Origin of the sequence: Pseudomonas sp. NPDC090208 (genome assembly GCF_044746785.1) — a bacterium.
In the GTDB taxonomy this organism is placed as follows: domain Bacteria; phylum Pseudomonadota; class Gammaproteobacteria; order Pseudomonadales; family Pseudomonadaceae; genus Aquipseudomonas.
On sequence record NZ_JBIVCU010000011.1, the window covers coordinates 1 to 177,944 of the forward strand.

The 177,944-nt window shown below is 60.9% G+C and carries 155 protein-coding genes, 1 tRNA gene and 1 pseudogene; 52 read left to right on the top strand and 105 right to left on the bottom strand.

The annotated features are described in order from the left end of the window. The first annotated feature begins 39 nt into the window (after positions 1-39). The 3 genes from ACIPL0_RS18550 to ACIPL0_RS18560 all read left to right on the top strand — a co-directional run bounded on the left by ACIPL0_RS18550 (position 40) and on the right by ACIPL0_RS18560 (position 2,455). Entirely contained in the window at positions 40-228 is a 189-nt protein-coding gene (locus tag ACIPL0_RS18550) for a type II toxin-antitoxin system HicA family toxin (protein ID WP_400598158.1), read from the top strand. After that, positions 225-560 carry a type II toxin-antitoxin system HicB family antitoxin gene (locus ACIPL0_RS18555; RefSeq protein WP_400598137.1) on the top strand — a complete coding sequence of 112 codons (336 nt, stop codon included), beginning with the start codon at positions 225-227 and terminating at the stop codon, positions 558-560. The genes ACIPL0_RS18550 and ACIPL0_RS18555 overlap by 4 nt, the downstream gene beginning before the upstream one ends. 293 nt (positions 561-853) lie before the next feature. Further along, complete coding sequence (locus tag ACIPL0_RS18560) at positions 854-2,455, top strand: ATP-binding protein (RefSeq protein WP_400598156.1); 1,602 nt, start codon at positions 854-856, stop codon at positions 2,453-2,455. Between the two features lie 155 nt (positions 2,456-2,610). Here ACIPL0_RS18560 and ACIPL0_RS18565 read toward each other — a convergent pair whose 3' ends face one another. The 3 genes from ACIPL0_RS18565 to ACIPL0_RS18575 all read right to left on the bottom strand — a co-directional run bounded on the left by ACIPL0_RS18565 (position 2,611) and on the right by ACIPL0_RS18575 (position 6,140). Continuing rightward, positions 2,611-3,717: an NADH:flavin oxidoreductase/NADH oxidase gene (locus ACIPL0_RS18565; protein ID WP_400598135.1), complete on the bottom strand. Its 1,107-nt coding sequence runs from the start codon at positions 3,715-3,717 to the stop codon at positions 2,611-2,613. A 101-nt stretch (positions 3,718-3,818) separates the two neighbouring features. Continuing rightward, positions 3,819-5,534, bottom strand: a complete 1,716-nt coding sequence (gene recJ / locus ACIPL0_RS18570; protein WP_400598133.1) for a single-stranded-DNA-specific exonuclease RecJ — start codon at positions 5,532-5,534, stop codon at positions 3,819-3,821. A gap of 63 nt (positions 5,535-5,597) precedes the next feature. Next, a complete protein-coding gene (locus tag ACIPL0_RS18575) occupies positions 5,598-6,140 on the bottom strand; it encodes a YaeQ family protein (protein WP_400598131.1) in 543 nt (180 codons plus the stop codon). A gap of 359 nt (positions 6,141-6,499) precedes the next feature. Between ACIPL0_RS18575 and ACIPL0_RS18580 the strand changes: the two genes are divergently transcribed. Further along, positions 6,500-7,348 (top strand): TIGR02285 family protein, encoded by an 849-nt coding sequence (locus ACIPL0_RS18580; RefSeq protein ID WP_400598153.1) that lies wholly within the window; start codon positions 6,500-6,502, stop codon positions 7,346-7,348. A 159-nt stretch (positions 7,349-7,507) separates the two neighbouring features. Here the strand turns inward: ACIPL0_RS18580 and ACIPL0_RS18585 are convergent, their stop codons facing one another. The 11 genes and pseudogenes from ACIPL0_RS18585 to ffh all read right to left on the bottom strand — a co-directional run bounded on the left by ACIPL0_RS18585 (position 7,508) and on the right by ffh (position 19,317). Beyond that, positions 7,508-7,804, bottom strand: coding sequence for a DUF3509 domain-containing protein (locus ACIPL0_RS18585; RefSeq protein WP_400598129.1), 297 nt, complete (start codon positions 7,802-7,804; stop codon positions 7,508-7,510). A 265-nt stretch (positions 7,805-8,069) separates the two neighbouring features. Beyond that, a pseudogene (locus tag ACIPL0_RS18590) lies at positions 8,070-10,118 on the bottom strand (transporter substrate-binding domain-containing protein); the annotation flags it as partial. 180 nt (positions 10,119-10,298) lie between these two features. Next, complete coding sequence (gene thrC / locus ACIPL0_RS18595; protein ID WP_400598127.1) at positions 10,299-11,708, bottom strand: threonine synthase; 1,410 nt, start codon at positions 11,706-11,708, stop codon at positions 10,299-10,301. A gap of 151 nt (positions 11,709-11,859) precedes the next feature. Next, positions 11,860-13,164 (bottom strand): homoserine dehydrogenase, encoded by a 1,305-nt coding sequence (locus tag ACIPL0_RS18600; protein ID WP_400598125.1) that lies wholly within the window; start codon positions 13,162-13,164, stop codon positions 11,860-11,862. A gap of 76 nt (positions 13,165-13,240) precedes the next feature. After that, complete coding sequence (gene dsbC, locus ACIPL0_RS18605) at positions 13,241-13,981, bottom strand: bifunctional protein-disulfide isomerase/oxidoreductase DsbC (protein WP_400598123.1); 741 nt, start codon at positions 13,979-13,981, stop codon at positions 13,241-13,243. Positions 13,982-14,146: 165 nt separating this feature from the next. Next, entirely contained in the window at positions 14,147-15,043 is an 897-nt protein-coding gene (gene xerD / locus ACIPL0_RS18610; RefSeq protein WP_400598121.1) for a site-specific tyrosine recombinase XerD, read from the bottom strand. A 703-nt stretch (positions 15,044-15,746) separates the two neighbouring features. Beyond that, complete coding sequence (gene rplS, locus ACIPL0_RS18615) at positions 15,747-16,097, bottom strand: 50S ribosomal protein L19 (protein ID WP_400598119.1); 351 nt, start codon at positions 16,095-16,097, stop codon at positions 15,747-15,749. A gap of 43 nt (positions 16,098-16,140) precedes the next feature. Next, entirely contained in the window at positions 16,141-16,893 is a 753-nt protein-coding gene (trmD, locus tag ACIPL0_RS18620; protein WP_400598117.1) for a tRNA (guanosine(37)-N1)-methyltransferase TrmD, read from the bottom strand. Positions 16,894-16,896: 3 nt separating this feature from the next. After that, positions 16,897-17,433 carry a ribosome maturation factor RimM gene (rimM, locus tag ACIPL0_RS18625; protein WP_400598115.1) on the bottom strand — a complete coding sequence of 179 codons (537 nt, stop codon included), beginning with the start codon at positions 17,431-17,433 and terminating at the stop codon, positions 16,897-16,899. A 5-nt stretch (positions 17,434-17,438) separates the two neighbouring features. Next, a complete protein-coding gene (gene rpsP, locus ACIPL0_RS18630) occupies positions 17,439-17,690 on the bottom strand; it encodes a 30S ribosomal protein S16 (protein WP_400598113.1) in 252 nt (83 codons plus the stop codon). A 250-nt stretch (positions 17,691-17,940) separates the two neighbouring features. Further along, positions 17,941-19,317: a signal recognition particle protein gene (gene ffh, locus ACIPL0_RS18635; protein WP_400598111.1), complete on the bottom strand. Its 1,377-nt coding sequence runs from the start codon at positions 19,315-19,317 to the stop codon at positions 17,941-17,943. 235 nt (positions 19,318-19,552) lie between these two features. Here ffh and ACIPL0_RS18640 point away from each other — a divergent pair, with 235 nt between their 5' ends. The 3 genes from ACIPL0_RS18640 (at position 19,553) to ACIPL0_RS18650 (ending at position 23,238) form a co-directional block, all read left to right on the top strand. Next, positions 19,553-20,365 (top strand): inner membrane protein YpjD, encoded by an 813-nt coding sequence (locus ACIPL0_RS18640; protein ID WP_400598110.1) that lies wholly within the window; start codon positions 19,553-19,555, stop codon positions 20,363-20,365. A 12-nt stretch (positions 20,366-20,377) separates the two neighbouring features. Then, the gene (locus tag ACIPL0_RS18645; protein WP_400598107.1) at positions 20,378-21,616 is read left to right on the top strand and encodes a CNNM domain-containing protein; all 1,239 of its coding nucleotides are present in this window, start codon (positions 20,378-20,380) and stop codon (positions 21,614-21,616) included. A gap of 299 nt (positions 21,617-21,915) precedes the next feature. After that, positions 21,916-23,238 carry an MFS transporter gene (locus ACIPL0_RS18650; protein WP_400598106.1) on the top strand — a complete coding sequence of 441 codons (1,323 nt, stop codon included), beginning with the start codon at positions 21,916-21,918 and terminating at the stop codon, positions 23,236-23,238. A gap of 179 nt (positions 23,239-23,417) precedes the next feature. On the opposite strand, the gene purT is transcribed toward ACIPL0_RS18650, so the two are convergent. The 4 genes from purT to ACIPL0_RS18670 form a co-directional block, all read right to left on the bottom strand. Further along, positions 23,418-24,599, bottom strand: coding sequence for a formate-dependent phosphoribosylglycinamide formyltransferase (gene purT, locus ACIPL0_RS18655; RefSeq protein WP_400598104.1), 1,182 nt, complete (start codon positions 24,597-24,599; stop codon positions 23,418-23,420). Between the two features lie 235 nt (positions 24,600-24,834). After that, entirely contained in the window at positions 24,835-25,053 is a 219-nt protein-coding gene (locus ACIPL0_RS18660) for a DUF1289 domain-containing protein (protein WP_400598102.1), read from the bottom strand. Continuing rightward, on the bottom strand, positions 25,053-25,577 hold the full coding sequence (locus tag ACIPL0_RS18665) for a gamma carbonic anhydrase family protein (protein WP_400598100.1): 525 nt from the start codon (positions 25,575-25,577) through the stop codon (positions 25,053-25,055). The genes ACIPL0_RS18660 and ACIPL0_RS18665 overlap by 1 nt, the downstream gene beginning before the upstream one ends. 48 nt (positions 25,578-25,625) lie before the next feature. Continuing rightward, on the bottom strand, positions 25,626-26,234 hold the full coding sequence (locus ACIPL0_RS18670) for a CoA pyrophosphatase (RefSeq protein ID WP_400598098.1): 609 nt from the start codon (positions 26,232-26,234) through the stop codon (positions 25,626-25,628). Between the two features lie 146 nt (positions 26,235-26,380). Between ACIPL0_RS18670 and ACIPL0_RS18675 the strand changes: the two genes are divergently transcribed. From ACIPL0_RS18675 to nagE, 11 genes are all read left to right on the top strand, one after another. Then, positions 26,381-26,935, top strand: coding sequence for an NUDIX hydrolase (locus ACIPL0_RS18675; RefSeq protein WP_400598097.1), 555 nt, complete (start codon positions 26,381-26,383; stop codon positions 26,933-26,935). A gap of 45 nt (positions 26,936-26,980) precedes the next feature. Then, positions 26,981-27,544: a murein L,D-transpeptidase family protein gene (locus ACIPL0_RS18680; RefSeq protein WP_400598095.1), complete on the top strand. Its 564-nt coding sequence runs from the start codon at positions 26,981-26,983 to the stop codon at positions 27,542-27,544. 548 nt (positions 27,545-28,092) lie between these two features. Continuing rightward, positions 28,093-28,359, top strand: a complete 267-nt coding sequence (locus ACIPL0_RS18685) for a hypothetical protein (protein ID WP_400598093.1) — start codon at positions 28,093-28,095, stop codon at positions 28,357-28,359. A gap of 263 nt (positions 28,360-28,622) precedes the next feature. Beyond that, positions 28,623-28,958, top strand: a complete 336-nt coding sequence (locus tag ACIPL0_RS18690; RefSeq protein WP_400598091.1) for a hypothetical protein — start codon at positions 28,623-28,625, stop codon at positions 28,956-28,958. A gap of 104 nt (positions 28,959-29,062) precedes the next feature. Beyond that, positions 29,063-31,339 (top strand): hypothetical protein, encoded by a 2,277-nt coding sequence (locus ACIPL0_RS18695; protein WP_400598089.1) that lies wholly within the window; start codon positions 29,063-29,065, stop codon positions 31,337-31,339. Positions 31,340-31,352: 13 nt separating this feature from the next. Next, a complete protein-coding gene (locus ACIPL0_RS18700) occupies positions 31,353-32,375 on the top strand; it encodes a formylglycine-generating enzyme family protein (protein ID WP_400598087.1) in 1,023 nt (340 codons plus the stop codon). A gap of 393 nt (positions 32,376-32,768) precedes the next feature. Further along, complete coding sequence (locus ACIPL0_RS18705) at positions 32,769-33,500, top strand: GntR family transcriptional regulator (protein WP_400598085.1); 732 nt, start codon at positions 32,769-32,771, stop codon at positions 33,498-33,500. A gap of 29 nt (positions 33,501-33,529) precedes the next feature. Continuing rightward, a complete protein-coding gene (nagA, locus tag ACIPL0_RS18710; protein ID WP_400598084.1) occupies positions 33,530-34,636 on the top strand; it encodes an N-acetylglucosamine-6-phosphate deacetylase in 1,107 nt (368 codons plus the stop codon). After that, positions 34,617-35,639, top strand: coding sequence for an SIS domain-containing protein (locus tag ACIPL0_RS18715; protein ID WP_400598083.1), 1,023 nt, complete (start codon positions 34,617-34,619; stop codon positions 35,637-35,639). Before nagA ends, ACIPL0_RS18715 begins: the two co-directional genes overlap by 20 nt. Before the next feature lie 39 nt (positions 35,640-35,678). Further along, positions 35,679-38,222, top strand: coding sequence for a phosphoenolpyruvate--protein phosphotransferase (gene ptsP, locus ACIPL0_RS18720; protein ID WP_400598081.1), 2,544 nt, complete (start codon positions 35,679-35,681; stop codon positions 38,220-38,222). 81 nt (positions 38,223-38,303) lie between these two features. After that, positions 38,304-39,938, top strand: a complete 1,635-nt coding sequence (gene nagE, locus ACIPL0_RS18725; RefSeq protein ID WP_400598151.1) for an N-acetylglucosamine-specific PTS transporter subunit IIBC — start codon at positions 38,304-38,306, stop codon at positions 39,936-39,938. Between the two features lie 162 nt (positions 39,939-40,100). Here nagE and ACIPL0_RS18730 read toward each other — a convergent pair whose 3' ends face one another. Together ACIPL0_RS18730 and purL are read right to left on the bottom strand one after the other, a co-directional pair. Continuing rightward, the gene (locus ACIPL0_RS18730) at positions 40,101-40,412 is read right to left on the bottom strand and encodes an NGG1p interacting factor NIF3 (RefSeq protein WP_400598078.1); all 312 of its coding nucleotides are present in this window, start codon (positions 40,410-40,412) and stop codon (positions 40,101-40,103) included. Between the two features lie 6 nt (positions 40,413-40,418). Then, positions 40,419-44,318: a phosphoribosylformylglycinamidine synthase gene (gene purL, locus ACIPL0_RS18735; protein WP_400598076.1), complete on the bottom strand. Its 3,900-nt coding sequence runs from the start codon at positions 44,316-44,318 to the stop codon at positions 40,419-40,421. A 215-nt stretch (positions 44,319-44,533) separates the two neighbouring features. Between purL and mltF the strand changes: the two genes are divergently transcribed. Continuing rightward, positions 44,534-45,994, top strand: a complete 1,461-nt coding sequence (gene mltF, locus ACIPL0_RS18740; RefSeq protein ID WP_400598074.1) for a membrane-bound lytic murein transglycosylase MltF — start codon at positions 44,534-44,536, stop codon at positions 45,992-45,994. 117 nt (positions 45,995-46,111) lie between these two features. On the opposite strand, the gene tadA is transcribed toward mltF, so the two are convergent. From tadA to ACIPL0_RS18770, 6 genes are all read right to left on the bottom strand, one after another. Next, complete coding sequence (gene tadA / locus ACIPL0_RS18745; protein ID WP_400598073.1) at positions 46,112-46,594, bottom strand: tRNA adenosine(34) deaminase TadA; 483 nt, start codon at positions 46,592-46,594, stop codon at positions 46,112-46,114. Beyond that, on the bottom strand, positions 46,594-47,967 hold the full coding sequence (locus ACIPL0_RS18750; RefSeq protein WP_400598071.1) for a multicopper oxidase family protein: 1,374 nt from the start codon (positions 47,965-47,967) through the stop codon (positions 46,594-46,596). The genes tadA and ACIPL0_RS18750 overlap by 1 nt, the downstream gene beginning before the upstream one ends. 259 nt (positions 47,968-48,226) lie before the next feature. After that, complete coding sequence (gene guaA / locus ACIPL0_RS18755; RefSeq protein WP_400598069.1) at positions 48,227-49,804, bottom strand: glutamine-hydrolyzing GMP synthase; 1,578 nt, start codon at positions 49,802-49,804, stop codon at positions 48,227-48,229. Between the two features lie 100 nt (positions 49,805-49,904). Further along, on the bottom strand, positions 49,905-51,374 hold the full coding sequence (guaB, locus tag ACIPL0_RS18760) for an IMP dehydrogenase (protein ID WP_400598067.1): 1,470 nt from the start codon (positions 51,372-51,374) through the stop codon (positions 49,905-49,907). 126 nt (positions 51,375-51,500) lie between these two features. After that, the gene (locus ACIPL0_RS18765) at positions 51,501-52,049 is read right to left on the bottom strand and encodes a sugar ABC transporter ATPase (protein ID WP_400598065.1); all 549 of its coding nucleotides are present in this window, start codon (positions 52,047-52,049) and stop codon (positions 51,501-51,503) included. A 72-nt stretch (positions 52,050-52,121) separates the two neighbouring features. Next, a complete protein-coding gene (locus tag ACIPL0_RS18770) occupies positions 52,122-52,907 on the bottom strand; it encodes a sulfite exporter TauE/SafE family protein (RefSeq protein ID WP_400598063.1) in 786 nt (261 codons plus the stop codon). A gap of 245 nt (positions 52,908-53,152) precedes the next feature. Between ACIPL0_RS18770 and xseA the strand changes: the two genes are divergently transcribed. From xseA to leuA, 3 genes are all read left to right on the top strand, one after another. Beyond that, on the top strand, positions 53,153-54,532 hold the full coding sequence (gene xseA, locus ACIPL0_RS18775; protein ID WP_400598149.1) for an exodeoxyribonuclease VII large subunit: 1,380 nt from the start codon (positions 53,153-53,155) through the stop codon (positions 54,530-54,532). 3 nt (positions 54,533-54,535) lie between these two features. Then, positions 54,536-55,378, top strand: coding sequence for a peptidoglycan DD-metalloendopeptidase family protein (locus tag ACIPL0_RS18780; RefSeq protein WP_400598061.1), 843 nt, complete (start codon positions 54,536-54,538; stop codon positions 55,376-55,378). Positions 55,379-55,850: 472 nt separating this feature from the next. Further along, positions 55,851-57,536 carry a 2-isopropylmalate synthase gene (leuA, locus tag ACIPL0_RS18785; protein ID WP_400598059.1) on the top strand — a complete coding sequence of 562 codons (1,686 nt, stop codon included), beginning with the start codon at positions 55,851-55,853 and terminating at the stop codon, positions 57,534-57,536. Between the two features lie 222 nt (positions 57,537-57,758). Here leuA and ACIPL0_RS18790 read toward each other — a convergent pair whose 3' ends face one another. The 23 genes from ACIPL0_RS18790 to trmJ all read right to left on the bottom strand — a co-directional run bounded on the left by ACIPL0_RS18790 (position 57,759) and on the right by trmJ (position 77,530). Then, entirely contained in the window at positions 57,759-58,148 is a 390-nt protein-coding gene (locus tag ACIPL0_RS18790) for a hypothetical protein (protein WP_400598057.1), read from the bottom strand. Positions 58,149-58,271: 123 nt separating this feature from the next. After that, positions 58,272-58,706, bottom strand: a complete 435-nt coding sequence (locus ACIPL0_RS18795) for a hypothetical protein (RefSeq protein WP_400598055.1) — start codon at positions 58,704-58,706, stop codon at positions 58,272-58,274. A 58-nt stretch (positions 58,707-58,764) separates the two neighbouring features. Then, on the bottom strand, positions 58,765-59,556 hold the full coding sequence (locus ACIPL0_RS18800; RefSeq protein ID WP_400598052.1) for an amidohydrolase: 792 nt from the start codon (positions 59,554-59,556) through the stop codon (positions 58,765-58,767). Further along, positions 59,544-60,692, bottom strand: a complete 1,149-nt coding sequence (locus ACIPL0_RS18805) for a pyridoxal phosphate-dependent aminotransferase (RefSeq protein ID WP_400598050.1) — start codon at positions 60,690-60,692, stop codon at positions 59,544-59,546. The genes ACIPL0_RS18800 and ACIPL0_RS18805 overlap by 13 nt, the downstream gene beginning before the upstream one ends. Positions 60,693-60,810: 118 nt before the next feature. Continuing rightward, complete coding sequence (gene der / locus ACIPL0_RS18810; RefSeq protein WP_400598048.1) at positions 60,811-62,280, bottom strand: ribosome biogenesis GTPase Der; 1,470 nt, start codon at positions 62,278-62,280, stop codon at positions 60,811-60,813. 150 nt (positions 62,281-62,430) lie between these two features. Further along, on the bottom strand, positions 62,431-63,582 hold the full coding sequence (gene bamB / locus ACIPL0_RS18815; protein WP_400598046.1) for an outer membrane protein assembly factor BamB: 1,152 nt from the start codon (positions 63,580-63,582) through the stop codon (positions 62,431-62,433). Continuing rightward, positions 63,575-64,216, bottom strand: a complete 642-nt coding sequence (locus ACIPL0_RS18820; RefSeq protein WP_400598044.1) for a YfgM family protein — start codon at positions 64,214-64,216, stop codon at positions 63,575-63,577. The genes bamB and ACIPL0_RS18820 overlap by 8 nt, the downstream gene beginning before the upstream one ends. A 44-nt stretch (positions 64,217-64,260) precedes the next feature. Further along, the gene (gene hisS / locus ACIPL0_RS18825; protein WP_400598042.1) at positions 64,261-65,550 is read right to left on the bottom strand and encodes a histidine--tRNA ligase; all 1,290 of its coding nucleotides are present in this window, start codon (positions 65,548-65,550) and stop codon (positions 64,261-64,263) included. A 21-nt stretch (positions 65,551-65,571) separates the two neighbouring features. Next, complete coding sequence (ispG, locus tag ACIPL0_RS18830) at positions 65,572-66,681, bottom strand: flavodoxin-dependent (E)-4-hydroxy-3-methylbut-2-enyl-diphosphate synthase (protein WP_062383477.1); 1,110 nt, start codon at positions 66,679-66,681, stop codon at positions 65,572-65,574. 3 nt (positions 66,682-66,684) lie between these two features. Beyond that, positions 66,685-67,734 carry a RodZ domain-containing protein gene (locus ACIPL0_RS18835; RefSeq protein ID WP_400598039.1) on the bottom strand — a complete coding sequence of 350 codons (1,050 nt, stop codon included), beginning with the start codon at positions 67,732-67,734 and terminating at the stop codon, positions 66,685-66,687. Further along, complete coding sequence (pilW, locus tag ACIPL0_RS18840) at positions 67,731-68,492, bottom strand: type IV pilus biogenesis/stability protein PilW (protein ID WP_400598038.1); 762 nt, start codon at positions 68,490-68,492, stop codon at positions 67,731-67,733. The genes ACIPL0_RS18835 and pilW overlap by 4 nt, the downstream gene beginning before the upstream one ends. A 26-nt stretch (positions 68,493-68,518) precedes the next feature. Continuing rightward, positions 68,519-69,667, bottom strand: coding sequence for a 23S rRNA (adenine(2503)-C(2))-methyltransferase RlmN (gene rlmN, locus ACIPL0_RS18845; RefSeq protein ID WP_400598035.1), 1,149 nt, complete (start codon positions 69,665-69,667; stop codon positions 68,519-68,521). Positions 69,668-69,696: 29 nt separating this feature from the next. Beyond that, entirely contained in the window at positions 69,697-70,122 is a 426-nt protein-coding gene (gene ndk / locus ACIPL0_RS18850) for a nucleoside-diphosphate kinase (protein ID WP_120125639.1), read from the bottom strand. Positions 70,123-70,211: 89 nt separating this feature from the next. After that, the gene (iscX, locus tag ACIPL0_RS18855; RefSeq protein WP_400598033.1) at positions 70,212-70,412 is read right to left on the bottom strand and encodes a Fe-S cluster assembly protein IscX; all 201 of its coding nucleotides are present in this window, start codon (positions 70,410-70,412) and stop codon (positions 70,212-70,214) included. Between the two features lie 13 nt (positions 70,413-70,425). Beyond that, a complete protein-coding gene (fdx, locus tag ACIPL0_RS18860) occupies positions 70,426-70,767 on the bottom strand; it encodes an ISC system 2Fe-2S type ferredoxin (protein ID WP_400598031.1) in 342 nt (113 codons plus the stop codon). A 3-nt stretch (positions 70,768-70,770) separates the two neighbouring features. Then, positions 70,771-72,633, bottom strand: coding sequence for a Fe-S protein assembly chaperone HscA (gene hscA / locus ACIPL0_RS18865; protein WP_400598030.1), 1,863 nt, complete (start codon positions 72,631-72,633; stop codon positions 70,771-70,773). A 45-nt stretch (positions 72,634-72,678) separates the two neighbouring features. After that, positions 72,679-73,197 carry a co-chaperone HscB gene (hscB, locus tag ACIPL0_RS18870; RefSeq protein ID WP_400598027.1) on the bottom strand — a complete coding sequence of 173 codons (519 nt, stop codon included), beginning with the start codon at positions 73,195-73,197 and terminating at the stop codon, positions 72,679-72,681. A gap of 8 nt (positions 73,198-73,205) precedes the next feature. Then, positions 73,206-73,529, bottom strand: a complete 324-nt coding sequence (iscA, locus tag ACIPL0_RS18875) for an iron-sulfur cluster assembly protein IscA (RefSeq protein WP_400598025.1) — start codon at positions 73,527-73,529, stop codon at positions 73,206-73,208. Between the two features lie 45 nt (positions 73,530-73,574). After that, on the bottom strand, positions 73,575-73,961 hold the full coding sequence (iscU, locus tag ACIPL0_RS18880; RefSeq protein ID WP_062383507.1) for a Fe-S cluster assembly scaffold IscU: 387 nt from the start codon (positions 73,959-73,961) through the stop codon (positions 73,575-73,577). Between the two features lie 89 nt (positions 73,962-74,050). Then, positions 74,051-75,265 carry an IscS subfamily cysteine desulfurase gene (locus ACIPL0_RS18885; protein ID WP_400598023.1) on the bottom strand — a complete coding sequence of 405 codons (1,215 nt, stop codon included), beginning with the start codon at positions 75,263-75,265 and terminating at the stop codon, positions 74,051-74,053. 44 nt (positions 75,266-75,309) lie between these two features. Beyond that, entirely contained in the window at positions 75,310-75,801 is a 492-nt protein-coding gene (gene iscR / locus ACIPL0_RS18890; protein WP_400598021.1) for a Fe-S cluster assembly transcriptional regulator IscR, read from the bottom strand. Between the two features lie 170 nt (positions 75,802-75,971). Next, on the bottom strand, positions 75,972-76,757 hold the full coding sequence (cysE, locus tag ACIPL0_RS18895; protein ID WP_400598018.1) for a serine O-acetyltransferase: 786 nt from the start codon (positions 76,755-76,757) through the stop codon (positions 75,972-75,974). Further along, the gene (gene trmJ / locus ACIPL0_RS18900) at positions 76,757-77,530 is read right to left on the bottom strand and encodes a tRNA (cytosine(32)/uridine(32)-2'-O)-methyltransferase TrmJ (protein ID WP_400598016.1); all 774 of its coding nucleotides are present in this window, start codon (positions 77,528-77,530) and stop codon (positions 76,757-76,759) included. The genes cysE and trmJ overlap by 1 nt, the downstream gene beginning before the upstream one ends. 183 nt (positions 77,531-77,713) lie before the next feature. Here trmJ and suhB point away from each other — a divergent pair, with 183 nt between their 5' ends. Beyond that, complete coding sequence (suhB, locus tag ACIPL0_RS18905; protein ID WP_400731566.1) at positions 77,714-78,529, top strand: inositol-phosphate phosphatase; 816 nt, start codon at positions 77,714-77,716, stop codon at positions 78,527-78,529. Between the two features lie 177 nt (positions 78,530-78,706). On the opposite strand, the gene ACIPL0_RS18910 is transcribed toward suhB, so the two are convergent. After that, the gene (locus tag ACIPL0_RS18910) at positions 78,707-79,645 is read right to left on the bottom strand and encodes an AEC family transporter (protein ID WP_400598012.1); all 939 of its coding nucleotides are present in this window, start codon (positions 79,643-79,645) and stop codon (positions 78,707-78,709) included. A gap of 98 nt (positions 79,646-79,743) precedes the next feature. Next, entirely contained in the window at positions 79,744-80,850 is a 1,107-nt protein-coding gene (locus ACIPL0_RS18915; protein WP_400598010.1) for a mandelate racemase/muconate lactonizing enzyme family protein, read from the bottom strand. 267 nt (positions 80,851-81,117) lie between these two features. On the opposite strand from ACIPL0_RS18915, the gene ACIPL0_RS18920 reads away from it, so the two are divergent. Further along, entirely contained in the window at positions 81,118-81,882 is a 765-nt protein-coding gene (locus ACIPL0_RS18920) for a FadR/GntR family transcriptional regulator (RefSeq protein ID WP_400598009.1), read from the top strand. Between the two features lie 210 nt (positions 81,883-82,092). Here ACIPL0_RS18920 and ACIPL0_RS18925 read toward each other — a convergent pair whose 3' ends face one another. The 6 genes from ACIPL0_RS18925 to queA all read right to left on the bottom strand — a co-directional run bounded on the left by ACIPL0_RS18925 (position 82,093) and on the right by queA (position 88,208). Further along, the gene (locus ACIPL0_RS18925) at positions 82,093-82,641 is read right to left on the bottom strand and encodes a glycine zipper 2TM domain-containing protein (RefSeq protein WP_400598008.1); all 549 of its coding nucleotides are present in this window, start codon (positions 82,639-82,641) and stop codon (positions 82,093-82,095) included. 119 nt (positions 82,642-82,760) lie between these two features. Then, a complete protein-coding gene (gene secF, locus ACIPL0_RS18930; RefSeq protein WP_400598006.1) occupies positions 82,761-83,672 on the bottom strand; it encodes a protein translocase subunit SecF in 912 nt (303 codons plus the stop codon). A gap of 9 nt (positions 83,673-83,681) precedes the next feature. Continuing rightward, positions 83,682-85,550 carry a protein translocase subunit SecD gene (gene secD, locus ACIPL0_RS18935; protein ID WP_400598004.1) on the bottom strand — a complete coding sequence of 623 codons (1,869 nt, stop codon included), beginning with the start codon at positions 85,548-85,550 and terminating at the stop codon, positions 83,682-83,684. Positions 85,551-85,612: 62 nt separating this feature from the next. Then, complete coding sequence (gene yajC, locus ACIPL0_RS18940; RefSeq protein WP_062383548.1) at positions 85,613-85,951, bottom strand: preprotein translocase subunit YajC; 339 nt, start codon at positions 85,949-85,951, stop codon at positions 85,613-85,615. Between the two features lie 56 nt (positions 85,952-86,007). Then, positions 86,008-87,123, bottom strand: coding sequence for a tRNA guanosine(34) transglycosylase Tgt (gene tgt, locus ACIPL0_RS18945; protein ID WP_400598147.1), 1,116 nt, complete (start codon positions 87,121-87,123; stop codon positions 86,008-86,010). Positions 87,124-87,137: 14 nt separating this feature from the next. Further along, on the bottom strand, positions 87,138-88,208 hold the full coding sequence (gene queA, locus ACIPL0_RS18950; protein WP_400598002.1) for a tRNA preQ1(34) S-adenosylmethionine ribosyltransferase-isomerase QueA: 1,071 nt from the start codon (positions 88,206-88,208) through the stop codon (positions 87,138-87,140). Between the two features lie 108 nt (positions 88,209-88,316). On the opposite strand from queA, the gene ACIPL0_RS18955 reads away from it, so the two are divergent. Continuing rightward, a tRNA-Leu gene (locus tag ACIPL0_RS18955) sits at positions 88,317-88,401 on the top strand. A 681-nt stretch (positions 88,402-89,082) separates the two neighbouring features. Continuing rightward, a complete protein-coding gene (locus ACIPL0_RS18960; RefSeq protein WP_400598000.1) occupies positions 89,083-90,783 on the top strand; it encodes an AIPR family protein in 1,701 nt (566 codons plus the stop codon). Positions 90,784-90,997: 214 nt separating this feature from the next. On the opposite strand, the gene ACIPL0_RS18965 is transcribed toward ACIPL0_RS18960, so the two are convergent. Beyond that, positions 90,998-91,462: a Bro-N domain-containing protein gene (locus ACIPL0_RS18965; RefSeq protein ID WP_400597998.1), complete on the bottom strand. Its 465-nt coding sequence runs from the start codon at positions 91,460-91,462 to the stop codon at positions 90,998-91,000. 528 nt (positions 91,463-91,990) lie between these two features. Between ACIPL0_RS18965 and ACIPL0_RS18970 the strand changes: the two genes are divergently transcribed. Both ACIPL0_RS18970 and ACIPL0_RS18975 read left to right on the top strand, forming a co-directional pair. After that, positions 91,991-93,430 carry a PAAR domain-containing protein gene (locus tag ACIPL0_RS18970; RefSeq protein ID WP_400597997.1) on the top strand — a complete coding sequence of 480 codons (1,440 nt, stop codon included), beginning with the start codon at positions 91,991-91,993 and terminating at the stop codon, positions 93,428-93,430. 505 nt (positions 93,431-93,935) lie between these two features. Then, positions 93,936-94,298, top strand: coding sequence for a hypothetical protein (locus ACIPL0_RS18975; RefSeq protein WP_400597995.1), 363 nt, complete (start codon positions 93,936-93,938; stop codon positions 94,296-94,298). Positions 94,299-94,426: 128 nt separating this feature from the next. Here the strand turns inward: ACIPL0_RS18975 and ACIPL0_RS18980 are convergent, their stop codons facing one another. After that, positions 94,427-95,170 carry an SDR family oxidoreductase gene (locus ACIPL0_RS18980; RefSeq protein ID WP_400597994.1) on the bottom strand — a complete coding sequence of 248 codons (744 nt, stop codon included), beginning with the start codon at positions 95,168-95,170 and terminating at the stop codon, positions 94,427-94,429. Between the two features lie 131 nt (positions 95,171-95,301). Here ACIPL0_RS18980 and ACIPL0_RS18985 point away from each other — a divergent pair, with 131 nt between their 5' ends. From ACIPL0_RS18985 to ACIPL0_RS18995, 3 genes are all read left to right on the top strand, one after another. Continuing rightward, positions 95,302-96,228, top strand: coding sequence for a LysR family transcriptional regulator (locus tag ACIPL0_RS18985; protein WP_400597992.1), 927 nt, complete (start codon positions 95,302-95,304; stop codon positions 96,226-96,228). 198 nt (positions 96,229-96,426) lie between these two features. Beyond that, positions 96,427-97,089: a hypothetical protein gene (locus tag ACIPL0_RS18990; protein WP_400597990.1), complete on the top strand. Its 663-nt coding sequence runs from the start codon at positions 96,427-96,429 to the stop codon at positions 97,087-97,089. Between the two features lie 81 nt (positions 97,090-97,170). Next, a complete protein-coding gene (locus tag ACIPL0_RS18995; RefSeq protein ID WP_400597988.1) occupies positions 97,171-97,761 on the top strand; it encodes a DedA family protein in 591 nt (196 codons plus the stop codon). On the opposite strand, the gene ACIPL0_RS19000 is transcribed toward ACIPL0_RS18995, so the two are convergent. Next, positions 97,747-98,055 (bottom strand): addiction module antidote protein, encoded by a 309-nt coding sequence (locus ACIPL0_RS19000; RefSeq protein WP_400597986.1) that lies wholly within the window; start codon positions 98,053-98,055, stop codon positions 97,747-97,749. The genes ACIPL0_RS18995 and ACIPL0_RS19000 overlap by 15 nt on opposite strands. Beyond that, the gene (locus ACIPL0_RS19005; protein ID WP_400597984.1) at positions 98,048-98,350 is read right to left on the bottom strand and encodes a type II toxin-antitoxin system RelE/ParE family toxin; all 303 of its coding nucleotides are present in this window, start codon (positions 98,348-98,350) and stop codon (positions 98,048-98,050) included. The genes ACIPL0_RS19000 and ACIPL0_RS19005 overlap by 8 nt, the downstream gene beginning before the upstream one ends. Before the next feature lie 149 nt (positions 98,351-98,499). On the opposite strand from ACIPL0_RS19005, the gene ACIPL0_RS19010 reads away from it, so the two are divergent. Next, positions 98,500-99,468 carry an ATPase gene (locus tag ACIPL0_RS19010; protein WP_400597982.1) on the top strand — a complete coding sequence of 323 codons (969 nt, stop codon included), beginning with the start codon at positions 98,500-98,502 and terminating at the stop codon, positions 99,466-99,468. Positions 99,469-99,537: 69 nt separating this feature from the next. On the opposite strand, the gene ACIPL0_RS19015 is transcribed toward ACIPL0_RS19010, so the two are convergent. The 9 genes from ACIPL0_RS19015 to hmpA all read right to left on the bottom strand — a co-directional run bounded on the left by ACIPL0_RS19015 (position 99,538) and on the right by hmpA (position 108,710). Continuing rightward, on the bottom strand, positions 99,538-100,161 hold the full coding sequence (locus tag ACIPL0_RS19015) for a CatB-related O-acetyltransferase (RefSeq protein WP_400597980.1): 624 nt from the start codon (positions 100,159-100,161) through the stop codon (positions 99,538-99,540). Positions 100,162-100,202: 41 nt separating this feature from the next. Beyond that, on the bottom strand, positions 100,203-101,105 hold the full coding sequence (locus ACIPL0_RS19020; RefSeq protein WP_400597978.1) for a glycosyltransferase family 2 protein: 903 nt from the start codon (positions 101,103-101,105) through the stop codon (positions 100,203-100,205). A 247-nt stretch (positions 101,106-101,352) separates the two neighbouring features. Further along, complete coding sequence (gene cyoE / locus ACIPL0_RS19025; RefSeq protein ID WP_400597977.1) at positions 101,353-102,243, bottom strand: heme o synthase; 891 nt, start codon at positions 102,241-102,243, stop codon at positions 101,353-101,355. Positions 102,244-102,253: 10 nt separating this feature from the next. Beyond that, a complete protein-coding gene (cyoD, locus tag ACIPL0_RS19030) occupies positions 102,254-102,586 on the bottom strand; it encodes a cytochrome o ubiquinol oxidase subunit IV (protein WP_400597975.1) in 333 nt (110 codons plus the stop codon). Next, on the bottom strand, positions 102,587-103,213 hold the full coding sequence (locus tag ACIPL0_RS19035; protein ID WP_400597974.1) for a cytochrome o ubiquinol oxidase subunit III: 627 nt from the start codon (positions 103,211-103,213) through the stop codon (positions 102,587-102,589). A gap of 3 nt (positions 103,214-103,216) precedes the next feature. Then, complete coding sequence (cyoB, locus tag ACIPL0_RS19040) at positions 103,217-105,235, bottom strand: cytochrome o ubiquinol oxidase subunit I (RefSeq protein WP_400597973.1); 2,019 nt, start codon at positions 105,233-105,235, stop codon at positions 103,217-103,219. A gap of 3 nt (positions 105,236-105,238) precedes the next feature. Then, positions 105,239-106,174: a ubiquinol oxidase subunit II gene (gene cyoA, locus ACIPL0_RS19045; RefSeq protein WP_400597971.1), complete on the bottom strand. Its 936-nt coding sequence runs from the start codon at positions 106,172-106,174 to the stop codon at positions 105,239-105,241. 468 nt (positions 106,175-106,642) lie between these two features. Then, complete coding sequence (locus ACIPL0_RS19050) at positions 106,643-107,152, bottom strand: disulfide bond formation protein B (protein WP_400597970.1); 510 nt, start codon at positions 107,150-107,152, stop codon at positions 106,643-106,645. Positions 107,153-107,528: 376 nt separating this feature from the next. After that, a complete protein-coding gene (gene hmpA, locus ACIPL0_RS19055; protein WP_400597969.1) occupies positions 107,529-108,710 on the bottom strand; it encodes an NO-inducible flavohemoprotein in 1,182 nt (393 codons plus the stop codon). A gap of 288 nt (positions 108,711-108,998) precedes the next feature. Between hmpA and ACIPL0_RS19060 the strand changes: the two genes are divergently transcribed. The 5 genes from ACIPL0_RS19060 to ACIPL0_RS19080 all read left to right on the top strand — a co-directional run bounded on the left by ACIPL0_RS19060 (position 108,999) and on the right by ACIPL0_RS19080 (position 112,755). After that, entirely contained in the window at positions 108,999-109,895 is an 897-nt protein-coding gene (locus ACIPL0_RS19060) for a chemotaxis protein CheV (protein ID WP_400597968.1), read from the top strand. Between the two features lie 41 nt (positions 109,896-109,936). Then, positions 109,937-110,398 (top strand): GNAT family N-acetyltransferase, encoded by a 462-nt coding sequence (locus ACIPL0_RS19065; RefSeq protein ID WP_400598145.1) that lies wholly within the window; start codon positions 109,937-109,939, stop codon positions 110,396-110,398. A gap of 55 nt (positions 110,399-110,453) precedes the next feature. Then, positions 110,454-110,777 carry a hypothetical protein gene (locus tag ACIPL0_RS19070; RefSeq protein WP_400597966.1) on the top strand — a complete coding sequence of 108 codons (324 nt, stop codon included), beginning with the start codon at positions 110,454-110,456 and terminating at the stop codon, positions 110,775-110,777. 254 nt (positions 110,778-111,031) lie between these two features. Then, on the top strand, positions 111,032-111,784 hold the full coding sequence (locus ACIPL0_RS19075) for a YkgJ family cysteine cluster protein (protein WP_400597963.1): 753 nt from the start codon (positions 111,032-111,034) through the stop codon (positions 111,782-111,784). Between the two features lie 8 nt (positions 111,785-111,792). After that, on the top strand, positions 111,793-112,755 hold the full coding sequence (locus ACIPL0_RS19080) for a GlxA family transcriptional regulator (RefSeq protein ID WP_400597961.1): 963 nt from the start codon (positions 111,793-111,795) through the stop codon (positions 112,753-112,755). A 12-nt stretch (positions 112,756-112,767) separates the two neighbouring features. On the opposite strand, the gene ACIPL0_RS19085 is transcribed toward ACIPL0_RS19080, so the two are convergent. The 6 genes from ACIPL0_RS19085 to ACIPL0_RS19110 all read right to left on the bottom strand — a co-directional run bounded on the left by ACIPL0_RS19085 (position 112,768) and on the right by ACIPL0_RS19110 (position 119,266). Then, positions 112,768-113,760: a fimbrial protein gene (locus ACIPL0_RS19085; protein ID WP_400597959.1), complete on the bottom strand. Its 993-nt coding sequence runs from the start codon at positions 113,758-113,760 to the stop codon at positions 112,768-112,770. A gap of 2 nt (positions 113,761-113,762) precedes the next feature. After that, positions 113,763-114,512 (bottom strand): molecular chaperone, encoded by a 750-nt coding sequence (locus ACIPL0_RS19090; protein WP_400597957.1) that lies wholly within the window; start codon positions 114,510-114,512, stop codon positions 113,763-113,765. Further along, positions 114,509-116,962 (bottom strand): fimbria/pilus outer membrane usher protein, encoded by a 2,454-nt coding sequence (locus ACIPL0_RS19095; RefSeq protein WP_400597955.1) that lies wholly within the window; start codon positions 116,960-116,962, stop codon positions 114,509-114,511. Before ACIPL0_RS19095 ends, ACIPL0_RS19090 begins: the two co-directional genes overlap by 4 nt. Before the next feature lie 271 nt (positions 116,963-117,233). After that, positions 117,234-117,977, bottom strand: coding sequence for a molecular chaperone (locus ACIPL0_RS19100; protein ID WP_400597953.1), 744 nt, complete (start codon positions 117,975-117,977; stop codon positions 117,234-117,236). A 62-nt stretch (positions 117,978-118,039) separates the two neighbouring features. Then, complete coding sequence (locus ACIPL0_RS19105; RefSeq protein ID WP_400731567.1) at positions 118,040-118,624, bottom strand: fimbrial protein; 585 nt, start codon at positions 118,622-118,624, stop codon at positions 118,040-118,042. Between the two features lie 312 nt (positions 118,625-118,936). Further along, positions 118,937-119,266 carry a hypothetical protein gene (locus ACIPL0_RS19110; protein WP_400597949.1) on the bottom strand — a complete coding sequence of 110 codons (330 nt, stop codon included), beginning with the start codon at positions 119,264-119,266 and terminating at the stop codon, positions 118,937-118,939. 217 nt (positions 119,267-119,483) lie between these two features. Here ACIPL0_RS19110 and ACIPL0_RS19115 point away from each other — a divergent pair, with 217 nt between their 5' ends. Genes ACIPL0_RS19115 through ACIPL0_RS19130 form a run of 4 tightly spaced genes read left to right on the top strand, consistent with a single transcriptional unit; the run spans position 119,484 to position 125,822 of the window. After that, positions 119,484-120,656, top strand: coding sequence for an efflux RND transporter periplasmic adaptor subunit (locus ACIPL0_RS19115; protein ID WP_400597947.1), 1,173 nt, complete (start codon positions 119,484-119,486; stop codon positions 120,654-120,656). Continuing rightward, positions 120,653-123,781, top strand: a complete 3,129-nt coding sequence (locus tag ACIPL0_RS19120; protein ID WP_400597946.1) for a multidrug efflux RND transporter permease subunit — start codon at positions 120,653-120,655, stop codon at positions 123,779-123,781. The genes ACIPL0_RS19115 and ACIPL0_RS19120 overlap by 4 nt, the downstream gene beginning before the upstream one ends. A 9-nt stretch (positions 123,782-123,790) precedes the next feature. Beyond that, positions 123,791-124,468 carry a heavy metal response regulator transcription factor gene (locus ACIPL0_RS19125; RefSeq protein ID WP_400597944.1) on the top strand — a complete coding sequence of 226 codons (678 nt, stop codon included), beginning with the start codon at positions 123,791-123,793 and terminating at the stop codon, positions 124,466-124,468. Continuing rightward, a complete protein-coding gene (locus tag ACIPL0_RS19130; protein ID WP_400597942.1) occupies positions 124,458-125,822 on the top strand; it encodes a heavy metal sensor histidine kinase in 1,365 nt (454 codons plus the stop codon). Before ACIPL0_RS19125 ends, ACIPL0_RS19130 begins: the two co-directional genes overlap by 11 nt. A gap of 172 nt (positions 125,823-125,994) precedes the next feature. Here ACIPL0_RS19130 and ACIPL0_RS19135 read toward each other — a convergent pair whose 3' ends face one another. The 7 genes from ACIPL0_RS19135 to pmbA form a co-directional block, all read right to left on the bottom strand. After that, positions 125,995-126,333, bottom strand: a complete 339-nt coding sequence (locus ACIPL0_RS19135) for a zinc ribbon domain-containing protein YjdM (RefSeq protein ID WP_400597939.1) — start codon at positions 126,331-126,333, stop codon at positions 125,995-125,997. A 178-nt stretch (positions 126,334-126,511) separates the two neighbouring features. After that, positions 126,512-127,399 (bottom strand): ZIP family metal transporter, encoded by an 888-nt coding sequence (locus tag ACIPL0_RS19140; RefSeq protein ID WP_400597937.1) that lies wholly within the window; start codon positions 127,397-127,399, stop codon positions 126,512-126,514. Positions 127,400-127,424: 25 nt separating this feature from the next. Then, complete coding sequence (locus ACIPL0_RS19145; protein WP_400597936.1) at positions 127,425-128,036, bottom strand: superoxide dismutase; 612 nt, start codon at positions 128,034-128,036, stop codon at positions 127,425-127,427. Between the two features lies 1 nt (position 128,037). After that, positions 128,038-128,499: a hypothetical protein gene (locus ACIPL0_RS19150; RefSeq protein WP_400597934.1), complete on the bottom strand. Its 462-nt coding sequence runs from the start codon at positions 128,497-128,499 to the stop codon at positions 128,038-128,040. A gap of 30 nt (positions 128,500-128,529) precedes the next feature. Next, positions 128,530-129,906, bottom strand: coding sequence for a class II fumarate hydratase (locus tag ACIPL0_RS19155; RefSeq protein WP_400597932.1), 1,377 nt, complete (start codon positions 129,904-129,906; stop codon positions 128,530-128,532). Then, on the bottom strand, positions 129,887-130,294 hold the full coding sequence (locus tag ACIPL0_RS19160; RefSeq protein WP_400597930.1) for a FagA protein: 408 nt from the start codon (positions 130,292-130,294) through the stop codon (positions 129,887-129,889). Before ACIPL0_RS19160 ends, ACIPL0_RS19155 begins: the two co-directional genes overlap by 20 nt. A 431-nt stretch (positions 130,295-130,725) precedes the next feature. Then, positions 130,726-132,072, bottom strand: coding sequence for a metalloprotease PmbA (pmbA, locus tag ACIPL0_RS19165; RefSeq protein WP_400597928.1), 1,347 nt, complete (start codon positions 132,070-132,072; stop codon positions 130,726-130,728). 128 nt (positions 132,073-132,200) lie between these two features. On the opposite strand from pmbA, the gene yjgA reads away from it, so the two are divergent. Continuing rightward, entirely contained in the window at positions 132,201-132,722 is a 522-nt protein-coding gene (gene yjgA / locus ACIPL0_RS19170) for a ribosome biogenesis factor YjgA (RefSeq protein ID WP_400597927.1), read from the top strand. A gap of 112 nt (positions 132,723-132,834) precedes the next feature. Here yjgA and tldD read toward each other — a convergent pair whose 3' ends face one another. The 8 genes from tldD to mreB form a co-directional block, all read right to left on the bottom strand. Beyond that, on the bottom strand, positions 132,835-134,274 hold the full coding sequence (gene tldD / locus ACIPL0_RS19175; protein WP_400597925.1) for a metalloprotease TldD: 1,440 nt from the start codon (positions 134,272-134,274) through the stop codon (positions 132,835-132,837). A gap of 2 nt (positions 134,275-134,276) precedes the next feature. Next, a complete protein-coding gene (locus tag ACIPL0_RS19180; protein ID WP_400597924.1) occupies positions 134,277-135,128 on the bottom strand; it encodes a carbon-nitrogen hydrolase family protein in 852 nt (283 codons plus the stop codon). Between the two features lie 233 nt (positions 135,129-135,361). After that, the gene (locus ACIPL0_RS19185) at positions 135,362-139,177 is read right to left on the bottom strand and encodes a YhdP family protein (RefSeq protein WP_400597923.1); all 3,816 of its coding nucleotides are present in this window, start codon (positions 139,175-139,177) and stop codon (positions 135,362-135,364) included. Between the two features lie 174 nt (positions 139,178-139,351). After that, complete coding sequence (gene rng / locus ACIPL0_RS19190; protein ID WP_400597921.1) at positions 139,352-140,809, bottom strand: ribonuclease G; 1,458 nt, start codon at positions 140,807-140,809, stop codon at positions 139,352-139,354. Next, the gene (locus ACIPL0_RS19195) at positions 140,806-141,417 is read right to left on the bottom strand and encodes a Maf family protein (RefSeq protein ID WP_400597919.1); all 612 of its coding nucleotides are present in this window, start codon (positions 141,415-141,417) and stop codon (positions 140,806-140,808) included. The genes rng and ACIPL0_RS19195 overlap by 4 nt, the downstream gene beginning before the upstream one ends. Before the next feature lie 263 nt (positions 141,418-141,680). Then, a complete protein-coding gene (mreD, locus tag ACIPL0_RS19200) occupies positions 141,681-142,172 on the bottom strand; it encodes a rod shape-determining protein MreD (RefSeq protein WP_400597917.1) in 492 nt (163 codons plus the stop codon). Further along, positions 142,172-143,302 carry a rod shape-determining protein MreC gene (gene mreC / locus ACIPL0_RS19205; RefSeq protein WP_400598144.1) on the bottom strand — a complete coding sequence of 377 codons (1,131 nt, stop codon included), beginning with the start codon at positions 143,300-143,302 and terminating at the stop codon, positions 142,172-142,174. The genes mreD and mreC overlap by 1 nt, the downstream gene beginning before the upstream one ends. Positions 143,303-143,517: 215 nt before the next feature. Continuing rightward, positions 143,518-144,555: a rod shape-determining protein MreB gene (gene mreB / locus ACIPL0_RS19210; protein ID WP_020292894.1), complete on the bottom strand. Its 1,038-nt coding sequence runs from the start codon at positions 144,553-144,555 to the stop codon at positions 143,518-143,520. Between the two features lie 207 nt (positions 144,556-144,762). On the opposite strand from mreB, the gene gatC reads away from it, so the two are divergent. The 5 genes from gatC (at position 144,763) to ACIPL0_RS19235 (ending at position 149,631) form a co-directional block, all read left to right on the top strand. Further along, positions 144,763-145,050: an Asp-tRNA(Asn)/Glu-tRNA(Gln) amidotransferase subunit GatC gene (gatC, locus tag ACIPL0_RS19215; RefSeq protein WP_400597915.1), complete on the top strand. Its 288-nt coding sequence runs from the start codon at positions 144,763-144,765 to the stop codon at positions 145,048-145,050. A 15-nt stretch (positions 145,051-145,065) separates the two neighbouring features. Next, on the top strand, positions 145,066-146,517 hold the full coding sequence (gatA, locus tag ACIPL0_RS19220) for an Asp-tRNA(Asn)/Glu-tRNA(Gln) amidotransferase subunit GatA (RefSeq protein ID WP_400597913.1): 1,452 nt from the start codon (positions 145,066-145,068) through the stop codon (positions 146,515-146,517). 11 nt (positions 146,518-146,528) lie between these two features. Next, positions 146,529-147,974 (top strand): Asp-tRNA(Asn)/Glu-tRNA(Gln) amidotransferase subunit GatB, encoded by a 1,446-nt coding sequence (gene gatB, locus ACIPL0_RS19225; protein WP_400597911.1) that lies wholly within the window; start codon positions 146,529-146,531, stop codon positions 147,972-147,974. Between the two features lie 170 nt (positions 147,975-148,144). After that, positions 148,145-148,519 carry a septal ring lytic transglycosylase RlpA family protein gene (locus ACIPL0_RS19230; RefSeq protein WP_400598142.1) on the top strand — a complete coding sequence of 125 codons (375 nt, stop codon included), beginning with the start codon at positions 148,145-148,147 and terminating at the stop codon, positions 148,517-148,519. 59 nt (positions 148,520-148,578) lie between these two features. Beyond that, the gene (locus tag ACIPL0_RS19235) at positions 148,579-149,631 is read left to right on the top strand and encodes a calcium/sodium antiporter (RefSeq protein ID WP_400598141.1); all 1,053 of its coding nucleotides are present in this window, start codon (positions 148,579-148,581) and stop codon (positions 149,629-149,631) included. A gap of 123 nt (positions 149,632-149,754) precedes the next feature. Here the strand turns inward: ACIPL0_RS19235 and ACIPL0_RS19240 are convergent, their stop codons facing one another. The 5 genes from ACIPL0_RS19240 to ptsP (ACIPL0_RS19260) all read right to left on the bottom strand — a co-directional run bounded on the left by ACIPL0_RS19240 (position 149,755) and on the right by ptsP (ACIPL0_RS19260) (position 158,305). Beyond that, complete coding sequence (locus ACIPL0_RS19240; protein ID WP_400597909.1) at positions 149,755-150,696, bottom strand: AEC family transporter; 942 nt, start codon at positions 150,694-150,696, stop codon at positions 149,755-149,757. A gap of 271 nt (positions 150,697-150,967) precedes the next feature. Then, positions 150,968-152,524: an alkaline phosphatase D family protein gene (locus ACIPL0_RS19245; RefSeq protein ID WP_400597907.1), complete on the bottom strand. Its 1,557-nt coding sequence runs from the start codon at positions 152,522-152,524 to the stop codon at positions 150,968-150,970. A gap of 210 nt (positions 152,525-152,734) precedes the next feature. After that, entirely contained in the window at positions 152,735-154,492 is a 1,758-nt protein-coding gene (locus ACIPL0_RS19250) for a PTS fructose-like transporter subunit IIB (protein WP_400597905.1), read from the bottom strand. Between the two features lie 16 nt (positions 154,493-154,508). Continuing rightward, the gene (gene pfkB, locus ACIPL0_RS19255) at positions 154,509-155,447 is read right to left on the bottom strand and encodes a 1-phosphofructokinase (protein WP_400597903.1); all 939 of its coding nucleotides are present in this window, start codon (positions 155,445-155,447) and stop codon (positions 154,509-154,511) included. After that, the gene (ptsP, locus tag ACIPL0_RS19260) at positions 155,447-158,305 is read right to left on the bottom strand and encodes a phosphoenolpyruvate--protein phosphotransferase (protein ID WP_400597901.1); all 2,859 of its coding nucleotides are present in this window, start codon (positions 158,303-158,305) and stop codon (positions 155,447-155,449) included. Before ptsP (ACIPL0_RS19260) ends, pfkB begins: the two co-directional genes overlap by 1 nt. Positions 158,306-158,638: 333 nt before the next feature. Between ptsP (ACIPL0_RS19260) and cra the strand changes: the two genes are divergently transcribed. The 4 genes from cra (at position 158,639) to ACIPL0_RS19280 (ending at position 162,692) form a co-directional block, all read left to right on the top strand. Beyond that, complete coding sequence (gene cra / locus ACIPL0_RS19265; RefSeq protein WP_400597899.1) at positions 158,639-159,634, top strand: catabolite repressor/activator; 996 nt, start codon at positions 158,639-158,641, stop codon at positions 159,632-159,634. A gap of 1 nt (position 159,635) precedes the next feature. Continuing rightward, a complete protein-coding gene (locus tag ACIPL0_RS19270) occupies positions 159,636-160,415 on the top strand; it encodes a TatD family hydrolase (RefSeq protein ID WP_400597897.1) in 780 nt (259 codons plus the stop codon). A gap of 401 nt (positions 160,416-160,816) precedes the next feature. After that, entirely contained in the window at positions 160,817-161,938 is a 1,122-nt protein-coding gene (locus tag ACIPL0_RS19275) for a DUF3182 family protein (RefSeq protein WP_400597896.1), read from the top strand. After that, complete coding sequence (locus tag ACIPL0_RS19280; protein WP_400597894.1) at positions 161,922-162,692, top strand: alpha/beta hydrolase family protein; 771 nt, start codon at positions 161,922-161,924, stop codon at positions 162,690-162,692. The genes ACIPL0_RS19275 and ACIPL0_RS19280 overlap by 17 nt, the downstream gene beginning before the upstream one ends. A 187-nt stretch (positions 162,693-162,879) precedes the next feature. On the opposite strand, the gene ACIPL0_RS19285 is transcribed toward ACIPL0_RS19280, so the two are convergent. Continuing rightward, a complete protein-coding gene (locus ACIPL0_RS19285; RefSeq protein WP_400597892.1) occupies positions 162,880-164,091 on the bottom strand; it encodes a zinc-dependent alcohol dehydrogenase in 1,212 nt (403 codons plus the stop codon). A gap of 281 nt (positions 164,092-164,372) precedes the next feature. On the opposite strand from ACIPL0_RS19285, the gene ACIPL0_RS19290 reads away from it, so the two are divergent. After that, on the top strand, positions 164,373-165,377 hold the full coding sequence (locus ACIPL0_RS19290; RefSeq protein WP_400597890.1) for a ketopantoate reductase family protein: 1,005 nt from the start codon (positions 164,373-164,375) through the stop codon (positions 165,375-165,377). Positions 165,378-165,555: 178 nt separating this feature from the next. On the opposite strand, the gene garD is transcribed toward ACIPL0_RS19290, so the two are convergent. From garD to ACIPL0_RS19330, 8 genes are all read right to left on the bottom strand, one after another. Further along, positions 165,556-167,109 carry a galactarate dehydratase gene (gene garD / locus ACIPL0_RS19295; protein WP_400597888.1) on the bottom strand — a complete coding sequence of 518 codons (1,554 nt, stop codon included), beginning with the start codon at positions 167,107-167,109 and terminating at the stop codon, positions 165,556-165,558. A gap of 11 nt (positions 167,110-167,120) precedes the next feature. Further along, positions 167,121-168,497, bottom strand: coding sequence for an MFS transporter (locus ACIPL0_RS19300; protein WP_400597885.1), 1,377 nt, complete (start codon positions 168,495-168,497; stop codon positions 167,121-167,123). Positions 168,498-168,748: 251 nt separating this feature from the next. Then, entirely contained in the window at positions 168,749-169,660 is a 912-nt protein-coding gene (gene kdgD, locus ACIPL0_RS19305) for a 5-dehydro-4-deoxyglucarate dehydratase (RefSeq protein ID WP_400597883.1), read from the bottom strand. 370 nt (positions 169,661-170,030) lie between these two features. Then, on the bottom strand, positions 170,031-172,181 hold the full coding sequence (locus ACIPL0_RS19310; RefSeq protein WP_400597881.1) for a TonB-dependent siderophore receptor: 2,151 nt from the start codon (positions 172,179-172,181) through the stop codon (positions 170,031-170,033). Between the two features lie 287 nt (positions 172,182-172,468). Next, on the bottom strand, positions 172,469-173,218 hold the full coding sequence (locus tag ACIPL0_RS19315) for a FadR/GntR family transcriptional regulator (RefSeq protein WP_400597879.1): 750 nt from the start codon (positions 173,216-173,218) through the stop codon (positions 172,469-172,471). A gap of 109 nt (positions 173,219-173,327) precedes the next feature. After that, positions 173,328-175,064, bottom strand: coding sequence for an ABC transporter ATP-binding protein/permease (locus tag ACIPL0_RS19320; RefSeq protein WP_400597877.1), 1,737 nt, complete (start codon positions 175,062-175,064; stop codon positions 173,328-173,330). 98 nt (positions 175,065-175,162) lie between these two features. Next, on the bottom strand, positions 175,163-175,723 hold the full coding sequence (locus ACIPL0_RS19325; protein ID WP_400597875.1) for a response regulator transcription factor: 561 nt from the start codon (positions 175,721-175,723) through the stop codon (positions 175,163-175,165). Continuing rightward, complete coding sequence (locus tag ACIPL0_RS19330) at positions 175,720-176,982, bottom strand: ATP-binding protein (protein ID WP_400597872.1); 1,263 nt, start codon at positions 176,980-176,982, stop codon at positions 175,720-175,722. The genes ACIPL0_RS19325 and ACIPL0_RS19330 overlap by 4 nt, the downstream gene beginning before the upstream one ends. Positions 176,983-177,944 lie beyond the last annotated feature (962 nt).

The window sequence follows — 177,944 nt, forward strand, 5'->3', positions numbered from 1 at the left end:
AGCTTGGCTCCCTCACGTGCTCAAAAGGCACCGCTGCTCATCAGCTGCCATCCACCCCTCTCACCTCTGACATTACCTCAGCTAAAGACACAAGCAGGCTCTCGCGTTCGCTTCGAACTCAACGGTGTCGTGGCGACATTCCATCGCCCACACCCGGACAAAGAGGCCAAGCCTTATCAGGTCCGTGATGCACGAGCGTTTCTTGAACAGGCAGGAGTTGTTCCATGAACATCATGAATTACAAGGGCTATGCAGCCCGCATCGAATACAGCGACGAGGATGCTGTATTCGTCGGGCATGTCGCTGGAATCCGCGACGTTATCGGCTTTCACGGCGAATCGGTCAAAGAGCTCCGTGCCGCATTTGAAGAGGCCGTCGACGATTATCTCGACACCTGCTTAAAGCTTGGTCGGGCACCGCAGAAAACCTATTCCGGAAAACTGAGCCTGCGGCTGGAGCCCACACTACATGCCAGTATTGCCTGCAAGGCCGAACTGGCACACAAAAGTATCAATCAGTGGGTCAATGATCTGCTCTGCCGCGCCGCGCAAGCTGATTAGAATTTGATATCACCACGCAACCCCTGCGCGAATCCATGGTCAACCCTTTTGACGCTGCTTCGGACTCGCGCGGGGCTTTTTGCCATTCACATGAATGGCAAACCGGTACTCCCTCTTCCGATTGCCTTTCAAGTGGATGTGAAAGGTGAGGAATTTCACCGCCGGCTTCGTCAATGGTTCTCACCTGACAGTAGCTTGCCGCGTTGACCCGACATTCCCGCTTTCCCACAGGCGTCAGCGAAGCCGGTCGCGTCATCAGCGCGCGTGACTGGAGCGGCACTGCGCTGGGGCCGATGGAGCAGTGGCCGCTCGCGCTAAAGATCCACCTGAATCAGATCCTCAACTCGCCCGAGTCGATGTACCTGTTATGGGGCCCTGACCTGCTGTTTTTTCATAACGACGTCTACGCACCGATTCTCGGCCCGCGGCTGACATCGGCCATGGGCATGCGCGTGCAGGAGCTGTGGTCGGATGTCTGGGATCAAGTGCGGCCCTTTGCCGAAAAGGCCCTGCGCGGAGAACCCTGGCAATGCGATGACATGCCGCTGACCATGGCCCGTTATGGCGAGATCGAGCGCACCTGGTGGTCATTTTCCTTCTCACCGCTGATCGACGAGCACAACCGCATTGTCGGCCTGCTGTGCGTCACCCGAGAAACCACGCAGCGCATCGTCGATCAACGCGCCCTGCGCGCCAGCGAACAACAGCAGGCTGACGATCTGGCGGCGCGCAGCGCCGAGGAAGCACTGCGGCAATCGCAGAAAATGGAGGCCGTCGGCCAGTTGACCGGCGGTCTGGCCCACGACTTCAACAACCTGCTGATGGGCATCAGTGGCAACATCGAATTGATGAAAAACCGCGTCGCCAAAGGTCGCACCGAAAACCTCGACCGCTATATCGACGCAGCACTGGAGGCGTCACGTCGCGCGGCGGCGTTGACCCACCGCTTACTGGCCTTCTCCCGCCGGCAGACCCTGGACCCCAAACCCACCGATGTCGATCAGTTGATCGATGGTATGGCCGAGTTGATCCGGCGCACGGTGGGGCCGTCGATTGCCATGGATGTCATCGCGACCCGCGACCTGTGGTCGACGCTGGTGGACCCGCACCAGCTGGAAAACGCGCTGCTGAATCTGTGCCTGAACGCCCGCGATGCAATGCCCGATGGCGGGCAGTTGCTGATCGAAACCGCCAACAAGCGGCTGGACAAGCCCTCCCTTCGCGACCTGGATCTGCCCCGTGGCGATTACGTGGCGCTGTGTGTCAGCGACAACGGCAGCGGCATGAGCCAGGAGGTGGTCAAACGCGCCTTCGATCCGTTCTTCACCACCAAACCGACCGGCATGGGCACCGGCCTTGGGCTCTCGATGATCTACGGTTTCGCTCACCAGTCGGGCGGTGGCGTGCATATCGACTCGACACCGGGCAAGGGCTCGCAGGTGTGCATCTATCTGCCGGCGTACAGCGAAGCGGTACCGGTATCTCCCGTCGAGCCCGATGTGCAAAAGACACTTAGCCATCGAGCGGGTGGTGAGACGGTGCTGGTGGTGGACGACGAGCCAGCGGTCCGGACACTGGTGGTCGAGGTGCTGGTGGAGCTGGGTTACCACGTTCTGGAAGCCGATCACGGCGCCGCCGCGTTGCGTGTGCTGCAAAGCAGCCAGACCATCGATCTGTTGATGTCCGACGTCGGCCTGCCCGGCGGCATGAACGGTCGCCAGCTGGCCGACGCGGCGCGCAGCCTGCGGCCGAAGCTGAAGGTGCTGTTCGTCACCGGTTATGCAGAGAATGCAGCACTGGACAAAGGCCGGCTTGAGCCCGGCATGCATGTGCTGACCAAGCCGTTCTCGATTCCGGCGCTCAGCGAGCGGGTGAAGGCGTTGCTGGAGCGTTGAAGCAGAGGCTGCCCATACACATTGGCGTTTGATTCTGGCCGCAGGCCGTGGGAGGGAGCTCTGCTCGCGATGGCGTCAATCCTGACAATGCTGCGCCGCCTGACTCACCGCTATCGCGAGCAGAGCTCCCTCCCACAAAAGCAAGCGAGTCCTCGTCAGTCCCGCAAATCAGACTCATGGATCGGCTGATCGCGGTGGGTCGCGCGCTGGTATTGCGCCGGCCAGACGGCGCTGCGCCCGCCCAGGTCATCGTCGGCATGCAGCGGCCAGTACGGGTCACGCAACAGCTCGCGGGCCAACAGAATCAGGTCGGCCTGGCCGGTACGCAGAATGGTGTCAGCCTGGAACGGTTCGGTGATCAATCCCACCGTACCGGTGGCAATACCCGATTCGTTGCGTACCCGCCCGGCAAACTGGGTCTGATAGCCCGGTCCCACCGGAATCTCGGCATTGGCAGCGGTGCCGCCGGAGGACACGTCGATCAGGTCCACACCCAGAGTTTTCAGGCGTTTGGCCAGCTCCACGGTCTCATCCGGGTTCCAGCCGTCTTCCACCCAGTCGGTAGCCGATACTCGCACGAACAACGGCAGTTCCTCCGGCCACACCTTGCGCACCGCTTCGGTGACATCAAGGGTGAGTCGGATGCGGTTTTCGAACGAGCCGCCGTACTGGTCACGGCGCTGGTTGCTCAGCGGCGAAAGAAACTGGTGCAGCAGATAACCGTGGGCCGCATGCACTTCCACCACCTTGAAGCCGGCGATCAGCGCGCGTTTCGCCGCGTCGACGAACGCCTGGATCACCTTGCCGATCTGCTCTTCGTCCAGCGGTGTGGGTGGTGTGTGCTGCGGGTCGAAGGCGATCTTCGACGGCCCCCAGGGCGTCCAGCCGCCTTCATCCAGCGGAATGCTGCCGTGCTTGCCCAGCCAGGGTCGCCAGGTGCTGGCCTTGCGCCCGGCATGGGCCAGCTGGATGCCGGCCACCGCGCCCTGGGCGGTGATGAAACGGGTGATGCGTTGCAGCGGCTCGATCTGTTCGTCGGTCCACAGCCCGAGGTCTTCCGGGGTGATGCGACCATCACGGGTAACCGCTGCCGCTTCGGTGAAGATCAGCCCGGCACCACCGACCGCACGACTGCCCAGATGGACCAGATGCCAGTCATTGGCCAGCCCGTCCACCGAGGAATACTGGCACATTGGCGACACGGCGATGCGGTTGAGCAGGGTCAATTGACGCAGGGTATAGGGTTCAAGCAGCAGGCTCATGGGCACCTCTCAGTCAGCTCAAGGGTTCCTTATGTTCTGACCCTTGAGCCTAGACGACAACCCGGGAGAAGTGCGGGTTCCTGCTGCGTGGCAAATACCGATCAGCGTGGCGAGAGGTGGACGGCCATGAGTTGCACCGTTTCATTGCCGCGGAATTCATTCACGTCGAGCTTGTAAGCCATTTCGACCCAGCGGATGGAGGGATTGGGCCAGATGTCACGGTCGACACCGAAGGCGATGCCATCGAGTTTCACCGAACCGCATTCGGTCTTGAGCACCATCTTCAAATGCCGCTCGCCGACCACTCGCTGCTCCACCAACTGGAACACGCCGTGGAACAACGGCTCGGGGAAATGTTGCCCCCAAGGACCGGCATTGCGCAGTGCGCGGGCCAATTCCAGATGGAACTCCTCGACCGCCAGCGTACCGTCGGACAGCAGTCGGCCGGTCAGATCGTCTTCATTGAGCTGGCGGCGCACCTCGGTATCGAAGGCCTCGGCGAAGGCTGGAAAGTTGGCTTCCGGCAAAGACAAGCCGGCGGCCATGGCGTGGCCGCCGAACTTGCTGATCAGATCGGGATGGCGAGCGGCCACGGCGTCCAGTGCATCGCGGATATGAAAGCCCGGCACCGAACGCGCCGACCCCTTGAGCACACCTTCGCCGGCGCTGGCGAACGCGATGGTCGGCCGGTGATAACGCTCTTTCAGACGCGAGGCGAGAATGCCGATCACGCCCTGGTGCCACTCCGGCTCGAACAGGCACAGACCGAACGGCATCGATTCCACCGGCAGGTCCTTCAACTGCGCCAGTGCTTCGCGCTGCATACCCTGCTCAATGGACTTGCGGTCCTGATTGAGCTCGTCCAGCTGCGTTGCCATCTCCCGCGCCAGCCCCTCGTCGTCGCACAGCAGGCACTCGATGCCCAGGCTCATGTCATCCAGACGGCCGGCAGCGTTGAGCCGTGGCCCGAGGATGAAACCCAGGTCGGTGGAAGTGATGCGCGACGGTTCGCGACGGGCGACTTCAAGGATGGCGCGTAGGCCAGGACGCGCGCGGCCTGCGCGAATCCGCAGCAGGCCCTGGTGCACCAGAATGCGGTTGTTGGCGTCCAGCGGCACCACATCGGCGACGCTGCCCAGCGCCACCAGATCCAGCAATTCACCCAGATTCGGCTGCGCCTGGCCGTTGGCCTCGAACCAGCCGATCTCGCGCAGCCGCGCACGCAGGGCCATCAGCACGTAGAACATCACGCCGACCCCGGCCAGGGCCTTGCTCGGGAACTCGCAGCCGGGCTGGTTGGGGTTGACGATGGCATCGGCGGCAGGCAACTCGTTGCCCGGCAAGTGGTGATCGGTGACCAGCACCTTCAGGCCGGCCGACTTGGCAGCAGCCACACCGTCAACGCTGGAAATGCCGTTGTCCACGGTCATCAGCAGGTCCGGGTTGCGCTCAAGGGCCACACCGACGATTTCCGGAGTCAGGCCGTAGCCGTATTCGAAACGGTTCGGCACCAGATAATCGACATGGGCGGCACCGAGCAGGCGCAGGCCGAGCACCCCGACGGTACTGGCCGTGGCGCCGTCGGCATCGAAGTCACCGACGATGAGAATGCGCTGGCGCTGCTGCAATGCAGCGACCAGCAGATCCACGGCGGCATCGATGCCTTTGAGCTGCTGATACGGGATCAGCCGTGCCAGTCCCTTGTCCAGTTCGCTCTGTTCAAGCACGCCACGGGCAGCGTACAGGCGAGTCAGCAAAGGTGGCAGATCGCCAAGAAATGGCAGAGTGGCAGGTAACGGGCGTGGTTCGATGCGCATGCGGGTTCCGCTGGTGTTCTTCTATCGGAGCTGAATCAAGGCGACTGAGGGTAACGTCGGCGGTCAGCCGCGATCACCCACCAGCCACTGCAGTTGCACTTCGTGCTGGCCGCGGTCGTCGGTGACGAAGATCGTCCCTTCGCTGATCATCACGTCCCACTTGATCACCCGTGGCATGTCTTCGGCCAGGGTTTCCAGCACTTCCTGCGGAACCGCTGCGATGTGTACGTTTTTCAGCGACTGCGCTGCTGGCGGCACCTTGCCTTCCCACACCCGCAGGCTGCCATAGGCGAGCAGACTGGTGCGTTCGGTACGGCGCGAGCACCAGGTCAGGCGCTCGATGTCCGGCTGGCCGACTTCGATCCAGTGCAAGACACGGTCATCCAGACTTTTTTCCCACAGCGCCGGCTCGTCTACTTCGGAAAGGCCACGGCCGAATGCGAGCTGCTCGTTGTACCAGAGCGCATAGGCCAGCAGGCGCACGGCCATGCGCTCTTCGGTTTCCGAAGGGTGGCGGGCGATGGTCTGTTTGACGGTTTCATAAACCCCGCGATCCAGGTCGGTGAGGTTCAGTTCGAATTTATAGGTCGTGGACGGCTGGGCCATGTGGGCGCGCTTCTAAGAGTCGGGAAGGGCGCCAAGTCTAACCGAAGCCGGACTTTTGAACGACCGGCGTCGATGATTGATCGGTCCTGCGCCGCAAATTGACGCTACCGAGCGACGCTGCAGTGCTTTACTCATGCACAGGTGACGATTGTTAAACAAATGATCCACAACGCCGATACCTTACTGCGAGACCCTCTAGCATGAAGTACAGAGAGTGGCGCGTCGTGACAGCCAGCCATCGATTGCCTCACGGCAACCCGGCCTGCACCGACCTCGGCCCCAGTCAGATTTTTCGGAAATTGCAACGACGGATGGTCAATCGTTCCCCGCACAATCACCGCGCCGGCCTGTTCGCCTTGCTGGTCAGCTCATGCCTGAGCGTGCTCCCCGCCAGCGCGTCCGCCAGGGAAACCCTGACCTGGCTGCTGCGCGACTTTCCGCCGCTGACGATTTTTGCCGGACCGCAGGCCGGCAAGGGTGCCATCGACAAGATGATGCCCGAGCTGATCGCGCGGATGCCTGAGTACGACCACCAGATCATGCACGTCAACCGCGCCCGTGGTACGCAGATGCTGCAGGACCCTGACGGTTTTGCCTGCGACCCTACGCTGCTGTGGACGGCGGAGCGGGCAAAAACCATTCTGTTTTCCATCCCCACCTACGCCACGCCCGGCAACGGCGTGACGATCGAGCGGCGCAACCATGGCCTGTTCGCGCCGTATCTGGGCAGCGACGGGCGACTCGATCTGGCAGCCCTGCTGGCCAGCGACAAGGTGAAGGTCGGCATTGTCGGCGAACGCAGCTATGGGCCGGTGATCGACAAGGTCATTCGTGAAACGACGAAGCCGGACAACCTGATCCTGCATTACGGTAATGCGGCGGTGGGCAGCATGTTGCAGATGGAGAGGATGGGTCGCTTCCAGGCGCTCATCAGCTACTGGCCCGAAGCGCGGTTCCACGCTCAGGATCAGCACATCCCCCTCAATGAACTGGAATTCTTCCCGGTCAAGGACGCGCCCAAGTACCAGTTCGCCCACATCGGCTGCTCGAAGAATGAAAAGGGACAAGCAGCGATGGCTATCATCAACCGCGAAATGCGCGTGCTGCGCACTACCCGCCTGATCGATTTCTACGCGGAATGGATGGTCAGCCGCGACGAATACCTGCGCGATGCACAGACGTTCTTCGACGAGCCGGAACAGAATTGAAGCGCGGAAAAAAAGAAACCCCGAGCAGCGGGGAGACTACTCGGGGTCAACCGTAGCCCACCTTGGGCTCGTACGACAGGCGACAAAAACACCGGAGCACAATGCCTGTGCCTGCCGTAAAGGATAGGAGCCTATGTAATCGATAAGGTTCCATCGCCTTCAGACAAAAGCCTGACCAGCGGCATGAACGGCTCCCTGGCCGGCATTGCGCATCGCGGCAATGACGCAGGGCTCCAGCCGCCCTTCAGCCACCATCAGATCACGGTGCAAACCGTCCACTACATCGGTCAACTGGCGTTTGTCACACAACTGGTTCGCGGAATAGGTCCGCTCGATCACGATCGCACCGGCTGCATTTTTCAATGTCACCAGACGTTCGCCCTGTACACCGGCCACGCCCAGGCTCGCCTGATACGGTGCCAATGCCTCGCTTAGCAGCAAGCTGATATTTTCCATCCGGATCACCACTCAACAGTTTGAATGCAAAGGTGCTTATCAATGACCGTGGGCACCTGCACAAAGTTCTTTTGGCCGTGGGTCGGCTGACTGCGGCAACCCGACCCTCTGGAGCATGCCTGCGCAATGTGACAGACAGAATTCAGCTTTGCGGCCAGGCAATACGGCGGCCTGTCTGCCATCTTTCAAGCCATGATTTCGATAACAGGCCAATGGCTCAACCTTTTCTTTCCGCCACGGCCATGTCCTCGCTTCGCTGTGTCAGCTTCAGTTCACGCTCCAGTTGCCTGCGCTCGGTAAGGTCCAACCAACCGCCCAAAAGCCCCTGCAACTCACCATCTGCCCGAAAGAACGGCACGGTCCATTGCCGCGCTTCGACCAGCCTCCCGGCGATGACCATACTGCGATCCACCACCTGCGGCTGACCGGTGCGCAGCAGGCTCATGTAATCACTGTGCAGACGTTCGGCGCTGTCCCGCGGGATCAGGTCGACGTCGATCAGCCGTCGGCCATTCATCTGCTCGAAGCTGACGCCCAGGCATTCCTCATAGCTGCGGTTACACGACATCAGCCGCCCCTGCAGGTCGCGCACATAGATCGGGTCGGGGATGCCATCGAGCAACGCCTGCTTGAACGCCAGTTGATCGCCGAGCAGCGCTTCGATCCGCAGCCGTTCGCGGATCTGCACTCTCAGGCGGCTGCTCCAGCCCAGCGATACCAGCCCCAGCAACAGTGCAAGCGTCAGCACCCAGTAAATCCACGCCGGAACGCGCTGCCACAACGGCGGCTGCGACATCACCGCTCCCAGCCATTTCATGCGGATCGCGCGCATTTCCGCGACCGGAAACTCCTCCAGCGCCTTGTTCAGAATGCTCAGCAATTCAGGCTCACTCTTGATGACCGAGAAACGGTCTGCGGACCATTTGCCCTCGATGCTGCGCCCGACCTTCAGAGCCCCTCTGGGGTAAAGCCAGGCGCCCGCCTCGCTCTGAATGGTCGCTTGCGCATCACCTCGCTCCACCAGATTGCGGGCCTCCTCGTAGGTTGCCACCAGACGCAGACGGATCCCCGGGTGACGCTCGCGAATGAACTCCAGCAAGGCATGGCGGGCCGGAATCGCCAGCACCTGACCGCTCATTTCCGCCAGGCTCACCGGCGAAGGACCGTTCGAGCGCACCACGAAAACCCAGCTATTGCCCCCGAAAGCATGGGTGAAATCGAGAACGCGCCGACGTTCCGGAGCGTCGGCCAGGGTTGTGTTCATATCCGCGGTGGCCGCGCTCAAGGCGTCCAGCGCTGCTTCGGTGGACGGCATTTCCTGATGGACAAAGCTCAACCCGGTCATGCGCGCAATACGCGCCAGCACATCGGCATTCAGACCGACCCAGCGGCCATTGCTGTCCTTGTAGAGGTAAGGAGGTTGTTGCGTCGAGGCAACGATGACTTCGGGGTGCTTGCGTACCCAGCGCTGCTCGGCACTGCTCAGGGCAATGCGCTGGCCAACGCCATCGACGCCAAGACCGGTTGTCCAGCGTGCCAGAATTTCCCGCCCGACCGAGTCGTCCAGCCCGCCGAGAGCGCGGTCCAGCAACCCACGAAGCTGGCTGTCGCCCTCACGCAGGGCAAAGGAAAAGCTGCCCGCAGGCAGCCGACTGTCGAACTTGATCTGCAGGCCGAGATAAGGGCGCAGCGCCGCGTACGCCCGCACGATGATCTCATTGCCGATGAAAGCGTCGGCATCACCCTGGGTCAGTGCCTCCATGGCACTGTACAGATTGGGGGCCAGCACCACTTCGCTGTGAGGATAAGCCTGATGCACGCCTGCGGAATCGGCGTAGCCATCGAGCAGGACAACGCGCTTGCCTGCCAGCGAAGGCGACAGGTCGCTGTCGTCTCCCCGCCCCACCACCACGGACTGATCCGGCAAATATCCACGGGACATGGCGATGCCGGAAATGGCTCTTTCATAACCGCTGGCGCTGGTCAGCACATCGATTTCACCGGCCTGCAGCGCCGTGACCGCCTGCTCGTGCCGCGCATAGCCAGTCACCTGCACCGGTACCCCCAGGCGCGCGCCCATCAGGCTGAGGTAATCGGCACTGATGCCTTGATAACGGTTGCGATCACCGGTGATGTCGATCGGCTCGTAATCGGCTATCGCAATACCCACTCGCAGTACCCCACGCCTGTCGAGCATGTGGCGCTCGTCTTCTTCGAGTGTCAGCATCGATGCCGCAATGAAAGGCGCTGCCAGGGTGAAAGGCAGACTTTGCGCAGCCTGTACGGTGCCGCCGCCGAACGCGAGAAGCAGCAGGCACACACGAAGCAGATACTTGCAAAAGGAGGTGTCGATGAGCCGTTTGACGGCCCTGGCGACGGGATTTTCAACAGCCACAGGTCTATCCGCGAAATTCAAAATACTTCGCAAGTGTGGCATGCAGAAACGATGAAGCCCGCCGGGTGGCGGGCTTCAAGTTGTTACATGACGATTCCGTTACAGCGGCTTGCCACGGTTGCCGTGCTGGCTGACAAAGGCCTGCATGGATTTCAGGTCGTTTGGCAGAACGGTGCAGCGCTCTTCTCGCTCAAACAAATCAGACAAGTGTGCAGGCAGCTCCAGCGCTTTTCCTACACCGGCTTTCTGCACGGCTTCAGGGAATTTCACCGGATGCGCCGTGCCGAGGATGACCATCGGTGTCGACAGGCTGCGACGGCAATCACGGGCAGCCTTCACGCCGATGGCAGTGTGCGGGTCGAGCAGTTCGCCGGTGCTGGCGAAGACATCAGCGATGGTTTCGCAGGTCTGTTCGTCGCTGACGGCCAGCGAGTCGAACAGCTTGCGGGTTTCTGTCCAGCGGTCTTCTTCGACGCTGAAACCGCCACCCTGCTTGAAGGTGTCCATCAGCTCGGCGATGGCAGCGCCATTGCGACCGTGCATGTCGAACAGCAGGCGTTCGAAGTTCGACGACACCATGATGTCCATCGACGGCGACAGGGTCGCGTGCAGGGTTTCCTTCACATACTGGTTGCCGCTCATGAAGCGGTGCAGGATGTCGTTGCGGTTGGTGGCGACGATCAGCTGGCTGATCGGCAGACCCATGTTGCGCGCCAGATAGCCGGCAAAGATGTCACCGAAGTTGCCGGTCGGTACCGAGAACGCCACCGAACGCGCCGGACCGCCCAACTGCAGGGCTGCGTGGAAGTAGTAGACGATCTGGGCCATGATCCGCGCCCAGTTGATCGAATTCACTGCCACCAGACGCGTGCCTTTGAGGAAGCTCTGGTCAGCGAAGCTGTTCTTGACCATTTCCTGGCAGTCGTCGAAGTTGCCTTCGATGGCGATGTTGTGGATGTTGTCGCCGAAGATGGTGGTCATCTGGCGACGCTGCACGTCGGAAACACGGTTGTTCGGGTGCAGGATGAAAATGTCGACGTTATCGCAGCGACGGCAGCCTTCGATGGCGGCCGAACCGGTATCACCAGAAGTGGCGCCGATGATGACCACGCGCTCGCCGCGCTTTTCCAGCACGTAATCGAGCAGACGACCCAGCAGCTGCAGGGCGAAGTCCTTGAACGCCAGGGTCGGGCCGTGGAACAGCTCCATCACCCACTCGTTGCCTTCCAGCTGACGCAGCGGCGCGACAGCGTTGTGGGCGAACACACCGTAGGTTTCCTCAAGGATCTTCTTGAAATCGGCATCCGGAATGCTGCCGGTGACGAATGGGCGCATCACCCGGAACGCCAGCTCGTGATAAGGCAGACCGGCCCAGGAAGCGATCTCTTCCTGAGTGAAACGTGGCAGGTTTTCCGGCACATACAGGCCGCCATCACTGGCGAGACCCGCCAGCAGTACGTCTTCGAAATTCAGGGCCGGTGCCTGGCCACGGGTACTGATATAACGCATTTTTTGCAAACCTTCGGTTTGAGCCGCAAGCTTCAAGGGGCAAGCGGCAAGTCAGAGCGATTCGCTTGTACTTGCAGCTTGCGGCCTGAAGCTCACCGCGATGTGATTTTGCTTTTACTTGCAGCTTGCCACTTGAAGCGTGCGGCCGCTCTCAGTTCAGGTGTTCGACGCGAATGCGCACCACCGGGCCCACTACACCCTGCAGGGCTTCCAGCGCCTGGATAGCGTCATTGATGCGCTGCTCGACCACGCGGTGGGTCAGCAGGATCATCGGCACCAGACCGTCATGCTCTTCGGCTTCTTTCTGCATGATCGATTCGATGTTGATGCCACGCTCAGACAGAATGCTCGCCACTTGAGCCAGCACACCCGGATGGTCCTTGGCCTGGATACGCAGGTAGTAGGCACTTTCGCAGGCGTCGATCGGCAGGATCGGGTGCGCCGACAGCGAGTCCGGCTGGAAGGCCAGATGCGGAACACGATTTTCCGGGTCGGTGGTCAACGCGCGAACCACATCGACGAGGTCAGCCACCACCGACGAAGCGGTCGGCTCCATGCCGGCGCCAGCGCCGTAGAACAGGGTCGAACCGGCGGCGTCGCCGTTGACCATGACCGCGTTCATCACACCGTTGACGTTGGCGATGAGGCGGTCGGCCGGGATCAGCGTCGGGTGTACGCGCAATTCGATGCCCGCCGGGGTGCTGCGAGCCACACCCAGGTGCTTGATGCGATAGCCCAGCGCTTCGGCGTAGTTGACGTCAGCGGTGGTCAGCTTGGTGATGCCCTCGGTGTAGGCCTTGTCGAACTGCAGCGGGATACCGAAAGCGATGGACGCCAGAATGGTCAGCTTGTGCGCGGCATCGATGCCTTCCACGTCAAAGGTCGGATCGGCTTCGGCATAACCCAGCGCCTGGGCTTCGGCCAGAACGTCCGGGAAAGTGCGGCCTTTCTCGCGCATTTCGGTGAGGATGAAGTTACCGGTGCCGTTTATGATGCCGGCAAGCCAGTTGATACGGTTGGCAGCCAAGCCTTCACGAATCGCCTTGATCACCGGGATACCGCCGGCTACAGCCGCTTCGAACGCGACAATGACGCCTTTTTCGCGGGCCTTGGCGAAGATTTCGTTACCGTGCACGGCGATCAGCGCCTTGTTCGCGGTGACCACGTGCTTGCCGTTCTCGATGGCCTTGAGCACCAGTTCGCGGGCGATGGTGTAACCGCCGATCAGCTCGATGACGATGTCGATCTCGGGGTTGCTTGCCACCTCGAACACGTCGTGGGTGGTCGGGGTACCGGTAATCTGGCAATTGGGGTTTGGCGAACGCATGGCAATCTGCGCCACTTCGATTCCACGCCCGGCACGGCGGGCAATCTCCTCGGCGTTACGCGTCAGCACATTGAAGGTACCGCCACCGACAGTACCCAGCCCACAGATGCCTACTTTGACCGGTTTCACTATGAACTCCCCATAAAACGACCGGCGCGGAGCCGGCCGTGAAAACAGCCGCAATGCAGTGCGGCCCGCTGTTGAATTACTTGGCGCCGAGCGCCAGTTTCGCCACTTGTGGCGCCGGCTGATAGCCCGGAATCACCTGACCGTCGGCCAGAACGATGGCCGGTGTGCCATTGACGCCGATGGACTGGCCGATCTGGAACTGTTTGGTGACCGGGTTATCGCATTTTGGCGCTTCGATGTTCTTGCCGTCGACCATGCGGTCCATGGCGTTGCGACGGTCCTTGGAGCACCAGACCGCCTGCAGTTGTTCGTCACCCGGCGAGCCCAGGCCCTGGCGCGGGAACGCCACGTAACGCACTTCAATGCCACGCTTGTTCAGCTCGGCCACTTCACCGTGCAGTTTGTGGCAATACGGGCAAGTGGTGTCAGTGAACACGGTGATGTGCGACTTGGCTTCGCCCACCGCCGGATAGACGACCATGTCTGAAACCGGGATGCCGTTGATGGTCTTGGCAATTGCCAGACGCTCGACCTTTTCAGTCAGGTTGACCGGCTTGCCGCCCTGGATCTGATACAGGTTGCCCTGCATGACGAACTGGCCGTCGGCACTGGCGTAAAGCACGCGACCGCCTTTGAGGTTGACCTCGTACAGCCCATTGAGCGGGCTGCTGGAGATGCTTTCTACCGGAATTTCCAGGTTGAGCGATTCCAGCGTCTTGCGGATGGCTTTTTCCGACGCTTCGTCAGCGTGGGCGAACAGGCTGAAGGTACTGGCCAGCGCTACGACGGCAGCACCGATAAAACGAGTCACGCGCATGAAAACTCCTCGAACGGGGGGCAGACGGGCACGAATTGAAAACGGCGGACATGGGCGTTCCGGGCGGTTTTCCGGGCTCCGATCTGCGAAACCGGCAAAGCCTATCACATAAGGCCGGCAAGGCAGACGCCGACTGGCGCCAGACTGTGGAGAAATCGTTGCGGCTTATCCGCGCGGATGATGCCTGGCATGCAGATCCTGCAGACGGGCGCGGGCCACGTGGGTGTAGATCTGCGTGGTCGACAGGTCGCTGTGGCCCAGCAGCATCTGCACCACTCGCAGGTCGGCGCCGTGGTTGAGCAGATGGGTGGCAAAGGCATGACGCAGCGTATGCGGTGACAGGCTTTTGCCGATGCCGGCCACCTTGGCCTGTAGTTTTATACGGTGCCAGAACGTCTGGCGGGTCATCTGTTCGCCGCGCAGGCTGGGGAACAAGACGTCGCTGGGGCGTCCACCGAGCAGCTCCTGGCGGGCGTCACGCATGTAGCGCTCGACCCAGATGATGGCCTCCTCTCCCATGGGCACCAGTCGCTCTTTACTGCCTTTGCCCATGACACGCAGCACGCCCTGACGCAGGTTGACCTGCTCCAGAGTGAGGCTGACCAGTTCGGTGACTCGCAGTCCGCAGGCATACAGCACTTCGAGCATGGCGCGGTCGCGCTGGCCGATGGCTTCGCTCAGATCAGGCGCAGCGATCAGTGCTTCAACGTCGGCTTCGGACAGGGATTTGGGCAATGGCTTGCCCAGTTGCGGCATGTCGACCTGCAGGGTGGGATCGACGGCAATCAGTTTTTCCCGCAACAGATACCGATAGAAGCCGCGGGCGCCGGACAGAAAGCGGGCTGTCGAACGTGGCTTGTAGCCGTTATCCACCCGCCAGGCCAGGTGATCGAAAATCACCTCGCGGGCGACGTTCAGCAGATCGAGGTTCGCTTCCTGGAGCCAGCCGTTGAACAGTGCGAGGTCACTGCGATAGGCGTCACGGGTGTTGTCCGACAGGCCCTTTTCCAGCCACAGGGCGTCGAGGAAGCGGTCGATCATGGGGTGGTCGATGGCGGGCATGTATGCGTGGAGTCCTTACCGTGTTCAATCCGGAACATCTTACATGCGATCGGCGAGGCACTCGTCGTAAAACCTAGCATGCGGTGCGTCTGATGGATTGCCAGCCTGGCGGCAAGTGACGCGGTCAAATGTAGGAGCTGGCTTGCCCTGCGACCGGCGAGGCACTCGTCGTAAAACCTGTGCACTCGGTTTGTCTGATGTATCGCTATGGCTGCTAACGCAGCCTGATTTCGCCTGACGGCGAGTTACTTGGAAAAGCCCCAAGTAACCAAGGGCTCTCTACCCCGCCATACGGTGCCTCGCCTTGGCTCGGCATACCCTCACTCCGGCAATGCTCCGTGGGCTCGCCGCGAATGGGCCATCCATGGCCCACGCGGCTCTCGCGACATCCTGTCGCTCGGCCCACTGCGCATCGCCTGCGTTCGGCCTTCTGGGACGGGGCCCCAACATCAAAATCAAAAGCCAGGTCAAAAGCCAGATCAAAAGCCGGCGAAACACATACTCCCTGTGGGAGCGGGCTTGCCCGCGAAGGCTTTTGACTCTGGCCGAAGGCCGTGGGAGGGAGCCAACTGTCTTAAGCCTCCCACCCGACTAACGGCTGGCAAGCGGGCTCCTGCAGGCTGCAATTCCTGCCCGCTCAATAAATCACAGGCAACAAAAAAGCAGCCCGAAGGCTGCTTTCTTTTGCATCGAAAAGCTGGACTTAAGCCAGTTTTTCCTTGATGCGAGCTGCTTTGCCCGACAGGTCGCGCAGGTAGTACAGCTTGGCCTTGCGAACGTCGCCGCGGCGTTTGACAGCCATGCTGTCGATTTGCGGGCTGTAGGTCTGGAAAGTACGCTCAACGCCAACACCGTTGGAGATCTTGCGAACAGTGAAAGCACTGTTGATGCCACGGTTACGCTTGGCGATTACAACGCCTTCGAAAGCCTGCAGACGCGAACGGTCACCTTCCTTTACTTTCACCTGAACGACGATGGTGTCGCCCGGGGCAAAAGGAGGGATTTCTTTGCTCATCTGCTCTGCTTCGAGGGCCAGAATGATTTTGTTTGTCATGTTGTGCTCCTAAGGTAAATCAGTCGGATCTACCATCGATACGTTAACTATCGTCCCGCTCACGGAGGTATTCCGCCAGCAGCTTGTTCTCTTCTCCAGAAAGCGAGCGTCTTTCCAGAAGATCGGCACGTCGTTCGTAGGTCCTCCCAAGGGACTGCTGCAAACGCCAGCGCCGGATATGTGCGTGATTGCCGCTAAGCAATACGTCGGGTACACGCTGATCCGCATACACCTCAGGTCGGGTGTAGTGCGGGCAATCCAGCAGACCGTCCGTGAAGGAGTCTTCCTCCGCGGAGTCCGCATGCCCTAAAGCTCCAGGCAGCAAACGTGTAACCGCATCGATCAGGACCATGGCCGGCAGCTCACCGCCAGACAACACGTAATCCCCTATCGACCACTCTTCATCGACATGCGCCTCAATGAAACGCTCGTCGATGCCTTCGTAACGACCGGCAATCAGGATAAGTGCTTCTTCCTTGGCCAGTTCGCGTACCGCAGACTGATCCAGCTTGCGGCCTTGTGGCGACAGGTAAATCACCTTCGCCGCATCCCCCGCTGCCTGTCTGGCCTGAACCAGAGCGTCTTCCAGGGGCTTGATCTTCATCACCATGCCGGGGCCGCCGCCAAACGGGCGATCGTCCACCGTGTGATGCCGATCCGTGGTGTAGTCCCGCGGATTCCAGCAGGTCAGTTGCAACAACTCCTGCTTTACCGCACGGCTGGTAATGCCGTATTCGCTGATGGCGGAAAACATCTCGGGAAACAGCGTGATCACTTCTATGCGCAGGCTGGCCATTGCTTAGAAATCCGCGTCCCATTCCACCTTCATCTCGCCTGCAACCAGATCGACGGCCAACACGCATTGCTCCGTATAGGGCAACAGGCGTTCACGATCGTCCAGACTGCCTGCGCAGGGCTTGACCACCATTACATCGTTTGAGCCGGTTTCCAGAAGATGATCGATTTTCCCGAGCATCTGCCCAAGGTGGTCGATGACCTTCAGACCTTCCAGCTGGTACCAGTAGTACTCGCCGTCGGTCAGTTCAGGGAACAGGTTGCTTGGCACGCAGATCTCATAACCGGCCAGAAGACGAGCTTCTTCACGATCATCGAGACCCTTGAGCTTGGCGACCAGGAACTTGTCGTTCCCGCGTCCACTGACCAGCTCGACCTGTTTCACGCTACCTTCGCGCTTGAGCGTCCAGGTTTTGTAATTCAACAGGTTTCCAACCGGATCCGTGAAAGAGTAAACCTTCACTTCCCCGCGAACGCCATGTACCGAATAAATCTTGCCGATGACGATCAGATCGTCGGCAGAAGCTGGCGTCGCGTTCATGCTACTCAGGCCGCAGCCTTCGAAGCTTCCTTCAGCAGCTGAGCAACGCGCTCAGATGGCTGTGCACCAACGCTCAACCAGTAGTTGACGCGCTCTTGGTTCACGGACAGACGGATTTCCTGACCACGGGCAACCGGGTTGAAGAAACCTACTTGTTCCTTGTGCGAACCGTCACGTGGGTTACGGCTGTCGGTCACAGTCAGGTGGTAGAACGGGCGCTTCTTGGAGCCGCCAAGGGCCAGACGGATTGTTAGCATTTAACAAGTTTCCTGTTAGTCGGTGCTGCAAATCTAAGGTGCACGGACGGGCACGGGTGCCCGAAAGGCCGCATATTCTCAAGGAATATCCGGACTTTTGCAAATGACTTTTTCCGGCGCAAACAGCCGGGCCATCCAGATCTGCGATTGGAGCCGTCATCGCTGACGGCGTTTTTTGCCTGCCTGAGCAGGCCAGTGGGACAGTCATCCCAAAGAAGGACGCGCGAACGCAGGGTCCGCGCGCTGCAAATCAGAGTTTCGGCATGCCGCCGCCGGGCATCATGCCGCCCAGGCCGCGCATCATTTTGGCCATGCCGCCTTTGGTCGAAAACTTCTTCATCATCTTCTGCATCTGTTTGTGCTGCTTGATCAGACGCCCGATGTCCTGCACCTGAGTGCCGGAACCCATAGCGATGCGGCGCTTGCGCGAACCGCTGATCAGCTCGGGGTCGCGACGCTCGGCCGGGGTCATCGAGTTGATGATGGCTTCCATCTGCTTGAACTGTTTTTCCGCCGCGTTCTGCGCGTTGCCCATCTGCGACAGGTTGACGCCGCCGATGCTCGGCAGCTTGTCCATCAGGCCGCCGAGGCCGCCCATGTTCTTCATTTGCTGCAGTTGATCGCGGAAGTCTTCGAGGTCGAAGCCCTTGCCCTTCTTCAGCTTCTTGGCCAGCTTGTCGGCCTTTTCCTTGTCGAGGGTCTGTTCAGCCTGTTCGATCAGGCTGAGCACGTCACCCATGCCAAGAATGCGCGAAGCGATACGGTCCGGGTGGAAAGGCTCCAGGGCGTCAGTCTTCTCGCCCATACCGATGAACTTGATCGGCTTGCCGGTGATGGCACGTACCGACAGCGCGGCACCGCCACGGGCGTCGCCGTCGACCTTGGTCAGGATCACGCCGGTCAGTGGCAGCGCATCACCGAAGGCCTTGGCCGTGTTGGCCGCGTCCTGACCGGTCATAGCGTCGACCACGAACAGGGTTTCCGCCGGTTTGACCGCCGCGTGCAGGGCCTGGATCTCGCCCATCATCTCGGCGTCGATGTGCAGACGACCGGCGGTGTCGAGAATCACCACGTCGATGAACTTGAGGCGCGCTTCCTTGATCGCCGCTTCGGCGATGTCCACCGGCTTCTGGCTGATGTCGGACGGGAAGAAGGTCACGCCGATGTCGTTGGCCAGGGTTTCCAGCTGTTTGATCGCCGCCGGACGGTAAACGTCGGCAGAAACGACCATCACGCTTTTCTTCTTGCGCTCTTTGAGGAACTTGGCGAGCTTGCCTGCGGTGGTGGTCTTGCCCGCACCTTGCAGACCGGCCATGAGCACGACGGCCGGCGGCGCGACATTAAGCGTCAGCTCTTCGTTGGCCGCGCCCATCATCTCTTCGAGTTCGGCCTGGACGATCTTCACGAACGCCTGGCCCGGCGTCAGGCTGCGCGACACTTCGGTGCCGACGGCGCGCTCCTTGATGCGGTTGACGAAGTCCTTGACCACTGGCAAGGCGACGTCCGCCTCGAGCAGCGCCATACGCACTTCGCGCAGCGTGTCCTTGATGTTGTCCTCGGTCAGCTTGGCCTTGCCAGTGACCTGGCGCAGCGTCTGCGAGAGACGATCTGTCAGATTTTCAAACATGCGCGATCCTTTGGGTGCGTACGGGGCGCCGGTGGCCTGTTCTCGCTGGCACCGACTTTCGCGGTGACCCTATATAAGGAAGAAACAGTGCCCGGCGAGCCTGTGCCTTGAGCAGGTCGCGAATTATAGCGAAGACTCCGGCGCACGGACACCACGGCGTCGGCTTCGCCGGTCTTTCGTGTCCCGCCGGTTCTATGCCAAACTCAGCGGCTTTCGGGCACGCCCATCAGGATCTATGTTCCCCTTGTCACCGAGTTTGCTATTCAGCCTCGCCGCCGCCGCCCTCTACGCCGCTGCGACTCTCTATCAAGGCATCCGCCTGCGTCAGGGCAAAAAGACCGACAAATGGCTGCTGTGCCTGATCGGTACCCTGGCCGTCGCCTGCCATGCCAGCGCCCTGGTCGGTCAGCTGGTGCGCCCTATCGGCCTGGGTCTGGACTTTTTCAGTGCCGCCAGCCTGATTGCCGTCGCGGTGATCATCGTGACCATGCTGGCGTGTATCCGCATACCGGTGGAAATCCTGCTGGTTCTGCTGTTTCCGCTGGGTCTGTTGACCACGTTGATGGCGCAGTTCGCACCGGTCGGCACGCTGCAGCCGATCACCGGAGAAAATGGCCTGATCGGCCATATTCTGCTGTCGATCCTCGCCTACGGCATGTTCACCATCGCGATGTTCCAGGCACTGTTGCTGCTGGTGCAGAACCGCCAATTGAAGAACAAGCACCCGTCAGGCCTGATCCGCAGTTTCCCGCCGCTGCAGACCATGGAAAGTCTGCTGTTCGGCTTTCTCTGGGCGGGCTGGACCCTGTTGTCGATGTCACTGGTGTCCGGCTGGCTGTTCGTCGAAAACCTGTTCGCCCAGCATCTGGTACACAAGACCCTGCTGTCGATCCTCGCCTGGATCGTCTTCAGCGTGCTGTTGTGGGGACGCCACAGCCTGGGCTGGCGTGGGCACAAGGCCATCCGCTGGACCCTGGGCGGTTTCTGCCTGCTGATGCTGGCCTATTTCGGCAGCAAGCTGGTACGCGAATACATCCTGCACATCTGACAGGCGTCGATCATGGATAACCTGCCCATCGGCACGATGCTCGCGCTCCTCGCCCTGCTCACCTCGTGGTCAGGGCTGTTCACCGCCGTCGAAGCGGCCCACCACAATCTGCGTGCGGCACGGGTCAATCCGCGCTCGACCGAGCCGCCGAAACCGGTGCTGGCTTTCAATCTCAATAGCCTGATCCTCGGCAACACCCTGCTGCGAGTGCTGATCACCGTGCTCGTCACTCTGCTCGCAGTCGGCCAGTGGTATTTCCACGGCGCGCTGATCGCCTGGCTGGCGGTCGGCAGCCTGCTAGTGGTGGTCACCGAGTTCATTCCGCGCAAACTGGCGTCCCGCCGCCCGGAAGCGATCCTGCTGCTGGGCAACAACGTGCTGCGCATTCCCATGCGGCTGCTGCGGCCGCTGACCTGGTTGTACAAGAACATCGCCAAACTGCTGTTGCGGCCGTTCCTGTCGAAGCGCCGCCCCGACACCGCCGGCGATGACGACGACATGGGCCCGACGATCTACCAGGAAAACGAAAACGGCTTTGGCCGCGCCCAGGTAATTTCCGGCATCCACGCGCTGGCCAGCATGACCGTCAACGACATATTGGTGCCCCGCAGCGAGGTCGACGGCATCAACCTCGATGACACCATCGAGGAAATCATCGACAAGCTGATCATTTCCCGCCACACCCGTCTGCCGGTCTATCACAACGACATCAATCAGGTCGAAGGCGTGCTCAACACGCGGATGATCAGCCACCTGCTGCCGCGCGGCGAACTGACCAAGGAAGCGCTGAAGGCCGCCTGCTACGAACCGTACTTCGTGCCGGAAAGCACGCCGCTGCAATTGCAGTTGCTCAACTTCCACAAACAGCAGCGGCGGATGGGCGTGGTGGTCGACGAGTATGGCGAAGTGCTGGGCATCGTCAGCCTGGAAGACATTCTCGAAGAGATCGTCGGCGAGTTTGAAAGCGAGCAATCCCTCGACAACCCGCACATTCACCCGCAGCCAGACGGCCGTCTGGTCATCGAAGGCGCAGCGTCGATCCGCGATCTGAACAAGAGCCTGGGCTGGCACCTGCCGTCCGATGGCCCGAAAACCCTCAACGGCCTCATCACCGAAGCGCTGGAAACCATTCCCGACAGCTCGGTGTGCCTGAAGATCGGCCCGTACCGCCTGGAAACGCTGGAAACCGAAGACAACCGGGTGACCCGCGTGCTGATGTGGCAGAACACCCGCACCAAAGATGTGACCTGAGGCTCTGGCGCGGGCTTGTAAACACTTGTTTCCGCGCCAGCGCCGTTCCTATAATCAAACCGCTTACCCAGCCCCGCCGATCCGCGTGCTACCCGCACAGAGCGCGATCCGGCCAGCCAACAGCCTGACGTCTTCACGCAACACCCCTGGCGCCCGCTCTCATCCCGAGCCTTGCCAACGCCCCTGCCCGCATCCGGGCTAGTCTGTTCAGCGCTGCCCCCACAACAATTAACGATTGCCCCGGTTTTCGCGCGATGTTCGACGCCTGCCGGCCGGCAAGATGATCCAGGGATAATTGCATGAGCACGACTTCTGCCTATCAACCGGGCGACGAGAGCGAAGCCCGCCCCGCCAACTCGGCGGCCCGCGTCGCCACGGCGAGCTTCATCGGCACCGCCATCGAGTTCTACGACTTCTACGTCTACGCCACTGCGGCAGCACTGGTGATCGGCCCGGTGTTCTTTCCACAGACCTCCAGCACCGCACAGATGCTGTCGGCCTTTCTGACCTTCGGCATCGCCTTCCTCGCCCGCCCGCTGGGCTCGGCGCTGTTCGGCCACTTCGGTGACCGCATCGGGCGCAAATCGACACTGGTCGCTTCGCTGCTGCTGATGGGCGTCTGCACCACCCTGATCGGCGTGCTGCCCGGCTACGAAGCCATCGGCTCATGGGCACCGATCCTGCTGTGCGTGTTGCGCTTCGGCCAGGGCCTTGGGCTGGGCGGTGAATGGGGTGGCGCAGCGCTGCTGGCCACGGAAAACGCGCCGAAAGGCAAACGCGCCTGGTTCGGCATGTTCCCGCAACTGGGCCCGTCGATCGGCTTTCTGGCCGCCAACGGCTTGTTCCTGACCCTGGCGGTGACCCTCAATGACGAGCAGTTCCGCTCGTGGGGCTGGCGGATTCCGTTCCTGCTCAGCGCCGTGCTGGTGGTCATCGGCCTCTACGTGCGCCTGAAACTGGAAGAAACACCGGTGTTCGCCAAGGCGATTGCCCGCCACGAACGGGTGAAAATGCCGATTGCCGAGCTGTTCGCGCAGTACTGGGCACCGATGCTGCTGGGCGCGGCGTCGATGGTCGTGTGCTACGCGCTGTTCTATATCTCCACGGTGTTCTCGCTGAGCTACGGAGTGAAAACTCTTGGCTACAGCCGTGAATCGTTCCTCGCCATGCTGTGCTTTGCGGTGCTGTTCATGGCCTTGGCCACTCCGCTTTCGGCCTGGGCCAGTGACCGTTTCGGACGCAAACCGGTGCTGATCATCGGCGGCGTGCTGGCGATTCTGTCCGGCTTCCTGATGGAGCCACTGCTGACCCACGGCACCACATGGGCGGTGACGCTGTTTCTGTCCATCGAACTGTTCCTGATGGGCGTGACCTTCGCCCCGATGGGCGCCATGCTGCCGGAACTGTTCCCGACCCGCGTGCGCTACACCGGCGCTTCGGCGGCCTACAACATCGGCGGCATCGTCGGCGCTTCGGTGGCACCGTTCTTCGCCCAGCAACTGGTGGAGATGGGTGGTCTGAGCTGGGTCGGCGGGTATGTCTCGGCGGCGGCGCTGATCAGCCTGATCGCCGTGCTGTGCCTGAAAGAGACCCGGCATGCGGATCTGGACAAGATCGCCTGACGCTTGAATTGCGTGGCGCTTGATCTGTAGGAGTGAGCTTGCTCGCGATCGCTCAGGATCAGGCATCTCGGTGCTCCTGAAGCATTGCAATCGCGAGCAAGCTCACTCCTACGACAGGCTACGAATACACCAACAAAAACGGCGCCCCAAGGGGCGCCGTTTTTCATTGCCGATGCCGCTTACAACTGCACTTTCACCGCGCCCGATGCGCGGGTCGCCTTGGCGCGAGCAGCTTCGATCGACTCATCGCGGGCCAGGGCCACGCCCATGCGGCGCTGACCGTTGACTTCCGGCTTGCCGAAAAGACGCAGCGCGGTGTCTGGCTCGCTCAGGGCCTGCTCCAGATTGGCGAAAGCGGTCTGGGTCGACGTGCCTTCCACCAGAATCACCGACGATGCCGACGGGCCGAACTGACGAATCAGTGGAATCGGCAGACCGAGAATCGCACGGGCATGCAGGGCGAACTGCGACAGGTCCTGGGAAATCAGGGTCACCAGACCGGTATCATGCGGACGCGGCGACACTTCGCTGAACCAGACCTGATCGCCCTTGATGAACAGCTCGACGCCGAACAGGCCACGACCGCCCAATGCTTCGGTGACCGCCTTGGCCACGCGCTCGGATTCGGCCAGCGCCACCGGGCTCATCGCCTGAGGCTGCCAGGATTCCTGATAATCGCCCTTCTCCTGACGGTGGCCGACTGGCGCGCAGAAGGTGGTGCCGCCAACGTGACGCACGGTCAGCAGGGTGATTTCGTAGTCGAAATCGATGAAACCCTCGATGATCACCCGGCCCTTGCCGGCACGACCGCCTTCTTGCGCGTAATCCCAGGCCTTCTGCACGTCAGCTTCGGTCTTGAGCAGGCTCTGGCCTTTGCCCGACGAGCTCATGACCGGCTTGACCACACATGGGAAGCCCAGGTCTTCAACGGCCTTCTTGTAATCTTCGAAGGTGTCGGCGAAGTGGTACGGAGAGGTCGGCAGGTCCAGCTCTTCGGCGGCCAGACGACGGATGCCTTCGCGGTTCATGGTCAACTGCGTGGCGCGAGCCGTCGGGATCACGGTAAAGCCTTCGGACTCCAGCTCCACCAGCGTCGCGGTGGCGATGGCTTCGATTTCCGGAACGATGAAATGCGGCTTCTCGGCCTCGATCACAGCACGCAGCGCGGCGCCGTCGAGCATGTTGATCACATGGCTGCGGTGCGCGACCTGCATGGCCGGAGCATTGGCATAACGGTCGACGGCAATCACTTCAACGCCCAGACGTTGCAGTTCGATCACCACTTCCTTGCCCAGCTCGCCGCAACCGCAGAGCAATACGCGGGTCGCGGTCGGCGACAGTGGAGTTCCGATTTGAGTCATCTCAGGTCCTCGTGGAGCAGATATCAAGGGCAGCCCGCCACAGGCGAGCAACCGCAGGGGAGAAAGGCGCGCAATTTACCATGAAGGCCGGGGATAGGGTTGAGTAGCGGACAGATGCCTGATGATCGACGCGGTTAATTGTAGGAGTGAGCTTGCTCGCGATTGCGGTGGGGCATTCAAGGCGATACTTCTGAGCGACTCCATCGCGAGCAAGCTCACTCCTACAAAAGCACGGTCAGTTGTTACCCACCGAAAACATCATCCCGGACGCCTGCGCCCGCTCGCCGCACAACACCAGCACCGCCCGGCGCTGGTCGTTGTCCATGCGGCTCCAGGCGGTGATTTCAGCCACCGTGCGCTGGCAGCCGGTGCAGATGTCGTCCTCGTCCAGCGCGCAGATGCTGACGCAGGGCGAACGGACAGGTTTTTCGTGGAGCGGCTTGTCGCTGGACATCAGTCTTCCTGGGGCGCCAGATCGCGGGCGTAGCGCTGGGCGTTGTGAACATAGTGAGCGGCGCTGGCTTCGAGCATTTTCTTCTCCGCGTCGGTCAGCTCGCGGACGAGCTTGCCCGGCGAACCCATCACCAGCGAACCGTCCGGAATCACCTTGCCTTCGCCGATCAGCGAATTGGCGCCGATGATGCAGTATTTACCGATCTTCGCGCCATTAAGGATCACCGAATTGATACCGATCAGCGTGTTGTCGTCCACCGAACAACCATGCAGCATCACGTTATGACCGATGGTGACGTTCTTGCCGATGGTCAAGGGCGATCCCATGTCGGTGTGCATCACCGTGCCATCTTGCACGTTGCTGTTCTCGCCGATGTGGATCAACTCGTTGTCGCCGCGCAGCACCGCGCCAAACCAGACGCTGGCGTTGGCTTCCAGTTTGACCTTACCGATCAGCGTGGCGGTCGGTGCGATCCAGCTTTGCGGATGGGCTTCGACGCGGGCGTCTCCCAGACGGTATTTCATGCAAGGGTCCTTGTTGTTATTGCTTAGTTCACGGTTGGATGAGACGCGTCACTTGACGACGTGAATGGCCGAGCGCTTGGGTGGCTCGTTAAGGCGGATATCACTGTCAAACAGCACATTCATCAGTTCGACGATCATGATCGCGGTCAGTCCCCAGATCTTGTACTCGCCAAAGCGGTAGCTGGGCACGTACCAACTGCGCCCCTGATAGTCGATGCGGTGGGTATGTTCGCGGGCGTCTTCGCGGAAGAAACTCAACGGCACACTGAACACCGACGCAATCTCGGCGTCGTTGGGCCGGTATTCGACAAAATCGGGAATCACGCCGACATAAGGCGTGACCTTGATGCCATGTTTGGAGATCAGCGGGCTGAGCGGGCCGACCACTTCGACCAGGCCTGGCGGCAGACCGATTTCCTCTTCGGCTTCGCGCAGCGCGGTGAAGATCAGATCAGGGTCTTCGGGGTCACGACGACCGCCGGGAAAAGCCACCTCGCCACCATGGGTCGACAGCCCGCTGGCACGCAAGGTCAGCACCAGTTCCGGTTCATCACGTCGAGTGATCGGCAGCAGCACCGCCGCCTCCGGGAAGCGTGCGTCAGTGTCCAGCGTGCCCGGCGTGTGGCTGCTTATACGGCCAAGTAGCTCGTCCAGCATGGGAAGCCTCGATCTGTTGCCTGCCCAGCATCATGCACCAAAGCGACGACACGCCCAAGCCCTTGTCGGCTTGCAGGCATATGCCGCTTGCCCGCTACCCGCGCACACGCCAAGATAGCCGCAGACTCAAGGAACCCGATCCAAACATGAAATTCTGCAGCCAGTGCGGCGAAAAGGTCATCCAGCGCATCCCCGAAGGCGACAGCCGTCTGCGTTTTGTCTGCGACCATTGTCAGACCATTCACTACCAGAACCCCAACATCGTCGCCGGCGTGCTACCGGTGTGGGGCGACAAGGTATTGCTGTGTCGCCGCGCCATCGAACCGCGCCTGGGCTACTGGACCCTGCCCGCCGGGTTCATGGAAAACGGCGAGAGCGTGGCCCAGGCCGCCCGCCGGGAAACCGTCGAAGAGGCCTGTGCCGTGCTGGCCGACGACCTGCAGCTGTACATGATGATCGACGTGCCGCACATCAATCAGGTGCACATCTTCTACCGCGCCAACATGGCCAGCGAAGACTTCGCTGCCGGGGTCGAAAGCCTTGAAGTGAGGCTGTTCGACGAAGCCGAGATCCCGTGGTCGGAACTGGCCTTCAACACCGTCAGAAAGACCCTGGAATGTTTCTTCAACGACCGACGGACTCAAGAATTCCCGGTCCATACCGATTGTTCTGTTGTCACTACACCACTCAAAACCGTTTGATCGATGATGCGCAGTCGCTGCGCAGGCTTCAGGGAAACTCTTTAAATGCGTTGGTTGCTTGTTGCTCTATGCCTGTCGTTCGCTCCGTTGTCACAGGCCGCGTTTACCCAGACCATCGTGCCCAAGGGCAGCGAACAGAAGTTTGTCGACGGCAAAGTCGTGGACACCGGCGACATCGCCGACCACGCCATCGATAAAGTGCTGGTCCTCAAATCCGCCCGCCAGCTGCAACTGATCAGCCATGGCGAGCCGCTGAAAACCTACCGCATCTCCCTGGGCAAATACCCCAAAGGCCCGAAGCTGCAGGAAGGCGACCAACGCACACCGGAAGGCTTCTACTGGCTCGACTGGCGCAAGACCAGCGACGCCTTCAACCTGTCGATGCACATCTCCTACCCGAACATCTCCGACTCCGCCCGCGCCCGCCGCGAAGGCGTCAACCCCGGCAGCATGATCATGATCCACGGCACGCCGATCAACGAGGAATACCCGGAGTGGTACTTCCACACCCTGGACTGGACCAACGGCTGCATCGCCATGCGCAACGGCGACATGCGCGAAGTCTGGGAACTGGTCAAAGACGGCACCATGATCGAGATTCGGCCGTAATCCTCCCCGCAATTCTGTCCCTTTCCCTGTAGCAGTCCGGCTTGCCGGCGGTGGCGACGTCAACGGCGCTGTCGCTGGCAAGCCAGCTGCTTCGCAGTGCTTGATGCCTCCCCTGCACAAACAACGCGAAAACACGCGAATTTCCCGATAATCGGGATCGAAATGTGGGAAATTTCTGAAAATCCAGCAATGCTTACAGAGTCAGCCCCTGAGCGCTTGTTCGGCCCAAAGCTCCCGGCTAGTGTGCCCGCCGTCGCTGCAAACTCAGCGGCCGGGTGTGGAAGCCCGAACACAGGGCACGAAAGCTCATGACAGGCATCTGGAACAGAAATGTTTCGGCGGCTGTGCTATGGCGGCTGTGCGTCGGGCTCCTTCGGGTGCGCCGGGGTCTCCTGTGACCGGTCTTCCACACCTTCGCACAGCTGCCACCCATTCATGTGGAAGTGATGGATGTCAGCTCAACCTCACAGGAGCTGCACAATGTTCAAAATCACACCCAATCCCCCGGCCTCCAAACCCGTTTCGATAGCGAACACCGGAGGTGCCGCATGACTCGTTTCATCCCCCTGAAAAGCAACAACTCCGCCTGTCCCGTTCTGCACATCGATACCGAAGCGCCGCTGGACTACCTCTACGCCAGCGCCGATCGCCGCATCCGCATGGCCCGCCAACTGCTGCAATACCTGGACAGTGTCGAAGACCAGGAAGTGCGTTACCTCGCCAACTGCGCCCTGATACTGCTCAGCGATGGTTGTGATGCGCTGGAGGCGGTGGAAGCCCATATCTCCCCGCCGCCCTCCTGCACGTTCATCTGAGTCCACTCAAACAGCCGCCAGCTCTCATGCTGGCGGTTTGGTTTTGTGAATAAGCGCACTAAATATTGCTCAGTCGTGTAGGAAACGTCTTTGCATTTCGTCCTACTCGTCTTGATCGCAATCGCTCATCTGGAGCCTCAGGCTGAAATCCCGCATCGTCCGTCCCCTCTGAAAAAACCGACACATTCGTCGTCACCCCAGTCATTCCAACCACGTTGCCATGGAGGCGCCGGGTGACTGATGCCTTTCATGGATGCCCGTACATGCCCAATACCATAAGCACTGCCTTCCTCAACCACTCCTGCCACGAGCTTGAAGTCCAGGATCCTCACGCTCCACTCGATGTTCTTACGTTCACCCGCAGCGAAGGCAACTGCGAGCCGTTCACCTGCACCCTCGAATTCACGTCCATGGTGCAAGACATCGCCATGGAAGCAATCCTCTGTGCAAAAAGCCGGTTTCAACCTGTGTGCGCGGTGCAAGCCGCCGTCCTCCGACATCTTCAAGACCTGATTGGGTGGGGCCAGTATTACCGCGACCCCAGTCCGGCCACCCAAGCCTGGATCAAGGAGCACGGCATTCCCTATGGCAACTGGTAACCCGACCCAATGCCGCACGTACGGCACCGGCAAGCAAATCACAACCCCGGCAGTGCCCTCACAGCAGGCATGGAGCCCATTCGAATTTGATGGAGTGTGAACACATGAGCCAGAACAATACCCCTATCGCCGTAAACCGTCTCGGCAGAGATGCCCCCGTCGCTGATGTATACCGCTCGGCGTTGCGCTGCTACTTCCGACCGGAGACCGAGGAGTTTGTTTTTCTCTCCGACAAGGACGCAGGAGAATTCGAAACCCACTGGCGCGGCATGATGGTTGCCATGGATGACTTTCACCAAGCCAAAGCTAACTACTCGAGCGCGCTGAAGTACTACGACGATTGTGCCAAGGCACGAGCGTCCTCCCTGCAGATGGACAAGAGCCTTAAAGCTATCGATGCAGCCGAAACCGAACTGGAAAAGACACGTGAGGCGATCAAGGAAAAACTTGGAAGCCTTTCTGAAGAGGGGCTGGGTTATGACGATGTTGTTGAATTGATCCCTATCGCTGGACAAAACCGGGGAAAAGGTAAAAGAAGCGGAAAATCGGTGCCTTACGCGTACGTTAAAAAAGGCTATTTCGAAAAGACCGAAAAAGGTCTCAAGTTGCACAAAGTCAAGCTCAAACCGGCTGACAAACTCGGCGGCCAAGAAAACTTTCTGACCCGTGATCGCCAGGGTCGGCTCACCATCGACAGCGATAAAATTGCAAAAAGAATCGAAAACACGGACTGGTCAAAGATCAAGATAGAACTTCAGGATGTGCTCGATTGGGCCGGTTCAGATTTCAAGTTGGAATCACTGAAGGAAGATCGAACGTTACATGACTGGGCTAAAGAGTGGAACGAAAACCTGACCATTGACAAGCCGCTATTTGAAAACGTCGATTTCTCCGGCGGGGCTCAGTTCATGCGATTCACCTCCAACGTAGGGGCGAGCCTGGAGTTGGATGTTGCAAAGCGGCAAAGTTCGCTCAATGTAGAGCTAAAGAGAACCTTGACCCTCGCTTCCGGTTTTCTTAACTTAAAATGGACATTGCCCGATCAATTCGGCTGGAACTTAAAAATGAAAACCCGAAGCGGCGAGATCCTTAATCTTGGCAATCTTCGTGTGCGGGTGGATGGTCAAATCGGCGGATTTGTAGGCGGCTCATTGCAACTTGAGGGGCAAGTCCAGGTGATGCTCAAAGGCCAACAGCAGGTAATCGCTGGACAGCCTGGCCTCCTGCCGCGCTTTCGGACACGCAAGGCCAAGGGCATCGAGTTTTTTCAAGCCATGGAGGCGGAAGACGAAGGTGTAAAACTGGCCGGAGAACATTTCCGGGGCGCGCGCGTTGAAGGCACCGTAATGGGGGCGTTGCAGTGGTTGAAGCCGACGCCAGCACCGGAAAGCTCGGATACGCGGGCACAAGGTTTACGTAAATATGCCGGCGAATATGAAGACTTTGCCAGCATCGGCTACAACATCGCCGGTCTGACCGGGCTAGGTGTGGGCGGAAAGTTTTTCTGCACGTTTATCAACGGTAAATTCTGCTTCCATGTTTCCGCCAGCGTATGTGTTGGCAGGGGGGCTAAAGGTGGATTTATTGCCGAAGTCAATGCCAACAACATTATAGAATTTGGTTCATGGCTAGCCTATCAAATATACACTTTGGACTATGGCTTCTTTGAAGTGATGAACCAAGACGCCTATAAAGCTTACGGTCACATTTGCGCTCTGGAAATAATCCTCGGAAAAAGAAAAGCCTATCTGGCTCACGACTGGGGCTTTAAATACTCCCGCGATATTTTTACGGCACTAAAAAAGGCGACAGACAGCCTTTTTGATGATGCAAAAAATGGAATAAGTGCATCAAAAAAACGCAACGCCATCGCCGAAAACGTTATGAACATCGGAGACGAATTATTGCGATGCACTCCCGAGACCAAAGGAATATTACTTTATCTATTGACACGACACAGCAAGCTTGATCATGCCGACATAAATAACAGAACCATATCCGGCGATATCTATCATATACGTAAAGAGGCTGTTATCCGCATACTGACTAGCATTCAAACCATCTCAGAATGGCATACGGTTTTGTGTAGAATGTCAGATGATGGCACTAAAATACCAGGCAAAACCAGCAATATATCTAAAGCTCAAGAAGGTCATTTGTTGCGTTTTTTGCGCGAAGGCCACGACCGTGACGATGCGTTGATTGAGCACAAGTGGAATATTGAGGTAATTTTCGAGCGCTTGAAAGCTGAGCCTACAGCGGGCTATTCCTTGGCGATGAACGATAGTTATTATTACAACATTTTTCAAGACTCTAACCCACACTATCCCAAGCAATGCTATTTTGGCGAGTGCGAACCCACGACTACTCAGCTAGTATAAGGCCGCAAAAAACATGAACACACAACTACTATTGATACCCCTTCTGTTTATTGTCGCGCTTCAAGGATGTGAACGCCAAGATGCTCCGGACAACAATGAGATTAACGCCTTGACCGGAGATGAACTGCAGGCTTTCATAAAAAACGTCAAGGACGATTTGATTTTTGTAGAAGGCGGTTTTTTTCTGATGGGAGACTTTGGCCCCGAACATTCGCCTGAAAGACTACCTTACGATATAGAAAAGCATAGCAAACCATTGCACAAAGTTGAACTCAGCAGCTTCTCCATGAGCAAGCATAAAACTACCAATTCTGAATTTCAGCATTACCTAAAATTCAATGATTTACCTTTGAGAGAAAATGGCACCGTTAGAAAATCTGAATGGGACCAGATGAATAGCATCGCAGAGACACCAGCACATGCGGATTGGTACGAATCCGCAAAATATTGCGACTGGTTAAACGAAATCACTGGACTTCCTTTTTCTCTGCCCACAGAAGCACAGTGGGAATACGCTGCACGTAGTCGCGGACAATATTATATGGTGGCCACAGACGATGGCACCTATAGAGCAGAGCCTTATGACCTAGTGACAGAAAATTACAACCCTAAAGGAATAAATATTTCAAGCCGCGGAAATAGAATTGAATTTTCCAGCTTGCAGGGGTGGACACTAGGTAGTACTTCCCCTCTCCCAGTGGATATGTTTCCGCCTAATCCGTTAGGAATATACTCGCTAACAGATAACGGCCTGGAGTGGGTCAAGGACTGGTACGCTCCTGACTACTACCAAAACTCTCCTATGAAAGACCCTCAAGGTCCTGACAGGCCTGTATTTAAAAATAAGTACGGACAGTATTTAAAAGTTATGCGCGGGAATGCTGAGACTGATCCGTATTGGGGAGGCGGCGTCAACATACTTCGACACGCGGTGGATCCACTGGGTAGATTCGACGGGGACGAAATGCCGTATTTGGACTACAAGACCATGCGTTGTGTGGTCAACAATCCAGAACCAATCATAACTGGACGGTAGGGCCGGCCGGCAATCTCACTCAAACGGTGAGCTAGACCGTGCTCAGGTCAGCATAAAAACTCATCCGCGCGACAGAACGCAGATGATAGACCGGCCTCTGCCGGTCACCCATGGACCACCGGACGCCGCCTTCTACCAGCTACCGGCTCTAGGGAGTTCAGGATGTCCAAGCAGTTTTTTTGGAAGCGCGATAGACAACCTATCCCGGGGCGGTCCAGCCCGCTGGCTTGAGCTATCCCGAGCATGTCACCGCCGTAAGCTGAACTAACGGAGCCGATCGAAACATCACAACCCCGTGACCAAAAACCCACAACAACCATACCAATTCCATTGACGTGGTATGCAAGTGGTATTATTTTCGGCCCATCATCCGAAAACAACGACTTGCTACCGATGAATTCAATTCTTGCCCTGCGTCCCGATGATTCTCAGCCGACGCCGCTGTATTTGCAGTTGGCGCGCAATCTGGAGGCGGCGATTCATGCCGGGCACTGGAAGGCTGAGCAGGCGTTGCCGTCCGAACGCAGTCTGAGTGAAACCCTGAATATTTCCCGGGTCACTGCGCGCAAGGCGCTGGAGGTGTTGCTGGAGCAGGGGCTGATTCGGCGCAGTCAGGGGTCTGGCACCTTTATCACGCCGCGTCTGGAGCAGCCGTTGTCGCGGCTTTCCAGTTTCAGCGAGATGTTGCGGCTCAAGGGTTTCACGCCGAGTTCGCAGTGGCTGTCCCGTGACATTGCCTTGCCGACCCATGAGGAGCTGATCCGTCTGAGCCTGTCGCCGACGGAGAACGTGGCCCGACTCAAGCGCCTGCGCAAGGCCGACGGCATTGTCATGGCGGTGGAGATGAGTGCCCTGCCCGCTGCGTTGCTGCGGGACCCGCAGGCCATCGGCGACTCGCTGTATGCCCATCTCGACAGCATTGGCCGGCCCGTCGTGCGCGCCTTGCAGCATATCCGTGCGGTCAATGCGTCGGCGGAAATGGCAGCGCTGGTGGGGATCGAAACCGGCACGGCGATGCTGCTGATGACGCGGATCGGTTATCTGGCCGACAACACGCCCATCGAGCTGACCGACACCTATTGCCGCGACGATTACTACGACTTCGTCGCCGAATTGCGACGCTGAGTCCGCGCTCGCGACACAACGGAGCCCTTATGTCCGATTTCAACATTCTCACGCCGACCGGCTGGGTCCGTGGCCAGTTGCAGCAGCGCGACGGCCGGGTCACGCAGATCGACGGCACACCATGCGACCCGCAGGACAACGACCTGCCCTACCTGCTGCCCGGCTTCATCGATCTGCATGTGCATGGGGGTGGCGGCGCCGACATCATGGAAGGCCGCGACGGTTTCGCGACCATCGCCCGCACCCATCTGCGCTTTGGCACCACCTCGATGCTGGCCACGACCATGACCGCGCCGGCTGCCGAAATCAGTCAGGTGCTGGAGCAACTGGGCACGTTCTGCGAAACCCGCCAGCCCGGCAGTGCTCGCGTGCTCGGCGTGCACCTGGAGGGTCCGTATATCAACCCCGGCAAACTTGGCGCTCAGCCCAACCATGCCCACGCCGCACTGCTGGAAGAGGTCGAAGATTACCTGCGTCTGGCGCCGATCCGAGTGATCACCATCGCCCCGGAAATCGCCGGGCATCTGCCATTGATCACAGCGTTGGCGGCGCGCGGTGTGCGCCTGCAGATCGGCCACACCCTGGGCAGTTACGAAGAAGGCGTGAAGGCGCTGGAGGCCGGCGCCACCAGCTTCACCCACCTGTACAACGCCATGAGCCCGCTGCATCACCGCGAGCCCGGCATCGTCGGCGCGGCGTTGGCCCATGCGCGTTTTGCCGAGCTGATTCCGGATTTGCTGCACGTTCACCCCGGCGCGATCCGCGTCGCGCTGCGCTCGATCCCCTGCCTGTACTGCGTCACCGATTCCACCGCGGCCACCGGTATGCCTGACGGCCAATACAAGTTGGGCAGCCACACCGTGACCAAATGCCTGGGTGGCGTACGTCTGGCCGACGGCACCCTGGCCGGCAGCACGCTGACCATGGATCAGGCGCTGCGCAATCTGGTGAAGATCGGCGTGCCGCTGGCCGAAGCCTCGCAGCGCCTGTCGCAGTTCCCTGCCGACTATCTGGGCCTCCACGAGCGCGGCCGCCTGCAATCGGGCAGTTGGGCCGATGCCGTGTATCTGAATCGTGACCTGACACTGACCGCCGTTATGGTTGAAGGAGAAACCATTGAACTCGAAGATGCTTGAAGAGGCGCTCGCCTCCGCCGATGTCGTGCGCCGCCAGTTGGAGGTGCTGGAGCCGCCACTGATCGACGTCGCCGCACGCCTGCGCCAGAGCCAGCCACAGGTGGTACTTACGGTAGCCCGGGGCAGTTCCGATCATGCCGCCAGCTATTTCGCCTACCTGACCATGCAACTGGTCGGCGTGCCGGTGGCGTCGCTGCCAATGTCGGTGGTGACCCTGCACGACTCGCCGATGCAGGTCAGCGGTCAGCCGGCGATCGCCTTCTCGCAGTCAGGGCAAAGCCCGGATCTGGTCAGCACGCTGCAGACGTTGCGCGAGCGCGGCGCTCTGAGCATCGCCATGGTCAACGCCGAAGGCTCGCCGCTGCAGCAGGCCTGTGAATACCACCTGCCGCTGAGTGCCGGCGCCGAGCTGAGCGTGGCCGCGACCAAGAGCTTTATCGCCACCTTGAGCGCCAGCGCACGGCTGGTTGCCCACTGGCGGCAGGATCAGGCGCTGTTGCAGGCCGGCCAGCGTCTGGCCGAAGACCTGCACGCGGCAGCCCGTCAGGACTGGTCAGCCGCCATCGAGGTGCTGCGCGACTGCCAGCGGTTGATGGTGATCGGCCGAGGGCTGGGTTTCGCCATCGCCCAAGAGGCCGCGCTCAAATTCAAGGAAACCTCGGCGATCCAGGCCGAAGCGTTCAGCAGCGCCGAAGTACGCCACGGGCCGATGGCGCTGGTCGACGATCAATACCCGCTGTTGGTGTTTGCACCCCGTGGTGCCGAACAGGCCGGTCTGCTGGCACTGGCTGCAGACATGCGTCAGCGCGGCGCACGGGTGCTGCTGGCTGCGCCGGACGATATCGCCGAGCGCGATCTGACCCTGAGTTGCGCCGGCCATCCGGCCCTCGATCCGATTCTCGCCATTCAGAGTTTTTACGTGATGGCCGCCCATCTGGCCCGCGCCCGGGGTCTGGACCCCGACCAGCCGCGGCATCTGAGCAAGGTCACCAAAACCCGTTGATTGCGCGCCACCCTGGCCGACGCCTACAAGGACGATGTCATGCATAACAATAAACAGATGACGCTCAGCGCCCCTTTCAGTGGTCCCATTCTCCTCCTCGCGGACGTGCCCGACCCGGTGTTCGCCGGTGGCGCCATGGGCGACGGTATCGCCATCGACCCACTGGACGAGGTGCTGCACGCGCCCTGTGCCGGGGTGGTGATCAACGTCGCGCGCAGTCGCCACGCCATCAACCTGCGGGCGGACAACGGCAGTGAATGGCTGCTGCACGTCGGCATCGACACGGTGACGCTCAATGGCGACGGTTTCGAGGCGCTGGTCAAGGAAGGTCAGCGGGTCAGCGAAGGCCAGCCGCTGTTGCGCTTCGACCTCGACAAGGTGGCGCGGCAAAGTCGCAGCCTGATCAGCGTGCTGGTGCTGCTCAACGGCGAGCAATTCAGCATCGCCCCTGTGAACGGCCTGCGTTCGATCAACGTCGGCGAGCCGCTGCTGCAGGTGTCTGCGGTCACGACGGACGCATCACTCGACATCGTTCAGGAAGCTGCCGCCAACGAAGCACGTGGCAGCATTCGGGTGGCGCACAACGGCGGCCTGCATGCGCGGCCGGCGGCCCTGTTGCGGCAAACGGCGCGACAATTCGCCAGTCGGGCCGAACTGCATTTCGCCGGTGCCAGCGCTTCCACCGACAGTGTCACCGGCCTGATGAGCCTGGGTGTCGGCGAACATGACGAGGTGGAGGTGATTTGCCTCGGCCATGACAGCGAGGTCGCCTTACAGGCGTTGCTCAAGGCGTTGTCCACGCCGTCGGCAGAGGAAAAACCCCACGCGGCACCGATGACACAACCAGTCAGCCCACGCCCTGTCGGCCTTGCCGACGGCGTGTTGGCGGGCATCACTGCGTCTCCGGGTCTGGTCAGCGGGCCACTGTTCCGTCTGGGCAATATCGAACTGGAAGCCGATAACGGCCAGCACGCGCCGGACGAGCATCGGCAGCAACTCAGTGCAGCGCTGGTTCAGGTGCGTACCGATATTCATCGGGCGCAGCACGGCGGGTACGATGAACAGTCGGCCATCTTCGCCACCCATCTGGCGATGCTGGAAGACCCGGCGCTGCTCGACGCCGCGTTCGACAGCATCGATCAGGGCCACAGCGCCGCCCACGGCTGGAGTCAGGCGGTGCTGGCCCAGTGCGAATTGCTGGAAAGCCTCGACAATCTGCTGCTGGCAGAACGCGCCAATGATCTGCGCGACCTGCGGCAACGGGTGCTTGTGCAGTTGCTCGGCGAAACCCGAGCCTTGCAGGTGCCCGCGGGCGCCATTGTCATCGCCCACGAACTGACCCCGTCCGATCTGCTGATGCTGGCCCGCTGCGAAGTCGGCGGCATCTGCACGGCCATTGGCGGCGCCACCGCCCATGTGGCGATTCTGGCGCGCAGCCGAGGGATTCCGTTACTGGTGGCGATGGGGCCGGCACTGCTGGAAAGCAGCAGTGATTTACTCGGTCAGCCAGTAGTGATCGACGCCGACCATGGCCGTCTGGAATTGAAACCGGACGCCACCCGCCTCGCCCAGGTACAAACGCTGACCCGGCAGCGTCTGGCGCAACATCAGCGTCAGCTTGAACACCGGCATGCGCCAGCCCTCACCCTGGATGGCGTCACCGTCGAAGTCGCGGCCAACGTGGCATCCCGCTACGACACGGAAAACGCCCGGGACAACGGCGCCGATGCCGTGGGCCTGCTGCGCACCGAGTTTCTCTTCGTTGACCGCGACGACGCGCCGAGCGAAACCGAGCAGTTGAGCGCCTATCAAGGCGTGCTCGATGCCATGCCCGACAGGCCGGTGATCGTCCGCACCATCGACATCGGCGGCGACAAGCAACTGGCCTACCTGCCGCTGCCGGCTGAAGCCAACCCGGTGCTGGGGCTGCGCGGCATCCGTCTCGGCCAGGCCCGTCCGGAACTGCTCGACGAACAATTGCGGGCGCTGTTGCAGATCAAGCCGCTGAGCCGCTGCCGGATTCTGCTGCCGATGATCAGCGAGGTCGGCGAACTGTTGGCGGTGCGTGAGCGCATCGAGCAACTGGCGACTGAACTGGGCGTGAGTGAGCGGCCGCAGCTCGGGGTGATGATCGAAGTGCCCTCCGCTGCCCTGCTCGCGGATCAACTTGCCGAGCACGCGGACTTTCTCTCCATTGGCACCAACGACCTGTCGCAATACACGCTGGCCATGGACCGCGACCATCCCGGTCTGGCCGGGCGGGTCGATGCCTTGCACCCGGCGCTGCTGCGGCTGATCGCCATGACCTGCTCCGCCGCAGAGAAGCACAGCCGTTGGGTCGGTGTCTGTGGCGCACTGGCGTCGGAGCCCTTGGCCAGCGCCGCACTGATCGGCCTGGGCGTACGCGAGTTGTCGGTGAGCCCGCCACAGATTGCCGAGATCAAGGCCGGCGTGCGCGAACTGGATGTGCGCCAGTGTCAGGCCCTCGCCCAGCACCTGCTCACCTTGGGCAGCGCCGCCGATGTTCGCGCAGCCTGCACCACCTGGCAGACACAAATGCAGCCCCGCCCCGTCAGCGCCTGAATAACAACAACGACTGGATCAAGGAGAGACGCCGTGTATCAACACTTCATCGAAGGCCTGCAACGGCTGGGGCGTGCCCTGATGCTGCCCATCGCGATTCTGCCGATTGCCGGCCTGTTGCTGCGCCTGGGCGACACTGACCTGCTCGACATCGCGATCATTCACTCGGCAGGCAACGCGATCTTCAGCAACCTGGCGCTGATCTTCGCCATCGGCATCGCCGTCGGTTTCGCCCGTGACAACAACGGCACCGCGGGCCTCGCTGGCGCCATCGGTTATCTGGTGATGACCTCGACCCTGAAAGTGCTCGACGCGCACATCGACATGGGCATGCTCGCCGGGATCATCAGCGGCCTGCTCGGCGGCGCCATGTATAACCGCTTCAAGGACATTGCCCTGCCCGAGTATCTGGCGTTCTTTGGGGGGCGCCGCTTCGTGCCGATTGTCACCGGGCTGTCAGCGGTGGTGCTGGGACTGCTGTTCGGCTGGATCTGGCCACCGGTGCAGCAGGGCATCAACAGCCTCGGCCAGTTGATGCTGGAAAGCGGCAGCATCGGCGCGTTTTTCTTCGGCGTGCTCAACCGCGTGCTCATCGTCACCGGCCTGCACCACATCCTCAACAACCTGGTGTGGTTCGTCTTCGGCAGCTTCAGCGATCCGGAAACCGGGCGTGTGGTCACGGGTGATCTGGCGCGCTATTTCGCCGGCGACCCGCAGGCCGGGCAGTTCATGACCGGCATGTTCCCGATGATGATCTTCGGCCTGCCGGCGGCGTGTCTGGCGATGTACCGCAATGCCCTACCGGACCAGCGCAAGTTGATCGGCGGGATTCTGCTGTCGATGGCGCTGACCTCGGCGCTGACCGGCGTGACCGAGCCCATCGAATTCGCCTTCATGTTTCTCGCGCCGTTGCTGTATGTCCTGCATGCGCTGCTCACCGGTCTGTCGATGGCCCTGGCCAACCTGCTGAACATCCATCTGGGTTTCACCTTTTCCGGCGGCGCAATCGACATGGCGCTGGGCTGGGGCAAATCCACCAACGGCTGGCGAGTGTTCCCGCTGGGGCTGGTCTACGCGCTGGTCTACTACGTGGTGTTCGATCAGTGCATCAAACGCTTCAACCTGAAGACGCCGGGACGTGAACAGGTCGCCAGCAGTTCTGCGCAGGTGGCTCAGAGTGATCGCGCCGGCGCTTATATCAAGGCACTCGGCGGCGCAGCGAATCTGCTGGCCATCGATGCCTGCACCACGCGCCTGCGTCTGCAACTGGCCGACCGCAACAAGGCGCAGGACGCCGAGTTGAAGACCCTCGGAGCGATGGCGGTGGTCCGCCCGGGCAATGGCGGCAGTCTGCAAGTGGTGGTGGGGCCGATGGCCGACAGTCTGGCCGATGAACTGCGCAATGCACTGCCCCATGCGGCGAGTAGCGTCGCTTCGGTCGATCAGCCGCAGACGGCCGCTATCAACGTTGATGCCATTCAGGCGCAACAGTGGCTGCAGGCACTCGGCGGCAAGGCGCTGGCCGAGGTGGAATGCGTAGCCATGACCCGCCTGCGGGTTCAGTTGAAAGACGGCCAGCAGCCAGCGACTCAGCAACTGGAAGCGCTGGGTTGCCAGGGTTTCAGAAACCTGGGCAATGGCGTGTGGCATGTGTTGGTGGGGGACGGTGCTCAGGGGTTGAGCGAGGTGTTGCGGGGGATGGTCAAAGCGAGCTGAAACTGTAGGAGCTGACTTGTCCTGCGACCTGCCGCGAAGCGGCAGCAAGCCCGGCAGACACGGTCTTTCTGATACACCGCGTTCACTGGGTTTACGACTGCTACGCAGCCGGTCGCAGAACAAGCCAGCTCCTACAACAATCGCGCCCAACGCATCAGCCGATCAGAATTCCTCCAGCTTCCACACTTCATAAGCTGGCGTTTCATAGGGATGGCTGCTTTTCAGGGCAGCCACCGCCTCGCGGATCAGCTCATCGGCGACGACCAGCTCGACCTTCCACTCTTGCACCTGCTCGATCTCGCCGGTCTGCCCAATGAACGGCTGGCTGCCGTCCAACGGGCGAAACTGGCCTTGACCGAGCACCTGCCAGGCGCAGCAGTCATAGGCACCGATTCGCCCCGCACCGGCGGCGAACACTGCGCTTTTGACCTGCTCCACATGGCTCAGCGGCACGAAGAAGGCGAGTTTGTACATCCTCTATCAATTCACCCAGACGCGAGCGTTCCGAAACATCCGCATCCACGCGCCGTCTTCGCTCCACTCATCCGGACGCCACGAGTTGTTCACGGCGCGGAACACACGCTCAGGGTGCGGCATCATGATGGTGACGCGACCGTCGCGGGTGGTCAGGCCGGTGATACCGCGCGGCGAGCCGTTCGGGTTGGCCGGGTAGTTTTCGGTGACCTTGCCGTGGTTGTCGACGAAGCGCATGGCAACGGTGCCGGACACATCGGTTTCCAGCAGCGCCTCAGGGCTCTTGAACTCCGCATGGCCTTCACCGTGGGCGATGGCGATCGGCATGCGCGAACCGGCCATGCCTTGCAGGAAGATCGACGCCGACTTCTGGATTTCCACCATTGCCACACGCGCCTCGAACTGCTCGGAGCGGTTGCGCACGAAGTGCGGCCAGAACTCGCTGCCCGGAATCAGTTCGCTGAGGTTGGACATCATCTGGCAACCGTTGCACACACCGAGCGCGAAGCTGTCGCTACGGGCGAAGAAACCCTGGAAGGCATCGCGGGCACGGCTGTTGAACAGTGCCGACTTGGCCCAGCCTTCACCGGCACCCAGTACGTCACCGTAGGAGAAGCCGCCGCAAGCGACCAGACCCTTGAACTCGTTCAGGTCGACACGACCGGCGAGGATGTCGCTCATGTGCACGTCGACCGACGCGAAGCCGGCACGGTCGAACGCCGCCGCCATTTCCACCTGACCGTTGACGCCCTGCTCACGCAGCACCGCCACTTGCGGGCGTACGCCCTTCTTGATGTACGGCGCAGCGATGTTGTCGTTGACGTCGTAGCCCAGCTTGACGCTCAGGCCCGGGTTGTCTTCTTCCAACAGTGCATCGAATTCCTGATCGGCGCAGTCGGCGTTGTCACGCAGACGCTGGATCTGGTAGCTGGTCTCTGCCCACTGGCGTTGCAGCAGACGACGGTCGCCCTTGAACAGCTCTTCGCCGTTCAGGCTGATCACCACTTCGGCGTTGTTGACCGGCTTGCCGATCACGGCGACGCAGTCTTCGCCCAGGCCGGCAGCGCTGAATTGCGCCAGTACGACCGGAGTCGCGTCCTGACGCACCTGAATCACCGCACCCAGTTCTTCGTTGAACAGGATGGCCGCAGCTTTTTCACGCTTGCCGGTCAGGGTGTCGAGTTCCAGGTTCAGACCGCAGTGGCCGGCGAACGCCATTTCCAGCGCAGTGGTCAGCAGGCCGCCGTCGGAACGGTCGTGGTAGGCCAGCAGGTGACCGTCGGCGTTGAGGCCCTGGATCACGGCGAAGAACGCCTTCAGGTCTTCAGCGTCGTCGACGTCCGGAGCAGCCTTGCCCAGCAGGCCGTGGGTCTGCGCGAGGATCGACGCGCCCATGCGGTTCTGGCCACGGCCGAGGTCGATCAGAATCAGATCGGTCTCGCCCTTGTCCATGCGCAGTTGCGGGGTCAGGGTCTTGCGAATGTCGGTCACCGGCGCGAAACCGGTGACGATCAGCGACAGCGGCGAGGTGACGGTCTTCTCGGCACCTTCATCGCTCCAGCGGGTTTTCATGGACATGGAGTCCTTGCCCACCGGAATGGTGATGCCCAGCTCAGGGCACAGTTCCATGCCGACCGCTTTCACGGTGTCGTACAGACGCGCGTCTTCACCCGGGTGACCGGCAGCGGACATCCAGTTGGCCGACAGTTTGATGTCGGAAATCTTCTCGATGCGCGAGGCCGCCAGGTTGGTCAGCGTCTCGCCGATGGCCATGCGGCCCGACGCCGGAGCATCCAGCAGCGCCAGCGGCGTACGCTCGCCCATGGCCATGGATTCGCCGGTGTAGACATCGAAGCTGGTGGCGGTGACGGCAACGTCGGCCACCGGGACCTGCCACGGGCCGACCATCTGGTCGCGGTTGACCAGACCGGTGATGGTGCGGTCGCCGATGGTGATCAGGAAGCTCTTGCTGGCGACGGCCGGATGACGCAGCACGCGCTGAACGCTGTCTTCGATGTCCAGGGTGGTCGGGTCGAAATCGTCGCCCAGCTCCGCTTCGCGATTGGCCGAACGGTGCATGCGCGGCGGCTTGCCGAGCAGGACTTCCAGCGGCATGTCGACCGGCGTGTTGCCGAAGTGGCTGTCGGTCACGGTCAGTTGCGGCTCTGCAGTGGCTTCACCCACCACGGCGAACGGGCAACGCTCGCGTTCGCAGATCGCCTGGAAACGCTCGAAGTCGACGGCGCTGACCGCCAGCACGTAGCGCTCTTGGGACTCGTTGCTCCAGATCTCGTGAGGCGCCATGCCCGGCTCATCGTTGGGCACATTGCGCAGCTCGAAGCGACCGCCACGGCCACCGTCATTGACCAGTTCCGGGAAGGCGTTGGAAATGCCGCCGGCACCGACGTCATGGATGAAGGCGATCGGGTTCTTGTCGCCCAACTGCCAGCAGCGGTCGATGACCTCCTGGCAGCGGCGTTCCATTTCAGGGTTTTCACGCTGAACGGAAGCGAAGTCCAGATCCGCCGAGCTGGCACCGGTGGCCATCGACGAAGCGGCACCGCCGCCCAGGCCGATCAGCATGGCCGGGCCGCCGAGCACGATCAGCTTGGCGCCGACGGTGATCTCGCCTTTCTGCACGTGTTCTTCACGGATGTTGCCCATGCCGCCTGCCAGCATGATCGGCTTGTGGTAGCCACGAACCTCGTCGCCACGCGGGGTGGTGATCGACTGTTCAAAGGTACGGAAATAGCCGGTCAGGGCCGGACGACCGAATTCGTTGTTGAACGCGGCGCCGCCCAGCGGGCCTTCGATCATGATGTCCAGCGGGGTGACGATGCGCTCAGGCTTGCCGTACGGCTTTTCCCAAGGCTGCTCGAAACCCGGGATGTTCAGGTTGGAAACGGTGAAACCGGTCAGGCCGGCCTTCGGCTTGGCGCCACGACCGGTCGCACCTTCGTCGCGGATCTCGCCGCCGGAGCCGGTCGATGCACCCGGGAACGGCGCAATGGCGGTCGGGTGGTTGTGGGTCTCGACCTTCATCAGGATGTGCACCGGCTCCTGCACCGCGCCGTACTGGCGGGTTTCAGGGTTCGGGAAGAACCGGCCGGCGGTGTGGCCGACGATCACCGAGGCGTTGTCCTTGTAAGCCGACAGGACACCTTCGCTGTGCATCTGATAGGTGTTCTTGATCATGCCGAACAGGCTTTTTTCCTGGCTCTCGCCGTCGATGTCCCAACTGGCGTTGAAGATCTTGTGACGGCAGTGCTCGGAGTTGGCCTGGGCGAACATCATCAGTTCGATGTCGTGCGGGTTGCGCTTCAAGCCCGTGAAGGCGTTGACCAGGTAGTCGATCTCGTCTTCGGCCAGGGCCAGGCCCAGTTCGACGTTGGCTTTTTCCAGCGCGGCGCGGCCACCACCCAGCACGTCGACCGCGGTCAGCGGTTTCGGCTCGGCGTGACTGAACAGGCCGGCGGCCTCCTCCAGCGCGCCCAGCACCAGTTGGGTCATGCGGTCGTGCAGGCTGTCGCTGATCAGCTGCGCTTCGGCATCGCTGAACTGGCCTTCCACATAAAAGGCAATGCCGCGCTCAAGACGCTGGATCTTGGTCAGGGCGCAGTTGCGGGCAATGTCGGTGGCCTTGCTCGACCACGGCGAGATGGTGCCGAAACGCGGCAGCACCAGGAACAGACGACCACGAGGCTCTTGAACCGGCACGCTCGGGCCGTATTTCAGCAGACGGGCAAGCACTTGTTGCTCGTCTTCGGTCAGAACGCCATTGACCTCCGCGAAGTGGGCGAATTCAGCGTACAGGCCACTGACAGCCGAGACCTTGTCGGTCAGCTGTGCAAGCAATTTCTTGTGGCGGAAGGCGGAAAGGGCGGGAGCACCACGCAGGATCAACATCGTCGGGACAGCCTCGGGGAAGGGGGTGTGCTTTGAGGCCGTGCATTCTAGCCTAAACCGCCACTTTCGGCACCCGTCAGCACCGGCATAAACGCACCCGAATGTCGGTGATAGACGATGGACTACACATTTAGGGAAAAAAACCGACTGCTCTATCAGACGCGCTCCTTACTGTCGAGATATGGCGGTCGGGTTCCTTTGCGTATACTGCACCGATGTTTTCTCGATCAGATTTCCGCCCACGCTGCGCCAAGTGGCTCATCGCAACCGGAATCTTCCTGCTGCTCGGTGCCTGTGTTGAAAAACCCAACACACTGGAACGAGTCAAGGAGGATGGCGTCCTGCGCGTCATTACTCGCAACAGCCCGGCCACCTACTTCCAGGATCGCAACGGTGAAACCGGTTTCGAGTACGAACTGGTCAAGCGTTTCGCCGACGATCTGGGCGTAGAGCTGAAGATCGAAACCGCCGACAACCTCGACGACCTGTTCAACCAGATGAACAAACCCGGCGGTCCGGTGCTGGCGGCAGCCGGCCTGGTCAGCACCGAAAGCCGTACCAAACAGGTGCGCTTCTCACATTCGTATCTGGAAGTCACCCCGCAGGTGATCTACCGCAACGGCCAGTCTCGCCCGACCGAACCTGCCGATCTGGTCGGCAAACGCATCGTCGTGCTCGAAGGCAGCAGCCACGCCGAACAGTTGAAGGCGCTGAAGGCCAAGTATCCCGGCATCAACTACGAAGAGTCCGATCAGGTCGAAGTGGTCGATCTGCTGCGCATGGTCGACGAAGGCCAGATCGACCTGACGCTGGTGGACTCCAACGAACTGGCAATGAACCAGGTGTACTTCCCCAACGTGCGGGTCGGTTTCGATCTCGGCGACGGCCGTGACCAGCGCTGGGCCGTGGCCCTGGGGGACGACAACAGCCTGCTCAACGAGATCAACGCCTTCCTCGACAAGATGCAGAAGAACGGCATGCTGCAGCGGCTGAAAGACCGCTACTACGGGCATGTCGACGTATTGGGCTATGTGGGTGCCTATACCTTCGCCCAGCATCTGCAGGAGCGCCTGCCCAAATACGAGAAACATTTCCAGGCGTCGGCCAAGGAAGAACAGGTGGACTGGCGCCTGCTGGCCGCCATCGGTTATCAGGAATCACTGTGGCAGCCGAGCGTCACCTCGAAAACCGGTGTGCGCGGCCTGATGATGCTGACCCAGAGCACGGCGCAGGCCATGGGTGTGTCCAACCGGCTGGATGCGAAGCAAAGCATTCAGGGCGGCGCCAAGTATTTTGCCTACGTGAAGGATCAGCTCGATGACTCGATCAAGGAACCGGACCGCACCTGGCTGGCGCTGGCGTCCTACAACATCGGCACCGGGCACCTCGACGATGCGCGCAAGATGGCCGAAAACGAAGGCCTGAATCCGAACAAGTGGCTGGACGTGAAAAAGATGCTGCCGCGCCTGTCGCAGAAGAAGTACTACAGCAAGACCCGCTACGGTTACGCCCGTGGTGGCGAACCGGTGAGCTTCGTGGCCAACATCCGCCGCTATTACGACATTCTGACGTGGGTGACTCAGCCGCAGCTGGAAGGCAGTCAGATGGCCGAAGGCAATCTGCACGTGCCGGGCGTGGACAAGACCAAGCCGCCGACCGACAAGGCGCCGATGTAACGCAAGGCCTTTGCTTTTTGTAGGAGTGAGCTTGCTCGCGATGGCGCACGTTCAGGAATGACGATGTGATTGATCGATCGCGATCGCGAGCAAGCTCACTCCTACGGCCCCCCCTCCTCAGCCCTTCGCCCTTCTCATCCTGAAAAACTCGCTCAACATCGTCCCGCACTCCTCACCCAGCACACCGCCCTCGAACAGCACACGATGGTTGAGAAATGGCTGAGTGAAGAACTGTCCTTGACTTTGCACCACGCCGGCCTTCGGCTCGGTGGCCCCATACACCACGCGGCTGACCCGCGAATGCACGATCAAGCCGGCGCACATGCTGCAGGGCTCCAGGGTGACGTACAGCGTGCTGCCGGGCAGACGATAGTTGCTCGCCGCCTGGGCAGCGGCGCGGATGGCGACCATCTCGGCATGGGCGCTAGGGTCGCTACCGCTGATGGGACAGTTGTAACCCCGACCGATGATGACGCCATCCTGCACCAGCACCGCGCCGACCGGCACCTCCCCCAGGGCAGCGCCTTCGGCAGCCAGCGCCAGCGCTTCGCGCATGAAATGCTGATCGCGGCTGCGATCGATGATTGGCGGCTGACGCATCACGACACCTCGATGGCGGCCATCAGGCCGGTTTCCATATGATCGATCACATGGCAGTGAAACATCCATGTGCCGGGATTATCCGCCACCAGCGCCACCCGCGCGCGCTCATTGCGACCCAGCAGATAAGTGTCGGTGAAATACGGAATCACCTCCTTGCGGTTGGAAGCGATGACCTTGAAGCTCATGCCGTGCAAGTGAATCGGGTGCTGATACTGGGTCATGTTCTTCAGTTCGAAGATATAACTCTTGCCCTTCTCCAGCCTGGCAATCGGCCGGTCGGCACAGGTCTTGTCAGTGATGTCCCAAGCCTGGCCGTTGATCTGCCACAGGCTCGGCGGCTTGCCGTTATCGACGTTGACCGACATCGAACCGACCCATTCAAAGTTGAAGTTGAGCTTCTCGGCATTGGCCAGATCCGGCTCGGCCACCGGGTTGGCCGGCAGCTCGGGCGGCCATTCGCCGGGGGCCTCGTTGCTGGCGACCGAACGGAACGTACCCAACCGTACAGGGCCATTGCGCAGCGACAGCTCTTCACCCGCCGCAGGCGCCTTGATCGCCAGACAGATACGCATCCCCGGCCCCAGCCAGTAATCCTTGCCCAGCGGACGCGGCTTGACCGGATTGCCGTCCAACGCATAGATCATCGCCTCGGCATCCGGGAGGTTGAGACGATAGGTCACGGTGTTGTCGAGATTGAGAATCCGCACGCGAGTAATCTGCCCCGCTGGCAGCTCGACCACGCCCTGCGGCACGCCATTGATGGTCGACAGGCGTCCCGCCGTGCCTTCCCGCGCCGCCTCACGCACCACACTGAAATCGGTGAAAGCACCCTGCTCGTCCACATGCCAGCTCTTCAGGCTGACCGTACGCTCATGAAGGAAACCGGTGGGCTCGCGTTCTTCGACAATCAGCGGCCCGACCAGCCCGCGACCCAGTTCTTCGCTGCTGCTGACGTGCGGGTGATACCAGTAGCTGCCGGCATCCGGCACACGGAACTTGTAATCGAAATACTCGCCCGGCTTGACCGGCAACTGCGACACGTAAGGCACGCCGTCCATTTCCAGTGGCAGGCGGATGCCATGCCAATGAATGGTGGTTTCCACCGGCAGATGGTTGATGAAGCGCACCCGCAGCCAGTCGCCCTGACGCACCCGCAATTCGGTACCCGGCGCCGTACCGCCAAAAGCCCAGGCCGGCGTCTGATGCCCGGCAACCAGCTCGACATCCAGGGGCGCTGCGATCAACTCATAGTCATGCCCCTCACCCGGCCCGGTCCGGCCCAGCCAATAACGCGAAGCACCGCCCGCGCCCAGCCCGACCATGGCAAGACCGGCCAGACCTCCGATAAATTGTCGACGGGTGAAAGACATCAGCCACGGCACCTGTGTGAAAGCCAGAATGAAACAAAGCGCTTGATGAGAGACTTTGCGAGGGGCGGATACGATACACCCGCATTTGAGGAAATTTAAGCGATGGGGTTAGGCGCTACACATTCGGTAACCGATTCAGCGAATCCGGCCGGAATACCGAGCCCCAAACGACGAAGCCGGATGCGCCTCATCGAGACATCATCCGGCTTCATATCAGAACAGCCGAGGACTCAGGCGAGCCCGCGGCAATATTCCGGGATCATTCCCACTCAATCGTCGCCGGCGGCTTGCTCGACACGTCGTAGGTGACGCGGGAGATGCCGTCGATTTCGTTGATGATACGGCCGCTGACGGTTTCCAGCAGTTCGTAGGGCAGGTGTGCCCAACGCGCGGTCATGAAGTCCACGGTTTCGACGGCACGCAGGGCAACGACCCAGGCGTAGCGACGACCGTCGCCGACGACGCCGACCGATTTCACCGGCTGGAACACCACGAATGCCTGGCTGGTCTTGTGGTACCAGTCGGCCTTGCGCAGTTCTTCGATGAAGATGTGGTCGGCACGACGCAGGATGTCGGCGTATTCCTTCTTCACTTCACCAAGGATGCGCACACCCAAGCCCGGACCCGGGAACGGGTGGCGGTAGACCATGTCGTACGGCAGGCCCAGTTCCAGACCGATCTTGCGCACTTCGTCCTTGAACAGTTCACGCAGTGGCTCGACCAGCTTGAGGTTCATTTCCTCCGGCAGGCCGCCGACGTTGTGGTGGGACTTGATCACGTGGGCCTTGCCGCTCTTCGCGCCAGCCGATTCGATCACGTCCGGGTAGATGGTGCCCTGAGCGAGGAACTGGATGTTGTCCAGCTTGCTGGCTTCGGCATCGAACACGTCGATGAAGGTACGGCCGATGATCTTGCGCTTCTTCTCCGGGTCGGCTTCGCCTTCCAGGTTGTCGAGGAATTGCTTCTCGGCGTCGGCACGGATCACTTTGACGCCCATGTTCTCCTTGAACATGGCCATCACCTGGTCGCCTTCGTGCAGGCGCAGCAGGCCGTTGTCGACGAAGACGCAGGTCAGTTGGTCACCGATGGCGCGGTGCAGCAGCGCGGCAACCACGGAGGAGTCGACGCCGCCGGACAGGCCGAGCAGGACGTTTGCCGAACCGACTTGCTCGCGGACTTGGGCAATAGCGTCTTCAACGATGTTGGACGGGGTCCACAGGGCTTCACAGCCGCAGATGTCCTGAACGAAACGGGAAAGGATGCGACCGCCCTGCTTGGTGTGGGTCACTTCCGGGTGGAACTGCACGCCGTAATAGCCGCGCGCGTCATCGAACATGCCGGCGATCGGGCAGCTCGGGGTGCTGGCCAGGATGTTGAAGTTGCCCGGCATGCGGGTGACCTTGTCGCCGTGGCTCATCCACACGTCCAGGCCCAGTACGCCGTCGTCATCGACATGGTCTTCGATGCCGTCAAGCAGGCGGCTCTTGCCGACCACGTCAACGCGGGCGTAGCCGAACTCGCGCAGGTTGGAGCCTTCGACCTTGCCGCCCATCTGTTCGGCCATGGTCTGCATGCCGTAGCAGATGCCCAGCAGCGGAACGTTCAGGTCGAACACCGCTTGTGGAGCACGCGGGCTGTTGGCTTCGTGAACCGACTCGGGGCCGCCGGCGAGGATGATCCCGCGCGGGTTGAATTCACGAATCGCTTCATCGTCCATGTCGAACGGATGCAGTTCGCAGTACACACCGATCTCACGCACGCGGCGGGCGATCAGTTGGGTGTACTGGGAACCGAAGTCGAGGATCAGGATGCGGTGGGCGTGGATGTCGAGGGCCATGGGGTCTTCTCGTCGAAAATCAGAAACAAGACGGGGCTGTAATGAACAGCCCCGCTACTAAATTCTCGAAAGACGCCTGCGGTGACAGGCGTATTTCGGATCAACCTACGCGATAGTTCGGCGCTTCCTTGGTGATCTGCACGTCGTGGACGTGGGATTCAGCCATGCCGGCACCGGTGATGCGCACGAATTCAGGCTTGGTGCGCATTTCCTGGATGTTGGCGCTGCCGGTGTAACCCATGGAAGAACGCAGGCCGCCCATCAACTGGTGGATAATGGCGGACAGCGAGCCCTTGTACGCCACACGGCCTTCGATACCTTCCGGCACCAGTTTCTCGGCACCAGCGGACGAGTCCTGGAAGTAGCGGTCGGACGAACCTTGCGCCTGCGACATCGCACCCAGCGAACCCATGCCGCGGTAAGCCTTGTAGGAACGGCCCTGGAACAGTTCGATCTCACCCGGTGCTTCTTCGGTACCGGCGAACATCGAACCCATCATCACGCTGTAGGCACCGGCCACGATGGCCTTGGACAGGTCACCGGAGAAACGGATGCCGCCGTCAGCGATCAGGGGAACGTCGGTGCCTTCCAGTGCAGCTGCCACGTTGGCGACGGCGCTGATTTGCGGCACGCCGACACCGGCAACGATACGGGTGGTGCAGATAGAGCCTGGGCCGATACCGACCTTGACGCCATCAGCGCCAGCTTCGACCAGTGCACGGGCTGCTTCACCGGTGGCGATGTTGCCGCCGATCACCTGCACATCAGGGAAGTTCTGCTTGACCCAACGAACGCGGTCGATCACGCCCTTGGAGTGGCCGTGAGCGGTGTCGACGACGATGACGTCAACGCCGGCAGCCACCAGAGCACTGACGCGGTCGCCGGTGTCTTTACCGGTGCCGACCGCAGCGCCGACGCGCAGACGACCCTGGTCGTCCTTGCTCGCCAGCGGGTAAGCCTTGGCTTTTTCGATGTCCTTGACGGTCATCATGCCCTTGAGCGCGAACTTGTCGTCGACGATCAGGACTTTTTCCAGACGGTGCTTGTGCAGCAGCTCGCGGACTTCGTTCTTGTTCGCGCCTTCGCGGACGGTGACCAGACGCTCTTTCGGCGTCATCACTTCGCGGACAGGCACGTCCAGACGGTTTTCGAAGCGCACGTCACGGGAAGTGACGATGCCGACCAGTTCGCCATCATGCAGCACTGGCACGCCGGAGATGTTGTGCAGACGAGTCAGTTCGAACAGGTCACGTACGCTGGCATCCGCCTCGATGGTGATCGGGTCTTTCACCACACCGGCTTCGAACTTCTTGACCTTGCGCACTTCGGCAGCCTGCTGCTCGATGGTCATGTTCTTGTGGATGATGCCGATGCCGCCTTCCTGAGCCATGGCGATGGCCAGACGGGCTTCAGTGACGGTGTCCATGGCGGCAGAGACGAGGGGGATGTTCAGTTCGATGCCACGAGTCAATCGGGTTTTCAGACTGACTTCGTTGGGAAGCACCTCGGAATAACCGGGCACAAGGAGAATATCGTCGAATGTAAGGGCTTCTTGGCTGATACGCAGCATCGCTGGGCTCCCGAGCGGGAAAATGGAAGCGCGCCATTATACCCAGACACCCACCTCTGCTCAACGTAAAGATCAGCCAATTTGATAATGATGGCTATAGTCACCCGCTATCGCGAAATCAGCGCCTTACAGACGCACCTTGACCCACGACACCTTGCGATCAAGGCGCTCGGCGAACTCTTCCAGAAAGGAAGCTTTGAAGCCGGCATCCAGCCAGTCGTTGAAAATGAAGCCCAGGTTGGAAAAACCGCACGGATCAAGAAACAGAAAGCCGTTGATGTCATCTTCAAAACGGCATTCCGGACACATGAAATTGTCGGTGTGCCGCGGCATCCATTCTTCAAGGCTGTCGAACAGCGCTTCGCCGATTTCGCGACGGCATTCCGGGCAACCGGCCTCCTCCTTGAAGCCCTGCTGCGGTGTATAGATGCAGCGCTTGAGCACAATTTCCAGGCCGTTGACCGGCTTGCCATACGGCAGCGCATCGGGATTTTCGACGAAGCGCCGGGCGCCGGGGCCGATGGCATAGGCCATGCGATTGAAACTGCGGCCGCAGGTGGTCATCGACTCTTCCACCACTTCCAGCTTCACCAGCCAGCGCAGGATCGCCCGCGCCTTCAGCTCGTGGCCGGGAAAGCTGGAGATTTGCGGGACGATGATGCTTTGCGTGTTCATGGCGGCCTGTCGCTGAGGTTGAATCGGGGGGCGGCAGCTTAATACCGGCGGCGCCCACGTCAAGTATGGCCGTCAGCCAGCGAGGTAGCGACCGATCAACGTGATGCCACTGATCAGCACCATCCAGGTCACCAGCCGCACAAACATCTCCCGCGACAGGCGCATCACCAACCGGCGTCCCACCCACGAACCGACGATCATCGCCGGCAAAATGCAGACTGCCAATACCAGCAGGGAAAGCTGCGCATAGACCCCGGTGATCACGAACAGGCTCAGGCGCACGATGGTGCTGCAGCTGATCAGCGCATTCTGCGTGGCACGGGCCTGCTGTTTGTCAGTCAGACGGCCGTTCAGATAGATCGCGTAGAGAAAACCGCCACTGCCGAACAGCGCCCCGAACAGGCCACCGACCGTGCCCATCGGCACCGACCACAGCGCCGAAAGCTGGGTCGGGCGCACTTTCACCGCGAGGCTGTACAGCGAGTAGCCGATCAGAAACAGCCCCATCAGCAGCAACAGCACGTCGGACTTGAGATTGAGCAGGAACAGCACGCCCATTGTGCAACCCACCGCCATGCACGGCACCATGCGCAGCAGTTCTCCCCGCACCACCGCCTGTCGCGACGGCAGGAAATGGCTGAATGCCGCGAGAAAATCCAGCATCACCAACAGCGGAATGATTCTGGACAGCGGCATGAAGTGAATCAGCACGGGACCGGCGACCAGTGCGGTGCCAAAACCGGCGATGGCGAACACCAGATAAGCAGCGATCACACCGCCTTCTATAAAGAGCCAGTCGAGCGGCGTGAGGCCCAACTGGTTGAACGCGGTCGATACATCGGCAAGCGCGGCGAGCATGTTTCCTCCATGGATGGGCGATGGGGCGGCAAAGCGCGCGACAGCATACTCGATACCCGACATTGAAACCCTGTGGGAGCGAATTCATTCGCGATGGGCATTCCAGCCGACACCAAGGCATTGCCTGGCACATCGCATCGCGAATGAATTCGCTCCCACAGACCGTTGCCATGACATGTCATCGACGGAGCGAGGCAAATGTCAGCGCAGGACAGACGGCCCCCAATGCCTTTATCATGCCCGCCATGATCAAAGACCCCTTCGCCAGACTCGGCCTCGACCGGGAAGTCCTCACTGTCAGCCAGCTCAACGGCCGTGCCCGTGTGCTGCTGGAAGACGTTTTCTCCAGCATCTGGGTCGAGGGCGAGATTTCCAACCTGTCGCGCCCGGCATCCGGCCATGTCTATTTCACCCTCAAAGACAGCGGTGCCCAAGTGCGTTGCGCGTTGTTCCGCAGCAATGCGGCACGGGTCCGACAGGCGTTGAAGGATGGTCTGGCGGTCAAGGTTCGCGGCAAGGTTTCGCTGTTCGAGGGCCGCGGCGACTATCAGTTGATCCTCGACACCGTCGAACCGGCCGGTGATGGCGCGTTGCGTCTGGCCTTTGACGCGCTCAAGGAAAAACTCGGCGCCGAAGGTCTGTTCAGCACCGAACGCAAGGTCGCACTGCCACAGCATCCCAAGCGGATCGGGATCATCAGTTCGCCGACTGGCGCGGTGATCCGCGACATCATCAGCGTGTTCCGGCGCCGCGCGCCACAGGTTGAACTGACGCTGATCCCCACCGCCGTGCAAGGCCGTGAAGCCATCGCACAGATCGTGCGCGCCCTCAAGCTGGCCGACGCACGCGGCTTCGATGCGCTGATCCTGGCCCGTGGCGGCGGCTCGCTGGAAGACCTCTGGTGCTTCAACGAAGAAGCCGTGGCGCGCGCCATCGATGCCTGCGTGACGCCGATTGTCAGCGCAGTGGGCCATGAAACCGACGTATCGATCAGTGACTTCGTCGCCGACGTGCGCGCACCGACGCCCTCCGCGGCAGCCGAGTTGCTGGCCCCCGACTCCAGTGATCTGCACCGCCGCGTGGAGAACCTGCAGCGCCGCCTGATCACTCGCATGCGTGACCGGCTGATGCGCGAGCAACTGCGCCTGGACGGCATCTCACGGCGCCTCCGTCATCCCGGTGAACGCCTGCGTCAGCGTGCGCAGCGTCTGGACGATCTGGACATGCGCCTGCGCCGCGCTTTTGAACAACAGATGCACAAACGCCAGTTGCGCATGAGCCATCTGCAAAGTCGCCTGGCTGCCCAACACCCCGGACGCACGCTGGCGTTCCTGCGTCAGCGCCTGGAGGTGCTCGCCGAGCGCCTGCCACGGGCGATCAAGGAAAACCTCAAAACCCGTCGCCTGCAGCTGCAAAGCCAGGTGCAGACGCTCAACGTGGTCAGCCCGCTGGCGACCCTGGGCCGTGGCTACAGCATTCTGCTGGACGAGCGCGGCAAGGCCATTCGCTCCGCCGAACAGACGCAGACCGGCCAGCGCCTGACGGCAAAGCTTGGCGAAGGCGAACTGCAAGTTCGTGTCGAAGACAATCACCTGACGCCTGTCACCCTTTCACTTCTGGACTGACCGATGCTGCCTTTTATCTCACGCTCACTGGCCAGCGCCGCGCTAGCCCTGTGCCTGTCTCTGCCGGCCTACGCCGACAGCTATATTTCGCGCCTGCTCAACAAGCCGGTGCCCGGCGGTGTGGCGGTGGTCGACCTCGGCCCGGCCGCACAAGCGCCCAAAGCCACTTTTCAAGGCAAGCCGGTGCTGGTGGTCAACGATCAGGATGCGCGCTGGCTGGCGATTGTCGGCATTCCGCTGAGCGTCAAACCCGGCACTTCACAGCAGGTGAACAGCGGTGGACGCAACCTGCCGTTTACCGTAAGCAGCAAGAAATATCCGGAACAGCACATCACCCTGAAGAACCAGCGCCAGGTCAATCCGAACCCGGACGATTTGAAACGCATCGAGCAGGAACTCGACGTGCAGGTCCGCGCCTATCGCAGTTTCAGCCCCGGCACTCCGAGCAATCTTCTGCTGGACAAACCCGTCGACGGCCCGCTGTCGAGCAAGTTCGGTGTGCGTCGTTTCTTCAATGGCGAAGAGCGCAATCCCCACGCGGGCCTCGACTTCGCAGTGCCGGCGGGTACACCGATCAAGTCGCCGGCCGCCGGCAAGGTCATCCTGATCGGTAACTACTTCTTCAACGGCAACACCGTGTTCGTCGACCATGGCCAGGGTTTCATCAGCATGTTCTGCCACATGTCGAAGATCGACGTGAAAGTCGGCGACGCGGTGCCGCGCGGCGGCGTGGTAGGTCGCGTCGGCTCGACAGGCCGCGCCACCGGGCCGCACATGCACTGGAACGTCAGCCTCAACGACGCGCGGGTCGATCCCGCGATCTTTATCAACGCATTCCAGCCTTGACGCAAACCTGTAGGAGCTGGCTTGCCCTGCGACCGGCTGCGGAGCAGTCGTAAAACCGGTAAATGCGCTGGATCAGACGAAACGCATACACAGGATTTACGACGGATTCCCCGCCGCTTGCAGGACACGCCAGCGCCTACAGGAAAACGAACCGCACGCCACGGATTGCGTGAGACAAAACCGCTCAGCAATAAATAATCGATTGAAGCGAGCACACCGCTGAAAAATCTCGGCCTTCGACATTTTTCGAAATCTTCTCTCAAATTTTTCCAACTGCTTGCCAGCTTTCACCTCATTGGTTACGGTTGGACACATGAAAACCTCTCACACCCTCATTCTGCTGCGTCAGCACCGTTGCCTCAGGCTCGTCAGCGCACGACTGCCAGGCTGAATCGCGCTGCCTCGACCCCGCCTCTCGCATCAACCGGTTGGCCGCCTGTTCTCGGCCCTGAGTACAAAAAGGATTCGTCACATGACCATGCTCAAAGATCCATCGAAGAAGTACCGTCCGTTTCCGACCATCGATCTGCCTGACCGCACCTGGCCTTCCCAGACCATCACTGCGGCGCCGATCTGGTGCTCGTCCGACCTGCGTGACGGTAACCAGTCGTTGATCGAGCCAATGGATTCGGTCAAGAAACTGCGCTTCTGGAAAACCCTGGTGCAGGTAGGCGTCAAGGAAATCGAAGCGGCCTTCCCTTCGGCTTCGCAGACCGACTTCGACTTCGTCCGCACCCTGATCGAAGACGGCCACATCCCGGATGACACCACCATTCAGGTGCTGACCCAGGCCCGTGAAGACCTGATCGCGCGCACCTTCGAATCGCTGCGCGGCGCCAAGAAGGCCATCGTCCACCTGTACAACGCCACATCCCCGTCGTTCCGCCGTATCGTGTTCAATCAGGACCAGGCCGGCGTGAAGGAAATCGCGGTCAATGCGGCCAAGCTGTTCGTCAAATACGCCGCCCAGCAGCCTGAGACTCAGTGGCAGTTCGAATACTCGCCGGAAACCTTCAGCGCTACCGAGATGGAGTTCGCCAAGGAAGTCTGCGACGCCGTCATCGAAGTGTGGAACGCCACCCCGCAGAACAAAGTGATCCTCAACCTGCCGGCCACCGTTGAAGTTGCCACCCCGAACGTCTACGCCGACCAGATCGAATGGTTCTGCCGCAACATCACTCGTCGTGACAGCGTGATCATCAGCCTGCACACCCACAACGACCGTGGCACCGGTGTTGCCGCGACCGAACTGGGCCTGATGGCTGGCGCCGACCGCGTCGAAGGCTGCCTGTTCGGCAACGGCGAACGTACCGGTAACGTTGACCTGGTGACCGTGGCCCTGAACATGTACACCCAGGGTCTGGACCCGCAACTGGACTTCTCCGACATCGACGGCGTGCGCAAGGTCGTCGAAGAGTGCAACCAGATTCCGGTGCACCCACGCCATCCGTACGTTGGCGACCTGGTCCACACCGCGTTCTCCGGCTCGCACCAGGACGCCATCCGCAAGGGCTTCACCCAGCAGAAAGCCGACGCGCTGTGGGAAGTGCCTTATCTGCCGATCGATCCGGCCGACATCGGCCGCAGCTACGAGGCGGTCATCCGCGTCAACAGCCAGTCCGGCAAGGGCGGCATCACCTATCTGCTGGAACAGGAATACGGCATCTCCCTGCCACGCCGCATGCAGATCGAATTCAGCCAGGTGGTTCAGGGCGAAACCGACCGTCTGGGCCTGGAAATGACCGCGCAGCAGATCTACTCGCTGTTCAAGCGTGAATATCTGCAAGCCAACAAGCCGTACGCACTGGTCAGCCACCGTCTGCAGGAAGAAAACGGCCACAGCGCCGTGGAAGTCGAAGTCACCGGCAAGGGTGACGGCGAGAGCAACCTGCACTGGCGCGGCAAGGGCAACGGCGCGCTGGAAGCACTGGTCGCCGGCCTGCCAGTTCAGGCGGAGATCATGGACTACAACGAGCACGCCATCGGCGCAGGCACCACGGCCAAGGCCGCTGCCTACATCGAACTGCGGGTGAACGGTGATCGTGCGGTGCACGGCGTCGGTATCGACGAAAACATCACCACCGCCAGCTTCAAGGCGCTCTTCAGCGCCCTGAACCGTGGCCTGCTGCAAGCGGACGAGGCAGCAAAAGCCGCCTGATACTAAGCGCAGGATGACGCCAGCTGCCTGCACCTGTAGGAGCTGGCTTGCCCTGCGAGCGGCGACGGAGTCGTCGTAAATCCTGTGTATGTGTTTTACCTGACACACACCGTTTAACGACTTTACGACTGCTGCGCAGCCGCTCGCAGGACAAACCAACTCCTACAAGGGGTTCGCGCACCACCCATAAAAAAGCCCCGAATCTGTCGGGGCTTTTTTATGTCAGGCCGTGGTGTTGACCGTGCCTTTCATCAGTTCCAGCAGCGATGCCTGCAACGCCATCAACTGCGAAGTGGTGTTGGCAATCTGCTGAGAGATAGCCGCTGCCTGTTGAGCCTTTTCCTGCTCTGACAGCTTGCTGTGCTGTACTGCCGCCAGACGCTTCTGCTGCTCCTGAAGTGTCTTCTGCACTTCTTTGATCTGCTCCTGCAACTGCTTGATCATCTGCTCACGAGTGGTGCTGCCCACCGTGGAGGATTTGCTCTCAGGCACTGCCCCGCTCAGGTTGGCGCTGGCCGTCACTGCCTCGCTTTTGGTGGACTCGTCATTCTTGAAGCCAGCCGTAAAAGTGCTGGAGTACGCGCTCAAGGAACCGACATTGATCGTTGTCATGATGAACTCCTGTTAAGTGCACCTTGTATCGGCTGGCTTACAAAGAACTGAAGTCCATCTGTCAGGCGCGCACGCAAACGCCCCACGACCGCAGTCATGGAGCGTGAGTTTCGGATCAGTGAATCAGGCGGTGGTGTTGATGCTGCCGGACTTCTGCAGTTGCGCCAGCGCCGCTTCCTGGGTGGCCAGGGTCGCGGAGGTCGTGGAAATCTGGCCCTGAATGGCCATGACCTGCTGCGACTTTTCGTCTTTCGAGCCGCTACCCGCTTGAGCCGCGGCCAGTTGCTGTTCCTGCTCTTGCAGACGCTTTTCGGTTTCCTTGATCTGCTGCTCCAGCTTCTCGATCGCCTGTTCGCTTTCGCTGGAAGTGCTGGAGTTGCCGCCTGCGCCGCCCGCCGCTGCAGCACCACCTGCCGCGCCGCTGGCTGAGGTGGAGGTCGAGGCGGCGGTGCTGGTCGACGTGTCGCTGTCGTCGGTGCTCACCGTGGCGTCTTTTTTGACCGCGACGGTGAAGCTGCTGGCGTACGAGTTCAATGAAGATGCGTTGATGGTAGTCATACCGGTCTCCTGTTCTGGTACAAGGCTATCGACCGGCGCCCCCGCAAACTCTATGAACTTAGTGTATCTCGAATGTATCGGCGTCGAGATATGCCGGGAATTTCTGTCGGTACGCCGCCAGGCTTTCGGCCGACAGGCTGATCTGGAACACACCGTCAGCCTCGCCGATGTTGAGCAGGCTCTCCCCCTGAAAGTCCACGACCTGGCTGTCCCCGGTGTAGGCAAAGCCCTTGCCGTCAGTGCCAACCCGATTGACCGCCGCGACGTAGCAGAGGTTCTCGATGGCCCGCGCTGGCAGCAGACGATTCCAGTGCTGACGGCGAGCGCCCGGCCAGTTGGCGGTGTACAGCAGCAGATCGGTGTCCTGTACTCCACGGCTCCAGACCGGGAAACGCAGGTCGTAGCAGATCAGCGGACGAATCCGCCAGCCGTTGAGTTCGAACTGCACCTGACGCTCGCCAGGGCTGTAATGCTCATGCTCGCCTGCCATGCGGAACAGGTGACGCTTGTCGTAGTGCAGCAACTCGCCATCCGGGCGCGCCCAAAGCAGGCGGTTGCGGTGGCTGCCATCGGCGGCGCGGACGATCACGCTGCCCGTCACCACGGCATTCAGACGCTTGGCCTGGGCCAGCAGCCATTTGCTGGTCACACCGTTTTCCGGCTCGGCCAGGGTCTCGGAATCCATGGAGAAACCGGTGGTGAACATCTCCGGCAGAATCACCAGATCGGCGCCGCGCGCCTGCTCCAGCAGCTCTTCGAAATGCGCATGGTTGGCCTTGGCGTCGTGCCAGACCAATGTGGTCTGCACCAGGGCAAGGTTCAGGTTGGGCAGTTGACTCAGATCGCGCATAGTTTCTCCGCTGCCAGACGCAACGTCTCCTCACGCTTGGGGAAGCACAGCCGAATCAGGCGCTGGCCTTCGGGCGGATTCTGATAGAACACAGACGGCGGGATGCTCGCCACGCCATGCTCGCGGGTCATCCACAGCGACATCTCGATATCGTTCAGGTCGGGACGGATCTGCGAATAATCCACCAGCTGGAAATAGGTGCCAGCGGCACGGGTGAAGGTGAAACGCGACGACTCCAGACGATCACAGAAGAAATCGCGCTTGGCCTGATAGAACGCCGGCAGTTCCTCGACATGCTGCGGGCAGGCGGCCATGAAATCGGCCAGCGCCCATTGCAACGGGGTCACGCCGCAGAAGCCGACGAACTGGTGAATCTTGCGCATTTCGGCGGTGAGCGCCGGTGGCGCCACCACGTAGCCGGTTTTCCAGCCGGTGACGTGATAGGTCTTGCCGAACGAGCTGACCACGAATGCACGCTGGTACAGCTCGTCATGACCCAGCACGCTCGCGTGTTTCACGCCGTCGAACACCAGGTGTTCGTAGACTTCGTCGCTGACCAGATAGATGTCGCGGTCACGGATCAACGCCGCCAGTTGGTCCAGCTCGCCCCGGCTGATCAGGGCGCCGCTGGGATTGTGTGGGGTGTTGATGATGATCATGCGAGTGCGCGGGCTCAGCGCAGCGGACAGCTTCTCCCAGTCAATGGAGAATTCACCGTCCTTGAGCTGTACGTGTACGCAGCGGCCACCGGCCAGTTCGACGGATGGCTCGTAGCTGTCATAGCTTGGGTCGAAGACAATGACTTCGTCACCGGCACGCACCACGGTCTGGATCGCACAGAAGATGCCATGGGTGGCACCGGGGGTAATGGTGACTTCGCTGTCGAGATTGACCTGACGGCCATAGGAGCGGGCGATCTTGGCCGCGACCTGCTCGCGCAATGCCGGCAGGCCGGCCATCGGTGCGTACTGGTTGTGGCCGTCCATGGTGTGACGACAGAGGGCTTCACGCAGCGCTTCGGGCCCGTCGAAATCGGGAAAACCCTGGGACAGATTGATTGCCCCGGTATCAGCGGCAAGCTGGGACATCACGGTGAAAATGGTGGTGCCAACGTTCGGTAATTTGCTGGTGATCATAGGGTTTTCCTGCTCCACACCCGGCTCCTGAACGGCACGGGGACTCGCAGAATAGCCCGAATTGTGAATACAAAAAAAGGCGCCATTGGCGCCTTTTCGAAGAAAGTCCCTTACAGAATCAACGCTTGTCCTTGCGCTTCTTCTCGGCTTTCTTGTGGTGCGACATCAAACGACGCTTCTTGTTGACCTGGCGGTCGGTCAGCGTGTTCTTGTTGCCCTCGTACGGGTTTTCACCGCCCTTGAACTCGATGCGGATCGGCGTACCGACCAGCTTGAGTACACGGCGATAAGTGTTCTCCAGGTAACGAATGTACGACTTCGGCACCTTCTCGACCTGGTTGCCGTGGATCACGATCAGCGGCGGGTTGGCACCGCCCAAGTGAGCGTAACGCAGCTTGATCCGGCGACCGTTGACCATCGGTGGCTGGTGCTCGCTGACGGCGTCTTCGAGGATCTGGGTCAGACGGCTGGTCGGCCAGCGGGTGACCGCCGATTTGAACGATGCCTGCACCGACTGGTACAGGTTACCGACGCCAGTGCCGTGCAGCGCGGAGATGAAGTGAATGTCGGCGAAGTCGACGAAGAACAGCCGGCGCTGCAATTCGGTCTTCACGTAATCACGCTCGCTTGGCTCCATGCCGTCCCATTTGTTCAGGGCGATGACCAGCGCACGGCCGGCTTCCAGCGCGAAGCCGAGCAGGTTGAGGTCGTGGTCGACCACGCCTTCGCGGGCGTCCATGACGAAGATCACCACGTTGGCGTCCTTGATCGCCTGCAGGGTCTTCACCACCGAGAACTTTTCGACTTCCTCGTGGATCTTGCCGCGCTTGCGCACACCGGCGGTGTCGATCAGCGTGTACTTCTCTTCGTTGCGCTCGAACGGGATGTAGATACTGTCGCGGGTGGTGCCTGGCTGATCGTAGACGATGACCCGGTCTTCACCGAGCATGCGGTTGACCAGGGTCGACTTGCCGACGTTCGGACGACCGATAATGGCGATCTTGATGCCATCTTTCTCGCTCGGGCCTGGAATGCGCTTGGCTTCCTCGCCCTCGGCGACGTCCTCTTCTTCGCCTTCCTCGACCTCATCGGCATCCTTGGGGAAGCCGCCGAGGGTGATTTCCAGCATCTGCGAAATGCCACGACCGTGGGCGCCGGCAATCGGGATCGCATCGCCCATGCCCAGCGGGCTGAACTCGGCGCGAGCCATGTCCGGGTCGATGTTGTCGACCTTGTTGGCGATCACGTAAGAGGTCTTGTTGCGCTTGCGCAGGTGCTCGCCGATCATCTGGTCGGCAGCGGTGAAGCCGACCTTGGCGTCCACCAGGAACAGCACCACATCGGCTTCTTCGATGGCCAGCAGCGACTGCTCGGCCATTTTTTCGTCCATGCCATGCTCGTCGCCGGAGATACCGCCGGTGTCGATCACGATATAGGAACGCCCTTGCCACTTGGCCTCACCGTACTGGCGATCCCGGGTCAGACCGGACAGGTCGCCGACGATGGCGTCGCGACTACGGGTCAGGCGGTTGAACAAGGTGGACTTGCCGACGTTCGGTCGACCCACCAGGGCGATTACGGGAACCATGCGGCTCTCCACTTCGTTATTTCAGAAAATACAAAAGCCGCTGCAAGGCAGCGGCCGGAGTTCGGAGCGACACCAAAAGTGTCGCAGGCCCCGACAGTGCGGGGCCGCCAGAGGAAAGCCGGTGATGGCCCCCTCAAGCATAGACAGCCACTACTTGATCGTCAGCGCTTCCAGCTTGCCGCTGTTGCCGAAGACATAAATGGTGTTGCCCGAGACCAGCGGACGCGCACGCAGGCCGTCGCTGTCGATCTTTTCCCGGCCCACGAAGTGACCGTCGACCTGGCTGAGCAGGTGCAGGTAGCCTTCCATGTCGCCGACTGCCACGTAGCTGGAGAACACCTCCGGTGCACCCAACTGGCGACGGGCCAGCGATTCGTTGCTCCACAGACCGGTGGACGAACGCTCGTCGACGCCTTCCACGGTGCCGTTGGCCAGCGACACGTAGACGCTGCCGAAGCCCTGGGCAACGCCCGAGTAGCTGGAAGCATCACGCTGCCACAGGACACGACCGCTCTGCATTTCCAGACCGGCAACGCGCCCCTGATAGGTCGCGACGTACAGGGTGCCGTTGGACAGCAGCAGACCGCCGTCGATATCGACGACACGGTCCAGCTCCGAGCGACCTTGCGGGATCGCTACGCGTTGTTCCCACACCGGCACGCCGTTGGAGGTGTCCAGCGCAACGACCTTGCCGGTCGACAGGCCGGCAAAGGCCAGACGGCCGTTGACCAGCGGTGCGCCAGTACCACGCAGGGTCAGTACCGCAGGGCTGCTTTCGTAGATCCAGCGACGGTCACCGGTGGTGGCGTCGTAACCGATCACACGGTCGTCCTGGGTCTGCGCAACCACCACGTCACCGTTGGTGGCCGGTGCCGACAGCACTTCGCTGGTCGCCTTGGCTTTCCACTTCTGCTCGCCGGTGGCCTGATCCAGAACGATCACTTCACCACGCAGGGTGCCGAGCATGACCAGACCGGAACCGACACCGACAGCGCCGGAAACCGGCTGTTCGAGTTCTTTCTTCCAGACCACGTCACCGCTGTTGCGGTTGATGGCCATGACCAGACCGTTGGCGTCGGCAGCGTAGATGTTCTCGCCGTCGATGGCCGGAACCAGGATGTTGTAGATGTCACCCTGGCCGTCACCGACCGAACGGCTCCACAGCTTCTGCAGGACTACTTCTTCTTTGAAGTCGGTCAGCTCGGCCGGCGGCAATTCCTTTTTGCTGTTGCTGCTGCAACCCGCGGCCAGAATGGCCAGAGCCAGCAATGCTGCATGTTTCCAACGAATCACGTCACGCATCCCCTTTCGCCAGATCGTCGAGCTTCATTTGCAGACCACCGACAGCCGCCTCTTCGGACAGCGCAGCCTTGGCCTTCTTGTATGCAGCGTACGCGTCATCGGTACGACCCAGCTGAACCAGCAGGTCGCCACGCAGCTCTTCACGGCTGGCGGCAAAGGCCTTGTCGGCCTGACCGTCGAGCAGCTTCAGGGCATCTTCAGCCTTGTTCTGCGCCGCGAGAACACGGGCCAGACGCTGACGGGCGATTTCGCCCAGGGTGGCGTTGGCCGGCTTGTCGGTCACGCTTTTCAGCTCGTTGGCAGCGTCATCGAGTTTGCCGGTGTCCACCGCGACCTTGGCCACGAACAGGCTGCCGTACTGGGCGTATGCGCTGCCACCGAACTCGCTTTTCAGTTTGCCGGAGATTTCCGCCACGCGACCGGCATCGGCCTGACCACTCGGGGTCAACGCCGTTTCCAGCAGTTGCTGATAGAGGGCCGATGCACCTTGTGCCTGGCTGTTCTGATAGCGGTGCCAGAACTGCCAGCCCAACACTACGATCACTGCGATCAGACCACCGGTGACCAATGGCTTGCCGTTACGCTGCCACCAGTCCTTTACCGCGGCCAGTTGTTCTTCATCGCTACTCGACACCCCAATACTCCTATTCGCTTTCGCTAATCGCTTGTTATTCGGCTTCAGCCCTGCTGGATGCAGGCGGCCAGGTGTGCGGACAGCGCATCCCAGGCAATGTCTTGTTGCTCGCCCTGGCCGCGCAGTGGCTTGACGCCCACTTCCTTGCGAGCCAGTTCCTCATCACCGAGGATCAGCGCATACAATGCGCCGCTCTTGTCAGCCTTCTTGAACTGGCTCTTGAAGCTGCCAGCCCCGGCGTTGACCTGCAGGCGAAGGTTCGGCGATTCGTCACGCAGGCGCTCGGACAAGGCCAGCGCTGCCAGTTCGGCCGCTTCGCCGAAAGCGCAGACATACACGTCGATGGTGCGCGAGATCTCTTCCGGCACCTGCTGCAGGGTTTCCAGCAGCAGCACCAGACGCTCGATGCCCATGGCGAAACCGACGCCTGGGGTCGGTTTGCCGCCCATCTGCTCGACCAGACCGTCGTAACGGCCACCGGCACAGACGGTGCCCTGGGCGCCGAGCTGGTCGGTGACCCACTCGAACACGGTCTTGCTGTAGTAATCCAGGCCACGCACCAGTTTCGGGTTGATCACGTAAGGGATGCCAGCGGCGTCCAGACGCGCTTTCAGACCTTCGAAGTGAACGCGCGACTCTTCGTCCAGGTAATCTGCCAGCTTCGGCGCATCGACCAGAACGGCCTGGGTTTCCGGATGCTTGGTGTCCAGCACGCGCAGCGGGTTGGTCTTCAGACGGCGCTGGCTGTCTTCGTCCAGTTGGTCCAGACGAGCCGAGAGGAATTCGACCAACGCATCGCGATAGCGCGCACGGGCTTCACTGGTGCCCAGGCTGTTGAGCTCAAGCTTGACCGCGTTGCGGATGCCCAGCAGGCCCCACAGGCGCCAGGTCAGCACGATCAGTTCGGCGTCGATGTCCGGACCGTCGAGGTTGAACACTTCGCAGCCGATCTGGTGGAACTGGCGATAACGGCCTTTCTGCGGACGTTCGTGGCGGAACATCGGGCCGATGTACCACAGTTTCTGCACCTGACCGCCGCCGGTGATGCCATGTTCCAGCACCGCGCGCACGCAGGCCGCCGTGCCTTCAGGGCGCAGGGTCAGCGAGTCGCCGTTGCGGTCGGCGAAGGTGTACATCTCTTTTTCGACGATGTCGGTGACTTCGCCGATGGAGCGTTTGAACAGGTCGGTGAATTCGACGATCGGCATGCGGATCTGGCGATAGCCGTAGTTGTCCAGCAGACGCGATACGGTGCCTTCGAAGTAGCGCCACAGCGGCGTCTGGTCCGGCAGGATGTCGTTCATGCCACGGATGGCTTGCAGAGACTTACTCACAAAAATTCCTTGGAAACTGGGTTAGCCGCGAACGATCAGCGCTGCGTCGGCCTGGGCCTTCTCGGCCGCTTTCTCGCGGATCAGGCGTTCAAGCTCGTCCACAAGGTTGTCATTGGTCAGCTTTTGCGAAGGCTTGCCGTCGATGTAGATCAGGTTCGGCGTGCCACCGGTCAAGCCGATATGGGCTTCCTTGGCTTCGCCGGGACCGTTGACCACACAGCCGATCACCGCCACATCGAGCGGCACCAGCAGGTCTTCAAGGCGCCCTTCCAGCTCGTTCATGGTCTTGACCACATCGAAGTTCTGCCGCGAGCAGCTCGGGCAGGCGATGAAGTTGATGCCACGGGAACGCAGGTGCAGCGACTTGAGGATGTCGTAACCGACTTTCACTTCCTCGACAGGATCGGCAGCCAGCGAAATACGGATGGTGTCGCCGATGCCTTCGGCCAGCAGCATACCTAGGCCGACGGCCGATTTCACCGTGCCCGAGCGCAATCCACCCGCTTCGGTAATCCCGAGGTGCAGCGGCTGGACAATTTGTTTGGCCAGCAGGCGATAGGCTTCCACCGCCATGAACACGTCGGACGCCTTGACGCTGACCTTGAAGTCCTGGAAATCCAGCCGGTCGAGGTGTTCGACATGGCGCAGCGCCGACTCGACCAGCGCCGCCGGCGTAGGCTCGCCGTATTTCTTCTGCAGGTCTTTTTCCAGCGACCCGGCGTTGACGCCGATACGGATCGGGATGCCGCGGTCACGGGCGGCATCAACCACCGCGCGCACACGGTCTTCACGACCGATGTTGCCCGGATTGATGCGCAGACAGTCGACACCCAATTCGGCCACGCGCAAGGCGATCTTGTAGTCGAAATGAATGTCGGCGACCAGCGGCACCTTGACCAGTTGCTTGATGCGTCCGAACGCCTCGGCAGCGTCCATGTCCGGCACGGAGACGCGGACGATGTCCACGCCCGCGGCTTCCAGACGGTTGATCTGTGCGACGGTTGCAGCGACGTCGTTGGTGTCGCTGTTGGTCATGCTCTGCACCGCGATCGGCGCATCACCGCCAACCGGCACCGAGCCGACCCAGATTTTCCGAGATTCGCGACGTTTGATCGGAGATTCGCCGTGCATGACTTATTGTCCCAGCTTCAGGCGAGCGGTCTCGCCACTAGTAAACGGTGCGACATCGACCGGCTGGCCGTTGTAGCTGACCTGAGCGCCACGGGCATAGCCCAGGCGCAGGGCCAGTGGCGGCTTGCCGCTGACGTCCACGCTGTCACCCTTGTGTTTCAGACCGCTGGTCAGCACTTTGCCATTGGCATCGGTGACCTGGTACCAGCAGTCGGCAGTGAATTGAAGCTGCACATGGCCGAAACCGGCCGGTACGGCAACAGGCTCACCGCTGGTTGGTGCCGGAGCCGGCGTCGGAACCGGTGCAGGCACTGCCGCAGTGGCAGGCGCGGTCGGCACTGGCGCGGTGTGTGCAGGCGCAACTGCCGTGGCGGGCGCAGGTGCAGCCGTCGTGCCATGGGCCGGTACGGCAGGTGTCGCCGGAGCGGCAGCAGTCGGTGCCGGAGTCGGTACAACCGGTGCTTCAGTGGTCGGTGCAGGCGCAGCATTGTTCAGCGGCAGCGACGCCTGATTGCCATTCTGCGCTTCTGCGGCAGGCTGGTCTTCCGGTTCGTCGAGCGGATGAATCTGCGTGGTGCCGTCGGCGCTTTCGACTTCGACGTGTTCCATGCCCAGGCTGGTCGGCTCCTTGCCGCGCTGACCGGTCTGATCCTGCCACAGCACGAAACCGCCGCCGATCAAGGCGACCAGCAGCAGCAGGCTGACAATGCGCAGGATGTTGTGCGACAGCCGCACCGGCTCTTCGATACGACCCAGCGCGTGAACGTTGCTGCCTTTGCCGTCGGTGCCGGTGTACTGGTCGAAGTCATTGACCAGCGTAGCCTGTTCCAGGCCCAGCAGTTTGGCGTAGGCACGGATATAACCCCGGGCAAAGGTATGGCCAGGGAGCTTTTCGAATTCGCCGGCTTCCAGATACCCCAGGGAAGTCGCGGTGAGGTTCAGCCTCAACGCCACATCGGGCAGCGACCAGTTTTTGCTCTCGCGTGCCTGACGCAAGGTTTCGCCAGGATTCGAGCGATTGGCTGCTACAACTTCAGGATGCGCCGCTTTCATCTTTGCTCCGACAGGTATTGCTGATATTCCGGCGTACCGGGATAGAGTCTTTTGAGTTGCAGGCCATAACTGGCTGCCTTGTCGCGATCGTCGTAGATCTTCGCCAACCGCGTACCCAGCAACAGGCTGCGTGCATTCTGCTGGCTCAACTGGCTGAAACGGTCATAGTAGTCACGCGCCGGCACATAATGCCTGTCTTCGTAAGACAACTCAGCCATTTCCAGCAATGCGCGAGGTTGTTGACGATCAAGCCGCAAGGCCTTGTTGAAATGTTCCAGCGCCTTGTCGCGGTCGCCCAGCTTCAGCGAGGTCATCCCCAGGTTTTCGAAGACCCGGGCGCGTTCGGCGTAAAGGTTATCATCGGCGGCCTGTTCAAAGCGCGCGTAGGCTTCCTTGTAGCGTTTTTGCTCGTAAAGGAAACCGCCGTAGTTGTTGAGGATTCGCGCATCCTTGGGACGAGCGGACAGCGCCTTGCCGTAATACTGATTGGCCAGTTCCGGTTCAAGTTCAGTCTGAAAGACCAACGCAAGGGCGGCGTTGGCATCGGCATCGGAACCGTCCAGCTCCAGCGCCTTCTTCAGCGGCGCCTTGGCGCGCTCCATCTGCCCTTGCTGCAGATAGCCCAGGCCCAGTTGCACATAGGCCTGGCGCGCCTCTTCACGTCCCTTGCCGGTACTCAGCGGATCGACGTTGCCGGTGGACACACAGGCTGCGAGCAACGTTGCAGAACACAGCATCAGCGCAGCGCGCAGGGACATAGAGATCCTCTCAGTCAAATTCGCAGTCAGTTGCGAGCCACAGCGACTTGAGCCTCATCGGCCTCGGCGCTGAGTTCGCGCACGGCGATATAGCGCTCGCTGCGGCGAGTGCGGTCCATGACCTGTCCGACCAACTGGCCGCAGGCGGCGTCGATGTCTTCGCCACGGGTGGTGCGGACAGTGACGTTGTAGCCGGCGTTATGCAGCAGATCCTGGAAACGCCGGATCGCGTTGTTGCTCGGCCGCTCGTAGCCCGAATGCGGGAACGGGTTGAACGGGATCAGGTTGATCTTGCACGGCGTGTCCTTGAGCAGTTCGATCATCTCGACTGCGTGCTCCGGACGGTCGTTGACGTCCTTGAGCAGGGTGTACTCGACGGTCAGCACGCGCTTCTCGCCCAGCGCCGACATGTAGTTGCGGCACGATTCGAGCAGGACCGAAAGCGGGTACTTCTTGTTGATCGGCACCAGCTGGTTGCGCAGCGCGTCGTTCGGCGCGTGCAGCGACAGGGCCAGCGAAACGTCGATGTGCTTGGCCAGCTCATCGATCATCGGCACCACGCCGGAGGTGGACAGGGTCACCCGGCGCTTGGAAATGCCGTAGCCCAGGTCATCCATCATCAGATGCATGGCCGCCACGACATTGTCGAAATTGAGCAATGGCTCGCCCATGCCCATCATCACCACGTTGGTAATCGCGCGGTCGATGGTGGCCGGGATACTGCCAAAGGATTTGTTGGCAATCCACACCTGGCCGATGACTTCGGCGGCGGTGAGGTTGCTGTTGAAGCCTTGCTTGCCGGTGGAGCAGAAACTGCAATCCAGCGCGCAGCCCGCCTGGGACGAGACACACAGGGTGCCGCGCTTGCCTTGCGGGATGTACACGGTCTCGACGCAGCTGCCGGACGCCACGCGCACCACCCATTTACGGGTGCCATCGCTGGAGATGTCCTCGCTGACGACTTCCGGACCGCGGATTTCGGCACGGCGTTCGAGCTTCTCGCGCAGCGCCTTGCCGACGTTGGTCATGGCGTCGAAGTTATCGACGCCATAATGGTGAATCCACTTCATGACCTGACCGGCGCGGAAGCGTTTCTCCCCGATCGACTCGAAGAATTTTTCCATTTCCGGCTGGGTCAGACCCAACAGGTTGATTTTGCCAGTTGTTTCAGTCATGGGGATTCACCTTCACTCGCGGCAGCAGCTTAGCGAGTGGTTACCTCGGTAGCAGCGAAGAAGTAAGCGATTTCGCGGGCAGCAGCAGCTTCGGAGTCCGAACCGTGAACGGCGTTGGCGTCGATGGACTCGGCGAAGTCAGCGCGGATGGTGCCGGCAGCAGCTTCTTTAGGGTTGGTAGCGCCCATCAGTTCGCGGTTTTTCAGGATGGCGTTTTCGCCTTCCAGAACCTGAACGACAACCGGACCGGAAGTCATGAAGGCAACCAGGTCACCGAAGAAGCCACGAGCGCTGTGCTCAGCGTAGAAACCTTCTGCTTCGGCCTTGGACAGTTGCTTCAGTTTCGAAGCCACGACGCGCAGACCGGCTTTTTCGAAACGGGTGGTGATCTCGCCGATTACGTTTTTAGCAACGGCGTCAGGCTTGATGATCGAGAAAGTACGTTGAACAGCCATGTGAAACTCCAGAAACAGTGATTGTTGCGAAAAATTAAACCCGCGAATTATACGCGGGTTCTGTTGTATTGCCTAACTTGCAAAGATGATCAGTCTATTTCATCGGCCCAAAGGGTCTGGACCGCTTCCAGGACCTTCTCGCCGACCCGACCCGAGGCGTCGTCAAAATCCGGCAACGCCTTGATCCACTGCTGAAGCTCGACGAAATTCACCGAATACGGGTCGACGCCCGGCTTGGCTTCGGCCAGTTCTTCGGCAATGCGCTGTACATCATTCCATCCGTAACTCATGACAGCTTCTCGATCAGTGCGGCGCTTCGGCGGCGTGGTTGAGCGAATATTTCGGGATTTCGACGGTCAGGTCTTCCTTGCCGACCTTGGCCTGACAGGCCAGACGCGACTGCGCTTCCAGGCCCCACGCACGATCAAGATAGTCTTCTTCCAGCTCGTCGGCCTCTTCCAGCGAATTGAAACCTTCGCGGATGATGCAGTGACAGGTGGTGCAGGCGCAGACGCCGCCACAGGCACTTTCCATCTCGATGTGGTGTTCGTGAGCCAGTTCGAGGATAGAGACACCCTCCTCAGCCTCGACCACCAGCCCGTCCGGGCAAAATTCGTGGTGGGGCAGAAAAATCACCTGCGGCATCAGTTATTCCTCAATCTCATTCAGGTTGCGTCCTGCCAGGGCGGCTTTCACCGTCGAGTCCAGGCGGCGGGCGGCGAATGCGTCGGTGACCTGCGACAGACGCTTGGTCTGTTGCTCGATCGCCAGACCGTCGGTGCCCTTCATCAATTCACGAAGTTCGTCCATCTGCATTTCGATGACCATGCGCTCTTCGGCATCGAGCAGACGCTCGCCGTCGGCCTGCAAGGCACCTTCGACCGCCTCCAGCAGACGCTGGGCATCAACCTGCTGCTCCCGCAGCGCACGGGCAACCTTGTCGTCGCCGGCGTACTGGAAGGAATCCTTGAGCATGCGGGTGATTTCGCCGTCGGTCAGGCCATAGGACGGCTTGACCTGAATGCTGGATTCGACGCCCGAGGCCAGTTCGCGAGCGGAAACGCTCAGCAGACCGTCGGCATCGACCTGGAACGTCACGCGAATCTTCGCCGCACCGGCCACCATCGCCGGAATGCCACGCAGGTCGAAACGGGCCAGGGAACGGCAGTCGCTGATCAATTCACGCTCACCTTGCAGCACGTGAATCATCATCGCCGACTGGCCGTCTTTGTAAGTGGTGAACTCCTGCGCACGGGCCACCGGAATCGTGGTGTTGCGCGGAATCACCTTTTCCATCAGGCCGCCCATGGTCTCAAGACCGAGGGACAGCGGAATCACATCGAGCAGCAGCAGTTCGCCGCCGTCGCGCTTGTTGCCGGCCAGAGTATCGGCCTGGATCGCCGCACCGATGGCGACCACCTGATCAGGGTCGATCGAGGTCAGCGGCTGACGACCGAACAGCTCGCCAACGGCTTCACGCACACGCGGAACACGGGTCGAACCACCGACCATGACCACTGCCTCGACTTCGTCCAACTCGATGCCGCAATCACGCACCGCACGGCGGCAAGCCTTGAGGCTGCGCGCAATCATCGGTTCGATCAGCTCGTTGAAGGCCGCGCGGGTCAACACACCACGCCATGCACCGTGCACGACATCGACCGAATCAGTGTCGGTCAGCGCCTCTTTGGCCGCACAGGCCGTCTGCATCAGGCTGCGCTGGGCAGCCGGATCGAGATCGTCGGACAGGCCGGCTTCGCTGATGATCCAGCTGGCAATGGCGTGGTCGAAATCGTCGCCGCCCAAGGCACTGTCGCCGCCAGTAGCCATGACTTCGAAGACACCGCCAGTCAGGCGCAGGATGGAGATATCGAAGGTACCGCCGCCCAGGTCATAAATGGCCACGACGCCTTCGGCGTTTTGGTCCAGACCATAGGCCACCGCCGCGGCGGTCGGCTCGTTGAGCAGGCGCAATACGGTCAGGCCAGCCAGCTTGGCTGCGTCCTTGGTGGCCTGGCGCTGCGCGTCGTCGAAATAGGCCGGCACGGTGATCACCGCCCCCACCAGATCGCCACCCAGAGTCGCTTCAGCGCGCTGACGTAGCACTTTCAGAATGTCTGCCGAGACCTCCACCGGGCTTTTCGCGCCCTGCACGGTCTCGATGAACGGCATGTGCGACTCGCCACCGATAAAGCGGTACGGCAGCTGTTCGCCGAGGTGCTTCACGTCGGCGATGCCGCGCCCCATCAGGCGCTTGACCGAAATAATGGTGTTCAGCGGATCGGTGGCGGCGGCGTCTTTGGCCGACTGGCCGACTTCCACGCGGTCGGCGTGATAGCGCACGGCCGACGGCAGAATGACTGCACCGTCTGCATCCGGCAGCGGTTCACTGATACCGCTGCGCAGCGCAGCGACCAGCGAGTTGGTGGTGCCGAGATCGATCCCGACGGCCAGACGACGCTGATGAGGTTTTGGACTTTGGCCGGGTTCGGCGATCTGCAGTAGAGCCATTGCTGTTCTGATATCACTGGCGCGCCGCCCAGGGGCGACGCGGGGTTAATCGTCGAGGCGCTCTTCCAGCTGGCGCACTTCGTAAGAGAGCTTGTCGAGGAACTGCATGCGGCGCATCAACCGTTCGGCCTGCTCACGCTGTACAGCATCGTCCCAACAGGCCGCGAAGCTTTCGTTCAGGTTTTCCTGAGCCGCCTTGAGGCGCCGCTTGAAGGTCGCGACGCCGTCCAGATCCGCTTCATCCTGCAGATCTTCGAGCTCTTCGCGCCACTGCATCTGCTGCATCAGGAAATCGGGATCGTGAACGGTGACCTCCAGCGGAACCTCACCCTTGAGCGCCAGCAGATAACGCGCGCGTTTCGGCGCGCTTTTCAGCGTCTGGTAGGCGTCATTCAAGGCTGCCGAGCGCTCCAGCGCGACACGTTGCTCACGCTCGGAAGCGTCAGCGAAACGGTCGGGGTGCACGCCGCGGGCAAGCTCGCGATAGCGGGTGGCCAGCAGATCGAGGTCCAGCGTAAAGCCCGGCTGCAGATCGAACAAAGCGAAATGACAAGGAGTACCCACAATAAGCCTCAGACGTTGAAGCTTTCGCCGCAGCCGCATTCACCGCGCGAGTTGGGGTTGTTGAACTTGAAGCCCTCGTTCAACCCTTCCTTGACGAAATCCAGCTCGGTGCCGTCCAGGTAAACCAGGCTCTTGGGATCGATGATCACCTTGACGCCATGCTGTTCGAACACGGTGTCTTCGCTTTCCGGTTCGTCGACGAACTCGAGCACATAGGCAAGGCCCGAGCAACCTGTAGTGCGGACACCCAGGCGAATGCCATCACCCTTGCCGCGCCCTTCGAGGGAACGACGTACGTGGTTGGCGGCCGCTTCGGTCATGCTGATAGCCATCGGAACTCCTTACTTCACGCAAGTGACTTGTCGCAAGCTGACTGCTTAGAGCAGACCTTTCTTCTGCTTGTAATCGCGAACGGCGGCCTTGATGGCGTCTTCGGCGAGTACCGAGCAGTGGATCTTGACCGGCGGCAGCGCCAGTTCTTCAGCCAGCTGGGTGTTTTTGATGGTTTCAGCTTCGTCCAGTGTCTTGCCCTTCATCCACTCGGTGGCCAGGGAGCTGGAAGCGATGGCAGAGCCGCAGCCGTAAGTCTTGAACTTGGCGTCTTCGATGATGCCCTGCTCGTTGACCTTGATCTGCAGACGCATGACGTCGCCGCACGCCGGCGCGCCGACCATGCCGGTGCCGACATCAGGATCTTCCGCGTTCATCTTGCCGACGTTGCGCGGGTTCTCGTAGTGGTCGATGACCTTTTCGCTGTAAGCCATGGTTCATATCCTCATCAAATCAGACTGTCGCTCTGGCGACACTTCAAAAACCCGGTTTTCAAAGCGCCGCATCATGTGGCGACTTGAAATTAGTGTGCGGCCCACTCGATCTTCGAGATGTCGACGCCATCCTTGAACATGTCCCACAGCGGCGACAGAGCACGCAGCTTGGTCACGGCTTCGCAGACTTTCTGCGCGGCGTAGTCGATTTCTTCTTCGGTGGTGAAACGACCGAACGTGAAACGGATAGAGCTGTGTGCCAGTTCGTCGTTGCGGCCCAGGGCGCGCAGTACGTACGAAGGCTCCAGCGAAGCCGAGGTGCAGGCCGAACCCGAGGAAACCGCGAGGTCCTTGAGCGCCATGATCAGCGACTCGCCTTCGACGTAGTTGAAGCTCAGGTTCAGGTTGTGCGGTACGCGGGCAGTCAGGCTACCGTTGACGTACAGCTCTTCGAGGTGCTCGACCTGCTTGAAGAAGCGGTCGCTGAGCGCCTTGATGCGCACGTTTTCGGTCGCCATGTCTTCTTTGGCGATGCGGAACGCTTCACCCATGCCAACGATCTGGTGGGTCGCCAGGGTACCGGAACGCATGCCGCGCTCATGACCACCACCGTGCATGGTGGCTTCGATGCGCACGCGAGGCTTGCGGCTGACGTACAGCGCGCCGATGCCTTTAGGACCGTAGGTCTTGTGCGCCGAGAAGGACATCATGTCGACTTTCAGCTTGGCCAGATCGATCTCGACCTTGCCGGTGGACTGGGCAGCATCGACATGGAACAGCACGCCGCGCGAACGGGTCAGTTCGCCAATGGCAGCGATGTCGTTGACGGTGCCGATTTCGTTGTTGACGTGCATGACCGACACCAGAATGGTGTCTTCGCGCAGCGCTGCTTCAACCATGGCCGGAGTGATCAGGCCATCTTCGGTCGGTTCCAGATAAGTGACTTCGAAACCTTCGCGCTCCAGTTGGCGCATGGTGTCGAGGACTGCCTTGTGCTCGATCTTGCTGGTGATCAGGTGCTTGCCTTTGGTGGCGTAGAAATGCGCCGCACCTTTGATTGCCAGGTTGTCGGACTCGGTGGCACCGGAGGTCCAGACGATTTCACGCGGGTCGGCATTGACCAGATCGGCGACCTGACGGCGAGCGTTCTCGACCGACTCTTCGGCTTTCCAGCCAAAGACGTGGGAGCGCGAAGCCGGGTTACCGAAGTTGCCATCCATCAGCAGGCAATCGCTCATTTTCTGCGCAACACGCGGGTCGACTGGAGTCGTCGCGGAATAATCGAGGTAAATCGGCAATCTCATTGAATATCTCCTATCGGGCAGGCGCGCCGCGCGTTCATCTGCGTTCACTCAACGGCGGATGTTTCAATCTTGTCCAGGGTCTGGGTCTTGCTACCGCAACGACGCAGGTCCTGGCGCTGGGCGACTTCCTGCACTTCACGGCGAGTGACGAGGTCAGCCAGGCTGATACCGCTTAGAAATTCGTGAATCTGCTGACTGAGGTCACACCACAAGTGGTGGGTCAGACAGGTATCGCCAGCATGGCAATCACCGAGTCCCTGACAGCGTGTCGCATCGACCGATTCGTTGACCGCATCGATCACCTGCGCCACCTGAATGCCCTGCATGTTGCGGGACAGCTGATAGCCACCGCCGGGCCCGCGTACGCTGGACACCAGATTGCCACGACGCAGCTTGGCGAACAGCTGCTCGAGATAGGAAAGGGAAATCCCTTGCCGCTCGGAGATATCGGCCAGAGACACTGGCCCATGCTGCGCATGTAACGCCAGATCAAGCATGGCAGTTACGGCGTATCGGCCCTTTGTAGTCAGTCGCATGACGTGTACCGCGGAGGTTCGGAATAAGCGCGAGTATGCTATTCCCGACTATTTAAGTCAACTTTAAGACCTACTGAAACAGTCGGGATTACCCGCAAAGAGCGGGCGGCATAATAGCAAAAGCCGATGTCGAATAGTACGTTACAACGACCCTTTTACAGCCAAGGCCGTCAAACACCCTGACCGACCTTGGTCTCGTTGCGCTCCTTGATGCATTCGAATACGTCCTGTTGCAGCTCCGGAAGCGCCTTCTCCCGGTATTCGCAGCCGAGGCTCTTGAGCGCCTTGCCCATGTCTTCCATGCGCACATCGACCGCCTGCAGATGGTCGAGCAACTGGCCGATGGCCTTGGCCACCGGGTCCGGCATGTCTTCACCGACGCCGTAGGCATCAAAGCCGATCTTCTCGGCCATGGCCTTGCGCTTGGCTTCGGCCTCGTCGCCGGATTTGACGATGATTCGCCCGGGAATCCCCACCACCGTCGCACCAGCCGGCACCGGCTTGGTCACCACCGCATTGGAGCCGACCTTGGCGCCAGCGCCGACCGTGAACGGGCCGAGCACCTTGGCACCCGCCCCCACCACGACGCCGGACTCCAGGGTCGGGTGGCGCTTTCCTTTATTCCAGCTTGTGCCGCCCAGGGTCACCCCCTGATACAGCGTGACGTCATCGCCGATTTCGGCGGTTTCGCCAATCACGATGCCCATGCCGTGATCGATGAAGAAACGCCGACCCACCTTGGCACCCGGATGAATTTCGATGCCGGTGAACCAGCGACCGAAGTTGGACACCATGCGTGCCGACCATTTCAGGTCCTTGCGCCACAGCCAGCCGGATACCCGATGCAGCCAGATCGCGTGCATGCCGGGATAGCAGGTCAGCACTTCAAACGCGTTGCGGGCTGCCGGGTCACGGTGAAAAACGCTTTGAATGTCTTCTCGCAGACGCTCGAACATCACTGATCCTTCCGCTTGTAGGGCTCACCGTCGGCCGCTTTCTGGGTCTCGGTGAGGATGCCACGCAAAATGCTCATTTCAGATCGGCTGATGTCCGAACGACCGTACAGCCGCCGCAGTCTGGCCATCAGATGGCGCGGCTTTTCCGGATCGAGGAAGCCAATCTTCACCAGAGTGGCCTGCAAATGCTCATAGAATTTCTCCATGTCATCCATTGCCACCAACTCGTCGGCGTGCGCCGTCGCCGCATCGACCTTCTTCACCGTGGTCGCCCGCCCCTCGGCCGCCAGCCACGCCATGCGCGCCTCATAGCTGAGCACCTGGACGGCGGCAGCGAGGTTCAGCGAGCTGAAATCGGGGTTGGACGGAATATGCACATGGTAATGACAGCGCTGCAGCTCTTCGTTGGTCAGGCCGGCGTATTCACGGCCGAACACCAGCGCGATCTCCTCGCCCTGCCCGGCATGCTCGATGGCCATGCTGCCGGATTCCCGGGGATCGAGCAGCGGCCACGGAATCTTGCGGTCGCGGGCGCTGGTACCCATGACCAGATTGGCACCGACCAGCGCCTCTTCCAGCGTGGCGACCACCTGCGCGCTTTCCAGAATATCGGTAGCGCCCGACGCACGAGCATCGGCATCCGCATGGGGAAACTGCGCCGGATCAACCAGCACCAGGCGCGAAAGCCCCATGTTTTTCATGGCTCGGGCGGCGCCGCCGATATTGCCCGGATGGCTGGTACCGACCAGGACTACACGAATATGTTGCAGCAATGGCGAAGCCTCGCTAGCAGGTGAAAAGGGGGACGAATGTTACAGAAGCGACCCCGGCAACGCCACGGATCGCCGCACATGAGGCGACCGGACGCACCGTAAAAGGCCGCACTCGCGCTGGAAATCGTCGGCAAGAACCCATAGAATGCCCGGCTCTCTTTAACAGACCTAGGTGATACATCCATGCAGCCCATGCTGAATATCGCGCTGCGCGCCGCCCGCAGCGCCAGCGAATTGATTTTCCGCTCCATCGAGCGCCTGGATACCATCAAGGTCGACGAAAAAGACGCCAAAGACTACGTCAGCGAAGTTGATCGCGCCGCCGAAAAAACCATCATCGACGCCCTGCTCAAGGCCTATCCTACCCACGGCATCCTGGGTGAAGAAAGCGGCCTGCGCGAAGGCAGTGGCGAAGGCGCCGACTACCTGTGGATCATCGACCCACTGGACGGTACCACCAACTTCGTCCGTGGCGTCCCGCATTTCGCCGTCAGCATCGCCTGCAAATACCGTGGCCGCCTGGAACACGCCGTCGTTCTGGACCCGGTCCGCCAGGAAGAATTCACCGCCACCCGTGGCCGTGGCGCTCAGCTGAATGGTCGCCGCCTGCGCGTCAGCCCACGCAAGAGCCTGGAAGGCGCTCTGCTCGGTACCGGTTTCCCGTTCCGCGAAAACCAGATGGACAATCTGGAAAACTACCTGAACATGTTCCGCTCTCTGGTCGGCCAGACCGCCGGCATCCGCCGCGCCGGCGCTGCCAGCCTGGACCTGGCTTACGTGGCAGCCGGTCGCTTCGACGCGTTCTGGGAATCGGGCCTGTCCGAATGGGACATGGCAGCCGGCGCCCTGCTGATTCAGGAAGCTGGTGGCCTGGTCAGCGACTTCAATGGCGGCCACGACTTCCTCGAAAAAGGTCACATCGTTGCAGGCAACACCAAGTGCTTCAAGGCCGTACTGACCTCGATCGCACCTTACGTCCCGGCTTCGCTGAAGCGTTAAGCTTCAAGCAGCTGCAAAAAAAAACCGGCCATTGGCCGGTTTTTTTATGTCCCGCGATCTATCAATGAACGCCTTTGAACCCTGTAGGAGTGAGCTTGCTCGCGATAGCAGCGCCTGAATCAACATCGTATCGACTGACCTGATGCCATCGCGAGCAAGCTCACTCCTACAAACGAGTCACGCGGCCAGCCCGCCATCAATCAGATAAATCGCCGCCGGAAAGGTCAGGATCGACAGCACCGTACTCACCAGAATCGATGTCGCCGCCTCGCTCTGATAGGCGCCGGTCTCGTTGGCGAACATCGCCGGGATCGTCGCCGACGGCAAGGCACACAGCAGAATCATCTGCTGGGCGTAAATCCCGTGCACACCCAGCAACAACGTCGCAGCGATCATCAGCGCCGGGTGAATCAGCAGTTTCAACCCGAGATTGGTCCACACCTCGCCCGACAGCTTCATCTGCTCCGACGACATGATCAGCCCCAGGCACAGCAGCGAAACACCCGGCGTCGCTTTTCCCAGCAAGGTGAACGACTCTGCCACCACCGGCGGCAACTTGATCTGCAGCAGCGAAATCAGGATACCCAGCGCCGGCGCCCACATCAGCGGACGACGCACTGCTCCGGACAGACTCGACACGAAAGCCTGAGCCCCACTGCCCTTTCCGTCGGCGACCGTGAGGAACATCGTGGTCAGCGGGATCATCACCAGACTGGCCACCAGATTCAGCACCAGCACCGAATAAATACTGCCCGCACCGAACATCGTGCCGAGAATCGGAATGCCCATGAAAGCAGCGTCCGGGTAGCCGTTGACGAAGCCCTTGAGCGTCGCCACCTTGAGATTACGGAAGCGCAGCCAGCCAACGACCATCGCCATCACATACATGCCCATGATGCCGATGAAGGTGGCGACGATGAATTTGAAATCGAGCAACTGTTCCCGCGGCGTGCTGGCCATCCCTACAAACAGCAGCGCCGGGAAGATCCAGCCCAGCACCAGCCGGCTGATCAGCAGGCTGTCCGAGCGAGTGAGCCGTCTGCGCTTGCCGGCGATGAAGCCGAGCAGAATGACAAAGGCGACGGGCAGGATGGGCCCTATGATTCTGTCCAACATGTCTTCAATCCTCTTGTTCTTATCCAGGTATCGAGTCGGTGGCTGGCCGCGCCGATGACCACCGGCGCGATGCAGGAATGTCTGGCTGAACGGTCGATTCAGGGCTTGAAGCGGTATTCGCGGATCACGTCCTGATCCGGCTCGATACCCAGGCCCGGACCTTGCGGCACGGTGATGCGGCCGCTTTTCGGAATGATCGCGTCGCCGTACAGTTGCGCTTCGAGATCGAAATAGCGCCATTCGACCAACGACTTCGCACCACCCAGTGCCGCGCTGCCATGCACAGCGGCAAGCAGGCCCGGGCCGTCATAAAAGGCGTGAACCATGACGGTGACGTTGTGGGCGTTGGCCAGCGCGTAGACCTTTTGCAGCTCGGTGATGCCGCCCATCTTGGCCGGGCTTGGCTGCACGAAATCGACCGCGCCGGCTGCCAGCAGATTCTGGAAATCCATCAGCGTCGAAGCGTTTTCCCCGGCAGCGACCGGAATACCGCCCTGCAGGCGCACTGTCGCCAGGCCCGAGTAGTTTTCCGGCGGCCACACCGGCTCTTCGATCCAGCGCAGGTTCAGCGGACGCAGCTGTTCAGCCATGTCCAGCGCTTCGCGCACGGTCCACGGGCAGTTGACGTCGAGGGTGATTTCCACGCCCGGCCCGGCGGCAGCGCAGGCAGCACGAATGGTGTCGAGGTCCACTTCATGCAGCTTGAGATGACGAAAGCCGTCATTGACCGCGCGCTTGACGTTGGCCTGGATCAGCTCCGGGTCGGCGTAGCGGATCAGGCTGGCATAGGCCGCGAGCGAAGTGGCTTCACTGCCGCCGAGCAGCTGGTAAACCGGCTTGCCGGCGGCTTTACCGGCGATATCCCACAAGGCGATATCGATGGCCGACAAACCGAAAATGAACGCACCGCTGCGGCCGAACACGTGATACTTCTTCTGCAGATCACCCTGCAGCTTTTCCCGTCGAGTGACATCGGCACCGATCAGCTCCGGCGCCAGAATGGTGTCGATCACCACCTTCACTGCCGGAATCGCCGTAAAGCCGAAGGTTTCGCCCCAGCCGACGATGCCGTCGTCGGTCGTCACCTTGACCACCAGTGAGTCGACCATCTGAAGGTCTTTCGGCCCCCACACGCCACCGGCCGAACGGCCGCCCGTGGTGAAAGGGATACGCAGGGGAATGGTTTCAATGCTGGCAATTTTCACAGGCTGCACCTCAAGCAGATGACAAGACTGGCGCGGCGAATGTAGAACCTCGCTCGCATCAGGTTGAGAACAACCTACCTGACATCCTGTTGTCCCACAATAGAACAACTAAGGCTTTTTGCTTGTACTTTTCCAGAACAGCAACCAACCCCCTGATTTTACTGAGAGAGATTCGTTCGTCGGATAAGCCGAAGTGGTTTTTAACTGACGCTGCACATCTTCTGATGTAGATTAAGTGGACAAGCAGGAAGAAAAAAAGGAACAAGCATGAGCGAAATGAATGTGCAGCCCGTCGCACGACGACCTCATCTGGCCGAACACATTGCACGCTCGTTGAGCGACGAAATTGCTTCCGGCCGCCTGCGTCCGGGCGATCGATTGCCGACCGAGCAGTTTCTCGCGCAGAACTTCGGGGTCAGTCGCAACGTCGTGCGCGAAGGTATCGCCACCCTGCGTGCGCAAGGCTTGATCCAGTCGCGCCAGGGTGTCGGCGTGTTTGTCGCGGCCTCCGTGCTATCGCCAGAGCCGCCCCCGCAATCACCTGCACCGACAACGGCTCCATTGTCACGCGAGAGTGCTGTGTTGCCGGACGGCGATAACACCATTCGCAATATGTTTGAAGTGCGCGCTGTGCTGGAAAGCCAGGCCGCCGCGCTGACCGCATCGCACATGACCCCGCGCAAGCTGAAGATCATTCAGGATGCCGTACAGCGCATGCGCTACGAAGGTTCGCCAACGCTGGACACCGTCAACGCGGACCTCGACTTTCACCGCGCCGTGGCGGCGGCGTCGGGCAACGAGTATCTGGAGACGATGATCCGCACCGTGCTGGAGCCGATGCGTGCGCTGATCACCATGACGTTTGCCCGCCAGGGCCCTGTGTACAACAACATTCCCCATGCCGCACGCGGGGAGCATGAAGAACTGGTGCAGGCCTTCATTGACCGCGACGCCGATGCTGCGCGACGGATCATGGGTGAGCACATCGTCAATGCAGCAGCCCGCTTCGGTTACAACATCGCGTTTTTCTGACTGCGGCTGACTTGTTGTTCTACAAAAGAACATCGCCGCCCTACCCGTGTAGGAGTGACCTTGCTCCCGATAGCGGTGCTTGAATCAACATCGCACTGACTGACCTGACGCGATCGCGAGCAAGCTCACTCCTACAACAGCCGTCGCGAATTACGGGTATAAAAAAACACCTCATCAGGAGGTGTTTTTTTGATGCAGCCGACAGTCGTCTTACTGTTGCTGGGCCTGGCTCAGCTCCAGCTGGCCATCCTTGTTGACCGGGATCTGGTTGCCCGGATCGCGATCCATCCGCACCTGACCGACCTTGTCGTTCAGCTTGTACTTGACGTTGTAGCCCACCACTTTGTCGCTGATGTCATTGACCGTGTTGCAACGGGTTTCCGTGGTGGTGTACGTGTCGCGGTTCTGCATGCCTTCCTGAACCTTGTTGCCGGCATAGCCACCGCCGACCGCACCGGCGACGGTTGCGATTTTCTTGCCGGTGCCACCACCGACCTGGTTACCCAGCAGGCCACCTGCCAGGGCACCGACGACCGTACCGACGATCTGGTGCTGGTCCTTGACCGGCGCGCGGTGAGTCACCGCCACGTCCTTGCACACTTCACGCGGAGTCTTGATCTGCTCCTTCACAGGCTCTACGGCGAGTACGTCGGCGTACTCCGGACCGTTGTTTTTCACGAGGCTATAGGTGGCCATAGCACCGCCGGCGGTCACGCCGACAGCACCCAATACCGCACCAACTAGCAACGACTTGTTCACGTGAACCTCCTGACTGTATTCAGCGCAATTTCTTACGCTACTCCCAGCCTTGGAGCACAAAAAAAGGCGCGAGTTCACACTCGCGCCTTTTAGCATGATGACCGGTCAGCAAGATTGGCTTACGGGCGGTCGTCCACCTTGTCAGTGGTGACCGGCGGCAGCAGGTCTTCACTGCGCAGGTTCAGCCAGATCAGCACCACGTTGGCGATGTAGATCGACGAGTAGGTACCCGCCAGAACACCAATGAACAGCGCCACCGAGAAGCCGTGCAGACTGTCGCCACCGAAGATCCACAGGGCGACGATTGCCAGCAGCGTGGAGATCGAAGTCGCCAGGGTACGCAGCAGGGTCTGGGTGGTCGAGATGTTGATGTTCTCGATCAGCGAAGCCTTGCGCAGCAGACGGAAGTTCTCACGAACCCGGTCGAACACGACGATAGTGTCGTTGAGCGAGTAACCGATGATCGCCAGCACCGCCGCCAGCACCGTCAGGTCGAAGGTGATCTGGAAGAACGACAGGATGCCCATGGTCACGACCACGTCGTGAATCAGCGAGATGATCGCGCCGACCGCGAACTTCCACTGGAAGCGGAAGGCCACATAGATCAGAACGCCCCCCAGCGCCAGCAACATGCCAATGCCGCCCTGGTCGCGCAGTTCCTCACCGACTTGCGGGCCAACGAACTCGACGCGCTTCACGGTGGCCGGGTTATCGGCACCCGATTTGCGCAGCGCTTCGGCGACCTGAGCACCCAGCTGCGGGTCTTCACCCGGCATGCGCACCAGCAGATCGGTGGTAGCGCCAAAACTCTGCACCACGGCTTCGTGATAGCCCGCAGTCACCAGCTCTTCACGCACCTTGCCCAGATCGGCAGGACGCTCGTAGGTCAGCTCGATCAGCGTACCGCCGGTGAAGTCCAGACCGAAGTTCAGACCCTTGTAGAACCAGCTGAACAACGCCAGCAGCGTCAGGAGCATGGTGAGGGCGAACGCAATGTTGCGCACGCCCATGAAGTTGATCGTACGTTTCATGGCAGCCCCTTAAATCCACAGCTTCTTGAAGTCACGGCCGCCATAAATCAGGTTGACCATTGCGCGGGTCACCATGATGGCTGTGAACATCGAGGTAAAGATACCGAGCGACATGGTCACGGCGAAGCCTTTGACCGGGCCGGTGCCCATGGCGTAGAGAATGCCGCCGACCAGCAGCGAGGTCAGGTTGGCGTCGAGAATCGCCGTGTAGGCGCGGTCGAAACCTTCGTTGATCGCCCGCTGTACGGTCATGCCGCCGGCCAGCTCCTCACGGATCCGCGAGAAGATCAGTACGTTGGCGTCCACCGCCATACCCATCGTCAAGACGATACCGGCGATACCTGGCAGCGTCAGCGTCGCACCCAGAATCGACATCAGCGCCAACAGCATGACCATGTTGAAGGCCAGTGCCACGGTCGCGATCAGGCCGAAGAAACGGTAGATGGCGATGATGAACAGCGAGACGAACAGCATGCCCCACAGGGATGCATCGATACCCTTGGTGATGTTGTCGGCACCCAGGCTCGGGCCAATGGTGCGCTCTTCAGCGAAGTACATCGGCGCGGCCAGACCACCGGCACGCAGCAGCAGCGCGAGTTCGGACGATTCACCCTGGCCGTTCAGGCCGGTGATGCGGAACTGGCTGCCCAGTGGCGACTGGATGGTCGCCAGGCTGATGATCTTCTTGTCTTCCTTGAAGCCCTGAACCGGCACTTCTTTCTCGACACCGTCAACCATCTGCTTGACGTAGGTGGTCACCGGACGCTGTTCGATGAAGATCACCGCCATGCTGCGACCGACGTTGGAACGGGTGGCACGGCTCATCAGATCACCACCGTGACCGTCGAGCTTGATGTTCACCTGTGGACGACCGTGTTCGTCGAAACCGGCCTTGGCGTCGGTCACCTGGTCACCGGTGATGATCAGGCCACGCTCCACGGGTGCTGCCGGACGACCGCCTTCGCGGAACTCGAACATTTCAGTGGTGGCCTTGGTGTCATCGGGACCTGCGCCCAGACGGAACTCAAGGTTGGCGGTCTTGCCGAGAATACGCTTGGCTTCGGCAGTGTCCTGCACGCCCGGCAGCTCGACCACGATGCGGTTGGCGCCCTGACGCTGAACCAGTGGCTCGGCCACACCCAGCTCGTTGACCCGGTTACGCACGGTGGTCAAGTTCTGCTTGATGGAGTATTCGCGGATTTCGGCAATCTTGGCCGGCGTCATCGCCAGACGCAGGATCGGCATCTCGCCACGATCGCTGGTGGTGATCTCGAAATCGCTGTAATCCTTGCGGATCAGGACACGGGCCTGTTCGCGGGAATCGGTATCGCTGAAGCCCAGCTGAATGGCGCCGTTATCCTGTGGCAGGCTGCGATAACGCAGTTTTTCCTTGCGCAGCAGGCTTTTCACTTCGCCTTCGTAGACGTTCAGACGCGCACTGAGTGCCTTCTCCATGTCCACTTCCAGCAGGAAGTGCACGCCACCGGAGAGGTCCAAACCCAGTTTCATCGGGCTTGCGCCCAGGCTGCGCAGCCATTTCGGGGTGGTTTGCGCCAGGTTCAGCGCCACGACGTAGTCGTCACCCAGGGCCTTGCGCGCAACATCCTTGGCTGGCAACTGGTCTTCCTGTTTGGTCAGACGCAACAAACCGCCCTTGCCATTCTCGGCCAGAGACGCGCCCTTGACCGCGATACCGGCATCGGTAAGCGCCTTGCTTACGCGATCCAGATCGGCCTGAGTGACCTGCAGCGCCGTGCTGGTGCCGCTGACCTGGATGGCCGGATCGTCAGGGTAGAGATTGGGTGCGGAATAAATAAAGCCGACCACCAGCACTGCCAGGATCAGGATGTATTTCCACAGAGGGTATTTGTTCAACATCACGCCGCCTGCTTAGAACGCGGGGCGCCTTGCGCGCCCCGTCGATTGGTAAAAGACTGGAATCAGATGGCTTTCAGGGTGCCTTTCGGCAGGGTGGCAGCGATGGCGCCCTTCTGAATCTTCAGTTCTACAGTGTCGGAAACTTCGATTACCACGAAGTCGTCGGTCACTTTGTTGATCTTGCCCGCGATACCACCGGAAGTAACGACTTCATCGCCCTTTTGCAGGTTACCAAGCAAGTTCTTCTGCTCTTTGGCACGTTTGGCCTGTGGGCGCCAGATCATCAGATAGAAGATGACCAGGAAACCGACCAGGAAAATCCACTCGAAACCCGAACCCGCCGGGCCCGCGGCGGCAGGCGCAGCCGCGTCCGCCATGGCGTTGGAAATGAAAAAGCTCATTTAGCACTCCAGTTGCATAATTTTTAATTAAGAGAAGCGGTAAGACCGGCTGTCATTCAATCCAGCGGCGGGGTTGCAAGCCCGCGTTTGGCATAGAAGTTATCGACAAAGGCGGCCAATGTACCCTGTTGAATTGCCTCGCGCAAACCAGCCATCAGGCGCTGGTAATGCCGCAAATTGTGGATCGTATTGAGCATGCTCCCCAGCATTTCGCCGCACTTGTCCAGATGATGCAGATAAGCGCGGGAGAAGTTCTTGCAGGTGTAGCAGTCACAGGTCGGGTCCAGCGGCGAATCATCGTGGCGATGTAACGCGTTACGGATCTTCAGCACACCGGTGTCGATGAACAGATGACCGTTGCGGGCGTTGCGCGTAGGCATGACGCAGTCGAACATGTCGACTCCGCGGCGCACACCTTCAACCAGGTCTTCCGGCTTGCCTACACCCATAAGGTAACGAGGTTTGTCAGCGGGCATGCGGCCCGGCAGGTAATCCAGCACCTTGATCATTTCGTGCTTGGGCTCGCCCACCGACAGGCCGCCAATGGCCAGACCGTCGAAGTCCAGCTCGTTCAGGCCTTCCAGCGAACGCATGCGCAGGTTTTCATGCATGCCGCCCTGGACGATACCGAACAGCGCCGCGGTGTTGTCGCCGTGGGCGATCTTCGAGCGCTTGGCCCAACGCAGCGACAGCTCCATCGAGGTACGCGCCACGTCTTCGTCGGCCGGGTACGGCGTGCATTCGTCGAAGATCATCACGATGTCCGAACCCAGATCGCGCTGCACCTGCATCGACTCTTCCGGGCCCATGAACACCTTGGCGCCATCGACCGGAGAGGCGAAGGTCACGCCTTCTTCCTTGATCTTGCGCATGGCGCCGAGGCTGAACACCTGGAAGCCGCCGGAGTCGGTCAGGATCGGGCCTTTCCACTGCATGAAATCATGCAGGTCGCCGTGGGCCTTGATCACCTCGGTGCCAGGACGCAGCCACAGGTGGAAGGTGTTGCCCAGAATGATCTCGGCGCCAATGGCCTCGATATCCCGGGGCAGCATGCCCTTGACCGTGCCATAGGTGCCCACCGGCATGAACGCCGGGGTCTCGACCGTGCCACGGGGAAAGGTCAGACGACCACGGCGAGCCTTGCCATCGGTGGCCAGCAGCTCGAACGACATACGACAGGTGCGACTCATGCTTGATCCTCGGGGGCCGCATCTGATCCTTGAGGTGCAGTCGGCGCCGGATTGCGGGTGATGAACATGGCATCCCCGTAACTGAAGAAGCGGTAACCGTTTTCCACCGCCGCCGCGTAGGCCGCCATGGTTTCCGGGTAACCGGCGAAGGCCGAGACCAGCATCAACAGCGTGGACTCCGGCAAATGGAAGTTGGTGACCAGGGCATCGATCACATGGAACGGTCGCCCCGGATAAATGAAGATATCGGTGTCGCCGCTGAACGCCTTGAGCACGCCATCACGGGCCGCACTCTCCAGCGAACGCACGCTGGTGGTGCCGACGGCAATTACCCGCCCGCCCCGCGCACGGCATGCCGCCACGGCATCGACCACCTCTTGCGTGACTTCCAGCCACTCGTTGTGCATGTGGTGATCTTCGATCCGCTCCACCCGCACCGGCTGAAACGTGCCCGCGCCGACATGCAGGGTGACGAACGCCGTCTCCACGCCCTTCTCGGCAATGGCCGCCATCATCGTCTGATCGAAGTGCAGACCTGCGGTCGGCGCCGCCACCGCACCGGCACGCTGGGCGTACACGGTCTGATAACGCTCGCGGTCGGCATCTTCGTCCGGGCGATCTATATAAGGAGGCAACGGCATATGGCCGACGCGCTCCAGCAGCGGCAACACCGGTTCGGCAAATTGCAGCTCGAACAGCGCATCGTGACGCGCGACCATTTCGGCCTCGCCACCGCCATCGATGAGAATCACCGAGCCCGGTTTCGGCGACTTGCTCGACCGCACATGAGCCAGTACACGGTGCTGATCCAGCACCCGCTCAACCAGAATTTCCAGCTTGCCGCCCGAGGCTTTCTGCCCGAAAAGACGCGCCGGAATCACCCGGGTATTGTTGAAAACCATCAGATCGCCGGGGCGCAAATACTCCAGCAAATCAGTGAATTGGCGATGGGCCAGCGCCCCGCTCGGCCCATCAAGGACCAGCAGGCGGCTACCACGGCGCTCCGCCAGCGGATGGCGGGCGATCAGGGAATCAGGAAGCTCGAAGGTGAAGTCAGCGACACGCATGATGGGGGTTCGTCCAGCAGGGCCGGGAAGTTTAGCGGAAACGACAAAAATAGGCCATGAAACATGATTGACCAACGGTAGGCACGTCTCTATACTCCGCCGCCACATGCCCTGATGGCGGAATTGGTAGACGCGGCGGATTCAAAATCCGTTTTCGAAAGGAGTGGGAGTTCGAGTCTCCCTCGGGGCACCATTTGATGTACATAGACGTTCAACGACGGCTAAGCAATACCCCTAGAGCCCGCTAACTGCGGGCTTTTTTGTCTCTGGGGTTTCATCCCCGTCTCTCGCCAGCCACACCCTTTTTGGTACATTTTCCGTACAGATTCCAGTTCGAGGATTGGAGGTGTACAGATACGCCCTATGCATGATCGGGGCGCTCGTGGCGAGGGTTTAGCTTACGGGAGTCGTAGCCTAATGATGTCCCGCGACCACCTTGGAAGAAAACGGATAGTGCCCGATAACCGGATAGGACCAGTAACCGGCTTGGCCTGACGGTTCGACTGGCAGAAACCAGAAAAAGCGGACGCGCGAGCTAAGGCTGGTCCCGGGCAAAGCAGACTCCAACCGAGGGCGCGCGCAGAACGGGTTGTGATTGCTGCCAACTCGGTAATATGAAAACTATGTTTCATGCTCGCACATTGCCGTCCATAGTGGCATATTGAACACCAAGGGTCGCCGAGGTTAGTCTGGCGTGCTTTCCAAGACGTTGAGCACTTAATCCTCAGTGGATTCTGCTTTTCATGACCATCGGAATCAGCCAGAACCTAGCGACCAAAAGGCTTACTTAATTCAGATCGTTTTTTGCCAAGTACAGATAGTGCTATTCCAAAAACCGGCTCAATATCAACCTACAACATCTAGGGATGGAAAAATGCACCTCGTAACGAAATCTTACTTTGATGCGTTTTGCAAAGATTTTGGTGCGCCATACGAAGACTCTAAAAACTTCGAGGCATTTGTTAGCTATTGTGCTTTCTCCAAATATTCTGGAGATAAAGTTGAAGCAATTGACTTGGTCTATGAAGGCGCCGACCCTGGAATAGATGGAGTGCTTTTATTTCTCGATGATCGCGCGATCTTCTCATTAGAAGAGCTAGATGAGATATTCGAAACGAGCAGGCGCGAATACAAAGTCACAATCGTCCTAATTCAAGCAAAAAGATCGGTGACTTGGTCGAAACAAGAGGTTGACTCTTTTGTTGCTGCCATCGTTGATTACTTATCAGAAGTGCCAGCACAGCCTCATAGCGCATATTTGGCCACATTCAAAGACATGTTCAAAAAAGTATTTGAAAATATCGGCCGAATTCGAGGTGGCTTGCCAGATATTCACGCTTATTTTTTTTCCGCTGCTCCAAATACGGATGCGGTCGAGATCAATGCGGCATTTCAAGTCGGCGAAGTCGCGCTGAAGAGAATGGGGTACTCCAACGAAACTCTTCTTATTAAAGCTCATCGCGAGCTAATCCATGAACTGTGGTTGTCGGCTGACGGACCAATGGAGGCGAGATTACCAACTGTCGGCTATGCTCCGTTCCCCTCCGCACCCGATATTAATAATGCGTATGTCGCTACGGTAACCGCTCGAAATTTTATAGATGCAGTCCTTAAAGATCCAAACGGGAATCCTCGAAAGAAACTGTTCGAAGAAAACGTGCGCGACTTTTTGGGCGTAGACGTCGAAGTCAACTCTGAAATTGCCGAAACATTAAATAGCGCGGATAAAAAGCAGCGTTTCGGCCTTATGAATAACGGCATTACAATTGTCGCATCCAGCGTTAGGCCTGCAGGGCAGGAAATTTTCATTCGCGACTTTCAGATTGTGAATGGATGCCAGACCTCAAATATACTTATATCTTCAGACACTCAAGTTGACAGCACGGTAAGTTTAATGATTAAGCTTATTGAGGCTGACAAACCATCTGTAATTGATGACATTGTCCGCGCAACAAATCGACAGTCCAAGGTAGAAGATGCGCAATTTATATCAACACTAGACGCTTTGCGCGTTCTAGAACAATACTTCAATGCAAGAGGCGCATCAGAGACAAATAGAATTTACTTTGAGCGCCGCAAAGGACAGTACAGAGTAGAGAACGTAGCTCCCGCGCGCATATTTGACGCAAGGGAAGTTGCACGTTGTTATGCTGCCGTGGTTATGATGCGCCCGGATTTATCAAGCAGGTATGCGAACAGATTGACCGGAGATCTTTTAAATGATGTATTTACTCAGGGCCGACACGAAGAAGACTATTACACGGCGTGCTATATTTATTACCGCCTAAGGCTCCTCACGGGCAATAAGAGATTTGACGGCAAGTACTCCAAGCTTCGCTGGCACATAATGACAGCGGCATCAAAATTTTGCGGATCAATGTTCAAAGAGTTTGGTTGCAAAACTAAAAATGAAGCCCTGTACAACCTGTTCTCTGCTAATGATGGTGCTTGGTTTGATAGGCTGGATCTTTTGATTAAGACTTCAATACCTGATCCAAATATTTCACGCGACCTGCTTAAGTCCCCTCCCCTCACGGCAACAATGCTCGGAAATGTGGACGCTATAATCAAATAATAGGCTATCAGCCAACAAGGGATTAAGCGTCTTGAAGATGAAGAAAACCGGCCATGTTTGAGCCGGTTTTTTGTGCCTGCAATGAGCGATACAGCATCAACGTCAGACTGTTGCGCGCACTTCTGTCTTGCCGAAATGCGGTTTAAAAGAGCCAATGACCCGTACGATTCCACACAACGACCTTGTTCGCCGACGCCTTGCGCCAGGCAACAAGTCATTTTCCGCAGTTGTTCATCGGGCTTCCCATCACCTCCGGCACATCCCGCAACCTCACCCAATATTCACCGCGCCACGTCAGCAATCCCACCTTACTTTTCGACCATTTCATCAGCCCAAGGCTCGGCGCGTCGGGTTGTGGTTTGTCGCGCAGCACCGGCAGCACCTCATAGGTCAGCCAGTACCTGAGCGCGCGGTTTTCCGGAATGTAGTGACGAGCGAGGAAGGTGTAGAGCGCAGACTCACTGATCAGCAACTGCTTGCTCCAATGCTCGCAGCATTTGATCCAGGCCGTACGGCATTGGTCAGGGTCGAGCTTTTTGGTGGAGCGTTCATCGAGGGTCTTGCCCATCAGGAGGGCTACGTCGGCGAGGCAGAACCAGCCTTGATTGTCGAGTTGAAAAGCACGGAGTTTGCGGTGGTAGCGTCTGAACAGTTGGGTTTTGAAGCACTCGGTCAGCATGGCCTTATCCCCCGGAGCTCGGTGGACGGAGCAGAGGGAGAGTGTTCGGTTTGCGATGCCTGCATGGGATGAAGCTCCTTTGAGTGAGAGCAGCCATCAAATGTCGTCAAACATTAGGGTGACGGCTGTGCGAGGGTTGACGAACCGGCCTCAAAGATACCGGCAGACCCGAAGATCTCCGACGCACAGCCGCCATAACGCGTGCTTCAAGCATTGAGCTTAAGCCACGATGGAGGCGCTGATGCGCTTTGAGAATAGGATCGCTAAATCCGGTCGTTGAGATTAACGACGCCGGGGAGACTAGCGCCGAACAAGACAGCTGGAAAAATTCAGAAACGTCCTACAACCAGCCCTTTTCTCCGCTCATGAGAGGACACTGCTCGACTCCATTGACAGGAATATCAGCGCAAATCCCGAAAATTCAGACGCGTCCTACAGCGGTGACACTGATGCTGCGGATAACCTCGCATCCCCTGATTTTTCAATCAGGGACGACTGATTCAACTCGTCAATGCAGAGGGATTTCAATTGCGCGCACTCGTCCGCCTCGGCGACCAAACCACCTTCGGTTTCGTCATCACTGCCACCACCACCTGGTCTGAAGACCGAAGGGCGATTGCCCGAACGGGTGACCTTGCGACGTGCAGCAAGTGCAAAGGCGCATTTCCACTGCTTGGCACGGCGTTCGACTGGACCGAAGAACACCGGGCTTTCGTTGCCACGGGCGACCGGGTCAACTGCGGCTGCCCAAACCATGTGGCGTACGGCTCAACGACCCAATATTCACGCACCGAACCTGTCGTTACTCCTGCGCCCGCGCCTGTTCGCGCGGCTGCCCCTGCTTCAGCCGCATCGCCGAATGTCAGAGCACCTGCTGCGTCACCTGCTGTTCAACCTCAGCAGAACGCCAGCTTTTCCAACAGCACGATGGCAGCAGTCAAAGCCCGAACGCCTGTGCCCGAGTTGGTTGAGTTCTACGACCCAGGTTTCTACATCGTCCCCAAAAGCAACACGGTGGAAAAACTCAAAGCCGAACTTTTCACCTCGCCGACAACCGCCGTGCTCGATAAATTCAGAGCCTTGAATCCTGAACTGGGTCCGCAGGTGAAAGCCGGTCAGATGATCGTGCTGAGCGACCCAACCAATACACAGTGCACCGAGGTGGAAGCGCTATTGATGACGGCCGCTCAGCGTGTCAATGACATTCTGCAGAACATGACGCCGGAAGAAGCCGATTTCATGACCCGACACGGCAAAGAGATCGAATCCTTCCTCTCCCACGGTTCAACTTCCGTGGGGGTTGCGGAAACGGCGCTGGGTAAACATATGGAGTCGATCAAGGTGCTGATGCAGGACATCGACAGGCTGCATTCGGACACACTGGCCAAACACGGTCATTTGAAATCCGAAGAGTTTTTTGCCAGACGCAGGCAATTGCTGAGCAGCCTCGATAAGCAACTCAATGGTCTGACGAAGAAATCGATTGGCTTCCCGGATCACCCGAAGCTGAAAACTGCTTTGGGTATCTCCAGTCGCAGCCTTGTACATCAGTTTCGTCTTACGGGGACATACCAGCAGAGCGCCGGCTATCTCACCCACCTTGAAGGTGTGGCGAAAGCTGCGAAGTACATCAAGGGAGGTGGCTATGTTGGGATTGCTGTGGGCGGCGCGGCGTCGGCAGTGAAGGTACAAAACGTATGCGCCAAAGGGGATGACCAAGCCTGTGAGAAGATCAAATACACAGAATCGGGGGCATTTATCGGCGGCCTTACAGGAGGTTTTTTTGTAGGTAACGCAATTTCTGCTTCAGCAGTCCCTATTTGTATAGCACTAGGCGTCCCGACCGGAGGTGTTGGAACCGCAGTGTGCGCCGTTGGAGTTGTTGGAACTGTTTCTTTGGCCTCAGGTAAATTTTTTGAGAAAGCCGGTGAGTTAGCAGGCGAACTTATTTACAAGGCGGCACAATGAACTTAAACACGGAGGAGATATTATATTTGTGGGCAGCATTTTTTGTGTTTGCAGTGACGCTCACCTGTATTGGCTTCATGCTGTACCTTGCTTATATAAGGATGGATGAAATGCGAATGCATTTAAAGAATTGCGCAGTAGTTAATAGTCATAAATTTTGGAATCACGCAGGCGTTTGGGGTCGAATTAATATGCTTGGCACAATCATGGGGGTGGTAGCAATGCCGCGAATATATTTGCGATTTGGAGGAGTCTGCGCAGAGAACTTACAAAGCTTCCCTAAAAACCTAAGAAAAAAACTAATAACTTTATACTGGACACTTTGGGCGTGCTTGATTGCCGGCTGCATAATGGGAGCCATAGCTCAGCTAGATTTAATTTAAAATTAATTTCATCAGTTACAGGAAGGCTACTGCAAGCACAGAACAAGCGCTTTAGCATAGCTGCCTAAAGCAAAGCTTGGCATCAAAGCAATTTACATTTCTCATATGGCAGGGCAGAGACCATGCTTAAATCTATTCATGATTACACTTTAGCAATTAGTGCCTTGCTGATGCTGTTGACATTTCCCATGGGCATCTACCTCGGATACTTTAAATCCAGAAAAATCCTTAAACTCTTAGAAAAATCAGCATCTGGTCAGGAATCTAGTTTTTTCTGGGGAGTACGTGGACGTTTCATGTTCCTGGGAAATATTAATGAAATTTTGAACAACCCCACCGGTTGCCGTCACGGACTTGGCGCAGACCTTGAGGAAGTAAAAAACTTCCCAGATATATTAAAGTGGCAAATACGGCTGACCTGTTGGGGAGGTTGGGCTTGCCTTATTGCAGGTCTGGCAGCGTGGCTGACTGAAAAGACAATGTAAGTCTTATCAGCTATAGGCATCACATCAATGAGCGCCATTATCAGAACACTGTTGGCGCGTTGTAGGCAGACCAAAAAAACCGGCCGCCGTATTTCGGCAGCCGTTTTTTTTACAGCCTTAACGCGTTATCAGAAATCCTGCGAAGTCGGGCGCAGTACGATTTCGTTGATGTCGACATCAGCCGGTTGTTCGATGGCGTAGGCGATGGCGCGGGCTACCGATTCGGCCGGGATGGCTTGTTTGTAGAACTCTTGCACGACGTCAGCGCTCGGCTGATGGCCGCTGCCGAATTTCAGTTCGGAGTCCACGGCACCCGGCTCGATGGTGGTGGTGCGGATCTTGCCGCCGACTTCGTGGCGCAGGCCGTCGGAGATGGCGCGTACGGCGTATTTGGTGCCGCTGTAGACCGAGCCGCCCGGGCTGAAGACTTTGATGCCGGCCACCGACGAGATGTTGATGATGTGGCCGAAGCCCTGTGCCTGGAACAGTGGCAGCGCCGCCGCGATGCCGTAGAGCACGCCTTTGACGTTGATGTCGATCATGCGGTCCCACTCGTCGATGCGCAGTTCGGCGATCGGCGAGATGGCCATCAGGCCGGCGTTGTTGATGATGACGTCGACTTTGCCGAAGTCTTCGACGGCGTGTTGTACCAGCGCAACCAGGTCTTCGCGGCGGGTGACGTCGATGGTGTAGGCGCTAGCCTGGCCGCCTGCTGCCTTGATGCCCTGGACGATGACGTCCATGCGCTCCTGGCGGCGGGCGCCGAGGACGACTTTGGCGCCAAGTTTGGCCAGGTGGCGGGCGGTGGATTCGCCCAGACCGCTGCTGGCGCCGGTGATGACGACGACTTTGCCTTGGATGCCGTTGCTCATTTTCAATCTCCTACAGGGGTTGGGAAGTTGTTGAAGGAGAGTTTGCGTCGATTCCTTGCATCAGAAAATGGAAGAGTTAGGATTTGAAAATTCCACTTTGTGGAACACTCTTTTGTTGAGGACACAGGCCAATGCTCAATCGCATGGAGATGCTGCGGGTCTTTCTGGTGGCGGTGGAGTCACCGAGCTTCCGTGAGGCGGCGCATCGCCTCGGCACTTCGCCGCAGAAGGTGACGCGGGCGATCAAGGAGCTGGAGCGCACGTTTGCCGAGCCGTTGTTCCACCGCAGCACGCGGCAGACGGTGGTGACCGCGTTCGGGGTCGACTTCGCCCGGCAGGCACGGGAGACGCTGAATCAGTTCGACCGTCTGTTTGTTGCGCGCTCGAAAAACCAGAGTGCCGGCATTGCCGGGCGAGTTGGCATCACCGCGCCCCATGCCATCGGCAAGTTGTACCTGGCGGAGTTTCTCAAGCCGCTGATGCAGGCGAACCCGGAATTGCGCATCGAACTGAGTCTCGACGACGAATTGACGGATGCGGTGGCGTCACGGATCGACATCGGCATTCGGGTCGGCACGGTGCGTGACCGCCGCTATATCGCGCAGGCAGTGGGTCAGGTGCCGTTGAAGATTGTGGCAGCGCCGTCATTGATCGCGACCAGGGGCGTGCCGACCACTCTGGAGGAACTGAAGGGCTTGCCGCTGTCGATGTTGATCGACCGCAACAATGGCAGGCCCTGGCCATGGGTATTTACCGATGGCCAGACCTGGCTGCCGCCCTCGCCCGCGTTCTGCTGCGACGATCCGGAAACCGAGCTGGAGTTCGTGCTGGCGGGGCTGGCGTTCGGGCAGGTGCCGCACTATCTGGCCGAGCCGCATCTGAGCCAGGGATTGCTGGTGGAGGTGCTGCCAGAGATCGCGCCGCCGCTGTGGGATCTGATCGTCTATCGCACGCAGTCAGGTCCGGTGCCGCCGCGGGTGCGGCTGGTGTATGACCATCTGAAGGCGTGTCTGGCTGATCCGCAGATGTTTCCGCGTCGCTCGCTGATCAATCCGTAGCAGTCCGGCTTGCCGACGGTAGCGCCCCCCGCTCAATCGCTGCCGCTGGCAAGCCGGACTGCTACGACTGCCGTGCATTGAATAGCGTGTTTTTCATCCCCTGCCCTGCAAATCCCCAGTTCTCTACTAGCCTCAAAATTGACTGATCCAGAGCGAATGGACCATACGTTTAACCTCGCTGATCGGATAAAAACAACAATGAAAGATCCCTATGCATTCGGTTTTTACTGCGCCCTCTTTGCCCTAGGGTCGATGACCGGCGCTGTCTTCTACGAGTCCTACACCGGCGCCGGCGTGTCCGGCTCGGCGCGTGCGTATGACGTCATAAACTCCTGTTCGTCGCTGGTGCAGGCACTGGCCGCGATAGGCTTGGTGGGGCTGGCGTTCAAGGCCTACCGGGCGTGGAAAAACGAGATCATTCACAACAAGGCGCTGGGCATCATCTGGGATGCCAATGTGGCCTTTCGCGAGATCGAGCTGAGTTTCAACGAGTGGTTTTTCGGCCCCAACGCGGTGGAGCGGGCCAACAGCGAGGGCACGCGGATTACTGCGCTGCTGGCGGCGAGCCCGTTCGGGGCGAGTCTGCGCAGCTTCAAGAAGCAGTGCATCCTGATCGACAAGGTGGTGATCAAGGACGACTGGCAGTGGGTCAACCATGCCACCGAGCTGGACATGCTGGCGCGGGTGTTGAGCATGGACGCCTTTCGCCCGACCACCAAGACCAAGGAAGCGGCCAACGTCATCGACTTTCTCTACTCGCGCGAAGGCGAGGCGCTGAAACGCACCCAGGGCGAGTGGGAAATGTTGATGAAGGTGATCGAAAAAGATCTGGCGGCGCTGGAAGCGGAATACAGCGAGTGACGGTCTGAGGCAGAATGCGTCCGAACTGTTCGCTGCGCTACAGGGTCGAACGGCCATTCCCTCTCTGAGGCCGTCGCGCCCATGCTCGAACACGTCGACATCAACTCTCTGCTGGTCCACTACGGCTATTGGGCGGTGTTCATCGGCTGCCTGCTGGAAGGCGAAACCATCCTGATCCTGGGTGGGCTGGCTGCGCACCAGACGTCGCTGCAATTACCTCAAGTGATCGCCATCGCCACCGTGGGCGGCATGCTGGGCGACCAGATTCTGTACTGGACCGGGCGCCACTTCGGCCCTCGTTTATTGCCCCGGCTGCATCGCCAGCAAGCAGCCATCGACCGCGTCTCCGAGTTGATCAAGCGCTACCCCACCGCATCGATCTTCTCCGTGCGCTTCCTCTACGGCATGCGCCTGGTCGGCCCGATGGTGATCGGTGCCAGTCGCCTTTCACCTATCCGCTTTTCCATCATCAACCTGCTCGGCGCGGCCGTCTGGGCGACCCTGTTTGTCAGTGCCGGCTATTGGGCCGGTGAGGCGCTGGAAAACCTGCTGGGTAACCTCAAGCCCTATCGGCTGCCGATCTTTCTGGGCGTAGTGGTGCTGGCAGCCGGCGTGGAGCTGTTCAGACATCAGCGAGCGAAGGTGAGAGCGCGGCAATTAGCGAGGAAATGACGGCCCCGTCTGGACGGCGTTCGCACGAAGCTCAACTCCCAATGCGTGCATCACTTTCACAACAGTATCAAAGCGCGGCTTGGCGCCGGGTGACAGCGCCTTGTACAAACTCGCCCGCCCAAGCCCTGAAGCCTGAGCGATTTGGGACATACCGCGCGCTTTGGCGACATATCCGATGGCCCGGACAAATTCGTCGCTATCCCCATCGGCGAGCACCTGTGTCAGGTATTCGCTGATCGCCTCGTCCGAGTCCAGTAACGACGCCATATCGAAGGGAATCACTTCGTCACTCATGCTCTAGCCTCTTGACCATGGTTCGCGCGTGTCGAATGTCTGCATCCTGAGAGGACTTATCACCGCCAGCCAGCAAGACAATGACTGCTCCGTCGCGATATATGAAATACACCCGATAACCCTGGCCCATATCGATACGCATCTCCCAAAGGCTGCTGCCTAATGCCTTGGAATCACCGAAGTTACCTGCCCGTGCTCGGTCTATCCGACGTGCGATGGCGAACCTTGCCTGCAAGTTACGCAGTCCTGAGTGCCACGCGGCAAACGTCTTTGTTTGTCGAACGGTGTAAACCATGCCGAGTGTATCCGAACGAAGACAAAGCGCAATCCTAGCGAGCGCTCCCCGCGAGAAGGCACTACATATCTACCCCCCCCATTGCCCAACCCACTGGCGATTCAGCATCATGACCACCACGACACTCGGTCAGGGACCCGCACGCCGCCATGAAAACCACGAGAACCATCACCCGCGCGTTCTGTGTCGAGTTGCAGCAGGAGTTGTCGATCGTTGCCGCGCGGCGTGAGTATTTCTCTCAGGAGTTGCCACGGGCGCGCTTCGAGTTTCTCTGCTCCAGCGAGGCCTGCCGGGCGCAGGGGGTGAAGGTCACCGGCGTGCGTTATGACGTGAAGCCGCAGGAGCATCCGACGTTTGTGGCCGCGCATTTCCGGGCCAATCCGCATTACGAGCATGACACCAGTTGTGAATGGGTGGATGAACAGCCGCAGTCCGAAGAAGCACCGCCCGCCGAGGACGACACGCCAGAAACCCAAGTGCGCAAAGTCCGCCGCAAGCTGGACGATTACATCGATGTGTTTGATCCGACGATCAGGGACGCGCTGAAAGCATCCCCTTCTGCGCCCTCTCCCGAACTGCCAGCGACAGAAAAGCCAGCGCTCCCCGCTGAGGGCTCCGGCAAACCGAAAAGAACCGAACGCACCGAAACCCGCACCAGCAATTTCGAGCGGCTGGTAGACAGCTTCCGACAGGCCCAGGCGCAGCTCACCAAAGAAGAGCTGGCGCTGTTGACCCTGCGCGTTCCGGATCAAGGCGAGGTGTCACTTCGTGGCTATTTTCGCCATATCAAGTTCGCCCAGGCAGGTGACGAACGTCGGGGGCTGTACGGCGGCGCCCGGGTCGAGCGCTACGGCGCGGGCTTCAAGTTCACGTTTTTCGACCGCCCACAAGGCAAGTTGGCCACACTGTACGCCTCTCCGGCGCAGATGCAGGCGTATCGGCACAGTCGCTACATCAGCGAATTGCTGAGCCATGCCGAGGACGTGAAATTCTTTACCGTGTTTGCCTTGGGTGCGCTGGTGGCGAGCCCGTCGGGCAAGAGTCTGAGTGTCGAGATCGAGGATCTGCGGCATCTGGCGATTGTATTGGGGCCGGCAAAAGAAGCGTCTGCTTCATAGCAGTCCGGCTTGCCGGCAGAGGTGTCCGTGAGAGCGCTTCCGCCGGCAAGCCGGACTGCTACGAATCGTTCATGCCGCTTTGCGGGCGCGGAGATAGTCGAGAAAGCCCTGCAGGTCCGAGCCGGACAGCATCCGCGCCACCGATTTCACTTCGTCCATCGGCCAGTCCCACCAGGCGGCGTCGAGCAGTTGCTGGCGCACGTCTTCATCGAAACGCCAGCGGATGAACTTGCACGGGTTGCCGCCAACCACGGCGAACGGTGGTACATCGCGAGTCACCACCGCACCCGCCGCGACAATTGCGCCATGCCCCACAGTCACGCCGGACAGGATCATTGCGTCGGCGCAGATCCAGCAATCGCTGCCGATCACCACATCGCCCTTGCTCGGTGCGTAGTCCTTGATGTCTTCCAGGCCGCTCATCATGGCCGGAAACGGATAGGTCGTGAGCCAGTCGGTACGGTGTTCGCCGCCAAGCAGGATCTTCACCCCCGCCGCAATGGAGGTATAGGAGCCGACCCGCAGAACGGTGTCGTCGCCGAACTCGAACACTTCGGGAATCCCGTAGGTACCGGTGCCGACCTGATAGTGGGGATAACGCAGGCGGATCTTTTCCGGGGCACGTTCAAGCTTGTCCAGCGCGCGCAGGCGTTTTCGGGTCTTGCGGGTTTTCAGCAATTCGAGGAGTTTCATGCAGGTGTCCGTGAACGAAAGCGGAACGCCACCGATGCGGCTCAGGTGCCTTGCCGATGCAGCAACAGACGTTTGAAGCGACGGAAAGTGGTCTTGTTGTACTGGCGCAGCGGGATCGAACGCAGCAGGCTCCAGGCGTATTTCTTGTCGGAAACGACGGCATACTTGAGGGCCTTGTTGATGATTGCCACCAGCCCCCGTGCATAGGCCGGGTGCGAGCGATACGGTTCGATGGTACGCATGTCGGCATCGAGCAGTACCTTGTAGCGCCGCGACAGGTTGTTCGGGTGACGCCGATAGCGCGTCACGCTGACCGGCAGGACGTGGACTTCGTAGCCTTTGCTGGCAATACGCAAGGTGATCTGGAAATCCTGAACCTTGATCTCCGGGTCGTAGAAGTCGACAGCCTTGAGGGCATCCATGCGGTACAGCGACACCGGCGCACCGACGACGATGGCGTCACTGAGGATTTCGTCGAAGCTGAGTTTCTGGATCGCCGCCAGCTTCTGACTCTTGGTGTCGTTGCCGTCGGAGTCCATGTAGATGATCAGCGCACCGACACAGCCCACTTCCGGATGCTGGTTGAGGTAATCGGCACGCAGGCGTACCGACGACGGCAGCATGATGTCGTCCAGGTCCGGTGTACACACGTATTCGCCTTTGGCGTAGCGCAGGCCATGGTTGAGCGTGGCGCTGACACCCTGGTTGGCCTGGGTGTACAGCTGAAAATCATAGGTATCCTGCAGGGCACGCAGCATGGCCAGGCTGTTATCCGTCGAACCGTCATCGACAATGATGACTTCGAAATTCGGATAGTCCTGGGCAAAGATGCTGGCGAGCGCAACGTGCAGGTACTTCTCTGCGTTGTAGCAGGGCGCAATGATCGACACGAGCGGTGCCGATACAACGTCTGGCCTGATTTCCGGCGTGATGTGGTCAGTCATGATTCTGGTTATTTGTATCTCAACGACTGGATCGGAGACTGTTTCGCCACGATCCCTGTACAAAACGGATACATGATGCGGCAAAGCCATGGGCTTTGTCATGACCTGATTAGAGCCTTGCGCGCCAACTCGTGACCGAATCTGTCACGCCGGTCAGCGGCACGCTCGAAAAAGCACAAATTGCGCCCAATAAAAAACCCCGCTGTTCTTTCGAACAACGGGGTTTTGTCTGTTGCGTTTCAAGCCATCAAGGGGCTGCGTATGTGACCAGCAGTTCCTTGGTGACCTGGAAGTCCAGCGACATCGCCACGCTCAGGGCAGTGATGGTGAAGATGGAGAACACGAACAGTTTGCGCGCCCAGACGGTGTCATCCTTGGCCTTGTAGCCGGTCCAGGCCATGTACAGCCAGTACATGCCCATGGCCGCGGCAACAGCCAGATAGTTGAGCCCTGCGGCACCGCAGAAGGTCAACATCAGGGTGGCCACCAGGAACGCCAGGATGTAGATCAGGATGTGCAGCTTGGCGACCCGGATACCGCGCTTGACCGGCAGAACCGGAATCGAGGCAGCCAGGTAGTCATTGAAGCGGAAGATCGCAATCGCGTACGAGTGCGGCATCTGCCACAGGCTGAACATCACCAGCAGGGTCAGCGCCGCGAGGTCGAAGGTGTTGCTGACCGCGACGTAGCCGATGACCGGTGGCATTGCGCCCGACAGACTGCCGACCAGGGTGCCGTGAACGGATTTGCGTTTCAGGTACAGGCTGTAGAAGCCGACATAAATCACAAAGCCGATCACTGCACACAGTGCCGCCAGCGGGTTCGCCTGGGTGTACAGCAACGCCACGCCGGCAATGCCGAGAACGGTGGCGAAGGCCAGGGCCAGTTTCAACGAAACCAGGCCCTGTACCAGTACACGGTTGCGGGTGCGTTCCATCTTCACATCGATATCGCGATCGATGCAGTTGTTGAACACGCAGCCCGAGGCTACTACCAGCGAAGTCCCGATCATGGCCGCCAGGAACAGACCGAAGTCGATGTGCCCCTTGGACGCCAGGAAAAAGCCACCTGCCACCGAAAGCACGTTACCGAAAATGATCCCCGGTTTGGTGATTTGGACAAAGTGCTTCAGTGACATCAGGTTTTCCTCACTTCGCCATCATGACGGTGTGAATGCTGAACATGATCCAGACGGACAGGCCGACCAGCAGAAGGATGACCAGCGAGGCAAACGCGAAGGTGATCACGTTGTTGCGCTGAGCAGTCGAACGGTCCAGGTGCAGGAAGTACACCAGGTGAACCAGAACCTGCACCACTGCGAAGATCAGTACGACCCACAGGGTCGCTGCCTTCGAGATGGTCGGGAACATCACCAGACCGAACGGAATAGCAGTCAGGATGATCGACAGTACGAAGCCGACCATGTAGGACTTGAAGCTGCCGTGGCTGGCATCGTCATGGGAATGATGTGAATTAGCCATTTAGATGGTCCCCATCAGATAGACAACGGTGAACACACAGATCCAGACCACGTCCAGGAAGTGCCAGAACAGGCTGAGCATGCTCAGACGGGTCTGGTTGGTCGAGGTCAGGCCATGCTTCTGCACCTGATACATCAGGATCGCCATCCAGATCAGACCGCTGGTCACGTGCAGACCGTGGGTACCGACCAGGGTGAAGAACGCCGACAGGAAGCCGCTGCGGTTAGGACCGTAGCCTTCGGAGATCAGCATGTGGAACTCGTTGACTTCCATGCCGATGAAGCCCAGGCCGAACAGGAAGGTCACGAACAGCCAGCCCAGCACGCCGCCCTTGTTGCCCTTGTGCATCGCCAGGATGGCGAAGCCGTAGGTGATCGAGCTGAGCAACAGGCAGGCGGTTTCGCCCAACACGTATGGCAGTTCGAAGATGTCGTGGCCGGACGGGCCGCCCGCGACGTTGTTTACCAGTACTGCATAGATGGCGAAGATCGACGCAAACAGGATGCAGTCGGTCATCAGGTAGATCCAGAAGCCGTAGATCTTCATCTCACCGGCATCGTGATGATCGTGCGCGTGGTCATGGTCGTGACCATGACCCTTGGCGCCTTCAAATACTAGGTTGGACATGACTTATGCCTGCTCCAGCTTGTTGACAGGAGTGTTTGCCTGGGCGTTGCGGACCGAGGCCAGGATCTTGTGTTGCTCGCCTTCGATACGTGCCACTTCCGAAGCAGGAACCATGTAGCCCTGATCGTCACGTGCAGCGTGGATGACGAAGTAAACGACGGTACCTACCAGGCTCGCAGCAGCCAGCCAGAAGATGTGCCAGATCATCGCGAAACCGAAGACGGTCAGCAGAGCACCCATGACCAGACCGGTCGCCGTGTTGTTCGGCATGTGGATGTCAGAGTACTTGGCCGGAACCTTGTACGCCTCGCCATCACGCTTGGCGGCGTAGAACGCGTCGATCTCTTCAGCCTTCGGCAGCTCGGCGAAGTTGTAGAACGGTGGTGGCGAAGAAGTCGACCACTCCAGGGTGTGGCCATTCCACGGGTCACCGGTCACGTCGCGGTTCTGCTCGCGGTCGCGGATACTGACGTAGATCTGGATCAGCTGGCAGGCGATACCGATCATGATCAGTGCCGCGCCCCAGAAGGCTACGTGCAGATACGGAGTCCAGTCCGGGTTGTCAGTGGTGTTCAGACGACGGGTCATGCCCATGAAGCCCAGAGCGTACAGAGGCATGAATGCCACGTAGAAGCCCGAGATCCAGAACCAGAACGCTGCCTTGCCCCACTTCTCGTTCAGCTTGAAGCCGAACGCTTTCGGGAACCAGAACGCGAAGCCGGCGATGTAACCGAATACCGCACCACCGATGATCACGTTGTGGAAGTGCGCGATCACGAACAGGCTGTTGTGCAGAACGAAGTCAGCACCCGGGATAGCCAGCAGAACGCCGGTCATACCACCGATGGAGAAGGTAATCATGAAGCCCAGGGTCCACAGTACTGGCGCGGTGAAGCGCAGACGGCCCTGGTAGATCGTGAACAGCCAGTTGAACAGTTTCACACCCGTCGGGATGGAGATCAGCATCGTTGCCAGACCGAAGAAGGCGTTGACGCTGGCACCCGAACCCATGGTGAAGAAGTGGTGCAGCCAGACCATGAAGCCGAGTACGGAGATCGCACCGGATGCATAGATCATCGAGTGGTGGCCGAACAGACGCTTGCCGGTGAAGGTCGAGATGACTTCGGAGAAGACACCGAACGCCGGCAGAATCAGGATGTACACCTCAGGGTGACCCCACGCCCAGAACAGGTTCACGTACATCATCGGGTTACCACCCAATTCGTTCGTGAAGATGTGGAAGTCCAGGTAACGGTCGAGGGTCAGGAACGCCAGGGTACCGGTCAGGATCGGGAACGAAGCCACGATCAGGACGTTTGCCCAGGTGCAGGTCCAGGTGAAGATCGGCATGTCCATCAGTTTCATGCCAGGGGTACGCATTTTCAGCACGGTGACCAGGAAGTTCACGCCAGTGAGCGTGGTACCCAGACCGGAAAGCTGCAGTGCCCAGATGTAGTAGTCCACACCCACGCCCGGGCTATAGCCCAGTTCGGACAGCGGCGGATAGGCAACCCAACCGGTACGGGCGAATTCGCCGACGCCCAGGGAAACGTTGACCAGCACCACGCCGGAGATCAGCAGGTACAGGGACAGGGAGTTCAGGAACGGGAACGCCACGTCGCGAGCGCCGATCTGCAGAGGCAGAACGATGTTCATCAGACCGGTGAAGAAAGGCATCGCCATGAAGATGATCATGATCACACCGTGAGCGGTGAAGATCTGGTCATAGTGTTCAGGCGGCAGGTAGCCAGGCGAACCCTCGGTGGCCAGGGCCAGCTGGGAACGCATCATGATGGCGTCGGCAAAGCCGCGCAGCAGCATGACCATGGCAATGATGATGTACATCACGCCGATTTTCTTGTGGTCGACCGAAGTCAGCCACTCGGTCCACAGATAGGTCCACTTCTTGAAATACGTGACGAGACCGAGTACCACCGCACCGCCGATAGCGATCATGGCAATCGTGATCATGACTATCGGTTCGTGGAACGGTATCGCGTCCAGACTTAATTTACCAAACATCGTTTACTCCTCTGCCTGCGCAGCTGAATTCTTACCCATGTCCATCCCTTCCATACCGGCCACTTCTTTCTTCTCGTGGACAATCTTGCCCGGCTTCATACCCTCATACTTGTCGATGATGATCTGGAACAGGTTCGGAGTGACCGAGGAGTAGAGTTCAACGGGGTTACGTTCGCTTGGCTTGGCCAGAGCAGCGTATTCGTCGTTTGCCAGCTGTTTCGGAGAATTCTTGACTTCGGCAACCCAGGCGTCGAAACCAGCCTGATCGGTAGCAGTTGCCTTGAACTTCATGCCGGTGAAACCTGCACCGCTGTAGTTCGCGGAGATGCCGTCGAACTCGCCGTTTTCATTGGCGATCAGGTGCAGCTTGGTCTGCATGCCGGCCATCGCGTAGATCTGGCCACCCAGTGCAGGGATGAAGAACGAGTTCATGACCGAATCGGAAGTGATGCGGAAATTGATCGGCGTGTGAGCCGGGAAAACGATCTTGTTGACGGTGGCGATACCCTGTTCCGGGTAGATGAACAGCCACTTCCAGTCCAGCGCGACCACTTCGATGGTGACCGGCTTGACCTCGGACTCCAGCGGACGGTAAGGGTCCAGCGCGTGGGTGGATTTGTAGGTGATGTAGCCCAGCACGATGATGATCGCCAGCGGAACCAGCCAGACAACCAGCTCGATCTTGGTCGAATGTGCCCAGTCAGGCGTGTAGGTAGCGCTCTTGTTCGAAGCGCGGTATTTCCAGGCGAAGATGATGGTCATGAAAATGACCGGCACCACCACCAGCAGCATGAGCAGGGTTGCCGTGACGATCAGGTCACGCTCTTGCATGCCGATGTGGCCCTTGGGATCCAGCAGGGTGTAATCGCACCCGCTGAGCAGGAGCATGCTGAAAAGGGCCAAGAAGCCAAAAAATCTGGGGTACCTTTTTTTACTCATCTCACGACCTCTAAAAGCAGCTTTCGCATCGCAGTTGGGTTTCGACCGCCAACACTTCACCCTGCCAGGTGCTGGCAATTTCTTGGATTGAACAGGGGCCTGTCAGGAAGCTCGTGCCTCGTAACAAATCCGGGTTTAGCTGTGGTTTCTTATTCGAATGGTGGCAACCGCCTGTGCGGACCAATCCCTTGGCGCAGACATTCTGAACTTGACGCTAGGAGGCCATCCAAATGGCGTCTACATGGCGTAAAACCGCCTTCTGACCTCGATTTACACCGCCCATCAAGCGATGGGGGGCGTCAATTGGGGGCGATTGTAGATACGTAAAGTTTTATTGACTATGAGTTATTGCGCAACAGTTAATTTCCGAATCTGTAAAAATGCGGTCATATGTCGCACCTTGAAACCCTCCAAAGGCCGCAAACTTCTTAAGGAAATTGCGGCGATTTTTTGCGCAACACTTTGTTATCAGCGTGCTTTCATCCGGTTACGAATGATCCCGGCAGGTACCAGAATTACCGTCAGAACAAAAGCAATCAGTGCCCATTGAGCCAACGAAAGTCCCAGAATTGGCGGATATGGCGTCTCACAGAAGCCGGCGACCTGAAAACCGAGCGGAAACAGCGATGCTAGCGGCAAGCCATCAACGATGGGCTGCAACACATCGATGCCGCAACTTTCGGTCGGATGGCTCTGAATCCAGACATGACGCCCTGCTGCAACAATCCCGCCCACGGCGCTGAGGGTAACCAGGGCTTCGCAGATGGTCAGACTCAGGCGACCCGGCATGGCGGCACCGATGAACGCGAACACGGCGATGAACAGCAAGGCATAGCGCTGCAGGATGCACAGCGGGCACGGCGCCTCGCCCAGCACCACCTGCATGTACAGCGCCCCGCCGATCAACGCCAGGCAGATAATTCCCAGCAGCACCAGGAACTGCTTTTCACGTCGCAGGTAAATCATCTCGTCAGTCATTCACATACCCTTTGAATGTGGTGTCCATCCGGATCACTCGATCCGTGTTGTCACGTGCCCCGGCCGCCGGGGAAAGCCGGCAATTCTACCATCGTCGCAGCGGCACGCCGGAGCGGATGGTTACCCTGCCGGCATTAGCCGAACATTAACCGCAGCCGTAACAATCGACCGACACCAGACCCGTTCCCTTCTATATATATAGAAGCGTGCGACGCTTTGCCGCAGGGACCGATCGCCGCACCCTTCCTTATATATAGAAGCATGCGTCCTTATGTCGCAGGCCGACCACTTTGTCTGTCGCAGTCCGAGTTGCCGGCGACGGCGAATGTGACGACGCCGACGCTGACAAGTCAGGCTGCTTACAGACAGCGCTGAATCATTCCAGTGCCGAAGCCGGACCGAAGAATTCGTAACGGGCCTGCTTGTCCGGCACACCAGCCGCCTTCAACTGGCGCTTGATCGCCGCCATGAAGCCTTTCGGGCCGAGGAAGTAAGCATCCACGTCACGATCCTGCGGCAGCCACTGTTCCAGACGAGCCTGATCCAGCAGACCGACCGCATGGGCTGCCGGGCTGACACCGTCGTCTTCGCTGTAGCAGTAGAAACGCTTGAGCTGCGGGTGCTTGCCGGCCAGTTCTTCGATCCAGTCACGGAAGGCGTGCACCGAACCGTTGCGTGCGCAGTGGATGAAGTGAATCGGGCGCTGGGTCTGCAACGCCGCCTGCAGCATCGCCAGGGTCGGCGTGATGCCGACGCCGCCGCTGATCAGCACCAGTGGCTTGTCGCTGTGGGCCAGGGTGAACTCACCCGATGGCGGATACAGATTGATGCTGTCGCCGACGTTCAGCTGATCGTGCAGATAGTTCGAGGCACGACCGCCAGGCTCACGCTTGACGCTGATGCGGTACTGATTGTTGCCGGCCAGTGCCGACAGCGAGTAGTTGCGGCGGATTTCCTCGCCGTCGAGGAACAGCTGCATGCCGATGTACTGGCCTGCAGTGAAGTGCAGGATGTCCTTGCCGTCCGCCGGGGCGAAGTAGAACGAGGTGATTTCGGCGCTTTCCGGCACCTTGGCCACCACCTTGAATTCGCGGGCACCACGCCAGCCGCCCGGGGCCTGGGCCTTTTCTTCGTAGATGGTCTTTTCCGCACCGATCAGGATGTCGGCCAGTTGCTGATAGGCCTTGCCCCACGCCGCGATCACTTCGTCGGTGGCGATTTCAGCGCCCAGCACTTCGCGGATCGCTTCCAGCAGGCACTTGCCGACAATCGGGTAATGCTCCGGCAGGATCTGCAGGGCAACGTGCTTGTTGATGATCTTGGCGACCAGATCACCCAGTTGTTCCAGTTGGTCGATGTGGCGGGCGTACATCAGCACGCCATTGGCCAGGGCGCGCGGCTGGTCGCCGCTGGCCTGGTGAGCCTGGTTGAACAGCGGACGGACTTCAGGGTATTCGTTGAGCATCTTCTTGTAGAAGTGGGTGGTCAACGCTTCACCACCACTTTCCAGCAGTGGCACGGTGGCTTTGACAATGGCACGATCCGAAGCATCTAACATGACTGACTCCTGAGACTCGGTTGGTAAGTTCTACCTTGTCTTTATCATGAAGCGTGCCAATTTTTACTCCTTTAAAATCAACAACTTACAAACATGAAGTCATAATGACCAGACGCGACAACAGTCATAAAGACTCACGCCGTGTCATTTCGACTACAGCCTTTTTGCACCGCATCCTGCTGGCACACTCGTTTAGGGTTAAAGCCTGTCGCCGCGGGGTCGATAAACCGTCATCGAAAGCTGTCGGGCGCGGCAACGCCGTCCGACACCGCATGACAGAAGGTTCATATGTCCAAAAACGTCCGTGCAGATTCACTCTCGCTTCTGCTGTTCACGTTACGCAGCGGCAAGCTGATGGCGATCAACCTGCTCAAGGTCAGTGAAATCATCCCCTGCCCGCCCCTGACCCGGCTGCCCGAATCGCATCCGCACGTCAAAGGCGTCGCCACGTTGCGCGGCAATTCACTGTCGGTGATCGACCTGAGCCGGGCCATCGGCGAGCGACCATTGCTCGACCCGGACGGTGGCTGTCTGATCGTCACCGATGTCAGCCGCTCAAAACAGGGCCTGCACGTGCAGGCGGTCAGCAAAATCGTCCATTGCCTGACCACCGATATCCGCCCGCCGCCGTTTGGCTCGGGCAACAAGTCGTTCATCACCGGTGTCACCCAGGTCGACGGTACGCTGGTTCAGGTGCTGGATATCGAAAAAGTCATCCATGGCATCGCCCCGGTAGAGATAGTAGCCGAGCCCGCTGAACTCGCTCCGGAAGAAGCCGAGCTGCTGGCGGCGGCACGGATTCTGGTGGTCGACGACAGCCAGGTCGCACTGCAACAGTCGGTGCTGACCCTGCGCAATCTCGGTATCGACTGCCACACCGCGCGCAGTGCGCGGGAAGCCATCGACCAGTTGCTGGACCTGCAAGGCACCGCGCAGCAGATCAACGTCGTGGTCTCGGACATTGAAATGTCCGAAATGGACGGCTATGCCTTTACCCGGACCCTGCGTGAAACGCCGGACTTCCAGCAGTTGTACGTGCTGCTGCACACCTCGCTGGACAGCGCGATGAACGCGGAAAAAGCCAAGGCCGCCGGCGCCAATGCGGTGCTGACCAAGTTCTCTTCGCCCGAACTGACCCGATGCCTGATCGAAGCCGCCCGTACCGTCCAGGCTCAGGGCATCTGATCCCCTCTCCCACCGACGCATCGGCCAGCCATTACTGGCTGATGCGCCGCGATCTGGCGACTCTCGCACCTGTCGCTGCGTTGCCTGCATCGCTGCGACGTCTCGATTTCACGGCGCAAACGGCGGTCGATGCCCATCGCCTGTTGGTGCTTGGGCGTCAGTACGGCGGAGGTCAGGTGCTGGACTTCGACAGCTGGATGAACGCCTTTGAGCACGACCCCGAATACGATCGCGCGCTGTGCCTGATTCTGGCCGACGCACAAGGGGTAGTCGCGGTCGCGCAATGCTGGACCAGCGCCTTTATCCGTCTGCTGGTGGTCGATCCGCGCGCCCATCGACGGGGGATCGGACGGGCGCTGCTGGAGCACGTGTTTGCCCTGTTCCAGCAGCGCGGCGAAGGCCATGTGGACCTCAAAGTGATGGAAAACAATCTGCCCGCACGACGCCTGTATGAACAGGCCGGCATGGAATATGTACTGCGCAGCGAACTGGACCCGCGCTGAGCCAGTCTAAATCGCTGTCGTAATTGCCCAATCCGAGACAACGATGGAGATCCACATGAAAACGACCACCCTGCTCCTGCTGACCCTGACCGCACTTGCCGGCCAGGCCCACGCATCGAGCACCGAAGCATGGAACGCATTCGACAAGAAGTTGGTCGCCAGTTGCGTCGCCGCCAGTTCCCTGAAAAACGCCAAACCAGCCGGAGCATCGGCGATGTTCGACGACAGCGTCGGCTACAACGCCTTGCTGATCAAAGGTCAGTACAAGCAGGCGTTCATGAAGAACAAGACCGGCACCGAGCTGTGCCTGTACGACCGCAAGAACCAGAAAGCGCTGATCACGGAGTGGGATAACGTTACTACCGTGCCGAAGAAGTAGGCCTTCCCGCTGCATTACCCACAACTCTACTGTGGGAGGGATCCGAGCTTGCGAGGGTCGCGAAAGCGGTGTGTCAGACAAATCGCCTTCGCGACCGTCGTAACCTCCGATCCCTCCCACAGGGATGCAATGTACGAAGATATAGCCCTCCCTGATATCTGGCGCGTAACTTGCTGCAAATCACCGCCATCACGGCACGGATCCACATCCCGGTGCCGTGATCTTTTCTTTCGAACAGGCGGTCATTTCTTTCAATGAATACTCAGTTTTCCTGCGTGGGTTGTGGCAAGTGCTGCACCGATCACCACGTTCCCCTGACCCTGTCGGAAGCCGCACAGTGGGCGGCCGATGGCGGTTCGCTGATCGTCCTGATCGAGGCCTTTCTTGCCGACGGTTACGGTGTGCCGCCCGAGCAACTGGCCCACGCCACCCGCCGTTCGCTGGCGGTGCGCAGCGGCTCGACCGAAGCGCTGGTGGCCATCACCTTTGCCGCCTTCAACTCGGGACGCTGCCGAAATCTTGACGCGGAAAACCTCTGCCGTATCTACGACCGCCGCCCGCTGGTATGCCGCATCTATCCGATGGAAATCAATCCGCACATTCCCTTGCGGCCACAGGCCAAGGATTGCCCGCCGGAATCCTGGACTCAGGGCCCGGATCTGATCGTCGGCAATCAGGTGGTGGACCTGCAGTTGCTGGCCCTGATCGAACAGTCCCGTCAGGCTGACCGCGACGACATCGCCCGCAAGCACGCGATCTGTCGGGAGCTGGGTATCCGTACTACAGCGCTCAAGGGCAATGGCTTTGTCGCCTGCCTGCCGGACATGAGCGCCTTCGCCGCCGCCCTGTCGCGCTGGACAGATGCAGCACTGCCCGAGCTCACGGACAACGACTGGACGTTCCGCGTGGCCGGTGACGAAGCTGCCCGCACCCTGCAACAGGCTGGCGCACAACTGGAGACAGGCGACGCGTTGAACTATATGTTCATCCCTTTGCAGGCCGTCTGAGATCCCCGATGAGAAGCGTCGCCATTGTCCTGTTTCCCGGCGTTCAGTCGCTGGATGTCGCCGGCCCGCTGGACGTGTTCGCCGAGGCCAACCGTTATGTGGCCGATGGCGATGGCTACCGGATCATCACCGTCGGTGCAGCGCCCTACCCGATCGTCGCCTCCAACGGCATGCCGCTGGGCGCGCAACTGAGCCTCGATGACCCGTTCGACCCGGTCGATATTCTGCTGGTGCCCGGCGGCCCTCTGCTGCCGGAAAGTGCCGAAATGCCGCATATCACCGCGTGGCTGCAACAGACCACGCCCAAGGCCGGGCGCTTCGGCTCGATCTGCACCGGCGCGTTCATTCTCGGCCATGCCGGGTTGCTCGACGGCAAGCAGGTCGCCACCCACTGGAGCCACGCCGGGCAACTGGCCGAGCGTTTTCCGCTGGCGCGAGTCGAACCGGACCGCATCTACGTGCGCGAGGGGCCGATGATGACCTCTGCCGGTGTGACCGCCGGCATCGACATGGCCCTGGCGCTGGTCGCCGAGGATCACGGCCCGGCGATTTCGCTGGCCGTGGCCAAACGCCTGCTGGTGGTGGCGCAGCGTCAGGGCGGCCAGTCGCAGTTCAGCCCTTATCTGAATGCCGCTGGCGATGACAATTCACCCGTGGCGAAGATCCAGCGTTATGTCATGGAGCACATCAGCGAGCCGTTTTCCGTCGAGCGCTTGGCCGAAGTGGTATCGATGAGCCCGCGCACCTTCGCCCGCGTATTTGCCCGGGAAGCCAAAGTCACCCCGGCAGAGTTCGTCCAGCGCGCTCGTATCGATGCGGCGCGACGGCTGCTCGAAGGCAGCGAAATGGTGATCAAGGCGGTGGCCTGGCACTGCGGCTTCGCCAGCGCCGGACGCATGCGCCTGATTTTCACCCAGCGCCTGGGTGTGACGCCCACGCAATACCGCGACAGTTTCCGCAAGGCGCACTGACCGTTTCAGTCATTACTTGTAGAACAGATCCACCAGCACTTCGGCCGAGAACGGCCCCGGCGTCGGCGCCGACGTCTGCCACAACAGCTCGGCATTGAAGTCGGCAGTGGTGGAGTAGTCCTCGTTGAGCAGGTTCAGCAAGTGAAACGGCTCGTTGTACTTCAGGGCCTGGTTGTTGCGCGCATTGACGATGCGAATGCCGACGCTGTCGTTGTTCAAAGGCACCAGCACGTCCCCGGACAGCGTCCCGGACACCGGCGTGAACCGCGCGTTGAGGCTGAACGGCGAATCGCAGGTCCGGCTGGCCGCCACCGCAAAGCGCTGGAAGGTCGCCACTTCACCCACCTGCACCCTGTTGATTGCCACCTCACCGAAATCGACCACGTCCGGCAATACCCGCAACTCGGCATTGCAGGCCACGAAGCGCAAACCGCCGAGGTTGTTGATGACGTAGTTGAGCTTGTTGTCCGGCAACGGGTTCAGGCCGACGCCGCTGTCGAGCTGAAACAGGCGATAGTCCAGCAGGTCGCTGGCCGCACCCGATGGCGGCGTGGCGCCGAATTTCTCGATGAATACCGCAAACGGTAGATTGAAGCGCGCACTCGGACAGGCCGACAGCCGTTCGGGGGCCTCGTTGCAGGCCGGCACCTGCTGCTGTAACGGCACACGACCACTGCTCTGAACGTGATCGACACCGTTGAGGCTGAGCCCGGCGCGGATGCCCTGACCGATCTGCAGGTTTGCCGGGTTCAGGTAGAGATACACCTCTTCCGCCGGCCCCGGTTGCTCTCTGGCGCATTCCACGGCGATGTTCAGGCGTTCCGACCGCCATACGGCGGCGCCGTCCGGCAAGGTCGCCGGGATCGCGACGCTGCTGTCGAGGTCGGCACGAATGACGGTGTCACCGGAACCCTCGGCGCGACAGGTCAGGGCCATGGCGTGGTCGGACAGCGACAGGCCGAGCGCAAACAAAGGTCCCCAATGACGAATAACCGGCTTGATCATGGTCAGCATTTCCCTATGTATGAAGGTGCATCAGGCGCGCGAAGCTGGGCGTTGAACGACCTCTCGCCCTGGCCTTGCGCGCAGTAATCACGCTGCCCGCCGTAGTCGGTCAGCGCCTTGAACGTAAGGTGTCGCTGCCCGTCGCGGTGTGCCTGCACGAGCGGCAACGAGCGTTGCGACAGCGGCTCGACCAGCAGATCCTCGGCGACCCGCACGCCGTCCAGCGTCAGCCCTTGCAGCACAACGTGAAACGGGGTCGGGTTGTGCAGCACCAGCCTGCTCTCGCCGCCTCGCTCGATACGCCAGTTCAGGCGCTGCGCGGCCTCGGCGGGATCACCCGGCAAGCCGGCTGGCCGATAGAACACGTTGATCCTCTGGCGAATGGCGATATTCAGTTGCTGAGCCCCTTCGTGCCGACGGGGCACTTCCAGTACATACAGATGCAGCAGGGACTCGCGACTCCCCGGCATGCCGACGCCCTCATAAAGCAGGCGCAGCGGCTGCTTGCCCTTGGCTGGAAGACGCGCCAGATGTGGCGTCAGGGCAAACGGCAGATCGGCGCTCGACGCCACTTGCGGATCGCTGATCCAGGCCTGAATCAACACCTCGCGCTCGTCGAGGTTGCTGACGTCGATGGTCGCCTCACGGAAACGCCCGTCGAAAATCAACCGGGTACCCGTCAACGAAACGGCTCCCTGCGCGATACCCTGGCCGAGGGCGAGCAGCAGCCACAGCCAACGCCAGAGACTCATTGGCACACGACCTTGAGTCGGTCATAGCTGCGCTCGGAATTGCGAGGCGGTAACTGATAGGTGCCGCGGCACTGGCCATCGGACCATTTGACCAACAGTTCGCCACTGTCCCGTTCACTCAGCACCAGCGCACGACCGGTCGGGTCGACGCTCGCCAACAGTTTGCCGTGTTCGTCCTCGACCGCCGCGCCGAGAGGCAGGCGGCTGCCATCCGTCTGGGACAACTCGAACTGCACCCTGCGCCCCGTGGTTGCCCGGAAGCTGACCCGCGGCACGGCGCCGCGCCGTGGCACCACTTGCGCGGAAGCGCTTTCCAACTCGACATCGGCGCCGAGCTGACGGGAATCCAGGCTGACCCAGTTACTGCGATAGGGCTGGGCGTACGGAAGAATCGCGTAACCGTTGGCAGCGGTTTCCACCTGGCTGTGATTCGCCAGCTTCGCACCCGCGATGTTCTCGACTTCGACCAACGCGAAGGTGTCGCCCACGGACTGACCCAGGTTGATGCCACCGGCATGGCCCACCAACGAGCCGGAAGCCCCCAGCGTTAAAGCATGGTAATCGCGGCCCTGGCTGTAACTGCCATCGAAACGGCCATAGCCCGTGGTCGTGCTCAGCCTGCCGGAACCGGAGGAACCGGACTGCGCACTGTGCCCGGCCTGGACCGAATAGAAGGTGCTGCGATCGTCGAACACCTGACCGTTGAGGCCGGACAGAAGATCGTAACCGCCGCCGCTGTCATGCACGGCGTTGAAGAAGGCTCGCGACGCCCCCGCCGGGCCGCCAAGCGGCACGCTCACGGTCAGGGCCACGCGGTTGTCACTCTGGCGCTGGCCGCCACGCTCGAAGGTCTGATTGCTTTCCAGCGACAGGCTGTAACTGACGCTGCGCCAGCCGGCGTTCCACGACAACAGGAACTGCCGTGTCTTGCCGGTCACGTCCCAATAGCGCTGCTCGGAGCCGGTCAGGCTCAAGGAAGCGGAATGGCCGGGTAATGACTGGGTCAGGTTGAGTTCCAGACGGTCTTTGGCCCGCCCCACCAACGTGCCGCTTGGCGAGTTCAGTTCTTCGACATGCTGATCGAAGGTGCGGTACTGATCGGTCGAGTAGCGATACCCGGCCACCGCCAGCGTGGTGTTGGTCAGATCCAGCGTATTGGCGTAACGCAACCGCAGGCTGTGACCGCCGAAGGTCTGCTGTCGCTGCCGGCTGATCGACTGGGTCAGATCCAGAGACAGGGCTCCTGCCCCGGTGTTCATGCCGGCGCCGATGTTGCTGGCCTGAAAGTCTTCGGCCAGTTGCAGACCACCTGCAGCCGTCAGTCGCTCGGTCAGGCCGTAGATCGCCGTCGCGCTGGCGAATCCCGGTGAAGGACCACCGTCTTCATTGCTGTCGTACTGGCCGGCGGAGAGGCTGTAGCGCAATACACCTTCAGGCACCATGATCGGCAGAGAGGCATAAGCCTGAACGAATGTGCGGCGGCGCCCGTCGGCTTCGATGATGGTGACCTCCAGATCGCCGTTGGAGCCACTGGGGTAGATGTCGGTGATCTCAAACGGCCCGGGAGACACGGTATCGCTGTAGAGAATGAAACCGTTCTGACGCACTTCCACGGTGGCGTTGGTTTCGGCGATGCCCCGTACGACCGGCGCGTAGACCCGTTCGCTGTCGGGTAGCATGCCGTCGTCCGACATCAGCGAAGCCCCGACGAAGCGCACACTGTCGAAGATCTGGGAGTCGGTAAAGGTTTCGCCGACGGTCAATTGGCTTTTCAAAGCGGTGATGTCGCGCTGGGCGAAGTTGCGGTTGCTGCGGAAGCGGTACGGCCGGTCATCACCGTAGACCAGCGAAGACTCGTTACGCAGACGCCATGCTCCCAGATTGATGCCGTTGCGCAGCCCCAGATAATAATCGTCGCGGGTCTGCTGATCACGGGTGCGACGCGCACCGTTGAAGGTGTAATTGACGAAGCCCACCGTCTCGCCTTCGTCCCACAACTGCGGCGAAACATAACCACGCACGCTGCGCTGCATCATTGCCTGGGGAATGCTGATGAACAGGCGCAGACCGGCCGGCTGATAGTCGACCACCGCCGCAGGCACCTTCGCCACCAGGTCGAAACAACCGTTCGGCCCTGAACCGGTGTCGCTCAATGTGCTGGTATCCAGACCGAACTGACGCAAGGTATCCAGTGTCAGGCAGGCCTCGACATTGCCACTGGCCGGGCTGGCGACGAAGCGGACGTCGCGTCGGGCGACCAGTGAACGGTTGACGTAGATATCAACGCGATAAGTGCCCGGCACCACGCTGTTGCCCTGCAGAAAACTGTCCAGATCGGCAGGCTGGTCGGAGCCCTGGATGAACGCGGTGTTGAATTTCGAGCCTGCGGAAGCACGGCGCTCGCCGCCACCATCATCGGTCATGGCCAGTGCTACGGGTGAGTCGATCATCAGCCCCGCGCTGAAGGCGATACACAGCGGCAAAGCGCTGCACCGGGTGATTTTCTGCTGCCTGAACGTGCGCTCGTTCGCGCCACGCAGTAAGAAACCGGAGATCCCTCCCCGGTGCTGCTTGTCTCGCCGTTCCATGTGCTGATTTCACTCGTGCTCTGGTTACGTGACGTCGCCGAATTCGTTCTTGCAGGCGCACGGTCCAGGAGCCGCAAGGGCTGCGGCTCAAGATAAGAGGGATATTGAATAAATACCGGTATGAGCGCCGGTGTCACTCGCGCCGGGCTTCGACTTTCTCGGCCTGGGCGGCCGGTTCGCCCGACACAAGGGCGCGGTAGGCCTCCTGGGCACCGAAGTCGTTGATGCTGATGAAGCTCAACTCCACCGGCTCGCGTGCAACGCCCTGCTTCAGCGGGAAGCGCAGACGCTGTCGGGGTGCGAGCATTCTGCTGTCGGTCTGAAACAGCGTGGCGCCCTGCTGGCGCACATCGAGCTTGATCATTGACACGTGATAAGCCCCGGGATTACTGACTTCCAGTTGCCCGTCACGCACCTGCCATTGCAAGCCTTCGGCTGCCTTGAGCGGATCGCCGTTCAGTCCCTGCGGGCGGTAGAACATTTTGATGCGCTGACGAATGGCGATCTGCAGTTCGTTTTCGTTTCCCGATTGCGGAATTTCCTGGACATTGAGCCAAAGCACCGATTCGCGGTCGGCGGGCATGCCCTCCCCGGCATAGATGATGCGAATCAACTGGCGGGCATTGCCGGCCATCTTCGCCAGCCCCGGCGTGATCGCGAAAGGCAAGCTTTCTCCCAGACCGCTGTCGGCATCGGCTTCCAGCCAGGATTGCGCAAGAATCTCGGCAGTACCACTGTTCTGCACCACGAAGCTGACTTCCTTGTCCGCAGCAGGGTAAATCACCCGTGTCGTATTGATCACGACACCGGCCTGGACATGAGCGGCCAGGGTCATCCCCAGCCAGACAGCCGAGCAACGTAAAAAGGTTGGAAACATGAAGGGGTCATCCCGTATTGCGGAAGCGGTGGAGCGGACGGTTGCCCGCTCCACCGGTTACATCACTGGTAATCCATCACGAACGGCAGGAAGCCGTCGGCTTTACCAGGGTTGGTGGTCGCGCCGTTGAGGACGTAGACCGCACCGAAGTTGATTTCGGCTCGCGCGCCATCGACACCTTGCTTGATCAGAGGAGTGTCGATGGTTTCGTTACCACTCAGATCCATGAGCTGGTTGGAAGCGTTGAGCAGGCCGATACCGACACCATCAGCAGCACCCGTGGTACGCAGAAGCTTGTGGTCCAGGTTGTCCAGACCGCTGCCCTGACGGGCGATGAAGCGCATGCTCACGGTGTTGTACTGCGCCGCACCGCCGGTGCAATCGACCAGCAACTGGATCGGCGATGCGGTTTCCAGCTTGTTGTCGGCGAAGCGACCGATATCGGAAAACGACACGTTGCCCATATCGACGTTGATCTCACCCAGATTGGTGCCGTCACTGGCCCCCGCGCCAGCGGCGATGTCGCAAGTGATGTTGGTAAGGGTGCCGTTGAACACCAGTTTGCCGTTGTTGGCAGCGTTGGCGGTACCCGCTACGCTCATGCCCATGGCGGCCAGGATGGCCAGAGAAACAGTCAGCTTTTTCATGTTAACAACGTTCCTTGTGTCAATTCGTGTGTGCCCCAAAAGGACGGGGCGAACTATAAGGGCGCGGTTCGTGGCCGGATGTCGGGCCGCTTACCTTGCGCTTAAGGAATCGACAGTGGCGCGCGCAGGAACTTTCTGTAGGACTTTACAAAGCCCGGCTACACGCCAGGGTTCTCGGGGCTTTGCGCCTTTTCACGAAAAAAAACATCAGCCGGTTTTTTGCCTCGGCTGCGCAGGTCCGCGCAGACCGGCCAGCCCGGCTGCCAGTCCACACCACTCGCTGCAACGCTCTGCCGTGCGGGCTGAAAACAGTTACTGATACGTGACCGTCACCACACCGGTGTGCCGACCGGTGCTCAACGAGGAACGCTCAACATAGCCGGTCACCACCGGTACGGCCGCGGCATGGCAGGCATCATTGCGCCCCATGACTTCCAGCGAGAGCCCGGCATTGACCGGCAGGATTCGCGAGGCTGTCGCCGCCGTATGACCCTGTGGCAAGCGAGCGTCACAGCCGGCGTTGACCACCTGTCCCCGTAGCGCCAGCCCCCCCTGCGCGGCCAGCGTAACGGGAGCGCCCAGAGCGAAGACACCGAGAAACGTGATCGAAAAAAACACCGAAACTGTCTTTTTGCTGTTCATCGCCACACTCCGGATTGAGGGGAAAGCCACCACAGGAAAATCGCGCCTTCTAACTCGCTATCGCCCTGTTGCGAATTTTCTTTATCCCGCCTCATCCTGTATCGAGGCGCAGCTGACAATATTGACAGGTAGCAGTCATGCTGCTGACCGGGTTGCAGCGCTATAAAGAGCACTCTGGAACACCTGTTTTCACTCCCTTGGCTGGCGTCATTTCCGTATGCAGAAGAAGAATAATGCCGTAATCACTGTCAGTGTCCTGTTGGCAGTGGTTGCAATAGGTATCTGGGCCGTCACCCGCCCGACCGCGAAAAAGGTCAGCGCTCCGGTCGCCGTGCCGGTACAGGTGGTGCATGTCGTGGAAACCGACGTGCCGCGCTATGCCACCGGGATCGGCTCGGTGCTTTCATTGCAAAGCGTGACCATTCGCCCGCAAGTGGACGGTATTCTCACCCGCCTGGCGGTCAAGGAAGGACAACAGGTCAAGGCTGGCGACCTGCTCGCGACCATCGACGACCGCTCCATTCGCGCGGCCCTGGAGCAGGCCAAGGCACAACTGAGCCAGAGCCAGGCGCAGTTGAATGTGGCTGAAGTCGACCTCAAGCGCTACAAGCTGCTGACCACCGACAACAGTATTTCGAAGCAGCAATACGACCAGCAACAAGCGCTGGTCAATCAGCTGAAGGCCACGGTGCAAGGCAACGAAGCCTCGATCAACGCCTCACAAGTGCAATTGTCCTACACGCAGATTCGCTCGCCGGTGACAGGCCGTGTGGGTATTCGCAACGTCGACGAAGGTAACTTTCTGCGAGTCAGCGACACAGCCGGGCTGTTCACCGTGACCCAGATCGACCCGGTGTCGGTGGAGTTCTCCTTGCCCCAGCAAATGCTGCCGACCCTGCACGATCTGCTGGCCTCCAGCACGCCAGCCAAGGTCAATGCCTATCTCGGCGACGACGCCCACGGCACGCTGTTGGGTGAAGGCCACCTGACGCTGATCGACAACCAAGTGGCCACCACCACCGGCACTATCCGCGCCAAGGCGGTGTTCGACAACGCGGCGGAAAAGCTCTGGCCCGGCCAACTGGTGACCGTGCGCATCCAGACCGCCCTCGACCGCAATGCGCTGAAAGTCCCGCCACAAGTGGTGCAGCGCGGCATCGACCAGCATTTTGTCTATCGGGTCAAAGGCGACAGCGTCGAAGTGGTGCCGGTCAAGGTGCTGTATCAGGACAGCGATCTGGTACTGATCAGCGGCGTCGGTGCCGATGACGTGCTGGTCAGTGACGGCCAGTCGCGGCTGCGTGATGGCTCGCACATCGAAGTGGTCAAAGCCGGCGCCAGTGACGCCTTGGCCGATGCGGCAAGCACCTCGCCGGGAGCTGCGAAATGAAAGGGCGTGGGTCCATTTCCGCGTGGTGCGTGAATCACCCGATTGCCACCGTTCTGCTGACCTTTGCCCTGATCCTGCTCGGTGGCATCGCTTTCCCGCGCTTGCCGGTGGCGCCCCTGCCCGAGGCGGAATTCCCGACCATCCAGGTCACCGCGCAACTGCCCGGCGCCAGCCCGGAAACCATGGCGTCTTCGGTCGCCACGCCGCTGGAAGTGCAGTTCAGTGCCATCCCCGGCATGACCCAGATGACATCGAGCAGTGCGCTGGGTTCGACCAACCTGACCCTGCAATTCGTGCTGGATAAAAGCATCGACACCGCCGCTCAGGAAGTGCAGGCGGCGATCAATACCGCCTCCGGCCGTTTGCCCGCCGACCTGCCGACCGCGCCGACCTGGCGCAAGGTCAACCCGGCGGACAGCCCGGTGCTGATCCTCAGCGTCAGTTCCAGCCTGATGCCGGCCACCGAACTGAGCGATGTCACCGAATCGCTGCTGGCCCGGCAGTTGAGCCAGATCAACGGTGTCGGCCAGGTCGCCATTACCGGCCAGCGACGCCCGGCCATCCGTGTCCAGGCCGCGCCGGAAAAACTCGCCTCCATCGGTCTGACCCTGGCTGACCTGCGCGGGGCGCTGCAACAGACCAGCCTCAACCTTGCCAAGGGTGCGCTGTATGGCAAGGACAGCATCTCCACCCTGGCCTCCAACGACCAGCTGTTCCAGGCCCAGGATTACGAGCAACTGATTGTTTCCTACAAAGATGGCGCGCCGGTTCATTTGCGTGACGTGGCGAAGGTCATCAATGGCTCGGAAAACGCCTACGTCAACGCCTGGTCCGGCGATCAACAGGGCGTGAATATCGTGGTGTTCCGCCAGCCTGGCGCCAACATCGTCGAAACCGTTGACCGCGTGCTCGGCGAACTGCCACGCCTGCAGGAAATGTTGCCGGCATCGGTGGACGTTTCGGTGCTCAGCGACCGCACCAAGACCATCCGCGCCTCGCTTCATGAGGTGGAAATGACCCTGCTGATCGCCATCGGCCTGGTGATCGCGGTGATGGCGCTGTTCCTGCGGCAGATGTCGGCCACGCTGATCGTCACTGCCGTACTGGGCGTCTCGCTGGTTGCCAGTTTCGCGCTGATGTATGTGCTCGGTTTCAGCCTCAATAACCTGACGCTGGTGGCCATCGTGGTCGCAGTGGGCTTCGTGGTCGACGACGCGATTGTCGTGGTGGAGAACATTCACCGCCATCTGGAAGCCGGCGAAAACATGCGCGACGCGGCGATCAAGGGCGCCGGAGAAATCGGCTTCACCGTGGTGTCGATCAGCTTTTCGCTGATTGCCGCCTTCATTCCGTTGCTGTTCATGGGCGGTGTGGTCGGGCGTCTGTTCAAGGAGTTCGCCCTGACGGCCACCTCGACCATTCTGATTTCGGTGATGGTTTCGCTGACGCTGGCGCCGACTCTGGCGGCGCTGTTCATGCGTGCGCCCAAGCACGACGCCCATGCCAATCCCGGCTTCGGCGAACGGCTGCTGGCGCGCTATGCCCGTGGCGTGCGTTTCGCCCTCGCCCATCAACGCCTGATGATGAGCATCTTCGGCCTGACCCTGGTGCTGGCCGTGGCCGGTTACGTGCTGATTCCGAAAGGTTTCTTCCCGGTCCAGGACACCGGCATGGTGCTCGGCACCAGTGAGGCGGCTGCGGACATTTCCTATCCGGACATGGTCGAAAAGCACAAGCAACTGGCGAAGATCATCGGCGACGACCCGGCGGTGAAAGCCTTTTCCCATTCGGTGGGCGTCAGCGGCAGCAACCAGACCATCGCCAACGGCCGTGTGTGGATCGCCCTCAAGGACCGCGCCGACCGCGACGTGTCCGCCAGCCAGTTCATCGACCGGATTCGTCCGAAACTGGCGAAGATTCCCGGCATCATGCTGTACCTGCGTGCAGGCCAGGACATCAACCTCAGTTCCGGCCCGAGCCGCGCCCAGTATCAGTACGTGCTCAAGAGTAATGACGGCGCCCTGCTCAACCTGTGGACGCAAAAGCTCACGGAAAAACTCAAGTCGATCCCGGCCTTCCGCGACCTGTCCAACGACCTGCAACTGGGCGGCAGCGTCACGCACCTGGACATCGACCGCAACGCGGCGGCGCGCTTCGGCCTGACCACTGCCGATGTCGATCAGGCGCTGTACGACGCCTTCGGCCAGCGGCAGATCAACGAATTCCAGACCGACATCAACCAGTACAAGGTGATTCTGGAACTCGACCCGCAGCAACGGGGCAAGGCGGAAAGCCTGAACTACTTCTACCTGCGCTCGCCATTGACCAACGAAATGGTGCCGCTGTCGGCGCTGGCGAAGGTCGGTGCGCCGAAAATGGGCCCGCTGTCGATCAGCCATGACGGCATGTTCCCGGCGGCCAACCTGTCGTTCAACCTGTCCGCCGGCGTGGCGCTGGGCGATGCGGTGCGCCTGCTCGATCAGGCCAAGAACGAGATCGGCATGCCGGCCTCGATCATCGGCAACTTCCAGGGCGCGGCCCAGGCGTTCCAGAGTTCGCTGGCGAACCAGCCGTGGCTGATCCTCGCTGCGCTGGTGGCGGTGTACATCATTCTGGGTGTGCTCTACGAGAGCTTCGTGCATCCGCTGACGATCATTTCCACCCTGCCGTCTGCCGGTATCGGCGCCCTGTTGCTGCTGTGGCTGATGGGCCAGGACTTCTCGATCATGGGCCTGATCGGCATCGTGCTGTTGATCGGGATCGTCAAGAAGAACGGCATTCTGCTGGTGGACTTTGCCCTGGAAGCCCAGCGCCATCACGGCCTGTCGCCACGGGACGCGATCTACGAAGCCTGTCTGACGCGGTTCAGGCCCATTATCATGACCACCCTGGCGGCACTGCTCGGCGCCCTGCCGCTGATGCTCGGCTATGGTGTCGGTGCGGAACTGCGCCAGCCATTGGGGATCGCCGTGGTGGGCGGCTTGCTGGTGAGCCAGGCGCTGACGCTGTTCACCACGCCGGTGATCTACCTGCAACTTGAGCGAATCTTCCACAAGCCGCGCCCGACAGCGACTCCCACGGCAACGGGCAAATCCACAGCGGCCTTGATGGCGACCGAGAAGTGAGAACGGACCATGCGTGTCCTGATTATCGAAGACGAAGAAAAAACCGCTGATTACCTGCACCGCGGCCTGACCGAGCAGGGCTACACCACCGACGTCGCCCGCGAGGGTATCGAAGGACTGCACATGGCGCTGGAGAGCGATTACGCGGTGATCGTGCTCGATGTCATGCTGCCCGGCCTGGACGGTTATGGCGTGCTGCGCGCCTTGCGCGCGCGCAAACAGACACCGGTGATCATGCTCACCGCACGCGAGAACGTCGACGACCGCATTCGCGGCCTGCGCGAAGGCGCCGACGACTACCTCGGCAAGCCGTTTTCCTTTCTGGAACTGGTGGCGCGCCTGCAAGCCCTGACCCGCCGCAGCGGCGGTCACGAGCCGGTGCAGATCAGCATCGCCGACCTGTGGATCGACCTGATCAGCCGCAAGGCCACCCGCGCCGGTCTGCGTCTGGACCTGACCGCCAAGGAGTTTTCCCTGCTCAGTGTGCTGGCCCGGCGTCAGGGCGAAATTCTCTCGAAAACCTCGATTGCCGAGATGGTCTGGGACATCAATTTCGACAGCGACGCCAACGTCGTCGAAGTGGCGATCAAGCGCCTGCGCGCCAAGCTCGACGGGCCGTTTGAACAAAAGCTGCTGCACACCATTCGCGGCATGGGTTACGTGCTGGAGAGCCGTCGTGTCGAGTAACTCCATCGCCATCCGCCTGTCCGGCATGTTCGCGCTGGTGGCGTTGCTGGTGTTCCTGTTGATCGGCTGGGCCTTGTACCTGCAAGTGGACAAGGGCCTGGGGCTGCTGCCGGAAGCCGAGGTGGATGCCCGTTACAGCGTGCTCGAATCGGCGGTGCAGCGTTACGGCACGCCGGAGCACTGGGTGAAGATCAACGCCAAGCTGCGCCTGCTGAGCGAAGAAGACAAACGCCTGCGTTTCTGGGTGGTCAGTGACAATCCCAACTACGAGTTCGGCAGTCCCGACGCGGAAATCCGCGCCTTCGCCAACGGCCCGCTGGGCATGCGCGACCTCAACCTGAGCGGCCACGATTACCCGTTCAAGGTTCTGGTCAGCCAGTTTCCGGCCAAGGATCAGCGCCCGCCGCTGCGCTTTCTCACCGCCATCGACACCGAAACCTTCTGGCAAACCCAGCATTCGTTGCTGATCGCCCTGATCAGCCTCGCCGCCATCGGCATCGCTCTGGCGTCGGCGCTGGGCTACTGGGTGGCGCGGATTGGTCTGAAGCCACTGCTCGACCTGTCGCTGGAGGCGCGCAAGCTGACCCCGCCGCACCTGTCCGGGCGCCTGCAACTGTCGCCGCTGCCGCCCGAGCTGGACCAGTTCGTCACCTCGTTCAATCAGACCCTGGAACGGGTCGAGCAGGCCTATTCGCGACTGGAATCGTTCAACGCCGACGTGGCTCACGAACTGCGCTCGCCGCTGACCAACCTGATCGGCCAGACCCAGGTGGCGCTGACCCGCGGGCGTTCCGCCGAGCATTATTTCGAAGTGCTGCAATCGAATCTTGAAGAGCTGGAGCGGCTGCGTTCGATCATCAACGACATGCTGTTTCTGGCCAGCGCCGACCAGGGCAGCAAAGCGACCGAACTGACCCAGGTGTCGCTGGCCGAAGAGGTGGCGACGACGCTGGATTATCTGGACTTCATTCTGGAAGACGCACAGGTTCAGGTGCAGGTACGTGGCGATGCCCACGCGCCCATCGAGAAGGCCCATCTGCGCCGCGCGCTGATCAATCTGCTGCACAACGCCGTGCAGCACACGGCGGCGGGCCAGGTCATTCATGTGGATATCGAGAATGCCGGCGACCACGTCAGCATCGGTGTCACCAACCCCGGCACCCAGATCGCCCGCGAACATCTGCCCAAACTGTTCGAGCGTTTCTACCGGGTCGACGCTTCACGCCGCAACAGCGGCGCCAACCATGGCCTGGGACTGGCCATCGTCAAAGCCATCGCCTTGATGCACGGCGGCACGGTGTTCGTGCGCAGCGAAGATGGCGAGAATACTTTTGGCATCAATCTGCCGTGTTGAGCGCGGGCACCTCTCATCTGTAGGAGCGTGGCTTGTCCCGCGACCGGCGGCGTAGCAGTCGTAAATACGGTAAATGCGGTGCGTCAGGCATAACGCGTTTACCGGATTTACGACGGGTTCCCCGCCGGTCGCAGGACAAGCCAGCTCCTACAAGGGGTGATGGCGCCTTGACTCAGCCTTTCTTGACGAACTCCGACTTCAGCTTCATCGCGCCGATGCCGTCGATCTTGCAATCGATGTCGTGATCGCCGTCGACCAGGCGGATGTTCTTGACCTTGGTGCCGACCTTGACCACCAGCGACGAGCCCTTGACCTTGAGGTCCTTGATCACAGTCACGGTGTCGCCGTCCTGCAGGGTATTGCCCACCGCGTCCTTGATCACCTTGACGTCATCATCGGCTTCAGCCGGGCCATTGGCCGACCACTCGTGGGCGCATTCCGGGCAGACCAGCTGGGTGCCGTCTTCATAGGTGTATTCGGAATTGCATTGGGGGCACGGCGGTAAGCTCACGGCGGATCTCGCATCTGAGGAAAAATAGGCGCGGGATTATAAGGGTTTTTACCCGTAAGCACCGAACGCAGATCAATGCAGGAGCCGGCTTGCTGGCGAATGCGTCGGGTCAGACAGCACAACATTGAATGACACACCGCATTCGCCAGCAAGCCGGCTCCCACAGGATTCAGCGTCCCTACGCCAACGCCGTATCCATCACCATCATCAGACAGAACCCCACCAGCAAGCCGACGCTGGCGATTTTTTCGTGTCCGTTGCGGCGCGACTCGGGGATGATTTCGTGGGTCACCACCAGCAGCATCGCACCGGCGGCCAGCGCCAGACCGACCGGCAACAGCACCGCAGCGATTTCCACCAGCCAGGCGCAGAGCACGGCAAACACCGGTTCGACCAGCCCGGATGCCGCGCCGATCAGAAAGGCGTTGAGCCGCGACATCCCGGCCGCCGCCAGCACGAGTGCGATCACCAGCCCTTCCGGCACGTCCTGCAAGGCAATGCCCATCGCCAGACTGTCGGCATGGGCCAGACCGCCGCCCGCCGACACGCCCACCGCCATGCCTTCCGGAATGTTGTGGGCAATGATGGCAATCACGAACAGCCAGATGTTCGACGGAATCGCCGGCTTTTCAGCGACGTCCGATAAATGCGGGCCCCGGGAAACCAGGGTATCGACGATGAACAGACCGACCGCTCCGGCCAGGATGCCAGCGCTGATCAAGGCACCGGCGCCCCACTGCGAGAAGCCCAGGCCTTGAGCCGCACTCAAGCCCGGCACGATCAGGGAAAAGGCAGTCGCCGCCAGCATGATGCCGGCGCCGAACCCCAGCAAGCCGTCGGAGACCGACACCGGCATGCCGCGAATCACCAGCACCGGCACCGCGCCGAGGGCCGTGCCCAAGGCGCACAGCGCACCGCCTTCCAGCGCCCTCAGCATGCGCGGTTCAAGGGTCAACCACGACAGCCCCTGGGCAATCAGCAACCCTGTGCCGGCCAGTAGCAGAATGGAACCGAAGGCCAGACGCAACAACCGTCCGCTGCTGATTGTGAGGAAATCCGAGGGCATGGATCGTCTACTTCCGTGGTGAGATTTAAGCGAGGGCGGCCTGATAACGCTTGGCGACTTCGTCCCAGTTCACGACGTTGTAAAACGCGGCGATGTATTCCGGGCGACGGTTCTGGTAGCGCAGGTAGTAGGCGTGCTCCCAGACGTCCAGACCGAGGATCGGCGTGTTGCCGTTCATCAGCGGGCTGTCCTGGTTGCCGCTGCTTTCCACGATCAGCTTTTTCTCAGGGGTCACGCTCAGCCACGCCCAGCCGCTGCCGAAACGGGTCAACGCGGCTTTGGTGAAGGCGTCCTTGAACGCTTCAAAACCGCCGAGTTGCTCGTCGATGGCCTTCGCCAGAGCACCACCTGGCAGACCGCCGCCTTTCGGGCTCATGACGTCCCAGAACAATGAGTGGTTGGCGTGGCCGCCGCCCTGGTTGATCACCGCCGGACGCAGTTTTTCCGGCAACTGCGCGACGCTGGCGACCAGCTTCTCGATCGGCCACTCAGCGTATTCGGTGCCATCCACCGCAGCGTTGAGGTTGTTGATGTAGGTCTGGTGGTGCTTGGTGTAGTGGATTTCCATCGTTTGCGCATCGATGTGCGGTTCGAGGGCATCGTAGGCGTATGGCAAGGCAGGCAAGGTATACGGCATATCAATGGACTCCAAAGGACAGGGTGCCGGCGGTCGCGGCGTTGCGCTGAAGCGCCGAGCGTGAGTGTTCGCCGCTGCTGTTGAGCAGACGGTGAGTGCGCGGGTATTCCCCGTGTTCGCTGATGAAATTCAGCAATTCGCTGTAGGTCTTGTTGCTGTGACGGAAGGCGGCCTGACGCAGACCGGGGCTCAGGCGCGAGTCCTGGATCACTTGCAGCAACCGCTGGTGGGCGGCGCACAGGTACTCGGCGCTTTCCTCCGGCTGGTTCAGTCCCAGGTGCAGATCCGCCAGGTTGTGGTGGGAAATCACGAATGCCGCCACCGCTTCGTCAGGGTCGCGCCAGCGCTCCAGCAGCACCTGCGCCAGCGCCAGGGCTTGCAGGTAAAGCTCACGGGCGTCGACCAGCTCGCCACGGTTGAAACAGCTGTTGCCTTTCAGAATGGTGCTTTTCCAGTGTTCCATGGCGTCCTCCAGTGCGGTGGCAGCAGCGGCTCAGATCCCGCCGGCCGTGAGTTTTTCCGGGTTCAGCAGCGTTTCCAGCTGCGTGCGATCCAGATCGGTGTGCTCCAGCGCCACATCGATGATCGGCCGCCCCTCGCGGTAAGCGGTCTTGGCGATTTCGGCGGCCTTCTGGTAGCCGATGATCGGGTTCAGAGCGGTGACCAGAATCGGGTTGCGCGACAGCGCTTCCTTGAGCTTCGGCTCGTTGACCTTGAAGGTAGCGATGGCCTTGTCGGCGAGCAGACGGCTGGAGGTCGCCAGCAACTCGATGCTCTGCAGCAGGTTGTGGGCGATCACCGGCAGCATCACGTTCAGCTCGAAGTTGCCCGACTGGCCGGCGACGGTGATCGCGGCGTCGTTGCCGATGACCTGCGCGGCAACCATGGCGGTGGCTTCCGGGATCACCGGGTTGACCTTGCCCGGCATGATCGAGGAGCCCGGTTGCAGGCCTTCCAGTTCGATTTCACCGAGGCCTGCGAGCGGGCCGGAGTTCATCCAGCGCAGGTCGTTGGCGATTTTCATCAGCGACACGGCCGTGGCCTTGAGCTGGCCGGACACGGCGACGGCGGTGTCCTGGGAGCCGATCAGGGCAAACAGGTCCTTGCCCGGCACGAAGCCGACGTTGCTCAGACGGCTCAGTTGCGTGGCGAAACGCGAGGCGAACTCCGGGTGGGCGTTGATGCCGGTGCCGACTGCCGTGCCGCCTTGCGCCAGCGCCTGCAGGCTTGGCAGCAGATTTTCGAGGTGCTCGACGTTGGCCTTGATCTGTTGCGACCAGCCATTGAGTACCTGGCTCATGCGCACCGGCATGGCGTCCATCAGGTGGGTACGGCCGGTCTTGACGAACGGGTGCACCTGCTCGGCCTTCTTCTCGATGACCTGAACCAGATGGGCCAGTGCCGGCAGCAGTTGTTCATGCAACACCAGCGCAGCGCTGACGTGAATGGTGGTCGGGATGATGTCGTTGCTGCTCTGGCCGCAGTTGACGTGGTCGTTGGGATTGACCGGCTCGCCGAGCACGCGACTGGCCAGGGTGGCGATCACTTCGTTGGCGTTCATGTTGCTGCTGGTGCCGGAACCGGTCTGGAACACATCCACCGGAAAATGCGCCATGTAGTCGCCCGCCAGCAGTTCCTTGCAGGCGGTGACGATGGCCTTGCCCTGCCCTTCGGAAATCTGCTTGAGCTCGACGTTGGCCTGGGCGGCGGCCGCCTTGGCCAGCAACAGCGCGCGGACGAACTGCGCCGGCATGCGCAACTGGCTGACCGGGAAGTTGTTCACCGCACGCTGGGTCTGCGCGCCGTACAGGGCCTCGGAAGGGACCTGCAACTCGCCCATGCTGTCGCGTTCAATACGGGTAGTGCTCATCGGAAGATCCTTGCATCAGTTCAGCGAGAGAAATCGAAGGCTGCAGGACACAGCTCGCCAACTGGTGGGCGAAGGCCTGGCAGCGTTGGCGTTGGAGGGTCGAATGGGCGAGCGCCTGCATGTCGCGCAGCGGGCGCCAGGCCTGGTCCAGACACAGGCAGCGCCAGTGCCAGGGCAAGGCGATGTCACGGGCGGTGTCGAGCAGCAGGCGGAAGGTGCTTTCGGCGATCAACACCTGTGGCGTTGCGGTGAAGCGCGCCAGATAGCGGCCCTCGGCCAGGTAATGTTCGATGACGCGTGGCTCGTCGGGCTCCACGGCGCAACGCACTCGCAGGCTCAGCGCACGCCAGTTTTCCAGGTGAGGCGACTCATGCAGAACAGCGGCCATGGCATGGACCTATCATTCAAATGATATTTATTATTAATTGAGTATTTATCTCAACACAAGCAGTAATGAGATTTAATATCGTTTGCTATGAGCACAGGACTGTAGGAGCGCGCTTGCCCGCGATGGCGATGTGTCAGTCAATGCTGGGGTCTCTGAACTGGCGCAATCGCGAGCAGAGCTCCCTCCCACGGATAGCGTCTATTCACACACCTCGCGGCTGACAATGACTCTGTAGGAGTGAGCTTGCTCGCGATTGCGATGTGTCTGTCGACGCTGTGGTGTCTGAACTGACGCCATCGCGGGCAAGCGCGCTCCTACAGGGGGCTTGCGGTCAGTCAGGCACAGGGCGGCGTTGGTGATTACGCGAAATAAAAAAGGCCTGCGCACCGAGAGGTGGGCAGGCCTTTGGGGAGGATGACGCCGGAGGGGAATCAGCTGCCCGCGACGGTCATCCGTTCGATCAGCACGGAACCGGTGCGGATGTTGCTGCGCATCTCAAGATCGCTGCCAACGGCGACGATCTGCTTGAACATGTCGCGCATGTTGCCGGCAATGGTCACTTCCTGAACCGGGAACTGGATCTCGCCGTTCTCTACCCAGAAACCCGCCGCGCCGCGCGAATAATCGCCGGTGACCATGTTCAGGCCGCTGCCCATCAGCTCGGTGACCAGCAGACCACGGCCCATACGACGGATCAGCGCCGCCTGATCTTCAGTGCCGTGGGACACGAACAGGTTGTGTACGCCACCGGCGTTGGCGGTGCTCGGCAGGCCCAGCTTGCGGCCCGAGTAGGTGCTGAGGATGTACGACACCAGATCGCCGTTTTCGACGAACGGTTTGGCGTAGGTGGCCAGACCATCACCGTCGAACGCCGAACTGCCCATGGCGCGCATCAGATGCGGACGCTCGTCGATGGTCATCCACTCCGGGAACAGCCGCTGGCCGATGGCGCCTTCGAGGAACGACGACTTGCGGTACAGGTTGCCGCCGGAAATCGCCCCCAGGAAGCTGCCGAACAGACCGCCGGCCAGCTCTGCCGAAAACAGCACCGGCACTTCGCAGGTCGGTACCGGCCGTGCGCCGAGACGGCTCGCCGCGCGCTGGGCGGCTTTCTGGCCGATCAGTTTGGCGTCCATCAGCAGCTCGCCCTGGCGATTGACGTCGTACCAGTAATCGCGCTGCATCTGCCCCTCACCCTCGGCGATCATCACGCAGCTGAGGCTGTGCCGGGTCGACGCGTAACCGCCGATGAAACCGTGGCTGTTGCCATAGACGCGGCAGCCCTGGTGGACGTTCAGGGTGGTGCCGTCGGCGTTCTTGATCCGGCTGTCGGCGTCGAACGCCGCCGCTTCGCAGATCAGTGCGCGCTCGATAGCCTGTTCCGGGGTGATGTCCCACGGGTGGAACAGGTCGAAATCCGGTTGTTCCCTGGCCATCAATGCGGCGTCCGCCAGGCCCGAGCTTTCATCTTCAGAGGTGTGTTTGGCAATGGCCAGTGCGGCGGCGACGGTTTCACGGATCGCATCCGGACCGCTGGCCGAAGTGCTGGCCGAGCCTTTGCGGTGGCCGACATACAAGGTGATGCCGAAACCCTGATCACGGTTGAATTCCACCGTCTCGACTTCGCGCTGGCGCACCGAAGTCGACAGGCCCTGCTCCAGCGACACCGCCACTTCGCAGGCGGTCGCGCCCTGGCGCCTGGCTTCGGCGACGATCTGTTCGACCTGTTGCTGCAAGGCCGGCAGGGCCTGCGGGCCGACGCTTTGTGATTCACTCATGACGTACTCCATCAAATTCCGGTTCCGGCAGCGGTTTTCCCCTGAAGGGATGGACCGAATGCCGACACGGGCCGGACAAGCGGCCCCTGACTGGTTATCATGGCGGCGTTTATTTGCGGACGGCCCCCATGGTTGATTCTTACGACGACTCCTTCGACGGAGAGAAAAGCAAAACCCAGGTCAAACGAGAGCTGCATGCTCTGGTAGAACTGGGTGAACGCTTGACGACATTCAAACCCGATGTGCTGGCCAAGCTGCCGTTGACCGACGAATTGCGTCGGGCACTGGCCGATGCGCCCAAGCACACCGCGCATATCGCGCGCAAACGCCACATTTCCTTCATTGGCCGGCTGATGCGTGACCAGAACCTGGATGAAATCCTGGTGCTGCTCGATCAACTCGACGCTTCCACCCGTCAATACAACGAGCGTTTTCACAATCTGGAACGCTGGCGCGACCGCCTGACCGGCGGCACCGACGAGACGCTTGAGCAGTTCGTGGTCGAATACCCCGATGCCGATCGTCAGCAACTGCGCTCGCTGATCCGTCAGGCCCAGCACGAAGCCAAGCAGAACAAGGCACCGACTGCGGCCCGCAAAATCTTCAAATACATCCGCGAACTGGACGAAACCAAGCGCGGATTGCGCTAAACGCCTGCTGTAGGAGTGAGCTTGCTCGCGATTGCTGTGTGTCAGACGCTGATTTGAAAATGACACACCGCAATCGCGAGCAAGCTCACTCCTACAGAGGTTTATTACCCTCTCAGGCGCCGGTTCCGCCCACGGTAATCGCGTCGATCTTCAGGGTTGGCTGGCCGACACCCACCGGTACCGACTGCCCATCCTTGCCGCAAGTCCCCACACCGCTGTCCAGCGACAGGTCGTTGCCGACCATCGATACCCGGCTCATGCACTCCGGACCATTGCCGATCAGCGTCGCGCCCTTGACCGGCGCGGTAATCTTGCCGTCTTCGATCAGGTAGGCCTCGCTGGTGGAGAACACGAACTTGCCGCTGGTGATGTCGACCTGACCGCCGCCGAGGTTGGCGCAGTAGATGCCCTTCTTCACCGAGGCGATGATTTCCGCCGGATCGCTCTGACCGCCGAGCATGTAGGTATTGGTCATGCGCGGCATCGGCAGGTGCGCGTAGGACTCGCGACGGCCGTTGCCGGTGCGCGCCACGCCCATCAGGCGAGCGTTGAGCTTGTCCTGCATGTAGCCCTTGAGCACGCCGTTCTCGATCAGCGTGGTGCATTCGGTCGGGGTGCCTTCGTCATCGACGCTCAGCGAGCCACGGCGACCAGCCAGGGTGCCATCATCGACGATGGTGCACAGGCTCGACGCAACCATTTCACCCATGCGACCGCTGTAGGCCGAACTGCCCTTGCGGTTGAAATCGCCTTCCAGGCCATGACCCACGGCTTCGTGCAGCAATACGCCGGACCAGCCCGACCCCAGCACCACCGGCAAGGTGCCTGCCGGGGCCGGAATCGCTTCCAGATTCACCAGCGCCTGACGCAGCGCTTCACGGGCATAACCCATGGCGCGGTCTTCCTGAAGGAAATAGCGGTAGTCCGTACGCCCGCCGCCGCCATGGCCGCCGCGCTCGCGACGGCCGTTCTGTTCGACGATCACGCTGACGTTGAAGCGCACCAGCGGACGCACATCGGCGGCCAGACCGCCATCGGTGGACGCCACCAGAATGCGCTCCCAGACCCCGGCCATGCTCACGCTGACCTGCTGAATACGCGGGTCCAGCGCACGGGTTGCGGCATCGACGCGCTTGAGCAGGTCGACCTTTTCGGCACGAGTCATGACTTCCAGCGGGTTATCCGGCGCGTAGAGCTGAGCCACGTCCTGAGTGGTGAACGCCTGCACACGGCCGTTCTGCCCGGCGCGGGAGATCGAGCGAGCGGCGCGGGCCGCCTGGCTCAGGGCATCCGGGGTAATCGCGTTGCTGTAGGCGAAACCGGTTTTTTCGCCCGATTGCGCACGCACGCCGACACCCTGATCGAGGTTGAAGCTGCCTTCCTTGACGATGCCGTCTTCCAGCGACCAGGACTCGGAAATCTGGCCCTGGAAATACAGGTCGGCGGCGTCGATCCCGGGACCGGCAAGCTCGCCCAGCACCGATTGCAGGCTGTCGATGCTCAGGCCGCCTGGCGCCAGAAGGTGTTCGCTGACTGAGGACAAGTCGCTCATATTCACTCCGGGGTGTTGGCAGGCCGCAAGGCGTCCTGCGAAAAAAATCGCCGATGGTTCGACACCGGCATCCGCGCCCGTATGGACGCTTGTTCGTCACTGTCTCGTTGGCCCAGCAGCACGGCTTCACCCTGTGCCTGCTGAGCCAGCACGCGGCCCCATGGATCTATGATCGCCGCGTGTCCAAATGTTTCCCTGGGCCCTGGATGCGTCCCGCCCTGCGCCGCCGCCAGCACGTAGCACTGGGTTTCGATGGCCCGGGCGCGCAGCAGGATGTCCCAGTGCGCCGCGCCGGTGACGGCGGTAAAGGCCGACGGCGCGGTAATCAGTTCGGCGCCTGCTTCTCGCAGCGCGGTATACAGTTCGGGGAAGCGCAGGTCGTAACACACCGTCAGACCGAGCCGCCCCACCGGGGTATCGGCCACCACCACGTGGTTGCCGTGAGCATAGTCGTCGGATTCACGATAGCGCCCGCGCGCGTCGGCCACGTCCACATCGAACAGGTGCAGCTTGTCGTAACGGGCCACCGTTTCGCCGTGCTCGTCGACCAGCAGCGAGCAGGCGGTGACCTTGCCATCAGGCTGATCATGAGGCGGCAAGGGAATGGTCCCGGCAACGATCCATAACTTGAGGTCGCGGGCGGCGAGTTTCAACCACGGCAGGACCGGTCCTTCGCCGAGAGCTTCGGCGCGACCGAGGGCGGCAACGTCACGACGCCCCATGGCGGTGAAGTTTTCCGGCAGCACGGCCAGCTTCGCCCCGGAGGCGGCAGCCTGCTCCAGCAAGGCGCGAGCACGGGCCAGATTGGCTTCGATGTCGCTCTGGCTGACCATCTGAATCACTGCGAAGGACATAACCACTCCTTGATCGATAGGCCTTGTACTCTACTCCAAGACACTGCAAACCTGCTTCTGGCCGAAGGCCGTAGGAGCGTGGCTTGCCCGCGATCTGGCGCAAAGCGCCAGTAAACCCTGCTCGCGGGGTATGTCTGATACAACCGACTCGCCGGGTTTGCTGCCGGTTCCCGGCAGATCGCGGGCAAGCCACGCTCCTACGCCTTCGGCAGAAGCGGGTTTGTGCCCGGAATCTACTGCGGCTTTTCAAACGGCTTGTCGAAGGTGATTTTAGGCTCTTTCCACGGACCTTCGACCTTGTACTGGACGCTGGCGAAGCGGGCGACGCGATCGCCCAGCAGCTTGTCGACCAGGAACAGCGCGCCGCCGATGGCCGGTGCGCCGACGATCAGCGCGGCAATCGGCAGGTTGTTGGTCACCGGCAGCGTCACCAGCAGCTTGGCGTCGACGCGGTCACGGACCATGTCCAGCGTGCCGTTGAGCTCCAGGTTGCTCGACGGACCGATCAGGGTGATCGGATCACGGGTCACGTACACGCCATCACTGGCCACCAGCAGGCCCTTGACCCGGTCGTAACCCAGGCCTTTGCCCAGCAGGTCGGAGAAGTCCAGGCGCAGACGACGACCGATGGAGTTGAAGTTGAGCAAACCGAACACCCGCAGCGCCTGGGCGCCGCCTTCGACTTCGACGAACTGGCCGTTCTTCAGCGTGGCGTCGAGGCTGCCGGAATAGCGCTTGAGCCCGACCCAGGCCGGTGAACCCGGCCAACGACCGTCGACGTTCATCTCGAATTCCTGACTGGTCACCGTCGGCGCGAAACTCCAGGCCTGTAACACGTCGGCGAGGTTCTTGCCGTTGACCTTGCCCTTGAACCAGCTGGAGGTGCTGCCCGGCGAGCCTTCCCAACCGCCGTCGCCCACCAGCAGCATGCCCTTGAGGCCGAGATTGAGGTCGGCCAGCTGGATACCGTTCGGCGTCGGGCGCACTTTCAGCGACCAGGCACCAACCAGTTGATCGCCCTGGAACAGTTGCGTGACCTTGATGTTCATCGCCGGAATCTTGTGCGGGTCGACATCGGCCAGCGGATCCGGGGCGTTCTCCACCACGGCGGCGTTCGGGTCCGGCGCTGGCAGTTTCACGTACAACAGATCGATGTCCGCTGGCGTGGCCTTGTTGTCCGGCAACGTGGCCGTGCCCTTGATCCGCGAGCTGTCCAACGCCAGCGCCCAGCCGCTGTCGCCGCGCTTGAGCTGAACGTCAGCCTGCTCCAGCGTCGTGCCCATGGCGGTCAGCTTGCCGACTTGCAGGTTGACGCCGCTGAGCAGTTGCTTGGCACTGCCGCCCGGATCATTGCCGGCGTAGCGTTCGACCATGGCCTGCCACGGTGCGATGTCCAGTTCCGGCAGCGAACCGCGCACCCGCACGCCCTTGGCGTCCGGCACGATGGCGCCACCCTGGCCGAGGAACAACTCGCCACGACCGTCCGCCAGCTTGCCTGCCGGTGCAGCCAGGGCGAAGTTGGCCAGGTTGCTGTAACCCACGGTGATCCGGCGCTCCGGCCCTTGCAGATTCATGCGCAGATCGCTGTCGCGGGTGTCGTCGGCGGTCTTGCCGAACGGCGCCGGCAGGTCGATCGCCAGGCCCTTGAGGTTTGAATGGATCTGCAACTGACTGTCGGCGCCATTGAGGGTGACTTGCAGCTGATACGGCAACTCGCCGGACACCGGCAACGGTTGGGTCACGCCCAGCCAGTCGGTCAGGCGCTTGCTGGCGATCTGGCTGCTGGCGGTGATGCGCGTGACGAGCGCGCCGGGCTTGCCCTCGGCGAAGATTTCCGCGTTGACCGGCTTGTCGAAGGCCATGGCCCGGATGTTCTTGCCGCTCAGGCCCTTGTTGAAATCGAAGCGGAAATTACCCTTGAGCTGGCTCAATTCGAGGGCAGGATCGGGCAGTTTCAGCTTCGCGCCATCGGTGTTGAAGTCCACCGCGACTTTCGGGTCCTGGCCCTTGACCAGCGGGATGTCCAGATTGATATGGCCTTGCAGCGGGCCTTCGGCCTGCCAGTTGGCGAAGGTCGGACCGGTGCCGATCGGCGCTTCCTGAAGGATCTTCATGCCGTCCTGCAGACTGCCGTCGAAATCGCCGTCCACCAGCAGGTGGCTGGGTTGTCCCGACGGTACGTGGGGCACATCCACCGAGACATCGCTGACCTGCGTGCCGAGCAACAGCCCCTTGTTGGCCCGGATGCGGACGCCAGTGTTCTCCACGAACACGTCGCCATCGACACCGGTCAACTGCGGCCAGCCCGGCTGGAACGCCAGATTGGCGTCACGCACCTTGAAAAACAGGCTGATCACCCGCGCCACGTCCGGCGCATCGTGGTTGATCGAGCCCTGATACTGGAAGAAGCTTTCGTCCACCGTACCGCTGAGGATTGCCGTACGCAGCCAGTTGTCGAGGGCCGGGCTGAGCACCTTCGGCAGGTACTTGCCGGTGTAGCGGCCATCGGCATCGACCAGACCGACGCGCAGGTCCATGTAGTCTTCCTGATCGTGATCGAAATGCAGACGGATCAGGAAGTCGCTGGCGATCTTGCCCTCGTCGCCGAGCACCTTGATGTACGGCGCGATCAACGTGAAGCCCTTGTCATCCAGCGCCCAAGTCAGCCGCGCATCGGCGTGACGGTAATTCCAGGCGTTGGCGAAGATCGGGTCCAGATGCAGCATGAAATTGTCGGTGTTCAAGCGCAGTTCGCCGCCGCCCAGGTCACCGCTGATGGCGCCGCTGACGTTACCTGCCGCCGGCGCACCGTGATAGGCGTCGAAGCCGACCTTGTCCAGGTTCGCGGCAAAGCTCAGGCGTTTGGCGCCTTCGGCTTGCGGACGGTAGTCGAGCAGTACGTTACGCAGGCCACCGGTGACCTTGAGGTGGTCGAGCACCACCATCAGCTTGTCCGGCAGCGGAGCCAGCGAATCGAGCAACGGTGTGACCGGGGTCAGGTCCAGGCGGTCGGCCTGGACGTGCCACAGTTCCTGATTGTCGGCGTTCGCCGCAGTCTGTTTGAGCTGAATTCGGCTTTCCCAGCGCTTGCTGGCGATGTCCATGGCCAGCGAGTCGAGATCGAGGGTAAAACCCTGATCGTCACGCTGAAACCAGGCATTCACGGCAATGTTGTCGAGCTTCGACGCCTTGCGATCGGCATAAGCGCCCTTGAACTGCGGCGCGTTGAGGCGCGCCACCGCGCTTTGCAGATTGCCCTTGCCCCAGTTCAGCCAGAACTCGCCGCCAGCCTTGAAGTTCTTGATCTTCCAGTCACGGGTCAGGCTCTTCGGCAACCATTTCGCCCAGTCGCTCTGCGGCACGCTGACATAGGCCTCGGCTTCGCCATTGCGCCAGTCGCTGGCACGCACTTTCGAGCGCAGGTTGAACGACATCGGCTGGCCGTCGGGCAGGGTCAGGCGGGCATCGAGTCGCTGATGCAGACTGCCGGTCTTGAGGGTCAGGCTGACATAGGTCAGGGTCAACGGCGCCTGGTTGTAAGGCTGCAGGGTGATCTGGCTGTCGAACAACGACAGCTGGCTGATCATCTGCATCTGCTTGAGCGCCTGTTCGGGGTCGAACGGCTTGTCGTCCTGTACCGGCAGGCCCTGCAACGCCCAGTGGCCGTCCTGGTCTTCCTTCAGCCCCAGTTGCAGGCCATCGAGTTCGAGGCGGGAAATACGCACCTGCCGGGCCTTGAGGCTGGCCCACAGATCGGGCATCGCCCGCACGTTGTCCAGACGCACGGCGCTGCCGCCGTGGCCGACCATCACGTCATGGGCGACGAAAATCGGCGAAAAGCCGCTCCAGCTCCCCTCCAGCCGACCGATACTGACCGGCATGCCGACGGCGGCCTGAGCCTTGCTCTCCACATCGACACGGTATTCGGCGACCATCGGCACCAGTTGCCGACCGACACTGACGTACAACGCCGTCAGTACCAACAGCAAGGCGCACAGACTCAGGCCCCAACGAGTCAGAGCCGCGAAAAATCGCGTCAGACGCTCCATGTCGCCGAACCTCCGTAAAACATGCCTGCAAATGGCATCCGGATCAGTCTTGCGGTCCCCGGTACGTCCGGAGTTTGCTCATTTGCCACACATCGTTCTCTTTGAAGGGCTTCCTGCCCGCTTAACCAGGTTCAACGGCCGTACAACGGCTGTGTACGGCGTTTTCAAGCACACTCAGAGCAGCACAACGTCATATTGTTCCTGGGAATACATGGTTTCGACCTGAAAACGAATGGTCCTGCCGATAAACACCTCCAGTTCCGCCACGTTACCCGACTCCTCGTCGAGCAGACGATCCACCACTTTCTGGTTGGCTAGCACCCGATAACCCAGTGCCTGATAGGCCCGTGCCTCACGCAGAATCTCGCGGAAAATCTCGTAACAGATGGTTTCCGGGGTCTTCAGCTTGCCACGCCCCTGGCAGCTGTTGCACGGTTCGCACAGCACCTGCTCAAGACTCTCGCGGGTGCGCTTGCGGGTCATCTGCACCAGCCCCAGTTCGGTAATGCCGATGATATTGGTCTTGGCGTGATCGCGCTCCAGCTGTTTCTCCAGGGTGCGCAGGACCTGACGCTGATGCTCGCCATCTTCCATGTCGATGAAATCGATGATGATGATTCCGCCCAGGTTGCGCAGACGCAGCTGGCGGGCAATGGCGGTGGCGGCTTCCAGGTTGGTCTTGAAGATGGTTTCCTCAAGATTGCGATGGCCCACGAACGCACCGGTGTTGACGTCGATGGTGGTCATCGCTTCGGCGGGATCGATCACCAGATAGCCACCGGATTTCAGCGGAACCTTGCGCTCCAGCGCGCGCTGGATTTCGTCTTCGACGCCATACAGATCAAAAATCGGTCGTTCGCCGGGGTAGTGTTCGAGGCGGTCGGCGATTTCCGGCATCAGTTCGTCGACGAACTGCGTGGTTTTCTGGAACGTCTCACGCGAGTCGATGCGGATCTTCTCGATGCGCGGGCTGACCAGATCGCGCAGGGTGCGCAGGGCCAGGCCGAGGTCTTCGTAAATCACGCTGGCCGGGCTGATCGTCTTGATCTGCTCGCCGATCTGGTCCCACAAGCGGCGCAGGTAGCGGATGTCCATCATGATTTCATCGGCACCGGCACCTTCGGCGGCGGTGCGCAGGATGAAACCGCCCTTCTCCTTGATCCCTTCCTTGGCCACGCAGTCGCTGACCACCTGTTTCAGGCGCTCACGTTCGGCTTCGTCTTCGATCTTCAGGGAAATGCCGACATGAGCCGTGCGCGGCATGTACACCAGATAGCGCGAGGGAATCGACAGCTGGGTGGTCAGGCGCGCGCCCTTGCTGCCGATCGGGTCCTTGGTGACCTGCACCACCAGGCTCTGGCCTTCGTGGACCAGCGAGCTGATGGTTTCCACCGCCGGTCCTTCGCGCATGGAAATTTCCGAGGCGTGGATGAACGCCGCACGATCCAGGCCGATGTCGATAAAGGCCGCCTGCATGCCGGGCAGCACGCGCACGACCTTGCCTTTGTAAATGTTGCCGACGATCCCGCGACGCTGGGTCCGCTCGACATGAACCTCTTGCAACACACCGTTTTCGACAACGGCCACGCGCGACTCCATCGGCGTGATGTTGATCAGAATCTCTTCACTCATGGCTTTTCACCTTCCAGGCATTGCCAACAGGGTATGCCGAAACGCCGAAGGATTTCTGCGGTTTCGCACAATGGCAGGCCGACTACCGCGGAATAGCTGCCACTGAGGTGTTCGACAAACACCGCGCCCAGCCCCTGAATGCCGTAGCTGCCAGCCTTGTCGCGGGGCTCGCCACTGGCCCAGTAGGCGCGTGCTTCGTCAGTGGAAATCGTGCGAAAACGTACGCGGCTGCTGACCACCCGGGTTTCGCAATGCTGTTCATCGACCACGGCAACGGCGGTGAGCACTTCATGTTCGCGCCCGGACAACGCCGCCAGGGTGACGAGTGCCTCAGCTTCATCCAGTGGCTTGCCAAGAATGCGCCCGTCCAGCACCACGGCGGTGTCGGCACCGAGCACACAGGCGGTCGGGTAAGCAGGGGCGTTGGCGAGTTGCAGCAAGCCGGCATCGGCCTTGCCCCGAGCCAGACGCTCGACGTAGGCCGCTGGCGTTTCATCGTTCAACGGGGTTTCGTCGATCTCGGCGCTGAGTGCGGTGAACGGCACGCCGATCTGCGCAAGCAGTTCACGTCGGCGCGGAGAGCCGGAGGCGAGGAAGAGTTGGGGCATGGGACGTCTCCGTGTCAGTGATCACAAGCTTAGGCGTTGCGTGAGGACGGGTAACGCTTATCTAACCACCGCCGATGTCGCTTCTGCCCGAAGGGCGTAGGAGTGGGCTTGCCCGCGATCTGTCGGGAACCGGCAGTAAACCCGGCGAGCGCGGTGTATCTGGCATGGCAACGCTGTGTGGTTTTACTGCCGCTGCGCGCCAGATCGCGGGCAAGCCTGCTCCTACGGCCTTCGGCCAGAATCAAGAGCACCGGAAAAACCGTTCAGTTGATCTTCAAACGCAAACGCAAGCCACGCAGGCCATAGCTGACCCACGGCCAGAGCAACGCGCTGACCAGTGCCGGCAGAACCAGCGCAAGCGTCGGCTGGCGGTTGCCGGTCAGGGCGCTGAGCCACAGCTGGACCAGTTGTGCGAGGCCGAAGATCACCAGAATGACCAGACACTGCTGCCACATCGGGAACATCCGCAGACGCTGTTGCAACGACAGCACCAGGAAGGTGATCAGGGTCAGGATCAAGGCGTTCTGTCCCAGCAACGTGCCATACAGCACGTCCTCGGCAAGGCCCAGCATCCACGCGGTGACCATGCCGATCTTGTGCGGCAATGCCAGCGCCCAGAACGCCAGCAGCAGCGCGAGCCACAACGGGCGAAAGATTTCCATGAACTGCGGCAGCGGCGAGACGCTGAGCAGCAGGCCGATGGCGAAGGTCAGCCAGACCACCCAGCCGTTTCGTGCGGGAGCGTGACGTACCATTATTCTTCCCTCTGGCTCGGCGCCGCAGGGGCTGCGGCAGGCGCAGCCGGTTTCGGCGTGGCCGGTTTGACCGGCGGCTTGGCGGGCGGCTTGCTGGCGGGTTTGGCCGGTGTCGCAGGCGTGGCTGGAGCTGTGGCGGCGGGCGCAGCAGGTGCAGGCGCCGACGAGTTACCGTGCGCAGGCTTGGGCACCGTGGCCGGCACCACAGCAGGTTTGTTCGGCGTCGCACTCGGCGCCACACCCGGCACGGTCGCCGACGGAACCGCGGAAGGATCAGCCGCCTGCCGGTCCAGCGACTCCTGCTGTTGCGCGGCATCGGCAGCGCGCTCTTCAGGCGAACGGCCATCCGAGAACACCAGCAGCAGATAACGGCTGCGGTTCAGCGCGGCGGTCGGCACGGCACGGACAATTGCAAACGGCTGGCCGGAGTCGTGAATGACTTCCTTGACCGTCGCCACCGGATAACCCGCCGGGAAGCGCTGCCCCAGACCGGAGCTGACCAACAGGTCGCCTTCCTTGATGTCGGCGGTGTCGGCGACATGGCGCAATTCCAGGCGCTCCGGGTTGCCAGTACCGCTGGCAATGGCGCGCAGGCCGTTGCGGTTGACCTGCACCGGAATGCTGTGGGTGGTGTCGGTGAGCAGCAGCACGCGGGAGGTGTACGGCATCAGCTCGACCACCTGCCCCATCAGGCCACGGGCATCGAGCACCGGTTGCCCCAGCACCACGCCGTCGCGCTCACCCTTGTTGATGATGATGCGATGGGTGAACGGGTTCGGGTCCATGCCGATCAGCTCGGCGACTTCGACCTTCTCGTTGACCAGCGCCGACGAGTTGAGCAACTCGCGCAGGCGCACGTTCTGCTCGGTCAGGGCAGCCAGCTTTTGCAGGCGGCCTTGCAGCAGCAGGTTTTCGGTCTTGAGCTTTTCGTTTTCGGCGGCCAGTTCCGTGCGGCTGCCAAACTGGCTGGCGACGCCTTGATAGAGGCGCTCGGGCAGGTCGGCAATCCAGTAGGACTGCATCAACACCAGCGACATCTGGCTGCGAACAGGCTTGAGCAGGGTAAAACGCGCGTCCACGACCATGACGGCCACGGACAACACGACCAGCACCAACAGGCGAACGCCCAGCGAAGGGCCCTTTGAGAACAGCGGTTTAATAGGCTGCTCCTTCCAGGGATGCTTGAGTTTGGCTGCGCTTATTCATGGGACATGAAACCGGCCTGGTGCGGGTTGACGGAAATACCTGGCGACACCGACAAACGGTATCAGACAGTCATGACGCGCACAGGCAGCACCGCGAGATGCTGCCTGTCGGGTCAATCATGGGTGCATCTGCGGCGATATTACTCGCTGGAGAGCAGGTCCATGGTGTGTTTGTCCATCATTTCCAGGGCACGGCCGCCACCGCGAGCCACGCAGGTCAGCGGGTCTTCGGCGACGATCACCGGCAGACCGGTTTCCTGAGCCAGCAGTTTGTCCAGGTCACGCAGCAGTGCGCCACCACCGGTCAGCACCAGACCGCGCTCGGCGATGTCCGAAGCCAGTTCCGGTGGAGACTGTTCCAGCGCGCTCTTGACCGCCTGGACGATGGTCGCCAGCGATTCCTGCAGCGCTTCGAGCACTTCGTTGGAATTCAGGGTGAAGGCACGCGGTACGCCTTCGGCCAGGTTGCGGCCACGGACGTCGACTTCGCGCACTTCGCCGCCCGGATAGGCGGTACCGATTTCCTGCTTGATGCGCTCGGCGGTGGATTCACCGATCAGGCTGCCGTAGTTGCGACGCACGTAGGTGATGATCGCTTCGTCGAAACGGTCGCCGCCGACGCGTACGGATTCGGCATAAACCACGCCGTTCAGGGAGATCAGTGCGATTTCAGTGGTACCACCACCGATGTCGACGACCATCGAACCACGGGCTTCTTCGACCGGCAGGCCGGCACCGATGGCAGCGGCCATCGGCTCTTCGATCAGGAACACTTCGCGGGCACCAGCGCCCAGCGCGGATTCACGAATGGCACGGCGCTCGACCTGGGTGGATTTGCACGGGACGCAAATCAGTACACGCGGGCTTGGCTGCAGGAAGCTGTTTTCGTGAACCTTGTTGATGAAGTACTGGAGCATCTTTTCGCACACGCTGAAATCGGCGATGACGCCGTCTTTCATCGGACGAATGGCAGCGATGTTGCCCGGGGTACGGCCCAGCATGCGCTTGGCTTCCATCCCGACAGCAACAACGCTCTTCTGATTTCCGTGGGTCCGAATGGCCACAACCGATGGCTCGTTCAGGACAATACCGCGCTCACGCACGTAAATAAGGGTGTTGGCAGTGCCCAGGTCGATGGAAAGATCGCTGGAAAACATGCCACGCAGTTTCTTGAACATGGGAAAGGGACCCTAGGGAACGCGTGGGTAAAAAAGTGCGGCAAACTCTAACAACGACAGGGATTTTGGGCAAGGAGCCAATATGTTAAATTGGCTGTTTTTCCGAGCACGACCCTCGACGTTCGCGGCCCTTTGACCGTCGAAAGGTCTTTGTGTTCCGCAATCTGACGTACGGCACATTGCCTGCGCATTTCACTGGAGAATCCCATGGCGCTTGATCGCTGCGACGTGGAAAAAATCGCTCATCTGGCCCGTCTGGGACTTAATGATGCCGATATTCCGCGTACTACCGAAGCACTGAACAGCATCCTCGGGCTGGTTGACCAGATGCAGGCCGTCGACACCACCGGCATCGCGCCTCTGGCACACCCGCTGGAAGCCTCGCAACGCCTGCGTGAAGACGTGGTCAGCGAAAGCAATCACCGCGATTCCTATCAAGCCATCGCACCAGCGGTCGAAGACGGCCTTTATCTGGTTCCGAAAGTCATCGACTAAGGGAATGAGCCTGCAATGCATGAAATGACTCTGGCCGAGATCGCTCGCGGACTCGCCGACAAGAAATTTTCCGCCGAAGAGCTGACCCGCAACCTGTTGGCGCGCATCGCCGCCGTCGACCCGCAGCTCAACAGCTTCATCACCGTCACCGAAGAACTTGCCGTTCGTCAGGCCCAGGCCGCCGACGCGCGCCGTGCCGCCGGCGAGAACGGTGCCCTGCTCGGCGCCCCGCTGGCGCACAAGGACCTGTTCTGCACCCAGGGCATCCGCACCAGCTGCGCCTCGAAGATGCTCGACAACTTCAAGGCACCGTATGACGCCACCGTGGTTTCCCGACTGGCGGCTGCTGGCACCGTGACACTTGGCAAGACCAACATGGACGAATTCGCCATGGGTTCGGCCAACGAATCCAGCCATTACGGCGCGGTGAAAAACCCGTGGAACCTTGAACACGTACCGGGCGGTTCGTCCGGCGGCTCGGCGGCCGCAGTTGCCGCCCGTCTGCTGCCCGCCGCGACCGGCACCGACACCGGCGGTTCGATCCGCCAGCCGGCTGCACTGACCAACCTGACCGGCCTGAAACCGACCTACGGTCGTGTGTCGCGCTGGGGCATGATTGCCTACGCGTCGAGCCTCGATCAGGCAGGCCCGATGGCTCGCACCGCCGAAGACTGTGCGCTGCTGCTGCAAGGCATGGCCGGCTTCGACCCGAACGACTCCACCAGCATCGACGAGCCGGTGCCGGACTACAGCGCCAGCCTGAACGGTTCGCTGCAGGGCCTGCGCATCGGTGTGCCGAAGGAATACTTCAGCGCCGGTCTCGATTCACGCATCGCCGATCTGGTCATGGCCAGCGTCGAAGAGCTGAAGAAGCTCGGCGCCGTGGTCAAGGAAGTCAGCCTGCCGAACCTGCAACACGCGATCCCTGCCTACTACGTGATCGCACCGGCAGAGGCTTCTTCCAACCTGTCGCGTTTCGACGGCGTGCGCTTCGGCTATCGCTGTGAAGACCCGAAAGACCTGACCGACCTGTACAAGCGCTCCCGTGGCGAAGGCTTCGGCCCTGAAGTGCAGCGCCGGATCATGGTCGGCGCCTACGCGCTGTCCGCCGGTTACTACGACGCCTACTACCTGCAGGCGCAGAAGATCCGCCGCCTGATCAAGAACGACTTCATGAACGCGTTCAACGAAGTCGACGTGATCCTCGGCCCGACCACGCCGAACCCGGCCTGGAAGATCGGCGCCAAGAACGCCGACCCGATCGCCGAATACCTGGAAGACTTCTACACCATCACCGCCAACCTCGCGGGCCTGCCGGGCCTGTCGATGCCGGCCGGTTTCGCCGACGGCCTGCCGGTCGGCGTGCAGTTGCTGGCGCCGTACTTCCAGGAAGGTCGCCTGCTCAACGTTGCCCATCAGTATCAGCAAGTCACTGACTGGCACACTCGTGCGCCAGCGGGCTTCTAAGGAGAAAACACATGCAATGGGAAGTTGTCATCGGGCTGGAGATTCACACCCAGCTCACCACCCAGTCGAAGATTTTCTCCGGCAGCGCGACCACCTTCGGTTCCGAGCCCAACACCCAGGCCAGCCTGGTTGACCTGGGCATGCCCGGCACCCTGCCGGTACTGAACAAGGAAGCGGTGCAGATGGCGGTCAAGTTCGGCCTGGCCATCGACGCCGAGATCGGTCAGCACAACGTGTTCGCCCGCAAGAACTACTTCTATCCGGATCTGCCGAAGGGTTATCAGATCAGCCAGATGGAACTGCCGATCGTCGGCAAGGGCCACCTGGACATCACCCTGGAAGACGGCACCATCAAGCGCATCGGCGTGACCCGTGCGCACCTGGAAGAAGACGCCGGCAAGAGCCTGCACGAAGACTTCAGCGGCATGACCGGCATCGACCTGAACCGTGCCGGCACCCCGCTGCTGGAAATCGTCTCCGAGCCGGACATGCGTTCGGCCAAGGAAGCCGTGGCCTACGTCAAAGCCATGCACGCGCTGGTGCGCTACCTAGGTATCTGCGACGGCAACATGGCCGAAGGTTCGCTGCGTTGCGACTGCAACGTGTCGGTCCGGCCGAAAGGCCAGGTCGAGTTCGGCACCCGCTGCGAGATCAAGAACGTCAACTCGTTCCGTTTCATCGAAAAGGCGATCAACAGCGAGATCCAGCGCCAGATCGACCTGATCGAAGACGGCGGCAAGGTCATCCAGCAGACTCGCCTGTACGACCCGAACACCAACGAAACCCGCGCCATGCGCAGCAAGGAAGAAGCCAACGACTACCGTTACTTCCCCGACCCTGACCTGCTGCCGGTGATCATCGAGGATTCGTTCCTCGAACAGACCCGCGCCACCCTGCCGGAACTGCCGCCGCAAAAACGCGAGCGCTTCCAGTCGCAGTTCGGCCTGTCGCTGTACGACGCCAGCGTGCTGGCTTCCAGCCGCGAGCAGGCGGACTACTTCGAGCAAGTGGTCGGCATCGCCGGTGACGCCAAGCTGGCGGCCAACTGGGTCATGGTCGAGCTGGGTTCGCTGCTGAACAAGCAGGGCGTGGAAATCGACGAGTCGCCGGTCAACGCCGAGCAACTGGGCGGCATGCTCAAGCGCATCACCGACAACACCATCTCCGGCAAGATCGCCAAGATGGTCTTCGAAGCCATGGCCAACGGTGAAGGCAGCGCCGACGAGATCATCGAGAAGCGCGGCCTGAAACAAGTCACCGACAGCGGCGCCATCGAGTCGATTCTCGACGAGATGCTGGCCGCCAACGCCGAGCAGGTCGAACAATACCGCGCCGCCGACGAGGCCAAACGCGGCAAGATGTTCGGCTTCTTCGTCGGCCAGGCGATGAAAGCGTCGAAAGGCAAGGCCAACCCGGGCCAGGTCAACGAGCTGCTCAAGCGCAAGCTGGAAGGCTAAACGCTGACGGGGCTCTGCTGATCAGGAACTTTCACTGATCTGCACTGGCCAAATCGCGAGCAAGCTCACTCCTACAAAGAGCCGTATTTTTTGTAGGAGTGAGCTTGCTCGCGATTATCCCAGGCAACGCGGAATTTGCCGGGTTCAACCTTCTCAAAGGACTGCATCCCATGTGGCGGCTCTTCGGCGCTTGCGCCCTGCTCTCTTTACTGGCCGGTTGTGCCAGTGACGGCCTGATCGATCCACACGGTTACAACGCCACCGGTGGTGCCTCTTATTACGGTGCGAAGCATCAGGGTAAACGGACCGCCAGCGGTGAACGCTTCAACCAGAATTCGCTGACCGCCGCGCACCGGCAACTGCCTTTCGGCACCCGGGTGCAGGTGACCAACCTCGACAACGACCGCAAAGTCATCGTCCGTATCAACGATCGTGGCCCGCACACCCGTGGCCGGATCATCGATGTATCCCGTGCAGCCGCCGAACAATTGGGTATGCTGCGCAGCGGAACCGCCCAAGTGCGGGTGCAAGCTCTCGACGACTGACCCTGACCGATTTGAAGGTGCCCTGAATTCTCGCCTTATCCAATCTGCCACTGCCCACGCTGATCGAGCTGATCGGTGGCCTGCTGCTGATGATCATCGGTGCCGAGCTGTCGGTACGTGCCGCCGTGGCGCTGGCCGCCCTGCTGAAAGTGCGCCCGCTGTACCTCGGCCTGACCGTGGTCGCCCTGGGCAGCAGCGCACCGCAGATGGCCGTCGGCCTGCAGGCGGCGCTGACCGACAGCACCGACATCGCCGTGGGCAGCGTGATCGGCAGCAACATCTTCAACATTCTGGTGATCCTCGGCCTCTCGGCGCTGGTCATTCCCCTGCGCGTGGCGCGGCAACTGGTGCGCGTCGATCTGCCGCTGATGATCGGCGCCACCGCGCTGGTCGCGGGTCTGGCGTGGAACGCCGAACTGAGCACGGTCGACGGCGTTCTGCTGTTGCTCGGCCTGGGTGGTTACCTGTTCGTGGTACTGCGCCAGTTCGGCCACGGCATGCGCCACACGCCACAGACTGACGAACAACCGCGCCGACGCTTCTGGCCGTTGCTTGGCCGGCTAGGGATGATGATCGGCGGGCTGGCACTGCTGATTGTCGGCAGCCATCTGCTGGTGGGTGCAGCGGTGATCGTCGCCCAGGACCTGGGCTTGTCGGAGCGGGTCATCGGCCTGACCGTGATCGCCATCGCCACCTCGCTGCCGGCGTTGATGACGTCGCTGATTGCCGCGTTGCGTGGCGAACGCGATATCGCGGTGGGCAACGTGATCGGCAGCAACCTGTTCAACCTGCTGGGTGTGCTCGGTGTGACCGCGCTGATCGCGTCAGGCCCGCTGTCGATCTCGCCCAACGCACTGGATTTCGACTTGCCGGTGATGCTCGGCGTCGCCCTGCTGTGCCTGCCGCTGTTTTACTCCGGCTACCGCATCACCCGCCTGGAGGGGCTGGGGCTGCTGGCGTTGTATGCGGTGTACGGGCTGCACATCGTCTCGTTCACCACCGGCATGCCGCTGGCTGAACGTCTGGAACGACTGATGATTCATTACGCCTTGCCGGTGCTGGCGGTGGGGATTCTGTTCAGCACGATCAGGGCGTGGCGGCGGCAGCATTGATGCCGCCTTGAATCCATGGCCATTGTAGGAGTGAGCTTGCTCGCGATAGCGGTATGTCTGTGAAAACCGGGTGACTGACGCACCGTCATCGCGAACAAGCTCACTCCTACAATGCAGAGCGCGCTAGATCCACCCACCCCACTGCAGAATGAAAATCCCGATATTGGTGGTCACCGCCGCCGCCAGCGTGGTCATGACGATGATCGATGCCGCCAGTTCGTGGTTGCCTTCCGCCGCACGGGCCATGACGAAGCTGGCCGAGGCGGTCGGTGCGCCGAAGTAGAGGAACAGGATGCCCAGTTCGGCATGGCGGAAACCCAGCAGCCAGGCGCCGATGGTGCAGACCAGCGGCAGCCAGACCATCTTCATCATGCTCGCGCTGACTGCCAGCGCCCCGCTCTCGCGCAATGAGCGCAACGACAGCGTGCCGCCGATGCACATCAGCGCCAGTGGCAGGGTCATCTGCGCCAGGTAGCTGCCGGAGGTGTCGAGCCATTTCGGCAGCGGGATCTGCCAATAGGCGAACGGCGTGGCGGCGACGATGCTGATGATCAGCGGGTTGGCCACCACGCTCTTGCAGATGCTCCACGGGTCGGACTTGATCACCGGGCTGTACACCGCTAGCACCACGGTGGAGAGCGTGTTGTAGAACAGGATCACCAGCGCAGCGAGGATCGCGCCGAGGGAGATGCCGTAATCGCCGTACATGCTCGCCGCCAGCGCCAGACCGATCACGCCGTTGTTGCCGCGAAACGCGCCCTGCACGTAGATGCCACGCTCGACAAACGGCACGCGGAAAATCGCCCAGCCCCAGACCAGCGCGAACCCCACCAGGGTCGCGACGATGAAATAGATCAGCACCCCCGGCTGCAAGGCCGCATGCAGATCGGCGTGGATGATGCCGAGAAACAGCAGCGCCGGCATGGTGCAGTTGAACACCAGCGACGATGCCGTGTGGATGAAGCTGTCGTTGATCCAGCCAACGCGCTTGAGCACCACGCCGAGAAACAACATGGCGAATACCGGTGCGGTGATGTTCAGGGTTTCCCAGAAAATTGCCAGCATGCAAGCCAAACCCTGTCCCGTCGTTAGGGGGCTAATGATAGGCCAGCGGAAGACGAAGTGTTACCGGGAATTGCATAGTTATCGTACAACTACGATCTGTAGGAGCTGGCTTGTCCTGCGACCGGCTGCGAAGCAGTCGCAAAACCTGACGACTATGCGTGTCTGACACACAGCATTCACCGGATTTACTGCCGCTTCGCGCCAGGTCGCAGGGCAAGCCAGCTCCTACAAGAATCGCGCAACAAGCCATGCCTGTGGGGAGGTCATACACTCAAACCGTTGGCGCCAGCTTCTTCTCGAACACCGATACCCCGTCCAGATCGCGCAGGGTCACGGTCATTTCGCCGCTCTGGCCGTCGATATTCACTTCGCCGAAAAACTGGAACCCGGCAAACGGTGAAGTGTTTTGTGCCGGCGGGGCTTTCTGGAACACCAGTTCCGGGCCGAAGGTCTTGTCGAGGGTGTTGGGGCCGAAGCTGCCGGCGTTGAGCGGGCCGGCGACGAACTCCCAGAACGGATCGAAATCCTGAAACACCGCCTGATCGGGATGGTAGTGGTGGGCCGCGCAGTAATGCACATCCGCCGTCAGCCACACCGTGTCGCGAATCTTTTGCTGACGCAGGAAGCCCAGCAGTTCGGCGACTTCCAGCTCTCGTCCCTTGGGTGCGCCGTCGTCTGTGTTGGCGATGGCTTCCCAGCGCATCACGCCGGGACTGATCTCACCGTCCGGCACGCCGAGGCTGATTGGCATATCAGCGGCAATGACCTTCCATTGCGCCTTCGACGCCTGCAACTCGCGCTTGAGCCAGTCCAACTGCTGACGACCGAGAAACGCCGTGGTCGGCCCCGGCTGGTCGGCGAGGTTGGCGTCGTTACCGTCGCGATAGCTGCGCATGTCGAGCACGAAAATATCCAGCATCGGCCCGTACGCCAGCTTGCGGTATACCCGTCCGCCGTTGTCGGCGCTCTGCAGGCGCATCGGCGCGTATTCGAGAAACGCCTGACGGCCACGGGAGGCCAGCAGCTGGATGTCCTTGACCTTGTAGCGGTCGTCCAGTTGTTTGCTCGGCGACCAGTTGTTGGTCACCTCGTGATCGTCCCACTGCCAGATCTGCGGCACCTCGGCATTGAAGCGGCGCAGGTTTTCGTCCATCAGGTTGTAGCGGTACGCGCCGCGGTATTCGTCGAGGGTTTCGGCGACCTTGCTCTTGGCTTCGGTGGTGATGTTGCGCCAGATGCGCCCGCTCTCGGTGACCACTTCGGCCGGCACCGGGCCGTCGGCGTAAATGGTGTCGCCACTGTGGATAAAAAAGTCTGGCAGGCGCAGGCGCATGGCTTCATAGATGCGCATGCCGCCGATCTCCGGGTTGATGCCGAAACCCTGGCCGACGGTATCGCCGCTCCAGACAAAACGGATGTCACGACGGGTCTGCGGCACGCTGCGCAGATGGCCGAACCACGGCTCGCCAGCCACTCCGGTACTGGCGTCTTCAAAGAACACCCGATAGAAGATCGCCTGATCGGCAGGCAGGTCGGTCAGTTCGACACGGGCGGTGAAATCGGTGCGCTGATCGGCCAGCAACGACACCACGCGGCGCGGGTTGCTGAACATGCTGCGGGTGTCCCACTCGACCACCATCCGCGCCGGGCGGTCGGCACGGCTCCAGACCACAGCACGGTCGCCGAGCAGGTCGCCGGATTGCACGCCGTCGGTCATCTTTGGTCGGTCCTGCACCGAAGCCATCACTGCCGGCGCCAGCCCCGGCAACAGCATGCCGGCACCGGCGGCCTGGATGATGCGACGGCGGGTCAGGTCGAAGTCAGTCATGGTGATCCCTCAGACGAATGGCAAAGAGAGGAACCTAACAATCGATTGTTGGGGGAATGTGACAGCGCAGCACTGCGGCAAACATCGCACTTGTGGGAGGGAGCTCTGCTCGCGATTGCAGTGCAACCGTCACCATTGCAGCGTCTGACATGACGCTATCGCGAGCAGAGCTCCCTCCCACAGGGACCGTGTCATTCGCTGAATTCGCCGTTACGCCCCAGCCGGCACCGCATCCAGTTCTACCACTTCAGGCCGCTTGAGCAGCGCATACAGCAGCCCGGTCACCACGCTGCCCACGACAATCGCCAGCAGGTACAGCAACGCATGGTTGATCGCGTTGGGGATCAGCAGCACGAACAACCCGCCATGGGGCGCCATGAGTTTGCAGCCGAACAGCATCGACAGCGCGCCGGTCAGCGCACCGCCGATGACGCTGGCCGGGATCACCCGCAGCGGGTCTTTGGCGGCGAATGGAATCGCCCCTTCGGAAATGAAGCATAGCCCCAGCACGAACGCCGCCTTGCCGGCTTCGCGTTCACTCTGGGCGAACTTGCGACGAGCAATCAGCGCAGCGATGCCCATGCCGATAGGCGGCACCATGCCGGCAGCCATGGTCGCCGCCATCGGTGCGCCGCTGCTCGACGCCAGCAGCCCCACGGAGAACGCATAGGACGCCTTGTTGATCGGCCCGCCGAGGTCGACGCACATCATCGCGCCGAGCAGCAGCCCCAGCAGCACCGCGTTGGCCGTGCCCATGGTGTCGAGGAAGTGGGTCAGTCCTTCGAGCATGCTCGCCACCGGCTTGCCGACCACGTAAATCATCGCCAGCCCGGTGATCAGACTCGCCAGCAGCGGGATGATCAGAATCGGCTTCAACGCCTCAAGGCTGGCCGGCAGCCTGGCGTAGCGATTGACCAGCCAGGCGCTGTAACCCGCAAGAAAACCGGCGATGATCCCGCCAATGAAACCGGCACCGAGGGTACTCGCCAGCAAACCGCCGATCATGCCCGGCGCCAACCCCGGCCGGTCGGCAATGGAATAGGCGATGTAACCCGCCAGCAGCGGCACCATCAGCTGGAACGCCGCACCGGCACCGATCTGTTTCAGCGCGGCGGCCAGCGAACCCGGGTTGTCCTTGGCCGCATCGATGCCGAACACGAACGACAGTGCGATCAGCAAACCACCGGCCACCACCATCGGCAGCATGAACGACACACCGGTGAGCAGGTGTTTGTAGACCCCGGTTTTTTCCTTCTTCGCCGGTGCTGCCGCAGCAGCGGCCGATGACTCGATCTCAGCCTCGGCCAGGGCCTTTTTCAGGGTCGCTTCCGACTGTTTGAGGGCCACGCCGGTGCCGCAGCGATAGATGCGCTTGCCGGCGAAACGCTCGGTGGCAACTTCGATGTCGGCGGCCAGCAGCACCACGTCGGCATCGGCAATTGCCTGGGCGCTGAGCGGGTTGCGCGCGCCCACCGAACCCTGGGTTTCCACCTGCAACTGATAGCCCAGTTTTTTCGCGGCCTGCTGAATCGCCTCGGCGGCCATGAAGGTGTGAGCCACACCGGTCGGACATGCAGTGACCGCCACCAGACGCGGCGTCACCGCGCCAGTAGCTAGGGTCGGAGCCGGAACTGCCCCCACCACGGTCTCGCTGGCGGTGTACAACCGCGCCAGTTCAGCGGCGGAGCGCACGAAGCCATCGGCATCTTGCAACGCCTGCGCCGGGGTCGATTGATACAGGCGCTTGCCGGAAAAACGCTTGAGGTCGAGCGGGCCGGTATTGACCACCAGCACCCAGTCAGCGGCGTCGATGTCAGTGGCTGACAATTGCTTTTCCGGATGACGCGGGTCGTGCACTTCGACACAGGTGCTCCAGCCCTGCCGCTGCGCCGCCGCATCGAGCAGGCGGGCGCTGAGGACACTGCTGATCTTGCCGTTCGGACAGGCCGTAACGATGGCTACCTTCATCACACTTCCTCTCTTGTTATGCGGTCAGGGTGCGCACGGTGACGCCGCTTTCCAGCCGTTTGAGTTGCGCGGCATCGCTGATGCCAAAGCCGATCTGGGTCACCGCCATCGCCGCAATCGCCGTGGCCGTGCGCAAGGTCTGTTCGGCTTTCTGGCCACTCAGCAGACCATGGACCATGCCCGCCAGCAGCGAGTCACCCGCGCCCACCGTGCTTGCCACCGTGACCTTGGGCGGCAACGAATGCAGGGCCAGGTCGGCGCTGAACCAGTGCACGCCCTCCGAGCCCTGGGAAATCACCACATGCTCGATGCCGCGCTGACGCAGTGCTGCCGCCGCTTCGGCCTGGGCGGCGATGGAAATGATCGGCGCGTCCAGTGCGTCGGCCAGTTCCTCGGTGTTCGGTTTGATAAGCCATGGCGCCGCTTCAAGGCCGGCGCGCAGGGCCTCGCCGCTGGTGTCCAGTGCCACTTTCAGGCCCAGGCCGTTGAGGGTCAGCAGCAGGCTTTTCAGCCATTGCGGGTCGACCCCGCGCGGCAGGCTGCCGGCCACCACCACCGCGTCGAAACCGCCGGCAATCTGTTCGACCCGCGCCGCCAGCGCCTGTTGCGCCTGCATGCTGACTTCCGGGCCCGGACCGTTGAGGTCGGTGATCCGTCCGCTGCTTTCCGCCAGCTTGATGTTGCTGCGGGTCTCCCCCGGCACGCGGACAAACTCGTCGACAAAGCCCCGGCGGGCAAACAGCGACTCGAACGGCTGCTGATTGTCGACGCCGAGAAAGCCGGCCACGGTCAGCTCATGGCCCAGATCCGCCAGGACCTGCGCGACGTTGAGGCCCTTGCCTGCCGCATGGCAGAGCATGGTGTCGCTGCGGTTGACCTGGCCGACCTGCAACGGCCCCAACTGCACCGTCAGGTCCAGCGCCGGGTTCATGGTCAATGTCAGAATTTTCGCCATTACCGCTTCTCCACCAGGGCACGCACATCGGCGGCGCTGCCGACGGCCAGGGCCGTCTGCGCCAGTTGTCGCGCTTCACTCACATTCAATTCACGCACGCAGGCTTTGACTTCGCCGACACTGCGCGCGGCCACGCTCAATTCATCCACACCCAGACCGACCAGCACCGGCACCGCCAGCGGATCGGCCGCCAGCTCGCCGCAGACACCCACCCATTTGCCGTGGGCATGGGCGGCACGCACGGTGATGTCGATCAGTTGCAGCACCGCCGGGTGCAGGCCATCGGCCTGTGCCGACAGGGTCGGGTGACCACGGTCGATGGCCAGGGTGTACTGGGTCAGGTCGTTGGTGCCGACGCTGAAGAAATCCACTTCTTTGGCCAGCACCGGCGCCAGCAACGCTGCCGAGGGCACTTCGATCATGATCCCCAGTTGCAGGTTGGCGACCGGAATATCCCTGCGCAGACGCTCGGTCATGTCCCGTGCCTGGCGCCACTCCTCGACGGTACCGACCATGGGAAACATGATCCGCAGCGGACGGTTGTCGGCAGCGCGCAGCAAGGCGCGCAACTGGCTTTCCATGATGTCAGGCCGTTGCAGGGTCAGGCGGATGCCACGCACGCCGAGGAACGGGTTTTCTTCTTCCGCGATAGGCCAGTACGGCAACGGTTTGTCGCCGCCGACGTCGAGTGTGCGCACCACCAGCGGCCGGCCCTGCAGATCGTTGAGCACGCGGCGATATTCGGCCTCCTGGGTCGCCTCGTCGGGCGCCGAGTTGTGGGCCATGAACAGCAATTCGGTGCGCAGCAGGCCAATGCCTTCGGCGCCCTGCTCCACTGCTGCCGGCGTGCCGGTGCTGTCGCCGATATTGGCGAACACTTCCACGGCATGGCCGTCGCGGGTGATGGCCGGTTCCATGCGCAACGCGGCGGCCGCTTTCAGACGCTGCTCGCGTGTGTCGCGGTCGAGCAGCGCCCGTCGCAGAGTCGCATCGTCCGGGGCGACATCGAGACGCCCGCGCTGGCCGTCGATCAACAGCGGCGTGCCGGACTTGATCAGCAGCACCGCATCGCCCGCACCGACCAGCGCCGGAATGCCCAGCGCCCGCGCAACAATGGCGCTGTGGGCGGTGGCGCCGCCACGCGCGGTGAGAATGCCGGCGACCCGCGCCGGGTCCAGCCGCGCCACGTCGGACGGACCGACTTCGTCCATCACCAGAATGTAAGGTTCTTGCGGCTCGACCAGATCGTCGACACCACAGATTTGCGCCAGCACACGGCGGCCGACATCGCGCAGGTCGGCGGCGCGCTCGGCGAGCAAGGCGTCTTTGAGTTGCTCCTGCCGGCTGGCCGCTGCGTCGATCACGTTCATCCATGCCGCGGCGGCACTTTCGCCGTGACGCAGGCGCTGCAGCACCTCTTCGACCAGTTCCGGGTCGTCGAGCATTTCCTGATGGGTGATGAAAATCTCGCGGATTGCCTTGGCCGTGCTGCGCTGGATCAGCCCGTCGATGTCCTGTCGCACCTGAGCCAGCGCGCCATGCAGATGCTGGCGCTCAACTTCTTGGGATTCACCGCGCAGCGGGTATTCCAGCACCGGCAGCACGTGGACGTGGGCCGGGCCGATGGCGATGCCGGGGGACGCAGGCACCGCCTGAATCTGCGCGCCGGCAATCGGCGCGCTCAGCGCCGGAGACACCTCGGCCAGCGGCGTCGGCGCCACTTCGCTGGGCAGCGCTTCGATCTCTTCGCCGAGGCCATCGCGCACGGCCTGCACCAGCGCCGGCAAGGCATCGGCGGCCACGGCAGGCTCAGCGATGAACTCCAGCACCTGCCCACGCCGTACGCCCAGGCTCAGCAGTTTGCTCAGGCTTTTCACCGACACAGGCTGCTCGTCAGCGTCCACCACCCGCACGCGCACATCACCTTCGAAGCCCTTGGCCAGTTGCGCCAGAATCTTCGCCGGCCGCGCATGCAGGCCATGGGCGTTGGCCAGGGTGACGCGCTCGCTCGGCCAGTCCGGCGGTACCTCGCCCCCCAGCGCCTGGAGCACCGCACGGCTGCTGGTGGCGCCGCCCAGTTCGTGGCCGCGGCCTTCGATCAGCAGCGCACACAGGCGCTCCAACAGGGCCTGATGGGATTCACCGAGACTGGCGAGGCAGAACAGCCCGCTCAACGGCTGGCCCAGGTGACGCATGGGTTTGTCGGGGGTGACAAAGGCCAGACCCGGTTTGTTGACCATCTGCTCGCTGTGCAGCCACCACAAGCCGTCGCCCAGCGGCAGCGGTTCGACCTGCTGCAGCACGGCGGAGAAACCGTTGTTCACGCATTCAGCCCGACGCAACAGGCGGGCGCCGCGCCAGACCAGCTCTTCAAAATCTTCCACCGATGCGCCGAGGCTGATCATCTGCGCATCCAGAGCCAGCTCCTGCGGCGCGCCTTGCAGCAACTTGAGCAGGGTTTCCGGGGTCTTCGCCTGACGCAGCGCTTCGCCCAGATCGGTCTCGCCTAGGGCGCGGGTCAGCAATTGCAGCAAACGCAGGTGTTCGTCGGATTTGGCGGCGATGCCGATGGCCAGATAGACCGTCTGCCCGTCGCCCCAATCCACGCCTTGAGGAAATTGCATCAGGCGCACGCCAGTGGTGAACACCTGATCGCGGGTCTGTGGCGTGCCGTGGGGAATGGCGATGCCCTGGCCGAGAAAGGTCGAGCCCTGCTGTTCACGGGCCTGCAAACCTTGCAGATAACCAGCAGCGACCAGACCGTCGGCAACCAGGCGATCGGCCAGCAGTTGCAGGGCGGCGGGTTTGTCCACCGCCGACTGGTCCATGGAAATCTGCTCAACGGTCAGTTCGAGCATGGCGTCCTCCTGTGCGGCGCAAGGTGGCGCCTGATTGTTGTTGTAGGCTGCGGACGCAGGGACCGAGCATGGCATCGCAGTGCATTTTTCCGGCTTTTCAGCTAAAAAACCGCTTGCTGAAACGATTAATCAGAATATGTCGCGCACATTAATCGATATTTCTGGCGGTTTGAAGCACATCCTGTCGACTGTCCGACACTGCACGATGAAATCACTGCACCGATCAATCGCTGACAGGGTCTGCTGTAATGATGGCCGCGAATCAGTGACAATCCCCGGCAGTTTGTCTTAGGCACCCATGACTCCCTGCCGATAACAAAAGGAACGTTGGGCTTGAAACTCAGTGATATTGCGCGTCTGGCCGGTGTTTCCGTGACCACGGCCAGTTACGTGATCAACGGCAAGGCCGAACAGCAGCGCATCAGCAATGCGACCGTCGAGCGTGTCCGCGCAGTGGTCGAGGCCCATGGCTTCCGGCCCAACCCGCAGGCGGCCGGTCTGCGCAGCCGCCACACCCGCACCCTTGGCTTCATTCTGCCGGATCTGGAAAACCCCAGTTACGCGCGGATCGCCAAGCAACTGGAACAGGGCGCCCGAGCCCGAGGCTACCAGTTGCTGATCGCCAGCTCCGACGATGATCCCATCAGTGAGCTGCAATTGTTGCAGTTGTTCCGCGCCCGCCGCTGCGATGCGCTGTTCGTTGCCAGTTGCCTGCCGGCCAGCGACGACAGTTACCGCGAGCTGCAACAGCATGGCATTCCGGTGATCGCCATCGACCGGGAAATGGACCCCGCGCACTTCTGCTCGGTGGTCAGCGACGACCACGACGCCAGCCAGCAATTGACCCGCAGCCTGCTGGAAACCCGGCCACGGCACATCGCCCTGATCGGTGCGCGCCCGGAACTCAGCGTCAGCAAGGCCCGCGCCTGCGGTTTCGAAGACGCGCTGGAAGGCTTTGCCGGCGAAGTCATCATCGACCACGGCGAATCGTTCAGCCGCGACACCGGATTGCAGATCGCCGGGGCCATGCTCGACCGCCTGGGTTATTTCCCCGACGCGCTGATCACCACTTCCTACGTGCTGCTGCAAGGCGTGTTCGACCTGTTGCACGCACGCAAACTGAACCCGGATCAACTGCACCTGGGCACGTTCGGTGACACACAGTTGTTGGACTTCCTGCCGCTGCCGGTCAACGCCATGGCCCAACAGCATCAACTGATCGCGGAAAAGGCCCTCGCGCTGGCGCTGGCCGCCATCGAACAGGATCAGTACGAGCCCGGCGTACACGCCATCGTCCGCACCTTCAAGCAGCGTATCCACGAGGCCTGACGTGAAGCTGATCGACACCCACACCCACCTGGATTTCGACGATTTCGATGCCGACCGCCAGGCCGTGCTCGACCACTGCAAAGCGTTGGGTGTCGAGCGCATGGTGGTGTTGGGGGTCTATCAGCGCAATCTGCAACGGGTGTGGGATCTGGCGTTGAGCGAGCCGTCGGTCTACGCCGCGTTAGGGCTGCATCCGATCTACCTCGACGAACATCGGCCGGAACATCTGCAGGAACTGGGCGACTGGCTGACTCGACTGGCCGGCCATCCCAAACTCTGCGCCGTGGGTGAAATCGGCCTGGATTATTACGTTGAGGGCCTGGATCGCGACCGGCAAAAAGCCGTGTTCGATGCGCAGATGCAACTGGCCGCCGACTGCCATCTGCCGGTCCTGCTCCACGTACGGCGCAGCCACGCCGACACCATCGCCACCCTCAAACGCTTCAGACTCAAACGTGCCGGCATCGTCCACGCTTTCGCCGGCAGCCGCGAAGAGGCCAAGGAATACATCAAGCTCGGCTACAAGCTCGGCCTCGGCGGCGCCGCGACCTGGCCGCAGGCCCTGCGCATGCACCGGGTCATCGCCGAGTTGCCGCTGGACAGCGTGGTGCTGGAAACCGACTCCCCCGACATGGCGCCCGCCATGTACCCCGGCCAACGCAACAGCCCGGAGCATTTGCCGGAGATCTGCGTAGCGCTGGCAGCATTGATGAACATCCCCGCCGAGCGGTTGGCCCAAGTCAGCACCGACAACGCCAATGCGGTGTTTGGCTGGCACTGAGCCGCTTGCTCACAGCAACCACTGATCAGTCGCAAGGAACTCCCTCTGTTGGCGTTCGTTCATAACCAGTGAATGCCCTTCGTAGGAGGGCGCTCTGGCTCTCAACGTTGAAGTGTCTGATCTGGCGCCTTCGCGAGCAGGGCTCCCTCCCACTGAAGTTATTTGTCTGGCTCAACAGCGGTAGTGGTTCCAAAGCGTTGAAGCGGCATACCGACTTATCAGGTACACGAAGAACCTTGTGGGAGGGAGCTCTGCTCGCGATCGCGCTGCGCCATTTACCCTCGCAGCGTCTGGAATGACGCTATCGCGAGCAGAGCGCCCTCCCACAGGTCATCTGTTCGACATATCAGCAGTGTCGTCAGGACGATGTTTACGGCGGCGCATACCTCAGGAGCTTTTGCATGAGCGGATCACGCAGCACCGGCAAGTCCGAAGTCGTTCTGCTGGCCACTCACAAGACGCTGGCGACACATGAGGTTGAGGTTCAGCAGGCGCTGGGGCAATGCATTGCCCACCTGCTCGGGGCGAAGTTCGTCGGCGCTCACGACCCCGCCCTGCACACAGGACCTGGGGTGTACTACATCCCGTCCGACACCCTGATCGGCAAACAGACCGGCGACAGGCTGGGTATCCGCTCGGTCGACGACTTCTTCGGCGGCCTGATCGACTACCCGTTCATGGCCACCAAGGCGATTTCCCATCCCTTGCTCGATGACGCCAGCGCCGAGCCGCCGGGCTGGTCGGGGCGTTTCTTCGAGCTGGCGGGCGATGCGGTGCTCAACGGCTTCAGTGTGTTCAACGAAGACGACGCCAGACGCGCAGGCCGGCAATTGCTCAAGGACGGCCCGGTGCGACTCAAGCCGGTGTTGGCCACCGCCGGACGCGGTCAGGTGGTGGTCCATTCGCAAGCCGAACTGGACAAGGCCATCGCCGAGCAAGACATGGCCGAAGTCAGCGAATGGGGCCTGGTGCTGGAGGAAGACCTGAGCGACGTTGTCACCTACAGCGTCGGCCAGGTGCAGGTCGCCGGGATCACGGTCAGCTACCACGGCACCCAGAGCCTGACCCGGGACAACAACGGCGAAATGGTCTACGGCGGCTCGCAATTGTGGCTGGTGCGCGGCGACTACGACGTGCTGCTCACCCTGGATCTTGAGGATGACGTGCGCCGCTCGGTGACTCAGGCCATGCAGTACGAAAAGGCCGCCCTGGCCTGTTTCCCGGACTTTCTCGCCTCGCGGCGCAATTACGACATCGCCCATGGCACCAACGCGCGCGGCCAGGTGTGTTCCGGCGTGCTGGAGCAATCCTGGCGCATTGGCGGGGCCAGCCCGGCCGAGGTCGAGGCGTTGCTGGCGTTCGCCGCCGACCCGCACTTGCAGCGCATCGGTGCGTCGAGCCACGAAATCTACGGGCATGCCACCCTGCCCGCCCATGCCCGGATTCTCTATCAAGGCGACGACCCGGACGTCGGCCTTATCAGCAAATTCACACAGGTCCAGCCTTATGACCGTACGCAGTGAAACCATCGACATCGCCGTCAGCGATCAAACCATCAGCGGCACCATCCTCACCCCCGGCACGAAAATGCCCGGCATCCTCTTCGTCCACGGCTGGGGCGGCAGCCAGCAACGCGACCTGGCGCGGGCGAAGAACATCACCGGCCTGGGTTGCGTGTGCCTGACCTTCGACCTGCGCGGCCACGAACGCACTCATGAAATGCGCACCTCGGTGTCCCGCGAGCACAGCATGGAAGATTTGCTGGCGGCCTATGATCGTCTCGCCAGCCATCCCGCTGTGGATAACAACGCCATCGCCATCATCGGCAGCAGTTACGGCGGCTATCTGGCGACCATCCTCAGCGCCATGCGTCCGGTGCGCTGGCTGGCCCTGCGGGTGCCGGCGCTGTACTGGGACGCCGACTGGGACATGCCCAAGCAGGCGCTGGACCGCGACAAGCTGGCCCATTACCGGCGCTCGGCGGTGACAGCTGCTGACAACCGCGCACTGGCCGCCTGCAAGGAATTCAAGGGCGACGTGCTGCTGGTGGAGTCCGAGCAGGACGACTACGTGCCCCACGCGACGCTGATGAGCTATCGCACCGCGTTCGACCTGGCCCATTCGCTGACCTACCGGCTGGTGGACGGCGCCGATCACGCCCTGAGCAGCGACGCCAGCCAGCACGCCTACACGACGATGCTGACGGCGTGGATCAGCGAAATGGTGATCGGCTCGCGGCTGGTGGATTATCCGCATCATTCGGCGGCGTATTCCTGAACGCACGAGCCCTTGTCGGGCGCATATTTTCCGCGCCCTTGTAGGAGCTGGCTTGCCCTGCGACCGGCTGCGCAGCAGTCGTAAAGTCAGTGCACGCGGAGTATCAGATAGACCGCGTTTACCGATTTCACGACGGGTTCCCCGCCGGTCGCAGGGCAAGCCAGCTCCTACAGGGTCGTGTATTCGGTCAAAGATTCACAGCATCCGCCGACGCATCCACCCGGCTGTCGAACCCCGGCGAGAGGATGATCTTGCGGCAGTCCTGTTCCTTGTTGTCGAAGATCTTGTAGCCCTCGGCAGCCTCTTCCAGTGACAGTCGATGGGTGATGATCGCCTCCGGCGCCAGCCTGCCCTCTTCGATCAGGCGCAGCAGTTCCGGCAGGTAACGGTGCACGTGGGTCTGGCCCATCTTGAAGGTCAGGCCCTTGTCGAAGGCATCGCCGAACATGAAGCCATGCACATAACCCAGATAGATGCCCGGCACGCTGACCGTGCCACCCCGTCTCACTGCCGCGATGCACTGGCGCAGGGCCTTGCCGCTGCCGCCCTCCAGCTTGAGGGTGGTGAGGATGGTTTCGGTGGTGCTGCCCTTGGCTTCAAAACCCACGGCATCGACCACGCCGTCCACCCCGCGCATGCCGGCGGTCTGGCGGACGATGGTGTCGGCGGGGTCATCGTCTTCATCGAAGTTGACCGGAATCACGCCGTAGGTGAACTGTGCATAGGCCAGGCGATAGGGATGGTGATCGACCATGAAAATCTTCTCCGCCCCCAGCATCCGCGCACAGGCAGCGCTGAGCAGTCCGACCGGCCCGGCGCCGTAAATGGCGAGGCTCGAACCCGGCCCGATACCGGTGTTGAGCACCGCCTGCCAGGCGGTGGGCAGGATGTCGGAGAGGAACAGCACCTTTTCGTCAGCCAGCGAGCCCGGCACCTTGAACGGCCCGACGTTGCCCTTGGGCACCCGCACGTATTCCGCCTGTCCGCCCGGCACACCGCCGTACAGGTGGCTGTAACCGAACAACGCGGCACCCGGCGCGATGGATTTCTTGTTGAGAATCGCGCCACGACCGATGTTGGTGGTTTCGCAGGCGGCAAAGGCCTGCATCTGACAGAAGAAACAGCTGCCGCAGGCGATCACGAAGGGAATCACCACCCGGTCACCCGGCCTGACTGCCGTGACCTGCGGGCCGACCTCTTCGACGATGCCCATGAACTCATGGCCGAAAATGTCGCCCGGCTCGACGGCGGGAATCTTTCCCCGGTACAGGTGCAGGTCGGAACCGCAGATCGCCGTGGCGGTGACCTTCAGCACAACGTCATCGGCTTCCTGAATGACCGGATCGGCCACGGTTTCGACACGCACATCGTGGGCGCCGTGATAGGTCAGTGCACGCATGAACATCTCCTTGTCTCGCAGGCCAGAGCGCTTGGTTAGGCATGCAGTAAGGATAGGTGCCCGGGCGGTGAAGTTCAGGTGACCGACCGACACCTGACCAGTGGGCTGCACGCGCTCCTTGTAGGAGTGAGCTTGCTCGCGATTACGGTGCATTTGTAACGTCTGTTCTGTCTGGCATACCGCAATCGCGAGCAAGCTCACGCCTACAGTCAGGGGTCGCTTTGATTGGTGTAGATTGCCGTCATGCCCTGAAACGTCATTCGCCGTACTGGAGTCCCCCAATGAATGCCTCCCCCTTGCGCATCTGCATCGCCGGCGCCGGCGCCATCGGTTGCACCCTGGCGGCGCGCATCGCCCTGAGCGGGCACACGGTCAATGTGTTTGCCCGTGGCCGCACGCTGACGGCCTTGCAGCGCAACGGCATCTACCTGCAGGACCTGCAGGGCCGCCATCATGTGCAGGTCAACGCCAGCGACAGCGCCGAAGCGCTGGGTGAACAGGATCTGCTGTTTCTCTGCACCAAGGCGCCGTCACTGAGCGGCCTGCTGCCCAACATCGGTCCGCTGATCGGCCCGAACACCGTGGTGGTGCCGGTGATCAACGGTGTGCCGTGGTGGTATTTCCACGGTGAAGGCGGCCGTTTCGATGGCAATCGCATCCACACCGTCGACCCCGACGGCCGCATCACCGACACCCTGGACCTGCACAAAGTCATTGGCTGCGTGGTGTTCATCACCGCGCAAAGCTCGGCACCGGCGGTGGTGAAAACCCACAACCCGTACCGGATCATTTTCGGTGAGCTGAACAACGAACTGACGCCGCGCCTGGAACAACTGGTGACGCTGATCGAAAGCGCCGGCATCGAAGCCCAGGGCACCGACCGCCTGCGCGATCAGTTGTGGACCAAGATCATCGCCAACCTGACCTCCAACCCGGTGTCGGTGGTGACCGGCGCGACGCTGGAGCAGATCTACGGCCTGCCGGACATGCGCGAACTGGCGCTGGCGACCTTCAACGAGGCGATGCAGGTGGCGAATGCGTACGACGCAAAGCTGAGCATGGAGCCGTCCACGTTCATGCAGTTTGGCGCCAGCATGGGGCCGGTGCGCACGTCGATGTTGCAGGACTACGACAAGGGACTGCCGCTGGAACTGGCGGCGATTGGCGATGCAGTGCTGGAGTTGGCAGAGAAAGTGAACATTCCCATGCCGATCACCCGCAGCGTGCTGACATTGGCGAGGTTTTGCGGGGAGCATCCGCACCACAAGGAGCATGGGCGGCATTGAGGGAGGGCCATGTTCAGGATCTGTAGGAGTGAGCTTGCTCGCGATGACGGTTTTCCCGGCGACAAACATTCATCGTCAGGTACAACGCATCGCGAGCAAGCTCACTCCTACAAGGGGCGGTATCTACCCCACCGCATCGCGAATGAATTCGCTCCCACGGATCCGTCACAGGATCACATCAAGTAATCGGCGCCGGGTTGAACAGGGTGATGTCGTTGTGCAGGCGGTAATGCTCGGTCCAGGTCTTCTTCTTGCCGCTGGCGACATCGAGATAGAAATGGAACAGCTCCCAGCCCAGCTCTTCGATGCTGGCGCGGCCGGTGGCGATGCGGCCGGCGTCGACGTCGATCAGGTCCGGCCAGCGGTGAGCCAGTTCGGTACGGGTCGACACCTTGACCACCGGTGACATCGCCAGACCGTACGGTGTGCCGCGACCGGTGGTGAACACGTGCAGGTTCATGCCGGCGGCCAGTTGCAGGGTGCCGCAGACAAAGTCACTGGCCGGCGTCGCGCAGAAGATCAGGCCTTTGCGGGTCACGCGCTCGCCAGGGCCGAGCACGCCGTTGATCGCGCTGTTGCCCGACTTGACGATCGAACCCAGGGATTTCTCGACGATGTTCGACAGCCCGCCCTTCTTGTTGCCCGGCGTGGTGTTGGCGCTGCGGTCGGCTTCGCCCTTGGCCAGGTAACGGTCGTACCAGTCCATCTCGCGCACCAGCTCCTCGGCCACTTCCGTGGTTTCGGCGCGGGAGGTCAGCAGATAGATCGCATCGCGCACTTCGGTCACTTCGGAGAACATCACCGTCGCGCCTGCACGCAGCAGCAGGTCCGAGGCATACCCCAGCGCCGGGTTGGCGGTGATGCCGGAGAAGGCGTCACTGCCGCCGCACTGCATGCCCAGAATCAGCTCGGAGGCCGGCACGGTTTCGCGACGGCGCTGGTCGAGCTTCTTCAGGCGCACTTCGGCCAGCTCCATGATCTGCTCGATCATTTCGTTGAAGCCTTGCTTGGAATCCTGCAGCCGGTACATCCACTCATCGCTGAGGTCGACCGACGGATCGTTCTGGTGCATCACCTGCTCGGCCTGCAATTTCTCGCAGCCCAGACCGATCACCAGCGCCTCGCCACCCAGGTTCGGGTTGCGCGCCAGGTTACGCACGGTGCGGATCGGGATGTAGGCGTCTTTCGCCGTGATCGCCACGCCACAGCCGTAGGTGTGGGTGATCGCCACCACGTCATCGACGTTCGGATACTTGGGCAGCAGCTCCTCGCGGATGCGCTTGACCGCAAAATCCAGCACGCCAGTGACGCATTGCACGGTGGTAGTGATGCCGAGGATGTTGCGCGTGCCGACAGTGCCATCGGCGTTGCGGTAACCCTCGAAAGTGAAGCCTTCCAGCGGCTCGCCCTTGCCCGGTACCTCGGTGGACAGCGGCAAGCTGTCCAGCGGCGGCGCACTCGGCATGCGCAATTGATCTTCCTTGACCCAACTGCCGCGCGGGATCGGTTTGAGGGCATACCCGATGGTCTGCCCGTAACGAATCACCGCCCCGCCTTCGGGGATGTCCACGGTGTTGACCTTGTGGCTCTGCGGAACGTTATCGATGGTCACCAGACCATTGTCGAACTCAGTCCCCGCCGGTACGCCCTGGTCATTGACCACGACGACAACGTTATCGCGCTCGTGCAAGCGGATGTAACGCGGCGAGTCGGCATGTTGAATCAAGTTCATCACGGTTTTCCTCAGGATTTTGCTTGAGAAAGTTTGCTGGCTTCGCTGGCCGGCAAATCACCCTGCGCCGGGGTGTCTTTCAGTTCCACTCGTTTGATTTCGCCCACGATAAACACGTAGCTGATCACCGCTACCAGCGCGTTGGCACCGACGAACACCAGCGCCCACTTGAACGAGCCGGTGGAGCTGATGATGTAGCCGATGACGATCGGCGTGGTGATCGACGCAATGTTACCGAACATGTTGAACAGACCGCCGGACAGACCCGCGATTTGTTTTGGCGAAGCGTCGGACATCACCGCCCAGCCCAGTGCGCCCACGCCCTTGCCGAAGAAGGCCAGTGCCATGAAGCCCACCACGACCCATTCGATATCGACGTAGTTGCAGGTGACGATCGAGGTCGACAGCAGCAGACCACCGATGATCGGCGCCTTGCGGGCGAAGGTCAGCGAGTTGCCGCGACGCAGCAGCCAGTCGGAAATGACGCCGCCGAGCACACCGCCGACGAAGCCGCAGATCGCCGGCAACGAAGCGATGAAACCGGCCTTGAGGATGGTCATGCCGCGTTCCTGGACCAGGTACACCGGGAACCAGGTCAGGAAGAAGTAAGTGATGCCGTTGATGCAGTACTGCGCCAGGTAGATACCCAGCATCATGCGGTTGGTCAGCAGTTGCTTCACGTAGTCCCATTTCGGACCACCGGATTTCTTGCCTTTGCCCTGATCGTTGTCCATGTCGACCATGCCGCCGTTGCTGGCGATGTGATCGAGTTCAGCCTTGTTGATGCGCGGGTGGTTGCGCGGGCTGTGGATGACTTTCAGCCAGATCAGCGAGAAGACGATGCCGACGCCGCCCATGACGACGAATACATGCTGCCAGCCGAAGGTGAAAACGATCCAGCCCATGATCGGGGCGAACAGAACGGTGGCGAAGTATTGCGCCGAGTTGAAGATCGCCGAGGCGGTACCGCGCTCGGACGTCGGGAACCAGGCCGCAACGATGCGCGCGTTGCCGGGGAAGGATGGCGCTTCGGCCAGGCCCACCAGAAAGCGCAGCATGAACAGCGCGACGATGGCGGTGGAGAGGCCGAACTCACCGACGTAGCCTTGCAGCACGGTGAACAGCGACCAGGTGAAGATGCTCAGCGCGTAGACCTTCTTCGAGCCGAAGCGGTCCAGCAGCCAGCCGCCGGGAATCTGACCGGCCACGTAGGCCCAGCCGAAGGCGGAGAAGATATAACCGAGGGTGACGGCGTCGATGCCAAGGCTTTTTTGCAGGCTGGAGCCGGCGATAGCGATGGTGGCACGGTCGGCGTAGTTGATCGTGGTCACCAGAAACAGCATGAGCAGGATCAAATAGCGGACGTGCGTCGGCTTGGTTTTTTGCATGTTCGAAAACTCCCACTAATTATTTTTTTGCGCGGGTTAAACGATCTTGTGTGTATGTGCTGCTCGCCTCTGCCCCTAAACAGATGCGATTGAAGCGGTCCTGCCTTCAAGCGGTAGACACGGTGTTGCCTGGGGTAGTACTCACGCGAGCGGCCACCTTGCCGACGCGGAAAGCCGTGAGCCGGCTTTCAAAATATTCTCCTGACGGCAAAAAACCGCTGATCGCTCAGCGGTTTTCCGGCAGGTTTCGCTTACTGCTTGCCTTGCTTGTCCATCAGTGCAGCGAGCATCTCGAACTCTTCTGCAGTCAGGTCGGTCAGCGGCGCGCGGACCGGACCTGCGTCGTAGCCAGCGATCTTGGCGCCAGCCTTGACGATGCTGACCGCGTAGCCGGATTTGCGGTTACGGATGTCCAGGTATGGCAGGAAGAAGTCGTCGATCAGCTTGCCGACAGTGGCGTGATCGTCTTTGGCGATCGCGTGGTAGAAGTCCATCGCCAGCTTCGGCACGAAGTTGAATACGGCCGACGAGTAGACCGGCACGCCCAGCGCCTTGTAAGCGGCGGCGTAGACTTCGGCGGTCGGCAGACCACCCAGGTAGGAGAAGCGGTCGCCCAGGCGGCGGCGGATCGAAACCATCAGTTCGATGTCGCCCAGGCCGTCTTTGTAGCCGATCAGGTTAGGGCAGCGCTCGGCCAGTTGCTCCAGCAGCACCGGGGTCAGGCGGCAGACGTTACGGTTGTAGACGACAACGCCGATCTTGACCGATTTGCACACGGCTTCAACGTGGGCAGCAACGCCGTCCTGGCTGGCTTCAGTCAGGTAGTGAGGCAGCAGCAGCAGACCTTTGGCGCCCAGACGCTCGGCTTCTTGAGCCTGCTGGATGGCCTGACGGGTCGGGCCGCCAACGCCGGCCAGGATTGGCACGGTCTTTTCGCAGGTGTCGACGGCAGTCTTGATGATTTCGGAGTATTCGTTGCCCGACAGGGAGAAGAACTCACCTGTGCCGCCGGCAGCGAACAGCGCGGAGGCGCCGTAAGGGGCAAGCCATTCCAGACGCTTGATGTAGCCAGCGCGATGGAAGTCGCCCTGGGCATTGAAGTCGGTAACCGGGAAGGACAGCAGACCGTGGGAGAGGATGGACTTCAGTTCTTGTGGATTCATTATTCGAACACCCTGAGGAGCAAAAAAGTGAAGGAGCGCACCAGTCCTGCGCTGATGTCGTATGTCATCGTACAACTAGGAATGACATCACTCAATAGGGTGTCGAATATTTTTTCTGCGTGAGCGGACGGAAGGTCAAAGGGGCCTGATTACAGGGGATTTACCGGGTTGTGGATGAACGGGTAGTGATTGTCGGTTGTCCGGTCACTTCTACCATGGAAACCTGCACATCCTCCTCCGTGGGAGCGTGGCTTGCCCGCGAAGGCGTCAGACCAAACACTGCAACGTTGCCTGACATGACGTCTTCGCGGGCAAGCCCGCTCCCACAAGATGGGTGTGCGCCACATGATCGGCCGGCTGATCGGATGGGCTAGAAACTCACCTCCCCACTCAAGCGCAACGTGCGGCCCTCACCCCATGACACCCGCCGCGGGTTGCCGCCGGACGAGACGAAATAACCCTGGTCGGTCAGGTTTGCCGCGTTGAGTTGCAGCGAGGTTTCCTTGCCCAGCAGGTGGCCGGTCTTCCACGACACGAAGGCATCCACTGTGGTGTAGTCGTCCAGCTCGAACGAATTGGCCAGATCCCCCGCGCGCTTGCCAACGTAACGCGCACCAGCGCCCATGCGCAGATCGCCTTGCAGCACATGCATAGGCCACTGGTACGTCAGATAAGCGCCGCCGACATGCCGGGCGACGTTGAACACGCGGTTGCCTTCGGTCTGTTCAGTGTCCTTGCGGATCTTCGCGTCGGTGTAGGCGTAGTTGGCGATCACGCTCCATTGCTCGTTCAGCCGCCCATTGAGGCTCCATTCCAGGCCGCGACTGCCGACCTCCCCCGCCAGCCGCTGAACCGTGTTGCCGTCGTCATCGACACCGGCCACCTGCTGCACGTTTTTCTTGCGGATGTCGTACAGCGCCAGCGAGCTGATCCAGTCGCCATTGTCGTATTTGGCGCCCACTTCATACTGGCGCCCGGTTTCCGGTTTGTAGCTGCCGGTGAAGGTGTTGCCGGGATCGACTTCATTGGGGCGGAACGACTGGCTGTAATTGCCGTACAGCGAGAAGTCGTCACGCATCTGGTAGACCACGCCAAGGAACGGCAGCGCCTTGCCTTCATCCTCATCAGTGCCAAGCACGAACGGACGGCGGCTGCCGGATTTGATCGAGAACTCCTGATAGCGCACGCCCGGCGCCAGAATCCATTGGTCGGTCAGGTGAATGTTGTCCTTGAAGTACACCGACTGGCCCTTGATCCGGGTGTAGCCGTCGCTGTTGTTCAGGTTGACTGGCCCGGTCGGTTGCAACAGCCCGTACACCGGGCGCTCCGGGAAGAAACCGCCTTGCACCGGCCCGTCGATGAAATCACCGTAGGCATCACGGTTCGACTCGTAGTCGCTGCCCACCAACAGCTCATGTTCCATGCCCAACAACTGTTGGCGGCTGATCCAGTCCAGCGCCAGGTAGGCATTTTCCTTGTGTGCGCCGACGTTGCGCCGGAAGCGCCTTCTCAGCTCGCCGGTCTGGGCGTTGTAGGCGTTGGGGTCGGCCTGATAGTCGTTGTACTGGTCGTAGTTCCAGCCGCTGCTCAGACGCAGGCTGGAATCAGGACTGAAACGGTATTCGGTGGTGGTGGACAGGTATTGCCGCTGGCCCTGGGCACGCGTCCATTTCTCATCGAAACGATCATCGCGGCTGCCGACATGGTGCCCGTTGGACAGCACCGCGCCACGGTCGAGGGTGTTGCTGTAATCCGAGTATTCATAGGAGGCGAGAAACGACAGGTTCTCGCCCTCGTAGGACAGCGACGGCGCGATCAGCTTGTTCTTGTTGGCGCCGAAGTTGCGCCAGTAATCCTCGTCCTTGTGCTGGCCGATCAGGCGAAAGGCAAAACCGCTGTCGCCCAGCGGGCCACTGACATCGAAAAACTCGTCGCCACCGCCCTGATCGCTGAGGGTGCCGCCCAGTGCGCTGCGCCACTCGTAAGTCGGCTTCTTGCTGATGATGTTGATCACCCCGCCCGGCTCCTGCATGCCGTACAGCAGCGACGCCGGCCCCTTGAGCAGTTCGACCCGCTCGGTGGTGACCCGCTGGAAGTTGCGCCCCACCGGCGTGCGGATACCGTCGCGCAGCACACCGCCGTCATCGGTATTGCCGAAGCCACGCTTCATCAGCGCATCCTGAGTGCCGCCAAAGTTGTTGGTGACCACCACGCCCGGCATGAACTTGATCACGTCTTCCAGGGTTTGCGGCGTCTGGTCCTTGAGTTCCTGCGCCGTCACCGTGTCGACGGTCTGCGACTGTTGCAGATACGGCGTTTCCATCTTGTCCGCTGTGGAGCTGGAGCCTGCGCGGTACTCCGTGTCTGCGGCGGCCTGATACTGCTCGTCGATCTGAATCTCACCCAGATGGATCGGCGCGGCCTCTTGGGCGAACACCACGTCTCCGGTCATCGCTATACCGGTCCACACGCCCAGCCGGCACCACACCACCCGTTGTTTTTTCCAGCCTGCCACTGCCATCAACCGCCCTGCCATATGTATCGAGAATGATTCTCAAACCATACAGACACCATTCGTTGTACGACAACCATATGAATACCGTCATAACCGCTCTGAAACGGGGCTTTCAGGGCGCTTAAGCGTTTTTCAGATGCTGTGTTGCGAGTAAAGGGAATACGCCACTCGGCGCAAAACGCCGCGAACCGGGGCCTCGGCTCGCTCGGGAAGGAGAAATACAGGCGGGCAAAACGACGCGGGGCCATGACGAATCACGGCCCCGCGACAGGTATCTTAATTGTTACGAAAGGTTAGGCGCGTTGCGATTCGGCCTCTTCGTGAGCGTGACGCAGGCGCTCGCGGCTGTTGGTCAGGTGCAGACGCATGGCAGCGCGGGCAGCATCCGAATCCTGGCGGGCGATGGCGTCGTAGATCTCTTCGTGCTCGCGGCTCAGACGGCTCATGTAATGCTGCTGATCGTCATGGGCCAGGCGCGCGGAATTCAGCCGGGTGCGCGGAATGATGCTGGTGCCGAGGTGATTCATGATGTCGGTGAAATAGCGGTTGCCGGTGGACGTCGCGATTGCCATGTGGAACTGGAAATCGGCACCGACCGCATCGCTGGCATGGGCCGCGCTTTCGTTCAGCGCGTCGAGGGCAGCGCGCATTTCACCCAATTGTTCAGTGCTGCGACGCTGGGCGGCGAGCCCCGCCGACTCGACTTCCAGGCTGATGCGCAGCTCGAGAATGGCCATGACGTCACGCAGGGTGACGATAGTCGCCGGGTCGATACGAAAACCGCTGGCGCTGGGCATGTCGAGAACAAAGGTGCCGATGCCGTGGCGGGTTTCCACCAGGCCGGAAGCCTGCAGGCGCGAAATCGCTTCGCGCACGACGGTGCGGCTGACGCCCTGCTCTTCCATGATCGCCGACTCGGTCGGCAATTTGTCACCGCGCTTGAGTTCGCCGGTGCGAATACGCTCGGAGAGTTCGGTTACCAACTCCTGCGCGAGGCTGCGGTGCTTTCTACGTGCGCGAGGCGGAGCACTCTGATTTTCCATGTCCAACATGCATCTCTAAGTACGGTGAGGGAATATCATAGCTCAACCGGGTTGTACGATCACATCACAAACCCGGCGAGTGTGTAGGTTTTTGCGGCATTCTTGCCGTTTAAATCACCGATGCCGCGAGAGGCTGCTCCTGCAACTGACCGCCTTCGATACGCAGATGACGGCGGTGGAAACGCTTCAGACTGCTGCGATGGCCGATGCTGAGCAGGGTCACGCCCGGCAATTCGTCGAGCAGGGCCTGATACAGCGCGGCTTCGTCTTCTTCGTCCATCGCCGAGGTGGCCTCGTCCAGATACAACCAGTCCGGCGCATACAGCAGCGCACGGGCGAAGGCGACACGCTGCTGCTCGCCCGGCGAGAGCATGCGTTGCCAGTGATTGCGTTCATCCAGACGCGGCACCAGATAGTTCAGGCGGCACAGGTCGAGCACTTCGGCGAAGCGTTCGGCCGGATATACCTCGGGCGCTTGTGGATAACTCAACGCCTCGCGCAGGGTGCCGATCGGCAGGTAAGGCTTTTGCGGCAGGAAGAACGCGCGCTTGGCCGGCAGCTTCACCGCGCCATGCCCCTCATTCCACAACCCGCCCATGGCCCGCAGCAAGGTGCTCTTGCCGCTGCCGGAGCGGCCGCTGAGCATGACTTTCTCACCGGCGGCGATGTCGACGTTGGCATTGCTGAGCAACTGACGACCGCCGACCAGCGACAGATCCAGGCCTTGCAGATGCAGGGCGTTCTGTTCATGGCTGACGGTAATCGACGGCACCCGTGCTTCGTTGTCGTTCATGGCTTGACGGAAGCTGAGCAGACGGTCGCAGGTGGCGCGCCATGACGCGAGGCTGGCGTACGCATCGATGAACCAACTGAAGTTTTCCTGCACGTTGCCGAACGCCGAGTTGATCTGCATCAGCTCGCCCAGTTCGATCTTGCCGGCAAAGTAGCGCGGCGCCGCCACGACGAAAGCAAAGACGATGGCGATCTGCGAGTAGCCGGCGGTGAAGAACGTCAGGCGCTTCTGCACCTTCATGATCGTCCAGAAGTTGCTCCAGACCATGCCGAAGCGCCCGCTCAGGCGTTCGTTCTCATTGGTTTCACCGTCGGACAGGGCGATGCTTTCGGCGTTTTCGCGAACGCGCATCAGCGAGAAACGCAGGTCGGCCTCGTAGCGTTGTTGTTGGTTGTTCAGACCGATCAGGCGTTTGCCGATCAGGTGGGTCAGCCAGCTGCCCACGGCGGCGTAGAGCAGCGCGGCCCAGAACATGTAGCCGGGAATGGTGATGCCGAACAGCTCGATGCTGCCGGATACGCCCCACAGGATCACCGAGAACGACACCAGACTGACCACCGTGCGCAACAGGCCCAGACTCAGGGTCAGGGTGTCGCTGGTGAAGTTGTTGAGGTCTTCGGACAGACGCTGGTCAGGGTTGTCGGTGTAACCGCCCTGCTCCAGCCGGTAATAGTTCTTGTGGCCGAGCCACTTGGCGAAATGCTGCTCGGTGAGCCAGCGCCGCCAGCGGATGGTCAGCATCTGCGTCAGGTACAGGCGGTACACCGCACCAAGGATGGCGATGGCGGCAATGCCGCAGAAATACAGGATCAGGTGGGTAAACGCGCCCAGATCCTTGTTCTGCAGAGCGTTATAGAAGTCGCGGTACCAGCTGTTGACCAGCACCGAAATGAACACGCTGAACAGCGAAAGCGCGATCACGGCAATGAGCAGCACCCAAGCCATACCCTTTTCTTCGCTGCGCCAGTACGGCGTGACCAGCTTCCAGACCCGGGAGAAAAAATGTCCCGGCACAGCGTCATTGACCCTGGTTTCATCGATATCAACATTCATGGCGGGTGCTCGGCAGCAGGCATTGAGTGGCGTTGGCACCAATGTGCCAGACGCCACGCGCGATCTTCCATGAAAAAATGTTTAAGAAATTTCCGTATTTACCGGCGAACAGGCCGCTTCTGCAGCTTCCGCTGAAGCGTCCGGCGATGCATCCCCAAGGCTCGGGCCGTGGCAGAAATGTTGCCTTCATGCTCGGTCAGCACGCGCTGGATGTGCTCCCACTGCAGGCGGTCGACCGACATCGGGTTTTCCGGCACCAGCGTGTCCAGATCGGCGTGTTCGGACAACAGGGCGGCCAGCACATCATCGGCGTCAGCGGGCTTGCACAGGTAGTTGCAGGCGCCGCGCTTGATCGCTTCGACGGCCGTGGCGATGCTCGAATAGCCGGTCAGGATCAAGACCCGCATTTCCGGGTCCAGTTCCAGCAGCTTGGGCAGCAGCACCAGACCGGAGTCGCCTTCCATCTTCAGATCGACGGTCGCGTAGTCCGGCACATCCTGTTGCGCCAGGATCAGGCCTTCCTCGGCGGAACTGGCGGTGCTGACGCGGAAACCACGGCGGGCCATGGCACGTGCCATCACGCGAGTGAAGGTGGCGTCGTCGTCCACCAGCAGCAGGTGTGGCAGTTCTTCGCCTTCGACCTGGATTTCGTCAGTCATACTTCATCTCCTCGTGCGCCACGGGGCAGGCGCAGCTCGGTGAGCGTGCCGCCTTCCTCGTGTGGATAGAGTTTCACCGAGCCGCCGGCGCGGGTCACGCTGGCCTTGCTCAGAAACAGGCCCAGGCCGAAGCCTTTGCCTTTGGTGGTAAAAAACGGTTTGCCGATCTGTTCGGCCACCGCCAGCGGCACCCCGGCTCCGTGGTCACGGATGCTGATGCGGATTTCCAACGGGTTCCAGTCCAGGTTCACTTCCAGCCCCTCCGGGCAGGCGTCTGCGGCGTTATTCAGCAAGTTCAGCAGGGCCTGGGTCAGGTCGGGAGGCGGCGCGACCATCGGTATCTCGCCCTGGCCCAGACGCTGGAAGCGGTAGGTGGCTTCGGGGCGCATCAGGTGCCAGCGATTGAGCGCCTGATCCATCCAGTGGGTCACGGTCTGCTCCTGTACCGCCATGCGCCGGTTGGCTTCGGCGGCGCGCACCAGTTGTTGCAGGGTTTCCTTGCACAGCTTGACCTGATCCTGCAGCACCGACAGGTCTTCCTGCAGGGCGGGATCTTTGTGGTCCTGCTGCATTTCCTTGAGCAGCACGCTCATGGTCGCCAGCGGAGTGCCCAGTTCATGGGCCGCACCGGCCGCTTCGGTGGCGACGGCCAGCAATTGCTGATCGCGGGCGCCTTCTTCGCGGCGCAGAGCGCGCATCTGCTCCTGACGGCGCAATTCTTCGGCCATGCGTGCGGCAAAGAAGGTGATCACCCCGGCTGCCAGCGCGAAGCTCAGCCACATGCCGTAGATCTGCAATTTTTCCCGGGAACCGGCGGCGAAGGTGTCGACCGGGTAGAAGTTGGCCAGCATCAGTGTGTAGAGCGCCAGGGCGATGCCGGACAGGATCAGCGAGTAGCGCCACGGCAGGGTCACGGCGGCGATGGTCAGCGGCACCAGGTAATAGGAAACGAACGGGTTGGTCGAGCCGCCCGAGAAATACAGCAGTGCGCTGTGGATAAACAGGTCGAACGCCAGTTGCACGGCGTATTCGAGTTCGGTGACCGGCCAGGACGTGCGCAGACGGATGGCGGTCAGCAGGCAGACGATCGCGGAGAAGCCGAGGGTGATGTCCAGTTGCAGCCACGGTAGCGGCAGCAAGTTGAACAGGTAGGCAAATCCCACGGAGCCCGCTTGTGCGCCGAGCACCAGAATACGCACGAAGGTCAGTCGCCAGAGGTTCTGGCGTGTGGCGGATAACAACTGTACGGGGGCGAGCATGAGCTCTCCTGATGAGCGCTCCAGGCGGATCGCAGCGAGTATAACCAATGCAGCCGGGGTTTCCGCGAAACTGCGGCAAAGCGCCACACTATTCGGCGTTTCGCCTTCGGCACGTTACGCGGCTCCCTGTAGGAGCTGGCTTGCCCTGCGACCGGCGACGCAGTCGTCGTAAAACCTGTGCTTGCGGTGTGTCTGACTGATTGCTGTAGCTGCTAACGCAGCTTGGTTTCGCCTCACGGCGAGTTACTTGGAAAAGCCCCAAGTAACCAAAGGCTCTTATCCCCGCCATACGGCATCTCGCCTAGGCTCGATGTTCCCTCACTCCGGCGACACTCCGTGGGCTCGCCGCGAATGGGCCATCCATGGCCCACGCGGCTCTCGCGACATCCTGTCGCTCGGCCCACTGCGCATCGCCTGCGTTCGGCCTTCTGGAAAGGGGCCCCAGATCAAAATCAAAAACCAGATCAAAAGCCGGCGAAATACACACTCCCTGTGGGAGCGGGCTCGCCCGCGATGACATTCTTGGAATCGCTAACGCCGGCAAGCCGGACTGCTACGGGACGGTGTGTGCTGTCTGCTTTTGATTCTGGCCGAAGGCCGTGGGAGGGAGCTCTGCTCACGACAGCGCTATGTCAGCCATTACTGTAGTGACTGACCTGACGCCTTCGCGAGCAGGGCTCCCTCCCACATGGATCGATGGTTACTTCGACCTTGTTTGATGCCCGTAAGCTCGCCATCGCCGGCAAGCCGGACTGCTACGGGGCGGTGTGTGCCATCTGCTTTTTTGATTCTGGCCGAAGGCCGTGGGAGGGAACTCTGCTCGCGAAAGCGCTATATCAGCCATTACTGTAGTGACTGACCTGGCGCCTTCGCGAGCAGGGCTCCCTCCCACATGGATCGATGGTTACTTCGACCTTGTTTGATGCCCGTAAGCTCGCCATCGCCGGCAAGCCGGACTGCTA

Bases quoted from the DNA above. Each gene is read 5' to 3' on its own strand.
- ACIPL0_RS18555 (WP_400598137.1), top strand. From the start codon at position 225: ATGAACATCATGAATTACAAGGGCTATGCAGCCCGCATCGAATACAGC.
- ACIPL0_RS18560 (WP_400598156.1), top strand. From the start codon at position 854: ATGGAGCAGTGGCCGCTCGCGCTAAAGATCCACCTGAATCAGATCCTC.
- ACIPL0_RS18565 (WP_400598135.1), bottom strand. From the start codon at position 3,717: ATGAGCCTGCTGCTTGAACCCTATACCCTGCGTCAATTGACCCTGCTC.
- recJ (WP_400598133.1), bottom strand. From the start codon at position 5,534: ATGCGCATCGAACCACGCCCGTTACCTGCCACTCTGCCATTTCTTGGC.
- ACIPL0_RS18575 (WP_400598131.1), bottom strand. From the start codon at position 6,140: ATGGCCCAGCCGTCCACGACCTATAAATTCGAACTGAACCTCACCGAC.
- ACIPL0_RS18585 (WP_400598129.1), bottom strand. From the start codon at position 7,804: ATGGAAAATATCAGCTTGCTGCTAAGCGAGGCATTGGCACCGTATCAG.
- thrC (WP_400598127.1), bottom strand. From the start codon at position 11,708: ATGCGTTATATCAGTACCCGTGGCCAGGCACCGGCCCTGAATTTCGAA.
- dsbC (WP_400598123.1), bottom strand. From the start codon at position 13,981: ATGCGCGTGACTCGTTTTATCGGTGCTGCCGTCGTAGCGCTGGCCAGT.
- xerD (WP_400598121.1), bottom strand. From the start codon at position 15,043: ATGCCCGCCATCGACCACCCCATGATCGACCGCTTCCTCGACGCCCTG.
- rplS (WP_400598119.1), bottom strand. From the start codon at position 16,097: ATGACAAACAAAATCATTCTGGCCCTCGAAGCAGAGCAGATGAGCAAA.
- trmD (WP_400598117.1), bottom strand. From the start codon at position 16,893: ATGGCCAGCCTGCGCATAGAAGTGATCACGCTGTTTCCCGAGATGTTT.
- rimM (WP_400598115.1), bottom strand. From the start codon at position 17,433: ATGAACGCGACGCCAGCTTCTGCCGACGATCTGATCGTCATCGGCAAG.
- rpsP (WP_400598113.1), bottom strand. From the start codon at position 17,690: ATGCTAACAATCCGTCTGGCCCTTGGCGGCTCCAAGAAGCGCCCGTTC.
- ffh (WP_400598111.1), bottom strand. From the start codon at position 19,317: ATGTTTGAAAATCTGACAGATCGTCTCTCGCAGACGCTGCGCCAGGTC.
- ACIPL0_RS18640 (WP_400598110.1), top strand. From the start codon at position 19,553: ATGTTCCCCTTGTCACCGAGTTTGCTATTCAGCCTCGCCGCCGCCGCC.
- ACIPL0_RS18645 (WP_400598107.1), top strand. From the start codon at position 20,378: ATGGATAACCTGCCCATCGGCACGATGCTCGCGCTCCTCGCCCTGCTC.
- ACIPL0_RS18650 (WP_400598106.1), top strand. From the start codon at position 21,916: ATGAGCACGACTTCTGCCTATCAACCGGGCGACGAGAGCGAAGCCCGC.
- purT (WP_400598104.1), bottom strand. From the start codon at position 24,599: ATGACTCAAATCGGAACTCCACTGTCGCCGACCGCGACCCGCGTATTG.
- ACIPL0_RS18660 (WP_400598102.1), bottom strand. From the start codon at position 25,053: ATGTCCAGCGACAAGCCGCTCCACGAAAAACCTGTCCGTTCGCCCTGC.
- ACIPL0_RS18665 (WP_400598100.1), bottom strand. From the start codon at position 25,577: ATGAAATACCGTCTGGGAGACGCCCGCGTCGAAGCCCATCCGCAAAGC.
- ACIPL0_RS18670 (WP_400598098.1), bottom strand. From the start codon at position 26,234: ATGCTGGACGAGCTACTTGGCCGTATAAGCAGCCACACGCCGGGCACG.
- ACIPL0_RS18675 (WP_400598097.1), top strand. From the start codon at position 26,381: ATGAAATTCTGCAGCCAGTGCGGCGAAAAGGTCATCCAGCGCATCCCC.
- ACIPL0_RS18680 (WP_400598095.1), top strand. From the start codon at position 26,981: ATGCGTTGGTTGCTTGTTGCTCTATGCCTGTCGTTCGCTCCGTTGTCA.
- ACIPL0_RS18685 (WP_400598093.1), top strand. From the start codon at position 28,093: ATGACTCGTTTCATCCCCCTGAAAAGCAACAACTCCGCCTGTCCCGTT.
- ACIPL0_RS18690 (WP_400598091.1), top strand. From the start codon at position 28,623: ATGCCCAATACCATAAGCACTGCCTTCCTCAACCACTCCTGCCACGAG.
- ACIPL0_RS18695 (WP_400598089.1), top strand. From the start codon at position 29,063: ATGAGCCAGAACAATACCCCTATCGCCGTAAACCGTCTCGGCAGAGAT.
- ACIPL0_RS18700 (WP_400598087.1), top strand. From the start codon at position 31,353: ATGAACACACAACTACTATTGATACCCCTTCTGTTTATTGTCGCGCTT.
- ACIPL0_RS18705 (WP_400598085.1), top strand. From the start codon at position 32,769: ATGAATTCAATTCTTGCCCTGCGTCCCGATGATTCTCAGCCGACGCCG.
- nagA (WP_400598084.1), top strand. From the start codon at position 33,530: ATGTCCGATTTCAACATTCTCACGCCGACCGGCTGGGTCCGTGGCCAG.
- ptsP (WP_400598081.1), top strand. From the start codon at position 35,679: ATGCATAACAATAAACAGATGACGCTCAGCGCCCCTTTCAGTGGTCCC.
- nagE (WP_400598151.1), top strand. From the start codon at position 38,304: ATGCTGCCCATCGCGATTCTGCCGATTGCCGGCCTGTTGCTGCGCCTG.
- ACIPL0_RS18730 (WP_400598078.1), bottom strand. From the start codon at position 40,412: ATGTACAAACTCGCCTTCTTCGTGCCGCTGAGCCATGTGGAGCAGGTC.
- purL (WP_400598076.1), bottom strand. From the start codon at position 44,318: ATGTTGATCCTGCGTGGTGCTCCCGCCCTTTCCGCCTTCCGCCACAAG.
- mltF (WP_400598074.1), top strand. From the start codon at position 44,534: ATGTTTTCTCGATCAGATTTCCGCCCACGCTGCGCCAAGTGGCTCATC.
- tadA (WP_400598073.1), bottom strand. From the start codon at position 46,594: ATGCGTCAGCCGCCAATCATCGATCGCAGCCGCGATCAGCATTTCATG.
- ACIPL0_RS18750 (WP_400598071.1), bottom strand. From the start codon at position 47,967: ATGTCTTTCACCCGTCGACAATTTATCGGAGGTCTGGCCGGTCTTGCC.
- guaA (WP_400598069.1), bottom strand. From the start codon at position 49,804: ATGGCCCTCGACATCCACGCCCACCGCATCCTGATCCTCGACTTCGGT.
- guaB (WP_400598067.1), bottom strand. From the start codon at position 51,374: ATGCTGCGTATCAGCCAAGAAGCCCTTACATTCGACGATATTCTCCTT.
- ACIPL0_RS18765 (WP_400598065.1), bottom strand. From the start codon at position 52,049: ATGAACACGCAAAGCATCATCGTCCCGCAAATCTCCAGCTTTCCCGGC.
- ACIPL0_RS18770 (WP_400598063.1), bottom strand. From the start codon at position 52,907: ATGCTCGCCGCGCTTGCCGATGTATCGACCGCGTTCAACCAGTTGGGC.
- xseA (WP_400598149.1), top strand. From the start codon at position 53,153: ATGATCAAAGACCCCTTCGCCAGACTCGGCCTCGACCGGGAAGTCCTC.
- ACIPL0_RS18780 (WP_400598061.1), top strand. From the start codon at position 54,536: ATGCTGCCTTTTATCTCACGCTCACTGGCCAGCGCCGCGCTAGCCCTG.
- leuA (WP_400598059.1), top strand. From the start codon at position 55,851: ATGACCATGCTCAAAGATCCATCGAAGAAGTACCGTCCGTTTCCGACC.
- ACIPL0_RS18790 (WP_400598057.1), bottom strand. From the start codon at position 58,148: ATGACAACGATCAATGTCGGTTCCTTGAGCGCGTACTCCAGCACTTTT.
- ACIPL0_RS18795 (WP_400598055.1), bottom strand. From the start codon at position 58,706: ATGACTACCATCAACGCATCTTCATTGAACTCGTACGCCAGCAGCTTC.
- ACIPL0_RS18800 (WP_400598052.1), bottom strand. From the start codon at position 59,556: ATGCGCGATCTGAGTCAACTGCCCAACCTGAACCTTGCCCTGGTGCAG.
- ACIPL0_RS18805 (WP_400598050.1), bottom strand. From the start codon at position 60,692: ATGATCACCAGCAAATTACCGAACGTTGGCACCACCATTTTCACCGTG.
- der (WP_400598048.1), bottom strand. From the start codon at position 62,280: ATGGTTCCCGTAATCGCCCTGGTGGGTCGACCGAACGTCGGCAAGTCC.
- bamB (WP_400598046.1), bottom strand. From the start codon at position 63,582: ATGCGTGACGTGATTCGTTGGAAACATGCAGCATTGCTGGCTCTGGCC.
- ispG (WP_062383477.1), bottom strand. From the start codon at position 66,681: ATGCACGGCGAATCTCCGATCAAACGTCGCGAATCTCGGAAAATCTGG.
- ACIPL0_RS18835 (WP_400598039.1), bottom strand. From the start codon at position 67,734: ATGAAAGCGGCGCATCCTGAAGTTGTAGCAGCCAATCGCTCGAATCCT.
- pilW (WP_400598038.1), bottom strand. From the start codon at position 68,492: ATGTCCCTGCGCGCTGCGCTGATGCTGTGTTCTGCAACGTTGCTCGCA.
- rlmN (WP_400598035.1), bottom strand. From the start codon at position 69,667: ATGACTGAAACAACTGGCAAAATCAACCTGTTGGGTCTGACCCAGCCG.
- ndk (WP_120125639.1), bottom strand. From the start codon at position 70,122: ATGGCTGTTCAACGTACTTTCTCGATCATCAAGCCTGACGCCGTTGCT.
- iscX (WP_400598033.1), bottom strand. From the start codon at position 70,412: ATGAGTTACGGATGGAATGATGTACAGCGCATTGCCGAAGAACTGGCC.
- fdx (WP_400598031.1), bottom strand. From the start codon at position 70,767: ATGCCGCAGGTGATTTTTCTGCCCCACCACGAATTTTGCCCGGACGGG.
- hscA (WP_400598030.1), bottom strand. From the start codon at position 72,633: ATGGCTCTACTGCAGATCGCCGAACCCGGCCAAAGTCCAAAACCTCAT.
- iscA (WP_400598025.1), bottom strand. From the start codon at position 73,529: ATGGCTATCAGCATGACCGAAGCGGCCGCCAACCACGTACGTCGTTCC.
- iscU (WP_062383507.1), bottom strand. From the start codon at position 73,961: ATGGCTTACAGCGAAAAGGTCATCGACCACTACGAGAACCCGCGCAAC.
- ACIPL0_RS18885 (WP_400598023.1), bottom strand. From the start codon at position 75,265: ATGAGATTGCCGATTTACCTCGATTATTCCGCGACGACTCCAGTCGAC.
- iscR (WP_400598021.1), bottom strand. From the start codon at position 75,801: ATGCGACTGACTACAAAGGGCCGATACGCCGTAACTGCCATGCTTGAT.
- cysE (WP_400598018.1), bottom strand. From the start codon at position 76,757: ATGTTCGAGCGTCTGCGAGAAGACATTCAAAGCGTTTTTCACCGTGAC.
- suhB (WP_400731566.1), top strand. From the start codon at position 77,714: ATGCAGCCCATGCTGAATATCGCGCTGCGCGCCGCCCGCAGCGCCAGC.
- ACIPL0_RS18910 (WP_400598012.1), bottom strand. From the start codon at position 79,645: ATGTTGGACAGAATCATAGGGCCCATCCTGCCCGTCGCCTTTGTCATT.
- ACIPL0_RS18920 (WP_400598009.1), top strand. From the start codon at position 81,118: ATGAGCGAAATGAATGTGCAGCCCGTCGCACGACGACCTCATCTGGCC.
- secF (WP_400598006.1), bottom strand. From the start codon at position 83,672: ATGAAACGTACGATCAACTTCATGGGCGTGCGCAACATTGCGTTCGCC.
- secD (WP_400598004.1), bottom strand. From the start codon at position 85,550: ATGTTGAACAAATACCCTCTGTGGAAATACATCCTGATCCTGGCAGTG.
- yajC (WP_062383548.1), bottom strand. From the start codon at position 85,951: ATGAGCTTTTTCATTTCCAACGCCATGGCGGACGCGGCTGCGCCTGCC.
- tgt (WP_400598147.1), bottom strand. From the start codon at position 87,123: ATGTCGTTCGAGCTGCTGGCCACCGATGGCAAGGCTCGCCGTGGTCGT.
- queA (WP_400598002.1), bottom strand. From the start codon at position 88,208: ATGCGTGTCGCTGACTTCACCTTCGAGCTTCCTGATTCCCTGATCGCC.
- ACIPL0_RS18960 (WP_400598000.1), top strand. From the start codon at position 89,083: ATGCACCTCGTAACGAAATCTTACTTTGATGCGTTTTGCAAAGATTTT.
- ACIPL0_RS18965 (WP_400597998.1), bottom strand. From the start codon at position 91,462: ATGCTGACCGAGTGCTTCAAAACCCAACTGTTCAGACGCTACCACCGC.
- ACIPL0_RS18975 (WP_400597995.1), top strand. From the start codon at position 93,936: ATGCTTAAATCTATTCATGATTACACTTTAGCAATTAGTGCCTTGCTG.
- ACIPL0_RS18980 (WP_400597994.1), bottom strand. From the start codon at position 95,170: ATGAGCAACGGCATCCAAGGCAAAGTCGTCGTCATCACCGGCGCCAGC.
- ACIPL0_RS18985 (WP_400597992.1), top strand. From the start codon at position 95,302: ATGCTCAATCGCATGGAGATGCTGCGGGTCTTTCTGGTGGCGGTGGAG.
- ACIPL0_RS18990 (WP_400597990.1), top strand. From the start codon at position 96,427: ATGAAAGATCCCTATGCATTCGGTTTTTACTGCGCCCTCTTTGCCCTA.
- ACIPL0_RS18995 (WP_400597988.1), top strand. From the start codon at position 97,171: ATGCTCGAACACGTCGACATCAACTCTCTGCTGGTCCACTACGGCTAT.
- ACIPL0_RS19000 (WP_400597986.1), bottom strand. From the start codon at position 98,055: ATGAGTGACGAAGTGATTCCCTTCGATATGGCGTCGTTACTGGACTCG.
- ACIPL0_RS19005 (WP_400597984.1), bottom strand. From the start codon at position 98,350: ATGGTTTACACCGTTCGACAAACAAAGACGTTTGCCGCGTGGCACTCA.
- ACIPL0_RS19010 (WP_400597982.1), top strand. From the start codon at position 98,500: ATGAAAACCACGAGAACCATCACCCGCGCGTTCTGTGTCGAGTTGCAG.
- ACIPL0_RS19015 (WP_400597980.1), bottom strand. From the start codon at position 100,161: ATGAAACTCCTCGAATTGCTGAAAACCCGCAAGACCCGAAAACGCCTG.
- ACIPL0_RS19020 (WP_400597978.1), bottom strand. From the start codon at position 101,105: ATGACTGACCACATCACGCCGGAAATCAGGCCAGACGTTGTATCGGCA.
- cyoE (WP_400597977.1), bottom strand. From the start codon at position 102,243: ATGTCACTGAAGCACTTTGTCCAAATCACCAAACCGGGGATCATTTTC.
- cyoD (WP_400597975.1), bottom strand. From the start codon at position 102,586: ATGGCTAATTCACATCATTCCCATGACGATGCCAGCCACGGCAGCTTC.
- ACIPL0_RS19035 (WP_400597974.1), bottom strand. From the start codon at position 103,213: ATGTCCAACCTAGTATTTGAAGGCGCCAAGGGTCATGGTCACGACCAT.
- cyoB (WP_400597973.1), bottom strand. From the start codon at position 105,235: ATGTTTGGTAAATTAAGTCTGGACGCGATACCGTTCCACGAACCGATA.
- cyoA (WP_400597971.1), bottom strand. From the start codon at position 106,174: ATGAGTAAAAAAAGGTACCCCAGATTTTTTGGCTTCTTGGCCCTTTTC.
- ACIPL0_RS19050 (WP_400597970.1), bottom strand. From the start codon at position 107,152: ATGACTGACGAGATGATTTACCTGCGACGTGAAAAGCAGTTCCTGGTG.
- hmpA (WP_400597969.1), bottom strand. From the start codon at position 108,710: ATGTTAGATGCTTCGGATCGTGCCATTGTCAAAGCCACCGTGCCACTG.
- ACIPL0_RS19060 (WP_400597968.1), top strand. From the start codon at position 108,999: ATGTCCAAAAACGTCCGTGCAGATTCACTCTCGCTTCTGCTGTTCACG.
- ACIPL0_RS19065 (WP_400598145.1), top strand. From the start codon at position 109,937: ATGCGCCGCGATCTGGCGACTCTCGCACCTGTCGCTGCGTTGCCTGCA.
- ACIPL0_RS19070 (WP_400597966.1), top strand. From the start codon at position 110,454: ATGAAAACGACCACCCTGCTCCTGCTGACCCTGACCGCACTTGCCGGC.
- ACIPL0_RS19075 (WP_400597963.1), top strand. From the start codon at position 111,032: ATGAATACTCAGTTTTCCTGCGTGGGTTGTGGCAAGTGCTGCACCGAT.
- ACIPL0_RS19080 (WP_400597961.1), top strand. From the start codon at position 111,793: ATGAGAAGCGTCGCCATTGTCCTGTTTCCCGGCGTTCAGTCGCTGGAT.
- ACIPL0_RS19085 (WP_400597959.1), bottom strand. From the start codon at position 113,760: ATGATCAAGCCGGTTATTCGTCATTGGGGACCTTTGTTTGCGCTCGGC.
- ACIPL0_RS19090 (WP_400597957.1), bottom strand. From the start codon at position 114,512: ATGAGTCTCTGGCGTTGGCTGTGGCTGCTGCTCGCCCTCGGCCAGGGT.
- ACIPL0_RS19095 (WP_400597955.1), bottom strand. From the start codon at position 116,962: ATGATCGACTCACCCGTAGCACTGGCCATGACCGATGATGGTGGCGGC.
- ACIPL0_RS19100 (WP_400597953.1), bottom strand. From the start codon at position 117,977: ATGTTTCCAACCTTTTTACGTTGCTCGGCTGTCTGGCTGGGGATGACC.
- ACIPL0_RS19105 (WP_400731567.1), bottom strand. From the start codon at position 118,624: ATGAAAAAGCTGACTGTTTCTCTGGCCATCCTGGCCGCCATGGGCATG.
- ACIPL0_RS19110 (WP_400597949.1), bottom strand. From the start codon at position 119,266: ATGAACAGCAAAAAGACAGTTTCGGTGTTTTTTTCGATCACGTTTCTC.
- ACIPL0_RS19115 (WP_400597947.1), top strand. From the start codon at position 119,484: ATGCAGAAGAAGAATAATGCCGTAATCACTGTCAGTGTCCTGTTGGCA.
- ACIPL0_RS19120 (WP_400597946.1), top strand. From the start codon at position 120,653: ATGAAAGGGCGTGGGTCCATTTCCGCGTGGTGCGTGAATCACCCGATT.
- ACIPL0_RS19125 (WP_400597944.1), top strand. From the start codon at position 123,791: ATGCGTGTCCTGATTATCGAAGACGAAGAAAAAACCGCTGATTACCTG.
- ACIPL0_RS19140 (WP_400597937.1), bottom strand. From the start codon at position 127,399: ATGCCCTCGGATTTCCTCACAATCAGCAGCGGACGGTTGTTGCGTCTG.
- ACIPL0_RS19145 (WP_400597936.1), bottom strand. From the start codon at position 128,036: ATGCCGTATACCTTGCCTGCCTTGCCATACGCCTACGATGCCCTCGAA.
- ACIPL0_RS19150 (WP_400597934.1), bottom strand. From the start codon at position 128,499: ATGGAACACTGGAAAAGCACCATTCTGAAAGGCAACAGCTGTTTCAAC.
- ACIPL0_RS19155 (WP_400597932.1), bottom strand. From the start codon at position 129,906: ATGAGCACTACCCGTATTGAACGCGACAGCATGGGCGAGTTGCAGGTC.
- ACIPL0_RS19160 (WP_400597930.1), bottom strand. From the start codon at position 130,294: ATGGCCGCTGTTCTGCATGAGTCGCCTCACCTGGAAAACTGGCGTGCG.
- pmbA (WP_400597928.1), bottom strand. From the start codon at position 132,072: ATGAGTGAATCACAAAGCGTCGGCCCGCAGGCCCTGCCGGCCTTGCAG.
- yjgA (WP_400597927.1), top strand. From the start codon at position 132,201: ATGGTTGATTCTTACGACGACTCCTTCGACGGAGAGAAAAGCAAAACC.
- tldD (WP_400597925.1), bottom strand. From the start codon at position 134,274: ATGAGCGACTTGTCCTCAGTCAGCGAACACCTTCTGGCGCCAGGCGGC.
- ACIPL0_RS19180 (WP_400597924.1), bottom strand. From the start codon at position 135,128: ATGTCCTTCGCAGTGATTCAGATGGTCAGCCAGAGCGACATCGAAGCC.
- ACIPL0_RS19185 (WP_400597923.1), bottom strand. From the start codon at position 139,177: ATGGAGCGTCTGACGCGATTTTTCGCGGCTCTGACTCGTTGGGGCCTG.
- rng (WP_400597921.1), bottom strand. From the start codon at position 140,809: ATGAGTGAAGAGATTCTGATCAACATCACGCCGATGGAGTCGCGCGTG.
- ACIPL0_RS19195 (WP_400597919.1), bottom strand. From the start codon at position 141,417: ATGCCCCAACTCTTCCTCGCCTCCGGCTCTCCGCGCCGACGTGAACTG.
- mreD (WP_400597917.1), bottom strand. From the start codon at position 142,172: ATGGTACGTCACGCTCCCGCACGAAACGGCTGGGTGGTCTGGCTGACC.
- mreB (WP_020292894.1), bottom strand. From the start codon at position 144,555: ATGTTCAAGAAACTGCGTGGCATGTTTTCCAGCGATCTTTCCATCGAC.
- gatC (WP_400597915.1), top strand. From the start codon at position 144,763: ATGGCGCTTGATCGCTGCGACGTGGAAAAAATCGCTCATCTGGCCCGT.
- gatA (WP_400597913.1), top strand. From the start codon at position 145,066: ATGCATGAAATGACTCTGGCCGAGATCGCTCGCGGACTCGCCGACAAG.
- gatB (WP_400597911.1), top strand. From the start codon at position 146,529: ATGCAATGGGAAGTTGTCATCGGGCTGGAGATTCACACCCAGCTCACC.
- ACIPL0_RS19230 (WP_400598142.1), top strand. From the start codon at position 148,145: ATGTGGCGGCTCTTCGGCGCTTGCGCCCTGCTCTCTTTACTGGCCGGT.
- ACIPL0_RS19240 (WP_400597909.1), bottom strand. From the start codon at position 150,696: ATGCTGGCAATTTTCTGGGAAACCCTGAACATCACCGCACCGGTATTC.
- ACIPL0_RS19245 (WP_400597907.1), bottom strand. From the start codon at position 152,524: ATGACTGACTTCGACCTGACCCGCCGTCGCATCATCCAGGCCGCCGGT.
- ACIPL0_RS19250 (WP_400597905.1), bottom strand. From the start codon at position 154,492: ATGAAGGTAGCCATCGTTACGGCCTGTCCGAACGGCAAGATCAGCAGT.
- pfkB (WP_400597903.1), bottom strand. From the start codon at position 155,447: ATGGCGAAAATTCTGACATTGACCATGAACCCGGCGCTGGACCTGACG.
- ptsP (WP_400597901.1), bottom strand. From the start codon at position 158,305: ATGCTCGAACTGACCGTTGAGCAGATTTCCATGGACCAGTCGGCGGTG.
- ACIPL0_RS19275 (WP_400597896.1), top strand. From the start codon at position 160,817: ATGAGCGGATCACGCAGCACCGGCAAGTCCGAAGTCGTTCTGCTGGCC.
- ACIPL0_RS19280 (WP_400597894.1), top strand. From the start codon at position 161,922: ATGACCGTACGCAGTGAAACCATCGACATCGCCGTCAGCGATCAAACC.
- ACIPL0_RS19285 (WP_400597892.1), bottom strand. From the start codon at position 164,091: ATGCGTGCACTGACCTATCACGGCGCCCACGATGTGCGTGTCGAAACC.
- ACIPL0_RS19290 (WP_400597890.1), top strand. From the start codon at position 164,373: ATGAATGCCTCCCCCTTGCGCATCTGCATCGCCGGCGCCGGCGCCATC.
- garD (WP_400597888.1), bottom strand. From the start codon at position 167,109: ATGAACTTGATTCAACATGCCGACTCGCCGCGTTACATCCGCTTGCAC.
- ACIPL0_RS19300 (WP_400597885.1), bottom strand. From the start codon at position 168,497: ATGCAAAAAACCAAGCCGACGCACGTCCGCTATTTGATCCTGCTCATG.
- kdgD (WP_400597883.1), bottom strand. From the start codon at position 169,660: ATGAATCCACAAGAACTGAAGTCCATCCTCTCCCACGGTCTGCTGTCC.
- ACIPL0_RS19310 (WP_400597881.1), bottom strand. From the start codon at position 172,181: ATGGCAGTGGCAGGCTGGAAAAAACAACGGGTGGTGTGGTGCCGGCTG.
- ACIPL0_RS19315 (WP_400597879.1), bottom strand. From the start codon at position 173,218: ATGGAAAATCAGAGTGCTCCGCCTCGCGCACGTAGAAAGCACCGCAGC.
- ACIPL0_RS19320 (WP_400597877.1), bottom strand. From the start codon at position 175,064: ATGAATGTTGATATCGATGAAACCAGGGTCAATGACGCTGTGCCGGGA.
- ACIPL0_RS19325 (WP_400597875.1), bottom strand. From the start codon at position 175,723: ATGACTGACGAAATCCAGGTCGAAGGCGAAGAACTGCCACACCTGCTG.
- ACIPL0_RS19330 (WP_400597872.1), bottom strand. From the start codon at position 176,982: ATGCTCGCCCCCGTACAGTTGTTATCCGCCACACGCCAGAACCTCTGG.